At 75.0% G+C, this 183,265-nt stretch carries 170 protein-coding genes and 4 pseudogenes; 97 read left to right on the forward strand and 77 right to left on the reverse strand.

Annotation, left to right across the window (positions count from 1 at the left end):
• The first annotated feature begins 213 nt into the window (after nt 1–213).
• The gene (locus tag CLV92_RS13890; RefSeq protein WP_104433583.1) at nt 214–1,107 is read left to right on the forward strand and encodes a hypothetical protein; all 894 of its coding nucleotides are present in this window, start codon (nt 214–216) and stop codon (nt 1,105–1,107) included.
• Between the two features lie 212 nt (nt 1,108–1,319).
• Here CLV92_RS13890 and CLV92_RS13895 read toward each other — a convergent pair whose 3' ends face one another.
• The 4 genes and pseudogenes from CLV92_RS13895 to CLV92_RS13910 form a co-directional block, all read right to left on the reverse strand.
• On the reverse strand, nt 1,320–1,643 hold the full coding sequence (locus tag CLV92_RS13895; protein WP_146099542.1) for a hypothetical protein: 324 nt from the start codon (nt 1,641–1,643) through the stop codon (nt 1,320–1,322).
• A 333-nt stretch (nt 1,644–1,976) separates the two neighbouring features.
• A pseudogene (locus tag CLV92_RS13900) lies at nt 1,977–2,225 on the reverse strand (UTRA domain-containing protein); the annotation flags it as partial.
• Between the two features lie 55 nt (nt 2,226–2,280).
• Nucleotides 2,281–3,069 (reverse strand): hypothetical protein, encoded by a 789-nt coding sequence (locus CLV92_RS13905; protein ID WP_104433589.1) that lies wholly within the window; start codon nt 3,067–3,069, stop codon nt 2,281–2,283.
• 160 nt (nt 3,070–3,229) lie between these two features.
• Nucleotides 3,230–4,786 carry a class I SAM-dependent methyltransferase gene (locus CLV92_RS13910; protein WP_104433591.1) on the reverse strand — a complete coding sequence of 519 codons (1,557 nt, stop codon included), beginning with the start codon at nt 4,784–4,786 and terminating at the stop codon, nt 3,230–3,232.
• 150 nt (nt 4,787–4,936) lie between these two features.
• Here CLV92_RS13910 and CLV92_RS13915 point away from each other — a divergent pair, with 150 nt between their 5' ends.
• On the forward strand, nt 4,937–5,209 hold the full coding sequence (locus CLV92_RS13915; RefSeq protein WP_146099543.1) for a hypothetical protein: 273 nt from the start codon (nt 4,937–4,939) through the stop codon (nt 5,207–5,209).
• Between the two features lie 72 nt (nt 5,210–5,281).
• On the opposite strand, the gene CLV92_RS13920 is transcribed toward CLV92_RS13915, so the two are convergent.
• Nucleotides 5,282–7,819, reverse strand: coding sequence for a CBM96 family carbohydrate-binding protein (locus tag CLV92_RS13920; RefSeq protein WP_104433595.1), 2,538 nt, complete (start codon nt 7,817–7,819; stop codon nt 5,282–5,284).
• Nucleotides 7,820–8,100: 281 nt separating this feature from the next.
• Here CLV92_RS13920 and CLV92_RS13925 point away from each other — a divergent pair, with 281 nt between their 5' ends.
• Together CLV92_RS13925 and CLV92_RS13930 are read left to right on the forward strand one after the other, a co-directional pair.
• Nucleotides 8,101–8,757, forward strand: coding sequence for a YdcF family protein (locus CLV92_RS13925; protein WP_104433597.1), 657 nt, complete (start codon nt 8,101–8,103; stop codon nt 8,755–8,757).
• A 171-nt stretch (nt 8,758–8,928) separates the two neighbouring features.
• Nucleotides 8,929–9,459, forward strand: a complete 531-nt coding sequence (locus CLV92_RS13930) for a hypothetical protein (RefSeq protein ID WP_104433599.1) — start codon at nt 8,929–8,931, stop codon at nt 9,457–9,459.
• Between the two features lie 117 nt (nt 9,460–9,576).
• On the opposite strand, the gene CLV92_RS13935 is transcribed toward CLV92_RS13930, so the two are convergent.
• Both CLV92_RS13935 and CLV92_RS13940 read right to left on the reverse strand, forming a co-directional pair.
• Entirely contained in the window at nt 9,577–11,148 is a 1,572-nt protein-coding gene (locus CLV92_RS13935) for a molybdopterin-dependent oxidoreductase (RefSeq protein ID WP_104433851.1), read from the reverse strand.
• A 136-nt stretch (nt 11,149–11,284) separates the two neighbouring features.
• Nucleotides 11,285–11,989, reverse strand: coding sequence for a GAF and ANTAR domain-containing protein (locus CLV92_RS13940; RefSeq protein ID WP_104433601.1), 705 nt, complete (start codon nt 11,987–11,989; stop codon nt 11,285–11,287).
• 137 nt (nt 11,990–12,126) lie between these two features.
• Between CLV92_RS13940 and CLV92_RS13945 the strand changes: the two genes are divergently transcribed.
• Genes CLV92_RS13945 through CLV92_RS13955 form a run of 3 tightly spaced genes read left to right on the forward strand, consistent with a single transcriptional unit; the run spans nt 12,127 to nt 16,102 of the window.
• Complete coding sequence (locus tag CLV92_RS13945) at nt 12,127–12,756, forward strand: hypothetical protein (RefSeq protein WP_104433603.1); 630 nt, start codon at nt 12,127–12,129, stop codon at nt 12,754–12,756.
• Nucleotides 12,753–13,886, forward strand: a complete 1,134-nt coding sequence (locus tag CLV92_RS13950) for an AAA family ATPase (RefSeq protein WP_104433605.1) — start codon at nt 12,753–12,755, stop codon at nt 13,884–13,886. Before CLV92_RS13945 ends, CLV92_RS13950 begins: the two co-directional genes overlap by 4 nt.
• Nucleotides 13,883–16,102 carry a DUF2201 family putative metallopeptidase gene (locus CLV92_RS13955; protein ID WP_104433607.1) on the forward strand — a complete coding sequence of 740 codons (2,220 nt, stop codon included), beginning with the start codon at nt 13,883–13,885 and terminating at the stop codon, nt 16,100–16,102. Before CLV92_RS13950 ends, CLV92_RS13955 begins: the two co-directional genes overlap by 4 nt.
• Before the next feature lie 39 nt (nt 16,103–16,141).
• On the opposite strand, the gene CLV92_RS13960 is transcribed toward CLV92_RS13955, so the two are convergent.
• The gene (locus CLV92_RS13960; RefSeq protein ID WP_104433609.1) at nt 16,142–16,732 is read right to left on the reverse strand and encodes a hypothetical protein; all 591 of its coding nucleotides are present in this window, start codon (nt 16,730–16,732) and stop codon (nt 16,142–16,144) included.
• A gap of 189 nt (nt 16,733–16,921) precedes the next feature.
• Between CLV92_RS13960 and gdhA the strand changes: the two genes are divergently transcribed.
• The gene (gene gdhA, locus CLV92_RS13965) at nt 16,922–18,271 is read left to right on the forward strand and encodes an NADP-specific glutamate dehydrogenase (protein ID WP_104433611.1); all 1,350 of its coding nucleotides are present in this window, start codon (nt 16,922–16,924) and stop codon (nt 18,269–18,271) included.
• Nucleotides 18,272–18,433: 162 nt separating this feature from the next.
• Here the strand turns inward: gdhA and CLV92_RS13970 are convergent, their stop codons facing one another.
• Both CLV92_RS13970 and CLV92_RS13975 read right to left on the reverse strand, forming a co-directional pair.
• The gene (locus tag CLV92_RS13970) at nt 18,434–19,714 is read right to left on the reverse strand and encodes a PP2C family protein-serine/threonine phosphatase (RefSeq protein WP_104433613.1); all 1,281 of its coding nucleotides are present in this window, start codon (nt 19,712–19,714) and stop codon (nt 18,434–18,436) included.
• A 71-nt stretch (nt 19,715–19,785) separates the two neighbouring features.
• Nucleotides 19,786–21,684, reverse strand: a complete 1,899-nt coding sequence (locus tag CLV92_RS13975) for a putative bifunctional diguanylate cyclase/phosphodiesterase (RefSeq protein ID WP_146099544.1) — start codon at nt 21,682–21,684, stop codon at nt 19,786–19,788.
• A 296-nt stretch (nt 21,685–21,980) separates the two neighbouring features.
• On the opposite strand from CLV92_RS13975, the gene CLV92_RS13980 reads away from it, so the two are divergent.
• Entirely contained in the window at nt 21,981–25,319 is a 3,339-nt protein-coding gene (locus CLV92_RS13980) for a PAS domain S-box protein (protein ID WP_104433617.1), read from the forward strand.
• Nucleotides 25,320–25,440: 121 nt separating this feature from the next.
• On the opposite strand, the gene CLV92_RS13985 is transcribed toward CLV92_RS13980, so the two are convergent.
• Nucleotides 25,441–26,064: a LysE/ArgO family amino acid transporter gene (locus CLV92_RS13985; protein WP_104433619.1), complete on the reverse strand. Its 624-nt coding sequence runs from the start codon at nt 26,062–26,064 to the stop codon at nt 25,441–25,443.
• 71 nt (nt 26,065–26,135) lie between these two features.
• On the opposite strand from CLV92_RS13985, the gene CLV92_RS13990 reads away from it, so the two are divergent.
• Both CLV92_RS13990 and CLV92_RS13995 read left to right on the forward strand, forming a co-directional pair.
• Nucleotides 26,136–27,077, forward strand: coding sequence for a LysR family transcriptional regulator ArgP (locus CLV92_RS13990; RefSeq protein WP_104433852.1), 942 nt, complete (start codon nt 26,136–26,138; stop codon nt 27,075–27,077).
• A gap of 44 nt (nt 27,078–27,121) precedes the next feature.
• Complete coding sequence (locus CLV92_RS13995; RefSeq protein WP_146099545.1) at nt 27,122–28,558, forward strand: GGDEF domain-containing protein; 1,437 nt, start codon at nt 27,122–27,124, stop codon at nt 28,556–28,558.
• A 102-nt stretch (nt 28,559–28,660) separates the two neighbouring features.
• Here the strand turns inward: CLV92_RS13995 and treS are convergent, their stop codons facing one another.
• On the reverse strand, nt 28,661–30,943 hold the full coding sequence (treS, locus tag CLV92_RS14000) for a maltose alpha-D-glucosyltransferase (protein WP_104433623.1): 2,283 nt from the start codon (nt 30,941–30,943) through the stop codon (nt 28,661–28,663).
• Nucleotides 30,944–31,117: 174 nt separating this feature from the next.
• Between treS and CLV92_RS14005 the strand changes: the two genes are divergently transcribed.
• Together CLV92_RS14005 and CLV92_RS14010 are read left to right on the forward strand one after the other, a co-directional pair.
• Nucleotides 31,118–31,318 (forward strand): hypothetical protein, encoded by a 201-nt coding sequence (locus CLV92_RS14005; RefSeq protein WP_104433625.1) that lies wholly within the window; start codon nt 31,118–31,120, stop codon nt 31,316–31,318.
• Between the two features lie 121 nt (nt 31,319–31,439).
• On the forward strand, nt 31,440–32,051 hold the full coding sequence (locus CLV92_RS14010; RefSeq protein ID WP_104433627.1) for a hypothetical protein: 612 nt from the start codon (nt 31,440–31,442) through the stop codon (nt 32,049–32,051).
• Nucleotides 32,052–32,117: 66 nt separating this feature from the next.
• Here CLV92_RS14010 and CLV92_RS14015 read toward each other — a convergent pair whose 3' ends face one another.
• On the reverse strand, nt 32,118–33,260 hold the full coding sequence (locus CLV92_RS14015) for a GNAT family N-acetyltransferase (protein WP_104433629.1): 1,143 nt from the start codon (nt 33,258–33,260) through the stop codon (nt 32,118–32,120).
• Nucleotides 33,261–33,384: 124 nt separating this feature from the next.
• A complete protein-coding gene (locus CLV92_RS14020) occupies nt 33,385–35,754 on the reverse strand; it encodes a glycoside hydrolase family 9 protein (protein ID WP_104433631.1) in 2,370 nt (789 codons plus the stop codon).
• Nucleotides 35,755–35,939: 185 nt separating this feature from the next.
• On the opposite strand from CLV92_RS14020, the gene CLV92_RS14025 reads away from it, so the two are divergent.
• The 4 genes from CLV92_RS14025 to CLV92_RS14040 all read left to right on the forward strand — a co-directional run bounded on the left by CLV92_RS14025 (nt 35,940) and on the right by CLV92_RS14040 (nt 42,956).
• Nucleotides 35,940–37,598 (forward strand): diguanylate cyclase, encoded by a 1,659-nt coding sequence (locus tag CLV92_RS14025; RefSeq protein ID WP_158257247.1) that lies wholly within the window; start codon nt 35,940–35,942, stop codon nt 37,596–37,598.
• Between the two features lie 119 nt (nt 37,599–37,717).
• On the forward strand, nt 37,718–39,403 hold the full coding sequence (locus CLV92_RS14030) for a histidine kinase N-terminal 7TM domain-containing protein (protein ID WP_104433635.1): 1,686 nt from the start codon (nt 37,718–37,720) through the stop codon (nt 39,401–39,403).
• Between the two features lie 125 nt (nt 39,404–39,528).
• The gene (locus tag CLV92_RS14035; protein ID WP_158257248.1) at nt 39,529–41,190 is read left to right on the forward strand and encodes a histidine kinase N-terminal 7TM domain-containing diguanylate cyclase; all 1,662 of its coding nucleotides are present in this window, start codon (nt 39,529–39,531) and stop codon (nt 41,188–41,190) included.
• Between the two features lie 167 nt (nt 41,191–41,357).
• On the forward strand, nt 41,358–42,956 hold the full coding sequence (locus tag CLV92_RS14040) for a histidine kinase N-terminal 7TM domain-containing diguanylate cyclase (RefSeq protein ID WP_104433639.1): 1,599 nt from the start codon (nt 41,358–41,360) through the stop codon (nt 42,954–42,956).
• Between the two features lie 37 nt (nt 42,957–42,993).
• Here CLV92_RS14040 and CLV92_RS14045 read toward each other — a convergent pair whose 3' ends face one another.
• Together CLV92_RS14045 and CLV92_RS21495 are read right to left on the reverse strand one after the other, a co-directional pair.
• The gene (locus CLV92_RS14045) at nt 42,994–43,656 is read right to left on the reverse strand and encodes a response regulator (RefSeq protein WP_104433640.1); all 663 of its coding nucleotides are present in this window, start codon (nt 43,654–43,656) and stop codon (nt 42,994–42,996) included.
• Complete coding sequence (locus CLV92_RS21495; protein WP_158257249.1) at nt 43,653–44,870, reverse strand: sensor histidine kinase; 1,218 nt, start codon at nt 44,868–44,870, stop codon at nt 43,653–43,655. Before CLV92_RS21495 ends, CLV92_RS14045 begins: the two co-directional genes overlap by 4 nt.
• A 75-nt stretch (nt 44,871–44,945) precedes the next feature.
• On the opposite strand from CLV92_RS21495, the gene CLV92_RS21500 reads away from it, so the two are divergent.
• Nucleotides 44,946–45,752 (forward strand): sensor histidine kinase, encoded by an 807-nt coding sequence (locus CLV92_RS21500; RefSeq protein ID WP_158257250.1) that lies wholly within the window; start codon nt 44,946–44,948, stop codon nt 45,750–45,752.
• Nucleotides 45,753–45,776: 24 nt separating this feature from the next.
• Here CLV92_RS21500 and CLV92_RS14060 read toward each other — a convergent pair whose 3' ends face one another.
• From CLV92_RS14060 to CLV92_RS14110, 11 genes are all read right to left on the reverse strand, one after another.
• Entirely contained in the window at nt 45,777–48,299 is a 2,523-nt protein-coding gene (locus CLV92_RS14060; protein WP_158257251.1) for an ABC transporter permease, read from the reverse strand.
• An 8-nt stretch (nt 48,300–48,307) separates the two neighbouring features.
• On the reverse strand, nt 48,308–49,093 hold the full coding sequence (locus CLV92_RS14065; RefSeq protein ID WP_104433648.1) for an ABC transporter ATP-binding protein: 786 nt from the start codon (nt 49,091–49,093) through the stop codon (nt 48,308–48,310).
• Between the two features lie 180 nt (nt 49,094–49,273).
• Nucleotides 49,274–50,356: a zinc-dependent alcohol dehydrogenase gene (locus CLV92_RS14070; protein WP_104433853.1), complete on the reverse strand. Its 1,083-nt coding sequence runs from the start codon at nt 50,354–50,356 to the stop codon at nt 49,274–49,276.
• A gap of 253 nt (nt 50,357–50,609) precedes the next feature.
• Complete coding sequence (mnhG, locus tag CLV92_RS14075; RefSeq protein ID WP_104433650.1) at nt 50,610–50,987, reverse strand: monovalent cation/H(+) antiporter subunit G; 378 nt, start codon at nt 50,985–50,987, stop codon at nt 50,610–50,612.
• The gene (locus tag CLV92_RS14080) at nt 50,984–51,247 is read right to left on the reverse strand and encodes an MrpF/PhaF family protein (RefSeq protein ID WP_104433652.1); all 264 of its coding nucleotides are present in this window, start codon (nt 51,245–51,247) and stop codon (nt 50,984–50,986) included. The genes mnhG and CLV92_RS14080 overlap by 4 nt, the downstream gene beginning before the upstream one ends.
• On the reverse strand, nt 51,244–51,843 hold the full coding sequence (locus CLV92_RS14085; protein WP_104433654.1) for a Na+/H+ antiporter subunit E: 600 nt from the start codon (nt 51,841–51,843) through the stop codon (nt 51,244–51,246). Before CLV92_RS14085 ends, CLV92_RS14080 begins: the two co-directional genes overlap by 4 nt.
• A 13-nt stretch (nt 51,844–51,856) precedes the next feature.
• Nucleotides 51,857–53,419 carry a Na+/H+ antiporter subunit D gene (locus CLV92_RS14090; RefSeq protein ID WP_245886815.1) on the reverse strand — a complete coding sequence of 521 codons (1,563 nt, stop codon included), beginning with the start codon at nt 53,417–53,419 and terminating at the stop codon, nt 51,857–51,859.
• Nucleotides 53,416–53,841 (reverse strand): Na(+)/H(+) antiporter subunit C, encoded by a 426-nt coding sequence (locus CLV92_RS14095; RefSeq protein WP_211291129.1) that lies wholly within the window; start codon nt 53,839–53,841, stop codon nt 53,416–53,418. Before CLV92_RS14095 ends, CLV92_RS14090 begins: the two co-directional genes overlap by 4 nt.
• The gene (locus CLV92_RS14100) at nt 53,838–54,341 is read right to left on the reverse strand and encodes an MnhB domain-containing protein (protein ID WP_104433656.1); all 504 of its coding nucleotides are present in this window, start codon (nt 54,339–54,341) and stop codon (nt 53,838–53,840) included. Before CLV92_RS14100 ends, CLV92_RS14095 begins: the two co-directional genes overlap by 4 nt.
• A complete protein-coding gene (gene mbhE / locus CLV92_RS14105) occupies nt 54,338–56,734 on the reverse strand; it encodes a hydrogen gas-evolving membrane-bound hydrogenase subunit E (RefSeq protein ID WP_104433658.1) in 2,397 nt (798 codons plus the stop codon). The genes CLV92_RS14100 and mbhE overlap by 4 nt, the downstream gene beginning before the upstream one ends.
• A 136-nt stretch (nt 56,735–56,870) precedes the next feature.
• Nucleotides 56,871–58,046: an RtcB family protein gene (locus CLV92_RS14110; RefSeq protein ID WP_104433660.1), complete on the reverse strand. Its 1,176-nt coding sequence runs from the start codon at nt 58,044–58,046 to the stop codon at nt 56,871–56,873.
• A gap of 435 nt (nt 58,047–58,481) precedes the next feature.
• On the opposite strand from CLV92_RS14110, the gene CLV92_RS14115 reads away from it, so the two are divergent.
• A complete protein-coding gene (locus tag CLV92_RS14115; protein ID WP_104433662.1) occupies nt 58,482–59,843 on the forward strand; it encodes a bifunctional o-acetylhomoserine/o-acetylserine sulfhydrylase in 1,362 nt (453 codons plus the stop codon).
• Nucleotides 59,840–61,084 (forward strand): homoserine O-acetyltransferase MetX, encoded by a 1,245-nt coding sequence (gene metX, locus CLV92_RS14120; RefSeq protein ID WP_104433664.1) that lies wholly within the window; start codon nt 59,840–59,842, stop codon nt 61,082–61,084. Before CLV92_RS14115 ends, metX begins: the two co-directional genes overlap by 4 nt.
• A 101-nt stretch (nt 61,085–61,185) precedes the next feature.
• On the opposite strand, the gene CLV92_RS14125 is transcribed toward metX, so the two are convergent.
• On the reverse strand, nt 61,186–62,598 hold the full coding sequence (locus tag CLV92_RS14125; protein ID WP_104433666.1) for a cation:dicarboxylate symporter family transporter: 1,413 nt from the start codon (nt 62,596–62,598) through the stop codon (nt 61,186–61,188).
• An 80-nt stretch (nt 62,599–62,678) separates the two neighbouring features.
• Here CLV92_RS14125 and CLV92_RS14130 point away from each other — a divergent pair, with 80 nt between their 5' ends.
• From CLV92_RS14130 to CLV92_RS14140, 3 genes are read left to right on the forward strand one after another with little or no spacing between them, the layout of a single operon-like run.
• On the forward strand, nt 62,679–64,421 hold the full coding sequence (locus CLV92_RS14130; protein ID WP_211291130.1) for a sensor histidine kinase: 1,743 nt from the start codon (nt 62,679–62,681) through the stop codon (nt 64,419–64,421).
• The gene (locus tag CLV92_RS14135; protein ID WP_104433668.1) at nt 64,418–65,188 is read left to right on the forward strand and encodes a response regulator; all 771 of its coding nucleotides are present in this window, start codon (nt 64,418–64,420) and stop codon (nt 65,186–65,188) included. Before CLV92_RS14130 ends, CLV92_RS14135 begins: the two co-directional genes overlap by 4 nt.
• Nucleotides 65,189–65,223: 35 nt before the next feature.
• A complete protein-coding gene (locus tag CLV92_RS14140) occupies nt 65,224–66,096 on the forward strand; it encodes an SMP-30/gluconolactonase/LRE family protein (RefSeq protein ID WP_104433670.1) in 873 nt (290 codons plus the stop codon).
• A gap of 76 nt (nt 66,097–66,172) precedes the next feature.
• Here the strand turns inward: CLV92_RS14140 and CLV92_RS14145 are convergent, their stop codons facing one another.
• Both CLV92_RS14145 and CLV92_RS14150 read right to left on the reverse strand, forming a co-directional pair.
• Nucleotides 66,173–66,655: a MerR family transcriptional regulator gene (locus CLV92_RS14145; protein ID WP_245886816.1), complete on the reverse strand. Its 483-nt coding sequence runs from the start codon at nt 66,653–66,655 to the stop codon at nt 66,173–66,175.
• A 234-nt stretch (nt 66,656–66,889) separates the two neighbouring features.
• On the reverse strand, nt 66,890–67,378 hold the full coding sequence (locus CLV92_RS14150; RefSeq protein WP_104433671.1) for an inorganic diphosphatase: 489 nt from the start codon (nt 67,376–67,378) through the stop codon (nt 66,890–66,892).
• A gap of 187 nt (nt 67,379–67,565) precedes the next feature.
• Between CLV92_RS14150 and dacB the strand changes: the two genes are divergently transcribed.
• From dacB to CLV92_RS14200, 10 genes are all read left to right on the forward strand, one after another.
• The gene (gene dacB, locus CLV92_RS14155; protein WP_158257252.1) at nt 67,566–69,128 is read left to right on the forward strand and encodes a D-alanyl-D-alanine carboxypeptidase/D-alanyl-D-alanine endopeptidase; all 1,563 of its coding nucleotides are present in this window, start codon (nt 67,566–67,568) and stop codon (nt 69,126–69,128) included.
• 112 nt (nt 69,129–69,240) lie between these two features.
• Nucleotides 69,241–70,407 (forward strand): zinc-dependent metalloprotease, encoded by a 1,167-nt coding sequence (locus CLV92_RS14160; protein WP_104433675.1) that lies wholly within the window; start codon nt 69,241–69,243, stop codon nt 70,405–70,407.
• On the forward strand, nt 70,404–71,441 hold the full coding sequence (gene tilS, locus CLV92_RS14165; protein ID WP_104433677.1) for a tRNA lysidine(34) synthetase TilS: 1,038 nt from the start codon (nt 70,404–70,406) through the stop codon (nt 71,439–71,441). The genes CLV92_RS14160 and tilS overlap by 4 nt, the downstream gene beginning before the upstream one ends.
• Nucleotides 71,442–71,480: 39 nt before the next feature.
• The gene (gene hpt, locus CLV92_RS14170; RefSeq protein WP_104433679.1) at nt 71,481–72,032 is read left to right on the forward strand and encodes a hypoxanthine phosphoribosyltransferase; all 552 of its coding nucleotides are present in this window, start codon (nt 71,481–71,483) and stop codon (nt 72,030–72,032) included.
• Between the two features lie 156 nt (nt 72,033–72,188).
• Nucleotides 72,189–74,171, forward strand: coding sequence for an ATP-dependent zinc metalloprotease FtsH (gene ftsH, locus CLV92_RS14175; protein ID WP_104433681.1), 1,983 nt, complete (start codon nt 72,189–72,191; stop codon nt 74,169–74,171).
• A gap of 57 nt (nt 74,172–74,228) precedes the next feature.
• Nucleotides 74,229–74,849, forward strand: a complete 621-nt coding sequence (gene folE, locus CLV92_RS14180) for a GTP cyclohydrolase I FolE (RefSeq protein ID WP_104433683.1) — start codon at nt 74,229–74,231, stop codon at nt 74,847–74,849.
• Between the two features lies 1 nt (nt 74,850).
• Nucleotides 74,851–75,768 (forward strand): dihydropteroate synthase, encoded by a 918-nt coding sequence (gene folP, locus CLV92_RS14185; protein ID WP_211291131.1) that lies wholly within the window; start codon nt 74,851–74,853, stop codon nt 75,766–75,768.
• The gene (folB, locus tag CLV92_RS14190; protein ID WP_104433685.1) at nt 75,765–76,193 is read left to right on the forward strand and encodes a dihydroneopterin aldolase; all 429 of its coding nucleotides are present in this window, start codon (nt 75,765–75,767) and stop codon (nt 76,191–76,193) included. The genes folP and folB overlap by 4 nt, the downstream gene beginning before the upstream one ends.
• On the forward strand, nt 76,190–76,729 hold the full coding sequence (folK, locus tag CLV92_RS14195) for a 2-amino-4-hydroxy-6-hydroxymethyldihydropteridine diphosphokinase (RefSeq protein WP_104433687.1): 540 nt from the start codon (nt 76,190–76,192) through the stop codon (nt 76,727–76,729). Before folB ends, folK begins: the two co-directional genes overlap by 4 nt.
• Complete coding sequence (locus CLV92_RS14200) at nt 76,726–77,211, forward strand: DUF3180 domain-containing protein (protein WP_104433689.1); 486 nt, start codon at nt 76,726–76,728, stop codon at nt 77,209–77,211. The genes folK and CLV92_RS14200 overlap by 4 nt, the downstream gene beginning before the upstream one ends.
• A 174-nt stretch (nt 77,212–77,385) precedes the next feature.
• On the opposite strand, the gene CLV92_RS14205 is transcribed toward CLV92_RS14200, so the two are convergent.
• Nucleotides 77,386–78,582, reverse strand: a complete 1,197-nt coding sequence (locus CLV92_RS14205; protein ID WP_104433691.1) for an ABC transporter ATP-binding protein — start codon at nt 78,580–78,582, stop codon at nt 77,386–77,388.
• Between CLV92_RS14205 and CLV92_RS14210 the strand changes: the two genes are divergently transcribed.
• The 5 genes from CLV92_RS14210 to CLV92_RS14230 all read left to right on the forward strand — a co-directional run bounded on the left by CLV92_RS14210 (nt 78,556) and on the right by CLV92_RS14230 (nt 83,245).
• Nucleotides 78,556–79,299, forward strand: a complete 744-nt coding sequence (locus tag CLV92_RS14210) for an ABC transporter permease (RefSeq protein WP_211291132.1) — start codon at nt 78,556–78,558, stop codon at nt 79,297–79,299. The two genes, CLV92_RS14205 and CLV92_RS14210, sit on opposite strands and share 27 nt — an antisense overlap.
• Entirely contained in the window at nt 79,296–80,063 is a 768-nt protein-coding gene (locus CLV92_RS14215; protein WP_211291133.1) for an ABC transporter permease, read from the forward strand. Before CLV92_RS14210 ends, CLV92_RS14215 begins: the two co-directional genes overlap by 4 nt.
• A 91-nt stretch (nt 80,064–80,154) precedes the next feature.
• Complete coding sequence (locus CLV92_RS14220) at nt 80,155–81,111, forward strand: ABC transporter substrate-binding protein (RefSeq protein WP_104433693.1); 957 nt, start codon at nt 80,155–80,157, stop codon at nt 81,109–81,111.
• A 47-nt stretch (nt 81,112–81,158) separates the two neighbouring features.
• Nucleotides 81,159–81,662, forward strand: a complete 504-nt coding sequence (locus CLV92_RS14225; RefSeq protein WP_104433694.1) for a PH domain-containing protein — start codon at nt 81,159–81,161, stop codon at nt 81,660–81,662.
• Nucleotides 81,659–83,245, forward strand: coding sequence for a PH domain-containing protein (locus CLV92_RS14230; RefSeq protein ID WP_245886819.1), 1,587 nt, complete (start codon nt 81,659–81,661; stop codon nt 83,243–83,245). Before CLV92_RS14225 ends, CLV92_RS14230 begins: the two co-directional genes overlap by 4 nt.
• A 57-nt stretch (nt 83,246–83,302) precedes the next feature.
• Here CLV92_RS14230 and CLV92_RS14235 read toward each other — a convergent pair whose 3' ends face one another.
• From CLV92_RS14235 to CLV92_RS14245, 3 genes are all read right to left on the reverse strand, one after another.
• Complete coding sequence (locus tag CLV92_RS14235; RefSeq protein ID WP_104433696.1) at nt 83,303–83,482, reverse strand: hypothetical protein; 180 nt, start codon at nt 83,480–83,482, stop codon at nt 83,303–83,305.
• A gap of 190 nt (nt 83,483–83,672) precedes the next feature.
• Nucleotides 83,673–84,386 (reverse strand): methyltransferase domain-containing protein, encoded by a 714-nt coding sequence (locus CLV92_RS14240; RefSeq protein WP_158257253.1) that lies wholly within the window; start codon nt 84,384–84,386, stop codon nt 83,673–83,675.
• Nucleotides 84,387–84,476: 90 nt separating this feature from the next.
• A complete protein-coding gene (locus CLV92_RS14245; protein WP_158257254.1) occupies nt 84,477–85,049 on the reverse strand; it encodes a PilZ domain-containing protein in 573 nt (190 codons plus the stop codon).
• A 471-nt stretch (nt 85,050–85,520) separates the two neighbouring features.
• Between CLV92_RS14245 and rfbF the strand changes: the two genes are divergently transcribed.
• From rfbF to CLV92_RS14265, 4 genes are read left to right on the forward strand one after another with little or no spacing between them, the layout of a single operon-like run.
• Nucleotides 85,521–86,333, forward strand: a complete 813-nt coding sequence (gene rfbF / locus CLV92_RS14250; RefSeq protein WP_104433702.1) for a glucose-1-phosphate cytidylyltransferase — start codon at nt 85,521–85,523, stop codon at nt 86,331–86,333.
• A 26-nt stretch (nt 86,334–86,359) separates the two neighbouring features.
• Nucleotides 86,360–87,385 (forward strand): NAD-dependent epimerase/dehydratase family protein, encoded by a 1,026-nt coding sequence (locus CLV92_RS14255; RefSeq protein ID WP_104433704.1) that lies wholly within the window; start codon nt 86,360–86,362, stop codon nt 87,383–87,385.
• On the forward strand, nt 87,382–87,927 hold the full coding sequence (gene rfbC / locus CLV92_RS14260; protein ID WP_104433705.1) for a dTDP-4-dehydrorhamnose 3,5-epimerase: 546 nt from the start codon (nt 87,382–87,384) through the stop codon (nt 87,925–87,927). The genes CLV92_RS14255 and rfbC overlap by 4 nt, the downstream gene beginning before the upstream one ends.
• Nucleotides 87,924–89,213, forward strand: a complete 1,290-nt coding sequence (locus tag CLV92_RS14265) for an NAD(P)H-dependent oxidoreductase (RefSeq protein ID WP_104433707.1) — start codon at nt 87,924–87,926, stop codon at nt 89,211–89,213. The genes rfbC and CLV92_RS14265 overlap by 4 nt, the downstream gene beginning before the upstream one ends.
• A gap of 102 nt (nt 89,214–89,315) precedes the next feature.
• On the opposite strand, the gene CLV92_RS14270 is transcribed toward CLV92_RS14265, so the two are convergent.
• The 3 genes from CLV92_RS14270 to CLV92_RS14280 all read right to left on the reverse strand — a co-directional run bounded on the left by CLV92_RS14270 (nt 89,316) and on the right by CLV92_RS14280 (nt 92,689).
• Complete coding sequence (locus tag CLV92_RS14270; RefSeq protein ID WP_104433709.1) at nt 89,316–91,706, reverse strand: excinuclease ABC subunit UvrA; 2,391 nt, start codon at nt 91,704–91,706, stop codon at nt 89,316–89,318.
• A 117-nt stretch (nt 91,707–91,823) separates the two neighbouring features.
• Nucleotides 91,824–92,231 carry a VOC family protein gene (locus CLV92_RS14275; RefSeq protein WP_104433868.1) on the reverse strand — a complete coding sequence of 136 codons (408 nt, stop codon included), beginning with the start codon at nt 92,229–92,231 and terminating at the stop codon, nt 91,824–91,826.
• Between the two features lie 5 nt (nt 92,232–92,236).
• Nucleotides 92,237–92,689: a helix-turn-helix transcriptional regulator gene (locus CLV92_RS14280; protein WP_104433711.1), complete on the reverse strand. Its 453-nt coding sequence runs from the start codon at nt 92,687–92,689 to the stop codon at nt 92,237–92,239.
• A gap of 141 nt (nt 92,690–92,830) precedes the next feature.
• Between CLV92_RS14280 and CLV92_RS14285 the strand changes: the two genes are divergently transcribed.
• From CLV92_RS14285 to CLV92_RS14305, 6 genes are all read left to right on the forward strand, one after another.
• Entirely contained in the window at nt 92,831–93,790 is a 960-nt protein-coding gene (locus CLV92_RS14285; protein ID WP_104433713.1) for a Rossmann-like and DUF2520 domain-containing protein, read from the forward strand.
• The gene (gene panC, locus CLV92_RS14290; protein ID WP_104433715.1) at nt 93,787–94,638 is read left to right on the forward strand and encodes a pantoate--beta-alanine ligase; all 852 of its coding nucleotides are present in this window, start codon (nt 93,787–93,789) and stop codon (nt 94,636–94,638) included. The genes CLV92_RS14285 and panC overlap by 4 nt, the downstream gene beginning before the upstream one ends.
• A 237-nt stretch (nt 94,639–94,875) precedes the next feature.
• A complete protein-coding gene (lysS, locus tag CLV92_RS14295) occupies nt 94,876–96,375 on the forward strand; it encodes a lysine--tRNA ligase (protein ID WP_342762345.1) in 1,500 nt (499 codons plus the stop codon).
• 52 nt (nt 96,376–96,427) lie between these two features.
• Nucleotides 96,428–96,589, forward strand: a complete 162-nt coding sequence (locus CLV92_RS21785; protein ID WP_170112760.1) for a hypothetical protein — start codon at nt 96,428–96,430, stop codon at nt 96,587–96,589.
• 93 nt (nt 96,590–96,682) lie between these two features.
• Complete coding sequence (locus tag CLV92_RS14300; protein WP_104433719.1) at nt 96,683–97,039, forward strand: histone-like nucleoid-structuring protein Lsr2; 357 nt, start codon at nt 96,683–96,685, stop codon at nt 97,037–97,039.
• Nucleotides 97,040–97,117: 78 nt separating this feature from the next.
• A complete protein-coding gene (locus CLV92_RS14305) occupies nt 97,118–97,825 on the forward strand; it encodes a FadR/GntR family transcriptional regulator (RefSeq protein WP_104433721.1) in 708 nt (235 codons plus the stop codon).
• A gap of 67 nt (nt 97,826–97,892) precedes the next feature.
• Here the strand turns inward: CLV92_RS14305 and CLV92_RS14310 are convergent, their stop codons facing one another.
• Nucleotides 97,893–98,891, reverse strand: a complete 999-nt coding sequence (locus tag CLV92_RS14310) for an LGFP repeat-containing protein (protein ID WP_104433723.1) — start codon at nt 98,889–98,891, stop codon at nt 97,893–97,895.
• Nucleotides 98,892–99,218: 327 nt separating this feature from the next.
• Here CLV92_RS14310 and CLV92_RS14315 point away from each other — a divergent pair, with 327 nt between their 5' ends.
• A complete protein-coding gene (locus CLV92_RS14315; protein ID WP_104433725.1) occupies nt 99,219–100,214 on the forward strand; it encodes an ABC transporter ATP-binding protein in 996 nt (331 codons plus the stop codon).
• Complete coding sequence (locus CLV92_RS14320) at nt 100,211–101,062, forward strand: ABC transporter permease subunit (RefSeq protein ID WP_104433727.1); 852 nt, start codon at nt 100,211–100,213, stop codon at nt 101,060–101,062. Before CLV92_RS14315 ends, CLV92_RS14320 begins: the two co-directional genes overlap by 4 nt.
• A gap of 65 nt (nt 101,063–101,127) precedes the next feature.
• On the opposite strand, the gene CLV92_RS14325 is transcribed toward CLV92_RS14320, so the two are convergent.
• The 9 genes from CLV92_RS14325 to CLV92_RS14365 all read right to left on the reverse strand — a co-directional run bounded on the left by CLV92_RS14325 (nt 101,128) and on the right by CLV92_RS14365 (nt 110,774).
• Nucleotides 101,128–101,796, reverse strand: coding sequence for a LutC/YkgG family protein (locus CLV92_RS14325; RefSeq protein WP_104433728.1), 669 nt, complete (start codon nt 101,794–101,796; stop codon nt 101,128–101,130).
• Complete coding sequence (locus CLV92_RS14330) at nt 101,793–103,304, reverse strand: LutB/LldF family L-lactate oxidation iron-sulfur protein (RefSeq protein WP_104433730.1); 1,512 nt, start codon at nt 103,302–103,304, stop codon at nt 101,793–101,795. The genes CLV92_RS14325 and CLV92_RS14330 overlap by 4 nt, the downstream gene beginning before the upstream one ends.
• Nucleotides 103,301–104,077, reverse strand: a complete 777-nt coding sequence (locus CLV92_RS14335) for a (Fe-S)-binding protein (protein WP_104433732.1) — start codon at nt 104,075–104,077, stop codon at nt 103,301–103,303. The genes CLV92_RS14330 and CLV92_RS14335 overlap by 4 nt, the downstream gene beginning before the upstream one ends.
• Nucleotides 104,078–104,258: 181 nt before the next feature.
• Entirely contained in the window at nt 104,259–104,879 is a 621-nt protein-coding gene (locus tag CLV92_RS14340) for a hypothetical protein (RefSeq protein WP_104433734.1), read from the reverse strand.
• A 10-nt stretch (nt 104,880–104,889) separates the two neighbouring features.
• Nucleotides 104,890–105,807 (reverse strand): carbohydrate ABC transporter permease, encoded by a 918-nt coding sequence (locus tag CLV92_RS14345; RefSeq protein ID WP_211291134.1) that lies wholly within the window; start codon nt 105,805–105,807, stop codon nt 104,890–104,892.
• Complete coding sequence (locus CLV92_RS14350) at nt 105,804–106,757, reverse strand: carbohydrate ABC transporter permease (protein WP_104433736.1); 954 nt, start codon at nt 106,755–106,757, stop codon at nt 105,804–105,806. Before CLV92_RS14350 ends, CLV92_RS14345 begins: the two co-directional genes overlap by 4 nt.
• Nucleotides 106,754–108,046, reverse strand: coding sequence for an ABC transporter substrate-binding protein (locus tag CLV92_RS14355; RefSeq protein WP_104433738.1), 1,293 nt, complete (start codon nt 108,044–108,046; stop codon nt 106,754–106,756). The genes CLV92_RS14350 and CLV92_RS14355 overlap by 4 nt, the downstream gene beginning before the upstream one ends.
• A 215-nt stretch (nt 108,047–108,261) precedes the next feature.
• Complete coding sequence (locus CLV92_RS14360; protein ID WP_104433740.1) at nt 108,262–109,608, reverse strand: Gfo/Idh/MocA family oxidoreductase; 1,347 nt, start codon at nt 109,606–109,608, stop codon at nt 108,262–108,264.
• Nucleotides 109,609–109,745: 137 nt separating this feature from the next.
• Entirely contained in the window at nt 109,746–110,774 is a 1,029-nt protein-coding gene (locus CLV92_RS14365; protein ID WP_104433742.1) for a LacI family DNA-binding transcriptional regulator, read from the reverse strand.
• A 130-nt stretch (nt 110,775–110,904) separates the two neighbouring features.
• Here CLV92_RS14365 and CLV92_RS14370 point away from each other — a divergent pair.
• From CLV92_RS14370 to CLV92_RS14405, 8 genes and pseudogenes are all read left to right on the forward strand, one after another.
• Nucleotides 110,905–111,234 (forward strand): annotated as a pseudogene (locus CLV92_RS14370) (L-rhamnose mutarotase); the annotation flags it as partial.
• 80 nt (nt 111,235–111,314) lie between these two features.
• Nucleotides 111,315–112,490 (forward strand): L-rhamnose isomerase, encoded by a 1,176-nt coding sequence (gene rhaI / locus CLV92_RS14375; RefSeq protein WP_104433746.1) that lies wholly within the window; start codon nt 111,315–111,317, stop codon nt 112,488–112,490.
• A 60-nt stretch (nt 112,491–112,550) separates the two neighbouring features.
• Complete coding sequence (locus CLV92_RS14380; RefSeq protein ID WP_104433748.1) at nt 112,551–114,623, forward strand: bifunctional aldolase/short-chain dehydrogenase; 2,073 nt, start codon at nt 112,551–112,553, stop codon at nt 114,621–114,623.
• Between the two features lie 13 nt (nt 114,624–114,636).
• Nucleotides 114,637–116,115 carry a rhamnulokinase gene (locus CLV92_RS14385; RefSeq protein WP_104433750.1) on the forward strand — a complete coding sequence of 493 codons (1,479 nt, stop codon included), beginning with the start codon at nt 114,637–114,639 and terminating at the stop codon, nt 116,113–116,115.
• 136 nt (nt 116,116–116,251) lie between these two features.
• Nucleotides 116,252–117,088 (forward strand): tryptophan 2,3-dioxygenase, encoded by an 837-nt coding sequence (gene kynA / locus CLV92_RS14390; protein WP_104433872.1) that lies wholly within the window; start codon nt 116,252–116,254, stop codon nt 117,086–117,088.
• A gap of 276 nt (nt 117,089–117,364) precedes the next feature.
• Nucleotides 117,365–119,875 (forward strand): ATP-dependent Clp protease ATP-binding subunit, encoded by a 2,511-nt coding sequence (locus CLV92_RS14395; protein ID WP_104433874.1) that lies wholly within the window; start codon nt 117,365–117,367, stop codon nt 119,873–119,875.
• 288 nt (nt 119,876–120,163) lie between these two features.
• Nucleotides 120,164–120,829 (forward strand): amino-acid N-acetyltransferase, encoded by a 666-nt coding sequence (locus tag CLV92_RS14400; RefSeq protein ID WP_104433752.1) that lies wholly within the window; start codon nt 120,164–120,166, stop codon nt 120,827–120,829.
• Nucleotides 120,826–121,347 carry a gluconokinase gene (locus CLV92_RS14405; protein ID WP_245886821.1) on the forward strand — a complete coding sequence of 174 codons (522 nt, stop codon included), beginning with the start codon at nt 120,826–120,828 and terminating at the stop codon, nt 121,345–121,347. The genes CLV92_RS14400 and CLV92_RS14405 overlap by 4 nt, the downstream gene beginning before the upstream one ends.
• A gap of 45 nt (nt 121,348–121,392) precedes the next feature.
• On the opposite strand, the gene CLV92_RS14410 is transcribed toward CLV92_RS14405, so the two are convergent.
• A complete protein-coding gene (locus tag CLV92_RS14410; RefSeq protein WP_281256937.1) occupies nt 121,393–122,307 on the reverse strand; it encodes an HhH-GPD family protein in 915 nt (304 codons plus the stop codon).
• Nucleotides 122,308–122,403: 96 nt separating this feature from the next.
• Here CLV92_RS14410 and CLV92_RS14415 point away from each other — a divergent pair, with 96 nt between their 5' ends.
• Nucleotides 122,404–123,072 (forward strand): hypothetical protein, encoded by a 669-nt coding sequence (locus CLV92_RS14415; RefSeq protein WP_146099550.1) that lies wholly within the window; start codon nt 122,404–122,406, stop codon nt 123,070–123,072.
• A gap of 42 nt (nt 123,073–123,114) precedes the next feature.
• Here CLV92_RS14415 and disA read toward each other — a convergent pair whose 3' ends face one another.
• From disA to CLV92_RS14440, 5 genes are all read right to left on the reverse strand, one after another.
• Entirely contained in the window at nt 123,115–124,200 is a 1,086-nt protein-coding gene (gene disA, locus CLV92_RS14420) for a DNA integrity scanning diadenylate cyclase DisA (RefSeq protein WP_104433758.1), read from the reverse strand.
• A 104-nt stretch (nt 124,201–124,304) separates the two neighbouring features.
• Nucleotides 124,305–125,726, reverse strand: a complete 1,422-nt coding sequence (radA, locus tag CLV92_RS14425; RefSeq protein ID WP_104433760.1) for a DNA repair protein RadA — start codon at nt 125,724–125,726, stop codon at nt 124,305–124,307.
• Nucleotides 125,727–125,844: 118 nt separating this feature from the next.
• Nucleotides 125,845–126,288: a hypothetical protein gene (locus tag CLV92_RS14430; RefSeq protein ID WP_146099551.1), complete on the reverse strand. Its 444-nt coding sequence runs from the start codon at nt 126,286–126,288 to the stop codon at nt 125,845–125,847.
• An 87-nt stretch (nt 126,289–126,375) separates the two neighbouring features.
• Entirely contained in the window at nt 126,376–127,074 is a 699-nt protein-coding gene (locus CLV92_RS14435) for a class I SAM-dependent methyltransferase (RefSeq protein WP_245886822.1), read from the reverse strand.
• The gene (locus tag CLV92_RS14440; protein WP_104433880.1) at nt 127,071–127,871 is read right to left on the reverse strand and encodes a DUF3109 family protein; all 801 of its coding nucleotides are present in this window, start codon (nt 127,869–127,871) and stop codon (nt 127,071–127,073) included. Before CLV92_RS14440 ends, CLV92_RS14435 begins: the two co-directional genes overlap by 4 nt.
• A gap of 111 nt (nt 127,872–127,982) precedes the next feature.
• On the opposite strand from CLV92_RS14440, the gene CLV92_RS14445 reads away from it, so the two are divergent.
• The 4 genes from CLV92_RS14445 to CLV92_RS14460 all read left to right on the forward strand — a co-directional run bounded on the left by CLV92_RS14445 (nt 127,983) and on the right by CLV92_RS14460 (nt 132,093).
• A complete protein-coding gene (locus CLV92_RS14445) occupies nt 127,983–129,035 on the forward strand; it encodes a Ppx/GppA family phosphatase (RefSeq protein ID WP_104433882.1) in 1,053 nt (350 codons plus the stop codon).
• Nucleotides 129,032–129,874: a sugar phosphate isomerase/epimerase family protein gene (locus CLV92_RS14450; RefSeq protein ID WP_342762346.1), complete on the forward strand. Its 843-nt coding sequence runs from the start codon at nt 129,032–129,034 to the stop codon at nt 129,872–129,874. The genes CLV92_RS14445 and CLV92_RS14450 overlap by 4 nt, the downstream gene beginning before the upstream one ends.
• Nucleotides 129,875–129,911: 37 nt before the next feature.
• Nucleotides 129,912–130,742 (forward strand): pyrroline-5-carboxylate reductase, encoded by an 831-nt coding sequence (gene proC / locus CLV92_RS14455; protein ID WP_245886825.1) that lies wholly within the window; start codon nt 129,912–129,914, stop codon nt 130,740–130,742.
• Between the two features lie 235 nt (nt 130,743–130,977).
• Entirely contained in the window at nt 130,978–132,093 is a 1,116-nt protein-coding gene (locus CLV92_RS14460) for an acetoin utilization protein AcuC (protein ID WP_104433886.1), read from the forward strand.
• Between the two features lie 45 nt (nt 132,094–132,138).
• On the opposite strand, the gene CLV92_RS14465 is transcribed toward CLV92_RS14460, so the two are convergent.
• The 3 genes from CLV92_RS14465 to CLV92_RS14470 all read right to left on the reverse strand — a co-directional run bounded on the left by CLV92_RS14465 (nt 132,139) and on the right by CLV92_RS14470 (nt 133,439).
• Nucleotides 132,139–132,402, reverse strand: a complete 264-nt coding sequence (locus CLV92_RS14465) for a hypothetical protein (protein ID WP_146099552.1) — start codon at nt 132,400–132,402, stop codon at nt 132,139–132,141.
• A 265-nt stretch (nt 132,403–132,667) separates the two neighbouring features.
• A complete protein-coding gene (locus CLV92_RS21020; protein WP_146099553.1) occupies nt 132,668–132,856 on the reverse strand; it encodes a hypothetical protein in 189 nt (62 codons plus the stop codon).
• Between the two features lie 109 nt (nt 132,857–132,965).
• Entirely contained in the window at nt 132,966–133,439 is a 474-nt protein-coding gene (locus tag CLV92_RS14470; RefSeq protein WP_104433888.1) for a GNAT family N-acetyltransferase, read from the reverse strand.
• 239 nt (nt 133,440–133,678) lie between these two features.
• On the opposite strand from CLV92_RS14470, the gene CLV92_RS23075 reads away from it, so the two are divergent.
• Together CLV92_RS23075 and CLV92_RS14480 are read left to right on the forward strand one after the other, a co-directional pair.
• Nucleotides 133,679–133,879, forward strand: coding sequence for a helix-turn-helix domain-containing protein (locus CLV92_RS23075; protein WP_104433890.1), 201 nt, complete (start codon nt 133,679–133,681; stop codon nt 133,877–133,879).
• Between the two features lie 232 nt (nt 133,880–134,111).
• A complete protein-coding gene (locus CLV92_RS14480) occupies nt 134,112–134,210 on the forward strand; it encodes a 30S ribosomal protein bS22 (protein WP_012085056.1) in 99 nt (32 codons plus the stop codon).
• A 161-nt stretch (nt 134,211–134,371) separates the two neighbouring features.
• Here CLV92_RS14480 and CLV92_RS22470 read toward each other — a convergent pair.
• The 6 genes and pseudogenes from CLV92_RS22470 to CLV92_RS14510 form a co-directional block, all read right to left on the reverse strand.
• A pseudogene (locus CLV92_RS22470) lies at nt 134,372–135,130 on the reverse strand (PfkB family carbohydrate kinase); the annotation flags it as partial.
• A 9-nt stretch (nt 135,131–135,139) separates the two neighbouring features.
• Nucleotides 135,140–135,562 carry a ChaB family protein gene (locus tag CLV92_RS14490; RefSeq protein WP_104433768.1) on the reverse strand — a complete coding sequence of 141 codons (423 nt, stop codon included), beginning with the start codon at nt 135,560–135,562 and terminating at the stop codon, nt 135,140–135,142.
• A 50-nt stretch (nt 135,563–135,612) separates the two neighbouring features.
• Nucleotides 135,613–136,068: a hypothetical protein gene (locus CLV92_RS21990; RefSeq protein WP_211291137.1), complete on the reverse strand. Its 456-nt coding sequence runs from the start codon at nt 136,066–136,068 to the stop codon at nt 135,613–135,615.
• A gap of 38 nt (nt 136,069–136,106) precedes the next feature.
• The gene (locus CLV92_RS14500) at nt 136,107–137,906 is read right to left on the reverse strand and encodes a family 43 glycosylhydrolase (protein WP_104433770.1); all 1,800 of its coding nucleotides are present in this window, start codon (nt 137,904–137,906) and stop codon (nt 136,107–136,109) included.
• A 514-nt stretch (nt 137,907–138,420) separates the two neighbouring features.
• Complete coding sequence (locus CLV92_RS14505) at nt 138,421–138,843, reverse strand: Hsp20/alpha crystallin family protein (RefSeq protein WP_104433771.1); 423 nt, start codon at nt 138,841–138,843, stop codon at nt 138,421–138,423.
• A 148-nt stretch (nt 138,844–138,991) separates the two neighbouring features.
• A complete protein-coding gene (locus tag CLV92_RS14510) occupies nt 138,992–139,816 on the reverse strand; it encodes an HAD family hydrolase (protein WP_245886826.1) in 825 nt (274 codons plus the stop codon).
• Between the two features lie 68 nt (nt 139,817–139,884).
• On the opposite strand from CLV92_RS14510, the gene CLV92_RS14515 reads away from it, so the two are divergent.
• From CLV92_RS14515 to hemB, 6 genes are all read left to right on the forward strand, one after another.
• Nucleotides 139,885–140,199, forward strand: a complete 315-nt coding sequence (locus CLV92_RS14515; protein ID WP_104433775.1) for a glutaredoxin family protein — start codon at nt 139,885–139,887, stop codon at nt 140,197–140,199.
• 342 nt (nt 140,200–140,541) lie between these two features.
• Nucleotides 140,542–141,291: a redox-sensing transcriptional repressor Rex gene (locus tag CLV92_RS14520; RefSeq protein WP_104433892.1), complete on the forward strand. Its 750-nt coding sequence runs from the start codon at nt 140,542–140,544 to the stop codon at nt 141,289–141,291.
• Nucleotides 141,288–142,643, forward strand: a complete 1,356-nt coding sequence (locus CLV92_RS14525; RefSeq protein ID WP_104433777.1) for a glutamyl-tRNA reductase — start codon at nt 141,288–141,290, stop codon at nt 142,641–142,643. Before CLV92_RS14520 ends, CLV92_RS14525 begins: the two co-directional genes overlap by 4 nt.
• On the forward strand, nt 142,640–143,695 hold the full coding sequence (gene hemC, locus CLV92_RS14530; protein WP_104433779.1) for a hydroxymethylbilane synthase: 1,056 nt from the start codon (nt 142,640–142,642) through the stop codon (nt 143,693–143,695). Before CLV92_RS14525 ends, hemC begins: the two co-directional genes overlap by 4 nt.
• Nucleotides 143,696–143,931: 236 nt before the next feature.
• Complete coding sequence (locus CLV92_RS14535; RefSeq protein WP_342762347.1) at nt 143,932–145,512, forward strand: bifunctional uroporphyrinogen-III C-methyltransferase/uroporphyrinogen-III synthase; 1,581 nt, start codon at nt 143,932–143,934, stop codon at nt 145,510–145,512.
• Entirely contained in the window at nt 145,512–146,522 is a 1,011-nt protein-coding gene (gene hemB / locus CLV92_RS14540) for a porphobilinogen synthase (RefSeq protein WP_104433781.1), read from the forward strand. The genes CLV92_RS14535 and hemB overlap by 1 nt, the downstream gene beginning before the upstream one ends.
• A gap of 46 nt (nt 146,523–146,568) precedes the next feature.
• Here the strand turns inward: hemB and CLV92_RS14545 are convergent, their stop codons facing one another.
• Nucleotides 146,569–147,414: an RsiV family protein gene (locus CLV92_RS14545; RefSeq protein WP_146099554.1), complete on the reverse strand. Its 846-nt coding sequence runs from the start codon at nt 147,412–147,414 to the stop codon at nt 146,569–146,571.
• Between the two features lie 521 nt (nt 147,415–147,935).
• Here CLV92_RS14545 and CLV92_RS14555 point away from each other — a divergent pair.
• Both CLV92_RS14555 and CLV92_RS14560 read left to right on the forward strand, forming a co-directional pair.
• On the forward strand, nt 147,936–148,445 hold the full coding sequence (locus CLV92_RS14555; protein ID WP_146099555.1) for a hypothetical protein: 510 nt from the start codon (nt 147,936–147,938) through the stop codon (nt 148,443–148,445).
• Nucleotides 148,446–148,521: 76 nt separating this feature from the next.
• The gene (locus tag CLV92_RS14560) at nt 148,522–149,565 is read left to right on the forward strand and encodes a Gfo/Idh/MocA family protein (protein ID WP_211291139.1); all 1,044 of its coding nucleotides are present in this window, start codon (nt 148,522–148,524) and stop codon (nt 149,563–149,565) included.
• Here CLV92_RS14560 and CLV92_RS14565 read toward each other — a convergent pair.
• Complete coding sequence (locus CLV92_RS14565; protein ID WP_104433789.1) at nt 149,550–151,748, reverse strand: putative bifunctional diguanylate cyclase/phosphodiesterase; 2,199 nt, start codon at nt 151,746–151,748, stop codon at nt 149,550–149,552. The two genes, CLV92_RS14560 and CLV92_RS14565, sit on opposite strands and share 16 nt — an antisense overlap.
• Before the next feature lie 207 nt (nt 151,749–151,955).
• Here CLV92_RS14565 and CLV92_RS14570 point away from each other — a divergent pair, with 207 nt between their 5' ends.
• Together CLV92_RS14570 and CLV92_RS14575 are read left to right on the forward strand one after the other, a co-directional pair.
• Nucleotides 151,956–152,486 (forward strand): AAA family ATPase, encoded by a 531-nt coding sequence (locus tag CLV92_RS14570; RefSeq protein WP_104433791.1) that lies wholly within the window; start codon nt 151,956–151,958, stop codon nt 152,484–152,486.
• Nucleotides 152,487–152,529: 43 nt separating this feature from the next.
• Entirely contained in the window at nt 152,530–153,612 is a 1,083-nt protein-coding gene (locus CLV92_RS14575; RefSeq protein WP_104433793.1) for an ATP-binding protein, read from the forward strand.
• Nucleotides 153,613–153,619: 7 nt separating this feature from the next.
• Here CLV92_RS14575 and CLV92_RS14580 read toward each other — a convergent pair whose 3' ends face one another.
• On the reverse strand, nt 153,620–154,237 hold the full coding sequence (locus CLV92_RS14580; RefSeq protein ID WP_146099556.1) for a hypothetical protein: 618 nt from the start codon (nt 154,235–154,237) through the stop codon (nt 153,620–153,622).
• Nucleotides 154,238–154,464: 227 nt separating this feature from the next.
• On the opposite strand from CLV92_RS14580, the gene hemL reads away from it, so the two are divergent.
• From hemL to CLV92_RS14615, 7 genes are read left to right on the forward strand one after another with little or no spacing between them, the layout of a single operon-like run.
• Nucleotides 154,465–155,817, forward strand: a complete 1,353-nt coding sequence (gene hemL / locus CLV92_RS14585) for a glutamate-1-semialdehyde 2,1-aminomutase (protein WP_245886832.1) — start codon at nt 154,465–154,467, stop codon at nt 155,815–155,817.
• Nucleotides 155,814–156,476, forward strand: coding sequence for a histidine phosphatase family protein (locus tag CLV92_RS14590; protein WP_104433797.1), 663 nt, complete (start codon nt 155,814–155,816; stop codon nt 156,474–156,476). The genes hemL and CLV92_RS14590 overlap by 4 nt, the downstream gene beginning before the upstream one ends.
• Complete coding sequence (locus CLV92_RS14595; RefSeq protein ID WP_104433900.1) at nt 156,476–157,060, forward strand: TlpA family protein disulfide reductase; 585 nt, start codon at nt 156,476–156,478, stop codon at nt 157,058–157,060. The genes CLV92_RS14590 and CLV92_RS14595 overlap by 1 nt, the downstream gene beginning before the upstream one ends.
• Nucleotides 157,057–157,803 carry a cytochrome c biogenesis CcdA family protein gene (locus tag CLV92_RS14600; RefSeq protein ID WP_245886835.1) on the forward strand — a complete coding sequence of 249 codons (747 nt, stop codon included), beginning with the start codon at nt 157,057–157,059 and terminating at the stop codon, nt 157,801–157,803. Before CLV92_RS14595 ends, CLV92_RS14600 begins: the two co-directional genes overlap by 4 nt.
• Entirely contained in the window at nt 157,804–159,576 is a 1,773-nt protein-coding gene (gene resB, locus CLV92_RS14605) for a cytochrome c biogenesis protein ResB (RefSeq protein WP_104433799.1), read from the forward strand.
• Entirely contained in the window at nt 159,573–160,577 is a 1,005-nt protein-coding gene (gene ccsB, locus CLV92_RS14610) for a c-type cytochrome biogenesis protein CcsB (RefSeq protein ID WP_211291140.1), read from the forward strand. The genes resB and ccsB overlap by 4 nt, the downstream gene beginning before the upstream one ends.
• A gap of 3 nt (nt 160,578–160,580) precedes the next feature.
• Entirely contained in the window at nt 160,581–160,919 is a 339-nt protein-coding gene (locus CLV92_RS14615) for a DUF4229 domain-containing protein (RefSeq protein WP_104433801.1), read from the forward strand.
• A 46-nt stretch (nt 160,920–160,965) separates the two neighbouring features.
• On the opposite strand, the gene CLV92_RS14620 is transcribed toward CLV92_RS14615, so the two are convergent.
• A complete protein-coding gene (locus CLV92_RS14620; RefSeq protein ID WP_104433803.1) occupies nt 160,966–161,268 on the reverse strand; it encodes a hypothetical protein in 303 nt (100 codons plus the stop codon).
• A 221-nt stretch (nt 161,269–161,489) separates the two neighbouring features.
• Here CLV92_RS14620 and CLV92_RS14625 point away from each other — a divergent pair, with 221 nt between their 5' ends.
• Nucleotides 161,490–162,164, forward strand: coding sequence for a maleylpyruvate isomerase family mycothiol-dependent enzyme (locus tag CLV92_RS14625; RefSeq protein ID WP_104433805.1), 675 nt, complete (start codon nt 161,490–161,492; stop codon nt 162,162–162,164).
• Nucleotides 162,165–162,189: 25 nt separating this feature from the next.
• Here CLV92_RS14625 and CLV92_RS21505 read toward each other — a convergent pair whose 3' ends face one another.
• Nucleotides 162,190–162,384: a hypothetical protein gene (locus CLV92_RS21505; protein WP_158257255.1), complete on the reverse strand. Its 195-nt coding sequence runs from the start codon at nt 162,382–162,384 to the stop codon at nt 162,190–162,192.
• A 136-nt stretch (nt 162,385–162,520) separates the two neighbouring features.
• On the opposite strand from CLV92_RS21505, the gene CLV92_RS21510 reads away from it, so the two are divergent.
• The 5 genes from CLV92_RS21510 to CLV92_RS14650 all read left to right on the forward strand — a co-directional run bounded on the left by CLV92_RS21510 (nt 162,521) and on the right by CLV92_RS14650 (nt 165,490).
• Nucleotides 162,521–162,988, forward strand: a complete 468-nt coding sequence (locus CLV92_RS21510) for an STAS domain-containing protein (RefSeq protein WP_158257256.1) — start codon at nt 162,521–162,523, stop codon at nt 162,986–162,988.
• Nucleotides 162,989–163,051: 63 nt separating this feature from the next.
• Entirely contained in the window at nt 163,052–163,696 is a 645-nt protein-coding gene (locus CLV92_RS14635) for a hypothetical protein (protein ID WP_104433809.1), read from the forward strand.
• 23 nt (nt 163,697–163,719) lie between these two features.
• A complete protein-coding gene (locus tag CLV92_RS14640; RefSeq protein ID WP_104433811.1) occupies nt 163,720–164,379 on the forward strand; it encodes a haloacid dehalogenase-like hydrolase in 660 nt (219 codons plus the stop codon).
• A 167-nt stretch (nt 164,380–164,546) separates the two neighbouring features.
• On the forward strand, nt 164,547–164,855 hold the full coding sequence (locus CLV92_RS14645; protein ID WP_104433813.1) for a hypothetical protein: 309 nt from the start codon (nt 164,547–164,549) through the stop codon (nt 164,853–164,855).
• Nucleotides 164,856–164,941: 86 nt separating this feature from the next.
• Nucleotides 164,942–165,490: a pyridoxamine 5'-phosphate oxidase family protein gene (locus tag CLV92_RS14650; RefSeq protein ID WP_425433580.1), complete on the forward strand. Its 549-nt coding sequence runs from the start codon at nt 164,942–164,944 to the stop codon at nt 165,488–165,490.
• A gap of 29 nt (nt 165,491–165,519) precedes the next feature.
• Here the strand turns inward: CLV92_RS14650 and CLV92_RS14655 are convergent, their stop codons facing one another.
• Together CLV92_RS14655 and CLV92_RS14660 are read right to left on the reverse strand one after the other, a co-directional pair.
• Entirely contained in the window at nt 165,520–166,470 is a 951-nt protein-coding gene (locus CLV92_RS14655; RefSeq protein ID WP_104433815.1) for a 1,4-dihydroxy-2-naphthoate polyprenyltransferase, read from the reverse strand.
• Between the two features lie 96 nt (nt 166,471–166,566).
• Nucleotides 166,567–166,791: a hypothetical protein gene (locus CLV92_RS14660; protein WP_104433817.1), complete on the reverse strand. Its 225-nt coding sequence runs from the start codon at nt 166,789–166,791 to the stop codon at nt 166,567–166,569.
• 76 nt (nt 166,792–166,867) lie between these two features.
• Between CLV92_RS14660 and CLV92_RS14665 the strand changes: the two genes are divergently transcribed.
• Complete coding sequence (locus CLV92_RS14665; RefSeq protein WP_104433819.1) at nt 166,868–167,770, forward strand: LysR family transcriptional regulator; 903 nt, start codon at nt 166,868–166,870, stop codon at nt 167,768–167,770.
• Between the two features lie 189 nt (nt 167,771–167,959).
• Nucleotides 167,960–169,237, forward strand: coding sequence for a cation:proton antiporter (locus CLV92_RS14670; RefSeq protein WP_104433821.1), 1,278 nt, complete (start codon nt 167,960–167,962; stop codon nt 169,235–169,237).
• Nucleotides 169,238–169,259: 22 nt separating this feature from the next.
• Here CLV92_RS14670 and CLV92_RS14675 read toward each other — a convergent pair whose 3' ends face one another.
• Nucleotides 169,260–170,375 (reverse strand): FAD-dependent monooxygenase, encoded by a 1,116-nt coding sequence (locus CLV92_RS14675; protein ID WP_158257257.1) that lies wholly within the window; start codon nt 170,373–170,375, stop codon nt 169,260–169,262.
• A gap of 67 nt (nt 170,376–170,442) precedes the next feature.
• Here CLV92_RS14675 and CLV92_RS14680 point away from each other — a divergent pair, with 67 nt between their 5' ends.
• A complete protein-coding gene (locus tag CLV92_RS14680; RefSeq protein ID WP_104433825.1) occupies nt 170,443–171,099 on the forward strand; it encodes a TetR/AcrR family transcriptional regulator in 657 nt (218 codons plus the stop codon).
• On the opposite strand, the gene CLV92_RS14685 is transcribed toward CLV92_RS14680, so the two are convergent.
• Entirely contained in the window at nt 171,038–171,778 is a 741-nt protein-coding gene (locus CLV92_RS14685) for an AAA family ATPase (protein WP_104433827.1), read from the reverse strand. The genes CLV92_RS14680 and CLV92_RS14685 overlap by 62 nt on opposite strands.
• A 45-nt stretch (nt 171,779–171,823) precedes the next feature.
• Between CLV92_RS14685 and CLV92_RS22910 the strand changes: the two are divergent.
• Nucleotides 171,824–172,852: pseudogene (locus CLV92_RS22910) on the forward strand (DNA-3-methyladenine glycosylase family protein); the annotation flags it as partial.
• Between the two features lie 146 nt (nt 172,853–172,998).
• Nucleotides 172,999–176,223, forward strand: coding sequence for an EAL domain-containing protein (locus CLV92_RS14695; RefSeq protein ID WP_104433831.1), 3,225 nt, complete (start codon nt 172,999–173,001; stop codon nt 176,221–176,223).
• A gap of 9 nt (nt 176,224–176,232) precedes the next feature.
• Here CLV92_RS14695 and CLV92_RS14700 read toward each other — a convergent pair whose 3' ends face one another.
• The 3 genes from CLV92_RS14700 to CLV92_RS14710 form a co-directional block, all read right to left on the reverse strand.
• The gene (locus CLV92_RS14700) at nt 176,233–177,417 is read right to left on the reverse strand and encodes a heparan-alpha-glucosaminide N-acetyltransferase domain-containing protein (RefSeq protein WP_104433833.1); all 1,185 of its coding nucleotides are present in this window, start codon (nt 177,415–177,417) and stop codon (nt 176,233–176,235) included.
• A gap of 49 nt (nt 177,418–177,466) precedes the next feature.
• Entirely contained in the window at nt 177,467–177,802 is a 336-nt protein-coding gene (locus CLV92_RS14705; RefSeq protein ID WP_245886837.1) for a PLD nuclease N-terminal domain-containing protein, read from the reverse strand.
• Nucleotides 177,803–177,974: 172 nt separating this feature from the next.
• The gene (locus CLV92_RS14710) at nt 177,975–178,571 is read right to left on the reverse strand and encodes a GNAT family N-acetyltransferase (RefSeq protein ID WP_104433837.1); all 597 of its coding nucleotides are present in this window, start codon (nt 178,569–178,571) and stop codon (nt 177,975–177,977) included.
• 168 nt (nt 178,572–178,739) lie between these two features.
• On the opposite strand from CLV92_RS14710, the gene CLV92_RS21515 reads away from it, so the two are divergent.
• From CLV92_RS21515 to CLV92_RS14725, 3 genes are all read left to right on the forward strand, one after another.
• The gene (locus CLV92_RS21515) at nt 178,740–179,108 is read left to right on the forward strand and encodes a nuclear transport factor 2 family protein (RefSeq protein ID WP_158257258.1); all 369 of its coding nucleotides are present in this window, start codon (nt 178,740–178,742) and stop codon (nt 179,106–179,108) included.
• Between the two features lie 144 nt (nt 179,109–179,252).
• Complete coding sequence (locus CLV92_RS14720) at nt 179,253–179,693, forward strand: hypothetical protein (protein ID WP_104433839.1); 441 nt, start codon at nt 179,253–179,255, stop codon at nt 179,691–179,693.
• Nucleotides 179,694–179,932: 239 nt separating this feature from the next.
• Entirely contained in the window at nt 179,933–180,304 is a 372-nt protein-coding gene (locus CLV92_RS14725; RefSeq protein WP_146099557.1) for a hypothetical protein, read from the forward strand.
• Between the two features lie 88 nt (nt 180,305–180,392).
• On the opposite strand, the gene CLV92_RS14730 is transcribed toward CLV92_RS14725, so the two are convergent.
• Nucleotides 180,393–180,809, reverse strand: coding sequence for an Imm7 family immunity protein (locus CLV92_RS14730; RefSeq protein ID WP_158257259.1), 417 nt, complete (start codon nt 180,807–180,809; stop codon nt 180,393–180,395).
• A 381-nt stretch (nt 180,810–181,190) separates the two neighbouring features.
• Between CLV92_RS14730 and CLV92_RS21025 the strand changes: the two genes are divergently transcribed.
• Nucleotides 181,191–181,412, forward strand: a complete 222-nt coding sequence (locus CLV92_RS21025; protein ID WP_146099558.1) for a hypothetical protein — start codon at nt 181,191–181,193, stop codon at nt 181,410–181,412.
• A 160-nt stretch (nt 181,413–181,572) separates the two neighbouring features.
• Here the strand turns inward: CLV92_RS21025 and CLV92_RS14740 are convergent, their stop codons facing one another.
• On the reverse strand, nt 181,573–182,253 hold the full coding sequence (locus tag CLV92_RS14740; RefSeq protein ID WP_146099559.1) for a hypothetical protein: 681 nt from the start codon (nt 182,251–182,253) through the stop codon (nt 181,573–181,575).
• A 146-nt stretch (nt 182,254–182,399) separates the two neighbouring features.
• A complete protein-coding gene (locus CLV92_RS14745) occupies nt 182,400–182,840 on the reverse strand; it encodes a hypothetical protein (RefSeq protein WP_146099560.1) in 441 nt (146 codons plus the stop codon).
• Nucleotides 182,841–183,265: the final 425 nt, after the last annotated feature.

The raw sequence follows: 183,265 nt of genomic DNA on the forward strand, positions 1-183,265 counted from the left end.
GGCCGATTGACCCCTATCGAGTACGAGACCATCATGACCGCACCGGCCAATCAGGCCGCGTGACCTGATCTGACACCGGATCATGCAGCAGACCCGTGTCCCGATTCGCCGCTCGGGCATGGGGGAGACATCCTGCCTGATCACGAGACCCACCTCCTCAAGCGTGGGCAGCCACGCCTGGCCGAGGAGGCCCGAGCTGACGGGGTCGCTGCCGTGTTGGCGGAGCACTTCGCCGAGCCTGAGGCCGATGGGTCGGCTCTCGTACCAGCCTTCTGCGCTTTCAGTGCCTACTTCAGTCTCCACGACTACGAGCAGATCTTGGCCGTCCTCGCTGACATCGATCCTCGCCGGCTGCGGCAGACGGGGCGCTGGCTAGTCCGTCATAGCCCCGATCGCTGCTCGGTCAACGTGGGGCTTGGACTGCTGGCAGTGACGGCCCAACCGCGTGACATCCCGATGATCCAGACCATCGCTGTGCTGGAGTGCTTCGGCACTCTCGCGGCCGAGATCTTCGAGTACCGCTTCAGGGATGTGGACGCCCTCATTTGGCTGGGTGAGCATGTGGCCGTCTGGGGACGAGTCCACGCCGTGGAAGCGCTGTGCCGCATCGCACCCGAGGAGGCCCGCCCGTGGCTGCTGCGGCGATCTTGTGGGGGAGGTCTCGACACGTACTTCGCTGGCAAGGTTGCCGTCGCTGCGCGTCTCCATGAAGCGATGACCGATAGCGCCTTGGATGGTGAGCTGATTGATCACACCGGACAGCTCCTCGCCGTCATGACAAGGGCCGCGAACACAGGCCTGACGCTGAAGCACTACGAGCACGGGCAGACGGTCGTCCGAGCTCATGTCCGAGCGGCGACGCAGCGGCCGCCAGCAGCGAAGCGGCACCTACATGCGGCAATGATCGCCGAGTATCTCGGTGACGAGGATGCTTTGCGGAATACCTCCAGGGATGAGCGTTTGAGGCTCCGCGGCCAGTACATCGACTTACTGTCGCGGGAAGACTGGGTCGCACAAGCCCGTCAGGATCTAGCGGAGCGGCGATTCGAGATGTCTTGGACTGTCAAGAACCTGCTGCCGGGCCTGGGGCTGGCTGAGCTGTACTGAGACTTGATCGGCGGACGTCGCTCGTCGCGGCCTGGGCTTCAGCCGGTTCACAACCAGTCCGCGGACGTCCAGAAGGAGCAGTCGGCCAGCGGCAACTGTTGAAAAGCATCACCGCCGACCATGGCGCATCCGCACGGGCCAGCTGATCACCACGAGGGGTCTCGTAGGGCAGAGGTCGGTGACGGTCCCCGAGAGCCAGTGCCTTCGTCCTCTCAGTCGCCGTTGAACCACAAGCGCCGATGGGTCGTGCGATGGTCGCGAGACGGGATGACGAGGTCGGCCAGAGTGCTCAAGCGCTCCGCGGTACGGCGCAGGTCTTTATCCTCGACCTGCTGCATGAGCGCCTGGACCTCCTTGAGGAGCGCCCTGCACTGACGGGGGTTGAAGATCGTGTCGTCGTAGCGGTCGACGCCCGCCAGGAGTGGGAAGTCGGCGGGCGTCGCGGCCGCGACATCGACCAGCCTGCTGTACGGGTGTTCGCAGTCCTCCTCGACCAGCGTTCCTGAGTACTCCTGCACTCGTACGGTCAGCGCCACAGCGGCAGTCTCCCAGCCTCTCGGGTGGAGTGGTGCCCTGTGCCCCCGAGGTGCCCCCGGTGCCGCCGCGCCTGCCCCCGGCAGCCCCCATCAACCGACTGCCGGACAAGCACGGCGGCACCGCCTCGGCCACCCCTCCGCACCCTGGAACTGGCTCGTAATGCGTAGGTCCGGGGTTCGATTCCCCGAGGCGGCTCAGAGCAGCCCCGCAGGTCACAGACCTGCGGGGCTCTTTGCTGCCCGCGGTTGACGCTCTGCCTGCACCCCGGCTGCGGCGCGCCGGTGAGGGCGGCCGTTGCGGCGGCGTGTCGGGCTCAGCCCGCAGGGAGAGTGTCAGCGGGTTGCCGTTCTGGACGCGGGGAGCGTGTACGACAGCACGAAGGAGTCCGCTGCCATCACCGTGTGGCAGACCTCCACGAGCGTGCCGTCGATGCCGTAGGCGGTGCGGAGCAGGTGGAACACCGGCGCTCCGCAGGCGAGCGCCAGTATGCGGCTCTCCTCAGCGGTGGGCATCCGCTCCTCGACGTGGTCGAGCCGGTGGCCGAGTCCTTCCAAGCGGGCGTAGGTGCCACCAGAGTCCGGGGCAGTCCCTGATGCCTACGCCCGGGCACGTCACCAACATCCGTGCCCACCACACCTAAGGAAGGAGCTTGCTCGTCTCGCGGGCGGCCTTGCGGATCCCTGCTCTCTCGTCCAGCCAGCCGCCTGCGACGCCGACGACGGGGAGCTTGCCGATCGCGCGGGTGAGCAGGCCACCGCGGGGGCGTTCGTCGAGGAGGTTCTGCACCTCGAAGAACGCCCGGGCGAGCCGCCAGACGGTACGGGCTGCCCTCTTGGCGCCGCGCCCGAGCGTCGCGACGCGGCCGCTGTCGTCCTCCTCGCCCTCGCCCTCGCCCTCGCCCTCGCCCTCGCCCTCGCCCTCGGCGTCGAGGCGCTGCTCGCTCTCCTCCGGCGCGGGGATGGGCGGGTCGATGGAGCGCACGTCGCGGTCGAACAGGACCTTGGCCAGGAGCGGCACCCAGTCCGCAGGGTCGGTTCGGCCGTGTTCGCGGGCGGTCGCGCAGACCGCCAGTCCTGCCGCGGAGGCGCCCAGGGCGGCCTGCAGGGGCAGCCGGTCGGCCAGGGCCCCGGCGAAGCGGGGGGCGGCGGCGGCGAGCCCGGCGCTGATCCCGATCCGGGTCACCCACCAGTCCACGCGCTGGGAGACGGGGCGGCTGCGCCACGTCGGGGAAGCGGGCGTGACCTCACCGAGGGCGCGGTCGCGCAGGGCGTCGAAGGCGCGGGCGGGGAAGGAGGCGGTGGGTGGCGGGTCGTCGTCGAGACCCAGCCACCGCTGGGGGTCGGTGAGGATGTGGTCCACCATGCCGGCGTAGGCGCCCAGGACGCGCGCGATCTGCGCGTCGCTGACGGCGGGGGTCCTGCTCATGTCCGGGTCGCCTCCTGGGCTGACGCATCGCCTGACGTGGGTGCCCTCGATCGGGTGGGCAACCGCGACCGAATGACACCATCCGCTGCGGAGGCCGACCACTCAGCACGGTCATCAGAGCAGGTCACCGATGCCGCCGAGGCGGGGTAGGTCGAGCCCGCTACAGCGGTCGGCGCGCCACGAACGTGACGTGCGTGTCCGGCCACTCCACCCGCTCGCCGGTCGAGGCGTCGCGCAGCGCGGCACCGGCCGAGAGCCGGTTCTCGACGAGCCACTCGTTGCGCCACGCCCCGCTCGCGGGCTCGACGGAGAACCCGACGCCCTCGAGCAGCGCGACCCAGTCGGGCCACGTCATGTCGCAGAACCGCTCGTGGCACTCGGACAGCCAGCTGTCGACGTAGTCGCGGGTGTAGAGGAACTCCATCGCGGCCCGCAGGGTGAGTTCCGCGACGCCGTCCGCGACCCAGCGCACGTCGCACTCGCCGCCGGACAGGGCCGGGAAGTCCTGCGCGAACTGCACGAGGCGCTCGGCCGGCGACAGCGCGGCCACGTGCCCGGCGACGGCCTCCCCGGTCCAGCCGCTCAGGTTCACGGGGGCGACCCCCGCACCGGTGCCGTCGAGCACGAGGTGCACGAGCCGGTCCCCGCCGACCGGGCCCAGCACGTCCGAGCAGACCCACACGCCACCGGGCGCGGTGTGCTCGTGGATGCGCGTCGCGAGGAGTTCGAGGTCGCTGCGGCCCTCGCCGTAGCTGGCGATCTCGTGGGTCAGGGCGACGGTCAGCGTCGTGCTGACCGAGGCGACGGGGAAGACGGCGGAGCGCAGCAGGTTCCGCTGCGCGAAGAAGACGTTCGGGTTCGCGAACACGCCCTGCGCGCGTCGGTGCTCGGCCTCGGCGACGAGGTGGCGTGAGACGTCGACCCCGTAGAGGTCGGATTCGGCGAGGCGCGGGTCGCGGGCCGCGCGCTCCAGGAGCCCGCCCGCCGCGCAGCCGAGGTCCACGACGCGACCGGGCTCGACGAACGGGGCGACCTGCTCCCACTTGCGGTCCGAGGCGTCGTCGAACGCCGCGGTGTAGCTGCGGTAGTCGCGCGTCGTGGTGAGGTCGCCCTCGGTCGAGACCGTCGGGTCGGCGTGGATCAGTGCGATGTGCGCGTCGAGCCGGTACCGGTCGTAGAAGCGCACGACCTCGGGGTGGGCCAGGTCGCGCCAGCGCTCGTCGCCCGCGGCCAGCAGTTCGAGCACGTCCCACGGGCGGGCCGGGGCGTCCTCGGCCGCGTCCTCGACGGGGACGATGCGGAACCCCAGCTCGGCGTACATCGCGGCGACCTGCGGGGTGGAGCACGCGACGACCGTCTCGCGCGGGCTCGCGGTGACCCCGGTCGAGAGCTCGACGCTCGCGAGGACCGTGCGCGCGAAGCGCGGGCTCGGCGGGACGTCGGCCACGGGGGCGATGAGCGAGGGAAGGCCCTCGACGGCCGTGACGCGCTCGATCATCGCCTCGCGCCGGTGCGCCGGGATCGGGTTGCGCCGGGTGCCGCTGTGGGTGGCGGAGGTGACGGCCCAGACGACGTCCGCGTCGGGGGTGCACTCGACCCGCGCGCCCGACGAGTCCGCGAGCTCCCCGGCCAGCAGCGCACGCAGGTGCACCGTCTGGAAGCGCGTCACCAGGTGGTGCCGGCCGGGGAACAGGACGTGGCGGACGGGCGCGGGCATGGCGACCAGGATGCCAGTCCGCCACGCGGGACCCGGGGTTCGGCGGGACCGGTGGACGCCTCCGGTCGGAGGTGCGTCGATGCGGGGTCGGATCCGTGAGCGGGCCGGCGACCCGTCCCGGGGGTCGCGTCGAGGTGCCACGGTGGGGGGATGCGATCGTCGCCCTCCGCCGGGCCCGCCTGGTTCCGTCTCCTGCTGCGAGGGAGCCTCGGTGTGACGGTGCTCGGCTTCGTCGCCAGCGTGGTCATGTTCTTCCGGCCGTGGACGGAGTGCGCGGAGTACGAGGACGCTCCGCTGGGGGCCGGGTGCCCGGTCGAGGGTCCGGAGGTCTACCTCGTTCAGGGTGCCCTGCTGCTGTTCCTGCTGGGCGTCCTGGGCCTGCTCGCCTCAGTCGTGACCGCCGGCCGCGCTGCGAGGGGATGACGAGGACGAGGAGGCCGCCGCGGTCACCGGGTGACCGTGACGACCTCCTCGCCCTCCGCAGGGCCTGCCGCGTCAGTACGTCAGGACCAGGTGGGACCTGTTGCCCGTGGCTTCCTTGGAGGTGTAGTAGGCGCCGTCGGTGGAGGCGTCGGTGATGCGGAAGCTGTAGACGCCCTCAGCCGTGATGTGGCTGCTCAGGTCGATCTCCTGCCACTGCCCGGTCGTGACGGGCCCGAGTTCGGCCAGCTTCGTCGCGCCGGCGGCCGGTGCCGTCTGCCAGGTGACGGTCCGCTCGCTCCACAGTGTGTCCGCGACGGGGTGGACGTGACCGCCCTTGTCGGAGCCGTTGGCGACGTGCAGGCGCAGCTTCGCGCTCTTCACCGGCGCGCCACCGAGGCCGGTGACGTTGAACTTCACGAGTGCGTGCTTGAGCGGCTCGCCGTCGGTGCCGAACGTGGTCTGCGTCCCGTAGTTCGTCGCGGGCGCCCCGGACTCCACGGTGGCGTCGTCCGCGGGCAGCAGCGTCGTCGTCTGCGTCGGGGCCGGCTCGGTCGTGGTGGGGGTGGTGGTCTTGGGTTCGAGGGTGAGGACGAGTCGGGGCTTGCCGGTGGTGCTCTCGCGGCTGCCGTAGCCGGCGCCGTCGGTGGAGGAGGAGGCGGTGCGGAAGCTGTAGGTGCCGTCGCCGGTGATGGCGGAGGTGGCGTCGTGCTCGACCCAGGTGCCGGTGGTGACGGCGCCGAGCGTGGAGAGTGCGGTGGCGTCGGCGGCGGGGGCGGTGCTCCAGGTGACGGTGCGCTCGTCCCAGCCGGTGGCGGCGGTGCGGTGCAGCCTGCCGCCGCTGGTGGAGGGGTTGGTCACCTGCATCTGGATCCGGGCGCTGCGGACGGTGTAGCCCTCGGTTCCGGTCACGGAGAACTTCAGGAGTGCTTCCTCGACGGGGCTGGCGTCGACCTCGATGCTCGTGGTGGCGCCGTCGTTGGTGGTCGGCGTGGCCTGGCGCACCGTCGCATCCGCCACGGCGGTGAAGGTCTTCGTGGTGGGGGTGGTGGTCTTGGGTTCGAGGGTGAGGACGAGTCGGGGCTTGCCGGTGGTGCTCTCGCGGCTGCCGTAGCCGGCGCCGTCGGTGGAGGAGGAGGCGGTGCGGAAGCTGTAGGTGCCGTCGCCGGTGATGGCGGAGGTGGCGTCGTGCTCGACCCAGGTGCCGGTGGTGACGGCGCCGAGCGTGGAGAGTGCGGTGGCGTCGGCGGCGGGGGCGGTGCTCCAGGTGACGGTGCGCTCGTCCCAGCCGGTGGCGGCGGTGCGGTGCAGCCTGCCGCCGCTGGTGGAGGGGTTGGTCACCTGCATCTGGATCCGGGCGCTGCGGACGGTGTAGCCCTCGGTTCCGGTCACGGAGAACTTCAGGAGTGCTTCCTCGACGGGGCTGGCGTCGACCTCGATGCTCGTGGTGGCGCCGTCGTTGGTGGTCGGCGTGGCCTGGCGCACCGTCGCATCCGCCACGGCGGTGAAGGTCTTCGTCGTCGTGGTGGGGCTCTCCAGCACCGGCGGCAACGCCGGCGACGTCGCGGACCGGCCGATGGTGAAGCGGTCGGCGAAGGCCGTGGTGCCGGTGTTGACGAACGTGGACGTCAGCGCGTCGGCGGTGACCTCGATGCGGTTGTAGCCGTAGGTGGGGAGGTCGGCGTTGCCCTCCGTCACGGCGAAGTACCCGGCCTCGGTGTCGCTGGGGTTGACGGTGCGCGGGGGACGGCCGCCCAGCCCGCTGATGACGAGGACCGTGCCCTTGCCGGCCTCGTAGCCGCCCGCGTTCCCGCTGGCGGCGATGCAGGAGGAGTTGACGGTGTTGGTGGGGACCCTGGTGCAGCCGCTGCCGTGGGCGAGCTGGTGGGAGCGCTGGTAGTCGTGCTCGTGGCCCTGGAGCAGGAGGTCGACCTTCTTGCTCACGACGGTGTTGAAGAACGCCGAGCCGATCTGGTCGACCTTGCTCCCGGTGGTGATGTAGTTCATGTGGTTGGCCACGATGACCCACTTGATGCCTGCGGCGCGGGCCTGGTCGATGCTGTTGCTGAGCCACGTGTGCTCGGGGGAGCCGCTGGCGAACGTGTACTCCAGGCCGGGGGACATCACGATGAAGCGGGCCAGCGGCGCCGTCGCCGGGTGGTCGAAGTAGTAGTCGCGGCCGTGGGTGCTGCCGGGCATGACGGTGCTGCCCATCCGGTCCGGCAGGCAGGGCAGGTACTCGTCGAAGTTGTGGGTCTCGTGGTTGCCCTGGACCAGCGGGAAGCGGAACGTCTCACCGAACTGGTCGCCCGCCGGCTTGCCCGCACCGCGGTTGATGTTGTCCTTCACGAACGTGCACCAGGACGCGGGCGCGATCGTGTCGTAGCTGAGGTCGCCCAGGCTGAGGAAGAACGAGGGGTTCTCCGCGCCCACCCGCTGCATCAGCGTGGCCGCCGGGCTCGCCGAGCCGTGGTCGCCGGCCGTGGCGAACGTGAAGGAGCCGGTGGTGGAGGTCGAGGCCGAGGCGGCTCCGGAGCCCGCGAGCGTTCCCGCCACCATGAGGGCCGCGGCCGCGAGGCCGGCCCATCGGTTGCGCTGACGACCTGTGCCCATGGTGTCCTCCGTCTGCCCCGCGAGCGTTCCGTGAGCGCTCAGCCTTGTGACTCTGCGTAGCCAATCGGACACTTCTGGCCGAACCTTGAGGGGCTAACGCGCCACGATGTGGTGATCAAGCGCGCAGTGCGCCGGGGCGCCCGCTCACGTGCGGGCCGGGTGACGGCGAGCCTGCGCGCTGCGCGCGACACGCCCGCTGGTGGGCGGCTCGAAGCGGCGTGTCACGGCCGGGGTGCAGGGAGAGTGTCAGGCTGGGACCGCGCCGAGCCGGGGGAGCCGCCGTGACCGCCACCGCCCTGCCCGCAGGCATCCGGGCCGACGTCGAGACGCTGTGGGGCTACCACCAGCTGCACCACCCGCCCGCGACCACCGACGTCGGCATCGGCCTCGGCAGCCACGACCTCGGCGTGGCGACCTGCGCGGCCCAGCTCTACGCCGCCGGCCGCTTCCCGTTCGTCGTCTTCACCGGCGCCAACGCACCCACGACCATCGAGCGCTTCCCCCGCGGCGAGGCCGTGCACTACCGCGAGCACGCCCTGTCCCTCGGCGTTCCGGACGAGGCGATCGTCGTCGAGCCCCGCGCCCGCAACACCGGGGAGAACATCACCCTCGTGCGCGAGCTGCTGGCCGCCCGCGGCGTCGAGGTGGCGTCGGTGACGCTGATCTCCCGGCCCTACCAGCAGCGCCGCGCCCACGCCACGTGCCGCAAGCTCTGGCCTGAGATCGAGGTCTACTGCGCTTCCCTGCCCATGGCGCTGGACGACTACGTCGCCGGCATCGGCGACGCCGACCGGGTGGTGAACATGCTCGTCGGGGACACCCAGCGCATCGACGTGTACGCCGAGGAGGGCTTCGCCATCGCGCAGGAGGTTCCCGACGAGGTGCGCGCCGCGTACCGGCGCCTCGTCGACGCCGGCTACACCGCCCGGCTCGTCTGAGCGGTCCCGCGCCTCGGATCCGCGAACTCCGAGCCCGCCGCGGTTTCGGATGGCGGCGTGCCCCGGCGCATGGCACTTTGATCGTCATCACCCGTTGGACCCCAGCAGCGGCGCAGACGCCCTCCCGGCTCTCTGCGTCGCTTTTGCTGTGTCCACCACTGAAGGAGTTTCGTGAGCACTGCAGGCACCCCCGGCGTTTCGAGCTACAACGACACCGTCGGTGCGTTCCGTCCGCACGAGTCCCGCCGGGCACGGTCCACCGGTCTGGCGGTCGCTGCCGCCGGCATCCTGGTCTTCAACGTCGCACCCTTCCTGAACTGGGTGGACCCCAACAGCGAGGACAACCCCCGCACCGGTTACGAGAGCGACTCCCTCGTCCCGTTCATCGCCTACCTCGGCCTGGGGCTGCTGGTCGCCATGGCCTACGCCTTCAAGCGCGCCCGGCGCGGTCAGCACCGCGGCCTGACGCTGACCTCCATGGCGACCGGCATCGCAGCCACCCTGTGGTGCACCGCCTACGCCTTCAACCCCATGGGCGGCATGGAGCGCGGTGACGACGTCTCCGCGCAGTTCGGCATCTTCGTCGGCATCCTCGGTGCTGCGCTGTGGGCCATCGGCTCGGGCCTGCTCGCCAAGGAGATCGAGGGCGACGACGACGAGCGCACCGACGCGCACACCCGCGACGGCTCCCGCAACCGCTGACGCAGGGGCGACGCGCGCGGGCGGCGGCTCACCGGTCCTGGTGAGTCCGGCCGCGCATCGCACGACATGAGGGGAGCGGCGTCATGCCGCTCCCCTCATGTCATGTCGGGGGCCGCGTCACACGTCCCGGACCCGGGCCTGGACGGTGTGGTGACCGGAGGCCCCGTCCGGCGCCACGGGCGTGCGCTCGTCCGTCTGGACCTCCCCGCGGCCGTCGGTCGCCCGGGTCGAGATGACGTGCTCACCGGGGGTCGCGTCCCAGGGCAGGTACCACTGCCGCCAGCAGTCCACGTCGAGCGGTGCGGCGAGTTCGGCGGTCTGCCAGGGGCCGTCGTCCACCCGCACCTCCACGCGCTCGATGCCGCGGGTCGGCGCCCACGCCACCCCCGCGATGACGCCACGACCGGCGGGCACGGTGGTCCCCGGGCGGGGGACGTCGATGCGGGACTGCGTCTTGACGGGGCCCTCCTTGGCCCATCCCCGCGGGATCCAGTACCCCTCCACGTCGTCCCAGCGTGTGAGCTCGATCGCGGCGAGCCACTTGGTGGCGGAGACGTAGCCGTACAGGCCCGGTACCACCAGCCGCGCCGGGAAGCCGTGCTCCAGCGGCAGCGGTTCGCCGTTCATGCCCACCGCCACCATCGCCTCGCCCACGTCCAGGGCGGTGACCGTGGGGAACCCGGCGGTGAAACCGTCCACCGAGCGGCCGATGAGCTGGGTCGCTCCCTCCTGCACCCCGGCGCGCTCGAGGAGTTCGCGCAGCGGCACGCCCTGCCAGCGGGCGTTGCCGACGAGGTCACCGCCCACCTCGTTGGACACGCACGACAGCGTGACGTCCGCCTCGATGTGCGGGAGGTCCAGGAGTTCCCGGTAGGTCAGCGAGAACGGCCGGTCGACCATCCCGCGGACCTCCATGCTCCAGGTCTCGGGGTCGACGACGGGAACGCGCAGCGCGGTGTCGATGCGGAAGAACCGATCGTTGGGCACGAACAACGGGGTCAGGCCGGCGATCTCCAGGTCGGCCTCCGGGGGCACCGGGCCCGCGGGCCGGGCCGGGGCCGGCAACCGGACCGCCGCGCGCAGGCGCCCGAGCTGCTCGCGGCCCGCCAGCAGCCAGCCCCCCGCGCCGCCCAGGACGCCGAGCGCGGTGGCCGTGCCGGCGAACGCGACGAAGCGGCGCCGGTCCACCCCGGTGCCGTCCGCGGTGCGCGGCACCGCCATCCGGAGCAGCCGGTGCAGCACGGCGACGCCGACGAGCACCCCCAGGGCGCCGACGGCCACCGCGGGAAGGGCCGCCGTCCGCGGGTCCTGCAGCGCGGCGGCCACCCCGGCGGCGGCCACGGCCGCGAAGGCGGCGGCGGCGGGGACGAACCACCGGCGGGCCAGCACGCCGAGGGCGGCACCGAGGACGGCGCACACCAGGAGGATGCTGAGGACGAGGACGGGCTTGTCGGCGCGCCCCAGCAGCGCGATCGCGGCCCGCTCCAGCCATCCGGGCACGCTGTCGATGACGGCGTCACCCACGGCGAGCACCAGGGACGGCACCGGCCCGACGAGACCCGCGGCCAGTTCCACGGCGCCCAGGGCGGCGGCGACCGCCGCCACACCGGCGAGGGCGCCGCGCCGTGCCGTGCCGCGCTCCCGCTCGGAGCGGCCCTGGTCAGCGGGGGACGTCGAGGCGGCGGCCATGCCGCTCATGGTGCCCCCGGCCCGGCACCTCCACGCGCCCGCGACCGCCCGGGGCCGGAAATGACGCAAGAACGTCATGCGCGGTCGTGCGGCTGCGGCGCGAAGGGCGGCGCGACCCGCGGCGCCGCCCGGACCCTCAGGAGCCGGTCGGCTGGGCGACGCCGGCGACGATGCCGGCGGCGAGGTCGCGCAGCTTGACGTTCCGGTTCTGCGAGGCCCTGGTCAGGATCCGGAAGGCCGCCTGCGCGTCGCAGCGGTTCTGGGCCATGATCACGCCCATGGCCTGGTCGATGACCGCGCGGCTGTCCATCGCGGTCCGCATCTGCTCGGCGAGCTGGGCGGCGCCGGTGTAGGCGACGGCGTTGCCGACCGCGACCGCCAGGTGGGAGGCCAGCTCGTGCGCGACCGCGATGTCCTCGTCGGAGAAGGCCCCCGGCTTCCGGGAGTAGCAGTTCAGGGCGCCGACGATCTCGGTCTGCACCGGCAGGGGCACCGAGAGGGAGCTCCGGACGCCGTGGGCGGCGACGTGGGCGGTGTAGTCCGGCCAGCGGGTCTCCGAGCGCGTGTCCTCGATGAGCAGGACGGTGCCGGTGAGGCCGGCCTCGATGCAGGGGCCGTAGCCGTGCTCGTACTGCAGCTCGTCGGCGTCCAGGGCGAGCCTGCCGGTGTGGGCCGCCGTCCACGGCCTGCCGCTGCGCACCAGCGTGGTCGACACCTCGTCCGCCCCGTGCAGGCAGTCCCTGGCGATGACGACGAGCTGGTGCAGGACGTCCTCCAGCGACCCCTCGCCGAGCCGGACGCCCAGCAGGGCCGTCGTCGCCGACGGGGGGAGCTGAGGCATGCGACCGAGCCTAACGCCGGATCGGCGCCCCACCTCCGCCGCCGGGGCGGCGCCGTGCGCGCGGGCCTGCCTACGCTGGGCCGGTGCCCGCCCGACGCCGTCACCGACGCCCCCGCCCGGGGCCCGCGCCGGCGCGTGTGACCCTCGACGCCCTGGACCTCGTCGCGGACCCGCCGGCCCGTCCGCTGCCCCACGGCGGCGTCCCCGGTGCGGTGTGGAGCGCGTGGCGCGCCCGCCGCCCCGACGGGCCGCCTGCGCGGCCGCTGACCCTGACCCACAGCCGCCCGGCGTCCGCCCCCTCGCCATGGGCGGGGCAGCAGCCGCCGTTCGACTGGCCCGACGTCCTGGTGACGCTGCACCGCCACCTCCTGCTCCCGGACCTGCGGCACCGGGTGGAGGTCGCCGCGCTCGGCGCGACCGTCCGCCTGACCCGCCTCGACGGAGCCCCGCTGGCGCTGGCCGACCCGGCGGCCCGGTTGCGCGCGCACGGCGTGCTGAGCGGGCGCCGCGTCGACCTCGACCCCGGGGAGGTCCTGGCCTTCGCGCTGCTGCACGCGGAACTGCGCTCGTTCCTCGCCGCGCACCCCCCGGGCGGGGGCCTCGACCTGCGCCTGGTGCTCGCCGCGGCCGACGTCGGGCTGAGCGCGGCGGACGTCGAGGCGGCCCACGCGGCCGGGACGCTGACCCCCGACCGCATCGAGTTCCTCGCCGCCTTCCAGGGAGTGGACGGGCGGATGTTCGACGGATCCGGGAGAACCCCCGCATGAGCCAGCAGCACACGGACACCTGCGACGCGCTGGGCATCGCCCTGCTCGCCAACGTCCCCGTCGTCCTGTGGGGGCCGCCCGGGCAGGGCAAGTCGTCGGTCATCCGGGAACTGGCGGAGGGCATGGGCGCCCACCTGGAGACGGTCATCGCCTCGATCCGCGAGCCGAGCGACTTCGCGGGGCTGCCGATCGTCGACGCCGGCTCGGGAACGGCCGTCCTGGCGCCGCCGTCGTGGGCGGTGCGGCTGCGCGACGCGGTGGAGGAGGGGCGGGCGGGCATCCAGTTCTACGACGAGGTCTCGACCGCGCCCCCCGCGACGCAGGCCGCGCTGCTGCGCCCCATCCTCGAGGGCGTCGTCGGCGACCTGCGGCTGCCCCCGCAGGTCCGCACCGTCGCCGCGGCGAACCCGCCGGACGTCGCGGCCGACGGGTGGGACCTCGCCCCGCCGGTCGCCAACCGCTTCCTGCACCTGACGTGGACCCTGGACGCCGCGACCGTGCGCGAGGGGTTCACCGGCGGCTGGCCGGCCGTCACCGTGCCGCAGGCGGACGAGGCGGAGGTCGCGGCCCTGCTGGAGCAGGCGACGACGCTCGTCGGGGTGTTCCTCGGCTCGAAGCCCGAACTGGTCACGCGGATGCCGTCGTCCTCGGAGGAGGCCGGCCGCGCGTTCCCCACCCCGCGCTCGTGGGAGATGGCGGCACGGCTGTACGCCCACGCCCGTGCCGCGGGGATGAACAGCACGGTGGTCACCCTCCTCGTCGCGGGCACGGTGGGGGTCGCCGCGGCCGGGGCGTTCCTGGCCTACGTCCGCGAACTGGACCTGCCCGACCCCGAGGAACTGCTGCGCGACCCCGACTCCTACGTCGTGGACCCCCAGCGCACCGACAAGACGTACGCCGTGGCGGCCTCGGTGTGGGCCGCGACCGCCGCGGACAACACCGTCGAGCGGTGGCTGAACTGCGGCCGGGTGCTGGCCAGGATCGCCGACGCCCGCAGCGCGGACATCGCGTTCTCCTACGGCCGCAGGTGGGCGCAGGACCGCCCGGCGGGCGCGATGCCGACACCGCAGATCATCGCCTCCCTCGGCCCGATCCTGCAGGAACTCGGCCTGCTGACCCGCGACGCATGAACCGGCGGGAGCGGGGCGGGCAGCGCACCCCGGGCCGCGGGGGCGGCGCCGCGGCGGGGGAGTCGCTGGAGGAGCGGGCCGCCCTGCGCCTGGCCGCCGGTCGTGCCAGGGCCTGCGACCTGATGCCGTACCTCAGCGACGCGCTGTACGCCGTCAAGGCCGTTCCCACCACCGCGATCCCCACCGCCGGCATCGACCCGCGCTGGCGGATGCACTACAACCCCGAGTTCGTCCTCACCCTCGACGTGGCCGAGGTCGTCGGCGTCTGGCTGCACGAGGTCGGCCACCCCCTGCGGGGGCACCACGAGCGGTTCGAGGCCCTCGCCGAACCGCAGGAACGCCACCCGCTGTTCAACCAGGCCGGGGACTGCGCCATCAACGACGACCTGCGGGCGGCCGGGATCCGCCTGCCCGCCCTCAAGGCCTGGTACCCGGAACGGGTGCCCGGTGCCGGTCCTGGCATGACGGCGGAGCAGATCTACCGGCTCCTCGTCGCCGGCCCCGCGGGCCGTCGGCTGGCGGCCGCCTCGCCGTCCCTGCTGCTGCTCCCCGCCGCTCTGCGCCACGACCACGGGGTGCCGACCCGGGTCCTCGGGCACACCCGCGAGGCGTTCCTCACCGGGCTCGCCAGCGTCGTGCTCCGCGGCCCCGACGGCGCCGCCCGCACCGGCGAGGGCGGTTCGCCGGCAACCGGGCCGGTCACGGTCCACGACGAGCGCACCGTCTCCTTCGACCTGCGGGTGCGGCTGCCCGCGGGGGAGCACACCGTCGAGGTCACCTGCGGTGGCACCGGCGCGAGCGCCGTGCTGGAGGTCACGGCACCGACGATCGCCTTGCGCCCGGACCACCTGCCCCGCAGGCGCGGTGAGCGGGAGAAGGTGGTGGTCGCGGGCCGGGAGACGCGGTTCACCGCCGCGTCGGTCGTGGAGGTGCTCGACGCGGGCGGTGCCCCCGGCGCAGCGCCCGGCGTCGTGCCGGGCGTCGTGTCGAACGTCGCCCACGTCAGCGCCACCTACCTGACGTTCGACCTCGGCCCCGTCCCCGACGGCGCCTACCTCGTGCGCGTGGGCGACGGCGGCGAGGTCGTGCAGGCGGTGCTCCCCGTCGGCCTGCCGCACCTGGACCTCAGCCCCGGCCGGCTGCCCAGCGGCTACGCGGTACCGGCGCCGGTGGCGCTCGTCGGTGACGACGTGACCCTCGACGCGACGAGCACCGTGGACCTCCTCGACCCGGCGGCCGGAACCGCGCCGCTGGCCGGTGCGACGGGAAGGCCGACGGTGGCAGGCCCGGGCGTCCTGAACGTGGAACTGACCCGCAGCCTGCCCGACGGGCGCTACCTCGTCGTGGTCACCACGGCCGGTGAGCGAGCCGTCGCGACCCTCACCGTCGGCGCGGACCGTCCCGAGGGGACGGCGCCCCTGCCCGCGACCGCCGGCCACGACGACTGCGGTTCCGGTGCCGGCGGTCCGCGCCGCCCGTGGGAGGGAGACTCCGGCGGTCGCGACGCCGCCGGGAACGACGACGGCAGCGTGGACGCGGGACGCGCCGAACTGATCCGGCGGCAGACCGCGCAGAACGTCCTGGAGCACGCCCGCAGCCGGGGTTCCGTTCCCGCGGGTCTGCAGCGGTGGGCGGAGTCCACCCTCACGCCGGTCGTCGACTGGCGCCGGGAGCTGGCGAGCGTCACCCGGCGGGTCAGCGCCCACGTCGCCGGGATGCGCGACTACTCCTACGCCCGACCCTCCCGGCGCAGCTCCTCGACCCCGGGAGTGGTGCTGCCCGCGATGCGGCAGCCACGACCGCCCCGGGCCGCCGAGGTCGTCGACACCTCGGCCTCGGTCACCGACGAGATGCTCTCGCGGGTGCACGCGGAGACGGAGGCGATCATCCGCCGCTGCCACGGGGCCGGGGTGCAGGTCATCGCCTGCGACGCCGCCGCGGGGCGGGCGCGCCTCGTCCGGCGGATGCGGGACCTCACGATGGTCGGCGGTGGCGGCACCGACATGCGCGTCGGCATCGCCGCGGCCGCCGCGCTGCGCCCGAGGGTGGACCTCGTCATCGTCGCCACCGACGGCGACACCCCCTGGCCCGAGGACCCGCCCCCGGAGAACCCCGACGCCACGTACGTGGCGCTGCTGCTCGACGGCGACCGCGAGGGGGTGCCGCGCTGGATGCGCAGGATCGTCGTCGAGCGCGACGGCCCCGACGGTCGCTGAGGAGTTCCCCGGGCAGGCGGCGCGGTCCCGGGAGCCGCCTCAGGACCGGATGACCCCCTCGCGGGGATCCCACCGCCACTCCAGGTCGCCCAGTTGCGAGCGCGCGGCGCACAGCCCCTCGTGGCCGGCCTCCAGCGGGCACTCGACCCGGAAGCCGTCGACGCCCGCCTTCACGTCCCCCTCCAGCCACGCCTGCTGCGACCGCTGCGCCGCGGAGGAGTCCAGCAGGCCCTCCTGCACGCCGGGCGCCAGTCCGGCCCCGAAGGCGCGCAGCGTCCGCAGCGCCGCGACCACCTCCGCGACCGGCCCGCCGGGGACCTCCGCGACCCACCGGCTGGACCGGCAGGAGCGTCCCGAGGCAGCGGCGTCGAGCACCACCGGGTGCCCGTCGGGAGCGCGGTGCGTGGCCGTCACCGTGGTGCCGGCGGCCCAGCCGCCCCGGGCGGAGCGCACCAGCTCGTCGAAGGACGAGGCGACGTCCACGACCTGCCCGCGCTGCCGCTTGACGTAGTAGCGCGGGTAGCCCTCGAAGCCCTCGACCCCCGCCGTCGGGGGGTCGGGAGCACCCGCCGCCGCGAACCGGCGCTGGTGCCGCGTCCGCTGGTCCTGGACCGGGTCCCACCTCCGCACCCCCCGAGCATGGCACCCGGTCCCGGCCGCCGCCGCACGACCGGCGGGCGGCGCGGACCTGACCTACGCTGCGAAGGCGTGCCGCAGGCGTCACCGCGCCCGACGCGGGCCCTGCGCGCGTCCGGAGGAGGGCGCACGGTCATCGACGACCGACATGGCGCGCACCGTCACAGCACGAGGGAGCACGCCATGGCTCGCAGCGCCGCATCGATCGTCGAGGGCATCTACGAGGACGTCCTGCGGCGCAACCCCGCCGAGGAGGAGTTCCACCAGGCGGTCCGGGAGGTCCTGGATTCCCTGGCGCCGGTCCTGGAACGCCACCCCGAGTACGCCGAGCTGAAGACGATCGAGCGCATCTGCGAGCCGGAGCGGCAGATCATCTTCCGGGTGCCGTGGACCGACGACCACGGCGAGGTCCACATCAACCGCGGGTTCCGGGTGGAGTTCAACTCCGCCCTCGGCCCCTACAAGGGCGGGTTGCGGTTCCACCCCTCGGTCTACCTGGGCATCGTCAAGTTCCTCGGCTTCGAGCAGATCTTCAAGAACGCCTTGACCGGGCTGCCGATCGGCGGGGGCAAGGGCGGGGCCGACTTCGACCCGAAGGGCCGTTCCGACGCGGAGGTCATGCGGTTCTGCCAGTCGTTCATGACGGAGCTCTACCGGCACCTGGGGGAGCACACCGACGTGCCCGCCGGTGACATCGGTGTCGGGAGCCGCGAGATCGGCTACCTCTTCGGGCAGTACAAGCGCATCACGAACCGCTACGAGTCCGGCGTCCTCACCGGCAAGGGCCTCGGCTGGGGTGGCGCCCGGGTCCGCACGGAGGCCACCGGCTACGGCGCCGCCTTCTTCGCCTCGGAGATGCTCAGCGCCCGCGGAACCTCCCTGGAGGGTCGCACCGTGGTCGTGTCCGGTTCCGGCAACGTGGCGCTGTACGCCGTGGAGAAGGCGTCCCAGCTCGGCGCCCGCGTCATCGCCTGCTCCGACTCCGGTGGGTTCGTCGTCGACGAGGCGGGTCTCGACCTCGAGGTGCTCAAGCAGGTCAAGGAGGTGGAACGGGGACGGCTCAGCAGCTACGCCGAGCGGGTTCCCTCCGCCCGCCACAGCACCACCGGGTCCGTCTGGGAGGTCCCCTGCGAGGTGGCGATCCCCTCGGCGACCCAGAACGAACTCGACGGCGACGACGCCGCGCGCCTGGTGCGCAACGGCTGCATCGCCGTGTCCGAGGGAGCGAACATGCCCTGCACGCCGGAGGCGGTGGAGGTCTTCCGCGAGGCGGGTGCGGCCTTCGGTCCCGGCAAGGCGGCCAACGCAGGCGGAGTGGCCACGTCGGCTCTGGAGATGCAGCAGAACGCCTCGCGGGACAGCTGGACCTTCGAGCACACCGAGGCCCGGCTGCAGCAGATCATGCACGACATCCACGCCTGCTGCGCGCAGGCGGCCGAGGAGTACGGATCTCCCGGTGACCTCGTGCTCGGCGCCAACATCTCCGGCTTCACCAGGGTGGCCCACGCGATGCACGCCCACGGGATCATCTGATCGGTGACCGCGGCCGGCGAGCCCGGTCCCGATCGGCCCCGATCGCGCAGCCGACGTACGGCGGGAAGTGGCCGACGGCTCGTCGTGCACCCCCGTCGCGGGGCGCCGTTCCCGGTGCGCGTCGCCTTCTGAACGGGGTGGCCGACGCGCCACCGGGCCCGCTCAGCGCCGCGGCACGTCCTCGCCGTCGACGGGGGAGGGGGACAGGTCCTCCCCGGCGATGCCGCCCGTCCCCGTGGACAGGAGGGTGTGCTCGCCGCCCGTGCTCCACTCCGCGATCAGCAGGGTGGCGTCGTCCTGCAGGACCCCGCCCTGGTGGTCGAGGACGTCGTGGCTGATGCGGCGCAACGTCTCCGGGGTGGGCAGGCGGGCGGAGGCGGAGCGTTCCAGGTGCTCGACGAGGCGGTCGAGCCCGAAGAACTCCCCGTCGCGGCCCCGGGCCTCGGTGATGCCGTCGGTGTAGCAGACGATCCAGTCGCCCGGTTCGAGGGCCTCCTCGGCGACGGGGGCGTGCCCGTCGCCGAGGCCGAAGAGGATGCGCACGCCGCCGCTGAGTTCCTTCACGACCCTGCCCTCGCGCATGAGCAGCGGCGCGGGGTGGCCGGCGTTGAGGTAGCGCAACCGCCCCGTGGGCAGGTCTAGTTCTGCCAGGACGCCGGTGGCGAAGCGCTCGCCGTTGCTGTGCGCACCGACGTGCTCGTCCATGGCGGCGGCGCTGCCGGTGAGGTCGTGGCCCTGCCGGCGGCGGTTGCGGTAGGCGGACAGGGCCACCGCGGCGAGCACGGTGCCCCGCAGGTCGTGCCCGGTGGCGTCCAGCACGGCGAGGTGGGCGGTGTCGTCGACGACGCTGTAGTCGAAGGCGTCGGCCGCCACGTCGTAGCAGGGCTGCAGGAACCCGGAGAGCACCAGGCCGTCGCAGGCGAACGTCAGCGGCGGCAGCAGCTGCTGCAGCAGTTCCGAGGCCACCGTGCGCTCGCGGCGGCGCTTCAGCCGGTCCAGGGCGTCGCCGTAGGGGCGCTTGGCGGCGATCAGGTGCCCCGTCAGGTGGCCCAGCAGCCGGCACCGCTCGGCGTCGGTCGCGTCGTCGAGGTCGATGCCGCCGGGCGCGCTCACCTCGAGGACGCCGAGGCGGTCGGCGCCGTCCACCACGGGGATCCAGACCCCGCGCCCCTCGCCGGAGGCGGTCACGGGCTGCACCGTCCGGAAGCAGCGCCCCGCCAGGGTGGTGTCGACGGCCTGCGGCCGGCAGGGGTGCATCCCCATCGGCGGTGCCGGGACGAGCAGTCGCTGCTCGTAGTCGACGACGTGCAGGACCGCTGTCCACCCCAGCGTCCGCGCCGACTCCAGCACGACCTCGGGCAGCTGCCCCGGGGTGGCCAGGTGGACGCGGTCGAGGAACGTCCGCACCATCGCCAGCGTCAGCTCGTCGGCACCGGGCACCATGGGCCGACCGTAGCGGCGCGGGCTGCTCCGGCACCCGCGAACGGACCGGGGCGCCCACCGCCACGCGGCGCTCAGGAACCCGCGGGCGCCCCCACGGGCGTCGCCGAGGGCACCTGCTGCCGGCTGCGCAGCAGGTCGGTGATCGCGTCGGCCGGCTGCGGCCGCGCCCACAGGTAGCCCTGCGCCTGCGGGTACCCCAGCTCCACCAGGGCCCGCTGCTGCTCAGCGGTCTCCACGCCCTCGGCGAGCACCCGCACCCCGAGGGCAGCGCCCAGGTCGGCGACCGCGCGCAGGATCGGCGCGTCGGTCACGAACGACCTGTCCGCCTTGAGCTTGCCCACCTGGAAGCGGCGCAGCTGCGCGAGGGAGGAGTAGCCGCTGCCGAAGTCGTCCACCGCCAGCTCCACCCCCGCCTCGTGCAGGGCGCGCAGGTTGGCGCTGCTGACCTCGTTGGCCTCCAGCAGGACGCCCTCGGTGACCTCCAGGCAGAGGTGCTGCGGGCTGACGCGGGTCTGGGCCAGCAGGCGCTGCACCTCGGCGGCGAATCCGGGGCGCTGGAGCTGGACGGGGGAGACGTTGACCGCGACCTCGAAGGCCGGGTGCAGGCTCTGCCACCACGCGGTGTGCTCCAGGGCGGTGCGCAGCACCGTGCGCCCGAGGGTGTGGATGAGGTCGGAGTCCTCGGCGATGGCGATGAACTCCTCCGGCGGCACCGCCCCGTAGCGCTCGCAGTTCCAGCGGGCCAGGGCCTCCACCCCGAGGACGTGGCCGCTGGCGGGGTCCACGACGGGCTGGAACGCCACCGAGAGCGCCCCGGAGCCGCTCTCCACGTCGTGGCGGAGCTGGTTCTCCAGGTCGAGGTGGCGCTGGGCGTCGCGGCCCATGCTCTCGTCGAAGAGCTCCGTGTGCCCGCGCCCGCGCGCCTTCGCCTTGTACATCGCCGCGTCCGCCTCGCGCAGCACGGCGCCGAGGTCGCTGTCGCCGTCGCGGCCGCGGGCGAAGGCGATGCCCGTGCTGGCGGTCACGTGGACCTCCTGCGCCTCGTCGCCGGGCTCCGTCCCGCCGATGAGGAAGGGGGCGCGCAGGACCTCCCGCAGGTGGGTGGCGACGACGAGGGCGTCGCGCGGTTCGTGGACGTCCTGCACGATCACCGCGAACTCGTCGCCGCCGAGGCGGGCGAGGGTGTCGCTGGCGCGCATCGCTCCCCGCAGGCGCCGGGCGATGGCGACGAGCAGCTCGTCGCCGCAGCGGTGGCCGCGGCTGTCGTTGACGAGCTTGAAGCGGTCGACGTCGATGAGCAGCACGGCGACGTCGGTGCCGAAGCGGTGGGTGCGGGCGACGGCCGCGGCGAGGCGGTCGGCGTAGAGGGTGCGGTTGGGCAGCCCTGTCAGGGCGTCGTGCAGGGACTGCTCCTGCGCGCGGGCCTCGCTGGCCGCGAGCGCCCGGGACAGGTGGATCGTGGAGTACGCGGCCACCAGCACCGCGACCCCGAACATCACCGGCATCCACAGGGCGGGCAGGCCGGCGGTGCGGACCGGAAGGCCCATCAGCGCTCCGGCGCCGCCGAGCATCACCCCGAGCACGAGGAGCATCGGCCGCCGCGGCAGGGCGGCGCAGATGAAGGGCACCCGCAGCAGGCAGTGCGCGATGAGCGCCGCGTGCGCGAACGGCACCAGGGAGAACGCGAGCACGAGCTCGGCGATGTCGAGCAGCAGCAGGACCGGCAGGGTCCACCGGTGCCGGCGCCGCCCGCGCGTGGCCAGCAGCCAGGCGGCCGCGCCCGCCCGCCCGAGCAGGCCGACCGCGGCGACGGCGTGGAAGGCGGGCGGCGCGGGCGTCGCGAGCGACGTCAGGCCGAAGAGGACGGTCACCAGGAAGATGACCGCCAGGACCGAGTCGGGCACCGCCCGCACCCCTGCCCTGCTGAGGACCGCGGAGCTGGTGGGCTCCGGTCGGCGTGCTGCAGCCACGTCGTCCGCCTCCTGGTGGGGTCCGGCCGCTTCTGCGGAGAACCGGTGAGCCGTCGGTCGCCCGGCGGCCCTCCAGCATCACCTGATGACAGGCGGTTGTCACGCGATTGCACACAGTTAGTTGAGAGTTTGTCGGCCTCGCGTCCCCCTGGGACGGCGCACACCGGCCGACCGTCACGCCGCGTGTCGGCGCCGGTCAGGAACTGCTCCATCCGGGGGACTCAAGTTCTCGCGGCACCCGCCGATGGAGGAGGTGGTCGACCGACGACCGCACGTGAGCGGAACAGCAGGTGGGGATGAGCGCAGGAGCGGGCGAGGCAGGGCACGAGGAGGGGCGTCAGCCGGGGACGGACCGCGTCTCCGACCCCACCCGCCTGGCGGCGCTCGCGGCCACCGGCCTCGTCCCCCGCCCGCAGACCCCCGGCGCCCCGGGCGTCGGTCCGGGCTGGGCGCCCGCCCTCGACCGGCTCACCGGCCTCGCCTCCCGGCTGCTCGGCGCCCCGGTGACCCTGGTCTCCCTCGTCGACGCCGACCGGCAGTGCTTCGTCAGCGAGGTCGGACTCACCGGGTCCCTGGCCGAGGAGCGCGGCACGCCCCTGACGCACTCCTACTGCCGCCACGTCGTGGACACCGGTGAGACCCTCGTGGCGCCCGACGCGCGGGAGCACCCCCTGCTGCGGGGCAACCCCGCCATCGCCGACTACGACGCGATCGCCTACCTCGGCGTCCCCGTGCGCACCCCGGGCGGCCAGGTCCTCGGCTCGCTGTGCGCCCTCGACACCGAACCCCGGAACTGGACCGCCGCCGACGTCGCGCTGCTGGAGGACCTCGCCGCCGCCGCGTCCTCGGAGATCGCCGCCCGGCTGGCCGCACAGGAGGCCCTCGAAGCCGCCACCCGCACGCAGCGGATCCTCGAAACCACCCAGGACGCCTTCATCTCCCTCGACGGCGCGGGCCGGATCACCGGCTGGAACCGGGCTGCGGAAGCCCTGTTCGGCTGGAACGAGGTGGAGGCGCTGGGGCACGCCCTCGACGAGCTGATCATCCCCGCGCGCTTCGGAGCCTGCCACGCGCAGGGCCTCGCCCGGGCCGTGGCCGCGGGCGCCTCCGCGCTCTCCGGGCGGCTGCTCGAACTCAGCGCCGTGCACCGGGGCGGGCGGGAGTTCCCCGTCGAGCTGGCGATGACCGCCATGGAGGGGGCCGGTGGGCTCACCTTCCACGCCTTCCTCCGCGACATCAGCGCCCGCAAGCGCAGCCAGCAGCTCCGCGACGTCGAGCACGACGTCTCCCAGGTCCTGCTGTCCGCACGCTCCGTGCTCGAGGCCGCCGACGCCGTGGTCCGCTGCGTCGGCGAGGGCCTCGACTGGCACTACGTCGAGCACTGGCAGCTCGACCCTGCGCGCGGCCGCCTCGTCCGCCTCGCCGGCTGGTCCGGCGACCCCGCCGTCGCCGCCGGGATGGGTGCCGTCGCCGACTGCAGCCTCGACGAGGGCGTCCTCGGGAGCGTCCTCGCCGAGGGGGGAGCCCAGTGGGTCACCGAGCCCGGCGCGGTGGCCTGCCGGCGCTCCGCCCGCACCGAGGCCCTGGGCCTGCGCACCTGCGTGGCCATCCCCGTCCGCAACGGCGAGGACGTCGACGGCGTCCTGGTGCTCTTCGACCGCCGTCGCCACGCCGAGCGCGACACCGAGCTGCTGGCCTCGCTGGAGGCGCTCAGCGGCCACATCGGGCAGTTCGTGCACCGCCGCCGCGCCCAGGACCTGAACCGCGAGCTCGCGCGCACCCGGCGCGACTTCGACCGCGCCATCGCCAACGTCACCGACCACCTCTGGACCGTGCAGGTCCTGCCCGACGGCCGGCTGGAGCGCGTCTACTCCAGCCCCAGCGGGCGGCACGTCCACGGCGGGGAACTGCCCGCTGACGCCGACGTCCTCACCGCGCTGACGCGCAACCTGCACGAGGACGACACGGCCGCGTTCGCCGCCTTCCATCGCGCGGTGGCCGTGGAGGGGCGGCGTGCGGAGGTCGAGTGCCGGGTCCGCGGCGTGGACGGCCGCGTCCGCTGGATCTGGTTCCGCGCCGCACCCCGGCACGAGGGGGAGGAGCACTACGTCGACGGGGTCAGCACCGACATCACCGGGCGCCGGGAGGCGGAGCACGCCCTGCGGCAGCAGGCGGCGCTCCTGGAACTGGCACCCGCGGCGATCATCGTGCGCGACCTCGCCAGCCGGGCCACGTACTGGAACCGGGCGGCGCAGGAGATGTACGGCTGGGAGGCGTCCTCCGCGCTCGGCTGCGTCACACACCGGCTGCTGGACACGGTGTTCCCGGTCAGCCGGCGGGCCGTCGACGAGGCGCTGGAGGCCGCCGGGCGCTGGGAGGGAGAACTCGACCACCTGCGCGCGGACGGCACCCGCATCACCGTCCTCAGCCGCCAGGCGATCCAGCGCGGTCCGGACGGAGCCCCCGCGGCCATCCTGGAGTTCAACCTCGACGTCACCGACCGCAAGCGCACCGAGCAGGAGCTCGCCGACAACGAGCAGCGGCTGCGCACGCAGTTCTCCCTCGCGACCGTGGGCCAGGCGACGATGGGGCTCGACGGCGCGTTCGTGCAGCTCAACCCGGCCCTGGCCGCGATGCTCGGCTGCACCGTGGAGGACCTCCTGGGGCGCACGATGGACGAGGTGACCCACCCCGACGACCGGGCGGGCAACCGCCGCACGGCGGCACGGCTGTTCGCCGGTGACGAGGACTCCATCGAGCGCACGCAGCGCCTGCTGCACGCCGGCGGGCGCGCCGTGGACGCCACCATCGGGATGTCCCTCGTGCGCGACAGCGGAGGCCGTCCGCGCAGTTTCGTCGCCGTCGTCCAGGACGTCACCGCCCGCCTCGCCGCAGAACGCGAGCGCGACGCCGCCGCCGCGGAACTGGCGCAGCGCAACCGCGACCTGGAGTCCAGCAACACCCAGCTCGCCGCCGCCAACGTCCTCAAGCTCGACCTCATGGGAATGCTCTCCCACGAGATCGGCGGGCCGCTCACCACGATCTCCGGCTACGCGGAGATGCTCCTCGACGACCCCACCGCCCTCGACGAGGGCACCGGCGCGGGACTGCGCGCCATCCAGCGCGCGGCAGCGCGCGTCGCCGAGCTGCGCGAGGAGGTGCTCACCATGTGCACCCTGGACGCCGACCGCATGCACGCGAACCCCGAGCCCCTGCACGTGGCGCGAGCGCTCGCGGAGCTGCAGGCCGCACTGGAGACCGACGTTCCCGTCTCCTGCCCGGAGGGCCTGGAAGTGCTCGTGCACCCGGCCCACTTCCAGCAGGTCGTCACGAACTTCCTCTCCAACGCCGCCAAGTACGGTGGCGGGGCCATCGCCGTCACCGCCACCGTGCTCCCCGGCGAGCCGGGGCGGGCGCGCATCGAGGTCCACGACAACGGCCCCGGCGTCCCCGAGGAACTGCGGCCGCACCTGTTCGAGCGCTACACCCGGGCCAGCGCCACCCGCAGCGTGTCCGGCCACGGCCTCGGCCTCTACATCGTGAAGGGCCTCGCGGAGGCGAACGGCGGAACGGTGGACCACGCGCCGCGGATCCCCTCGGGCAGCACCTTCGCCGTCGAACTGCCGCTGGCCTGAGCGGAACCGGCCGGAGCGGGCCGAAGCGTGGGGGGCGTGGGTCGGGCGGGGACGTTCGGCCGCGACACGCCGGCGTGTCGCGTGCGGAACGTCCCCGCCCGAGTGGGGCCAGCTCGGGAGTTCAGGCGGGGGCCAGCACCAGCGACGCCGCCAGTCCCGTCATCACCACCGCGATGGAGCCGTCCAGGACCCGCCACGCCGACGGCCGCGCGAACACCGGCCGCAGCAGCCGCGCGCCGTAGCCGAGCGCGGAGAACCACACGACGCTGCCCACCGCCGCCCCCGCCGCGAACCACCACCGCTGCTCCCCGTGCGTCTGGGCGATCGAGCCGAGCAGGACGACGGTGTCGAGGTAGACGTGCGGGTTCAGCCACGTCAGCAGCAGGCAGGTGCCCACCGCGGAGGACAGCGGCACCCGCGCACCCGTGTCACCGGCGTCCAGCGCGGCCGGGCGCAGCGCGCGGCGGGCGGCCAGCACGGCGTACCAGACCAGGAACGCCGCGCCGCCGTAGCGGATGACCGGCAGCAGCCACGGGACCCGCTCCAGCACCGCCCCCGCACCGCCGACACCCGCGGCGATGAGGACCGCGTCGGAGACCGCGCACAGCGCCACCACCGCCGGCAGGTGCTCGCCGCGCAGGCCCTGGCGCAGCACGAAGGCGTTCTGCGCGCCGATCGCGACGATCAGGGACAGCCCGAGGCCGAGGCCGGAGAGGGTGGCGAGCAGCGCCGCGGAGAGGAGCACCCCTCGACGCTAGGCGCCGTCCCATCCTCACTCCAGCTCATGTTCCTTCCCGACCATTAGCGTTGCTGTTCGTGGACCTCGACCCCGGCCAGCTCCGCGCGCTCGACGTGGCGGTGTCCCAGGGCACCTTCGAAGCGGCGGCGCGGGCCCTGCACGTCACCCCCTCCGCCATCAGCCAGCGGATCCGCGCGCTCGAGATCGCCACCGGGCGCGTCCTGCTGGTCCGCACCAGGCCGGTGCAGGTCACCGACTCCGGCCGCGTCGTGCTGCGCCTCGCGCGGCAGGTGGCGCTGCTCGCGGCCGAGGCCGCCCGGGAGCTGGGCAGCGGACCCGGCGACGGCGAGGCCCCGCGGCAGCGGCCGTCCGTGCCGGTCGCCGTCAGCGCCGACTCCCTCGCCACCTGGATCCTGCCCGCCCTGGCGCCGCTCGCGGCGGACCTGGACCTGCACCTGCACCGGGAGGACCAGGACCGCACGACCGTGCTGCTGCGGGAGGGCTCGGTGATGGCCGCCGTCACCGCGGAGGCCGAGCCCGTCCCCGGCTGCCGCTCCGTGCGGCTGGGGGCCATGCGCTACCGGCCGATGGCGGCACCGGGGTTCGCGGCCCGCTGGTTCTCCGGCGGGGCGACGCCGCAGGCGCTGGCGGAGGCACCCGTCGTGGTCTTCGACCGCCACGACGACCTCCAGCACGGGTTCCTGCGCCGTCGCGCCGACCGCCCCTCCCCGGACGCGCCCGTGGAGCCGCCCGTGCACCTGGTGCCGTCCTCGGAGGGGTTCCTCACGGCGGTGCGCCTGGGCATGGGCTGGGGGATGCTGCCCGACCTGCAGAGCGCCCCGCACGAACGGGACGGCGAACTCGTCGACGTCGACCCGCGCGGCGGCGTGGACGTCGTCCTGCACTGGCAGCAGTGGAAGCTGCGCTCGCAGTCGCTGGACCGGGTGGCGGCGGCCGTGGGCGAGGCGGCCCGGCAGCGGCTGATCCAGTCCGGTGCCCGCGCTGCGCCGTCCGAGTGACCGGTGCTCAAGGTCGCCCGCGCGGACGCCGACGGAGGGACGTGGTGGACCGGTGGTGGGTGGCCTACGCGTCGGCGGCAGCCGTCGCGGCGCTCACCTACGCCCTCCTGCCGGCAGGTGCGGCCCGGGACGTGCTCTTCCTGTGCCTCGCCGCCCCCGTGGTCGCCGTGATCCTGGTGGGGGTGCGCCGCAACCGGCCGGTGCGGCCCGCGCCGTGGTACCTGATGGCGGCCGGGACGGTCCTGCTGGTCGCCGGTGACGCGATCTTCAGCTACCACGTGCGGGTCCTGGAGCAGGAGCCGTTCCCGTCGGCCGCGGACGTGGCGTACCTCGCCGCCTACCCCGTGCTGGCGGCGGCCTTCATGCTGCTCGTGCGGGGCCGGCAACCCGGACGCGACCGCGAGAGCCTCATCGACTCGAGCATCTTCACCATCAGCCTGGGCCTGCTCACCTGGGTGCTCGTGGTGCGCCCGACGGCCGCGGACTCGGAGCTGACGGCGCTGGAGCGCGGGGTCGCCCTCGCCTACCCGTTGATGGACGTCCTCCTCGTGGGCCTGCTCGTCCGGCTGCTCACCGGGCCCGGTGCCCGCACCGCCTCGTTCTGGATGCTCGCCGCCTCCGGCGCCCTGCTCCTCGCCGCCGACCTGGGCTTCCAGGTCTCGGAGCTGCACGGGGCCGAGGTGTTCCGCTGGACGGAGGTGCTCTTCGCCCTCTCCTACCTGGTGCTGGGGGCCGCCGCCCTCCACCCCTCCATGCGGCTGCTGTCCGAACCCGCGCCGGAGACGGCGGTCGTGTTCACCCGTCGCCGCCTGCTCGCGCTGACCGCGGCCAGCATGGTCGCCCCCGGCGTCCTCGGGGTGCAGCTCGCGCTCGGCGGAACCCTCGACGCGTGGGCGGTCGTCGTCAGCTCCGTGGCGCTCTTCGGCCTCGTCGTCCTGCGCATGAACGGTCTCCTCACCCGCGTCCAGGAGCAGGCCGGCGCGCTCGCCGCGATGGCCCGCACCGACGCGCTGACGGGCCTGCCGAACCGGCGCACCGCGGACGCGGAGCTGGAGCGCATGCGGGAGCGCGCGCAGGAGGAGGGCCGGCCGCTGGTGGTCGCGATGATCGACCTCGACCGGTTCAAGAGCTTCAACGACACCTTCGGGCACCAGGCCGGGGACAAGCTGCTCCGGGGGGCGGCCGCCGCGTGGAGGTCCGGCCTGAAGGGCAGCGGCATCGTGCTCTCCCGCTACGGCGGGGAGGAGTTCCAGGCCGTGGCGGTCGGGCGGACCCTCGGCGACGTCGAGCGGGCCCTGCAGGGCCTGCGCGGCACCACCCCGGCGGGGCAGACGTTCTCGGCGGGCGTCGCCGCCTGGGACGGCACCGAGAGCCTCGCCGCGCTCGTGCGCCGCGCGGACGTGGCCCTCTACGCCGCCAAGCGCGAGGGGCGGGACCGCGTCGTGGCCGCCGCGACCCCCAGGGTCCGGGTCGTGGCCTGACGTCCGTCGTGCCGCTGGAGTGCCGGCCGGGCACGACGGACGGCCGCGCCCGAGGGCCCGGCCGTCCGTGGTGCCTGCTGCAGCGTCGCCCGCCCGGGGCGCCTACTCGGAGATCGCGAGCTCGCGCACGTCCTCGGTGTCGTCGTCGGCGGCGGTGTCCTTCAGGATCAGGAAGAGCCCCGCGTACGGGCCCAGCCACACGCCGAAGCTCTGCAGGTCGTCCACCCAGCCGATCTCCGCGCCCGTGCTGGCGTCCACGACCGCCAGCCGCGGGGTGAACGCCTCCGAGTGCACGGTGCCCTCGATGGTCTCCCCGGTGAAGTTCAGCACCGTCACCTGGATCGGGGCGTCCTCGCGGCCGGCGTCGCCTTCGTCGAGGCGGTGCACCATCACGAGCATCCCCGGGTGCGCGACCGGGGGGACGTCGATCTGCGTGGCGCAGGCGATCCGGTGCTCCGTGCGGGTCTTGAGCACCGAGCGCAGGCCCGACGCGAAGGAGTTCTCCTGCTCCAGCTGCTTCGGCAGCGACCCGTACAGCACCCGCCCGCGCGGCATGCCCGACGCTGAGGCCGTCGCCTCCGGCGCGACGTCCATGAGGTCGTGCGCGCCGCGGTGGACCCAGCGGGTGTCGCCGCTCTCGATGAGGTCGCGCACCTGCTCCGCGGGGACGGGCAGCGCCCCCGCCAGGTCCCAGCCGGACAGGGCGAACACGCCGGGCTGCCAGGCGTTGAACATCGCCATCAGCAGGTGCGCCCGGCGGATGCCCTCGACGTGCTCCTCGCCGATCTCGTCCAGGGTCCGCAGCCCCTGGGTGGCGGCGATGACGGAGGCCGTGGTGCAGGCGATCCCGTTGGTGGTGAAGACCAGGTTGTAGTCGGCCGCCTCCCCGGTGAGGTGCTTGAGCAGGTCCGCGCGGATCGTCTCCGCCAGCGCGCCGCCCCGCACCTCCCGGCCGCGGAAGCGGAACGTGTCCTCGCTGTGCAGGGTCGCCCAGTGCACGAGCTCGTACGTCAGCTCGTCGTGGTTCTGCATCGCGTGCACCAGCGTCACCGGGTCCACGCCCGTCTCCCGCGACGTGCGCAGGGTCAGGCGGAGGAACTCCGTGTCGCCCGTGGCGAGGGCGTGGTGGTAGGCGGGGCGGTTCACGAAGTCGTAGGACAGGTCCGCACCCACCCGGCCGGTGTCGCGGATGTCCTCCATCGTCAGGTTCAGCTCCTGGAAGGTGAACCCGCCGACCTTGCGCACCATGCCGGCGATGACGTGGTTCGCCGCCTGCGACAGCGGGTGTCCCTCCGACCAGGCGGGCAGGCCCTCGGCGCTCTTCTCCACCCCGAGGAACCCGTTGGCGTCCAGCCGCAGCGCGTGCGTGCCCAGGTCGCCCAGGGAGTGCAGGGCGTCGCCGATCACCAGCCGCATCCCGGCGAACGTCGGGTCCAGCCAGTTGATGGAGGGCTGGCCCTGCTTGAAGTAGTGCAGGTACACCCAGCGGCGCACCTTCCCGTCGACACCCCGGACCGGGCCGGTGGCGCTCCAGTTCGTCTCCTTCACGCCGGGCGCGTAGAAGATGACGCGCTGCAGGGCGCCGATGATGTAGCCGTGCTCGGCCAGCTCGGCCTCGGTCGCGGCGTCGAGGTTGACCGCGTCACGGCCCGCCGGCACCTCGGGGAGCAGGTGCCAGTCCTCCTCCGGGATCTCCACCATGTGGTAGATGCCGGGGTAGTCCTCGTACGCCATCTCCGCGAGGCGGAAGTCCGCGCCCTTGCCGGTGTGGCCGGGGACGATGTCGTCGATGACGCTGCCGCCGTGGGCGTCGGCGACCTCGCACATCCGCCGGAACTCGTCCTCCGTGCCGAAGGCGGGGTCGATGTGCGTGCTGATGCGGTCGAAGTGCCCGTCGACGCTGGGCGTCTGCTCCCAGCCGGTGATGCCCCCGGCCAGCTTCACGGGGCCGGTGTGGATGGCGTCGATGCCGATGTTCTGGAACGCCTGCCACAGGTCCTCGTCCCCGATGGCCCCCAGGAAGGACTCACCGGGCCTCGTGATCAGCGAGATGGGGTAGGCGGTGAACCACACGGAGGCCGTGGACAGGGCGCGGCGGGCGTCGGGGCGGGCGTAGGGGTTGCGCCACATGCTCGCCTGCCCGGAGAGCTGCCGGCTGAGGACGTCGGCGTCGGCGAGCATCGACTGCCCCACCAGCCACTGCACGTAGGTGGGGTTGCCCCCGTCGGCGGTGCGCGGGTCCGTGGTCCGCCGGCCGCCGCCGCCCCTCAGCTGAGCGCGCGGGCGGAGACGCTGCGGGCGCCGCGGGTAGCGCGACTCGTCGTAGGTGATCTCCGGTGCGTCGTGCTCGACGACCTCGGTGCCGCCGTCGTCCTCGTTGCTCACAGGGGGATCCTCGCTGTTCCTCGCACGTCCACCCCCACTGGTCTAGCAGTGCGGGGGCCATCGGTCGCCTCGAAGTGGACCTCCGGACGGTATCGGGGAACCGGCCGGGCTGCCCCCGCGGCCCCTCGGGCGGCGGGTCTCGTGCGGGCCGTCCCGACGCGGGAGGATGCCGGCATGACCGGTGCGGGCGACGACCTCGGCGGTGACCCCGGGGGTGACCTCGGCGGTGACCTCGGGGGTGACCTCGGCGGTGAGTCCGTGTGCTGGCTGGAGCGCGTCTGCCCGGACTGCGGGCGCCTCCCCGACGAGCCGGACGGGGGAGCAGCCGGGGACCACGCCCCCGGCTGCAGCGCCCTGCGGAGCCGGGGCGGCTGAGGCGCTCCCGCCCCCGGGAGCGCCCCGCCGTCCCACCGCCCCCGCGGCGCGCATCGGCGCGGCGTCGCGGGGTAGTGCCCGGCAGGAGCGGCCGCCCGGCCGCGCACGGAGCGGAGGCGGCATGGGTTCGCAGTGGTGGGGCACGGACGGGGTCGGTTCGGACCGGCAGGCGCTCGCGCAGACGGTGCACGACCTCGGCTCGGCGCTGTGGTTCGGCGGCGCGGTGATGGGGATCGCGGGGGTGAACAAGTCCGGCGCAGACCTGTCCCAGGGCATCGACCGCATCAGGGTGGCGAGCTCGGCGTGGAGCCGGTTCGCGCCGGTGCAGTGGGCCGGGATCACGGCCGTCTTCGTCGCCGGGGCGAAGCTGACGGCGGGCAGCGCCGGTCGCTACGTCGTGCAGCAGGGCTATCCCAGCCTCGGCGCCGCGAAGGTGGCCGTCAGCGTCGCCGGCGCCGCCGCCACGGCCTTCGCCGCCTACAGCGGCATGAAGGTGGGGAGGGTCGCCGAGGAGCTGCACGCCCGCGGGCGGGACGTCGAGGTGAAGGACGCCTCGATCCCCACCGCCGGCACGCCCGCGGAGCTGGCCGTCTGGCAGCGGCGGCAACGCGCCTCGCAGTACCTCGTGCCCGTGTTCGCGGGCGCCAACATCGCCCTGAACTCCACGCTCGTGCAGTCCTACCGGGCGGGCACCACCGCCCGCGGCGCGCTGCGGCGGCTCCTGCCGGGCTGACGGCCCCGCGCCGTCGACGGATGCGGCACGACGAGGTCGCATCCGTCGACGAGCGGATCCCCGGGTTCACCCGCCGTCGAGCTCCTCCCGCAGCAGGTCGTAGCGGAGGAGGTCCTGCCGGCTGCCGTCGCGCAGGAGCTCCGCCTCGCGGTCCCGTCCCACCTCCCGCGCCCCGAGCCGCACCGCCACCGCCTGCGAGGCCGCGTTGCCCTCCGCCACCCGCACGAGGAGGCGGTGCAGGCCGAGACCCCCGGCCTCCCTGGAGGCCAGGGCGTGCCCCGCCGCCAGCCGCGCCGCGCGGGTCATCACCCCCCGTCCCCGCGCCGCCGGGTGGGTCCACCAGCCCAGCTCCGCGGCGCCCGCCCCGGCACCACGACCGGCGATCATCACGCTCACCGACGCCACGCAGCGGTCGTCCCCGTCCGCGACGCACCAGTAGACGCCCCCGCCCGCGGCGGCCTCCTCCTGCTGGAAGTCGAGGTACCACTCCGCGTGCGCCCGGGTGTACGGCGCCGGCAGGTGCGGCAGCCAGCGCCGGGTCCGGGGGTCGTCGCACGCCTCGACGACGCGCTCGGCGTCGTCCGCCCGCCACGGCCGCAGCCGCACGCCGTCCCCGTCGAGGACCGGCACGTCGAACCACGGCGAGGCCGGCTCCCTCGGGTCCTCCCGGCGCAGGGAGCCCACCCACGCGTCGTGCCGGCCGTCGCGCAGGACGCATCCGCCGCGCAGGACCCCCTCGACCCGGAAGCCGCAGGCCCACGCCACCCGGCGCGAGGCCCAGTTCCCCAGCCGGGCCCTCCAGTGGACCCCCTCCAGCCCGAGCTCGTCGAAGCCCCAGCCCAGCGCCGCCCGCACGGCTCGCACGGTCAGGCCCCGCCCGCGGAACCCGGCGCTGGTGGCGAACCCGAGCTCCGCCCATCCGCTGTCGTCGGGGCGCAGGTGCACCCGGCCCACGTAGCGGCCGTCGTGCTCCACCGCGAAGGACACCAGCGTGCCGTCGGCCCACCCCTGCTCCGCCCGGGCGAGGTGCTCCTCGGCCTCGGCCGCGCCGAAGGGGACGGCGACCCGGGTCCAGCGCTGCTCCTCCGGGTCCTGGCACTGCGCGACGAGCGCGTCCAGGTCCGCGGCGGTGTGCGGGCGCAGCAGCAGGTCCTGCCCGTCGGTGAGCCGGGGAGGCGCCGGGGCGCGGAGTGCGTGCGGACGTCCCATGGCGGTCGATCCTGGCGCACCGGCGAGCGGGCGGTCGAGGCGGTTTCCGCCGGGCCCTGCCGCACACGGACGCGGGCCCTGCTCCTCCGGGAAGGGGCAGGGCCCGCGGTGCGGGGAGAGCGGGTCAGTGCTTCCGGGCGGAACCCCTGTCGTCGCCGTTGTCCTGGTCGGCCAGGAACGAGGACACCCAGGACAGCGGGGCGTTCCAGTTGACCGTGATCTCGTTGGTCGACCAGGAGCCGATGTCGTCGATGAAGCAGAGCTGGGCCGCCGTCGCGCACTGCTCCTGCAGGTGCTTCAGGGCGATCGGGTCGCCGGTGGCCAGCGCGGTGGAGTTCGGCCCGCCGGAGACCGTGCCGGCCGGCGGGTTCGGCAGCGAGGGGTCGACCTGGTTCGCGTACATCCGGGAGTGCTGGTTGCGCACGTCCACGTCGCCGTAGCCGGTGATGTACGAGAGGTTCAGCGCGTTGCGGCCCAGGAGGTAGTCCATCGAGCGGACCACCGCGTCGCGGTAGCGCGTCTCACCGCTGAGGTCGAAGGCCGTCCCCAGCACCTGCATGTTGTTGAGGACCTGGGCGTTCGAGCCCCAGACGTAGTTCCCGTCCCCGGGGGCGTAGGCCTGCCCGAACGGCTGGGCGGCCTGGTCCGCGAGGTAGCGGTCGGCGGCTGCCAGCACCGACGCCCGCGCCCGGCGCAGCTCGGCGGTGTTGAGGCGGCTCGGGACGGTGGCGAGGTCCATCCGGGCCAGCGGCGCGACGTGGCCCCAGTCGAAGCCGCCCGGCCCGAACACGTCGGCGGTGTGCACGGGGGAGCGGAGGACGTCCTTGCGGAACTGCGGCTCACCGGTCGTCAGGTACAGCTCGACGGCGGCCCAGTAGAACTCGTCGGACACGTCGCGGTCGTTGTACGGGCCGCTGCCGGGGTTGGGGTCCAGGGCGCCGTCGGGAGCCGGGGCGTAGAGCGCGGGGTTGGCCTGCGCCGCGGCGTAGGCGGTGCGCGCCGCCGCCAGCAACCGCTGCGAGAACTCCTCGTCGTAGGGCGCGAACAGCCGGGCGCCCTGCGCGGCGGTCGCGGCGACGTTCAGGGTGGCGGCGGTGGAGGGCCGGTAGAGCACGCGCTCCTGCGGGTCGTCGGCCGGGGCGAGCGGCAGGCCCGTCCAGTCCACGTCGGCGACCTTGTGGAAGACCATGCCCTCCAGCGGCCGGCCCGGCTGGACCTGCATCTTCAGGAACCACTCCAGCTCCCAGCGCGCCTCGTCGAGCAGGTCGGGCACGCCGTTGCCGGCCTCGGGGATGCGCAGGGTGCCGTCACCCAGGGCGCCGCGGTCGGCGGTGGGGGCCGTGAGGCTGCGTTCGTACTCCTGCATCAGCTGCGCGACGGCGATGCCGCCGTTGACGACGTACTTGCCGTGGTCGCCGGCGTCGTACCAGCCGCCGGTGACGTCGCTGGTGTAGTCGCACGTCCAGGGCTCGTCACCCTGTCCGACCAGCAGCTCCTGCGAGTCGTCGTCGAGGCGCTGGCAGGGCACGGCGGTGTCGCCGGTGTTGGGCGCGACCCCGACGTGGCCGGCCTCGCGGCCGTAGCCGGGGACCAGGGCGTCGGAGATCGCGATGCCGCTGCGGTTGGTGTGGAAGAACGTCTTGGAGTCGTCGCGCAGGCGCTCGTAGGCGGCGGCGCCGATGTCGAACGGGTGGCTGGTCTCCCCGTCCGCGGTGAGCGTGAAGCCGGTGCCGGCGCTCCGGTGCCCGCCGAAGTCGATGGTGTGGACGTTGAGCGCCGCGGTGGGGTCGACGCCGCGCGGGGTGGTGGTGCCGGTGGCGACGACCCTTCCCGAGCCGTCCCGCAGCTGCCAGGGCAGCGCGGACGTGGAGTCGGTGACCAGCGTGGCGCCCTTGGGTCCCTGCGGGAGGTAGGTCTCCTGGTTGACGCGGACGCGCGGGCCGGTGTCCGGCTGGTACTGCGGCGCCTCGGCCCCGCCCTCGAGGACGACGTCGTCGACGCAGATCGTGTAGGCGACGGGGTTGGTGATGTCCTGCTGGATGGCGAGCTGGGCGGTCAGGGAGCGCGAGGCCGTGAAGAAGAACTCGTGCTCGCCGAAGGCCTCGGTGAACGTGGGCTTCTCCGCGGGCAGGAACTGCTCGTAGGAGCCGCCGTTCTCCTGGACCACGACGCGGACGGGGCCCTGGATCTGCGGGGTGCTGCGGGCGCGGAAGCTCAGCCGGTACTCCTCGCCGGCGACGAGGGGGACGTCCTGCTGGATCGCGGCGCTGTAGGGGCCGCTGCCCGCCGGCACGGTGTTGCAGCCCGCGCCGTCGAGGACGGAGGGGTTCGGGTAGATCGTCCATCCCGCGGTGCCATCGCTGAAGTCCCCGTTGGTGATCTGGTCCGCGGCGAGCGCCGGGGTGGGCGCGAGGACCAGGGCGGAGGGGACGAGCAGAGCGGTGGCCGCGGTGAGGGCGCCGGCGCGGCGCTTCCGGTGGTGGTTGAGCGGCACGTGGTTCCTCCTCGTTGAGAGCGCTCTCACGAGCGCTGGGAGGAAGCGTGCGTCGTCCGTGGCGGGATTGTCAATGTGAGCGTTCACCGATCGACGCCCGCCGGCACCCCTCCCGCTACAGGAGCGCGCCGCCGCGGCCGATGTCCTGTGAGGACCGCGAACCACCCAGGACGGAGGGACGACCCGTGTTCCTCTGGCAACCCTGGGCGCTGCTCCTCGCGGCCGCGTCCCTGGCCTCGCTCCTCGCCGCGCAGGCCACCTGGCGACGGCGCCACGAGACCTCCGCCGTGGCGGCGCTCTCGGTCGTGATGCTCGGCACCTGCCTGTGGTCCGGCGCCAAGGCCCTCGGCCTCAGCCTCGCCTCGATCGAGGCGCAGATCCTCATGGGCGTCGTCGCCTACCCCGGCATCTGCGCCGTCGTCCTCGGCTTCTTCTGCCTCGCCCGCGCCATGTGCGACCGGCGCTGGACCTGGCGGTGGAACCGCGACGGCCTCCTCGCCATCGCGTTCGTCGTCCTCTTCGCCCTCCTGGCGACGAACCGCTGGCACAACCTGGTCTCCAGCAACCGCCGCCTCGAGGGCGACCCGCCCAAGCTCCGGTACGACCCCGAGGTCCTCTTCTGGGTGCACACGCTCTACAGCTACGCGCTGCTGGCCTGCGCCCTCCTGCTCCTGCTGCGGGGCGCCCTGCGCGTCTCCCGCGCCCACCGCGCCCGCTTCGTCTGGCCCGTCATCGGCGGCCTGGTCCCCATCGCGGGAAACGTCCTGAACATCTTCGTCCTACCGGATCTGCCCGTGGACCCCGCACCCATCCTCTTCCTCATCACCGCCCTCATCTGCCTGTGGGCGCTGACCCGCTCCGTCACCCCCGACGTGCTGCCCATCGCGCTGCCGCAGGTCGTCGCCGCCATCGGCGACTGCGTGGCCGTCGTCGACCGGCGCGGGCGCATCCTCGAGGCCAACCCCGCCGCCGACGCCTTCCTCCGCCGCACGGCCCGGCGGCGCAGCGGGCCGCAGGCGGTCCCGGCGCGGCTGGAGGGCACCGTCCTGCAGGAGCTCACGGGGCCCCTCGGCTTCGAGTTCGACCCCTCCGCCCCGCAGGAGCGGACCCTCGACCTGCCCGACGACGGCGTCGTCCTCGACGTGCACACCTCCCCGCTGACGGACAACCGGGGCACCTGCATCGGCTGGGTCCTCGTCGCCCGCGACGTCACCGCCGCCCTGCGCCAGCAGCAGGAGGTGCTCGCCGCCAACGAGGCCCTGCGCGAGCAGCTCGACCTCGTGGAGCGGCTGCGCGCGGAGCTGGCCGAGCAGGCCGTCCGGGACCCCCTCACCGGCCTGTTCAACCGCCGCAAGCTCGTCGAGATGCTCCACCGCGAGGTGCCCGAGCGCCTCGCCGCGGGGGATCCGGTGAGCCTGCTGATGATGGACGTCGACAAGTTCAAGGGCGTCAACGACAACCACGGCCACGCCGTCGGCGACGCCGTCCTCATCGGGATGGGCCGCGCCCTGAGCGTCGGCATCTGCCCGCGCGAGCTGCTGGCCCGCTACGGCGGGGAGGAGTTCGTCATCGTCCTGCCCGGCGTCGGCGCCGCGGAGGCCAGGGAGCGGGCGGAGGAGTGGCGCGCGCGGTGCGCCCTCGTCGAGGTCGACGGCGCCGCCGGGACCAAGGTCTCCACCACCATGAGCATCGGCCTGGTGACCGCCACCGCGGGTTCGCCGGTGGAGGTCGAGCACCTCCTCGCCACCGCCGACGCCGCCCTCTACGAGGCCAAGGCGAGCGGCCGCGACCGCGTCGTCACCGGCCGCCTGCAGCCCGCCGCGGTGCAGCCGGCCGGGGCCTGACGACGCCTCCCCGGCGATCGCCCGACGGGGCGTCACGGACTACAGCACGGCCCCCCGCCCGTCGATGACCCAGCGAGGACCCCGCCCGGCGGGGCGCGACGGTGGGAAGGTGGTGCGCGATGCTGCAGTGGCAGCCGCTGGCCCTGCCCTTCGTCGCCGCCGCGATCGCCTCCCTCCTCGCCGCCCGCATGGTCTGGCGGCGCCGGCAGGAGACCCCGGCCATCGCGGCCCTCGTGGTGACCATGCTGGGCCTGGCGCAGTGGTCCGGCACGACCGCCATCGGGATGAGCGGCACGACCCTGCGGATGCAGGCGTTCTTCCTCGACGGGATCTACCCCGGCGTCTGCGCGGCGGTGGCCGGGATCTTCTGCCACGCCCAGGCCATGGCGGACCGCCGGTGGACGTGGAGCCCGCGCCGGTACTGGTGGCTGTTCGTCGAGCCCGTCTTCATCGTGGTCTCGGTCGCCACCAACCCCTGGCACCACCTGTTCCGCGACGGCTACCAGCTGGTCGGCGAGCCGGCGGGACTGCGCTCGATCCCCGGACCGCTGTTCTGGATCCACACCTACTACAGCTACGCCCTGCTGGGAGCCGCCGCGTTCCTGCTGCTGCGCGGGGCCTGGCGGGCATCCCCCGTGCACCGCCGCCGGTTCGTCTGGCCGGTCCTCGGCGGCCTCTTCCCCGCCGTCGGCAACGTCCTCAGCGTCTGGATCATGCCGCACGGGCGCAGCGTCGACCTGACGTCGATCTTCTTCCTCGCCACCGCAGGCGCCTTCTGGTGGGCGCTGCAGCGCTCCGCCCTCCCCGACGTGCTGCCCGTCGCCTTCGGCCACGTCGTGGAGACCATCGACGACGCCGTCCTCGTCGTGGACCGCCGCCACCGCATCGTCCAGCTCAACCCCGCCGCCGAGGCCCTCCTGCGCCGGGCCGTGCCCGACGCCCCGCGACAGCTCGTGGGGGAGGAGCTGCCCGAGCCGGTGGCGGAGCTGCGCCTGCCGCTGGACGAGGCCGGGCGCGGGCAGCGCGTGCTGCGGCTGGCCGCCGCGGAGGTCGACGTCGACGTGCGCACCGCCCCCCTCACCGACGCCCGGGGGATCTGCATCGGCTGGGTGCTCGTCGCCCGCGACGTCACCGAGTCGCTGCGGCTGCGCCGCGCGATGGAGCACCAGCAGGCGGAGCTGGAGCGGCAGCGGGCCGAGGCCGTCGCCGCGAACGGAGCGCTGCACCAGCAGCTGGAACTGGTGGAGCGGTTGCGTCGGGAGCTGGCCGAGCAGGCCACCCGCGACCCGCTGACCGGCCTGTTCAACCGCCGCAAGCTCGTCGACGTCCTCCAGCGCGAGGTGCCCGAGCGCCTCGCCGCGGGGGATCCGGTGAGCCTGCTGATGATGGACGTGGACCGGTTCAAGGGCGTCAACGACACCCACGGCCACGCCGTCGGCGACGCCGTGCTCATCCGGATGGCACAGGCCCTGTCGCCCGGCGTGCGCCCGCGCGAGCTGCTGGCCCGCTACGGCGGGGAGGAGTTCGTCATCGTTCTGCCCGGCGTCGGCGCCGCGGAGGCCAGGGAGCGGGCGGAGGAGTGGCGCGCACGCTGCGCCCTCGTCGAGGTCGACGGCGCCGCCGGGACCAAGGTCTCCACCACCATGAGCATCGGCCTGGTCACCGCCGACGGCGGCGCCGTGGTGCGCGTCGAGGAGCTGCTGGCCGCCGCCGACGCAGCCCTCTACGAGGCCAAGGCCGGCGGCCGCGACCGCGTCGTCACCGCCGGCCCCCGCTCCCGCGCGCAGCAGCCCGCCATCGCCTGAGGCGCACGGGCGCAACCCGTGTGACCCTGCTACAGGCCCGGGCCCCCGGTGCCGATGTGCCAGACGAGGTGGCCGGCGCGGCCACGACGCAACGCTGCCCCGGGCAGCGGGAAGGGAGGGGCGCGGTGCTCGTCTGGCAGCCCTGGGCGGTTCTGTTCCTCGCCTCGACCATCGGCTCACTGCTCGCCGCGCGCGTCATCTGGCGCCGCTGCGGCACCTCGCCCGCCGCCGTCGCCCTCGTCGTGCTCGTCCTGGGTGCCGCGATGTGGTCCGGGATGCGGGGCGTCGGGATGCTCTTCGGCAGCCTGGCGATCCAGTCCGTCTTCAGCGTCCTGATCTACCCCGGGGTCTGCGCCGTCGTCCTCGGCCTCTACTGCCACGCCCGGGCGCTCACCGACCGGCGCTGGACCTGGAACTGGCGCCGGCACTGGTGGCTGCTGATCGAGCCGGTCCTCTGCGTGGTCGTCGCGCTGACGAACTCCACCCACCAGCTCTTCCGCGTCGGCTACCGCCTCGAGGGCGACCCGCCGATCCTCGCCTCCGAGGGCGGGCCGCTCTTCCAGATCCACACCTACTACAGCTACGCGCTGCTGGGGGCGGCCTTCTTCGTCCTCCTGCGCGGGGCCTTCCGGGTCTCCGCCGCCCACCGCGTCCGGTTCGTGCTCCCCATCGTGGGCGGCCTGTTCCCCACCGTAGGCAACATCGTCAGCGTGATGATCATGCCGGAGCTGCCGGTCGACCTCACCTCCGTGCTCTTCCTCGCCACCGCCGCCATCTGCGCGTGGGCGATGTACAACTCCGCCCTGCCCGACGTGCTGCCCGTCGCGCTGAGCCAGGTCGTCGCCACCATCGGCGACGCCGTGCTCGTCGTCGACCGCAAGCAGCGCATCGTCGAGCTCAACCCCGCCGCCGACACCCTGCTGCGCTCCCTCGCCCCGCAGGCGCCCGCCAAGCTCGTCGGGACCTCCCTGCGCGACCTCGCCGACCCGATGGGGCCCAGCCCCCGCACCGCCGGCCCCGAGCAGCGGACCCTCGCCGTCGAGGAGCTCGACCTGCACCTCGACCTGCGCACCGCGCCGCTGACGGACTCCAAGGACGCCTGCATCGGCTGGGTGCTGGTCGCCCGCGACGTCACCGAGTCCCTGCGCCAGCGAGCGGAGCTGGAGCGCCAGCGCGCCGAGGCCGTCGCCGCCAGCGACGCCCTGCGCGAGCAGCTCGACCTCGTGGAGCGGCTGCGCCGGGAGCTGGCCGAGCAGGCCACCCGCGACCCGCTGACCGGGCTGTTCAACCGCCGGCGCATGGTGGAGTTCCTCTCCCGGGAGGTGCCCGACACCCTCGCCGCCGGCCGCCCCGTGAGCCTGCTCATGATGGACGTCGACAAGTTCAAGGGCGTCAACGACAACCACGGCCACGCCGTCGGCGACGCCATCCTCATCGGCATGGCGGCCGCGCTGTCCGAGGACCTGCGCGCCGGGGAGCTGCTGGCCCGCTTCGGCGGCGAGGAGTTCGTCCTCGTCATGCCGGGTGTCGGCCTGGAGGAGGCCCTCGCGCGCGCCGAGGTCTGGCGCGCCCGGTGCGCGCAGGTCGAGGTGGAGGGCGCCGGTGGGGCGACGGTGCGCACGACCATGAGCATGGGCGCCGCCGGGCTGCTGCCGGGCGCCCGGGTGCCCGACACCAACGGGCTGCTCGTCGCCGCCGACGGTGCGCTCTACGCCGCCAAGGCCGGTGGCCGCAACCGGGTGGTCTCCAGCGGTGTGCTCACCGAGCAGGTCGCCGCCGCGCACTGACGTCCTCGTCGTCCTCCCGCAGGGGCGGGACGGCGCACGCCCCGCCCCACTACCCTGCGCACGGCTGCACCCGCCGTGCGCGGGCCCCGGGCAGCTCCCACCTCAGGCGGCTCGCGCCTCGGGCGGCAGAAGACCGGGCAGCGCGGACGTGAGGGAGGTCGGAGCGGATGTTCCAGTGGCAACCGCTGGCCCTGCCCTTCGCCGCGGCCGCGATCGCCTCCCTGCTCGCCGCCCGGATCATGTGGCGGCGGCGGGAGGAGACCCCCGCCGTCGCGGCCCTGGTCGTGACCATGCTGGGCCTGGCGCAGTGGTCCGGCACGACCGCCATCGGGATGAGCGGCGCGACCCTGCGGATGCAGGTCCTCTTCCTCGACGCCATCTACCCCGGCGTCTGCGCGGCCGTCGCGGGGGTCTTCTGCCACGCGCTGGCCATGTCGGACCGCCGCTGGGCCTGGAGCTGGCGCCGGCACTGGTGGCTGCTCGTCGAGCCGGTGCTCATCGTCGTGGCGGTGGCCACCAACCCCTGGCACCGCCTGTTCCGCGACGGCCACCAGCTCGTCGGCGACCCGGCGGGACTGCGCTCGTTCCCCGGGCCGCTGTTCTGGGTGCACACCTACTACAGCTACGCCCTGCTGGCGGCTGCCGCGTTCCTGCTGCTGCGCGGGGCCTGGCGCACCTCCCGCGTCCACCGCCGCCGCTTCCTCTGGCCCGTCCTCGGCGGCCTGGCCCCCGCCGCGGGCAACGTCGTCAGCGTCTGGCTCCTCCCGCACGGTCGCAGCGCCGACCTGACGTCGATCTTCTTCCTGGCGACGGCCGGTGCCTGCTGGTGGGCGCTGCAGCGCTCCGCCCTGCCCGACGTGCTGCCCGTCGCCTTCGGCCACGTCGTGGAGACCATCGACGACGCCGTCCTCGTCGTGGACTGCCGCCACCGCATCGTCCAGCTCAACCCCGCCGCCGAGGCCCTCCTGCGCCGGGCCGTGCCCGGCGCCCCGCGACAACTGGTCGGGATGGAGCTGCCCGAGCCCGTCGCCGGGCTGCGCCTCGCCCTCGACGAGAGCGCCCGCGGCCAGTGCACGCTGCGGCTGGCCCAGGGCGGCCTCGCGGAGGGCACCGACGTCGACGTGCGCGCGACGCCGCTCACCGACGCCCGCGGCGCCTGCATCGGGTGGGTGCTCGTCGCCCGCGACGTCACCGAGTCGCTGCGCCTGCGGCGGGAACTGGCCGAGCAGGCCCTGCGCGACCCGCTGACGGGGTTGTTCAACCGCCGCCGGGTGGTCGAGGCGCTGGAGGAGGAGGTGCCCGCCGCCCTCGCCGCCGGCCGGCCGGTCAGCGTGCTGCTCGCCGACGTCGACCGGTTCAAGGCCGTCAACGACACCCACGGCCACGCCGTCGGCGACGCCCTGCTCGTCGCGATGGCCCGCGCCCTCACCGGCGGGGTGCACCCCGGGGACCTCCTGGCCCGCTTCGGCGGGGAGGAGTTCGTGGCCGTGCTGGTGGGCGTGGACCTGGGGGAGGCTCTGGAGCGGGCCGAGGACCTGCGCCGCCGCTGCGGCGCGGTCGAGGTGCCCGGCGCCGACGGCGCCCGCGTGCGGACGACCATCAGCGTCGGGGTCGCCGGCCTGCCCGGCGGGGCGTCGGTCGACGCCCCCTCCGACCGGCTCCTGTCCACCGCCGACGCCGCCCTCTACGCCGCCAAGGCCGGCGGCCGCGACCGCGTCATCACCCGCAGGGTCCGCTCCTACGTCGAGCTCCCCGCGCCCCGGTGAGCCCGGCGGGCGGTCCCGCGGGCGGCGCCGGCGTCCCTCAGCCGGGGCGGACGAGCCCCGTCTCGTAGGCCAGCACCACGGCCTGGACCCGGTCGCGCAGCCGCAGCTTCATCAGCACGTTGCTCACGTGGGTCTTCACCGTCGTCTCCCCGAGGACGAGGTGCTCGGCGATCTCGGCGTTGGACATCCCCCGCGCGACGAGCAGGAGCACCTGGCGCTCCCGCTCGGTCAGCGCGGCCAGCCGGTCCGCCGGGGGGACGGCCGAGGCCGACGGCAGGTGCTGGGCGAAGCGGTCGAGCAGGCGCCGGGTGACGGCCGGGGCCACGATCGCCTCCCCGCGGTGCACGACCCGCACGGCCGCGACGAGGTCGTCGGTGGGCACGTCCTTGAGCAGGAAGCCGGACGCCCCGGCGCGCAGCGCCTCCACCACGTACTCGTCGTGGTCGAACGTCGTGAGCACGAGCACGCGGGGGCCGTCCCCGCGCGCGGTCAGCCGCCGGGTGGCCTCGATGCCGTCCATGCGCGGCATGCGGATGTCCATGAGCACCACGTCCGGGCGCAGCGCCTCCACCTGGCTGAGCGCCACCGCGCCGTCGGCGGCCTCGCCCACGACCTCCAGGTCCGGCTCGGAACCCAGCACCATCGCGAAGCCCGTCCGCAGCAGCGGCTGGTCGTCGACGAGCAGCACCCTGATCGTCACCGCGGGCTCCCCGCCGGCGCCGAGGTGGGCAGCACGGCGCGCAGGAGGTAGCCGCCACCGCCGCGGGGCCCCGCCTCCACGCTCCCGCCGTAGGACGCGACCCGGTCCCGCAGCGCCAGCAGCCCCACCCCGGCCGCGGACGCCGTCCCCCACGCGGAGGCGCCGCGGCCGTCGTCGGCCACCTCCACCTCCAGCCGCCCGTCGCGCCCGTGCAGCAGGACCCGCACCCGCGCCGGCCCGGCGTGGCGCTCGGCGTTGGCCAGCGCCTCCTCGACCACCCGGTACGCGGCGAGATCCGCACCGGTGTCCAGGACCACGTCCTCCCCGTCGCGGGTGAGCTCCACGTCCAGGCCCCGGCCCCTGGCCGCCGCGACCAGGTCGGGCAGGTCCTCCAGACCGGGCTGGGGACGGCTGGGGGCCTCCTCCACGCCGAGCACCCCGAGGACGCGGCGCACCTCCTGCACGGCCGAGCGACCCAGCCGCTCGACCTCCACCAGCGCCCGCTCGGCGGCCTCGGGATCGCGCCCGAGGACGCGGCGCGCGGCGCTCGCCTGCACCGTCATCGCCATCACGCCGTGCCCGACGACGTCCTGCATCTCCCGCGCCACGGCGCTGCGGGCGTCGGCCAGCGCGGCGCGCGCCTGGGACTCCCGCGCCGCGAGGAGGGCCGCGTTGCGCTCCTCCAGCCCCCGCACGTACTGCGCGCGGCTGCGCGACCACGCCCCGGCGCCCCAGACGAGCGCGACGCCCAGCGCGTTGGCGAGGACGTCCGCGAGGCCGAAGCCGTAGGGGGCCGTCAGCAGCAGGACCGTGAGCGCCAGCGCGGTGAGCAGGGCGGTGGGGATGCTGGTGCGCCGGGAGGTGAGCGCGGCGACGGAGTACAGGCACAGCAGGGCGCCGAGGCCGCCGTTGACCTGGAGGTGGCCGAGGGCGGGGGCGGCCAGCGCCGCGGGCAGCGCCAGGGCCAGCGCCGCCACCGGAGCGCGGGAGCGCACGGCGACGGGAGCCGCGGACAGCACCGCCAGGGCGTAGGCGAGCGCGTCCGGCTCCCGCCCGCCGATGATGCTGGTCATCGCCCCGCTCATCAGGCCGCCGACGCCCACGGCCACCAGGACGACCGCCAGCGCGGCGTCCAGGGCCACGGGCGGCTGCAGCGCCCAGCGCCGCCAGCGGGCGTCGGCGTCCGCGCCGTGCGCGCCGGCTTCCTCGTCCACGTCGTCCACGGTAGGCGGCGAGGTGATCCGCCCGACTCCTCCTCCAGGAGGAACCCGCGCGGCTACGCTCGGACGGTGGCCGACCTGGGGATCGTCCCGGTCCAGCCGACGCTCGGTCCGGACGGCGACGCGCGCCCGGGCGAGGCCGTGCCCGTCACTGCGACCACCGCGGTGCCCGTCGCTGCGACCACCGTGCAGCGGGCCGCCGAGGCCGCGGCCACCGCCGAGCGCCGCCGCATCGCCCGCGAGCTGCACGACTCCGTCAGCCAGGCCCTCTTCGTCCTGCACCGCCGCGCGGAGGTCGTCGAGCGGGCCCTCGACGCCGGCGACGAGACGACGCTGCGGGCTGCCGCCGCCGGCCTGCGGGAGGTGTCGCAGCAGGCCATCGACGAGCTGCGCGCCGTGCTGGGGGACCTGCGCTCGGCCGAGGCGCCGGCCCAGGGCTTCGGGGCCGCCCTGAGCGCGCTGGCCCGCTGGGTGCGCGACACCCACGAGCTGCCGGTGCTGGTCGAGGTCGGCGCCGACGCCGACGCGGCCGTGGCGGGGCTCGGCCCCGAGGCCGCCCGGCACCTGCAGCGGCTCGTGGGGGAGGCCCTGCACAACACCGTCAAGCACGCCCGTGCCTCCGGGGTCCTGGTGCACGCCGCGGTCGAGCACGGCGGCCCCGGGCGCTGCCTGGTCGTGGGGGTCAGCGACGACGGCTGCGGGTTCCCGGAGCCCGCCCGGCCGGACCCGGCCGAGACCGCCGCCGGGCGGGGCCACGGGCAGCAGACGATGCGGGAGCGGGCCCGGCTGTGCGGGGGGCACCTCGCCGTGGACAGCGCAGCGGGGGAGGGGACCCGCGTCGTGGTGCGGATCCCCCTGCCTGGCGAGGGCCGCTGAGGGCCCCGGCTCACTGCACCCGGCTCACTGCGCCGTGGCGAGGGCGCGCAGCACCGGCATCCGGGAGGCCCGGTGCGCCGGCCACGCCGCCGCCAGCACGCCCACCAGCGCGGACACCGCGAGGAGGACCGCGAGCCTGCCGCCGGGCACGGCCAGCTCGTCGATGCCCTGCCCGTCCAGCACCGACACCAGGCCGACGCCGAACACCAGCCCCAGCCCGAGGCCGAGGACCGCGCCGAACAGGGCGATGAGGACCGCCTCCAGCCGGATCGTGCGGCGCAGCTGCCGCCGCGCCATGCCCACCGCCCGGAGCAGGCCGACCTCGCGGGTCCGCTCCAGCACCGACAGGGCGAGGGTGTTCACGATGCCGAGCACCGCGATCAGCACCGACAGGACGAGCATGGCGTTGATGATCATCAGGAGCTGCGCGACCTGGCCCTGCTGCTCCTGCACGAACTCGCCCATGTCCTTCACCGAGACGATCGGGTGGTCGGCCACCACGGCCTCGACGGCCTCCCGCACGGCCCCGGCGCCGGCGCCCTCGGCCAGCTGCACGAACACCCACCGGTCCAGCGGCTCCCCACCCAGCTCCCCGAGCGTCGCCAGCGGCAGCAGCGCCGGCCCCACCGACGGGGCGGTCTCGTAGATGCCGCGCAGCTCCAGCTCGCGCTGCTCGCCGTTGACCCCGCGCACGGCGACGGTCTCCCCGACCTCCCAGCCGCGGTCGCGGGCGAGGTCGGCGTCCACCAGGAGCTGGCCGTCGGCCGGCGCCCCGCCCTGCCCGGCGATGACGTCGAGGGCGAAGACGTCGTCGCCGGTCGTCTCGTCCACGCCGAACAGCATCGTCGGCTCGCCGTCGAGCTCGACGAACCCGAGGCGGGCGACCCCCACGGACGCCACCCCGTCCAGGCCGCGCACCTCCTCCGCGACCTGCGGGGAGAAGGGCTGGGTCACGGCGCTGGAGACGATGAAGTCGCTGCGCATCCGCTCCGCGACGGCCGAGCCGATGGAGGCGTTCGCGGACTGCCCGATGATGCTGAAGCCCGTCACGAGCGCCACCCCGACCATGAGCGCCGAGGCCGTGGCGGCGGTGCGGCGCGGGTTGCGCAGGGCGTTCTCCCGCGCCAGCCGCCCCGCCGGCCCCCAGATCCGGGGCAGGGCCGCGCCGGCGACCCGCAGGAACGGCCGGGCCAGCACCGGGCTCAGGGCGATCGCCGCGACCACCAGGGCGAGGGAGCCGAGCAGGACGAGCGTGGCGGGGGCGTCGTCCAGGGCGGTGCCGGCGACCAGCGCGGTCCCGCCGGCGACGCCCAGCACCGCACCTGCCCGCGTGCGTCGCCGCAGGGAGCCGTCGGGCATGGCGTGGTCGTCGCGCAGGGCCGCGACCGGTGGGACCTTCGCGGCGCGCCGGGCGGGCAGGTAGGCGGCGAGGACGGTGACGAGCACGCCCACCGCGTAGGCCGCGACGACCGTGCGCGGCGCCACCACGAGGGAGCCGTCCAGCGTCAGGCCGACCCGCCCGAACGCCCAGCGCAGTCCCGCCGCCACGGCCAGGCCCAGCAGCAGCCCCGCGGTCGAGCCGAGCACCGCCAGGACGAGCGCCTCGGCCAGGACGGACCCCGTCACCTGGCGCCGGCTCGCGCCCAGCGCACGCAGCAGCGCGAGCTCCCGCGTCCGCTGCGCGACGAGCATGGAGAAGGTGTTGAGGATGATGAAGCTGCCGACGAACAGCGCGATGCCGGCGAAGACGAGCAGGAACACGTCGATGAAGCCGAGCGACTCCGCGAGCTGCTCGGTCCGCTTCTCGCTGGCCTCCTCGCGGGTGGCCACCGCCAAGCCCTCGCCGAGCGCCGCGTCCACGCGCTCGGCGAGCTCCTCGCGCCCGACGCCGTCGGCGGCCTGCACGCTCACGCCGTGGAACGTCCCCGGCGCGGCCAGCAGCTCCTGGGCGGTGGCGGTGTCGAAGGCCACCAGCGAGGCCCCGGCGAGGCCGCCGCTCTCCCCGAAGCGCAGGGTGCCGACCACGGTGGCGCTCAGGCGCGGGCCGGGGGTGAGCAGCTCCACGGTGTCGCCGATGCCGTAGCCGGTCCGCTCGGCGGTCGCCTCGTCGAGGACGACCTCGTCGCGGGCGGCGGGGGCGCGCCCGGCGGTCAGCGTCATGCCCAGGCCCTCGGCGGGGTCCCAGCCGGTGCCGATGCCCGGGGCGCCGCCGGTGGCCACGACCTTGCCGTCGGGGCCGATGACGTAGACGCCCGGGGACTGCACGTACCCGGTGGCGGAGGCGACGCCGTCGACGGCGGCGATCTGCCCGGCGAGGGCGGCGTCCAGGGGCTGCGGCGGTGCGCCGCCGGGGGCGCCGGTGGGCTCGAAGGCCCGCTCGGCGCTGACGTCGACGTCGGCCGTGGTGCTCTCGAAGAGGGCGGTGAAGGTCCGCTCGAGCGTGTCGGTGAAGACGAGCGTGCCGGCCACGAACGCGACGCCGAGGACGACGGCGAGGCCGCTGAGGGCGAGGCGCACCTTGTGCGCGAGGAGGTTGCGCCAGACCACGCGCCGCATCACGCACCGCCGCGGGGGTCGAGGGCCTTCATCCGCTCCAGCACGCCGTCGGCGGAGGGGGCGGCGAGGGAGTCGACGACGCGGCCGTCGGCGAGGAAGAGCACCTCGTCGGCGTAGGAGGCGGCGACGGGGTCGTGGGTGACCATGACGACGGTCTGGCCCATCTCGCGCACCGAGCTGCGGAGGAAGCGCAGCACGTCCGCCCCGCTGCGGCTGTCCAGGTTGCCCGTCGGCTCGTCCGCGAAGACGATCTCCGGTCGCCCGGCGAGGGCGCGGGCGCAGGCGACGCGCTGCTGCTGCCCGCCGGACAGCTCCGACGGGCGGTGCGAGAGGCGGCCCTGGAGTCCGACGGCGTCGATCACGGTGTCGAGCCACTCCTGCTCCACCCGCCGGCCGGCGAGGTCGAGGGGGAGGGTGATGTTCTCCGCCGCGGTCAGGGTGGGGAGGAGGTTGAACGACTGGAACACGAAGCCGACGCTGTCGCGGCGCAGGGCGGTGAGGCGGGCGTCGCCGAGCCCGCTGAGCTCGACGTCACCGATCCAGGCCCGGCCGCTGGTCGCGGCGTCGAGCCCGGCCATGCAGTGCATCAGGGTGGACTTGCCGGAGCCCGACGGGCCCATGATCGCGGTGAACGCCCCCCGGGGGAACGCCACGTCGACCGCGTCGAGGGCCACGACCCGGGCCTCCCCGCGGCCGTAGACCTTGGTCAGCGACTCCGCGCGCGCCGCGACCGCGCTCGCCGTGCGCGCCGGGCCGGTGGTGCTCGTCTCCTGGACCGGGTTCACGGTCCGCCTCCTCCTGTCGGGGGCGGCACCGTTCGCCGCCGCTTCCGACGCTAGGGAGCCGGGTCAGGCCGCGGATCCTGCTGCGGAACCGCCCGTTCCCCTCCGCAGGGGGGAGGGACGCGAACGGCCTCCTCCCGAAGGAGGAGGCCGTTCGTCGGCGGGGTCGTCCCCGGACCGGGGTCAGGGGTGCAGCAGCACCTTCAGCGCCCCGGAGGAGCGGTCGCCCAGCAGGGCGAGGGCCTCCTCCGCCTGCTCGATGCCGAACTCGTGGGTGACGATGACCGAGGGGTCGAGGATGCCCTGCTTGAAGGCGCGGACTGCGTAGGCCCAGGCGCGGGTCGGGGCGCCGAAGACGGTGAGGACGTGCACCTGGCTGGTCACCAGCTCCAGCGAGGACAGGTCGTCGGCGTCCTCGCCGGGGATGCCGGTGAGCACGACGCGGGCGCCGGGGCGGCCCAGGCGGGTGGCCAGCCGTGCGACACCGGGCGCGCCCGCGGCCTCGATGACCGCGTCGAACGTGCCGAACAGCCCGTCCTCCTCGGCCGTGCCGGACACGCCGTAGTGGGCGGCGCCGCAGCGGCGGGCCAGCTCCTCGCGGGAGTCGTTGTGGTGCAGGACGGTGACCTCGGCCCCGGCGCCCTTGAGGAGCTGGGCGGCGAGCAGGCCGAGCGCGCCGGCGCCGATGACGGCGACCTTGCTGCCGACGGTGAGGTCGGCGAGGAGCACGGCCTCGGCGACGCAGGCGGCCGGCTCGATGCCCGCGGCGGCGCGCAGGTCGGCGTCGTCGGGGAGGACGTGCAGGAGGTTGGAGGGCAGGAGGAGGTAGTCGCTCCAGCCGCCGGGCAGCGTGAAGCCGGTCTCCTCGTAGTCGGTGGTGGAGCCGTCCACGTCGCCCTCGACCGAGGCGGGGTTGGCGCTCGAGGGCCGGATCCCCTCGCCGACGACGCGCTTGCCCACCAGCGCGGGGTCCACGCCCTCGCCCACGGCGGCCACCGTGCCGGACCACTCGTGCCCGGGTACGACCGGGTAGCGCACGAACTGCGCGGGCCGGGTGCCGGCGAGGACCTCGCGGTCGGAGCCGCAGATGCCGCACCAGGCGATGCGCACGAGCACCTCGCAGGGGCCCGGGGCGGGGACGTCCACCGGGACGACGCTCAGGGATCCCGGTTCGGTGACGAGCACTGCGCGGCCCGTGCGTGCGGCGGCTCTCGTGCCGTTCGCGGCCTCCGGCGTGCTCACGTGGGTGGCCTTTTCGGCGATCATGGACATCCCGGTTCCCCCTCCGGCACGGCGCCGTGCCTGCTCTCCTGCGCAGCTCATGGTGCTGGCTCGCACACTCTAGGGCCTTCTGTTAACGCTCACATCGACCTCTCCACTTTCGGTCCAACGGAGATTCGCGTCGTGAGCCGGCGACTCCGCTCCGACCCGTCGACCACGCAGCGTGACGCGCCGACTGCTTCGAGCGTCCGTCGAGGGCGTCCGCCCGACGCTGCACGGCGTGCCGCGGCGCGGACGCTCAGCCGCCCGCCGGGCCCCGGCCCCCGTCCACCGGCCCGTCCGCGGGGTCCCGCCCCGCGAGGTCGTCGCGCACGAGCAGGCTCAGGTCGGCGTCGCCGTTGCGGTAGGCGGCCCGGCCGATGGCGTGCGCCCCCACCGGCGAGGTGATCAGCTGGAAGACCGCCACCAGCAGGATCGTCGCGCTGAGCCCGGCGCTGCGCGTGTCCAGCGCGGCACCCGCCAGCACCAGCAGCAGGCCCAGCACCGCCGGCTTCGTCTGCGCGTGCATCCGCGTCAGCGCGTCGGGGAAGCGCAGCAGCCCGATGCCCGCCAGCAGCGTCAGGCCCACCCCGCTGAGCAGCAGGACGGCCGCGAGGACGTCGAGGACCGCGCTCACGGCTCCTCCCGCCGCTCCAGGAACCGGGCCGCCGTCACCGTGCCGGCGAACGCCAGCAGCGAGACCACCACGAGGATCCCGACGTAGCCCTCCTCGTCCGAGCGCGCCACCTGCACGGCGACCAGCCCCACCGCCACGAGCAGCAGGGTGTCCAGCGCGACCACCCGGTCGCTGGCCCTCGGCCCCTGCAGCAGCCGCACCGCCACCATCGCCCCCGCGAGGGCCAGCCCCGCCAGGCAGACGGCGTAGACGAAGATCATCCCCGGGCCTCCCGTTCCGCTCGCCCGGCCCCCGGCCGGCCGCCGGCCTGCGCCAGGTCGATCCGCAGCGCCCGCGCCCCGTGCTCCTCCAGCGAGCGCGCGTGGCGGACCACGTCCTCGGCCGCGCCGGACCGGTCCTCCAGGTGCAGGACGTGCACCCAGATCCTCGGGCCCGCCTCGTCCACCTCCAGCGTCAGCGTCCCCGGTGTCAGGGTGATCGAGTTCGACACCAGCGACAGCAGCGCCCGGTCCCGGCAGCGCAGCGGCACCTCCACGACCGCAGGGCGCAGCCGCGACACCGGCCACAGGACCTGCCGAGCCACCTCGGCGGTGGCCACCACGAGGTCGCGCACGAACCGCAGCGCGTACGTCAGGGTGGGCAGGGGCGCCGGCCACCGGAACGGCCCGTGCTCCACCGGCGGCGAGACGTGGAGGACGAACGCCCCCACCAGCAGCCCGCTCAGCACGTTCGCCCAGGACACGTCGCCCCACAGGGCCAGCCACACCACCAGCAGCCACGCCAGCCGCGGCAGGTTCCGCCGCCACGCGCCCGCCCGGCGCCCGGGTGCGGCCCCCGGCGCCTGCACCGCCGTCACCGCGGCACCGCCGTCATCCCAGCACCGCCTCCACGTAGGGACCCGCCGCCAGCAGGTCCGCCGCGGCCCGCAGGCACAGCGCGTACAGCGGACCGCCCAGCACCGGGATCGCCAGGCCCACCAGCACCACCGCCGCGGTCGCCGCCGTCATCGTCGCCGGGACCGTGCGCACGCCCACCTGCACGGCGTCCTCCGGGTCCTCGTCCGGCACGACGTCGGAGGGGGAGCCCCAGAACGCCGAGCCCCAGATCAGCGCCATCGAGTACAGCGTGAGCAGGCTCACCAGCACGGCCAGGCCCACGATCACCCACGAGCCCACCGCGCTGCCCGCCTGCAGCAGGGCCAGCTTCGCCAGGAACCCCGAGAACGGCGGGATGCCCGCCAGGGACAGCGCGGGCAGCGCGAACAGCACCCCCAGCAGCGCCGAGCGGTGGGTGAGGCCGCTGATGCGGTCCAGCCGGCTCGTGCCCGTGCGCCGCTCGATCAGCCCCTCCACGCAGAACAGCGTCGTCTGGATCACGATGTGGTGGACCATGTAGAGCACGGCCCCGGCCACGCCCGCCACGGTGAAGAAGGCCAGCCCCATCACGATGAAGCCGATGTGGCTGACGATCGTGAACGACAGCACGCGCTTGATCTCGTTCTGCGCGATGGCCCCGAGGATGCCGACGAGCAGCGTCGCGCCCGCCAGCACCAGCAGCACCGGCCCCGTCACCGCCGTGTCGTCCGGGAAGATCAGCGTCTGCGTGCGGATGATCGCGTAGACGCCGACCTTCGTCAGCAGGCCCGCGAAGACCGCCGTCACCGGCGCCGGCGCCACCGGGTAGGAGTCCGGCAGCCAGAAGTACAGCGGGAACAGCGCCGCCTTGATCCCGAAGACCACGATCAGCAGCAGCGCCAGCGACAGCCGCACCCCGCCCGGCACCTCCGCCAGCGCCCCCCGCAGGTCCGCCATGTTCACCGTGCCCGTGGCGGCGTAGACCAGCCCGATGACGGTCACGAACAGCACCGAGGCCAGCAGCGACACGACGATGTACGTCATCGCCGAGCGGACCGCCGACGGGCCCGCCTGCAGCGTGATGAGCACGTAGCTGGCGGTCAGCATCACCTCGAACGCCACGAACAGGTTGAACAGGTCGCCGGTGAGGAAGGAGAACGACACCCCCGAGGCCAGCACCAGGTACGCCGGGTGGAAGACCACCCGGACCCGGTCGCTGCGCTCGTCGGCGGCGTCCGCCACGCCCTGCCCGATCGCGTAGACCAGCACCACCATCAGGACGATCACCGAGACCAGCGTCAGCAGCGACGACAGCCGGTCGGCCACCAGCGAGATGCCGAACGGCGCGTCCCAGTTCCCCGCCTGCACGGCCAGCGGCCCGTCGGCGTCCGCCCGCAGCAGCAGCGCCGCCGCGTCCAGCGCCATCACCGGCAGCACCAGCAGCGGGATCGCGCGCTGGGTGCCCGCCCGGCGCAGCAGCAGCGCCAGCGCCGCCCCCAGCAGGGGCAGCAGCACGGGCAGGCCGACGAGGACCCCCGCGGGAACCGTCCGCGCCAGCCCCGTGAGCACGTCGGTCACGACGGACCCTCCTCGACGTGGTGCGCGATGCGCGAGTCCTCCGGGTCGTCCTGCACGACGTCGTCACGGGTGAGGGCGTAGCTGCGGTAGGCCACGGCCAGCAGCAGGGCGCTCACCGCGAAGGAGATGACGATCGCGGTCAGCGCCATCGCCTGCGGCAGCGGGTCGGCCATGCGCTCGGGGACGCTGCCGTCGTCGCCGATGAACGGGGCCGCCCCCGACAGCCCCCCCGCCACCAGCAGCAGCAGGTTCGCCGCGTGGGTGAGCAGCGCCAGCCCGATCAGCACCCGGGTCAGGGGCCGCTGCAGCAGCAGGTACGTCCCCGTCGCGAACAGCACGCCCACGACCAGCGCCAGCACCAGGCTGGAGCCGGTCGGCGCCAGCACCGTGCCCTCCGCCGCGGCCCGCGCGAGCGCGCTCACCGGTCCTCCTCCCCACCCGGGGCCAGCGAGGTGCCGGCCTGCTCCCCGAGCGTGGACAGCACCGCCAGCACCAGCCCCACCACCACCAGGTACACCCCGATGTCGAAGATCAGCACGGACGCGAGGGAGACTCCGCCCAGCACCGGCACGTGCGGGTGCGAGTAGCCGCTCTCCAGCACCTGCCCGCCCCCCAGCCACGGCGCCACGGCCGTCCCCGCCGCCAGCAGCAGGCCCACCCCCAGCACCACCCCCGGCCGCGGGGTCGCGCCCGCGGCCCGCCGCCCCGCCGAGGTGTCCCCTGCGAGGTAGGCCAGCACCAGCGCCGTGCCCGCCACCAGGCCCGCGATGAAGCCGCCACCGGGGGCGTTGTGCCCGCGGAAGAGGAAGAACAGCGAGGTCACCAGGACGGCGTGCAGGACGAGCCCGGTGCCGACCTCGAACAGCACGGACGGGCGGCGCGGGGACGGGGTGCCGGGGCGGGGACCGGCCGGTGTGCTCACGGCGCCCGCACCTCCGGCTCCTCGCGGCGCACCGCGTCGTGGGGGCCGTCCGCCCCCGGCCGGCCGCGGCGCAGCGTCAGCACCAGGCTCGACATGCCCAGGGCCGCGATGAGCACCACCGTGATCTCGCCGAGGGTGTCCAGGCCGCGGAAGTCCACCAGGATGACGTTGACCACGTTCAGCCCGCCGCCCTCCGGCTTGGAGCGGGCCACGAACTCCTCCGCCACGCTCGGCCTGACGCGCACGGACGTCGCCGCCAGCGTCAGCACCGTCATCCCCACACCCACCGTGACCGCGACCGCGGCGCGCCGCAGCCGCGAGCGCCGCGTCTGCACCGGGAAGCGGCGCGGCAGCAGGCGCAGCACCAGCAGGAAGATCACCACGGAGAGCGTCTCGACGAGGAACTGCGTCAGGGCCAGGTCCGGGGCGCCCTGCAGCACGTAGAGCGCCGCCACGCCGTAGCCGACGCCACCCAGCATGAGCACGGCCGCGAAGCGCGACGACGTGCGCGCCGCCGCCAGCGCCGCCAGCGCGATGACGACGCCCACCCCGATCTGCACCGGCCGGTCGACGATCACCCCCGGCGCCAGGTCCGCGCCGCGCAGGGCCAGGCCCCCCAGCGGCAGCAGCGTCGCGGACAGCGCGATGACGCCCAGGTAGCGCGGCAGCGAGCCGCTCTGGGTGCGGCCGGTGACCACGTCCGCGGCGGAGTCCAGCCCGTACACGGCCGCGTCGTAGGTGCGGTCGGCGTCCAGCGCCTGCGGCAGCACCCGTCCGACGGAGCGCTGCAGCAGCCCCCAGCGCCGCCGCGCGGCCACCAGGGCGACCCCCAGCGCCAGCGTCAGCACCGACAGCAGCAGCGCCGGCGTCACCCCGTGCCACAGCGCCAGGTGCACCGGCTCGCCCGCGCCCGGGTACGGCGCGGCCACGGCCGAGACCAGCGGGTCCAGCAGCGCGGGCAGCACCCCCAGCGCCACCGCGGCCGCCGCCAGCACCACCACGGGCGCGACCAGCCCGGCGCCGGGGGCGTGCACGTCCTGCGCCGCCACGGCGCGCTCCCCGGCCGGCACCGCGTCCAGGTCCTCCGCCCCCGACGGCTGCGGGCGGCCCGCGAAGGCCCCCCACAGGAACCGCCCCGCGTAGCCCAGGGTCAGGACGCTGCCCAGCACCAGCCCGGCCAGCGCCACCGTCGCGAAGGTGCCCTCGGCCTCGGCGAAGGCCGTGTAGACCTCCTCCTTCGCGATGAACCCCAGCAGCAGCGGCACGCCCCCCAGGGACAGCGCCGCCACGGTCGCCGCCACCGCCAGCACCGGCATCCGCCGCCCCAGCCCGTCCAGCAGCCGCAGGTCACGGGTGTGGGCGGCGTGGTCCACGGCGCCCACCGTCAGGAACAGCGCCGCCTTGGCGAAGCCGTGCGCCAGCAGCAGCAGCGCCGCCGCGACCGCCGACTCCGCCGAGCCCCACGCGGCCACCGCCGTCAGGAAGCCCAGCTGGCTCACCGTCGAGTACGCCATCAGGCTCTTCAGGTCGTGCTGGCGCAGGGACCGCCAGCCGCCCAGCAGCATCGTCGCGATCCCGACCGACACCAGCAGCGGGCGCCACCAGGACAGCTCGGCGAAGCCGGGCGCCAGCCGCGCCACGAGGTAGACGCCGGCCTTCACCATCGCCGCCGCGTGCAGGTAGGCGCTGACGGGCGTGGGGGCGGCCATCGCCGCGGGCAGCCACGGGTGGAACGGCACCTGCGCCGACTTCGTCAGCGCCCCGAGCAGCACCAGCAGCAGCGCGGCGGTCACCAGGGCGCCCGAGGGGGGCTCGGCCACGATCTCCGACAGGCGGGTGGTGCCGGCCTGCTGCGCCAGCACGATGAGGCCCAGCAGCATCGCCAGCCCGCCCAGGGTGGTGATGAGCAGCGCCTGCATCGCCGCGCGCCGGGCGGTGCGGTCCTCGTCCGACAGGCCCACGAGCAGGTACGACGTGATCGTCGTGGCCTCCCAGAAGACGTACAGGAGGATCACGTCGTCGGCGAGGACCAGGCCGACCATCGCTCCGGCGAAGGCGGTCAGGGTGGCGGCGAAGCGCACCAGGGGGCTGTCGCGGTCGGCGTAGGAGGCGCAGTAGAGGAAGATCAGGGTTCCGACGCCGCTGACCAGCACCAGCATCAGCAGCGACAGGGCGTCCAGGCGCAGCGCCACGGTGAGGTCGAGGCCGGGCACCCAGGGCACCTCGCGCCCCCAGGCCCGGCCGGCGAGCACGTCCGGCGCCGCCGCGAGCGCGAGGACGACCCCGGAGAGGGGGGCGAGCGCGGCCACGTAGAAGGCGCGGGGCCCGAGCCGGGGAGCCAGCAGCCCCGCGAGCACCGCCAACCCCGCGTGAGCGGCGAGGACTGCGAGCACCGACCCTCCTCCTCCTCGCCGCCGTGGAACCTCCCGTGACCCTAGGGGGCCGGGGGTGCCCGCGCACTCGCCCGCCCGCCCGGCCGTCCGCTCGGGCAGCTCTCGGCGGGCGCCCGCGAGCGGGGGCGCGGCCGCCTCAGTCGCCCTTGACGTTCACCACCTGCCGCAGCGTGTGCAGGACCTCGACGAGGTCGGCGGCGTCCGCCATCACCCGGTCGACGTCCTTGTAGGCCAGGGGGTGCTCGTCCAGGAAGGCGTCGGTGTCGCGGTACTCGATGCCCGCCATCGCCTCCCGCAGCTCCGCCACGCTGAACTGCTTGCGCGCCTTCGTCCGCGACAGCCTGCGCCCCGCCCCGTGCGGGGAGGAGTGCAGGGACAGCTCGTTGCCGAGGCCGCGGACCACGTAGCTCGCCGTCCCCATCGAGCCCGGGACCAGCCCCAGCCGGCCCGCGTCGGCCTGGATGGCGCCCTTGCGCGAGATCCACAGGTCCCGGCCGAAGTGCCGCTCCGGCTGGGAGAAGTTGTGGTGGCAGTTGATGCGCTCCTGCTCGACCACGTCGGCGCCCATGAACTCCGCCAGGCAGGCCACGACCCGGTCCATCATCTCCTCGCGGTTGAGCAGCGCGAAGTGCTGCGCCCACTGCAGGTCGCGCAGGTAGGCGTCGAACTCGGGCGTGCCCTCCTCGAGGTGGGCGAGGTCCATGTCCGGCAGCACGAGCCCGGTGCGCTCCGCCAGCCGGCGCGCCACCGCGATGTGCTGCTGGGCGAGCTTGTTGCCGATGCCGCGCGAGCCGGAGTGCAGGAACAGCCACACCGCGCCGGTCTCGTCGAGGGTCACCTCGATGAAGTGGTTGCCGGAGCCGAGCGAGCCGAGCTGCAGGTCCCAGTGGGCCAGGACGGCGCCGTAGTCGCGCCGGGCCATCGCCTGCAGCTCCTCGACGCGGGGCGCGGCGGACGGCAGCACCTTCCGGTTGCGGGCACCGGCGGACAGCGGCACCGCCCGCTCGATCGCCTCGCGCAGCGGCGACAGCCCGCGCTTGCGGGAGCCGCGGGCGCGCAGCTCGTCCTCCGAGAACTGGCTGCGGACCGCGATCATGCCGCAGCCGATGTCCACCCCCACCGCGGCGGGGATGATCGCGCGCTCGGTGGGGATGACGGAGCCCACGGTGGCGCCCTTGCCCAGGTGGGCGTCGGGCATCAGGGCCAGGTGCGGCTGCACGAAGGGCAGCTCGCTGGTGCGGCGGGCCTGCTCCAGGGTGTCGGGCTCGATGTCGGACGCCCAGTTGAGCAGCTTCGGGGTGATCTTCTCCATGGCTCTCCTCCCGCTCCCACCCTGCCCCGGACGGGCCGTGCGCCGCCCTCCGGGAGCGCCGCCACCCCTCTCTCCTCCCCGGAAAGGACCCTTTCCGGGGTCCTTTCGCCCTCTCCGGGCCCGGAAAGGGTCCTTTCCGGGGGAGGAGCCCCCGGGGGAGGAGCCCCCGGGGGAGGAGCCCCCGGGGGAGGAGACCCCGAGGGGAGGCGTCGGGGCGGCCAGGGTGCGGGCGGCGTCCCAGCAGGTGAGCGGAGTTGCTCCGCGGGCACCCCGTGGAGGACCATCGGCGACATGGCTCCCGGCGCGCTCCTCGACGAGTTCTGGCCGGGCCGCCGTCCTTACCTCTTCGACGGCTGGTGTCGCCAGGTCAGCTCCCGCCCCTGACCGGCACGACGCTGCCCCCGCGCAGCAGCCACCCGTCCCCGGAGGACCCCCGTGACCGACCCCACCCCTGCGCACGACCGCGCCCCCGAGCGTCCCCTGCGCTTCGAGACCCTGGCCGTGCACGCCGGGCAGGTGCCCGACGAGGCCACCAGCGCCCGCGCGCTGCCGATCTACCAGACCACCAGCTACACCTTCCGCGACTCCGACCACGCGGCCGCCCTCTTCGGCCTGGCCGAGACCGGCAACATCTACACGCGGATCATGAACCCGACGCAGGCGGTCGTCGAGGAGCGCATCGCGGCCCTCGAGGGCGGGATCGGGGCCCTGCTGGTCGCCAGCGGGCAGGCCGCCGAGACCCTCGCGATCCTCAACATCGCCGAGGCCGGCGACCACGTCGTGGCCAGCCCCCGCCTCTACGGCGGCACCTACAACCTGCTGCGGCACACGCTGCCCAAGTACGGGATCTCCGCGACGTTCGTGGACGACCCGGACGACCCCTCCTCCTGGGCGCGGGCCGTGCGGCCGGAGACGAAGCTCTTCTTCGCGGAGACGATCTCCAACCCCGCCGGTGACGTCCTCGACATCGAGGCCGTCGCAGGGGCCGCGCACGCCGCCGGGGTGCCGCTCGTGGTGGACAGCACCGTCGCCACCCCGTACCTCGTGCGGCCGCTGGAGTGGGGCGCCGACGTCGTCGTGCACTCGGCCACCAAGTACCTCGGCGGGCACGGCACCGCCGTCGCGGGCGTCATCGTCGACGGCGGCCGCTTCGACTGGGCCGCCCACGCCGGCCGCTTCCCCGGCCTGACCACCCCCGACCCGAGCTACCACGGCGTCGTCTACACCGATGCGCTCGGCCCGGCCGCCTACATCGCCAAGGCCCGCGTGCAGCTCCTGCGCGACCTCGGCCCCGCCGCCACCCCGTTCAACGCGTTCCTCATCGCCCAGGGCATCGAGACCCTCGCCCTGCGCATGGAGCGGCACGTCGCCAACGCCCAGCGCGTCGCGGAGTGGCTGCAGGCCCACGAGCAGGTCGAGTCCGTGCGCTACGCGGGGCTGCCCGGCTCGCCCTGGTACGAGCGGGGCCGCAAGTACGCGCCGAAGGGGACGGGTGCGGTGCTGGCGTTCGAGATCGCGGGGGGCCGCGAGGCGGGCCGCGCGTTCGTCGACGCCCTGACGCTGCACAGCCACGTCGCCAACATCGGCGACGTGCGCTCGCTGGTCATCCACCCCGCCTCGACGACGCACTCGCAGCTCGACGTGGAGGCGCAGCTCGCCAGCGGGGTGACGCCCGGCCTGGTGCGCCTGGCCGTGGGCATCGAGCACGTCGACGACATCCTCGCCGACCTCGAGACCGGCTTCGCCGCCGCGCGCAGCGTCGCCGGTTCCGGGGCTGCCGCGACGGCCTCGGCATGACGGCCGTGGCGCACCCCTCGCAGGCCACGGGCCCGCTGCCGCGTCCGGCGGTGCCCGACCAGAGCGCCCGGACGGCGCCCCTGCCGGCGGCCACGGGCGCCTGGCGGGAGGGCGACCCGGTGGCCGGGCGCCGCTTCGCCGACCTCGGCACCCTGCCCCTCCAGTTCGGCGGCGAGCTGCCCGGGGTGCGGCTGGCGTACGAGACGTGGGGGACGCTGGACGCCGACGGCGGCAACGCGGTCCTCGTCCTGCACGCCCTCACCGGTGACGCCCACGTCAGCGGCCCCGCCGGTCCCGGCCAGCCCACCCCGGGCTGGTGGGACGGCCTGGTGGGGCCGGGCCTGGCGCTGGACACCGACCGCTGGTTCGTCGTGGCGGCCAACGTCCTCGGCGGCTGCCAGGGCAGCACCGGCCCGGCCTCGATCCGCCCGGGCACTGACCGGCCGTGGGGTTCGGCGTTCCCGCGCGTGACGGTGGCCGACCAGGTCACGGCCGAGGCCCGGCTCGCCGACCACCTCGGCGTCGGGCGCTGGGCGACGGTGATCGGCGGCTCGATGGGCGGGATGCGCGCGCTGGAGTGGGCCGTCGGGCACCCCGACCGGGTGGGCGCGGCCCTCGTGCTGGCCACCAGCGCCGCCGCGACCGCCGACCAGATCGGCACGCAGTCGACGCAGATCGCGGTGGTGCGCGCCGACGCCGGCTGGCACGGCGGCGACTACCACGACCTGCCGCCGGGCTGCGGGCCGCACACGGGCCTCGGCCTGGCCCGCCGCATCGCGCAGCTGACGTACCGCACGGCGGAGGAGCTGCACCTGCGCTTCGGGCGCGACGCCCAGGAGGGCGAGGTCCCGGAGGTCGGGGGCCGCTACGCGGTGCAGTCCTACCTGGACCACCACGCCGACAAGCTGGTCCGCCGCTTCGACGCGGGCAGCTACGTCGCCCTCACCGACGCGATGAACACCTGGGACGTCGGCCGCGGCCGCGGCGGCACGGAGGCGGCCCTGCGCTCCTGCCGCACGCCGCTGGTGGTGGCCGGGGTGGACTCCGACCGCCTCTACCCGATCGCGGAGCAGCGGTTCATCGCCGAGGCGGCCGCCGGGACCGTCGGTGGCCTGCGCGTCATCCGCTCGCCGTTCGGCCACGACGGGTTCCTGCTGGAGGCGGACCAGCTCGTGCCGCTGGTGCTGGAGGCGCTGGAGCTGGGGGAGCGGGCCGGGCGCTCGCCGGCGGGCCGCGCCTGACCGGCAGTCGCACTGCAGACGAGGAGAGGGCGCCCCGCCACCGGCGGGGCGCCCTCTCCTCGTGGGCCCGGCTGCGCGCCGGGCCCTGTGCTGCGCGGGTGTCAGTGCTGCCGGGCGCGCGCCACGTCCTCCGGGGACGAGGCGGGCGAGGCGGAGGCCGCCGTCAGGTCGACGTTGTCGGGGCGCGGCGAGTGGTCGTGCGGGTCGCTGCTCATGCTCGACTCGTCGAAGGGCAGGTCCCCGTCCAGCACCCGGCGGGTGCGGTCCAGGTCCACCTGCTGGGTCCAGGCGCCGATCACGAGCGTGGCGACGGCGTTGCCGGAGAAGTTCGTCACCGCACGGGCCTCGGACATGAAGCGGTCGATGCCGACGATGAGCCCGACGCCCTCCAGCAGCTCGGGGCGGTGGGAGGACAGCCCGCCCGCCAGCGTCGCCAGGCCGGCGCCGGTGACGCCCGCGGCGCCCTTCGAGGCGATGATCATGAAGACGAGCAGCGAGACCTGCTCGCCGATCGAGAGCGGGTCGCCCAGGGCGTTGGCGATGAACAGCGACGCCATCGTGAGGTAGATGGCCGTGCCGTCGAGGTTGAACGAGTAGCCCGTGGGGACCACGATCCCGACGGTCGTGCGCTGCACGCCCGCGTGCTCCATCTTGGCGATGAGGCGGGGCAGGGCGGTCTCCGAGGAGGAGGTGCCCACGATGAGCAGGTACTCCCGGGCGAGGTAGCGGAACAGCTTGAAGATCGACATCCCGGTGCTCGCCTTCAGCAGGACCCCGAGGACGACCACGATGAAGAGGAAGCAGGTGGCGTAGAAGCCGCCCATCAGCCACGCCAGGCTCACGAGGGCGTCGACGCCGGTCTCCCCGACGACCGCGGCGATGGCACCGAAGGCCCCGATGGGAGCCACCCACATGATCATGGCGAGGATCTTGAAGATCACCCGCTGTGCCGCGGCGATGGCCTGCAGCGGCCCCTCGCCGCGCTCGCCGAGTGCCTGGATCGCGAAGCCGACCAGCAGGGCCACGAACAGCGCCTGCAGCACCTCGCCCTCCGTCAGGGCCGAGACGAGGGTGTCCGGGATGATCCCGAGGATGAACTCCGACGTCGACGCGGCCTCCCCGGCCCGCTCGGCGCCCTCCCCGCGGATCTCCTCGGTCAGCTGCAGCTGCGTGGTGGGCAGGACGTTGCCCACCACCAGGCCGATGACCAGCGCGAAGCCGGACATGACCATGAAGTACGCCAGGGCGATGCCGCCGACCCGGCCCACCTGGGCGGCCTTCCGCACGGAGCCGATGCCGAGCACGATCGTGCAGAAGATGATCGGCGCGATCATCATCTTGACCAGGGCCACGAAACCGGTGCCGAGCGGCTTCAGCTCGCGGGCGAACGCGGGGGCGAGCAGGCCGATGGCGATGCCGAGGGCCACCGCCACGAGGACGCTGATGTACAGGAAGTGGGTGCGGTCCTTCTTCGCCGGCGCGTTCGGGTCGGCGGGGCGAGCGGTAGCGCTCACTGTCTCCTCCTGCTGCGACGCCGGGCGCACTCCACTGTGCGTCCGGTCCTGCAGACCACTCTGAGGGAGAGGGTGTGACGGTGCCACGTTGTGCAACTTCCGGTCACGGGCGGGCACTGCCCGCGGCCTGGCGCGCGCGGCGCACCGCACCCGCCGCACCCCGGTCCCGGCGGCGCGGCATCGCCGGTGCGGTGCTGCGCGCCCAGCTCCTCGTGCTCGCCGTCCTCGTCCTCGGCGGCGGCGCGGGCGTCCTCTGGGAGGCACGGCAGGCGGAGGAGCGCGCCGCCGCCGCCCGCGCCTCCGGGGTCGCCGCCACCGTCGCGCTCGCCCCCGCCGTCACCGCGGCCCTGCCGCTGGAGGGCGCCCCGCCCGCGGCGCGCGCCGCCGTCCAGCCGTACGCGGAGGCCGTCCGCCGCGCCACCGGCACCGACTTCGTCGTCGTCATGGGCACCGACCGCACCCGCCTCAGCCACCCCGACCCCGCCCAGATCGGCCGCACCTTCCTCGGCACCACCGCCCCCGCCCTGCGCGGGGAGGCGTTCACGGAGACCTTCACCGGCACCCTCGGGCCGTCCGTGCGGGCGGTCGTCCCCGTGCGCGCCTCCACGGAGGCCGACGCACCCGTCGTCGGCATGGTCGCCGTGGGCGTCACCCGCGAGGCCATCAGCCGCTCGTTCGTGCGGCAGCTGCCCGCCCTCCTCGCAGCCCTCGCTCTCGCCCTGCTGCTCGCCGCCGCCGGCAGCGTCTCGATCAGCCGCTGGGTGCGGCGCAGCACCCACGGGATGGAACCGGCCGAGCTGACCCGCCTCTACGAGTACTCCGAGGCCGTGCTGCACGCCCTCGGCGAGGGCCTCCTCGTCGTGGACCGGCAGCAGCGGCTGCAGCTGGTCAACGACGAGGCCCGCCGCCTCCTCGCCCCGGCCCTCGACGACGCCGGGCCCGGCACGGCCGTCGAGGGCCTCCCGCTGCCGCCGGCGCTGCGCGCGCTGCTGCTCGAGGGGAGCGGGGCCAGCGACGAGGTGCTCCTCAGCGCCGACCGCGTCCTGCTCGTCGACCAGGCCCCTGCCGTGTGGGAGGGCCGGGTGCTGGGCAGCGTCACGACCCTGCGCGACCACACGCGGCTGCGGGAGCTGAGCCGCGACCTCGACGAGACCCGCGACCTCGCCGAGGCCCTGCGCTCCCAGGCGCACGAGTCCGCCAACCGCCTGCACACGGTCGTCGCGATGGTGGAGATGGGACGGACGGAGGACGCCGTGCGCTTCGCCACCGCCGAGCTGGACGTGGCCCAGAGCCTCACCGACCTCCTCGTCAGCGAGGTCGAGGAACCGGCCGTGGCGGCGCTGCTGCTGGGCAAGAGCGCCCAGGCCGCGGAGTGGGGGGTGGAGCTGCGGCTCGACCCGGCCACGTCGCTGACGACGGCTCCCGTGCCGGTCCGCGACCTCCTCACGGTGCTCGGCAACCTCGTCGACAACGCCGTGGAGGCCGCCCTCGCCGCCCCGGCACCCCGCTGGGTGCGGGTGCTGCTCGCCGTCGAGGGGCCCGAGTGCGTGGTCGAGGTCGCGGACTCCGGGTCGGGCATCGCCGCCGGCGACCTGGAGGAGGCGCTGCGGCGGGGCTGGTCCCGCAAGGCGCAGCGGCTGCGGCCGGACCCGGTGCACGGGCACGGGCTCGGGCTGGCGCTCGTGGGGCAGGTGGTGCGCCGCCACGGCGGGTCGGTGAGCGCCCTGCCCGCGGAGCCGGGCGCGGGCAGCCGCGTGCTGGTGCGCCTGCCCGTCGCCGGCCAGGGGGCCGATGAGGGGGCCGACCAGGTGGCGGGTCCGTGAGCGCGCGGCCGGGCGGGACGGAGCTGCGGGTGCTCGTCGTCGAGGACGAGCCGCTGGTGGCCGAGGCGCACCGCGCCTTCGTCGACCGGGTGGCCGGCTTCCGGGTGGTGGCGGTGGCGCACAGCGCCCGCGAGGCGCTGGCCGCCCTCGGGAGCACCGCGCCGGGCGCCCGGAGCCGCGAGGACGGCAGCGGGGGCGGCAGGGCAGGGGTCGACCTCGTGCTGCTCGACATGGGCCTGCCCGACGCCGACGGCCTGCAGGTCCTGCGCGCGGTCCGCTCCGCCGGGGTGCCCGTCGACGTCATCGCCGTCACCGCCGCCCGCGACCTGCCCGTCGTCCGCGCCGCCGTGTCCCTCGGGGTGGTGCAGTACCTGCTGAAGCCCTTCACGGCCGCCGCCCTGCGCGACAAGCTCCTCGCCTACGCCCGGTTCCGGGACCAGGTCGTCGGCCCGCCCGCCGCACCACCGGCCGTCCTCGACCAGGGCCGGATCGACGCCGCGCTGGCCCAGCTGCGGCCCCAGGCGCCGGAGCAGGCCGCCCGCGGCATCAGCGCCGGCACCCTGCAGCTCGTGGTGGCGGCCCTGCGCGAGGCGCAGGGCGGGGCCGGGCTGTCCGCCGCGGAGGTCGCCACCCGGACGGGGCTGTCCCGGGAGTCCGCCCGCCGCTACCTGGAGCACCTCGTCTCCACCGGGCAGGTGGGGAAGGTCCCCCGCTACGGCGGGCCGGGACGCCCCGAGACCGGCTACGTGCCGCGCACGCCGCTGTAGGCGCCTGCCCGGGGCCTGGCCCTAGGGTGTGCGACGTGTCGACGGCCTCGCAGCTCACGGACCCGGTCGCCTACCACGCGGAGGGGCCGTGCTGGTCCCCGCAGTGGGGAGGCCTGCGCTGGGTGGACATGCTCGCCGGGGACGTCCTCTCCCTCGGCGCCGACGGCAGCGTGTCCCGCGAGCACGTCGGCGACGTCGCGGCCGTCGTGCGGCCCCGCACCGGCGGTGGCGCGGTCATCGCCGTCGAGCGCGGCTTCGCGCTGCAGGAGCCCGACGGGAGCCTGCGCACGCTGCCCGAGCTGTGGGCGGCCGACGCGGGCCTGCGCATGAACGAGGGCGGCTGCGACCCCGACGGGCGCCTCTACGTCGGCTGCATGGCCTACGACCAGGCCGAGGAGCGCGGCGACGGGCGCGGCACGGTGTACCGGCTGGACCCCGACGGCACGGTCGGCGTCGCCTGGAGCGGCGTGACCATCTCCAACGGCCTCGGGTTCAGCCCCGACGGCTCCCGCGCGTACTACGTCGACACCCCCACCGGCCGCATCGACGTCCTCGACTACGACAGCGCCGCGGGGCTGACCGGCCGCCGCCCGTTCGCGCAGGTCAACGACGACGGCAGCAGCCACCCCGACGGCCTCGTCGTCGACTCCGAGGGCTACGTGTGGGTGGCGCTCTTCGGCGGGGGAGGGGTGCGGCGCTACGCACCCGACGGCACCCTCGACGGGGTGGTGGAGGTGCCCGGCGCCTCCCAGGTCACGGCGGTGACCTTCGGCGGGGAGGACCTGGACCAGCTCTTCATCACCACGTCGCGGGAGAACCTGCCCGACGACGCCGAGCCGGTGGCGGGCTCGCTGTTCACCTTCCGCCCCGGGGTGCGGGGCCTGCCGGTGCTGCCCTTCGCGGGCTGAGCGGGCGCCCGCCCGGACCGGGTGCGGCCCGAGGCGTCGGGCCCGGTCGGGGCCGGTCTCAGTCCGCGACCGGGCCTCAGTCCGCGACCGGGCCCTGGGCGGGCCGGGTGGGCAACGGCGGCCCGTCCACGGGGACGGACGCGGCCTCGTCGTCGGTCCCGGGGGCGCGCGCGGCCGTCTCCGTGCGCAGCCGCTGCGCGAACTCCTCGGCCATCATCAGCCGGCGGCGCAGCTCCTCGACCCGCTTGTCGGCGGCCTCCCGGAAGGCGGCCAGCCGCTCCAGGAGCTCCTCACGGGTGGCCCCCGCCTCGAGGCGGCCGTCGAGGGCGTCGAGGGTCGTGAGGAGCTCGCGCATCTCCTCCAGGGAGAAGCCCAGGGGCTTCATCCGCTTGATGACGAACAGGCGGTAGAGGTCCAGCTCCGTGTAGAGCCGGAACCCCCCCGGGGTGCGCGCCGAGGGGGTGACGAGACCCATCTCGTCGTAGTAGCGGATCGTGCGCAGGCTCAGCCCGAGCCGTTCCGCCACCTCGCCGATCTGCATGCGGTCCGGGACGTCCACGGCGGATCCCTCCGAGTCGGCCTGCGACACGGCTCCCAACGCGGTCTCCGACACGTCTCCCGCCCTCCCTCCAGCCCTCCAGGGGGCCACTGCAGTGGGGCCGCGGCCCCACCTGAGCGTAGTCGTCCGCGGACGACGGGTGGCGCTGTCGCGGCAGGCGCCACCCGCCCGGAGCCGCCGTCCCGGCACGGCTCGACGGCCCGGCCGCGCCGTTGACCGGCGCGGCCGGGACGGTCAGTGCCCCTGCTGCTTCAGCCGCTCCAGCGAGTTGCGGATCTCCGCCTCGGCGTCCTCGCGACCCACCCAGTGCGCGCCCTCGACGGACTTGCCGGGCTCCAAGTCCTTGTAGGTCTCGAAGAAGTGCTGGATCTCCAGCCGGTCGAAGTCGCTGACGTCGGTCAGGTCCTGGATCTTGAAGACGCGGGGGTCGCCCGCGGGCACGCAGAGGACCTTGTCGTCGCCGCCGGCCTCGTCGCGCATGTGGAACATGCCGATCGCGCGGCACTTGATCAGGCAGCCGGGGAAGGTGGGCTCCTCCAGGATGACCAGCGCGTCCAGGGGGTCGCCGTCCTCACCGAGGGTGTTCTCGATGAACCCGTAGTCGGCCGGGTAGCGCGTGGAGGTGAAGAGCATCCGGTCCAGGCGGATGCGCCCCGACTCGTGGTCCACCTCGTACTTGTTGCGCTGACCCTTGGGAATCTCGATGGTGACGTCGAACTCCATGGGCTTGGTCACGCTTGCTCCTCCTCGTCGACCCTGCTGGTCGCTCCGCCGTCCGGGGCGAGGGCCTCCTCGCTGGAGCGCTAGTGTCCCGCACGGGCGGAGCCTGTCCGAATCCGTGCCCTCCACGGCGCACGGCCCCCGCGGCGGGGGAGCGGCCCGCGCGGAGCGACGAGGGCGGGAGACGGCTGTGCCGGCGCACGGAGCACCCCCACCGGAGCAGCCCGCCGAGCCGCTGGCGCCCGAGGCCGCACCTCCCGCCGAGCCGCCCGCGTCGGAGGCCGAGCAGTCCGCGCCGGGGCCCACGGCGGAGGGGGCCCGCGTCCGCCGTCGCCGTCCCCTCGCCACCGCCCTCGGCGCCGCGGGCGGGGTGGTCCTCCTGCTCGCCGGCTACGCCGCCCTCGACGCCGCCGACGTCGCGCCCGGGCCCCTCACCCGCCGTTCCGCCCCCACCGCCGCCCCGCTGCCCACCGCCCCCGCCGCCGTGGTGCCGCCCACCGCGGCCCCGGCGGTGCTGCCCCCGCTGGAGGAGGACGCACCCGCGGCGTCGGAGGAGGGCCTCGCGGCCGTCCTGGGGCCCCTGCTCGCCGACCCGGCGCTCGGCCCGAGCGTGTCGGCCTCGGTGCTCGACGCCACGGACGGGCGCGCGCTGCTCGACGTGCAGGCCGCCGTGCCCCGCACCCCGGCCTCGACGGTGAAGGTCCTCACCGCGGCCGCCGCCCTGCGGGCCCTCGGCCCCGCCACGGTGCTGCGCACCCGCGTCGTCCAGGGCGCCGTGCCCGGCGAGGTCGTCCTCGTCGGCGGTGGCGACGTCCTGCTCGCCGCCGGCGCCGGCGACCCCGACCGGGTCCTGGGCCGCGCCGGGCTGGGGGACCTCGCCGCCGAGACCGCCGCGGCCCTGCGGGCCCAGGACCGGCCGGTGGTCTCCGTGCGCGTCGACGACACGGCGTTCCAGGGCCCGGGCCTCTCCGCCGGCTGGGCGCCCGGTGACGTCGGCAGCGGCTTCGTCGCACCCGTCTCCGCCCTCGCGGTGGACGCCGGCAGGCTGCGCCCGGCACCCGTCGCGCCGCGGCACCCGGACCCGGCGATGGCCGCGGCCGAGGCGTTCGCCGAGCGCCTGGCCGAGCACGGCGTCGAGGTCGCCGGCCCCGTGCTGCGCGCCCCCGCCCCCGCGGGCGCCGAGGAGCTCGCCGCCGTCTCCTCCGCACCGGTGGCCGAGCAGGTGGAGTGGATGCTCGCCACGAGCGACAACGTCTCCGCCGAGGCGCTGGGCCGCCTCATCGCCCGCGAGCGGGGCCTGCCGCCCACCTTCGACGGCGCCTCGGCGGCGGTGCGCGCGGAGGTCGCCGCCCTGGGGGTGCCGGTCGACGGCGTGCACCTCGTCGGCACGAGCGGACTGGGCCGCAGCAGCACGGTGCCCGCCCGCACGCTCACGGGCGTCCTCGCCGCGGCGGCCTCCGACGCCCACCCGGAGCTGCGGGCGACGCTCACCGGGCTGCCCGTGGCGCAGGCGACCGGCACCCTCGCGGAGCGCTTCGAGCAGCCCCCGGCCGCACCCGCGGCGGGTGTGGTGCGGGCGAAGACCGGCTCCCTCAACGGCGTCACCTCCCTGGCGGGGCTGCTGCGGACCACCGACGGGCAGCTGCTCGCCTTCGCCGTGATGGCGGACGCGGTGCCGTCCGGGGGGACGCTGGCCGCCCGGCGCGCCATGGACCGCATCGCGGCCGTCCTCGTGGAGTGCGGCTGCCGCTGAGCCGGATGCGCCGCGCGGTGCTCCCGGGACGGCAGCGGCGGAGGTGGCTCCTGGTGCACCGGTGGCGCCTGGTGCGGGCGCGGCCGCCCTGCGCGGCGCGTAGCGTGACGGCATGACAGCGGGCACGGACGGGCAGGACACCACCCACCCCGCGCACGGCGCAGCAGGGGCCGGCGCGGGCGCGACCACCGTGGCGGTGGGCTCCCTCGTCGACTTCGAGCTCGCCGCCCGCACGGCCGCCCGGCTGGTGCGCCCCGGCCCCGCCGTCAGCCGCGACGAGGCCGACGACGCCGTCGCCGCCCTGCGCGCCAGCGCCCTCGCCGCCGTCGGGCCCGTCGCGGAGGTCGCCCGCCTGCAGCGCGACCCGGACGTGGCGGAGGGCCCCGTCCTCGTCGTCGACCGGGCCTCCTGGGCCCGCGCCAACGTCGAGGGCTTCGAGGCCCTGCTCGGCCCCGTGCGGGTGCCGCTGCCCGAGCGGCGCGGCCCGCGTGCCGTGCCGCTGGACCGGGCCGCCGTCGCGGTGGGACGGCGCACCACCGGCGCGGAGCTGGGGGGCCTGCTCGCCGTCCTCGGCAGCCGCGTGCTCGGGCAGTTCGACGCGTTCTCCGGCGCGGACGAGGGCCGCCCCGGCCGCCTGCTGCTCGTGGCCCCCAACGTGCTGCAGGTGGAGCGGGAGCTCGACGTGCCGCCGGCCGACTTCCGGCTCTGGGTGTGCCTGCACGAGGAGACCCACCGCCTGCAGTTCGGGGCGAACCCGTGGCTGCGCGGCTGGGTGCTCGAGGAGGCCCGGAGCCTCGCCGCGGACCTCCTCGGCCAGCCCCGGGCCCTCGCCGAGCGCCTGCAGGACGTCGTCCGCCGGCTGCCCGAGCTGCTGCGCGGGGGCGACGACGGCCCCGGCACCGGGGTGCTGGACCTCGTGCAGTCGCCGAGCCAGCGCGAGCGGGTGCGCTCGATGGTGGCCGTGATGTCGCTGCTGGAGGGCCACGCCGACGTCGTGATGGACGACGTCGGCCCGCAGGTCGTGCCCTCCGTGGCCCGGATCCGCAAGCGCTTCACGCAGCGCCGCCGCGGGCGCGGCGGGCTCGACCAGGTGACCCGCCGGCTGCTGGGCCTGGACGCCAAGACGAGGCAGTACGCCGACGGCGCGCGCTTCGTGCGCGGGGTCGTGGCCGAGGTCGGCATGGAGGGGGTCAACGCGGTCTGGCAGGGGCCGCACACGCTGCCCACGCCCGCGGAGATCGCCGACCCGGCGGCCTGGGTGCGTCGCGTCCACGGATGAGCGGGCCCTCCCCGGCCACCGCCGCGGTGCGCCGCGCGGTCCGCGAGGACCTCGCCCTGCTGCGCCGCGAGTGCTCCGGACGGGTGGTCCTCGTGGCGTGCAGCGGGGGCGCCGACTCCCTCGCCCTGGCCGCCGGTGCCGCGTTCGCCGCGGCACGCTCCGGGTTCGCCACGGGCGCCGTCGTCGTGGACCACGGGCTGCAGCCGGGCTCGGCGGCGGTCGCCGAGGCCGCGGCCGGCCAGTGCCGGGGTCTCGGTCTGGAGCCCGTCGACGTGGTCGCGGTGGCGGTGGGCCGCGCCGGGGGCCCGGAGGCCGCGGCCCGCGACGCCCGCTACGCCGCCCTGGAGGCCGCAGCCGTCGCGCACGGGGCGGAGGCCGTCCTGCTCGCGCACACCCGCGACGACCAGGCGGAGAGCGTCCTGCTGGGGCTGGCGCGCGGGTCGGGGGCGCGCAGCCTCGCGGGGATGCCGGCGGTGCGCGGACGGTGGCGCCGTCCCCTGCTGGAGCTGCCCCGCTCGGTGGTGCGGGCCGCCTGCGCCGACGCGGGCCTGGTGCCGTGGGAGGACCCGGCCAACGCCGACGCCGCCCTGGCCCGCGCGCGGGTGCGCCACCGCGTCCTGCCGGTGCTGGAGGCCGAGCTCGGCCCGGGTGCCGCCGCCGCCCTGGCCCGCACCGCCCGCGCCCTGCGCGACGACGCCGACGCGCTGGACGCCCTGACCGACGCCCTCGCCGCCTCGGCCGTGCGCGTCGAACCCGCCGGCGGTGCCTCCGCCGCGGTGGCCGACCTGGCGGCGCAGCCGGCGGCGCTGCGGCGGCGGTTGCTGCGGCGGCTGGCGCTGGCGGCCGGTGCTCCCGCCGGGGCGCTGGCCGCGGTGCACGTCGACGCCGCCGACGCCCTGCTGCTGGACTGGCGCGGGCAGGGGCCGGTGGCGCTGCCGGGGGGTCTGGAGCTGCGGCGTTCGTGTGGCAGGCTGCGCGTGGAGCGCGGTGCCCGGCCCCGGGAACCGCTCCGAGCCAGGACGCCGGGGACCTGACGCGGGTCGCCGGGCAGCGAGCAGTCGAGGAGGCACGGGGTGGACGCCCAGGACGTCGGGACGGACCTCGAGAGGGTCCTGCTGACCAAGGAGCAGATCGCTGCCCGCGTGCAGGAGCTGGCGGCGGAGCTGGACCGCGACTACGCGGGCAAGGACGTGCTGCTGGTGGGCGTGCTGAAGGGCGCCGTCATGGTGATGGCGGACCTGTCCCGCGCCATGCGCATCCCCGTGGCGATGGACTGGATGGCGGTCAGCTCCTACGGCTCCGGCACCCGCTCCTCGGGGGTGGTCCGCATCCTCAAGGACCTCGACGCCGACATCTCCGGCCGCCACGTCCTCGTCGTGGAGGACATCATCGACTCGGGCCTGACCCTGTCGTGGCTGCTGGCCAACCTCAGCTCGCGCGAGCCCGCGTCGGTGCGGGTGTGCACGCTGCTGCGCAAGCCGGACGCCGCGAAGGTCCACGTGGACGTGGCGTACGTCGGCTTCGACATCCCCAACGAGTTCGTCGTGGGCTACGGCCTCGACTTCGCCGACCGCTACCGCAACCTGGACGCGGTGGGCACCCTCGCCCCGCACGTCTACAGCTGACCCCGTCCGCGGCCGGCGCCGCGGAACCGGCGGGCCACCGCCGTCGTTGCAGTCCCTGAGCGCCGGTCTCCGCGACAGCACCCGTGCCAGGTGCGCGGTGTACCGTCGTGCCAACTACGTGCTAGCAGGAGGGACGGGGGTCGCCCCCCTCGACTGATGTCCAATCTCAAGCGCCTCTTCCGCGGCCCCGCGATGTGGATCGTGCTCGCCGTGCTGCTGGTCATCGTGGCGATGTCCTTCATCGCGTCGAGCGGTACGGCCGAGGTGTCGACCACCAAGGCGATCCAGCTCATCGAGCAGGACAAGGTCAAGGAGGTCGTGCTCACCGACAACGAGCAGCGCATCGACCTGACCCTGAAGGACAACGTCCTCGAGCAGGGGGCGTCGAAGGTCCACTCCTACTACATCTTCCAGCGCGGTGGGGACATCCTCGAGGTCCTCGCCGACAACCCGCCGCCGGAGGGCGTGACCGACGAGGTGCCGCGCGCGGGCATCCTGCAGACGCTGCTGTTCTCGATCGCGCCGTTCATCATCCTGCTCCTCCTCTTCTGGTTCCTGATGGGCCAGATGCAGGGCGGCGGCAGCCGGGTCATGAACTTCGGCAAGTCCAAGGCGAAGATGGTCTCCAAGGACACCCCGAAGGTGACCTTCGCCGACGTCGCCGGCGCCGAGGAGGCCGTCGAGGAGCTCCACGAGATCAAGGAGTTCCTCTCCGAGCCGGCGAAGTTCCAGGCGGTCGGCGCGAAGATCCCCAAGGGCGTGCTGCTCTACGGCCCTCCCGGCACGGGCAAGACGCTGCTCGCCCGGGCCGTCGCCGGTGAGGCGGGGGTGCCGTTCTACTCGATCTCGGGCTCCGACTTCGTGGAGATGTTCGTCGGCGTCGGCGCCAGCCGCGTGCGCGACCTCTTCGAGCAGGCCAAGGCCAACGCCCCGGCCATCGTCTTCGTCGACGAGATCGACGCCGTCGGCCGCCACCGCGGCGCCGGCCTCGGCGGTGGGCACGACGAGCGCGAGCAGACCCTGAACCAGCTCCTCGTCGAGATGGACGGCTTCGACGTCAAGGCCAACGTCATCCTGATCGCGGCCACCAACCGCCCCGACATCCTCGACCCGGCCCTGCTGCGCCCGGGCCGCTTCGACCGCCAGATCGCCGTCGAGGCCCCCGACATGGACGGCCGCGAGAAGATCCTGCGCGTCCACTCCAAGGGCAAGCCGATGGCCCCGGACGTGGACCTGCGCGGGGTGGCCCGCCGCACCCCCGGCTTCACCGGTGCGGACCTGGCGAACGTCCTCAACGAGGCGGCCCTGCTGACGGCCCGCGCGAACGCCGCCGTCATCGACGACCGCGCCCTCGACGAGGCCATCGACCGCGTCATGGCCGGCCCGCAGAAGCGCACGCGGCGGATGAACGAGAAGGAACTGAAGGTCACCGCCTACCACGAGGGCGGCCACGCCCTGGTGGCCGCGGCGCTGCCGAACACCGACCCGGTCACCAAGGTCACGATCCTGCCGCGCGGGCGCGCCCTCGGGTACACGATGGTGCTGCCGCAGGAGGACAAGTACTCCACCAGCCGCAACGAGATCCTCGACCAGCTCGCCTACGCCCTCGGTGGCCGCGTCGCGGAGGAGCTCGTGTTCCACGACCCCACGACGGGGGCGTCGAACGACATCGAGAAGGCGACGACGCTCGCCCGCAAGATGGTCACCCAGTACGGGATGAGCGAGCGGATCGGCGCGATCAAGCTGGGCTCGGGGCAGGGCGAGGTGTTCCTCGGCCGGGACATGGGCCACGAGCGCGACTACTCCGAGGACCTCGCGGGCATCGTCGACGAGGAGGTCCGCCGTCTCATCGAGGCCGCCCACGACGAGGCGTGGGAGATCCTCGTGGAGCACCGGCAGGTCCTCGACGACCTCGTCCTGGCGCTGCTGGACCGGGAGACGCTCAACCGCGAGGAGCTGGCGGAGATCTTCGCCCCCGTGGTCAAGCGGCCCGCGCGCCCGGTGTGGCTGTCCAGCTCCCGCCGCGCCGTCTCCGAGATCCCGCCGGTGCTCGGCCCGCGGGAGCGCGGTTCCGCCAACGGCCACGCCAACGGGTTCCAGACGCCCGTCCACGGCTTCGGCCCGCACGAGCAGTCCTGACGCCCCGGCCCCACCGAGCGGGCCGCGGCACCCACCAGCGCAGCAGGAGCGACCACCATCGACAGCACGCCCACGAGCGGGGCCGGAGCGCCGGAGACCACCGGCGCCCGGCCCCGCTTCGACGTTCCCCGCGCCGAGGCCGCCGTGCGCGAGCTGCTCCTCGCCATCGGCGAGGACCCCGACCGCGAGGGCCTGCGCGACACCCCCCAGCGGGTGGCGCGCGCCTACCGCGAGATGTTCGCCGGCCTCTGGCAGGACCCGACAGACGTCCTCGTCACCGACTTCGGCCTCGAGCACGACGAGCTGGTCCTCGTCCGCGACATCGAGGTGCAGTCGATGTGCGAGCACCACCTGCTGCCCTTCCACGGCGTCGCCCACGTCGGCTACATCCCCGGTGAGCACGGCCGGGTGACGGGGCTGTCGAAGCTGGCCCGGCTGGTGGACCTCTACGCCCGCCGCCCCCAGCTGCAGGAGCAGCTCACCACCCAGGTCGCCGACGCCCTGATGAGCCGGCTGCACCCGCGCGGCGCCATCGTGGTCGTGGAGTGCGAGCACTTCTGCATGAGCTACCGCGGGGTCCGCAAGGACGGCGCCCGCACGGTCACCTCCGCGGTCCGCGGCGCGCTGCGCAACCCCGCCACGCGGGCGGAGGCCATGAGCCTCATCGTGGGGCGCTGACGTGGAGCCGGGCGGTCGCGGCCCGCGCGACGTCGCCGCGCTGCTGGCGCCGGGGCGGTGCCGGGTCGTGGGGGTCCTCAACGTCACCCCCGACTCCTTCTCCGACGGCGGCCGCTGGATGGCCGCGGACGCTGCTGTGGCCCACGCGCAGGCGATGGTCGCGGCGGGCGCGGACCTCGTCGACGTCGGCGGGGAGTCCACCCGCCCCGGGGCGCAGCGCGTGGGCGCCGACGAGGAGGCGCGCCGGGTGCTGCCGATCGTGGAGCGCCTCGCCGCGGCCGGGGTGGCGGTGAGCGTGGACACGATGCGGGCGGACGTCGCCCGCCGGGCCGTGCAGGCCGGTGCGGTGGTCGTCAACGACGTCAGCGGCGGCCTGGCCGACGAGGCGATGGCGGCGGCCGTGGCGGCGACGGGCGCGCTGTTCGTGGTGTCCCACTGGCGCGGCCACAGCGACGTCATGACCTCCCGCGCCACCTACACCGACGTGGTCGCCGATGTCGTCGCGGAGCTCGCCGCCGCCCGCGACCGCGCGGTGGCCGCGGGCGTTCCGGCGGAGCGGGTCGTGCTGGACCCCGGGCTGGGCTTCGCGAAGGTCGGCGAGCACGACTGGGCGCTGCTGCGCTCCCTGGACCGCCTGCGCGCCCTCGGGCACCCGCTGCTGGTGGGTGCCTCCCGCAAGCGGTTCCTCGGTGCCCTCCTCGCCGGTCCCGACGGCGCCGCGCCACCGGCGCCGGAGCGCGACGCCGCGACGGCCGCGGTGACGGCGCTGGCCGCGCACGCCGGGGCGTGGGGGGTGCGCGTGCACGACGTGGCCTCCTCCGCGGCGGCGGTGCGCGTGGCGGCGGCGTGGGCGGACCCGGCCGCCGAGCGACCCGGCCCACCGGTCGCCGCGGGCGAGCGGGCAGGATCGCGTCCATGAGCACCCTGGACGCCAGCCCGCCGGTGCTGGACCGCTCCGGCCGTCCCCTGGACCGCATCGTCGTGCGGGGTCTGGAGGCCGTCGGCCACCACGGCGTCTACGAGGAGGAGCGCCGCGACGGGCAGCTCTTCCGGGTCGACGTGGCCCTGCACCTGGACACCCGGGCCGCCGCCGCGGAGGACGACCTCGCCGCCACCGTCCACTACGGGGTGCTGTCGGAGCGGATCGTGGCCGTGCTGACGGGGGAGCCCGTGGACCTGCTGGAGACCCTCGCGGAGCGGATCGCCGCGCTGTGCCTGGCGGAGCCCCCCGTGCGGGCCGTCGACGTGGTGGTGCACAAGCCGCACGCGCCCATCCCCGTGGCCTTCGCCGACGTGGAGGTCGCGGTCCGCCGCACCCGCGGCGACGAGCGGGGCTGCGCGTGAGCGGCGACCCGCTGACGGCGGCACCGGCCGCCCCGGCAGCGGCGGTGCTGGCCCTGGGCACGAACCTCGGCGACCGGGGGGAGGCGCTGCGCTCCGCCGTCCGTGCGCTGCGGTCGGTGCCCGGGGTGCGGGTGCGGGCCGTCTCGCCGGTCGTGGAGACCGATCCCGTCGGTGGCCCCGAGCAGCCCGACTACCTCAACGCCGTCGTGCTCGTCGAGACGGACCTCGCCCCGCAGGGGCTGCTCGACGCCTGCCAGGACGTCGAGGCGCGGCACAGGCGGGACCGCTCGCCGGCGGCGGTGCGCTGGGGCGCGCGGACCCTGGACGTCGACGTCGTCGACTACGCGGGGCTCGTCGCCGCGTCGGAGCGCCTCGTCCTGCCGCATCCCCGCGCGCACACCCGGGCCTTCGTGCTGGCCCCCTGGCACGCCGTCGACCCCGCCGCGGTCCTGCCGGGGCCGGGCGGGGGGCGGGTCGCGGACCTGCTGGCCGCGGCGGGCGCGCAGGGCGTGCGTCCCGCGGAGGTGGCGCTGTGAGGCCGACGCAGTGGTCGCGGCTGGTGGCCGTCGCCGCGGTGGCGGGGGCCCTGACGTGGGCGGGCGTGCGGCTGTGGGCGGCCCGTGGCGCGCACGAGCCGCCGCTGCTGTGGACGACGGTGGCGGCGCTGGTGCTCATCGCGGTCGTCGTCGCGGGCGCGGGCTGGCCGGTGCGGCAGTGGCTGCGCGGGGACCGGCAGCGGCGCATCGACGCCCTGCGCGCGGCCCGCACGGCGGTGCTGGGCAAGGCGTCGGCGTACGCGGGGTCGCTGCTGCTGGGCTGGTTCGGCGGGCAGGCGGCGCACTACGCCGCGACGTTCGCGATCGACGCCCGCCGGGAGCGGATGTGGGTGGCGCTGGCCGCAGCCCTGGCGTCGCTGCTGATGGTGGTGGCGGGGCTGCTGGTGGAGCGCTGGTGCCGCGTGCCGCCGCGCCAGGACCGGGACACGGGCGGCGGAGCGGTGGCCGACGCGCTGGACTGACGCCCGGCCCCGCCCCGCCCCGCCCCGCTCCGCCCCGCCCTCCTCCGCCCCGCCCCGCCCGGAAAGGACCCTTTCCGGGGTCGTCCGGGGGTGCGCGAGCACGGAAAGGACCCTTTCCGGGGTTCAGGAGGGGTTCTTGAAGGGTCCAGGAGGGGCTCGGCCGGCGCCCCCGCCTCAGTCGTCGTCCTCCACGTGCCCGGGGGTGCCGCGGCGCAGCGCCGTGTGCACGACGTCGGGGGTGAGGATGCCGACGTAGCGGTCCCCGTCGAGCACCGGCAGCCACCGCTGGTCCTGGGCGAGCAGCATGGAGAACCCCGTCCGCAGGGTCTCGGTCTGCTGGATGGACGAGGCGAAGGGCCGCAGCCACTCGCCCACGGTGCCCTGCCGCGCCCCCACGCGCATCGCCTGCGTGACCGACCCGCGGCTGACCCAGCCGAGCGGGTGCACCTCGTCCGCGTCGAGGACCACGCCCCAGGAGCGGCCGTCGACCTCCAGCGCCGTGGCGGCGTAGCCGACGCCGTCGCCCTCGGCGAGGACGGTGGGCCGGTCCAGGTCGTCGGGCCGGATGGGGGTGACGGCCAGGCGCCGCAGGCCGCGGTCGGAGCCGATGAACCGGATGACGAACTCGTTGGCCGGGTCCGACAGCAGGGTCGAGGGGTCGGCGTACTGCTCCAGCACGCCGCCGGCGCTGAGCACGGCGACCCGGTCGGCCATCTTCACCGCCTCGTCGAGGTCGTGGGTGACGAACAGGACGGTCTTGCGCAGCTCCGACTGGATGCGCAGGAACTCGTTCTGCAGCCGCTCGCGCACCACCGGGTCGACGGCCCCGAACGGCTCGTCCATGAGCAGCACCGGGGGGTCCGCGGCGAGCGCCCGGGCGACGCCCACGCGCTGCTGCTGGCCGCCGGAGAGCTCGTGCGGGTAGCGGCTGCCGTACTCGCCGGGGGGCAGGCCGACGAGGTCGAGCAGCTCGTCGGCGCGCCGGCGCCACAGCCGTGACTCCCAGCCGAGGAGCTTGGGCACGGTGCCGACGTTGGTGCGCACGTCGAGGTGCGGCAGCAGGCCGCCCGCCTGGATGACGTAGCCGATGCCGCGGCGCAGCTGGACGGGGTCGGAGTGGGTGACGTCCGTCCCGTGCAGGAGGATCCGCCCGGAGCTGGGCTCGACGAGGCGGTTGACCATCCGCAGGATCGTGGACTTGCCGCAGCCGGAGGGGCCCACGAGCGCCACGAGCTCGCCGTTGCGGACGTCCATCGTCAGGTCCCCGACGGCCACGGTCCCGTCGGGGTACTGCTTGCGGACACCGTCGAGACGGATGGCGACGTCACCGGTAGCGTCGGCCGCGTGATCCTCGGTGGTCTCGGCGCTCATGTCCGAAGCCTGTCCGAGGGCTGCCTGAGCCGCAACGAGTGGATCTGCGGGGACTACCTGGACTCCCGCCGCGCGGAGCTGCTGGCCGCGACGTGGCAGCACGCCTGGATCACCGTGGTCAGCGTGGTCCTCGCGTCGGTGCTGGCGTTCCCGCTGGCGCTGCTGGTGCGGCGCCGGCCGGGGCCGAAGGGGCTGCTGCTGGCGTCGTCGACGGTGCTCTACTCCATCCCGTCGCTGGCGCTGATCCCCGTGATGGTGCCCTTCACGGGCCTGTCGCCGTGGACGGTGGTGCTGCCGCTGGCGCTGTACTCGCTGGCCGTGCTGCTGCGCAACACCCTCGCGGGGCTGGACGGGGTGCCGACGCCGGTGGTGGACGCCGCGCGGGGCATGGGGTACGCCCCGGCGCGGCTGCTGCTGACCGTGGAGCTGCCGCTGGCGCTGCCGGCGATCCTGGCGGGTCTGCGCATCGCCACCGTCTCGGCCGTGGCGATGACCACGATCGGCGGGCTGGTGGGCTTCGGCGGCCTGGGCACGCTGCTGCTGGACGGGCAGCGGAGGAACTTCCGGGCGCAGGTCCTGACCGCGACGGTGCTGGTGGTCGCGCTGGCGGTGGTGGTGGACCTGGTGCTGCTGGCGGTGCAGCGGGCGGCGGGGCGGCGGGGCGGGCGGCGTGCGGCCGGCGCGGAGCCGGTCCTGCAGGGGGGTGGGCCGGGGTGAGCGCCTCGCAGGGCTGGGTGGGGCTGGTCGGGGACTACCTGCTGGACCCGCGCAGCTGGACGGAGCCGGGCGGGCTGGGGGAGCGCCTCGTCGAGCACGTGTGGCTGAGCGGGCTGAGCGTGGCGCTCGCGGTGCTGCTGACGGTGCCGGTGGCGCTGCTGCTGGGCCACGCCGGGCGCGGCGGCGGGCTGGCGGTGGTGCTGGGCAACCTGGGGCGGGCGGTGCCGGTGCTGGCGCTGATCGCGCTGCTCTTCCTGCTGCCGGCGCCGCTGGGGCCGCGGGACGCCTCGGTGGTGGTGGCGCTGACGCTGTTCGCGGTGCCGCCGCTGCTGACGAACACCTACGTCGGGGTGCGGCAGGTGGACCGGGGCGTGGTGGAGGCGGCGCGGGGGATGGGCATGAGCGCCGCGCAGGTGCTGCTGCGGGTGGAGCTGCCGCTGGCGCTGCCGCTGGTGCTGACGGGGCTGCGGCTGGCGGCCCTGCAGACGGTGGCGACGGCCTCGGTGGCGGGGATGGTGGCCGGGCCGGGGCTGGGGCGGATCGTGACGGAGGGGTTCACGACGGACGCGCCGAGCCGCTACGTGGGTGCGGCGCTGGTGATCGCCGCACTGGCGCTGGCGGTGGAGGGGCTGCTGGTGCTGCTGCAGCGCGCCGCCGACCGGGTGGGCCGGGCGCGGCGCAGGGGGCCGGGTGGCGGCGCGGCGGACGACGGAGAGGACCTGCAGGACGCGGGTGTCGCCTCCCTGGGGTTCACTACGTCCTGACAGCAGCGCGAGCGGCCGGGGGTCGTCCCCGGTTCCCCCCTCGCCGGACACGCGTGGCCTGGCGGTCACGGGACACAGAAGGCGGTCTTCGATGCGACGTCGTGCACTCCTGGTCAGCGCCCTGGCGGGGTCCGCCGTGGTCCTGGCCTCCTGCTCCAGCCCCGCGGAGGTCTCGGGGAACCCGTCCGCCTCCTCTTCGCCGAGCGGGTCCGCCTCGGAGGCCGGCGAGCTCGTGGTGGGCGGCTCGACCGCCAGCGAGATGGCGATCATGCAGAACATCTACGCGGAGCTGCTGCGCGCGCAGGGCTACGAGGTGACGATCAAGCCGGCGGGGGAGCGGGCGGTCTACGCCAAGGCGCTGCAGTCGGGCGAGGTGGACGTCGTCCCCGAGTACGCCGCGTCGCTGGCGGAGTACCTCAACCGCACGCAGAACGGCGAGGACGCCGCCCCCGTCGCCACCTCCGACGCGGCGACCACGGTGGAGGCGCTGCGGCCGCTGGCGGAGGAGGCCGGGCTGGAGGTGCTGGAGCCCGCCGCGGCGCGCAACTCCAACGGCTTCTACGTCAGCGAGGAGTTCGCCCGGCAGAACTCGGTGAGCACGCTGAGCGAGCTGGCGGCGCTGGGGAAGCCGGTCGTCCTGGCCGCGGGCGACGACTGCGTGGAGAACACGTTCTGCCAGCCCGGCCTGGAGCAGACCTACGGGCTGCAGATCAGCGAGGTCACCGGCGACCCGTACGGCAGCGCGTCGGCGAAGCAGAAGGTCCTCGACGGCTCGGCGCAGCTCGGGCTGACCGGCACCACCGACGGGACGCTGGAGGCGCAGGGGCTGGTGCTGCTGGAGGACGACAAGGGCCTGCAGGCCGCCGACAACCTCGTCCCCGTGGTCAACGCCGAGGCGGCGGACCCGAGGATCGCCGAGGCGCTCGACGAGCTCGCCGAGACCCTCACCACCGAGGACCTGGCGCGGCTGAACGTCCAGGTCGACGGGGAGCGGAAGAAGCCGGCCGAGGTGGCGAAGGCCTACGTGGCGGAGAAGGGGCTGGTCTGACGGCCGGGCCCCGCCTGCGCGGCGGGGCCCTCTGGCACGCTGGGCGGGTGAGCTCACCGCAACCCGTGTCCGTCGAGCCGTTCGCGCCGCCGGGGGTGACCTGGAGCCGCCTCTCGCCCCGGCTGGTGACGGTCCGCCGCGCCATCTCCGGCGTCGTCACAGGGGTGCTGGCGGTCGGACTGCTCGTCGCAGGGGTGCTGGTCAGCCCGTGGTTCCACGCCGGGGCGGGGCTGGTGCTGCTGTCCGGGGCCTGGGAGTGGTGGCTCATCGGCCGGCAGGTGCCGGCGTGGGGCTACGCCGAGCGCGACGACGACCTGCTGGTGCTGCACGGCCTGCTGTTCCGGACGCTCGTCGTGGTCCCGTACGGGCGGATGCAGTACGTCGACGTGAAGGCGGGGCCCGTCGAGCGGCGCTTCGGGATCGCCACCCTGCAGCTGCACACGGCCTCGGCCTCCACCGACGCCGTCATCCCGGGCCTGCCGCCGGAGGAGGCCGCCCGCCTGCGCGACCGGCTGGCCGGCCGTGGCGAGGCGAGGCTGGCCGGGCTGTGAGCACCGAGCGACCGGGCACCGAGGGCCCTGCGGTGGAGGGTCCCGCAGCGGGGGAGCCCGCCGCCGAGCCGCCCGCCGCCGAGCCGGCGCTGGAGCGGGTGGACCCGGGCTCGGTCGATCCGGCGACGCGGCAGGTGCTGGCGGACCCCGGCTGGCAGCGCCTGCACCCCGTGACGCCGCTGCTGCGGGGCTGGAAGACCCTCGCGGTGATCTTCGCGGTGCTGGTCCACCAGAACTTCGAGCACCTGCTGGAGCCCGAGCGGCCGTCCTGGCAGCTGCTGGCGGCCGTGGGCGGGGGGATCGTCCTCCTGACCCTGCTGAGCGTCGTCTGGGGCGTGCTGGCCTGGCGGCGCACCCGCTACCGCATCGACGCCGAGGCCGTGCACATGGAGAGCGGTGTCCTCTTCCGGCAGCAGCGGCGGGCGCAGCTGGACCGGTTGCAGGCCGTCGACGTGGTCCGCCCCCTGCTGGGACGCCTCGCGGGCCTGGCGGAGCTGCGCCTGGAGGTCGCCGGCGGCGCGGGCGGCGGGGTGCGCCTGGCGTACCTGAAGGAGGAGGAGGCGCAGCGGGTGCGCAACGCCCTGCTCGCCGCCGCCGCGGGGGTCCGCTACGCGGAGGGCGAGGAGGCCCCGGAGGCGCCGGAGCGGCCCGTGGTGGAGGTTCCGGTGCAGCGCCTCCTCCTCTCGATGCTGTTCTCCGGGCTGACCGTGTGGGTGCTGGTGGCCGTGGCTGGGGCGGTGGCCGCCGTGTTCGCCGACGGCGGCGTGATCTCCCTGGCCGCGGCCGCGCCCCTGGTCCTGGGGGCGCTCGGTGCGGCCTGGCAGCGCTTCACCCACGGCTTCGGCTTCTCCGTGGCGGAGTCCCCGGACGGGCTGCGGGTGCGGCGCGGGCTGCTGGAGCTGCGCTCGCAGACGGTGCCGCCGGGCCGGGTCCAGGCGCTGCGGATCTCCCAGCCGCTGCTGTGGCGGCGCCCGGACTGGTGGCGGGTGCACGTCAACGTGGCCGGGTACGCCGTGGGCGTGGAGGCGCAGGGCGAGGAGCGGCTGGTGCTGCCGGTGGGTACGCGGGAGGAGCTGGCCCGCGTGCTGGCGGTGGTGCTGCCGGACCTGGGCACCGACGAGGCGCCGATCGACGTCGTCTCGGCCGGGCTGACGGGCCGCGACCGCGACGGCGGCTTCACCCCGGTGCCGCCCGCGGCGCGCTGGCTGGACCCGCTGGCGCGGCGCCGGCTGGGGTTCCGGGTGACGGAGCGCGCGTTCCTGTCCCGGGGCGGGGTGCTGCGCCGCTACCTGGACGTCGTCCCGCACGAGCGGACCCAGAGCCTGGCCCTGCAGCAGGGGCCGTGGCAGCGCCGCCTGGGCCTGGCCAGCGTGTCCTTGCACTCCACGCCCGGTCCGGTCGCCCCGCAGGTGCGCCACCTGGCGGCGGAGGTGGCGGCGGAGCTGCTGCAGGAGCAGTCGGTGCGGGCACGGACCGCGCGGGCGGCGGCGGGGCCGGAGCGGTGGATGGAGCGCGGCACGGTGCCGCCCGCGCGGGCCGCCGCGCCGGTGCCGGGGGAGCGGACCGCCGCGCCGGAGGCCTGAGGCGCCCCGCCCGGCCGGGCTCGCCCGCCGGGCGGGCCCGACCGCGGCGGGCCGGGATCAGCGCCGGGTGCCGGGCCCCGCGCCGCGCTGGTTCAGCTTGGTGGCCAGCTCCAGCATCCGGGCGCGGGTGCGGGGGTTGGCGGCGAGCTGCTGGGCCTTGCGGACGGCCTGGCCGGTGAGCCGGCGCCCCTGGGGCGTGGCCAGGAACTTCGAGATCTTCCCTGCGAGTCCGGGCATGGTGGTTCCTCCTCGTGGGGCCCGTGGTGCGGGGCCGTCGTCGCTTCCCGCGGTTCCGGAGCCCGGTCGCGGAGGGGCGGTGGCCCGTCCACCGGGCAACGGCTGCGGTGGTCAGCATGGTTCCCGACCCGGCGCGTGTCCGCGCGCCGACGGGCGTGCCGGTGGGCCGGGCGGGGCGGGTGGTGGGGCTTCAGGCCTTGCGCAGGACGACGGCCACGTCGGTGACGGTGAAGAGGAACCTGCCCGCGCGTGCGAGCTGGCGCAGCTCCTCCACCCAGCCGGCGGCGCGGGCGGAGAGGTCGCGGTCGTCGGAGACGGCGGCGAGCACGCCCGTGGCCACCTTCCACGCCACGGACCCGACGTCGAAGCGCCGGTGCGGGTCCGCCCAGGAGTGCACCGACTCCAGCGCGAGGCCGCTGACGTCGGCGTAGCGCAGCAGCTTGCGTCCCGCGAAGCCGTCGACGCTGGCGCCGGCGCTGGGGGCGTGCGCGACCCAGTGGTCGATGAGGGTGCGGGTGAGCTGGTCGTCGGTGCTGGAGAAGAGGGCGGTGTCCCAGTCGCTCTGCGCGAGGACGAAGCGCCCCCCGGGGCGCAGCAGCCGCTGGACGTCGTCGAGGTGGGCGGCGGGGTCGGCGAGGTGCTCGAGGGTGTTGAGGGAGATCGCCACGTCCAGGCCGGCCTCGGGCAGTGGCAGGGGGCGGTCGAGGTCCGCGATGTGGGCGCGGACGCGGGGGTCCAGCAGCAGGTCGTCGTCGAGGGTGGCGGCCACGTCGACGGCGTGCACGAGTGCCGCGTCCGTGGCGAGCAGGGCCCGCGTCAGGCGCCCCGGCCCGCAGCCGAGGTCCGCGACGACGGAGCGCGACGCCGGCTGGGCCAGTCTGGTCACGTTCTCGAAGCGTCCCACGCAGGCGAGCGTAGGCAAGGGACGGCGGCCGCGCCCGGGCGGCCCGCCGGGGCGGGGGAGGGCCGGGCGCGACCGGGTGGAGCGGGGTCCTCAGCCGCCGCGGCTCTTGCGGGCCAGCTCGGTGAGGACGGTGCGCTCGACGGCGGCGCTGTCGGCGGGATCCATGTCGACGAACTGCACGACGGTCTCGCCGGCGGACTCGTCGACGCGCAGGACCTCCCCGTGGGCGTGGACCTCCACGCCCTCGTCGAGCGTGAGGCTGACCTCGACCTTGTCGTGGGGGGCGGGCAGCTGGTCCCCGCTCTGGAGGCGGACGCCGGTGCGGGAGATGTCGACGGTGGTGGTGCCACCGTCGTAGCCGGCGCCGACGAGGTGCGCGGGGCGGCGGGTCTGGGCGCGGACGGCGCCGCGGCGGGCCTCGTTGGCCAGCAGGACGACGCCGGTCAGGGCGAGCTCGTCGTCGCGGTGCGCCTGGGCGACGGCCTGGAAGACGGCGAGGGAGCCGTCCTCCTCCATGCGGGCGCTGGCCCACACCCGCTGTCCGTCGAGGGCCTCGACGATCGCGGGGGGCATGCCCACCTGGCTGGTCACCACGAGTCCGGAGGCGCTGGAGGTCCAGGACCGGACGACGCCGACGTGCACGTCGGGGCTGCCCGTGGGCATGAGCGTGACCTCGGTCCCCGGGATCGGTCCTCCGGTGCTGAGCGGGTTGCCACCGCTCGCGTTCATGCGCCCTCCCCGTCGAGATGCTGGTCGCTGAGTAGTCACTCAATCACGGCACGTTACTACGGCGAGCCGTGATTGTCTCAGGAGTGACGCTGTGTGACGGTTGTTGCTCCGCTCGTGAAGGCAACTGGTGATCGGGGGCGGGGAGAGCCCCTGGCGTGGTGGGGGATTGACCCTGGAGGGTGATTGTCACTCGGAGTGATCAGTTGCCTGTAGTAGTCTCCCGTCGCCGGGCGTGTGCTCTCAGCGTGCGCTCTGCAGGGGTTCGGACAGCGGCCCTGACGCGGATTCGTGGGGGGTTGCGCGTCGCCAGCCGGGCCGTCCGCGCTGCACGGAACACCCCCGCTCTTCCATGCCCGGCCCGGGGGGCCGGCCAGGCCGGAACAGACCGAGTGAGGGAATCCAGGCATGACCGAAGCGACCAATCCGCGCGACATCCCCGTCGTCATCCTCTGCGGCGGCATGGGGACCCGCCTGCGCGAGGCCAGCGAGAAGCTGCCGAAGCCGCTGGTGGACATCGGTGGCCGCCCCATCCTGTGGCACATCATGAAGCTCTACAGCGCGCACGGCTTCCGCAAGTTCGTCCTGTGCCTCGGCTACAAGAGCGACATGATCAAGCGGTACTTCCTCGACTACCGCCTCAACGCCGGTGACTTCACGATTAACCTCTCCACCCATGAGGAGCCGGAGTTCCACTCTGCCGGCGTGCAGGAGGACTGGGAGATCACCTTCGTCGAGACGGGGCTCACCACCGCCACCGCCGCCCGCATCTTCCGCGTGGCGCAGCACCTCGACGCCGACAAGTTCTGCCTGACCTACGGCGACGGCATCGGCGACGTCGACATCGCCAAGACGCTGAAGGACCACGAGGCCGGCGGGCGCCTCGCCACCGTGACCGCCGTGCACCCCTCCAGCCGCTACGGCGAGATGCACGTCGAGGACGGGGCCGTCGTCGAGTTCAACGAGAAGCCGACGCTGGCCGACGGCTGGGTGAACGGCGGGTTCTTCGTCTTCCAGCGCGAGTTCGTCGACACGTACCTCGAGGACGACCCCGAGGTCATGCTCGAGTCGAAGCCGCTGCAGCGCGTCGCCCGCGACGGGCAGCTCACCCTCTCCGCCCACGAGGGCTACTGGCTCGGCATGGACACCTTCCGCGACTGGACCGAGCTGAACAAGCTCTGGGACTCCGGACAGGCCCCGTGGAAGATCTGGCAGGACTGACGGAGCGGGCTGAGGAGAGGGACACCATGAAGATCGTCGTCACCGGTACCGAGGGGTACCTGGGTTGCCTCCTGGCGCCCGAGCTGCTGCGCCGCGGGCACTCCGTGCTCGGCATCGACACCGGCTACTACAAGAACGGCTGGCTCTACAACGGCGTCGACGCCTCCGTCGAGACGCTCGCGAAGGACATCCGCCACATCGAGCCGCACGACCTGGCCGGCGCCGACGCCATCGTGCACATGGCCGAGCTGTCCAACGACCCGCTCGGCGAGCTCATCCCCGACGTCACCTACGTCGTCAACCACAAGGGCTCCGTGCGCCTGGCGGAGATGGCCAAGCGGGCGGGCGTGCAGCGCTTCGTCTACATGTCCTCCTGCAGCGTCTACGGCGTCGCGGAGGGCGTGGTCGACGAGGAGTCGCCCGTCAACCCGCAGACCGCCTACGCCGAGTGCAAGGCGATGGTCGAGCGCGACCTCGCCCCGCTGGCGGACGACGAGTTCTCCCCGACGTACCTGCGCAACGCCACCGCCTACGGCGCCTCCCCGCGCCAGCGCTTCGACATCGTGCTGAACAACCTCGCCGGCCTCGCCTACACCACCGGCAAGATCGCGATGACGAGCGACGGCACCCCGTGGCGCCCGCTGGTCCACGGCCTGGACATCGCCAAGGCCATCGTCAACGTGCTCGAGGCCCCCCGCGAGGCCGTGCACAACGAGAAGTTCAACGTCGGCGACTCCGCGCAGAACTACCGCGTCCGCGACATCGCGGAGGCCGTGCAGCGCGCGTTCCCCGGCTGCGAGCTGACCTTCGGCGCCAACGGCGGGGACAACCGCAGCTACAAGGTCAACTTCGACAAGATCCACTCGGCGCTGCCGGGCTTCTCCTGCGACTGGGACGCCGACAAGGGCGCTCAGCAGCTCGCGGAGGTCTTCCGGAAGATCGACCTCGACGAGGCCACCTTCACGGGCCGCGGCCACACCCGGCTGAAGCAGCTGGAGCACCTCATCCGCACCCAGCAGCTGGACGCGGACCTGTTCTGGAGGGGCGCGTGAAGATCAGCACCACGCACATCGAGGGCGTCGCGATCGTCGACCTCGAGGTCCGGGAGGACTCCCGCGGCGGCTTCGCCCGCACCTTCTGCCGCGAGGAGTTCGAGCAGGCAGGGCTGATCCCCGCCGTCGAGCAGTGCAACCTCTCGTTCAACCACAAGGCCGGCACGCTGCGGGGCATGCACTTCCAGGTCGACCCGGCCCCGGAGGCGAAGCTGGTCCGCTGCACCCGCGGCGCGATCCAGGACATCATCGTCGACATGCGGCCCGGGTCCCCGACCCGCCTGCAGCACGTCGCGGTGGAGCTGACGGCGGACAACCGCCGCGCGCTCTACGTCCCGCCGTACTTCGCGCACGGGTACCTCACCCTGACCGACGGCGCCGAGGTGGTCTACCAGGTCAGCCAGAGCTACACCCCCGGCACCGAGCGCGGCCTGCGCTACGACGACCCGGACCTCGCGCTGCCCTGGGCGGTCCCCGTCACCACCATCAGCGAGAAGGACGAGAGCTGGAAGCTCCTGTCCGAGGGAGCGGTCACCGAGTGATCATCGTCGACAGGGCGCTGCAGCAGCGCCAGGCCGAGGGCCGCCCGATCCGGGTGGCCCTCGTCGGGGCCGGCTTCATGGGGCGCGGCTTCGTCAACCAGGTCGTGAACTCCGTACCCGGCATGGAGCTCGTCGCCATCGCCAACCGCACGGTGTCCAAGGCCCGCGACGCCTACGAGCAGGCGGGCGTCACCGGGGTCGTGGAGGCCGACGACGCCGCCGCCGTCGACCGCGCCATCGCCGCCGGCCGGCCCGTCGTCAGCGGCAGCTACGAGGCCGTCGTCGACGCCGAGCAGATCGACGCGGTCGTCGAGGCCACCGGCAACACCGAGTACGGCGCGCACGTCGTCGTCCGGGCCATCGAGGCAGGCAAGCACATCGTCCTGCTCAACGCCGAGGTCGACGGCACCGCCGGCCTGGCCCTGCGCAAGCGCGCCGAGAAGGCCGGGGTCCTCTACACCGGCTGCGACGGCGACCAGCCGGGCGTGCAGATGAACCTCATCCGCTTCGTCCGCAGCATCGGCCTCACCCCGCTGGTCTCCGGCAACATCAAGGGCCTGCAGGACGAGTACCGCAACCCCACCACCCAGGAGGGGTTCGCGAAGCAGTGGGGCCAGGACCCCTACATGGTCACCAGCTTCGCCGACGGCACCAAGGTCTCCTTCGAGCAGGCGCTCGTCGCCAACGCCACCGGGATGACCGTGGAGAAGCGCGGCATGCGCGGCGCCGACCACCGCGGGCACGTCGACGAGCTGACGAAGCAGTTCGACGTGGAGGAGCTCAAGGCCCTCGGCGGCGTCGTGGACTACGTCGTCGGCGCCAAGCCCGGCCCCGGCGTCTACGTGCTCGGCACCCACGACGACCCGAAGCAGAAGCACTACCTCAACCTGTACAAGCTGGGCGAGGGACCGCTCTACAGCTTCTACACGCCGTACCACCTGTGCCACTTCGAGGTGCCCCTGACGGTGGCGCGCGCGGTCCTCTTCGGCGACCCCGCGATCCAGCCGTCGGACCGGGTCACGGTCGAGGTCGTCACCACCGCCAAGACCGACCTGAAGGCGGGCAAGGAGATCGACCGCCTCGGCGGCTACGACACCTTCGGGGTGGCCGAGCGCGCCGACGTGACCGCCGAGCAGCGGCTGCTGCCGATGGGCGTGGCCGAGGGCTGCGTCCTCAAGCGCGACGTGGCCAAGGACGAGGTCCTGACCTACGACGACGTGACCCTGCCCGAGGGGCGCCTCATCGACGCCCTGCGCGCGGAGCAGGCCGCCATCCTGGCGGGCTGAGCACCGCGCCACCCGGCTGAGGAGGCCGCCGACCCCACCGGGTCGGCGGCCTCCGCCGTTCCCGGTGGGGGCGAGGGGGCGTCACGCCCCGCGCGGTGCCGCTCAGGCGCCGACGTAGGCCGCGAGGTGCTCGCCGGTGAGGGTGGCGCGGCCGGCGACGAGGTCGGCGGGGGTGCCCTCGAAGACGACCCGGCCGCCGTCGTGGCCGGCGCCCGGGCCGAGGTCGACGATCCAGTCGGCGTGCGCCATGACCGCCTGGTGGTGCTCGACGACGATGACCGACTTGCCGGAGTCGACGAGACGGTCGAGCAGGGCGAGCAGGTTCTCCACGTCGGCGAGGTGCAGGCCGGTGGTCGGCTCGTCGAGGACGTAGACGCCGCCGTCGGCGCCCATGTGCGTGGCCAGCTTCAGCCGCTGCCGCTCACCCCCGGACAGCGTGGTGAGCGGCTGGCCGAGGCTGAGGTAGCCGAGCCCCACGTCGGCCAGGCGGGCCAGGACGGTGCGGGCGGCGGGGGTGCGGGCCTCACCGGCGCCGAAGAACTCGCCGGCCTCGGTGACGGACATGGCGAGCACCTCGCTGATGTTCCTGCCGCCGAGGCGGTGCTCCAGCACCGCCGCCTGGAACCGCCTGCCCTCGCACTCCTCGCAGGCGACGGCGACGCCGGCCATCATGCCGAGGTCGGTGTAGAGGACCCCGGCGCCGTTGCAGGTGGGGCAGGCGCCCTCGGAGTTGGCGCTGAACAGCGCTGGCTTGACGCCGTTGGCCTTCGCGAACGCCTTGCGGATCGGGTCGAGCAGCCCGGTGTAGGTCGCCGGGTTGCTCCGGCGCGAGCCGCGGATCGCGCCCTGGTCGACCGAGACGACGCCCGCGCCCGACGGGATCGACCCGTGGACCAGAGAGCTCTTGCCGGAGCCGGCGACCCCCGTGACGACGCAGAGCACCCCGAGCGGGATGTCGACGTCGACGTCGCGCAGGTTGTGCGCGTCGGCACCGCGGATCTCCAGCGCGCCGGTGGGCGTGCGCACCGACTCCTTCAGGCGGGCGCGGTCGTCGAGGTGGCGGCCGGTGAGGGTGCCGGCCGCCCGCAGCCCCGCCACGGTGCCCTCGAAGCAGACGGTGCCGCCCGCCGCGCCGGCGCCGGGGCCGAGGTCGACGACGTGGTCGGCGATCGCGATGGCCTCCGGCTTGTGCTCCACGACGAGCACCGTGTTTCCCTTGTCCCGCAGCCGCAGCAGCAGGGCGTTCATCCGCTGGATGTCGTGGGGGTGCAGGCCGGTGGTGGGCTCGTCGAAGACGTACGTGACGTCGGTGAGCGAGGAGCCGAGGTGGCGGATCATCTTGGTGCGCTGCGCCTCGCCGCCCGAGAGGGTGCCCGCCGGCCGGTCGAGGGAGAGGTAGCCCAGGCCGATCTCCGTGAACGAGTCGAGGAGGTGCTGCAACCCGGTCAGCAGCGGCGCCACCGACGGTTCCTCCAGCTCGCGCACCCAGTCGGCCAGGTCGCTGATCTGCATCGCGCTGACGTCGGCGATGCTCCTGCCCTCGATCTTCGACGAGCGGGCCAGCTCGCTGAGGCGGGTGCCGTCGCAGTCGGGGCACGTCGTGAACGTCACCGCGCGCTCCACGAAGGCGCGGACGTGGGGTTGCAGCGCGTCGACGTCCTTGGACAGGAACGACTTCTGGATCTTGGGGATCAGCCCCTCGTACGTCAGGTTGATCCCGTCGACCTTGATCTTGGTCGGTTCCCTGTGGAGCAGGTCGCGCAGCTCCCTCTTCGTGAAGTCCCGGATCGGCTTGTCCGGGTCGAAGAAGCCGCAGCCGCTGTAGATGCGGCCGTACCAGCCGTCGGCGCTGTAGCCGGGGATCGTGAACGGCCCCTCGTTGAGCGACTTGGTGTCGTCGTAGAGCGCGGACACGTCGATGTCGGTGACCCGGCCCATGCCCTCGCAGCGCGGGCACATGCCGCCGGTGATCTGGAAGTCGCGGCGCTCCTTCACGGTCTCCCCACCGCGCTCCAGCGTGACCGCGCCCGCCCCGCTGATGGAGGCGACGTTGAAGGAGAACGCCTGCGGGGAGCCGATGTGCGGATCCCCGAGCCGGCTGAACAGGATGCGCAGCATCGCGCTGGCGTCGGTGGCGGTGCCCACGGTGGAGCGGGGGTTGGCCCCCATCCGCTCCTGGTTCACGATGATCGCCGTGGTCAGCCCCTCGAGCAGGTCGACCTCGGGGCGCGCCAGCGTCGGCATGAACCCCTGCACGAACGCGCTGTAGGTCTCGTTGATCAGCCGCTGCGACTCCGCGGCGATGGTGCCGAACACCAGCGAGCTCTTCCCCGAGCCGGAGACGCCGGTGAACACCGTGAGCCGGCGCTTCGGGATCTCGATGCTGAGGTCGCGGAGGTTGTTCTCCCGCGCGCCGTGCACGCGGATCAGGTCGTGGCTGTCGGCGACGTGCCCGTCGGGCAGTCGCACGTCGGTCCTGGTTGCCGTGCTCATCGTCTCCCCCTCCGTGAGGCGGGGCCGCCTCCGCGGTCTCCGTCGTCGCCCGGCTCGATCCGGTCAGCGAACCAGCTCCCTGCGACACGGGGAACCCCCGCGGCGCAGCCGGCCGGGTCAGCGCAGCTCGTTGATGCGCAGCAGGTTCCCGGCGGGGTCGCGCACGGCGCAGTCGCGCACGCCGTAGGGCTGCTCGGCCGGTTCCTGCACGACCTCCGCGCCGGCGGCCTGGAGCCGGTCGAAGGCGCCGTCGAGGTCCTTCGCGGCCAGCGTGAGGGCGGCGTAGGTGCCCTTGGCCATCATCTCGGTGATGACCCGGCGCTCCTCGTCGGTGACCCCGGGGTCCGCGGCAGGCGGGTGCAGGACGATCGACGTGGGCTGCCCGACGGGGCCGACGGTGATCCAGCGCATCCCGTCGTACCCGACGTCGTTGCGGACCTCGAAGCCGAGGACGTCGCGGTAGAAGGCCAGCGAGGCCTCGGGGTCGTCGTGCGGGAGGAAGGCGTGGTGGATGGTGATGTCCATGCCGATCACGCTAGGTCGGGGCCGGACGCGCGCGCTTCTCGATTCCTGACCGGTCTGGTGACCTGCTTCGCCACGCACGCGGGCATCCCCGCCGTGGCGCGCCCGGCCTCGCGGCGGTAGGTGCTGGGGGGCACCCCGACCAGTTCCCGGAACCGGGTGCTGAACGTGCCCAGGGACGAGCAGCCCACCGCGAAGCAGACCTCGGTCACGCTGAGGTCGCCCCTGCGCAGCAGGGCCATCGCCCGCTCGATGCGCCGCGTCATGAGGTAGCCGTACGGCGACTCGCCGTAGGCCAGCCGGAACTGCCGGCTCAGGTGCCCGGCGGACATGTTCACGCCGCGGGCCAGCGCCTCGACGTCCAGCGGCTGGGCGTGGTCGCGGTCGATCCGGTCGCGGACGCGGCGCAGGAGCGCGAGGTCGCGCAGGTGCTGCTCCGCGGCGCCGGTCCGGCTGCTCACCCGGGCGATCGTGCCACGTCGTCCCCCGCCGCGGTGGGGTTCCGGACGCCCGGGTGCGGCCCGCCGAGCCGCACCTCCCGCGCCGGCGCGGGAGGTGGCCGGGCGCACCGGTGGCGGCGGGCGCGGCACTAGCCTGCGCCCGTGGCGACACCTCCTCCTGCCCGGGCCGGCCGGCTCGACGTCGCGGTCCTCGGCGCCGGACGGGTCGGGCCGGTCCTCGGCGCGGCCCTGCGCGGGGCCGGGCACCGCGTCGTCGGCGTCCACGCCCGCAGCGCCGCCGCGGCCGAGCGCGTCGCGGCCCTCCTGCCCGACGTCCCCCTGGTGACGGCGGAGCAGACCACCCGCGCCGACCTCGTGCTGCTCGCGGTGCCCGACGACGCCCTGGCCCGGGTGGTGGCCGACCTCGCGGCCGCCGGTGCCTGGCGGGCGGGGCAGCTGGTCGTGCACACCAGCGGCCGCGCCGGGACCTCCGTGCTCGCCCCGGCCGCGGCCGCCGGTGCCCTGCCGCTCGCGCTGCACCCGGCGATGACCTTCACCGGCACCAGCCTGGACCTGCCCCGGCTGGCCTCGGCGTGCTTCGCCGTCACCGCCCCGCCCGTCCTGCTGCCCGTCGCGCAGGCGCTCGTCCACGAGTGCGGGGCCACCCCCGTCGTGGTCGCGGAGGAGGAGCGCCCGCTCTACCACGCGGCGCTGGCCCACGGGGCGAACCACCTCGTCACCCTCGTCGCCCAGGCCGCGGAGGCGCTGCGACCGGCGCTGGCGGGAGCGGACGGGGAGGTGGACGGCGAGACCGTCGCCCGGGTGCTGCGCCCGCTGCTGCAGGCCGCCCTGGACAACGCCCTCGCCAGCGGGGACGCCGCCCTGACCGGCCCGGTGGCGCGCGGTGACGCCGGCACCGTCGCCGGGCACCTGGCGGTCCTGCGCGAGCGGGGCGGCACCGGCACGGCCGCCGTCTACGCGCAGGCGGCGGAGGCGGCCCTCGGGCGCGCGGCGGAGTCGGGCAGGCTGGCCCCCGCGGCCGCAGCGGCCGTCCGGGCCGCGCTGGGTGCGCGGCGGGAACTCGGGGCGCCGTCCGGCGCGGGGGAGAGGAGCAGCGGGTGAGCGACCTCGTCGTGGCGCGCACGCGGGCCGAGCTGGACGCGGCGCGGGCCGAGCTGGAGGGACCGGTCGCGGTCGTCATGACGATGGGGGCGCTGCACCGCGGGCACGCCAGCCTCGTGCGGGCGGCGCGCGAGCGCGCCCGCAGCGTGCTCGTGACCGTCTTCCTGAACCCGCTGCAGTTCGGGCGGGGCGAGGACCTCGCGCGCTACCCGCGCACCCTCGACGACGACCTGCGCCTGTGCCGGGAGGAGGGCGTGGACGCCGTCTTCGCACCGGGCCCCGACGTCGTCTACCCCGACGGCGAGCCGGGCATCCGGGTCTCCGCGGGGGACCTGGGTGCGGTCCTGGAGGGGGCGAGCCGGCCGGGGCACTTCGACGGGGTGCTCACCGTCGTGTGCAAGCTCCTGCAGCTCACCCGCGCCGACCAGGCCTACTTCGGGCAGAAGGACGCCCAGCAGCTGCTGCTGGTGCGCCGGATGGTCCGCGACCTCGACCTGCCCGTCGAGGTGGTCGCCGTGCCCACCGTCCGCGAGGCCGACGGGCTGGCCCTGTCCAGCCGCAACACCTACCTGACCCCGTTCGACCGGGAGGTCGCGCTCGCGCTCAGCAGGAGCCTGCGGGCCGGTGCGGAGGTGGCCGCCGAAGGTCCCAGCGCGGTGCGCCGCGCCGCCCGCGACGTGCTGCGGGCGGAACCGGGCGCCCGGGTGGACTACCTCGTGCTGGTGGACCCGGTGACCCTGGAGGACGTGCCGGAGCACCACCGGGGGGAGGCGCTGCTGGCGGTGGCGGCGAAGGTGGGCTCCACCCGGCTCATCGACAACGTGCCGCTCGTCATCGGCAGCGCCTGAGCCCCGGGCCGACCGCCCGCCTGCGGTCGGTGGGCTGACAGCCCGCCTGCGGGCAGCGGCCGCCGCGCCGCCCGGACGCCCGCCCCGCCCGGCGCGTCTCGTCCTGCCCGCAGGCCTGCTGTCACGCCGACCGCCCGCCGTCACGGGGCCCCGTCCGCACGCGGATAGCCTTGCCGGGTGAGCCAGGAGAACCGCGAGGAACCCACCGCCGCGCACGGGGCGGACGCCGACCAGCACCTGCCGGAGCAGGACGCCGGTGCGGACCTGCCCGAGCAGGTCAGGGTCCGGCGGGAGAAGCGCCAGCGGATGCTGGACGCCGGCGAGGAGCCCTACCCCGTCGCCGTGGGCCGCACCCACTCCCTGGCCGCGGTGCGCGAGCAGTACGACGGGCGGCTGCAGGCGGGGGAGGAGACCGACGACGTCGTCGGCGTCGCCGGGCGCGTCGTGTTCGCCCGCGGAACCGGCAAGCTGGCGTTCGCGACCCTGCAGGAGGGGGACGGCACCCGCCTGCAGGTGATGGTGTCGCTGGCCGGGGTGGGGGCCGAGGCGCTGGAGCGCTGGAAGTCGGACGCGGACCTCGGCGACATCGTCTTCGTCCGGGGCCGGGTGGTCTGCAGCAAGCGCGGCGAGCTGTCCGTGATGGCCGAGGAGTGGGCGATGGCGGCGAAGGCGCTGCGCCCGCTGCCGGTGCTGCACAAGGAGATGTCGGAGGAGACCCGCGTCCGCCAGCGGTACGTGGACCTCATCGTGCGCGAGGACGCCCGGCGCACGGTCCGGGCGCGCGCGGCGGTGGTGCGGTCCCTGCGGAACACGCTGGACGGGAGGGGCTTCCTCGAGGTCGAGACCCCGATGCTGCAGACGCAGCCGGGCGGGGCGGCGGCTCGCCCGTTCGTGACGCACTCCAACGCCTTCGACATCGACCTGTTCCTGCGGATCGCACCGGAGCTGTTCCTCAAGCGCTGCGTCGTGGGCGGTATCGAGCGGGTCTTCGAGATCAACCGCAACTTCCGCAACGAGGGCTCCGATTCCACGCACTCCCCGGAGTTCGCGATGCTGGAGGCGTACGAGGCCTACGGCGACTACGACAGCATCGGCACCCTGACCCGGGAACTCGTGCAGGAGGCCGCCCGCAGCGCGTTCGGTTCTGCCGTGGTGACCCTCGCCGACGGCTCGGAGTACGACCTCGGCGGGGAATGGGCGCAGATCTCGATGTATCCGTCGCTGTCGGAGTCGCTGGGGGAGGAGATCACCCCCGCGACCGACGTGGCGGACCTGCGGCGGATCGCCGCAGGTCTCGACATTTCCGTGGACGAGGCCCGGTGGGGTCACGGGAAGCTCGTCGAGGAACTGTGGGAGAACCGGGTGGCGCACACGCTGCACGCGCCGACCTTCGTGCGGGATTTCCCGGTGGAAACGTCGCCGCTGACCCGCGCGCACCGCAGCGTCGAAGGTGTCGTGGAGAAGTGGGACCTCTACGTCCGCGGTTTCGAGCTCGCCACCGGGTATTCCGAGCTGGTCGATCCCGTGGTGCAGCGCGAGCGCTTCGAGGCGCAGGCGCGGCTGGGCGCCCTCGGTGACGAGGAGGCCATGCGCGTCGACGAGGACTTCCTGCAGGCGCAGGAGTACGGAATGCCCCCCGCCGGTGGGATGGGCATGGGCATCGACCGGTTGCTGATGGCGCTGACCGGCCTCGGGATCCGGGAGACCATCCTGTTCCCGCTGGTGAAGCCGCGCTGACCGGGGCCGCGGGGCTTTCCGCGGCGGGCTGCGGCTGACGTACGCTGGGAGCGTGGACGTCGTTTCAGCCCTGCTGCCTCCCGTGGGGGTCCTGCTCCTCTTCATCGTGGTGATCCGCGCCTTCATCCAGGGGGATCGTCGTGAACGGGCGGCGCTGGCCCGGATGGAGAAAGAGCGACGCGATTCGCCTGATGAAGGCGACGCGCCTCGCTGAGACTTTTGACAATGCCGGCGGAAATCACCATCATTTGCGTCGACAGGTCTTTTCGCGGGTCTTGCGCCCGCTGGTGCGGAGATGGAGAGCCCGATGGCGCAGAAGGTTCAGGTCCTGCTCGTGGACGACATCGACGGCGGTGAGGCGGCGGAGACCGTCACCTTCTCCCTCGACGGCGTCACCTACGAGATCGACCTGTCCGAGGAGCACGCCAGCGCGCTGCGCGACGCCTTCGCGCCGTGGGTGGGGCACGCCCGCAGAGTGGGGGGGCGCGGCGGGGGCACCCGTCGCGCGGCCGCCCCGCCGAAGCAGCGCACCTCCTCGGGGGGCTCCGAGGGGCCCGACACCGGCGCCGTGCGGGCCTGGGCGCGGGAGAACGGCTACACCGTGAGCGACCGTGGCCGCATCTCCGCCGAGATCGTCAAGGCGTACCAGGACGCGCAGGGCTGAGCGCAGGCACCGCGGCGGCCGGTCCCCTCGGGGGCCGGCCGCCGCTGCACGTCCGGGGGCGCCGCGTAGGGTGAGGGCGTGCGGACCCACGAGGCGGTGCTGCGCCGCATCGAGGCGGACCTGGCCCGCGGGGAGTTGCGCATCGGTGGGCGACTGCCGCCGGAGCGGACGCTCGCCGAGCAGCTCGGGGTGAGCCGCGCGTCGGTGCGGGAGGCCATCCGCGTCCTGGAGGCGATGGGCGTCGTCCGCTCGTCCGTGGGTTCCGGCCCCGAGGCGGGCACCGTGGTGGTGGGCGACCCGGCGGCTCCGCTCTCGGCGGCCCTGCGCCTGCACCTGGGCACCCGCGCGCTGCCGATCCACGACCTCGTCGAGGCGCGGGTGCTGCTGGAGACCTGGGCCGTCGCGACGGCGGCGGAGGCCCCCGAGCGCGCCGCGGCGGACCTGGCGCGTGCCGAGGAGCTGCTGGTCGCCATGGACGACGAGGCACTCCCTCCGGAGCGCTTCCACTACCTCGACGCGGAGTTCCACGTCGCACTCGCCGCCGCAGCGGGCAACGTCCTCGTGACGGCCGTGATGGTCGCCCTGCGCGAGGCCGTGCACGGGTACGTGATGGCGGCGGTGCCCGCCCTGCCGGACTGGCCGGGAACGGCGCGGCGCCTGCGCGGTGAGCACCGGGAGCTCGTGCGGGCCGTGCGCGCCGGTGAGGCCGGCCCGGCCGCCTCGGCGGTGCGCGCCCACATCGAGGGCTTCACCGCCGAGGCCGGCCTGGTCGTCGTCCCCGGCTAGTGCTCCGCCGGGCCCGGCCGGGTGTGCTGGTGCTGTTCCGCTCCCCGGCGTGAGCGGGATCGGCGCCTCAGCCGCCGGTGACGATGTTCTCCACGTGGACACCGCGGGTGTCACGGCCCATGCCGAGGTAGAGCCACCCACCCTCCTCCGCGGGTGCGGTGACGGGGTGGGAGAGGCGGACGGTGCAGACCACGCCGATGGAGGTGGCGACCAGGGGCGCCGCCTCGCTCGGCTCCGCTGCGGCGCAGCCCTCGGCGGAGACGACGCCTGCGCGCATGCGGGAGAGGGTGGGGTCGAGCAGGATGCTGGCCGCCGCGCGGCCGGTGTGGGCGCGGACCAGGTCGGGGCGGCCGGCGACCCAGGCCCGGAGCGTGCAGTGGACGGCGTGCTCGGGGGTGGTGCCGACCGGGCGGGTGGTGCAGCCGGCGACGGCGGAGGGGGCGCTCACCACGGCGCCGGCGCGGGGGGTCCAGGTGATGTGACCGTGCTGGAAGTCGGAGCGCTTGCCGCCGGGGACGTCGTACTCGTCGCTGGTGGGGAAGCCCAGGGGGCCGGTCTCCCAGCCGCTCCTGCCCCACGCGTCGCGGATGGCGCCCTTGACCAGGTGGGCCCCGGTGGCGGGGGACCAGTGCAGGGAGCCGCCCTGGAAGGCGCTGTAGGCACCGCCGGAGCGCATGGTGGAGTACTCGATGCTGGTCGGGAAGCCGAGGGGGCCGTTCTCCCAGCCGAGCCGGCCCCAGTGCTCGCGGATCGCGCCGTGGACCTCCTGCGCGCCGGTGGCCGGCGACCAGTAGACGGAACCGCCCTCGAAGACGACGTAGGCGCCGCGGCCGTTCGGGGTGCGGATCTCACCGGTCAGCGGGCGGCCGAGGAAACCGTCCGCGCCGCCCAGCATCCGGTGGTGCTCACCGATCGCGCCCCCCACCCCGACGGTGGCGGACGGGGCGGGGACGGTGGGGGTGGCCGGCGTCGCAGCAACCGGGGCGGTGCCGGCGGAGGCGGCGGGGGTGGCGAGCAGGCCCAGGGCCGCGCAGAGCACGCCGAGGGCGAGGAGGGGACGACGCACGGGGATCTCCGATCCAGGTGAAGGGTCAAGGGGGCACCCTGAGCACACGCGGTAGGCCGTGTGGGGGAACCACCACGTGTAGGACGCGTTGCGGGCACGATCGGTTGGCGCGCGGACCCCACGGGTTCCGGAGACCTCGCGGCGGGGCACTACCGCACCCGGGACCGGCGGTCGCCGGCTTCGACACCGGGTCATCCTTCCGTCGTCAGCCCCGCACCGTCGGTCGCGGTGATCTCCGTCCTGCGGCGGCGGGCGAGGCACCCCTCGGCCGATGCCCGCCCCTGCCTCCTCCCGCGAAGCTCCTCGCAGTCGTCACGAGGAGGACACATGATCGAGGCAGTCGGCCTCCGCAAGGTGTACGGGAGGAAGGTCGCCGTCGACGACCTCTCCTTCACCGTGCGCCCGGGCATCGTCACCGGCTTCCTGGGCCCCAACGGCTCCGGCAAGTCCACCACCATGCGGATGATCCTCGGGCTGGACCGGCCGAGCGCCGGCCGCGTGCTCGTGGACGGCATCCCCTACGCCCAGCACCGCAACCCCCTGGGTGCGGTCGGCGCCCTGCTGGACGCCAAGGCCGTGCACACCGGCCGGTCCGCCTTCCGCCACCTCCAGGCCGTCGCCGCCACCGCCGGCATCCCCGCCTCCCGGGTCGGCGAGGTCATCGACATGGTGGGCCTGCGGGAGGTCGCCAGGAAGCGCGCCGGGGGTTTCTCCCTCGGCATGGGGCAGCGCCTGGGCATCGCCTCCGCGCTGCTGGCCGACCCCTCGACCGTCATGTTCGACGAGCCCGTCAACGGCCTCGACCCCGACGGCATCCTCTGGATCCGCAACCTGATGAAGCACCTGGCCTCCGAGGGCCGTGCGGTGTTCGTCAGCTCCCACCTCATGAGCGAGATGGCGCTGACCGCCGACCACCTCGTGGTCATCGGCCGTGGCCGCCTCATCGCCGACGAGCCGGTGCAGGCCTTCATCGACCGCACCCGCCCGCGCGGGGTGACCGTGCGCTCCCCGCAGGTGGAGCAGTTGCGGGAGCTCGTCTCCGCCGGGGGCGGGCGGATCGCGCCGGCCGCCGACGGGGCGTTCGACGTGCAGGGCCTCAGCCCTCAGCAGATCGGCGACGCGGCGGCGCGCGCGGGCGTGGCGCTGCACGAGCTGACGCCGCAGCGGGCGTCGCTGGAGGAGGCGTTCATGGAGCTGACCGCGGACTCGGTGGAGTACCAGGCGCACGGCGCGCCGGAGCCCGCAGCCTGGGCGCCGCCGGTGCAGAACTCCCCCCAGCAGGAGACGGCCCAGCAGAAGGTGGCCCAGGAGGTGGCCCGATGAGCACGACGACCCTGAGCAAGGCCGAGCGCCCGCAGTACCGCGCGCCGGAGCACCGCCTGACCTTCGCGGGTCAGCTGCGCTCGGAGTGGATCAAGTTCTGGAGCGTCCGCTCCATCGTCTGGACGATGGTCGCCTCCGCTGTCGTGACCGTCGGGCTCGGGGCGGCGTTCGCGGCGCTCACCGCGAGCTTCATGCCCAGCGGCGAGGCCTCGGAGGTCCGGGGCATGGAGGGCTTCGGCCTGACGGTCTCCATGGGCGGCGCGCAGTTCGCGACCCTCGTCATCGCGGCGGTCGGTGTGATCGTCATCGCCGGCGAGTACTCCACGGGCATGATCCGCACCTCGTTCACGGCGGCCCCGGGGCGCGTCTCCGTCCTCCTCGCCAAGGCCGTCGTCCTGGCCCTCGCCGTCACCCTGGTGCTCGGTGCGGCGGTCTTCGCGGCCTTCTTCCTCGGCCAGGCGCTGCTGTCCGCCACGGACCTCGACGACGGCATCGGGGACCCCGACGTCCTGCGGCTGCTCGTCGGCAACGTGGTCGTCCTCGTCGGCGTCGCCCTCGCCGGGCTGGGGCTCGGCGCCCTCATGCGCAACACGGCCGGGGCGATCTGCACGATGGTGGCGCTGCTGTTCGTGCTGCCGATCATCTTGATGCTGCCGATCCTGCCCGACTTCCCCGGCAAGGACGCGCTCACCGACTACAACTTCGCCAGCACGATGACGGCGCTGACCACGCCCGAGGCGATGGGACCGCAGGCCCTGTCGGTCACCACGAGCGCCGTCGCCTTCGCGGTGTGGGTGCTCGCCTTCCTCGCCGCCGGCGCCCTGGTGCTCAAGCGCCGCGACGTCTGAGGCGCCGCGCACGACGAGGGCCCGCTCCCCCGGGGGAGCGGGCCCTCGCCTGCGTCTCGGGCGGGTCAGCCCACGAGCACGACCGCCAGCGTGCGGGGGCCGTGCACGCCCTCCACGCGGTCCAGTTCGATGTCGCTCGTCGCGCTGGGGCCGCTGATCCACGTCAGCGGCCGGGTCCCGTCGAGCCGGGCGACGGCCTCGGGCACCGTCTGCACGACCTGGTCGGCGTGGACGAGGACGAGGTGGCGGTCCGGAACGAGGGAGATCATCCGCCGGCCCTGGTCACCGGAACCGTCGAGGACGACCGTCCCCGTCTCGGCGATGCCCACGGCGCATCCGGTGAGCACCGCGTCCACGGCGTCGACGTCCTCCGGCGTCAGGGAGCCGTCGTCGGTGGTGATGCGCACCTGCCCGCTGGAGAGCCACTCCACCCCGAAGTCGGGGGGCACCACGACGTGGGAGGCGCCCCACTGCGCGAGGACGTCGCTGACGGTCTCGGGGATCGCGTCGGGGTCGCAGCGCAGGACCGTGGCCTTGTAGTCCTCCACGCGCTCGACGAACAGCTCCAGGACCGCCTCGGAGCCGGGGGCGTGCTCGCCGGTGCTGCGGTACTCCCGGGGTGCCTGGCCCGGCTCGTGCCCCTTCGTGGCCTCCAGGGCGGCGCGGATCGTCGCCAGCACCTCGTCGCGGGCGGTGCTGCCCCCGCCGGCGTCCTGCGGGTCGGTGCTGCTCACGTGCGGTCCTCCTCCTCGTGGGTGCGTGCCCACCACTGCCGGAAGGTCTCCTTCGGCGGCGCCGGGGCGTCACGGCTGCGCATCCAGCCCGACAGGGGCGGGGGTGCGCTGGTGATGCGGCCATCCTTCCCGGCGAGGAGGCGACCCGCACCCAGAGCGCGCTCGGCGAGCCCGAAGCGCTTCTCGCCGCTCATCACCCACGAGGCGGCGGCCATCGCGGCGGCCTCCGCGCTGGGCGGGAGGTGCCGCTCGTGGCGGTCGGCGGCCTCGGTCTCCACGGCGCGCGCGCGCAGGTGGACGAGGAGCTGCGGGATGTCGATCTTGACGGGGCAGGCGTCGAAGCAGGCGCCGCAGAGGCTGGAGGCGTAGGGGAGCGAGGCGTTGGGGTCGGAGTGGTTGCCCATGCCGGTCAGCTGCGGGGTGAGCACGGCGCCGATGGGGCCGGGGTAGGTGGAGCCGTAGGCGTGCCCGCCGGCCCGCTCGTAGACGGGGCAGACGTTGAGGCAGGCGCTGCACCGGATGCAGTGCAGGGCGGCGCGGCCCACCTCGTCGGCCAGTGCGCGGGTGCGGCCGGCGTCGAGGAGGACGAGGTGGAACTCCTGCGGGCCGTCGCCGGGGGTGACGCCGGTCCACATGGAGGTGTACGGGTTCATCCGCTCACCGGTGGAGGAGCGCGGCAGGAGCTGCAGGAACACCTCGAGGTCCCGCCAGGTGGGCACGAGCTTCTCGATGCCCATGACGGTGATGAGGGTCTGCGGCAGCGTCAGGCACATGCGGCCGTTGCCCTCGGACTCCACGACGGTGAGGGCGCCCGTCTCGGCGACGCCGAAGTTGGCGCCGGAGACGGCGACGCGGGCGGAGAGGAACTTCGCCCGCAGGTGGGCGCGGGCCGCCATCGCCAGTTCCCGCGGGGAGTCGGTGATGCCGGGGTCGATGCCGGGCATGGTGCGGCGGAAGATCTCGCGGATCTCGGCGCGGTTGCGGTGGATGGCGGGGACGAGGATGTGGCTGGGGCGGTCGCCGCCGAGCTGGACGATGAGCTCGGCGAGGTCGGTCTCGACCGCCTCGATGCCCTCGGCCTCCAGGTGCTCGTTGAGGCCGATCTCCTGGGTGGCCATCGACTTCACCTTGACGACCTCGCGGCTGCCGGTGGCGCGCACGAGGTCGGTGACGATGCGGTTGGCCTCCGCGGCGTCTCGCGCCCAGTGGACGGTCCCACCGCGTGCGGTGACGTTCTCCTCCAGCTGCACCAGCAGTTCGGGCAGCCGCGCCATGACGTCCGCCTTGATGGCGCTGCCGGCGTCGCGCAGCTGCTCCCAGTCGGGCACCTCGTCGACGACGGCGGCGCGCTTGCCGCGGATGGTGCGGGTGGCGTGGCCGAGGTTGGCGCGCAGCTGGGTGTCGGCCAGGGCGGTGCGGGCGGCCTTGGGGAAGGTGGTGCTCCCGCGCAGGGGGCCGGCCTCCGGGGTCGCGCCCGCGCGGCGGGGGATTCCGAGGAACGTGCTCATCGGGCTGCGGCCTCCTCGGCCGGGGTGGCGCCGTCCTCGGTGGCGGCGAGGATCTCGGCGAGGTGGACGGTGCGGGTGCCGACCCGCATGCGGGAGAGGCCGCCGCCGATGTGCAGCAGGCAGGAGGAGTCGGAGGCGGCGCAGATCTCCGCGCCGGTGCGGGCGACGTTGCTGAGCTTGTCGGCCAGCATCGCGGTGGAGGTGTCGGCGTTCTTCAGGGCGAACGTGCCGCCGAAGCCGCAGCAGGACTCGGCCTCGGGGAGTTCCTCCAGGCGCAGGCCGCGGACGTTGCGCAGCAGTTCCAGGGGCTTGTCGCCGACCCGCAGCATCCGCAGGGAGTGGCAGGTGGGGTGGTAGGTGACCCGGTGCGGGAAGTAGGCGCCGACGTCGGTGACGCCGAGGACGTCGACGAGGAACTCGGACAGCTCGTAGGTGCGGGCGGCGACGGCCTCGGCGCGGCGGGCGAGGTCCTCGTCGCCGGCGCGGCGGGCGACCATGGCGTGCTGGTGGCGCACGGAGCCGACGCAGGAGCCGGAGGGGGCCACGACGGCGTCGGCGTCGGCCAGCGCCCGCTCGAACACCTCGACGTGGTGGCGCACGACCGGTGCGGCGTCCTTGAGGTAGCCGGTGTTGGTGTGCATCTGGCCGCAGCAGGTCTGGGCGGCGGGGAAGGTCACCTCGTGGCCGAGGCGCTCCAGCAGCGCGACGGTGGCCTTGGCGGGCCCGGGGGTGAGGGCGTCGGCGAGGCAGGTGACGAAGAGGGCGATGCGCATGGCGCTCCAGCGGCGGCGGTGGGCGGGAGGTGTGGTCTGACCACAGTATGCGCCGAGCGGCGCGGTGGTCGCCACCCCTTCCTCGCACCTGCCTCCCCGGCCACGGAAAGGACCCTTTCCGTGGCTGGAGGACTGCTCCGGACCACGGAGAGGGTCCTTTCCGGGAGAGAGGGGGCGGGGCTCAGGTCCGGGCGCGCGCCTCGACGGCGACGAGCCCCAGGACGACGATGCCCACCGCGGGCAGCCCGAGCGGCGGCAGCATCCACGCCATCAGCACGACGAAGCCGACGGCCAGCGCCGTCAGCAGCGAGCCGACCGGATCCGCCGCCGAGCGGTGGGCGGCGCGCGCCACGAGGAGGCGCCACGACGCTCCCGGCGCCCACGCCGCGGCGGCGCGCAGGGCGACCACGACCGCGGCGACGGCCAGGACGGCCATCACCCACCGCAGGACCCCGCCGCCGGGCAGCGCCGTCGTCGAGGCGAGCAGCGCGTTCGAGCCGAGCACCGCCAGCAGCAGCACGAGCGCTCCCGAGACGAGCCAGGACCCGCGCGTGGCGGCCACCGCGTCGCGGAGCATCAGGCGCGTGCCCGAGGCCTCGCCGGCGACGTGGTGGCGCAGGTGCCGGGTGCCCGCGGCGACGGCCGGCAGCGCCGTCACGAGCGGCAGCGCGAGCACCCCCACCACCACGCCGGTCAGCAGGCACTCCGCGAACAGCTCGAACCCGTTCTGCAACGAGGTGGGCTTCGAGGCGGCGCGGCGCGGTGCCGGTGCGGGGGAGGGGGTGCTCGACGGAGCGCTCATGGTCGGAGTCTCAGCCCTTCAGGCCCTGCGTGGCGACCCCGTCGACGAGGTAGCGCTGGAACAGGAAGAAGAAGAGCATGACCGGCACCAGGGCCAGCACCGACATGGCGATCATCGCGCCGTAGTCGGAGACGCTGGTCTGGTCCACGAAGAGGCGCAGCGCCAGCGGGAGCGGGTACTTCTCCGGGTCGTTGAGGTAGAGCAGCGGCCCGAGGAAGTCGTTCCAGCTCCAGATGAAGGCGAAGATCGACGTGGTGATGATCGCCGGCCGCATCAGGGGCAGCATGATGCTGATGAAGATGCGGACGTGGCCGCAGCCGTCGATGCGCGCCGCCTCGTCCAGCTCCCGCGGCAGGTTCCGCATGAACTGCACCATGAGGAAGATGAAGAACGCCTCGGCGGCGAGGAACTTGCCGATGAGCAGGGGCACGAACGTGTTGATCAGCCCGAGCTTGTTGAACACGATGTACTGCGGGATGATCAGCACGTGGAACGGCAGCAGGAGCGTTCCGATCATCAGCGCGAACCACAGCTTCCGGCCCGCGAACTCGATGCGGGCGAAGGCGTAGGCGGTCACCGCCGAGGACAGCACCGTCCCGATGACCGAGACGACCGCCAGGAACAGCGAGTTCCGCGCGAACGTCCACGCCGAGATGCCACCGATGCCGGCCAGTGCCGTGCGGTAGTTGTCCAGGCTCGCCTCGGTCGGCAGCAGGGACGGGTCGCCGATGATCTGGTTGGTCGGCTTCAGCGACGACATCACCATCCACAGCAGCGGGTAGAGCACCACCGCCAGGATGACGAGGGACAGGGCGTGCACCATCAGGGAGCGGGCGCGGGCGCCGTCCTGGCGACGAGGAGCCGGCGGGGTGGGGCGCCGCTGGTCCGTGAGGGGTGCGGCGGTCGCGGTCGAGGTCGCGGTGCTCACTTGGTCTCCCCGCTGTAGTGCACCCAGCCCTTGGAGGTGCGGAACATGACCCAGGTGATGAGGCCGATGACCACGGCCAGCACCCACGCCATCGCGGAGGCGTAGCCCATGCGGGCGTCACCGAAACCGCGGATGTACAGGTACAGCGTGTAGAAGAGGGTCGAGCCGGCCGGCCCGCCGGCGCCGCCGGAGATGATGAAGGCCGACGCGAAGACCTGGAAGGCGTTGATCGTCTCCAGCAGCAGGTTGAAGAAGATGACGGGGGAGAGCATCGGGACGGTGATGCTCCAGAAGCGCCGCAGCGCACCCGCCCCGTCCACCGACGCCGCCTCGTACAGCTCGCGCGGCACCTGCTTGAGGCCGGCCAGGAAGATGACCATCGGCGCCCCGAACTGCCAGGTCGCCAGCAGGATCATCATCGGCATGGTCTTGTCCGGGTCGCCGACCCAGCCGCCGGGCTGGAACCCCATCCCGGTCATCCCGAGGTCGACGATGCCGCCGTCGGAGAACAGCGCCTTCCAGACGATCGCGATGGAGACGCTCGCCCCGATGAGGGACGGGGCGTAGAACGCTGAGCGGTAGAACCCCTGCGCCTTCCGGCCGCTGTTGAGCAGCAGGGCCACGGCCAGCGCCGCGGCCAGCTTCACCGGGGTCCCCACGAGCACGTAGATCAGGGTGACCTTGACCGACTGGAGGTAGCGGCTGTCGTTGAAGAGCTTCTCGAAGTTCTCCAGGCCGATCCACTTCGGGTCCCTGAAGAGGTTGTAGTCGGTGAACGCGAGGTACAGCGACGCCAGCATCGGCCCGGCCGTCAGGAGGAGGAACCCGATCAGCCAGGGGGCCAGGAAGAAGTAGCCGGAGCGGGTCTCCGCCCGCCGCGCCCGTCGGTAGTCGACGGGCGCGGGGGCGGAGGCCTCAGCCCGGAGCGGCTGGGCCTGGAGGGTGCTCACTGCTCCAGGGCCGCTTCCGCCTCGGTGAACCACTCCTCGACGGCCTGGTCGACGCTCATGCGGCCGTAGTTGATCTCCTCGCTGAGGCGCAGGAGCTCCTTCTCGAGGGTGCCGAAGCCGGCGGGCAGCGGCGCGGGGCTCTCGTCGAGGTCCTCGGCGATGGCCTTCTCGTACTCCAGGACCTGCGCGTCCGGGCCCTCGGCCGCCACGGCGTCGCGCTGGGCCTTGGACGCGGGGACGCCGCGGGAGGTGCCGAAGATCTCGCCCACCTCGGGGTCGTTCGTCATGAAGTCGACGAACTCGGCCGCGGCCTCGGGGTGCTCCGTGTTGGCGCCGATCGCGTAGAGCATCGACGGCTTGACGAAGAGGCCCTTCTCGCCGTCCGTGGTGGGCGGGGCCAGCATCTCGATCTTGGCGGCGCCGGAGTCCTTCAGGTAGCCGGCGAGGAAGTTGTCCCAGCTCATCTCGGTGGCGGTGAGCTTGGCGCCCATCGCGCTCATGGGCGAGATCTGGGTGATGCGGTCGGCGGGCACGATCGCGCCGGACTGGCGGAGCTCGTCGGTGGACGCCAGCCACTCCTTGAGGTCGGACTTCTCGATGGCGAGCTTGCCGTCCTCGTCGAGGAGCTTCTTGCCCTCCTGGCGCAGCTTCATGTCGAACAGCCAGAGCACCCCGGTGTAGTCGCCGGCGCCCCAGACGTTGCCGCCGCCCTTGGCGCTGGCCTCCTTGATCCAGGCGTTGTACTCGTCCCAGGTCAGGCCCTCCTTCGGCGGCTCGACGCCGAGCTGGGTCACGAGGTCCGGGTTGTAGTACATCGCGAGGGCGTTGGTGCCGATCGGGACGCCGTAGGTGCCGCCGTCGATCTCCCCGGCGGGCAGCAGCGAGTCGTCGATGCCGCTGAGGTCCACGCCGTCCTCGACCTCCTTCAGGTCGAGCAGGGCGCCGCGGTCGGCGTACTGGCGCAGGTACGAGAAGTCGAACTGCATGACGTCGGGCAGGCCGCCGCCGGCGGCCTCGGTGGCCCGCTTCTGCCAGTAGCCCTCGTAGTCGGTGAAGTTCGGCTTGATCTTGATGTCGGGGTGTGCGGCCTCGAACTCGGCGATCGCCTTGGTCATGCGGTCGGCGCGGTCCTGGCTGCCCCACCACGTGTAGTTCAGGGTCACGGGGCCCGCTGCGGCCTTGTCCTCCCCACTGGCGTTGGCGGGGTCGTCGCCACCGCCGCACGCGGTGAGTCCGAACGAGACGGCGCAGAGAGCGGCGGCTGCGGCGAGGAGAGGTCGGTTCTTCATCGTCTGAGCTCCGTTGCTCGTAGGTGGCGACTCGTCCAGGTGCTGGCGAGTACTGGTGGCAAGCGCTTACCGGGACGGTAGGGCGGGCGGGGAAGCGGCGTCAAGCCCTCTCTGAAACGATATTTTCGACGTGTCGCGGTCGAGGGCCCGCGGGGGGTGTGATCGCGCCCCGTGCAGGGGTGACCACGGCCCCGGAGGGGGCCGGTGACGACGGCTCAGAGGGCGAGGACGTCGTCCACGCGGACCGGCAGCCCCGTCTCGAAGGAGCGGTTGGCCGCCAGCCCGGTCAGCAGCGAGCGGGCGCCGTCGAGGTGGGTCGAGGCCTGCCCCAGCGGATCCGGGCCCGCCGGAGCCCCGAAGATGCGGGCCAGCATCCGCTCGTCCCCGCCGCCGTGTGCGGCGCCGCCGGTGTCGGGCAGCTCGAGCACCTCGGGGCGCTCCCAGTGCCGCCGCAGCACCAGGCGGGCCCCGCTGCGCAGCCCCGGCGCGGCCGGCTCGTCCGCCCCGTGCAGCGCCTCGCCGACCACCGTGCCCGCCGAGGCCGGGTCCACGAACGGGTTCTCGACGACGTCGAGCTCCAGGCGCCCGGCGCTGCCGTTGAACGCGACGCGGTAGCCCTCCCAGGGGGAGTAGGCGGTGAGGTGGTAGCTCATGGCGGCCCCGCTGCGGTAGCGGACGGCCACGGTCATGTCGTCCTCGATGGTGACGCCCGGGGCGAAGACGTTGCGGTCGCGGTGGTAGCCGTCCTCGTGCTCCGCGTCGAGGAAGAGGGAGCGCAGGGCCGGGGAGTCGGCCAGCCGCAGTGCGAAGGGGTCGTCGGCGGCCTCGGGTGCGCCGTGGGCGCGTACGTAGTCCCGGGCCAGCCCCCGGCGCCGGCCGTTCTCGTCGCCGTAGAAGAACAGCCGCCCGAAGCCGAAGACCGTCTCGGGGGAGGAGCCGATCCACCAGTTCACGAGGTCGAAGTGGTGGGTCGCCTTGTGCACCATGAGGCCGCCGGAGGCGGCCTTGTCCCGGTGCCAGCGACGGAAGTAGTCGGCGCCGTGGCGGGTGTCGAGCAGCCACTCGAAGTGCACCGAGCCGACCTCGCCGACGGCGCCGGAGGCGATGACCTCGCGCACCTTCGCGTGGGTCGGGTTGTAGCGGTAGTTGAAGGTGACGGTGACCCTGCCGCCGGTCTCGGCCTGGGCGTCGAGGATGCGCCGGCAGCGCGCCGCGTCGACGGTCATGGGCTTCTCCGTCACGACGTCGCAGCCGGCGCGCAGGGCGGCGACCACGTACTCGTCGTGGGTGCTGTCGACGGTCGCGACGACGACCGCGTCGACGCGCTTCTGCGCGAGCATCGTGGCGAAGTCGGCGGCGGCGTAGGTGGGCACCGGGGCGTGGCCGTGCTGCTCGGTGAGCGCCCGGTTGTGGACGTCCATCCGGGTCCGGTTCACGTCGCACAGCGCCACGAGTTCGCAGCGGTCCGCGTGGGTCCGGGCGAGCGCACGGACGTACATCTGGGCACGGCTGCCGAGCCCCACGATCGCGTAGCGCGTGCGGGACGGGGGCGGGGTGGTCACGGCGGGGCTCCTCGGGACGGGGCGGAGGGGTCGTCGGCGCGCGCCACGGGCTCCGCGCGGCCGGGTGCTGGCGTCGCTGCCGCTGCGGGGTCGCTGCTGCGGCGCTGCTCCTGTGCTGCTGCTCCTGGGGGCTCGCCTCAGCGGCGCGGGCGGCGGTGCCGGCTGGAGAGGCGGACCACCAGGTCCGGCTGGAACACCACCTGCTGGTGCTCGTGGGCGGTGCTCGCCCCGGCCTCGGCCAGCAGCAGCTCCGCGGCGGTGCGGCCGAGCAGGTGGCGGGGCTGGCGGACGGAGGTCAGGGGCACGGCGGCGGCGGCCGCGAAGTCGATGTCGTCGTAGCCGACGAGGGCGAGGTCCTGCGGCACCCGCACCCCGCGCGCCGTCGCGTCCTGCAGGACGCCGAGGGCCACGAGGTCGTTGGCGCAGAACGCCGCGGTGGGCCGGCTCCGGGCGGGAAGCTGCGCGATGCGCGCGCCGGCGCGGCGGCCCTCCTCCACGGTGAGCCCCTCGGTCTCCAGCACGGTCAGGGCGGCGGCGTCCTCCTCCAGCTCCGCCACCGCCGCCCGGGCGCCCTCGAGGCGGTCGCGGACCTGCTGCAGGCGGTTGGGGCCGCCGATGAAGGCGATGCGGCGGTGGCCGGCGTCCAGCAGGTGGCGCACCGCGAGGCGGCCGCCGTGCACGTCGTCGACGGCGACCGAGCAGGTCTGCCTGCCCGGGTCCTGGCTGTCCACGAGCACGACCGGGCTGCGGTTGGTCAGCAGCTCGGTGAGGCGCTCGGGGGAGGAGTCCACGGGGGAGAGGAGGATGCCGGTGACGCGCTGCTCGCCCAGCACCTCCAGGTGGCGGCGCTCGCGCTCGACGTCCTCGTGGCTGCTGCACAGCAGCAGCACGAGCCCGGCGGCGTCGGCGGCCTCCTGCGCGCCGCGGGCGACGTCGGTGAAGAAGGGGTTGGCCACGTCGAGGACGACGGCCGCGAGGAAGCGGCTGCGGCCGGCGCGCAGCTGCCTCGCCGACTCGTTCCGCACGAAGCCGAGGTCGTCGATGGCCTGCTGGACCCGCTCGCGGTTGGCGGCGGAGACGGCGTGGGGGCGGTTCAGGACGTTGCTGACCGTCCCCACGGAGACGCCGGCTCGCGCAGCGACCTCCTTGATGCTCACGGCGGGCATCCGCTGATGCTAACGGTGCGCTGATCTCCTCGGGGTGCTTGACGGCCGCGCCGGGCCGCCGTACTTTGAGCAAGGCATGAAACGTTTCACAAAGGAGTGGCGCGATGCGGGGTCATCAGGGGGTGCCGCGATGAGCGGCAGCACGGCGCACCGGGTGGTGTTCACCCTCCAGGTGCGCCCGGATCGGCTGGCGGAGTACCGGGAACGGCACGCCGCCGTGTGGCCGGAGATGCTGCAGGCGCTGCACGACACCGGCTGGCGGGCCTACACCCTCCACCTGCGCGCGGACGGGCTGCTCGTCGGCGTCGTGGAGACCGACGACCTGGCCGCCGCCGTCGCCGCCATGGGGCGCACCGAGGTCAACGCCCGGTGGCAGGCGGAGATGGCGCCGTTCTTCACCGCGATCGACGGCGCCCCCGACGAGGCGATGCGTCCCCTCGACCTCGTCTTCGACCTCGACGCCCAGCTCGCCGCCGTGGGCGGCGGAGCCGCGGGGCACCCCACCGACCAGCTCTCCGACCAGCCCGCAGGAGCCCAGCCATGACCGACGCCGACCGCCGTCAGAACGCCCTGGAGGCACTGCGCTCCTTCGGGATCGAGCTGCCCTCGTGGGCGTTCGGCAACTCCGGCACCCGGTTCAAGGTGTTCGCCCAGCCCGGCGTCCCCCGCGACCCGTTCGAGAAGATCTCCGACGCCGCGCAGGTCCACCGCTACACCGGCGCAGCCCCCCGGGTCTCGCTGCACATCCCCTGGGACCTCGTCGACGACTTCGGCAAGCTCGCCGCGCACGCCGCCGACGAGGGCGTGCGCATCGGCGCCATCAACTCCAACGTCTTCCAGGACGACGACTACAAGCTCGGCTCGCTCACCCACGCCGACCCGAGGGTGCGGGCCAAGGCCGTCGCCCACCACCTGCAGTGCCTCGACGTGATGCGCGCCACCGGCTCCCAGGACCTGAAGATCTGGCTGCCCGACGGGCTGAACTACCCCGGCCAGGACGACATCCGCGGCCGGCAGGACCGCCTCGCCGAGTCCCTGCAGCAGATCTACGCGGCCCTCGACCCCGAGCACCGCATCATCCTCGAGTACAAGATCTTCGAGCCGCACTTCTACACGATGGACATCCCCGACTGGGGGACCTCGCTGCTGCACTGCCTGGCGCTGGGACCGCAGGCGATGGTGGTGCTCGACACCGGCCACCACGCCCCCAGCACGAACATCGAGTTCATCGTCGCCCAGCTCCTGCGCGTCGGCCGCCTCGGCGCGTTCGACTTCAACTCCCGCTTCTACGCCGACGACGACCTCATGGTCGGCAGCGCGGACCCGTTCCAGCTGTTCCGGATCATGTACGAGATCGTGCGGGCGGACGCCCTGCGCCCCGACTCCGGCGTGAACTTCATGCTCGACCAGTGCCACAACATCGAGGAGAAGATCCCCGCGCAGATCCGCTCCGTCACCAACGTGCAGGAGGCCACGGCCAAGGCGCTGCTGGTCGACCGCGACGCCCTGCACGAGGCGCAGCGCCGCGGGGACGTCCTCGGCGCCAACGCCGTCCTCATGGACGCCTACAACACCGACGTCCGGCCCCTGCTGGCCGAGCTGCGCGAGGGCCTCGGGCTGGCGCCCGACCCGCACGCCGCCTACGCCGCCTCCGGCTACGCCCGGCGCATCGCCACCGAGCGCCTGGGCGGCGCCCAGGCCGGCTGGGGCGCCTGAGCGCCCGCCCCCGTGACCACCGCAGCGCAGACCCGCCGACACCCGCACGAGGACGCCACCATGACGACGAACACCACCACCGCGCCGCAGGAGCTCATCGCCCGCAGCAACCGCCTGGGCGCCGACCCCCGCAACACCAACTACGCGGGGGGAAACACCTCCGCCAAGGGCAGCGACCGCGACCCCGTGACCGGCCAGGACGTCGAGCTGCTGTGGGTCAAGGGATCCGGCGGCGACCTCGGCACGCTGACCGGGTCCGGGCTCGCCGTCCTGCGGCTGGACCGGCTGAAGGCGCTCGTCGGCACCTACCCCGGTGTCGAGCGCGAGGACGAGATGGTCGCCGCCTTCGACTTCTGCCTGCACGGACGCGGTGGGGCCGCGCCGTCCATCGACACCGCGATGCACGGCCTCGTGGACGCCGCGCACGTCGACCACCTGCACCCCGACTCCGGCATCGCCCTGGCCACGGCCGCGGACGGCGAGGCGCTGACGAAGGAGTGCTTCGGCGAGCGCGTCGTGTGGGTGCCCTGGCGCCGCCCCGGTTTCCAGCTCGGCCTCGACATCGCCGCCGTGAAGCAGGCGAACCCGCAGGCGATCGGCTGCATCCTCGGCGGCCACGGCATCACCGCGTGGGGCGCCTCCAGCGAGGAGTGCGAGCGGAACTCCCTGGAGATCATCCGCAGCGCGGAGGAGTTCATCGCCGAGCGCACCGCGGCCCTCGCCGCGGCCGGGAGGCACCCCTTCGGCGAGGTCGTCGCCGGCCGGGAGGCCCTGCCGCGGGAGCGGCGCCGGGCGCGGGCGGCGGAGCTGTTCCCCTTCCTGCGCGGCCTCGCCAGCACCGACGCCCCCCAGGTCGGCCACTTCACCGACTCCGACGTGGTGCTCGACTTCCTGGCGCGCGGCGAGCTGGACCGCCTCGCCGAGCTGGGCACCTCCTGCCCCGACCACTTCCTGCGCACCAAGGTGAAGCCGCTCGTCCTCCACCTGCCCGCCGACGCCCCGCTGGCCGAGCTGGAGGAGGAGCTGCGGGAGCTGCACGCCGGCTACCGCGACGACTACGCCGCCTACTACGAGCGGCACGCGGCTCCCGACTCCCCGCCGATGCGCGGTGCCGACCCGGCGATCGTCCTCGTGCCGGGGGTGGGGATGTTCTCCTTCGGCAAGGACAAGCAGACCGCGCGCGTGGCGGGGGAGTTCTACGTCAACGCGATCAACGTCATGCGCGGCGCCGAGGCGATCTCCACCTACGCCCCCATCGAGGAGTCGGAGAAGTTCCGCATCGAGTACTGGGCGCTGGAGGAGGCCAAGCTCCAGCGGATGCCGAAGCCGAAGCCGCTGGCCACCCGGATCGCCCTCGTGACCGGCGCCGCCTCCGGCATCGGGAAGGCCACCGCGCAGCGCCTCGCCGCCGAGGGCGCCTGCGTCGTCATCGCCGACCTGGACCTGGAGAAGGCGCAGGCCGCGGCCGCCGACATCGCGGGGCCCCAGGGCACCGACGTGGCGGTCGGCGTCGCCGCCGACGTCAGCGACGAGGCGGCCGTGGCTGCCGCGCTCGCGGAGGCCGTCCTCGCCTTCGGCGGGGTGGACCTCGTCGTGAACAACGCCGGCCTGTCGATCTCCAAGCCCCTGCTGGAGACCACGGCGAAGGACTGGGACCTGCAGCACGACGTCATGGCGAAGGGCTCCTTCCTCGTCTCCCGCGAGGCGGCCCGCATCATGATCGCCCAGGGGCTGGGCGGCGACATCATCTACATCTCGTCCAAGAACAGCGTCTTCGCCGGGCCGAACAACATCGCCTACTCCGCAGTCAAGGCGGACCAGGCCCACCAGGTCCGCCTGCTGGCCGCCGAGCTGGGCGAGCATCAGATCCGCGTGAACGGCATCAACCCCGACGGCGTCGTGCGCGGCTCGGGCATCTTCGCCGGGGGCTGGGGCGCCAAGCGCGCGGCCGTCTACGGCGTGCCGGAGGAGGAGCTGGGCGCCTACTACGCCCAGCGCACCCTCCTCAAGCGTGAGGTGCTGCCGGAGTCCGTGGCCAACGCCGTCTTCGCCCTGACCGCCGGGGAGCTGGACCGGACCACGGGCCTGCACATCCCCGTCGACTCCGGCGTCGCCGCCGCCTTCCTGCGCTGAGCCGGAGGGCACCATGGCCACCCGCGAGCTGCTCGCCGCGGCCGTCGACCTCGGGGCCTCCTCCGGCCGCGTGGTCCTCGGCCGCGTCGGGCCGGACCGCCTCGACGCCGAGGTCGTCCACCGATTCGCCAACGACCCGTCGCGCCGCGACGGGCACCTGCGCTGGGACCTCGCCGCCCTGGAGGCGGGGATGCTCGACGGCCTCGCCGCCGCGGTCGCCCGCGGCCGCTCGGCCGGCGGCGTCACGAGCGCCGGCGTGGACACCTGGGCCGTGGACTACGGCCTCCTCGACCCGGGCGGCAGGCTGCTGGCCGACCCCGTGCACTACCGCGACGAGCGCACCGCCGGCCTGCGGGAGCGGCTGCGCCCGGTCATCGGCGACGAGGAGTGGTACGGCGTCACCGGGCTGCAGTTCCTGCCGTTCAACACCGCCTACCAGCTCGTGGCCGAGGAGCCGGAGCTGCTGGCGCGCGCCGAGCACCTGCTGATGGTGCCGGACCTGCTCGTGCAGCGGCTGACGGGCGCGGTCGCCGCCGAGCGCACCAACGCCTCCACCACCCAGCTCTACGACGTGCGGGCCGGGCGGTGGTCGGCGCAGCTCATCGACGCGCTCGGTCTGCCCCGCCGGCTCTTCCCGGAGGTCGTCGACCCCGGCAGCGCGGCGGGTGTCCTGCTGCCGGCGGTGCGCGAGCGCACCGGCGACGACGGCCGCCTCACGGTGCACCGGGTCGGCTCCCACGACACGGCCTCGGCTGTGCTGGCCGTGCCCGCCGAGGGGGAGCGCTTCGCCTACATCTCCTGCGGAACGTGGTCGCTGGTGGGCGTGGAGCTCGACGCCCCCGTCCTGACCGCCGACAGCCTCGCCGCCGACTTCACCAACGAGACCGGCGTCGACGGGACCGTGCGCTACCTGCGCAACGTCACGGGGATGTGGCTGCTGGAGGAGTCGCGCCGGCAGTGGCGGCGGGAGGGCGACGCGCCGGAGCTGGGCGAGCTGCTGGCCGCCGCGGCCGCCCAGCCGGCGCGGCGCTCGGTCATCGACGCCGACGACCCCTCCCTCGCCGCACCGGGCGACGTGCCCGGGCGCATCCGCGAGCTGTGCCGGCGCACCGGCCAGGAGGTGCCCGCCACGCCCGCGGCGGTGGTGCGCTGCATCGTGGACAGCCTGGCGCTGGCCCACGCCGAGACGCTGGCCGACGCGGTCCGCCTCTCCGGTCGGGAGGTGGACGTCGTGCACGTGGTCGGCGGCGGTGCCCTCAACGCGCTGCTGATGCAGGCGACCGCGGACGCCTGCGGCCTGCCGGTGCTGGCCGGGCCGGCGGAGGCCACCGCCCTGGGCAACCTGCTCGCCCAGGCGCGCGCGGCCGGCGTGGTCGGCGGCCGCGAGCACGCCCGCGAGCTGCTGCGGCGCACCCAGCGGCTGGTGCGCTACGAGCCGCGGGACACCGCCTCGTGGCGGCCGTTGACGGCGGGGGTGCCCGTCGCGGGGTGACGGGCACCCCCGCCGCGGGGCCGGGCGGGGCACCGCGAGCGGCCTGCGGGCGGGCCCGGGGGCTAGCCTCCCCTCCGAGCCCGCCCGCGGCGTTGCGGGCGGCGACGGAGCCGGGAGGTGCGCGGTGGGCGACGGGATGCGACCGCTGGAGCAGGAGCTCGTGCAGGACTTCCGCCGCAACCTCTCCTACGGGGAGTACCTGCACCTCGACGAGGTGCTGGGGGCGCAGCACCGGGTCAGCCGGCCCCCGCACCACGACGAGATGCTCTTCATCATCCAGCACCAGACCTCCGAGCTGTGGCTCAAGCTGGTGCTCCACGAGCTGCGCTCGGCGCAGGAGTGCCTGGCCGCGGACCGGATGCCGCCCGCGCTGAAGCGCCTCGCCCGCGTCAAGCACATCCAGCGGGTGCTGACGGAGCAGTGGTCCGTCCTGGCCACGCTGACGCCGAGCGAGTACTCCGAGTTCCGCGGCTGGCTGGGCACCTCCTCGGGCTTCCAGTCCTACCAGTACCGGGCCGTGGAGTTCGTCCTCGGCAACAAGGACGCGGCGATGCTGCGCTTCTTCGACCACGACCCGGCGGCGCGGGCCCTGCTCGAGGAGGTGCTGGCCGCCCCCAGCCTCTACGACGAGTTCCTGCGCCACCTGGCCCGCCACGGCCACGACGTCCCCGCCTCCGTGCTGGAGCGCGACGTCACGCGCGCCCACGTCTTCGACGAGGCCCTCCTGCCGGTGTTCCGGCGCATCTACGAAGCCCCGGGGGAGCACTGGGCGGCGTACGAGGCGTGCGAGGAGCTGGTGGACCTGGAGGACGACTTCCAGCTCTGGCGCTTCCGCCACCTCAAGACCGTCCAGCGCACCATCGGCGTCAAGCGGGGCACGGGCGGCTCCTCCGGGGCCGGGTTCCTGCGGGCGGCGCTGGACCAGACCTTCTTCCCGGAGCTCTACGCGGTGCGGACCGAGATCGGCTCCTGAGCCCGGCCCGCGGGGGCGGGGCCGCGCGCGGCCGGCGGGGGGTCCGCGCACGGCCCGGGAGGAGGCCTGGAGCCGGGCCGAGGGGTACGCCCACAGCGAACAGGGAGCCGGAACAGTGCTCGGACCGGCCCCGTTGACACGACAGGAGGGGTCGCGAGGCCTCGCTCCGGCTGCGCGATGGGGCGGTGCGGGGTGAAGCTGTCAGAGCCCAGGTCTAGCATCGGAGTGGTCCGCTGGGGAGTGCCCCTGGACCCGACCACCCGCGAGGAGCGCCGCATGTTCGAGAGGTTCACCGACCGCGCCCGACGGGTCGTCGTCCTGGCCCAAGAAGAAGCCAGGATGCTCAACCACAACTACATCGGGACCGAGCACATCCTGCTCGGGCTGATCCACGAGGGCGAGGGCGTCGCCGCGAAGGCGCTCGAGTCCCTGGGCATCTCGCTGGACGCCGTGCGCGAGCAGGTCCAGGAGATCATCGGCCAGGGTCAGCAGGCCCCGTCCGGGCACATCCCCTTCACGCCGCGGGCGAAGAAGGTGCTGGAGCTGTCGCTGCGCGAGGCGCTGCAGCTCGGCCACAACTACATCGGGACCGAGCACATCCTGCTCGGGCTCATCCGCGAGGGCGAGGGCGTCGCCGCCCAGGTCCTCGTCAAGCTCGGCGCGGACCTCAACCGCGTCCGCCAGCAGGTCATCCAGCTCCTGTCCGGCTACCAGGGCAAGGAGCCCGCGACCTCCGGCGGACCGCAGGAGGGCACCCCCTCGGGCTCGCTCGTCCTCGACCAGTTCGGCCGCAACCTGACGCAGGCCGCACGCGAGGGCAAGCTCGACCCGGTCATCGGCCGCGAGACGCAGATCGAGCGCGTCATGCAGGTGCTGTCCCGCCGCACGAAGAACAACCCGATCCTCATCGGGGAGCCCGGCGTCGGGAAGACCGCGGTCGTCGAGGGCCTCGCGCAGGGCATCGTGCGCGGGGAGGTCCCCGAGACCCTCAAGGACAAGCAGATCTACACCCTCGACCTCGGCGCGCTCGTCGCCGGCAGCCGCTACCGCGGTGACTTCGAGGAGCGGCTGAAGAAGGTCCTCAAGGAGATCCGCACCCGCGGCGACATCATCCTGTTCATCGACGAGATCCACACCCTCGTCGGTGCCGGGGCCGCCGAGGGCGCGATCGACGCGGCCAGCATCCTCAAGCCGATGCTGGCCCGCGGTGAACTGCAGACCATCGGGGCGACCACCCTCGACGAGTTCCGCAAGCACATCGAGAAGGACCCCGCGCTGGAGCGCCGCTTCCAGCCCATCCAGGTCCCCGAGCCGAGCCTCGCGCACGCCATCGAGATCCTGAAGGGTCTGCGCGACCGCTACGAGGCGCACCACCGCGTCTCCATCACGGACTCCGCCCTCGTCGCCGCCGCGACGCTGGCCGACCGCTACGTCAACGACCGGTACCTGCCGGACAAGGCGATCGACCTCATCGACGAGGCCGGCGCCCGGCTGCGCATCCGCCGCATGACCGCGCCGCCGGACCTGCGCGAGTTCGACGACCGCATCGCCGACGTGCGCCGCGAGAAGGAGTCCGCGATCGACGCGCAGGACTTCGAGAAGGCGGCCGCGCTGCGCGACACCGAGAAGAAGCTGCTGGTCCAGCGCAGCGAGCGCGAGAAGCAGTGGAAGTCCGGTGACATGGACGTCGTCGCCGAGGTGGACGAGGACCTGATCGCGGAGGTCCTGGCCACGGCCACGGGCATCCCGGTGTTCAAGCTGACCGAGGAGGAGTCCTCGCGCCTGCTGAACATGGAGGACGAGCTCCACCGTCGCATCGTCGGGCAGTCGGACGCGGTGAAGGCCCTCTCCCAGGCCATCCGCCGCACCCGCGCCGGGCTGAAGGACCCCAAGCGCCCCGGCGGCTCGTTCATCTTCGCCGGCCCCACCGGCGTCGGGAAGACCGAGCTGGCCAAGGCGCTGGCGGAGTTCCTCTTCGGCGAGGAGGACGCCCTCATCCAGCTCGACATGTCGGAGTTCTCGGAGAAGCACACCGTCTCGCGGCTGTTCGGCTCCCCGCCCGGCTACGTCGGCTACGAGGAGGGCGGCCAGCTCACCGAGAAGGTGCGACGCAAGCCGTTCTCCGTGGTCCTCTTCGACGAGGTGGAGAAGGCGCACCCGGACATCTTCAACTCGCTGCTGCAAATCCTCGAGGACGGCCGTCTCACGGACAGCCAGGGTCGATCGGTGGACTTCAAGAACACCGTGATCATCATGACGACCAACCTCGGCACGCGGGACATCTCCAAGGGCGTCTCGACGGGCTTCATGCCCACCGGGAACGCCCAACTGACGAACTACGACCGGATGAAGTCCAAGGTCAACGAAGAGCTCAAGCAGCACTTCCGGCCCGAGTTCCTCAACCGCGTCGACGACATCGTCGTGTTCCCGCAGCTGTCCCAGGACGAGATCATCCAGATCGTGGACCTCATGCTCGCCCGGCTGGACGACCGCCTGAAGGACAAGGACATGGGCATCGAGCTCACCAAGGCGGCCAAGGTCGAGCTGGCCACCAAGGGCTACGACCCGGTCATGGGTGCGCGCCCGCTGCGCCGGACCCTGCAGCGCGACGTCGAGGACGTCCTCTCGGAGAAGATCCTCTACGGCCACCTGCGCCCCGGTCAGATCGTCCTCGTGGACGTCAAGGAGGAGGACGGCCGCAAGACGTTCACCTTCGAGGGCGCCGAGAAGACCGACCTGCCGGTCACGGTGCCGCTGGACGCCGCAGGCGCCGGCGACGCCGAGTGACACGACCGCCCGGCGGCTGAGCCGCTGAGCGCGAGAGGGCCGGACCCCACCCGGGGTCCGGCCCTCTGCCACGTCCGGCCCCGCCCCTGGCCCCACCCAGCCCCGGCCCGCCCCCGGCCCCTTCGCCCGGCCCCGTCCCCGGAAAGGGTCCTTTCCGTGCTCGGGGAGGCGGGCTCGTCCCCGGAAAGGGTCCTTTCCGTGCTCGGGGAGGCGGGGGGCGACCCTGGAGGGGGTCCTCGCCGCAGGGGGAGGGGGTGCCGCCCGGGGCCGAGGTGGGACCATCGTGCGATGCCCGACGCCCGACCGGACCAGCACGCGCCCGACGCGGCCGCAGCGGGCGAGCACACGCCCGGCTCCGGCGCCGCGGCAGGTGACGTCGTCGTGCGGCGGGCCCGCACCCGCGACGTGCCCGCGATCCGGAGCCTCGTCGAGACCTACGCACACCAGCGCATCCTCCTCGCCAAGGAGGTGATCACCCTCTACGAGGCGGTGCAGGAGTTCGTGGTCGCCGAGATCGACGGCCGGGTCGTCGGCTGCGGCGCCCTGCACGTCCTCTGGGAGGACCTCGGCGAGGTGCGCACCCTCGCCGTCTCCCCCGACGTCCGCGGCAGGGGAGTCGGGCACGCCGTGCTGAACGCCCTGCTCGAACGCGCGGACGACCTCGGCCTCGACCGGCTGTTCTGCCTCACCTTCGAGACCGCCTTCTTCGCCGCCCACGGCTTCTCCGAGATCGAGGGCACGCCCGTCTCGCCCGACGTCTACGCCGAGATGCTGCGCTCCCACGACGAGGGCGTCGCGGAGTTCCTGGACCTGGCGCGCGTGAAGCCCAACACCCTCGGCAACACCAGGATGCTGCGGGTCCGGCCCGCGGCTGCGAGTGAGAGGACACCGTCATCAACAGCAGCGGCACCCCCGGCAGCCCCACCCCCGGCGACGGCCCCCCCGGCGAGGTGAGCACCGTCACCGTCGTCGTCATGGGCGTCTCCGGCTCCGGCAAGACGACCGTCGCACAGGGTCTGGCCCAGCACCTGGGCTGGGTCTACGCCGAGGGCGACGACTTCCACTCCGAGGCCAACGTGGCCAAGATGGCGTCCGGCCAGCCGCTCGACGACGACGACCGCCGGCCCTGGCTGCGCTCGATCGCGGAGTGGATCGCCCGCCAGGAGGAGGCCGGCGTCAACGCCGTGGTCACCTGCTCCGCCCTGCGGCGCGGCTACCGCGATCTCCTGCGTCAGGGCAACCCCTCGGTGCGCTTCTGCGAGCTGGAGGTGCCGGAGCAGGTGATCGCCGCCCGCCTTGCCCAGCGCACGGGCCACTACATGCCCGCGACGCTGCTGCGCAGCCAGCTCGACGCGCTGCAGCCGCTGCAGGAGGACGAGCCCGGCTTCACCGTGCCGGTGCAGGGCAGCCCGGACGAGGTGCTGCGCCACGTGATCGCCCACGTCGAGCGGACCGCGCCGCACGCCGGCTGACCCGTCCCCGGGGCGGGCGACGGCGGAGTGCCGCGGGGCGTCCGGTCAGGCGCCGGGGAGGGCGAAGCGGCCGTCGCCGAGCGGCTCGACGAGGCCGTCGGCCACCAGGCCGTCGAGGCACCGGGCGCGCTGCACCGGGTCCGCCGGCCACGCGGCCTCCAGTGCGGCGGCGGGCACCGGGCCGGGCGCCTCCCGCAGCACCGCCAGCAGGCGGCCGCGCACCTGCCGGTCGGTGCCGGCCCAGCGCTGCACCCGCTTCGCCGGGCCGTCGTGGGCGGGGCTGCCCGCCAGCCGCCAGGCGCACCGGCCCGCCAGGGGGCAGCGTTCGCAGCGCGGAGCCCGTGCGGTGCAGACCAGCGCGCCCAGCTCCATCACCGCCACCCCCCACGTGGCGGACTCCTCGGCGTCCGCCGGCAGCAGGTCCGCCGCCAGCCGCACCTCCGCCGCCGACAGCGACGGCGCGGGCTCGGCGGCGCCGGTGACCGCGCGGGCCAGCACCCGCCGCACGTTGGTGTCCACCACCGCGTGGCGCTGCCGGAAGGCGAACGCCGCCACCGCCGCCGCCGTGTAGGCGCCCACCCCGGGCAGGGCGAGCAGCTCCGCATGTTCCTCCGGCACCCGCCCGCCGTGCCGCTCCACGATCGCGACGGCGGCGGCGTGCAGGCGCAGCGCCCGCCGCGGGTAGCCCAGCGACTGCCAGTGCCGCACCGCCTCGCCCGGCGCGGCGGCCGCCAGGTCGGCGGGCCGCGGCCAGCGCTCCATCCACTCCCGCCAGCGCGGCAGGACCCGGCTCACCGGCGTCTGCTGCAGCATCACCTCGCTGACCAGCACCCCCCACGGGGAGCAGCCGGGTTCCCGCCAGGGCAGGTCACGGGCGTGGTGGGCGTACCAGTCCAGCAGGGTGGCGTGGAGGGTGGTGGCGTCCGCGGGAGGGGCTGCGGGCATCCGGGCGTCGTGCATCGGCACCATCGTCGCACCCGGCGGGCGCGGGGGCGCCGGGCCGACGCGCGCCCCGGATGCGGGGCGCCGCAGGGTCGGGCCGGTACGGTCCTCGGCGTGAGCAGCGTCTGGCATCCCGTGGGCCCGGAGGGGACGAGGACCTACTGGCGTCGCCGGGTCGTCCTCCTGGCGGTGCTGACCGCCATGATCATGGCCGTGGTCTGGTTGCTGACCCGGGGCGGGGACAGCCCCACGCCCGGGCCCAGCGCCTTCGACCCGGCGGTCACCGCCCCGGCACCCGCGCCGAGCGCTCCGTCCGCGGAGCCGGACACCGCCACGTCCGCCGCGGCGGTCAGCGCCGCCGCGACTCCGTCCACCCCCGCGGCCGACCCGGACCGGGAGTGCGCGGCCTCCGACCTCACGGTCGCCGTGAGCACCGACGCCGTCAGCTACGGCCCCGACGCCAAGCCGCGCTTCGCCCTGCGGGTGGAGAACGTCTCCGGCAGCCCGTGCACCGTCGTGGTGGGCTCCGAGGTCACCCACTTCGAGGTGCGCACCGCGGCGGGGGAGACCGTGTGGGACAGCCGGCACTGCGCCCGCAGCACGTCGTCCGATCGGAAGGTGCTGAAGCCCGGCACCGCCGCCCCCAGCTCCCTGACCTGGCACGGCGCCGGTTCCGCTCCCGAGTGCCCGAGCGGCCAGCCGCGCCCGGGGGCGGGGGAGTACACCGTCGTCGCCACCCTCGGGGACATCTCCAGCGCCCCCAAGACGTTCGCCATCCGCTGAGCCGGACCGGCCGCACCGCGCGGCCGGCGCCGGTCGGGCGGATCAGACGTAGCGCTCCAGGATGCTGGACTCCGCCAGCCGGGACAGGCCCTCCCGGACCGCGCGGGCGCGCTGCTCGCCGACGCCGTCGACGGTCATGAGGTCGTCGATGCTGGCCGCCAGCAGCTTCTGCAGGTCGCCGAACTGCTCGACGAGGCGCTCCACGATCGCCCCGGGCAGGCGCGGCACCCGGTGCAGCAACCGGTAGCCGCGGGGACTCACCGCCGCGTCGAGGGACTCCCCGCCGACGGAGAAGCCGAGGACCCGGGCCACCGACGTGAGGTCGACGAGTTCCGACGCGCCGAGCGCCGCGAGGTCCGCGAGGACGGCCTCCGCGGGGCCCTCGTGCTTCGAGGACTCCAGGTAGTCGCGCACCACCAGCTCCCGGTCGGGACCGACCCCGCCGATGAGCTCGTCGAGCTGCAGCGACAGCAGGCGCCCGTCCACACCGAGTTCCACGACGTAGCCGGAGATCTCGTCCGCGATGCGGCGCACCATCTCCATGCGCTGCACCACCGAGCAGACGTCGCGAACGGTCACGAGGTCCTCGATCTCCAGCGCGGAGAGCGTCCCCGTCACCTCGTCGAGGCGGGCGCGGTAGCGCTCCAGCGTCGCCAGCGCCTGGTTCGCGCGGCCCAGGATCGCGTCGGACCCCTCCAGGACGTAGCGGCGGTTCCCGACGTAGACGGCGACGATGCGCATCGACTGGCTCACCGAGATGACGGGGAAACCGGTCTGCTTCGCCACCCGCTCCGCCGTGCGGTGCCGGGTTCCGGACTCGCTCGTCTCGATGGAGGAGTCGGGGACGAGCTGGACGGCGGCGCGCAGCAGCTTCGTGACGTCGCGGTCGATGACGATCGCGCCGTCCATCTTCGCCAGCTCCCGCAGGCGGGTGGCGGAGAACTCCACGTCGAGGCTGAAACCACCGGTGCTCAAGGAGTCCACGACCCGGTCGAACCCCAGGACGATGAGGGCACCCGTGCGCCCGCGCAGGATGCGTTCGAGACCGTCGCGCAGTTCCGTGCCGGGCGCCACGGCGGCGAGGGTGGCGCGGAGGAGTTCCTCGGGGGATCGGTCGGTGCTGGGCACGGTCTCCTCCTCGCGGGCGAGGCCGCTCTCGACCGGCTGGTTGCCGGACTTTCCCCCCGGTGCTGTCCGCCGGACGGGTGCGACCGACGGCGGTTGGAGTGATCCTATCGTCCGCCCCGCGCGGAGGGGCGTTCCACGAGCCGCGCGTGCCGGACCGCGTCCGCCAGCGTGGCGACCTCGTGCACCACGAGCCCCGCCGGTGCCTTCCCCGCCCCGTCCTTGCCCGTACCCAGCGAACCCACCGGCACGATCGCCGTGGTGAACCCCAGCCGGGCCGCCTCCGAGAGACGGCGCGGCGCGCCCGTCACCGGCCGGACCTCGCCGGCCAGGCCGACCTCGCCGAAGGCCACCAGCCGCGACGGCAGCGGCTGGTCGGCGGCGGCGCTCGCCACGGCCAGCGCCGCCGCGAGGTCCACGGACGGTTCCGTCAGCTTCACCCCGCCCACCGTCGCGACGTAGGTGTCGCGGTCGGCCAGCGGCACCCCGAGGCGCCGCTGCAGGACGGCCAGCAGCATCGCCACCCGGCTGCCCTCCAGCCCGCTGGTCACCCGCCGCGGGCTGCCGCCGCCACCGCTGGCCGCGACGAGCGCCTGCAGTTCGGCCAGCAGGGGGCGCCGGCCCTCCAGCGTCACGGTGATGCAGGTGCCCGGCACCGCCTCGCTGCGCTGGGAGACGAACAGGCCGCTGGGGTCGGCCAGGCCCTCGATGCCGTCCTCGGTGAGGTCGAAGCAGCCCACCTCGTCGGTCGGGCCGTAGCGGTTCTTCACCGCCCGCAGCAGCCGCAGCCGGGAGTGCCGCTCACCCTCGAACTGGCACACGACGTCGACCAGGTGCTCCAGCACGCGCGGGCCGGCGATCGAGCCGTCCTTCGTGACGTGGCCCACGAGCAGCGTCGCCATGTGACGGCGCTTCGCGGCGCCGATGAGGGCCGCGGCGACCTCGCGGACCTGGGTCACCCCGCCCGCGGTGCCCTCCACCGAGCCCGAGGCCACCGTCTGCACCGAGTCCACGACGAGCAGGTCCGGCGAGCTGTGCTCGATGTGGCCGAGCACGGTCGCGAGGTCCGTCTCCGAGGTGAGCAGCAGCCGCGGGCGCAGGGCGCCGATGCGCTCGGCGCGCAGCCGGACCTGGGCCGCCGACTCCTCCGCGGTCACGTACAGGACGGTGCGACCGGTCGCCGCGGCCCGCGAGGCGGCGTCCAGCAGCAGCGTCGACTTGCCGACGCCCGGCTCACCGGCCAGCAGGACCACCGCGCCGGGGACGAGCCCGCCGCCCAGGACCCGGTCGAACTCGTCGACGCCGGTCGGCTGGGCGCGGGCGGCCTCGACGTCGACGTCGGCGATGGGGCGGGCGGGCTCCCGGACGGTGGCCGCCGCGGTGGTGCGCACCACCGCGGTGCCGACCTCCTCCACGGTGCCCCACGCCTGGCACTCCCCGCAGCGGCCGACCCACTTCGCGGTGACCCAGCCGCACTCGCCGCAGCGGTAGCCGGGGCGGGCGGAACGGGCGGTGGTCTTCGCGGGCACGGGAGGAACGGTAGGCGCCGCCACCGACACTCCCCGGCGCACCGGCCCGGACGCACCGCACCCCGCCTCCTGGCCGGAGCAGGGGCGGGGCGCGGCGGGGCGTGCGGTCAGGAGGGCGTCACTGCAGCAGGAGCATGGTGGCGATGATCGCCCCGCTGGCCACGACCACGAACGTGGGCACGAACGCGAGGATCGCGGCGCCGATGCTGCCGGTGCGCCGGTGCAGCGCGTAGGCGGAGACCAGCATGATCAGGGCGCCGAGGACCGTCGCGGCCATGGCGATGCCGATCTGCGCGGGGGTGAGGTCGGCGCCCTCCGGCGCGGGTTCCGCGGTCCCACCGGTGATCAGGGAGGTCTGCTCGAAGTCCGGCGGCGCGACGAGCGCGGGCACCAGGATCGCGATGACGAGACCGAGGGTGAACACCGCCAGGGAGGCGATGACGCCCTTGTCCGGCTTCGGCCAGCGGATCGGCGCCAGTGCCCGGTGCTCGTGGTGGGCGTCCCCACCGGACGTCGGGGGCGTGGCGGCGTGCGCGGAACCGGCGCGGGACTGCGAGCTCATGCCCGCCATCATCCCGCGTCGGGGTCCCCGCAGGCGAGCCGACCCCCCGGCGGGGCCGGTGGCCCGCACGGACGGGTCACGACGGCCTCAGCGCCGCCACCACCTCAGCACCACCGCCTGCTCCAGCCCGGTGCCGGTCCGCTCCGCCAGCAGGCCCTCGGCCACCTCCGGCGGGAACTCGATCCGCACCACCGCCTCGAAGTCGGAGCGGGTCGCGAACTCCCAGCGCACCGTCAGCCGCTCGGCGTGGAACCCGCGGCGCGCGAAGAAGCGGTCCACCGCCGCCTGGTCCCAGCGCGGCAGCGCCCGGCGGAACCAGCGGCCGAACTCCGAGCGGTCCGCGTCGGTGTCCACCACGAACGCCGTGCCGCCCGGTCGCAGCACCCGCGCCAGCTCCGCCAACCCCGGCTCGCAGCCGGGACCGAAGAAGTACGCCCAGCGCGCGTGGGCGACGTCCACGCCCGCACCCGGCAGCGGCAGCCGCTCGGCGCTGCCCGCGCGCACCGACACCGCAGGCAGGTCGCGCACCCGCTCGACGGCCAGCTCCACCAGCGGCGGGTGCGGCTCCACCCCGACCACGCTGCGCGCGTCCGCGGCGAAGCGGGGCAGGTGGAAGCCGGAACCGCAGCCCACGTCCAGCACGTCGGCCCCCGCCCAGTCGTGCACCGCGCGCATCGCCGCCTCGATCGCGCCGTCGGGGTCGACGCCGCGGTTCTGCACCTCGTACACGGCGGGGGAGTGCCAGATGTTCGGGCTGGGCACCACCCCGGGCAGGTCCGCGCTCACCGCCGCGCGCCCCGGCTGGCCGGGTGGACGGTCAGCGGCAGCATCCGCCGCCGCCCGGTCAGGGCCTCGCAGTGCCGGGCCAGCTCGGCGTAGGCCGGCGCACCGATCAGCTCGGTCAGCTCCGCCGCCATGCTCAGGAAGACCGGCACCGCGCCGACGTGGGCCTCCGGGTTGCCCGTGCAGTACCAGTCGAGGTCGTGACCGCCCTCGCCCCAGCCGCGGCGGTCGTACTCCGCGATCGTCACCTCCAGGTAGCTCGTCCCGTCGGGCCGCTCCACCGTCCGGTACGTGCGCCGCAGCGGGAGTTGCCAGCAGACGTCCGGCTTCAGCTCCAGCGGTTCCCGGCCCTCGGCGAGGGCGAGGGAGTGCAGGGCGCAGCCCGCGCCGGCGGGGAAGCCGGGGCGGTTGAGGAACACGCACGCGCCGTCCACGACGCGGGTCTTGCGCACAGGTCCGTCCGCGCCCTCCTCCACCTCCGTCCAGCCGCCGCGGCGGCCCTCCCGCGCGTGCTGCCAGGTGCCGGCGTCCAGGCGCCGCACGGCCGCGCGCACCCGGCGCTCGTCGGCGGCGTCGCTGAAGTGGGCGCCCAGCGTGCAGCAGCCGTCGTCGGGGCGCTCGGCGTAGATGCCCGCGCAGCCGCGGCCGAAGACGCACGTCCACGACGACGTCAGCCACGTCAGGTCGCAGCGGTAGACGAGCTCCGGCGGGGCGTCCGGGTCTGCGGGCGCCGGCTCCGGGAACTCCACCCACAGCCGCGCACCGTCGAGGGGCTGCTCGGGCGCTGGTGGCGAGGACACCGCAGCAGCGTAGGCACCCGCGCGGGCGGGAGAGGGGGGTCCCCGGCGGCGGTGGGGCCGGACGGGGCCGCGCGGGCTCACCACCGCCGCCGGACCGGTACGGTCGTGCCCATGCGGCTGGGCGTGCTCGACGTGGGCTCCAACACCGTCCACCTGCTGGTGGTGGACGCGCACCCCGGGGCGCGCCCCCTCCCGGCGTCCTCCTTCAAGGTGCCGCTGCGGCTCGCGGAGCACCTCGACGACGCCGGCGCCCTGCGCGAGGCGGGCGTCGAGGCGCTGGCCAGCACGGTCGCCAAGGCCGTCGACGTGGCGGAGGACCGCGGCTGCACCGAACTGCTGCCCTTCGCCACCTCGGCCGTGCGCGAGGCGGCCAACGGCGAGGAGGTCCTGCAGCGGGTCGAGGACGCCACCGGCGTGCGGCTGCGGGTCCTGCCCGGGCGCGCGGAGGCCGAGCTGACGTTCCTCGCGGTGCGGCGCTGGTACGGCTGGTCGCGCGGCTGCATCCTCGTCCTCGACATCGGCGGCGGGTCCCTGGAGCTGGCCGCGGGCATCGACGAGATCCCCGACGTGGCGGTCTCCCTGCCGCTGGGGGCGGGGCGCCTGACGCGCGACTGGCTGCGCCACGACCCGCCCAAGGCGGGGGAGGTCAAGGAGCTGCGCGGCTACGTCCGGCGCCAGGTGGCCTCCGTCGTGCGCGAGGTCGGCCGCATGGAGGCCCAGCACGTGGCGGTGACCAGCAAGACGTTCCGCAGCCTGGCGCGCATCGCGGGCGCGGCCCCGAGCGCCGACGGGCCCTTCGTGCGGCGCGTGCTGCGCCACTCCGACCTCGTGGAGTGGGTGCCGAAGCTCGCCGACATGAGCGCTGCGAAGCGCACCGAGCTGCCCGGCGTCTCCGTGGAGCGCGCGCCGCAGCTGCTGGCCGGTGCCCTGGTGGCCGAGGCGGCGCTGGACCTGCTGGACATCCGGGAGGTGGAGGTCTGCCCGTGGGCGCTGCGCGAGGGCGTCATCCTGCGCCGCCTGGACGCCATCGCCGCCGGGGCGGAGCGCGGCTCCCTCGAGGCGCGCGGCCCCGGTCAGGGGGACGGCTCCCGGGAGGTCGCCGGGGCGGGCACCCGATCTAGCCTGGTGTCGTGGATCCCGACCGGAACGACGGCGGCGCTGTGAGCGGAACGGACCCGGAGCGGCGGGACGGCCCCCCGGGGCGCGACCGCATCCCCGTGGGGCTGTCCTCCTCCTGCGCCTACCCCGAGGCGACGACGGCGGCCTTCGAGATGGCCGGCAGGCTCGGCTACGACGGCGTCGAGATCATGGTGTGGACGGACCCGGTCAGCCAGGACGTCCGCGCCCTGGAGCAGCTCTCCGGCCACTACGGCGTGCCGGTGCTGGCGATCCACGCGCCGACCCTGCTGCTGACGCAGCGCACGTGGGGCCGCGACCCCTGGGGCAAGGTGGAGCGCTCCTGCGAGATGGCGGCGCAGCTCGGGGCGGGCACCGTGGTGGTGCACCCGCCGTTCCGCTGGCAGCGGGAGTACGCGGCCTCGTTCGTGGCGGGGGTGCGGCGGGTGGAGGCGAGCACCGGCATCACCCTGGCCGTGGAGAACATGTTCCCCTGGCGCGCGCGGGGCCGGGAGGTCGTGGCCTACGCGCCCGGCTGGGACCCCACCCACCTCGACTACGACCACCTGACGCTGGACATCTCCCACGCGGCGACGTCCGGCCTGGACGCGCTGCGGCTGGCGCACGCGTTCGGCGACCGCCTGGCCCACCTGCACCTGTGCGACGGGTCGGGCTCGTTCAAGGACGAGCACCTCGTGCCGGGGCGGGGCGCCCAGCCGTGCGCGGAGGTCCTGCAGTGGCTGGCGGCGCGGGACTGGCAGGGGACGGTCGTGGTGGAGGTCAACACCCGCAAGGCGCGCAACCGCGCCGAACGGGAGCACGACCTGGCCGAGACGCTGGCGCACGCCCGGGAGCACCTGGCGCGGCCCGCTGCGGCCACCGGGTGAGCCCGGGATGAGCGCAGGGACGAGCGGGAGGACGGGCGTGGAGCAGGACGCAGCGGGGAAGCGGCCCGGGACCCTGGCGATCGTGGGGGCCGGGGTGATGGGCCAGACCCTCCTCGGGGGGCTGCTGCGCGCCGGCCGCGACCCAGGATCGGTCCTCGTGGTGGACCGGCGGATGGGGCGGGCGGAGGAGCTGCACGACCGCTTCGGCGTGCGGGTCGTCTCCGACCTCGCGGAGGTCGCCGCCGCGGGCACGGTCCTCCTCGTCGTCAAGCCGCAGGACATGGCCGACCTGCTGGCCGCCCTGCGCGAGCACCTGCACCCCCGTGCGCTGGTGGTCTCCCTCGCCGCCGGGACCACCACGGACTTCTGCGAGCGGCACCTGCCCCCGGGCACGGCCGTCGTGCGGGTCATGCCGAACACCCCCTCCCTCGTGGACGAGGGGATGGCCGGGCTGGCGGGGGGCCGGCACTGCGCCCCGGAGGACCTCTCGCAGGCGGAGGAGCTGCTGCGCTCCTGCGGGCGGACGGTCGTGCTCGCGGAGAAGCACCTCGACGCGGTCACCGCCCTGTCCGGCTCGGGCCCGGCGTACGTCTTCTACGTGGTGGAGGCGATGGTCGAGGCCGGTGTCGTGCTCGGGCTGCCCCGCGCCACCGCCACGGAACTCGTCGTGCAGACGGTGGTGGGGGCGGCGGCGATGCTGCGGGAGACCGGCCAGCACCCCACGGTGCTGCGCGAGCAGGTGACGTCCCCGGCGGGGACCACGGCTGCGGCGCTGCGCCAGCTCGACGAGCACAAGGTGCGGGCGGCGTTCGTCACGGCGGTCGAGGCGGCCTGTGCCCGCTCCAGGCAGCTCTCCGGCGGCGTCTGAGCCGCGCGGAGGGCCACCGGGGACCGCTCCGGCCGCCGCGGGGTCGCGACCGCGAAGGCCCCGGAGGCGGTGCCCGGCGTGCCCGTGCGGCCACAGCGGGTACCGTGCCCGCATGGGATCCGCCCCCACGGCCTCCGCGGGGCCTGCCGGCACCGCCTCCGCAGCCGCCGGGCAGGGCGTGCAGGTCGTCTGGGACCCGGTCTTCAACCGCTACGACTTCGGTCTCTGCCACCCGATGTCGCCGGTCCGCCTCGACCTGACCGCGCGCCTCTGCGTGAGCCTCGGGCTCTTCGACGACCCGCAGGTGTCGGTGGTGACGTCCCGCCCGGCCCCGGACGAGCTGCTGGAGACGGTCCACGAGGCGGAGTACATCGCGGCGGTGCGGCGAGCCTCGGAGGACCCGGTGTGCGCGGAGGAGCGCTACGGGCTGGGGACGGACGACGACCCGGCGTTCCGGGGGATGCACGAGGCCGGTGCCCGCATCGTCGGGGCCTCCACGGACCTGGCGCTGGCCGTCTGGCGCGGCCGGTGCCTGCACGGGGTGAACTTCTGCGGCGGCATGCACCACGCCATGCCGGGCTACGCCAGCGGCTTCTGCGTCTACAACGACGCGGCGGTGGCGATCAGGGCACTGCTGGACGAGGGCGCCCGGCGGGTGGCCTACGTCGACACCGACGTCCACCACGGCGACGGGCCGCAGGCGGTGTTCTGGGACGACCCGCGGGTGCTCACGGTGAGCGTCCACGAGTCGGGGCGGACGCTCTTCCCCGGCACCGGCTACCCCGACGAGGTCGGCGGGCGGGGCGCCGAGGGCACGGCCGTCAACGTGGCGCTGCCCGCGGGGGTGGCGGACGCGGGGTGGCTGCGGGCCGTGCACGCCGTCGTGCCGCCGCTGCTGCGCTCGTTCGAGCCGGACGTCCTCATCACCCAGCACGGCTGCGACACCCACTCCCTGGACCCGTTGGGGCACCTGGTGGTGTCGGTCGACGCGCAGCGGCAGGTGGCGCGGACGCTGCACGAGCTGGCCCACGAGGTGGCGGGGGGCCGCTGGGTCGCGCTGGGCGGGGGCGGCTACGCGATCGTGGACGTGGTGCCGCGGGCGTGGGCCCACCTGGTCGCCGAGGTCGCGCACCGGCCGCTGGAGCCGGCGACGCCGGTGCCCGCGGAGTGGCGCCGCCACGTGGAGACGCTGACCGGCCGGTCCGCACCCGCGCGGATGACCGACGGCGAGCCCGCGCACTGGGACGGCTGGGAGTCGGGGTTCGACCCCGCAGACGCGGTGGACCGGGCGATCCTGGCGACCCGCAACGCGGTCTTCCCCTTCCTCGGCCTCGACCCGCTCTTCGACTAGGGGCCGTCTCCTCGCGGCACCCGTGCCGGCCGGGCCGGGTGCTGGTCAGGTGGCGTCGGGACAGCCGCTGCCCAGGGCGGTGCCCCAGCCCCCGCCCCGCGGGGAGGAGGACAGCTCCTCGCCGTCGACCAGCAGTCGCGGCTCCGGTGCGTCCTCGGGGACGACCAGCACGACCTCCCCGGGCACCTCGACCCTGGCGGAGGCCAGGGTGGCGCCGGCGCTGACGATCTCCACCTGCGCCTGGTGACCGACGGGGTGCGCGGGGGTCTCTCCCACGCAGACCGTGACCTCGGTGTTCGCCGAGGTCACCTCCGGGGGTTCCTGCCCCCCGCATGCCGAGCAGGCGGCGGTCGCCACGAGGACCACCGCTGCCGCGGACAGCGCCGACGGCCACCCCCGAGGGCGTTTCCGGACCGGGGCCCCGCCACTGGTGCGCACCTGCGCATCCAAGCAGTCCCGTCGGGCTCACGGGCTCTTTCGCACGAGCGTGCTCGTCATGCCGGGGAGGCGGCGACGAAGGCTTCGACGGCGTCGAGGTCGCGCGGCTGCAGGCCGTGGCTGGGCCTGGGGCGGATCAGCAACGCGCGGCCGGTGCCCAGCGGATGCGGTACTCGAAGCCACCGGAGTAGGCGCTGCGGATGCGCGGGGGAGCGCTCCAGCCGGGACGGGAGGCGTTGAGCACCCCGTCGACGTCCAGCAGCCACACCGTCCGCGGCTCCACCGCCTGCTCCACCAGCACCTCCACCGCGCTTCGTCGCCCCACCGGCCATGGTCCCGGCAACCAGCCGCGCCGTCGCCTGCGACGTCATGACGCAGACGATGCGACCGGGGCCGACGTCCGGCGCCCGCCGTCCTCGTCGGGCGAGCCCTCCTCAGCCGTCCTCGTCGGATTCGGGGAGGCGGAGCTTGAAGCCGGTGTGCGAGGCGGTGAAGCCGAGGCGGCCGTAGAAGCGGTGCGCCGCTGTCCGGCTGGTGTCGCTGGTCAGCTGGACCAGTGCGCAGCCCCGCCGCCGTGCCTCCGCGATCGCCCAGCGCATCATCGCCGCGCCCAGACCGCGCCCGCGGTGGTCGTGGCGGACGCGCACGGCCTCCACCTGCGCCCGCAGCGCTCCTCGACGGGCCAGGCCCGGGATGAAGGTCAGCTGCATCGTGGCGACGATCTCGCCGTCGTGCTCGACGACCACCAGCAGTTGGGCGGGGTCGGTGTCGATGGCCTCGAACGCGGCCAGGTAGGGCGTGAGGTCGGCGTCGGCGTCGCTGTCGTCGAGGTGCCGCCCCGGCTGCTCGGCGGCGATCAGATCGACGACGGCCGCCACGTCCGCCCGCACCGCGCGGCGCAGGCTCATCCGCACACGCGCCACGTCCAGGGGCGTCGGTTCCGTGGTCACGACTCGCCGTCCTCCGATCCGCCGGACGCGCCCGGGGAGCGTCGTCCACCTGACGTGATATCACCCTGGGTGATCGATTGGTCGCTCAAACCTTCCTAATCCGTCCCACCTGCCCCTACAGTGGGCAGGGATCGCGCGGGATCGCAGCCCGGGACGGTGACCGGGTAGCTGGCGCGCGCCGAAGGAGCGCTGTGGGGATGCCAGAGGACCGCCCGCTGACCGACGTCCGGTTCCTGACCGTGGCGGAGGTCGCGTCGTTGATGCGCGTTTCGAAGATGACCGTGTACCGGCTGGTGCACCACGGGGAGCTACCCGCGGTCCGCGTCGGCCGGTCCTTCCGCGTCCCCGAGCACGCGGTCCACGAGTACCTCCGCCAGCCGTTCATCGACACCGCCTGACGGCTGCCGGCACTCCCGATCGAGCGGCGGGCCCGAGCGCCGACCCGGCCGTCCGACACCCCGTCGGGCGGCCTGCACCGGTGCGCCAGCAGCAGTGCCGGGTCGCCGGTACCCTGGACCCGGTACGCCGTGGCCACCTCCCCGCCGGGGACGACCCCCGGGTCGAGGGCTGCGGCCCTGCAGTGCACGACGTCCTGTGCACGTCCGACCCGTCGAAGTGAGCGAGGACCCCTTGGGCTCTGTCATCAAGAAGCGCCGCAAGCGCATGGCCAAGAAGAAGCACCGCAAGCTGCTGCGCCGCACGCGCCACCAGCGCCGCAACAAGAAGTGATCCGCCGCGCGGCGGGTGGGACTCCCACCCGCCGCGCGTCGCGTCCGGGGCCGGGCCCGTCGGTGACGCCGGCCGACCCCCGACCGGGTGCGGTCCCAGCCGCCACGGCGGCGCGCCACCAGCCCGTCGACGGCCCCGCTCGACAGCCCCGGCCGCCCGCCCCGCCGCGTCACCGTGCAGGCCGCCGCCGACGACGCCCAGCGCCCCGCCTCCCGGGGTGAGCGGCCCCGCAGCAGGGCCACGGCCAGCGCCGCGACGAAGCTGTCGCCGCCACCCGTCGGATCCGCCACCTCCACGTCCGCGAGGGGCACGAGCTCGCTGCGGACGTCCCCGTCCCGCCACGCCACGACGTCGCCGTCGGACCCCGCCCCCAGCGCCACGATGCGCGGCCCGGCGCCCACCAGCTCCTCGGCCGCGGCGGCCACGGCCTCCGGGCCGTCCAGCTCCCGTCCCAGCAGCAGCTCCGCCTCGTGGGCGTCGGCGCGCAGCACTGTCGCGCTGCGCAGCACCTCCGCCCGCACCTCCCGGTCCTCCGGGGCGCCGTCCGCGACGACCAGGCCCCCGCCCTCCGCGGCCAGGCGCAGGGCCGCCAGCACCGCCTCCGTCGGCTGCTGCAGCTGCACCAGCACGCAGCGCGCCCCGCGCAGCGCCCCCGCGGCGGCCTCCACGTCCGCGGCGGTGAGCAGCGCTGCAGCGGGCACGTCCTCCAGCAGGCGTCCCACCGGGCCGCCCTGTGCGGGGGAGGTCTCCACCACGTCCACGAGCAGGGTCGTCGCGCCCGGGCGGCGCACCACGGCGGAGACGTCGATCCCGTCCCGCCGGGCCTGCTCCAGCACGCTCGTCCCCGCGTCGTCGTCACCCACCACGCCGAGCAGGGCCACCGCGGCACCGAGCTGCGCCGCGGCCCGTGGGGGCGGCAACGGGAGCCGTCAGCCGTCCTCGCGGGCCCGGCGCGTCTCCCGGTCGTTCGCCCTGCGCAGCGCGTCGACCAGCTCGTCCTTCGTCATCGACGAGCGGCCGTGGACGTCGAGGCGGCGTGCGAGCTCCATCAGGTGCTCCTTGGAGGCGTTGGCGTCCACGCCGCCGGCGGTGGGCCGGTCGGTGTCGCGGCCGCCCTCGGCCTGCGGGTCGGAGGGGCCCTTCCCGTCCTTGGGCTCCCAGTGGTCGCCGACCTTCTCGTGGGTGTGCTTCAGCGCGGAGAACGCGGTGCGGTGGGCGCGCTCGCCGTCGCCGTACTGCTCCTCCGCGGAGGCCAGCGTCTTCTCGTACGTGCGCTGCGCCTTGGCGTCCGAGCGCGCGATCGTGCTCGGCAGGTCGTCGGGGTCCGGCTGCTCGCTCGTCTCCTCCACCATGGCGTGCAGCTACCCGGGGGCGGGACGGGGAAACCCCTGGACCCGTCCCGTCAGGGGCGCCGGCCCGTCACCACCAGCGACGTCGCGGTCAGGGCGGGGCGGGTCGAGCCGAGGAGCGCCACGACCTCCTCCCGGACCGCTGCGCGGGCCCCCGCGTCGAGGTCCCGCAGCTGCGCCTGCGCAGCCGTGCCGTCCACCAGCGCACCCGCGAGCCCGGCGTCGAGCGGGACGCGCAGGGGGTGCCGGGTGACCTGCACGTCCTCCGCGCCGGCGCGCGCCAGCGGCAGGGCCGAGGCGCCCGCCCCGGCGCACGCGTCGAGCACCCGCTCACCCGGGAGCGGCGCGGTGGGCTGCACCGCGACCGCCGACACCGGGGCCCACAGGGCCGCGGTGAGGGCGTCGAAGGCGGGGGCGTCGAAGGCGGGGGCGTCGAAGGCGGGGGCGTCGAAGGCGGGGGCGTCGAAGGCGGGGGCGTCGCCGAGCCAGCCGGCGATGTCGGCACTCACGGCGGACCTCCGGGGTGGGGGAGGGGACGCCGCAGACGCTAGCCGCCCGCGCCCCCGGTGAGGGTGGTGCTCGCCTGCCCGGTCGCCGCGTCCACCGTGATCGAGCCGCCCTCGAAGTCGCTGCGCCAACCGCCCGGCACGACCTGCTCGTCGCTGACCGGGAAGCCCAGCGGGCCCGCCTCCCAGCCGGAGTCGCCCCACGCCGTGCGGATCGCGCCCCGCACCCAGTGCGCGCCCGTCCGGGGGGAGGCGTAGACGGAACCGCCCTCGAAGTGGGCGAACGTGCCCCCGCCGCCGGGGGTGCGGGCCTCGTCCGTCGTCGGGAAGCCCAGCGGGCCCGACTCCGCCCCGGTGGCGAGCCACGCCTCGGCCACCGCACCGCGCACCGCGTGCGCGCCGGTGGCGGCGGCGGAGTAGACCCATCCGCGCTCGAACGCCTGGAACCAGCCGCGCCCGTCCGGGGTCGGCTGCACCGGCCCGAGGGGCCGGCCGAGGTCACCGCCCGTGCCGGCCAGCTGCTCCGCCGCGCGCGTCACCGCACCCGCCGGGTCGCGCTGCTGCCCCTGCACCGTCAGCCGCCCGTCGGGGGCCTGCTCCAGCGTCACGATGCCCATCCGGCGCGGGTGCGGGTGCGCCCCGCCGAGGTTCTCGCCGAGGCGGAACGCCGCGTAGGCCATCCGCAGCTCTCCCTCGGCGTCGACGAAGCCGGCGGAGCCGCCGGGTCCCTGCCGCTCGCCCTCGCTGCCCAGCAGCGGGACCTGCGGGTCGGGCCGGGTGCACGGGCCCAGGGGTCCCTGCGGGCAGATCGCGTAGCCGGAGGCGTAGTTGCTGCGCCCGTCGGCGTCCAGCACCCCGGAGTAGTTGGCGGAGTAGAACAGGTAGGTCGTGCCGCGGTGGGTCACCATCGACGGGTTCTCGATGGTGTCCCCCTCCCACGCCGCGTCGTGGTTGGTCTCCAGCAGCGTGGTCACGGGGGCCCCGGGCAGCGGCTTGCCGTCGGCGCCGAGCTCCACCGCCTGCAGCGACGACGGGCGGACGTCCGGCTTCCCGGACGCCTTCCAGAGCAGGAAGCTGCGCCCCGTCGCGGGGTCGGTGTACGGGCTGGGGTCGATGGAGCCGCCGGGGTCGCGCTCGACGGGCTGACACTGGATCGGCGCGTCCCCGCTCACGTCGCGGAACGGACCCAGCGGCGAGGGGGCCGAGGCCACCGTGAGGCAGAAGCGGTCCGGGCTGACCCGCACCGCGGAGTAGGCGTACCAGGCGTCGCCGAGGGGGAACGCGGACGACGCCCACAGGTCGCGGCTCAGCCAGGGACCCTGCTGGTGGTGCAGGCCCCACGAGGCGGGGCGGACGAGGGCGTCGTTGAGGTCGTAGGTCCCCCAGTCGTCCAGGCCGGCCTCGCGGATCTCCCGCGGGATCTCCTCGTCGGTGTGGGGGTCGTAGCCCGGGCGGCCGGGCGGCCCGTCGTCGCTCCAGCGCGGGTGCACCGTCCAGGTCTCCAGGTCGGTGCTCGTGAGCACGGGCAGGTAGCGCCCGCCCACGGGGGAGGCGTAGGCGTAGTACGTCCCCTCGTGCAGGACGACGTGCGGGTCGCCGAAGTCGCCCACCCACGCGGTGCCGGGCTCGAACCACGTCTGCTCGGAACTCGTGCGCCCGGAGGCCCCGGGATCCGTGCCCTCGGCGCCCGTGCGCTCGGAACCCGTGCGCTCGGAGTCGAGGCCGTCGGCCGACCGCCCCCCGTCGCCGGCCGATCCGGTGCAGGCGGTCAGCAGGGCGGTGGCCAGGGCGAGGGCGGCCGGTGCGCGCAGCCGGGGGCTCCCGTGCGGGGAACGGTGCATGGGAGTCCTCCAGGTCACCGGCGGCGACCCCCGGGTGCGGCGGTGCGGGGCGGTGCGTCGGTGCGGGGGTGCTCCCAGGTCAACGCCCGCCCGTCGCGTGCGATTCCGGCCCCCCACGCGCGGAGTCCCCGTTCCGTCGGCGGGTTCCGTCGACGGAACGGGGACTCCGAGGGGACGGGCCCCCTCCGATGCCGGAGGGGAGCGCTCCCGGGCCCAGCCGTCCTGCCCGGGGGCGCTGCGCCGAGCGCGACCGGCGCCGCACCGGGGCGGTTGGCGCCACCCGCGCGCGTCACCGCCGGGGCCGAGCGAGGCCGACGTCGGCGGACCGCCCCGGGGCCGGCGGGGGGCGGACCGCGCCGCGAGGACCTCGAACTCCACCTCGAGCAGGAGCAGTTCCACCTCGTGCTCCGGATCCAGGAGCCAGGGGTCCTCCGGCGCCGGGTCCCCGGTCCCCGGCGCTGCGGGGACCGCGCCGGGGACCGGGGGCAGGACCGTGCAGGCGCTCACGCCGGCCTCAGCGGGAGATCGCCAGCTGGTCGTCGTCCTGCGTCTGGATCTGGATGCGGCGCGGCTTCGCCTTCTCCGCGACGGGGATGTGCAGGCTCAGCACGCCGTTGCGGTAGCCGGCCTGGATGCGCTCGGTGTCGAGGTTGTCGCCCAGGATCAGCTGCCGGCTGAACACGCCGCGCGGGCGTTCGGCTGCGATCATCTCTGCGGTGCCCTCCTGGACGGGGCGCTGCGCCTTCACCGTGAGGACGTTGCGCTCCACGTCGAGTTCCACCGACTCGGGGTCCACGCCGGGCAGGTCGAACTCCACCACGAACTCGTCACCCGTCCGCCAGGCGTCCATCGGCATCACCGCCGGCCGGGCCGACGTGCCGAGGAACTGCTGCGTGAGGCGGTCCAGCTCACGGAACGGGTCGGTGCGCATCAACATCACCATCACCTCCGGGTACGACCACTGCGATGCGCGAGGGTTCAGTCGCCGGGGGGTACCACGCACCTCCCGGCGCACTTCCAGGATTAGCACTCCCGGGCGTCGAGTGCAAGAGGAGAACGGCTGCGCTGCAGTGCTTCCCGTCGCGTCAGCGGAAGCGGCGGAGCAGCAGCAGGGCCCCCGTCACCGCGGCTGCGCCCCCCGCCACCGCGGACGCGCGCGCGCCGATCCGCACGGCGCGGCGCGACATCCGGAACTCGTGCACCGGCCAGTCGTGGACCCTGGCGTGGGCCCGCAGCGTCCGGTCCGGGTTCACCACCACCGGGTACCCGACCAGCGACAGCAGCGGCAGGTCGTTGGCGGAGTCGCTGTAGGCCGCGCACCGGCTCAGGTCCAGGCCCTCGCGCTCCGCGAGCAGCCGCACCGCCGCCGCCTTCGCGGGCCCGTGCACCGTCTCGCCCACCAGTCGGCCCGTGTAGCGCCCGTCCACGCTCTCCGCGACCGTGCCGATCGCGCCCGTGAGGTCCAGGCGGCGCGCGATGACGTCGGCGACCTCGACCGGGGCGGCCGTCACCAGCCACACCGGCTCCTCCCGCTCGCGGTGCGCGCGCGCGAGCGCCTGGGTGCCCGGCCAGATCCGGGCCGCGACGTACTCGTCGTACAGCTCCTCGCCGATGGCCTGGATCTCGGCCACCTCGTGGCCCGCGACGAACGCCAGCCCGAGCTCCCGGACCTCCACGAGGTGGCGCAGGTTCTCCCCGTGCATCGCGAAGGACAGCGCCCGGCGGGCCCAGAACCGCAGGTCCCGCGCCGTGAAGAACTTCCGGGCGTGCAGGGAGCGGGCGAACAGGAACAGCGAGGCACCGCGGATCATCGTGTTGTCGAGGTCGAAGAACGCCGCCGAGCGCTCGGGGCCGCTGCTTCCCGTCGCCCGCGCCGCGGCGGGGGCGAGATCCCTCATCGGCCCCGGCATGGGCAGCATCCTAGGAGGGCCTCGGCGGCACCGCCCCGCCCGCCGGGTGGGGGCCTACCCTCGCTCGCGTGAGCGGTGCGGGGGTCGGCGGTGCGGCGGCGAGCGGTGCCGACGCGGGGGACGGGGCCCGGGTGGTCCTGGTGGGCAGGGCGGGGTGCCACCTGTGCGAGGACGCCCGGGAGGTGGTCGGCAGGGTCGCCGCCGAGCAGGGGGTGGCCTGGCGGGAGGTCGACGTGGACGCCGACCCGGAGCTGCACCGCCGCTACACCGACATGGTCCCCGTGGTGCTGGTGGACGGGCGCGAGCACGACTTCGGCCGGGTCGACCCCGGCCGGCTGCGGACGGCGCTGCAGGGGCGGCGGTGGTGGCGCCGCGGACGGTGAGCGACCCGGGGGAGCGGCCGGGGAAGGGGTGTGAGAGGTTCGTCACCACCTCGCGGCGCGCCGTCGCGCGACTTTGTGCGCGCGTTCACAAACGCTTAGGCTGACCGTGTCCGAACCGGCAGCTAGTGCCACCACCCCGCGACACGAGGACGCCACGATCCGGTGAACATCGACGACGCGACGGTCGGCCCGCTCGGCGGGCCGCGTCCCGCGCAGGCGGCCACGGGGACGAGGGACGGTGCGGCGCCCGGTGGTGAGGACGGCGGACCCGGCGACGCAGGACGCGACGACGGCGCACGGGACGACCCCGGGCGCGGGGTTCCGGAGGCCACCGTCGCGCGGCTGCCGCAGTACCTGCGCGCGCTGACCGCCCTGGCCGAGCGCGGCACCGAGACCGTCTCCTCCGAGGCGCTCGCCGCCGCGGTGGGCGTGGGCTCCGCGAAGCTGCGCAAGGACCTGTCCCACCTCGGCAGCTACGGCACCCGCGGCGTCGGCTACGAGGTCGGCCACCTGCTGCGCCAGATCTCCGCGCACCTGGGGCTCACCCAGCACTGGAACGTCGTCATCATCGGCATCGGCAACCTCGGCCGGTCCCTGGCCGGCTACGGCGGCTTCGCCTCCCGCGGCTTCGGCGTGGTCGGCCTCTACGACGACTCCCCCGCGGTGGTGGGGGAGTGCGTCAACGGCCACGTCGTGCGCCCCCTGTCGGAGTTCGAGGTCCCCTCCGCCGGCTGCGCCACCATCGCCGTCCTGGCCGTTCCGGCGGCCGTGGCGCAGCGCGTCTGCGACCTGCTGGTGAGCGCGGGCGTCACCAGCATCCTCAACTTCGCCCCCGTCGTCCTCCACGTTCCCGAGGGGGTGCACGTGCGCCGCGTCGACCTCGCCTCCGAGCTGCAGATCCTCGCCTTCCACGAGCAGCGCAAGGCGGCTCCCGGCCGGACCACGGCGCTCGTGGACGGCGCGACGCTCGTCGACGGCGGGCGGCTCGGCTCGCGCGCCCTCGCCGGGCAGGCGCTCGACGGGCAGGCCCTGGAGGCCGCACTGCAGCCGTCGGCCGTCGGCACCCTGCCTCGGGCGGGGGCCACCCGGTGAGCCTCCTCGTCGTGGGCCTGTCCCACCGCACCGCTTCCCTCGACGTGCTCGAGCGCGCCGCCTTCGACGCGGCCGGCGCGCGGACCCTCGTGGCCGAGCTGCTCGCCGGCTCCCACGTCGGCGAGGCCGTCGTCCTCTCCACCTGCAACCGCGTCGAGGTCCACTGCGACGTGACGCGTTTCCACGGCGGCGTGGCCGACGTCGGTGCGGCGCTGTGCCGGCGCATCGGCGCCCCGCTGGAGGAGCTCGGCGACCAGCTCTACGTCCACTACGAGGACGCGGCCGTGGAGCACCTGTTCTCCGTCGCCTGCGGCCTGGACTCGATGGCGGTGGGCGAGAGCCAGATCCTGGGGCAGCTGCGTGCGGCCCTGCGGCAGCTGCAGGCCGACGGCGGGGCCGGGGGTGCGCTCGACGCCCTCCTCCAGCAGGCACTGCGGGTGGGCAAGCGCGCGCACACCGAGACGGGACTGGACGCCGCGGGCGGATCGCTCGTGGAGGCGTCGCTCAGCCGCGCCCGCGACGTGCTCGGCGACCTCGGCACCGCGCGGGCCGTCGTGGTCGGGGCGGGGGCGATGAGCGCGCTCGTGGCCACCACCCTGCACCGCGCCGGGGTGGGCTCCGCCTCCGGCGGGCTGGTCGTGGCCAACCGCACCGCCGAGCGCGCCGAGCGCCTGGCCGCCGCGGTCGCGGGCCGGGCCGCCGACCTCGCCGACCTGACCGCCGAGGTGGCCGCCGCCGACCTGGTGGTCTCCTGCACCGGCGCGGTCGGGCACGTCCTCGACGCCGCGACGGTCTCCGCGGGCCTGCCCGGGCGCGACGGGCGCCCGCTGGTGCTCGTCGACCTGGCGCTGCCCCGCGACATCGACCCCGCCGTGGCCGAGCTGCCCGGGGTGCACCTGGTGGGCCTGGAGGCGCTGGGCGCCGACCTGGCCGGTGCCGGGATCGGCGCGGACCTGCGCTCGGTGCGCCAGATCGTCGCCGAGGAGGTCGCCGCCTACGCCGCCGCCCGCCGCGCCGCCGACGTGGCGCCGACCGTGGTGGCGCTGCGCGCGCAGGCCCGGCACGTGGCCGAGGTGGAGCTGCGGCGGCTGGAGCAGCGCACCCGCGGCCTCGACCCGGTGCTGCGGGCGGAGGTGGAGCGGACGGTGCACCGCATCGTGGACAAGCTGCTGCACACGCCGACGGTGCGGGTGAAGGAGCTGGCCGAGGAGCCGGACGGCGCCGGGTACGCCGCCGCCCTGCGGGCGCTGTTCGACCTCGACGTCACCGCGGTCGCGCGCGTGGGCGAGGCGCCGCTCAGCGGGACCGTCGCCGACGCCGTGGGCGGCCACGCCCTGGGCGGTGCGCTGTGAGCGGCTCGCCCGCCCCCGCCACGAGCGCCCCGCTGCGCCTGGGCACCCGCCGCAGCGCGCTGGCCACCACCCAGAGCCGGCACGTGGCGGACCTCGTCGCGGCCGGCGGCTCCGCCGTGGACCTGGTGCTCGTCACCACCCACGGGGACGTCTCGACGGCGCCGCTGGCCACCATCGGCGGGACCGGCGTGTTCGTCTCCGCGCTGCGGGACGCGCTGGTGGCCGGGACCGTCGAGCTGGCCGTGCACTCCCTCAAGGACCTGCCCACCGCACCGCCCGACGGGCTGGTCGTGGCCGCGGTGCCGCCGCGGGAGGACCCCCGCGACGTGCTCGTCGCCGCGGGCGGGCGCACCCTCGCGGAGCTGCCCGCGGGGGCGCGGGTCGGCACCGGTTCCCCCCGCCGGCGCGCGCTGCTGCTGGACGCCCGCCCGGACCTCGACGTCGTCGCCGTCCGCGGCAACGTCGACACCCGGCTGGCGATGGTCCACGACGGCGCGCTGGACGCGGTGGTGCTGGCCGCGGCGGGACTGCGCCGCCTGGACCGCCTCGGCGAGGCGAGCGAGCTGCTGGACCCCGCCACGTTCGTGCCGGCCCCGGGGCAGGGGGCCCTGGCGGTGGAGTGCCGGGCCGACGACGAGGCGGTGCTGGCCGTCCTGCGCGGCCTGGACGACCCGCGCACCCGGGTGGCGGTGACCGCCGAGCGGACGCTGCTGGCGGCGCTGGAGGCGGGATGCTCCGCGCCGGTGGGGGCGTTCGCGCGGGTGCTGGACGGCGAGCCGGCCCGCCTGGAGCTGCGCGCCGCGGTCGCGTCGCCCGACGGCACCCTGCTGCGGGAGACCGCCGTCGCGGACCTGCCCGCGGCGAGCGCCGAGGAGGCCGCCGCCGCCCTCGGGCGGGACCTCGCCGCCCGACTGCTGCCCCACCTGACGGGCCCGGCTGCGCCCTCCGCGCCCCGGCCCGCCGACGACCTCAGTTCCCAGGGCTCAGCGCCGGGTTCCCTCCCCGGCCCTGACCGCCCCCGTGCCCAGTCCGACAGGGAGAGTGGCTCGTGAGCCCGACCGTGAAGAGTCCGAACCCGCCGGCGAGCGCCGGCGAGGGTGTCGTCGTCGGCGAGGTGCAGCTCGTGCCGGCCCCCGCAGCGGTCGTCGGCGTCTCGCTGGGGACCGCCCCGGAGGTCTCCGCCCCGGAGATCCCCGCCCCGCAGGTCGGCGCCCCCGACGGGGGGACGGCGCCGGCTCCCCGCTCCGGTGAGCGGGCGGGGCGTGGCTCGGCCGCCGCGGCGCAGCCCGTGGGGCAGGTCTCCTTCGTCGGCGCGGGACCCGGTGACCCGGGCCTGCTCACGGTGCGCGCCACGGAGCTGCTCGCCGAGGCCGACGTCGTCGTGCTGGACGTGCACTCCTCCGCCGAGGTGGTGCGCCGCTACGCCCGCGAGGACGTGCAGCTCGTCGACGCCGGTCGCGGCGACGACGGCCAGCCGCTGGCCCGCGCCGCCAGGGCACGCCTCGTGGTGCGCGGCGCGAAGGGCGGCTGCCGCGTGGTGCGGCTCATGGACGGCGACCCCACGACGTTCACCGGCATCGCCGAGGAGCTCGCCGCCTGCCGCAAGGCCGGTGTGCCGTTCGACCTGGTGCCCGGCGTCTCGGCCGTCAGCGCCGTCCCCGCCTACGCGGGGGTGCCCCTGACCGCGAGCGGCACCACCAGCCTGCACGTCGTGGACGCCGGCGGCCGCTCGGTCGACTGGGCGGCGCACGCCGGCTCCGGCTCGACGGTCGTCCTCCTCGGCAGCCCCGAGGACCTCGCCGCCGCCGCGGCGGCGCTGGTGGCGGCGGGCCGCCCGGCGAGCACGCCGGCCGCCCTCACCACCCACGGCACGACAACCACGCAGGCGACCGTCGCCACGACGCTGGACGGCCTCGCGCAGGCCGCCCGCGACGCCGACGCCGCCGTGCCGGTGCTGGCGGTCGTGGGCGACGTGGTGGACCTGCGCGAGCAGGCCTCCTGGTACGAGACGAAGCCGCTGTTCGGCTGGCGGGTGCTGGTGCCGCGCACCAAGCAGCAGGCGGGCGGGGTCACCACGCGCCTGGCCGAGCACGGCGCCACCTCCGACGTCGTGCCCACCATCTCGGTGGAGCCGCCGCGCACCCCGCAGCAGATGGAGAAGGCCGTCAAGGGCCTGGTGACCGGCCGCTACGAGTGGATCGGCTTCACGAGCGTCAACGCCGTGCGGGCCGTGCGGGAGAAGTTCACCGAGTTCGGCCTCGACGCGCGCGCGTTCTCCGGCCTGAAGGTCGCCGCCGTGGGCGGGGTGACGGCCGCGGCCCTGCGCGAGTGGGGCATCGAGCCGGACCTGGTGCCCGAGGAGGAGCAGTCCGCGACGGGCCTGCTCAAGGCGTGGCCGCCCTACGACGAGGTGCTGGACCCGATCAACCGGGTGTTCCTGCCCCGGGCGGACATCGCCACCGACACCCTCGTGGCCGGGCTGCAGGAGGCCGGCTGGGAGGTGGACGACGTCACCGCCTACCGGACCGTGCGCGCCGCGCCGCCCGCGGCCCCCGTCCGCGACGCCATCAAGTCCGGTGCCTTCGACGCGGTGGTCTTCACCTCCTCCTCGACGGTGCGCAACCTCGTCGGCATCGCGGGCAAGCCCCACCCGTCGACGGTCGTGGCCTGCATCGGCCCGCAGACGGCGAAGACCGCGGAGGAGCACGGCCTGCGCGTCGACGTCCTCGCGCCCGAGCCGAACGCGGAGGCCCTCGTGGACGCGCTCGCCGCGTACGGGGCGGCCCTGCGGCAGAGCGCGCTGGACGCCGGCGAGGTGCCGCAGCGGCCCAGCCAGCGCCGCGGCGGTGCCCGGCGCCGGGCCCGCTGATGACGGCCCCCGGCTCGTCCCCGGCCGGGGGCGGGGCGCCGGTCGTGCGACCGCGCAGGCTGCGCTCGACGCCCGCGATGCGCCGGCTGGTCACGGACGTGCGGCTGCACCCGAACGACCTGGTGCTGCCCCTGTTCGTGAAGGAGGGCCTGCGGGAGCCGCAGCCCATCGCCTCGATGCCGGGGGTGGTGCAGCACAGCCGCTCGTCCCTGGTGGCGGTGGCCCGCGAGGCCGTGGCCGCGGGGGTGGGTGGGCTGATGCTGTTCGGGGTGCCGGAGCGGCGCGACGCGCTCGGATCCGGCGGCGACGACCCCGACGGCATCCTCAACGTGGCGCTGCGCGACGTGCGAGAGGCGGTCGGCGACGAGACCGTGCTCATGTCGGACCTGTGCCTGGACGAGTTCACCGACCACGGCCACTGCGGGGTGCTGGACGCGGCGGGGCGCGTGGACAACGACGCGACGCTGGAGCGCTACGCCTCGATGGCGCTGGCGCAGGCCGCGGCGGGCGCCCACCTGCTGGGGCCCAGCGGGATGATGGACGGGCAGGTCGGGCACCTGCGGGCGGTCCTGGACGCGGGCGGTCGCAGCGACGTGGGCCTGCTGGCCTACGCGGTGAAGTACGCCTCGGCCTTCTACGGGCCGTTCCGCGACGCGGTGGACTCCCAGCTGAGCGGCGACCGGCGCACCTACCAGCAGGACCCGGCGGCGAACGTCGCCGAGGCGCTGCGCGAGGTGCGCCTGGACCTGGCCGAGGGCGCGGACCTGGTCATGGTGAAGCCGGGCCTGCCGTACCTGGACGTGGTGCGGGCGGTCGCCGACGTCGCGGACGTGCCGGTGGCGGCGTACCAGGTGTCGGGGGAGTACGCGATGGTCGAGTTCGCGGCGGCCGCCGGTGCGGTGGACCGCGAGCGCGCCGCGATGGAGAGCATGCTGGCGCTGCGCCGGGCGGGCGCGCAGGTGGTTCTCACGTACTGGGCGCTGGAGGCCGCGCAGCACTGGCTGGGCTGAGCCGGTTGGCTGGGCTGAGCCGGCCGCTGCGGCCGGGCGGTGCTGCTCAGGCGCCGGTGAGCGGGCCGAGCAGGGCGTAGGACGACGGCGTCATGAGGGGTTCGAGCACGTCCCAGGCGATGGTGTAGTCGCGCAGGCCGTGGCCGCCGAGCTGGTAGTCCTGGAACGAGACGACCATGCCGTCCGGCGTCGTCTGCCAGCTCGCCCAGTTCTCCCGCACGGGCTCCAGGCCGGCGTCGTCGACCGGCTGGTCCCGGGCGGCGGCGAAGCGGCGGACCTCCTCGGCGAGGGTGCCGAGGGCGGCGCGCTCGTCGGCGAACACCTGGTCGAGCGTGATGGGGCTGCCGTCGCGGGCGTCGAGGGTGACGGTGCTCACCGAGCCGGTGGGGTGGGCGGTGCCCTCGGTGAAGTCGGTGAAGACGTAGTGCACCTGCACGGTGCGCCCGTCGTTGGTGGTCACCACCCCGTCGCCGTCGAGGACGCGGGGCGGGTCCCCTGCCCGGACGGTGCGGCGGGCGGCCTGGACGGCGTGCTCCGCCGAGGCCAGCACCCGGCGGTTGACCTCGGCCGCGACGGGGGAGCCGGTGAAGCGGGGGACCTGGACGTCGTAGGTGAGGGAGCCCTCGGTGCGGGTGAGACGCAGCGGGGTGTCCGCGACGAGCCGCTGGCGCACCGGGGTGGGCGCCTCGCCGGTGGGGCCGTCCTGCGGCGTGCCGCTGCTGGCAGGGCTCTCGGGGGCCGGGCTCTCGGGGGTCGGTGTCGCCGGCGTGGCGGGAGCAGTTCCGGGGGCCTGCCCGGCGGGTGCCTGCGGCGCGCTGCACCCGGTCAGCGCCGCACCCAGAGCGAGCGCGGCCGTCCAGCCCGCGCTCCTGGCACCCCGTCGTCGGTCCACGGGGGGCAGGCTAGCCACCTGCCGTGCGCCGCGAGGCCGTGCCGGGCGAGCCGGTGGTGGGCGCCGTCCGCGGGTGCGCGCGCATCACCCGTTCGGAGCAGTGCGGTGGCGTTCGGGTGGAAGGACGGGCGCGGACGGGGTGCGGGAGGGCGGCGGTGGCTCAGTGGGCTGGCGGGACCTGCCGATGGTGGTCGGTGGGGCCGCGACGCGCGGCTCCGCTGGCGGGTGCGTGGGGGAGGTGCCGGCTCGTGGGCGGTGTGGACGACGAGGGGTCGATCACGTCGAGCTTCGGATGGGCGACGGACGCGCCGGATCCGACGCCGGCGCCTGCGGCGACCCCGGCGGTGCTGCCGGTCGCGGCCTCGGCGTCGCCCGGTGCGTCGGCGTCGCCCGGTGCGTTCCCGTTGCGCGCCCCGGCGGGACGGGTACCTCGGCCGCGGGGCCGGCCGCCGGTCGTGCCCCCGGGCCGGGCCGGCGGGCCGGGTTCCGCGGTGCCGGTGCCGGTGCCGGTGCCTGCGGGCGTGCCGGTGCCGGTGCCTGCGGGCGTGCCGGTGGGGGAGCCGGTGGTGGTGGCGTTCGCGCCGGCGGCGGGGTGGCGGGCTGCCGGCGGCTGGCGACGGGTGCTGGCGCTGCTGGCCGCTCCGGTGCTGCTGGCGGGTGGCGCGGCCGCGACGCTCATCGGACGGGGGCGCCTCGACGCCGGGCTCCACGCCGACCTGGTGCACGCGGGGGCGTGGGTGTGGCTGGTGCTGATGACGCTCGGGTGCTGGTCCGTCGCGCGGATCGTTCGGCCCTGTGCGGGCACGAGCGGCGAGCGGCAGGTGCGGCACGGGCTGGCTGCGGTGACGACCGCGTCGTGCGCGCTGGCGGGACTGGCGGGGATCGCGGGGGGCGGCTCCTTCGACGGCGGGCCCGCGGCGACCGGCATCCTCGTGCTCCTCGTCGTGCTCTGCGGACCGGGTCTCACGGTGGTGTGGGGGGTGGCCGCTGCGGCGGTCCGGTGGCGGGGGGCGCGGCCACCGCGGGCGTGAGCGCTCCCGGCCGCCCGGCGCGACCTCCCGGTGGGGCGGGGAGCGCCGGGCGGCGGGGAGGCGGCAGGATGTCCCCGTGACCACTCCTGAGAGCGCTCCCACGGCTGCCGCCCCCTACGCGGGGCGCCGCCTGCGGTGGGGCATCGCCGCCACCGGCGGCATCGCGCGCAGCTTCGCCGCCGACCTGCCCCTGCTCGACGGCAGCGAACTCGTCGCGGTCGCCTCCCGCACCCCCGAGCGGGCCGCGGCCTTCGCCGCGCAGGTGCCGCGCCACCCCGGCTCGCCCGCACCGCGGGCCCACGGCAGCTACGCCGGGCTCTTCGCCGACGAGGACGTGGACGTCGTCTACGTCGCCACCCCCCACTCCGCCCACCACGAGGTCGCCCTCGCCGCGATCGCCGCCGGCAAGCACGTCCTCGTCGAGAAGGCGTTCACCCTCACCGGCGCCCAGGCCCGCGACGTCGTCGCCGCCGCACGCGCGGCCGGGGTCTTCGCCTGCGAGGCGATGTGGGCGCGCTGGCAGCCCGGCGTCGTGCGGCTGCGCGAGCTCGTCGAGAGCGGCGCGGTCGGCTCCGTCCACCACGTGACCTCCTCGTTCGGCTTCCCGCTGCCCTTCGACCCGGCCCACCGCCTCTACGACCCGCTGCTCGGCGGGGGAGCGCTGCTGGACCTCGGCATCTACCCGCTGTCCTTCGCGTCGATGGTGCTGGGGGTGCCGGAGGAGGTCCGCGCCCTCGCCGCGGTCGGCGGCAGCGGCGTCGACGAGGCCGTCGGCTTCACCTGCCGCCACCCCGGCGGCGGGCTGTCCACCGGGCTGTCCACCCTGCGCGCCTCCGTGCCCGCCGCGGCCGTCGTCGCGGGCAGCTCCGGGCGCATCGTGGTGGAGGCGCCGTTCTTCCACCCCTCGGTGCTGCGCCTGGAGCGCGACGGGCACGAGCCCGAGGTGCTGGAGCTGGCCTGGGAGGGCGGCGGCTACCAGTTCGAGGCGGCCGAGGTGGAGCGCTGCCTGCGCGCGGGACTGCGCGAGAGCCCCGCGATGCCGCTGGCGGAGACCGTCGCCCTGATGGACCTCATGGACGAGGTGCGCCGGCAGGTGGGTGTCCGCTACGCCGGGGAGTGAGCCGGGGGGCTGTCGCCCCAGGGGGAGGGGCCACGTACGATCCGCCCGGTCGCCAGCAGCGGCGCCAGCTCCTCGGCCGGCGCCGGGCGGCACAGCAGGAAGCCCTGCGCATGGGCGCAGCCGAGGTCGCTGACGGCCGCGAGCTGCTCCGGGGTCTCCACCCCCTCGGCGATGCTGGTGATGTCCAGGCGCTCCGACAGCTGCGCCAGCGCGTGCACCACCGCGCTGGAGCCCGCCGCCGGCAGGCCCTTCACGAGGGAGCGGTCCAGCTTCAGCGTGTCGAACGGCAGCTGCTGCAGCCAGGCGATGGCCGTCTGCCCCGCGCCGAAGTCGTCGAGGCCCACGTGCAGGCCCTGCTCCCGCAGCCGGTGCAGGGTGCTCACCAGCCGGGGCTGGTCGGAGGCGAGCAGCCGCTCGGAGATCTCCAGCTCGAGGCCCTCCGGGGCGGGCCGGTGGCGGGAGATCATCTCCTCCACGGTGGCGGCGAAGGCCGGGTCGTGCAGCTGCCGGCCCGCCACGTTGAGGCTCACCCGCGGTGCGTCGGGCAGCTCCCGCTGCCAGCGCGCGGCCTGGGCGATGCCCGCCTCCAGCACCCACGTGCCGAGGTCCACGATCAGCCCGGTCTCCTCCGCCACGGGCAGGAAGTCCCCGGGCGCGATCATCTGCCGGCCGGGGGGCTGCCAGCGCAGCAGCGCCTCGACGTGGCTGATCCGGCCGTCGCGCAGGTCGATGATGGGCTGCCAGTGCAGCTGCAGCTCCTCCTCCGCCAGCGCCCGGCGCAGTCCGGCCTCCGTGTCGAGGCGGTGCCGCCAGTGCGCGCGCATGGAGGGGGTGAAGGCCTCCACCCGGGCCCGCCCGGCGCGCTTGGCCTCGAAGAGCGCCGCATCCGCCTCGGAGAGGGCGTCCTGGCCGGTGCTGTCCGGGCGCAGCACCGTCACCCCCATCGAGGTGGTGACGGTGGCGGCCTGCCCGGCCAGGCGGTAGTCGCCGTGCAGCGCGGACTGGATGCGCTCGGCGACGGTGAGGGCGTCGGTGTCGGAGTCGAGGTCCTCGCAGAGGACGACGAACTCGTCCCCGCTGAAGCGGGCGACGACGTCGCTGGGCCGCAGCGCGGAGCGCAGCCGCTTGGCGACGTCCACCAGCAGGGCGTCGCCGGCGTCGTGGCCGAGGCTGTCGTTGACCATCTTGAAGTGGTCCACGTCGCAGAACAGCAGGGCGGTGCGGTGCTCCGCCCGGCTGGCGCGGGCGATGCAGTGGGCGAGCAGCTCGTCCAGGAAGCGGCGGTTGGGCAGGCCGGTGAGCGTGTCGTGCATGGCCTCGTGGGCGAGGCGGTGCTCCAGCGCCCGCGTCTGCGTGACGTCGCGCCAGTTCGCCAGGACGCCGCCGATGGCGGGGTCGGCCGCGCGGTTGGTGACCCTGGCCTCGATCCAGCGCCGGGAGCCGTCGGCGGCGCGGACCTGCAGGGTGACGGTGGCGGTCTCCTCGGGGCTGGCGGCCAGGACGGCGGCGAAGGTCTCCTCGGCGAGGGCGTGGTGCTCGGGGACGATGAACTCGCGGTAGTGCATGTGCGCGGCCCGCTCGGGCGCGTAGCCCATGAGCCGCGCGAAGTTGGGGCTGACGTAGCGGGTCTCGCCCTGGGGGCCGATGACGTGCACGACGTCGCTGGCCTGCTCCACCAGGGCCCGGTAGCGGCGCTCGCTCCACGCGAGGTCCCGCACGGCGCGCTCGGTCTCGGTGACGTCGCGGAAGCCGACGACGAGCAGGCCGTCCACGCCGTGGGCCTCGACCTCGAAGTGCCGCTCCGTCAGGTGCGGGTGCTGCGGGGACGTGAAGACGGTGTCGACCGTGCGGGTGCCGCCGTCGGCGACGACCTCCCGGTAGACCTGGTGCAGGTCGCCCCTCGCCGCGGGGAAGATCTCGTGCAGGCGGCGGCCGGTGAGGGGGCCGACGCCCAGCTCCTCGCGGCAGCGCTCGTTGTCGTGGAGGACCTCGAAGTCGGTGCCGGGGTCGCCGGGGTCCACGGGCCGGCAGATCGCCAGCCCGGTGGTGGTGCTGGCGGTGGCGGCGGAGAGCAGCGCCGCCGCGAACGCGGCGAAGCCGGTGGGGCCGGAGCCGGGCAGGCCGGGAGCGGGGTCGTCGGGGGCTGCCCCGTCGTCCCCGGGCCGCGACCGTCCGCCGTCCACCCCTGTCCCCGCCGTTCTGCGCGCCGTGGTTCCCCGGTCACGGTAGGGCAGAAACCGCGACCGTGTGTCATGGAACCGTCACGATCCGCTCCGGCCGCTCCGCTAGCTCCCGGGGCGCCGATGCGCGAGGCTCGGGACATGACGAGGCCGCGGTCGTGGACGAGGTGCGCCCGATGACGGGGTGCCCGCGATGAGGGGACGGCGCCGATGACCGGCACGGTCCTGCTGCTCGCCGGGCCCGCGGGGGCGGGGAAGTCCACCCTCGCCCGGCGCTGGTGCGCCACCCGCCGGCTCGCCGCCCACGTCGAGGTCGACGCCGTCTGGGAGATGGTGCGGCAGGGCCGGGTCGACCCCCGCGACGCCCACCACCCCGACCAGTCCAGGCAGTGGCTCGCCGCCGTGCGCGCCACCTGCGCGCTCGCCCGCTCCTACGCCGACTCCGGCCTCGACGTCGTCGTCGACGACGTGCTGCGGCCCAGCGACGCCCGGGGCGTGTGGGAGCCCGAGCTGCACGGGCTGCCGCTGCGGCTGGTAGCGGTGCTGCCCTCCCTGCGCGCCTGCCTGGAGCGCGGCGCGCAGCGCGGCAAGGAGGTGCCGGAGGCCCTCGTGCGGCTGCAGTACGAGGCGTCGCGGCGCTGGGAGAGCGAGCGGCAGCTCGACACCACGGGGCAGGACGTCGAGGAGAGCGCGGCGGCGCTCGTGCGCCTGGCGGAGGACCCCGCCGCGGTCTGGCCCTGACGCCGGGGGTGGCCCCCGGGCTGCGACGTGCCAGGATCGGCCGGTGAGCGAGGACGTCCCGCTGGTCCAGGTGCACCTGCTCGGGCTGCCGCTGCAGTCGCGGGCGCTGTTCGTGCAGCACCTGGAGGGGCTCGTGCGGGAGCTGGCCCTGGTCCAGATCGGGGAGCAGGCCCACCACAACACCGCCCTGCCGCCGCGGCTCCTGGAGGTCGCGGGGGAGCTGCGCGGTGCCTACGCCCCCTTCCAGGCGGGCCCGGCGGCGGTCATGGAGGCGGCGCTGGCCAGGGGAGCGGACTTCTGCGACGTCACCTACACCGTGCCGGCGCGGGTCGGCGCCTTCGCGCGGCGCCTGGCGCAGGTGCTGGACGAGGCCGACGACTTCTGCCGCAGCGAGCAGCACCTGCTCACCCTGCCCGCCTCGCAGGAGGTGGTGGCCTACCGCGGCTGGCTGCTGGGGGAGTTCCAGCGGCAGGCGGCCGGGCAGCCGCCGCGCCCCTGGCGGCGGGCGTCCTCGCACCGGGTGCCGGCGCAGGTCCCCGCGAGCGCCGCCGCCCCGGCCCCGGCGCTCGTTCCCGGGCCGGCCCCGGAGCGGGACGGTGCGCGGGCCGCGGCCAGCACGGCCGCTCCGGGTGAGCGCCCGGGTGAGCGCCCGGGTGAGCGCCCGGGTGAGGTGGTGGGGCAGCCGCTGGTGATGGAGTCGGTGGCCAGCAGCGTCGCCGCCGCCCGCCGCTACGTCCGCCACGTCCTGGGCCGGCTGGACGCCGGGGCCCTGGAGGAGTCCGCGGAGCTGGGCGTCTCCGAGCTGGTGACCAACGCGATGCTGCACGCCCGCACCCGCTTCACCGTGGCCGTGCGCGTCATGCCCTCCGGGCGGGTGCGGATCGAGGTCACCGACTCCTCCGCCGTCCCCCTCCAGCAGCGCCGGTTCGCGGGGCTGGCGACCACGGGACGCGGCCTGCGGCTGGTGGCCTCGCTGTCCTTCGACTGGGGCATCGAGGAGCTGCCCGGCGAGGGCCCCGCAGGGCCCGCCCGCGGCAAGACGGTGTGGTTCGAGCCGCAGGAGACGGGTGGCCCGGACCCCCTCGCCGAGCAGGACTGGGCCCTGGAGCTGGAGGGGCTGCTGTAGGCGCGGCTCAGGTGAGCTCCGGCAGGAGCACATGGACGACGAGCCCCGCGGCCGCCGCCGTCAGTGCCACCGCGACCGGCAGGTGCCGCACCGGCGCCGGTCCCGTCGGCTCCGGCGCCGCGGTGGCCACCCCGCGCCGGCGCGGCCACGTCCAGCCCAGCACCCCGAGGGACAGCACCGCCGCAGCGCAGGCCGCGACGGCCGCCACCTGCGCGTGCGTCCCTCCCCCCGCGGGGACCCACCGCGGGAGCAGCGCCAGCTCGACCAGCGCACCCACCGGGACGACCGCACCGGCGAGGAGGCCCAGGAGGGTGGGGCTGCGGGTCAGGGCCCCGACGAGCCCGAGACCGGGGCCCGTCACGGCGATCGCGACGAGCCAGTGCTCGACCTCCCCGGCGGAGCTCGTGAACGGCCGGTCCAGGAGGACCGCCTCCGCTGCGTAGAAGGCCAGCACCGCGGCCACGGCCGAGAGGATCGCGGCGGCCACCGCAGGCAGGTGCGCCCGCGCGATCCAGCCTGCGAGCACCATCAGGCCGGCCCAGGCCCAGCCGGCGTTCAGGACGTGGGTGAGCGGCGTCTCCACCCGCTCCGCAGCCGACGCCGCCACCCTCGTCCACGAGCCCATGCCCGGACCGTAGGGCGGGTCGCAGGCCCGGCACCGGCGCCTTCACGGGCCTCGCGTGCACACGGCCCCGTACCTGCACGGGGACGTCACGCAGCGGCACGGGTGCGGCCACTCCGGGTGCCGACGGTGGTCCGGCCGCCCTCGCAGGCCCGGACGCGGGTGGGCGTGAGGCGGCTCACCCGCCCCGGCGGACGCCCCGGTCGCTCCGGCTTGCGACACTGGAGGGCGTGACCGCCACGCCGAACGCCGCAGCGACCCTGCCCGGGCCCGCGCCCGCCTCCGAGGCCCTGTTCGAGCGCGCCAGCCGCGTCATCCCCGGCGGCGTCAACTCGCCCGTGCGGGCCTTCCGCGCCGTGGGGGGCACCCCCCGGTTCATGGCGAGCGCCGCCGGCCCCTACCTGCGCGACGCCGACGGGCGGGAGTACGTCGACCTCGTCTGCTCCTGGGGGCCGATGATCCTGGGCCACGCCCACCCGGACGTCCTGGCGGCCGTGACCGCCGCGGCCGCCGACGGCTTCTCCTTCGGCACTCCCACCGAGCGGGAGGTGGTGCTGGCGGAGGAGATCACCGCCCGGGTCGAGCCCGTGCAGCAGGTCCGCCTCGTCAGCTCCGGCACCGAGGCCACCATGAGCGCCATCCGCCTCGCGCGCGGCTTCACCGGCAGGCCCGCGGTGGTGAAGTTCGCCGGGCACTACCACGGCCACGTCGACGCGCTGCTGGCCTCCGCCGGCTCCGGCCTGGCCACCTTCGCCCTCCCGGACACCCCCGGCGTCCCGCCCGCCGTGGCCGCCGACACGATCGTGCTGCCCTACAACGACGTCGAGGCGCTGGAGGCGGCGTTCGCGGCCCACGGCGAGCGCATCGCCTGCGTCATCACCGAGGCCGCCGCCGGGAACATGGGCGTCGTCGCCCCGCGGCCCGGCTTCACCGCAGCCCTGCGCCGGACCACCCGCGAGCACGGCGCCCTGCTGGTCTCCGACGAGGTCATGACGGGCTTCCGGGTGTCGGCGGCCGGCTGGTACGGCCACGAGGGCCTCGGGGCGGAGCACGCCCCGGACCTGATGACGTTCGGCAAGGTCATGGGCGGCGGCTTCCCCGCGGCGGCGTTCGGCGGGCGCGCGGACGTCATGGCGCACCTGGCCCCGGCCGGGCCGGTCTACCAGGCGGGGACGCTGTCGGGGAACCCGGTGGCCACGGCCGCGGGGCTGGCGACGCTGCGGGCCTGCACGCCGCAGGTGTACGCGGCGGTGGAGCGGGCCGCGGGCGTCGTCTCCCGCGCTGCGAGCGGGGCGCTGGCCGCCGAGGGCGTGCCGCACCTGGTGAACTCCGCGGGCAGCATGTTCAGCGTCTTCTTCACCGCCCTGGACGAGGTCCACGACTACGACGCGGCCAAGCAGCAGGACCTGTCCGCCTTCCGGGCCTTCTTCCACGCCATGCTGGAGCGCGGCGTGCACCTGCCGCCGAGCGCCTTCGAGGCGTGGTTCCTCTCCGCCGCCCACGACGACGCGGCGCTGGACCGGGTGCTGGACGCCCTGCCGCACGCCGCTCGCGCCGCCGCGGCTGCCGGGGGTGCCGCGTGAGCGCGCAGTCCCGCACGGAGCAGCCCAGGACCACCGTCCACCTCGTCCGCCACGGCGAGGTGCACAACCCCGAGGGCGTCCTCTACGGCCGCCTCCCCGGCTTCCACCTCTCCGACCGCGGCCGGAAGATGGCCGAGCGGCTCGGGGAGCACTTCGCCGACGCCGACCTCGCCTCCGTGACCGCCTCCCCGCTGGAGCGGGCGCAGGAGACCGCCACCCCCATCGCCCGCGCCCACGGCCTCCGGCTGGGCACCGACGAGCGGGTGCTGGAGGCCGGCAACAGCTTCCAGGGCAAGGTCATCGGCCAGGGGCGCGGCCTGCTGCGCAACCCCCGGGCGTGGCTGCTGCTGTGGAACCCGGTGCGCCCCTCGTGGGGCGAGCCGTACACGGCGCAGGTGCGGCGGATGACCGCGGCGGTGCGCGACGCCCGCGACGCCGCGCCCGGCCGGGAGGCCGTGATCGTCAGCCACCAGCTGCCGATCTGGGCCACCCGCTGCACCGCGGAGGACCGCAGGCTCTGGCACGACCCCCGCAAGCGCGAGTGCGCCCTGGCGTCGGTGACGTCCCTGCACTTCGAGGGGCAGCGGCTGCTGGCGGTCTCCTACGCGGAGCCGTGCGCGGACCTGCTGCCCTCCGTCCCGCAGGTTCCGGGGGCGTGATGCCCGGACCCCGCCGGTCCGCCGTCGCCCTCGCGGCGGCCCTCACCGTGCTCGCCGCCGGCTGCGGCGGAGACGACGGCCTGCCCGACGACCTCGGCTACGAGCCCGCCGAGAGGGCCGTGGTGCGCATCGCCGAGTCCGAGCGCGGGGAGCCGCTGCAGCTGTCGGGCACGAGCGCCGAGGGCGAGGAGGTCGACCTGGCGCAGCTGCGCGGCTCCGTGGTCGTCCTCAACGTCTGGTACGCCACCTGCCCGCCGTGCCGCCGCGAGGCGCCCGTCCTCGCGAAGCTGTCGCAGGAGTACGCCGACGAGGGCGTGCGCTTCGTCGGCGTCAACGTCCGCAACGACAGCACCGAGGCCGTCCACGCCTTCCAGGACCAGTACGACATCGCCTACCCGAGCATCCGCGACACCGACGGCCGGGCGCAGCTCGCCCTGCGCGGCATCGTGCCGACCGCGCCGCCGAACACGCTCGTCCTCGACGCGGAGGGCCGCGTCGCCGCCAAGGCGGCCGGGGAGGTCTCCGAGGAGACCCTCACGGCCCTGGTCGACGAGGTGCTCGCCGGTGGGGGAGCGGCGGGGTGATCGGCGACCTGCAGGCCACCGTGGCCTCCGGCTCGCTGGCCCTGGCCGTGCCGGTCGCGCTGCTGGCGGGGCTGGTCTCGTTCCTCTCCCCGTGCGTGCTGCCGCTCGTGCCCGGCTTCCTCGGCTACGTCACCGGCATGTCCGGCTCCACCCTGGAGCAGCAGCGCCGCTCGCGGCTGGTGGCGGGCGCGGCGCTGTTCGTGGCGGGGTTCACCGCGGTGTACCTCGTCCTCGGCTACAGCTTCGGGGCGGTGGGCAACGCCCTGGCCGAGCACCAGTGGGCGCTGCGGCGGGTGCTGGGTGCGCTCGTGATCGGCATGGGGCTGCTGTTCCTGCTGGAGCCGTCGTGGGCGCAGCGGGAGGCGCGGCTGCGCTGGCGGCCGAGGGCCGGCCTGGCGGGCGCGCCGGTGCTGGGCGCGGTGTTCGGCTTCGGGTGGGTCCCGTGCTCGGGGCCGGTGCTGGCGACGATCGGGCTGCTGTCGGTGGACAGCGGCACCTCCGGCCGGGGGGCGGCCCTGGCGGTCGCCTACTCCCTGGGGCTGGGGGTGCCGTTCCTGCTGGTGGCGCTCGCCTTCGGCCGCAGCATGCGCGCCCTCGACGTGCTGCGCAGGCACCGGGTGGCGATCAACCGCTTCGGCGGGGTGCTGCTGCTGGTGGTGGGCACCCTCCTCGTGACCGACACGTTCGACGTCGTCACCAACGCCCTGCGCGAGCCGTTCGGCTCGTTCGAGACGGTGATCTGAGTGGGCACTCCTCCCCGCACCGACGAGACGCACCTGGACCGGCTGCGCGAGGACGCCGAGCCCGCCCGCGCCGGTGCCGACACCGCCGTCCCGCCCGCCCTGGGGCCGGGGGAGCTGCTGCGCTACGCGTGGCGGCAGCTCACGAGCATGCGCACCGCCCTGTTCCTGCTGATGCTGCTGGCGGTGGCGGCGGTGCCGGGCTCGGTGTTCCCGCAGCGCGACATCGACCCCGTCGCGGTGCGCCGCTACCTCGTGGAGCACGAGACCGCCGGGCCGTGGCTGGACCGGCTGCAGGTGTTCGACGTCTACTCCTCGGTCTGGTTCTCGGCGATCTACCTGCTGCTGTTCGTGTCCCTGGTCGGCTGCGTCCTGCCGCGCGCGCTGGTGCACGCCCGCGCCGTGCGGGCCCGCCCGCCCAGGACCCCGGCGCGGCTGGCGAGGCTGCCCGAGCACCGGCAGGTCGCCGTGGCGGCCGCGCCGGCGGACACCGCGCGGGCGGCGGAGGAGGTGCTGCGCTCGGCGCGCTTCCGGGTGGACGTGCGCGAGGAGCCCGGCGGCTCCAGCGCGGCCGCCGAGCGGGGCCACCACCGCGAGACCGGCAACCTGGTCTTCCACCTGTCCCTCGTGGGCCTGCTGGTGTCGGTGGCGTCGGGGTCGCTGCTGGGCTACGAGGGGCAGCGCCTCGTCGTGGAGGGGGAGACGTTCGTCGGTGTGAGAGGCGACTGGGATTCCTTCGCCGCCGGCCCGTGGGCGGGTGAGGAGGACGTGCCGCCCTTCGCGCTGCGGCTGGACCGGATGGACGTGGAGTTCGAGGAGGACCAGGCCAGCGCGCTGGGCCAGCCCCGCCTCTTCGCCGCCGACGTGACGTACACGCCCCGCCCCGGGGCGGAGCCCCGCACCCAGACGGTGGAGGTCAACACCCCCGTCGAGGACGACGGGGTGCAGATCAACCTCTCCGGCAACGGCTACGCGCCGGTCCTGCGCTTCACCGACGGGCAGGGCCGGGTCGTGCACACGGGGGCGGTGCCGTTCCTGCCGCAGAACGCCAACTACGACTCCCGCGGCGTGCTGAAGGTCCCCGACGCCACCGACGCGTCGGGGGAGCAGGTGCAGCTCGGCTTCCAGGGCGTCTTCCTGCCGACCGTGACGCGCGGGGAGGACGGCACCCCCCGCTCGATCTTCCCCGGCGACGCGAACCCGATGCTGGCCCTCGTCGCCTACACCGGTGACCTCGGCCTGGACGACGGGACCCCGCAGTCGGAGTACGTGCTGGACCTCGCGGGGCTGCACGCCGTGCGCGGGGCGGACGGCCGCCCGATCGGCTACCAGCTCACGCCGGGGCAGTCGGTGACGCTGCCGGACGGGCTGGGCACGCTGACCTTCGAGGGCGTCACCCGCTTCGCCTCCTTCGACGTGCGCCACACCCCGGGGCAGAGCGCTGCGCTGCTGTTCTCGCTGCTGGCCACGGCCGGGCTGAGCGCGTCGCTGTTCATCCCGCGCCGCCGCGTCTGGGTGCGGGTGCGCCCCGCCGCGGGCGGCTCCGGCGGCGCCGCCGGGGGCAGCCCCGGAGGCAGCACGGTGGAGGTGGGCGGGCTGTCCCGCGGCAGCGACGCCGGCCTGGCCGCGGAGGTCGACGTCGTCGTGCAGCGCCTCGCCGAGCGGCTGGGGGAACCGCCGGGTGCGCGGGCGGACGGGGCAGCCCCCGGCGTGGGGGACGATGGGACCGGCAACGACCAGGCGCGGACCGCAGCAGCCAGCAGGGAGAGCACGTGAGCGTCGACGAGAACCTCGCAGGGATCAGCAACGTCCTGCTCTACGGGGCCATGACCGCCTACGTGGTCGCGATGATCGCCTTCGCGCTGGACCTCGCCGACGGCCAGCGCACCGCCAAGGGCGAGGCGGCCCGCCGCGCCCGCCTGGAGCGGGAGGCCGCCAAGGCCGGCGGTGCCGTCGCCACGCTGCCCCCGCCCGCAGCGCTCGCCCGGGGCCGGCGCCGCGCCGCCGCCGTGGCGACCTCCGTGCTGGGCGTCGCGTTCCTGCTGCACCTGGGATCCGTCGTCACCCGCGGCTTCTCGGTGGACCGGGTGCCGTGGGGCAACATGTTCGAGTTCGCCGTGACGGGCTGCCTCGTCGTGACCGGCGTGTTCCTCGCGGCGCTCGTGCACGCCCGGCGCAACGGCTTCGCCGGGGGGCGCGACCTGCGCTACCTCGGCACGTTCGTCGTGGGGCCCGTGCTGCTGACGCTGGGTCTCGCGCTGCGCGCCTGGTACGTCGAGGCGGCCGAGCTGGTGCCGGCCCTGGACAGCTACTGGCTGATCATCCACGTGGCGGTGGCGTTCCTGGCCTCCGCGCTGTTCACGATCGGCTTCTCCACCACCGTGCTCCAGCTCGTGCAGGACTCCCGCGAGACCCGGCAGCGGGAGGGCCGCCGGACCGGGGTGTCCTTCATGGCCGCGCTGCCCAGCGCGCAGGAGCTGGAGCGGACCTCCGCCCGCCTGCACGCCGTCGCGTTCGTCCTGTGGACCTTCACGATCATCGCGGGGGCCATCTGGGCGCAGAAGGCGTGGAGCCGCTACTGGGGCTGGGACGCGAAGGAGGTGTGGTCCTTCGTCATCTGGGTGGCCTACGCCGCCTACCTGCACGCCCGCGCCACCCGCGGCTGGGACGGGCGGCGCGCCGCCTACCTGTCGATGGTGGGCTTCACCTGCCTCGTCGCGAACTTCACGATCGTGAACATCTACTTCGTCGGCCTGCACTCCTACGCGGGGGTGTGAGCGATGGCGTCTCCGCAGAAGCCCCCGCACGGCGTCCCGGCCGGCGGTGTGAGCCCGTACCTGAAGTACACCGTCCTGCGCCTGGGCGTCTTCGTCCTCGCCCTCGTGGTGCTCACGTGGGCGGGTGCCCGCGGCTGGCTGGCGCTGGGGCTGGCGGCCGTGGTGTCGGTCCTGCTGTCACTGGTGCTGCTGCGCCGGCAGCGGGAGGAGATGGCGCTCGCCCTGCAGCGGCGCATCGACGCGCGCACCGCCGCCGGGCCCAAGCCGACGAGCTTCGGCCGGGCGGCGGACGCGGACGCCGACGCCGAGGACGCCGAGGCCGGGGGCGACGCCCAGCGCTGACGGGCGCTGCGCGGGGCCGCGCCACCCGCGGAACTGCGCTGCCGGGCTACAGGGCGGTGCGCAGGGTCAGGTTGCGCAGCAGGTCGGGGTCCTCGGCGTGCAGCCGGGCCAGGTCGATCACGGGCGGCAGCGCGGTCCCCGGCTCACCGCCGCGGGGCTGGGTGCTGCGCACGAGCTGCTCAAGGGCGCGGCGGACGAGGAGGGGCTCCTCCACCGGGCCGAGGCCCAGGTCGGCCAGGAGGTCGGGGTCGCTGAGCACCGTGTGCTCGACGCTGCCCGTCCCGTCGGGGGAGGTGGTCGTGGCGGCGTAGCGGTGCGTGCCGTCGGCTCGCACGTCGAGGTGGCTCATGAGCGGGATCGTAGGTGCGGACCCCGCTACCGGCAGCCCCGCAGCGCCGGGTGTCGGCCTCGGCGTGACAGCCGGCCTGCGGGCAGCTCGGGGCGCGCCGTCCCGGGCCAGGCGACACGCCGGTGTGGCGGCCCGGACCGCAGGCCGGCTGTCAGCATGTCGGAGGTCACCTTCGGCCAGTGCAGAGCCCGAGCAGCAGCGCGCGTCCTGGAGGACTTCCCGTGGTCACTGCCACCGCTTCCCGCAACGAGCTCTGGGCCGCCGCCCACGCCGAGCGGGCCGCCCTCGCCGAGGACCTGGCGGACCTCGACGACGCCCAGTGGGCGCAGCGGTCGCTGTGCGGGCGCTGGAGCGTCGAGGAGGTCGTGGCCCACCTCACCGCGGCAGCCAGCACCGGCCGGCTGCGGTGGGTCGCCAGCATCCTCGGAGCGCGGTTCGACGCCGACCTGCACAACGAGCGGCGCCTGGCCGAGCACCGCGGCGCCACCCCGGCGGAGACGCTGGAGCGGTTCCGCCGCGTCCTCACCAGCAGCACCGGCCCGACCGGGCACACGGCGGCCTGGCTGGGGGAGGTCGTCGTGCACGCCCAGGACGTCCGCCGCCCCCTCGGCATCTCCCGCACCCCCGCGGTCGAGACCGTCACCGAGGTCGCCCGCTTCTACGCCCGGCAGAACTTCACGGTCAACAGCCGCTCCGCCGTCGAGGACCTGCGTCTGGAGGCCACCGACGGCCCGTTCACCACCGGCGCCGGCCCGCTCCTCAGCGGGACGACGCTGGCGCTGACGATGGCGATGGCCGGTCGTGCCGCCTACTGCGGCGACCTGACCGGCCCGGGCCTGCCCACCCTGCGCGCACGCTGCTCGCCCCCGGCCTCCACGGCGGCGGAACCCTCCTGACGCCCGTCGGCGGCGCGCCGTCGGCTCAGCGGTCCTCCCCCTGCCGGGACGGGCCGTAGGACTCCAGGAACATGTCCAGGGAGCGGGCGAGTTTCGCGGGGACGTACGGACGGTGGGACTCCTCCATGCCCGCCAGCAGTTCCTGCAGTTCCCGGTGGAGGCTCTCCAGGTCCCGCCGCGCGGCCAGCGACACCATCTCGTCGAACACCGGGCGCGTCATGCCGCGATCCTCCCGCGCCACGGGCGAACCCACCAGGGGTTCGCCGGTGGCGACCCGTCTCGTCCGGCGATCTCCGCGCACCGGTGGAACACTGCAGGCAGGTCCGGCCCACCGGCTGGACCGGAAGGGGAATGCCATGGGGATGACCATCAAGCGCAAGCGAATCCAGGACCACCGCGTCCTCGTCGTCAGCGGCGAGGTCGGGGCCGACGACGTCATCGACCTGCGCGAGGGCCTCGAGCAGGCGGCGGAGGAGGGCGGCGACGTGCTGCTCGACGCGCACGGCGTGACGCGCTTCGACGACGCGGCCCGTGCGGCGCTCGTGTCCGGCCGCTCCCGGGCCAAGTTCCACGGGAACCGGCTCATGGTGCTCGACAGCCCCGACGGCCGGGTGCGGGCCAGCCTGCTGAGCTGGGGGCTCCAGACCCGGATCCCCACCTACGACGACGCCGAGCACGCGGTCTCCGACGGGGCCGCGCGCGCCGAGGGCAGGCGCGGTGACGGGAGCGCGAGCGGTGGGCAGCAGCAGAAGCAGGGCCCGGTGCAGGCGGTGACCTCCACGCTGCGCAAGCTGGCGGACCGCCTGATCCCCGACTCGCACTAGGGAACACCCGCGGCCGGGCGGTGGACCGCCGGCCGCGCCCAGGGCCTGTCCTAGGGTGCCGGGGTGCTCGTGCTGGAACTGCCGCGCGCCCTGCTCGACTCCGCAGCGCCGGCCGTCGAGCGCCAGCTGGCCCGACGCCCGGACGGCTGGAGCGGGCTCGCCGCCCGCGGCAGGCTCCGCCGCTTCCGCGGGGACGCCGACGGTCTGGCCGACCTGGACGCCGCGGCGGGGGAGTACCTGCGGGTGTCAGCAGGGCGCAACCCGGACCTGCTGATCCCCGTCAACCTGCACCGCCTCGCCGGCAGCGGCCGGGGGGCGCCGCTCCTGGACCGGTTGCACGCGGAACTGCTGGCCGTGGCCGAGCGCCACGGCCACTGCGCCGCGCGGACCGGCGTCCTCGTCGACGTCTGCTTCCTCCGGGGGGACGACGCCGGGGCCGAGGCGGCGCTCCGGGCGCTGCTGGCGGCGGACCCGTGGGGAGTGCAGGGCACCCGCCACCCGTGGGTGGCCCGCCTCGCCCGGGCGATGGCCACCGGGGACGTGGCCGCGTGCGGTGAGGCGGTGGCGTGGTTCGACGCCCTCGTGGCGCGCGAGCCGGGGAGTTTCGCGGACGCTGCGGGTCCCAACGCCTACGACTGGCTCGAACTGGCGCTCGTCGCGCACGCCGAACTCACCGGCGAGGCGTCCCCACGCCTGTTCGAGCTGTGAGTCCGAGGTCCGGCGGTGCCGGGGTGGCCGAACGGCAGTGCGTCGTCTTCGACCTGGACGGCACCCTGGTGGCCTCCGACTCCTTCGGCCGTCTCGTCGCCCGGGTGCTGCGCCGATCTCCTGCACGCCTGTGCCTGGCCGCCGTGACCGCCCCGGTGTGGTTGCTGCTCGGGGCGCGCGCGGCGACGCGGCTGCAGGCGGAGCGCATCGTCGTCTGGACCGCCACCGTCGGTCTCGACCGGGCCCGCTTCGAGGCCCTGCTGCACGACTTCGCCGCCGAGCACGCCGGGGAACCGGGCGGCCGGCGCATTCCCCTCGCGCTGCAGCGGCTCAGGCAGCACGTCGAGGCCGGCGACCGCGTCGTGGTCGCCACCGCCTGCGCGGAGCCCCTGGCCCGCGAGGTGTGCCACGTCCTGGGTCTGCGCGGGGTCGAGGTGGTCGCCGGCTCCTTCACCCCGCACCGGTGGAGGCTGCCCGGTGCGGTGCCGACGCGCGGCGAGGGGAAGCTGCGCGCGCTGCGGGCCGCCGGGGTGGAACTGCCGGTGGACCACGCCTACTCCGACAGCGTCGCCGACCTGCCCCTGCTGCTCGCGGCGCGCACCGCCCACCTGGTGCGGCCCTCGCCACGGCACCTGCCGCTCCTGCTGCGCGCGCTGGGCCCGGAGGTCGAGGTCCTCCGCTGAGCAGGGCCCGGCCGTCGGCGCCGGACCCCGGCAGCCGCAACGCCCGTTGCAGATCACCCGATCGCCACCTCCGGTGAGGGGTGACCCCTGTCGACACCACTGGGGCACGACCGCCGTGCGCGCTTCAGCCGGCGGCCCGACGGGGCCGCGGAAGGGCAGGTCGCCCCATGACCATCCTCAGCGGAGCCGGCGGGGACGTCGACGCCGTCGCGGCGCACCCCGAGCGGTGCGCGGCGGCGGGCCCGGGGCACCCCACCGCGTGCAGCGGGGCGGGCGACGAGGTGCGCGTGCGCGCGAGGGGCGGCGCGGTGACCAGCGGCTGCGCCCTGCACGCGGCGGCCCTCCTGCGGTCCTTGCCGCACGCCCACGTCGAGCCCGGCAGCGGCTCCGGGGCGGTGTTGCGGACCTACCGGCTCGCGCAGTCCTTCCACTGCCCCCGCTCGTTCGAGTTCCTGCGCACTGCCCCCTGGCGCTGAGCCCGCGCCGCGTCCCCGGGGTCCGAGTCCCCGGGGGACTCCGCCGAGGTGCGACAGCCGGTACCTGCGAGGCTGTGCCCGTGGTGGTGACGAACCCGTGGCTGGCCGGCCCCAGCCCGACGAAGCGGCTGGAGCGTGAGCGGCTGGAGGAGCGCATCCTCAACCTGCTCTCCTCGCAGAACATGTGCGTCCTGGCCACCGCCGGTCCCGACGGGCCCCTGGCGACCCCGGTGCGCTACTTCCACCTCGACTTCACCGTGGTGTTCACCGCCGTGGGCACCTCCCCGAAGATGCGCAACATCCGCGCCGACCCTCGCGTCTCCGTCGGCGTCTTCGCGCCCCTGGTCGGGCAGGCCAGCAGCAGGGGAGCGCAGCTCTTCGGCACCGCGCGCATCGTGGAGCCGGGCGAGGCGGAGTTCGAGCGCCTGTGGCCGGTGGTGCGCTGGCAGTCCGACCACGTCGAGCGCTCCCGGTCCCTCGACGAGCCGCCCCTGGGTCCCCTCGGGGTCGTCGCCGCCGACCGGATCGTCTACACCGAGCACTGGCTGCGCAGGGAGGGCTGTGCGCCCCGGCAGTTCTGGCGCAGGGCGACGCCCGGGGCCGGGGACGACCCCCGGGAGGACCCGCCCGCCTGACGCGTCCTCCCGGGGGCGGGCTGCTCCTCCTACAGCGCCAGGCCCAGTCCCACGAGCACGCCCACCGCGAGCTCCAGCAGTCCGGCGTCCTTGAGGACCGGCACGAGGTCGCGGCCTCCCGCGCCGGAGAGCACCGTCCGCAGCGGCCGCACGGCCAGGGGCGCGGCCGCCAGCACGAGCAGCACGCCGGGGTGCGCGGCCACCGGAGCCAGCGCAGCGGCGAAGCCCACCGCGACCAGGCCCGCGAACAGCAACCGGGTGCGGGGCGCGCCGAGGCGCACCGCCAGGGTCCGCTTGCCGGCGGTGGCGTCGGTGGGCACGTCGCGCAGGTTGTTGGCGACGAGGATCGAGCAGGCCAGCGCCCCGACCGCCACCGCCGCCGCGAGCGCGGACCAGCTCACGGCGCCGGAACCCTCCCCGGAGGGGATCGCGGTGTAGGCGGTCTGGACGTAGGTGGTGCCGAGGACGGCGACGAGACCGAAGAAGACGAAGACGAACACCTCGCCGAGCCCGGCGTAGCCGTAGGGGCGGCGTCCGCCGGTGTAGTACCAGGCGGCTGCGATGGACACCGCGCCGACGGCGAGCATCCACCAGGCGCCGGCGAGGGCGACCAGGGCGAGACCGGCGACGCCCGCGACGGCGAAGCTCGCGAAGGCCGCGGCGCGCACGGAGCGGGGCTCGGCCGCGCCGGAGCCCACGAGCCGGAACGGGCCGACGCGGTCCGCGTCGGTGCCCCGGACGCCGTCGGAGTAGTCGTTGGCGTAGTTCACGCCCACCTGCAGCGCGAGGGAGACTCCGAGCGCGAGCAGGGCGGGCAGCGGGTGCGCTCCGCCCAGGGCCGCGGCCGCTCCGGTGCCGGCGGCCACGGGCGCCACGGCGGCGGGCAGGGTGCGGGGGCGGGCGCCGGAGATCCACTGCGCCGCGGTGGGACGCCGGCGGGGTGCGGGGGCGGGGCGCTGCTGCGCGTCGGGTGCGGCCACGATCGTCCATCGTCGCAGGAGGCGCCCGCGCGGGACGTCGCGGGACGGGGTCGAGGTGGTGCGCGACCCCCGGCGCGGCCGGGAGGTCAGCGGCCCTCAGGCCGCGATGCCCATCCGGTGCAGCACGGCGCGGATCTCGGCGGCGTCCTCGGGGGTGGAGCGGTCGAGGACAGCGGCCAGCTCGGACTGGCCGGCGTAGCTGGCGTAGACGGCCAGGGAGCGCTGCAGCTCGCGGTGCGCGGCGCGGCGGGCGATGTGCCCGCGCAGGCTGCCCAGGACGGGGACGGAACGGGCGGTGCGGGTCGCGGTGGTCACGGACATACCAACAGTGTCGGCGGTTCGGGGCCATGTCTCCAATGAAAGTTCCTGCTGATCCCCATGCGCTAGCGTAATAATTGTGGAGACTGCAGTGTTGCGGTGGTTCCAGCAGGTCGCCGACGGGATGACGGTCACCGAGGTCGCCGACCTCGACATGGTGAGCCAGCCCGGGGTCTCCCGGGCGCTCGCCCGCCTCGAGAAGGAGGTTGGCGCGCCGCTGCTGCACCGCTCCGGGCGCACCCTGCGGATGACCCGCGCCGGTGCGGCGTTCAAGCGCCACGTCGACGCCCTCCTCCACGAGCTCGACGACGGCCTGGCCGCTGTCGACCAGCTCGTCGACCCCTCCACCGGGACGGTCGCCCTCGCCTTCCAGCCCTCCTTCGGCAGCCTGCTCGTGCCCGACCTCGTCCGCAGCTTCCACGACGTCCGCCCCGGCGTCGGCTTCGAGCTCGCGCAGGTCCGCTCCGAGGGCGTCGTCGCGGTCCTGGAGTCGGGCGCGGCGGACCTCGCGCTCGCCGGGCGGCTCACCGACGCGGCCGTGACGTGGCGGCGGCTGCTGACGGAGCCGCTGCGCCTCGCCGTGCACGAGGGCCACCCGCTGGCCGGGCGCGCCGGGGTGGCGCTGGCGGAGGCGGCGAGCGAGCCGTTCGCGGCCCTGCGCCCCGCGTCGCTGCTGCGCCGGCAGAGCGAGGAGCTGTGCCAGCGGGCCGGCTTCCGCCCCCGGGTGGTGCTGGAGGCCGACGAGCTGCCCACCGTCCACGGCCTCGTGGCCGCCGGGCTGGCGGTGGCGGTGCTGCCGGCCGGCCTCGCCGCGGGCCCCGGCCCGTCCTCGGTCCGGCTGCTCCCGCTGGAGGACCCCGGCGCCACCCGCGAGGTCGGGCTGGCATGGTCGGCCGAGCGCCGCCTGCTGCCCTCCGCGCAGGCGTTCGCCGACCACGTCCTGCACCGCGCGGCCGCGGGGGAGCTGCCCGTGCTGCGGTGACCCGCGCGGGTGATCCGCGCGGCGTCGACGGATGCGACGGTCCGGTGTCGCATCCGTCGACGCCGGGCGGATCACGGCCGGCTCGACCACCGCCGGCTCCTCGCCGTGCGATCGAGGTCGCCGCCTCGGAGACTGGTCCGGGCGCTGGACTCGCACGCCCGTCCACCCCTGACCAGGAGCCCGCGCCCCGTGAGCCTCGCCCCCGTCCTGTTCGCCGTCGCCGGGGGCAGCGCGCTGCTCGCCGCCGTGCTGCCCCGCCTCCTGCACGACAAGCCGTTCAGCCTGCCGATGACCTTCCTCGGCGTCGGCGTGCTGCTGGGTGCCGTGCCCGGCCTGCCCGACGTGCAGCCCCTGGCGCACTCGACGATCACCAAGCACGTCACCGAGATCGTCGTGATCATCGCCCTGATGGGTGCGGGACTCGCCCTGGACCGTCCCGTCGGCTGGCGCCGGTGGGCGACGACGTGGCGGCTGATCCTCATCGTGATGCCCGTCTGCATCGCCCTCACCGCGCTCGCGGGCGTCCTCATCGGCGGCCTGCCCCTGGCGGCGGCGATCCTGCTGGGAGCCGTGCTGGCGCCCACCGACCCCGTCCTCGCCGGCGACGTGCAGGTGGGGGAGCCCGCGGGGGACGAGGAGGCCGAGGACGAGGTGCGCTTCGCCCTCACCAGCGAGGCCGGGCTCAACGACGGCGCCGCCTTCCCCGCGGTGCACCTGGCCGTGGCGCTGGCCACCGGCGCCGGGCTCAGCCTCGCCACGCTGGGCTCCTGGGCGCTGGAGGACGTCCTCTGGCGCGGCGGGGTGGGCCTGCTCGTCGGCCTCGCCGTGGGCAAGGGGCTCGGCCGGTTGTTCTTCCGCGCCCGGCTGCGGGTGCTGCGCCTCGCCGACGACGTGGAGGGGTTCACGGCGCTGGCGGTGACGTTCCTCGCCTACGGGGTGGCGGAGCTGCTGCACGGCTACGGGTTCGTCGCGGTGTTCGTCGCGGCCGTCGCGATCAAGTCCCACGAGCGCTCCCACGACGCCCACGTCGTCGCCCACGGGTTCGTCGAGCAGGTCGAGCGGATGCTCACGGCCTGGCTGCTGCTGCTCCTCGGTGCGGCCATGGCCGACGGGCTGCTCAAGCCCCTGACCTGGGAGCTGGTGGGGGTGGCGGTCCTGCTGGTCGTCGTCATCCGGCCCGTGGTGGGGGTGCTGAGCCTCGCCGGGACGTCGGCCGGGCGCTGGGAGCGCCGCGTCATCGGCATCTACGGCGTGCGGGGCATCGGCTCGCTGTACTACCTCGCGTTCGCGCTGGACCACGGTCCCTTCCCCGGCCGCGAGCTGTGGGCGGTGGTGGGCTTCACGGTCGCGCTCTCGGTCGTCCTGCACGGGATCACCGCGACGCCCGTGGTGGCGAGGTTGGACGCCGCCCGGCGGCGCAAGATGGCCACCACCGACCACGACGACCTCGGCCGCGTCAACATCTGAGCCGCCGCCGGGGGGTGGGGCCTCAGGCGGGCAGCCGCCACGCCCAGATCCGCTCCACCTGGCGCAGCGCGAGCGCGTCCGGGACGGCCGCCATCGCCCGGTCGCGCACGGCGACGGCGGTGCGGCCGCGGAGCAGGCTGGCCCGGCCCAGCCGGCGGGAGAGGGCCAGCAGCGCGCCGGTGCGCGGCCGGCGCGCCCGCTCGTAGGCCGCCAGGGCATCGGCCACCGCGGGCAGGCGGGTGCAGCGGGCGAGCACCCCCGCGTCCTCGACGGCGAGGCAGGCGCCCTGCCCGAGGTTGGGTTCCATGGCGTGCGCGGCGTCGCCGAGGAGGACGAGGCGGCCGGTGTGCAGCCGGGGCGGCAGCCGGTGCAGGGCCGCGACGGGGGCGTGGTGGACGGGAACGCCGGCGAGCCGCGCCAGCAGGTCCGGCACGGGGGCGTGCCAGGAGGCGAACCGGGCGGCGAGGTCCGTCGCGGGGGAGTGGGCGGGGTCGGTGGGTGCGGTGGCGTAGACGTAGGCGGAGCGGTGGCCCAGCGGCACGACGCCGACGCGGTCCCCCGCGCCCCACGTCTCGCTCGCAGCTGCCACGGGCTCCGGCAGGTCGGTCACGACGGCGCGCCAGGCGCTGTAGCCGGCCGGGCGCGGGTCGCAGCCCGGTGCGACGAGGCCGCGCGCGGGGGAGGAGATCCCGTCCGCGCCGACGACGAGGTCGGCCTCCACGGTGGTGGTGGCGGTGCTGACGCGGGCGCGGCACCCGGCGGTGCCGGGATCGATGCCGGTGACGGCCGCCGCGGTCTGCAGGGTGCCGGGCCGCAGCGCGCCGGCGAGGAGGGTCGCGAGGTCGTCGCGGCGCAGGCAGCGCAGGCCGGTGGTCCCCCGGGGGCGGGTCAGCCACCGGCCGTCGGCCCGGCGCAGGCCGAAGGGGCCGGTCTCCGCACCGAGCCGGCGCGCCCGCGCTCCGACGCCCAGGGCGTCGAGGACGGAGAGGGCGTTCTCGGAGACGGTCAGGGCGGTGCCCCCGGTGAGCGGCTCCTCGCGCCGCTCCAGCACCCGGACGTCCCAGCCCTCCCGCTGCAGTGCGAGCGCGGCGGTCAGCCCGCCGATGCCCGCGCCGCAGACCACCGCCGTGCGTGCCACGCTCCACCTCCGCTCATCCTCTACAGGCGTAGAGGATGAGCGGACTCTACATCCGTAGGGTGGTGGTGTGGAGAGGGACACCCGCGCCGACCGCATCGCCGACGCCGCCATCGCGCTGCTCGCCCGGGGCGGCGCCCGGGCGCTCACCCACCGCGCCGTCGACGCCGAGGCGGGCCTGCCCCCCGGCTCCACCTCCTACTACGCCCGCAGCCGGGCCGCCCTCGTCGCCGCCACCGTCGACCGTCTGGTCCGCCTCGACCTCGCCGAGGCCCCTCCGCCCGCGGTCGACGGGTCCGCCGAACCGTCCCCGGGAGACCTCACGGCCCAGCTCGCGGGCCTCCTCGCGCACTGGACCGGCCCCGGCCGCGACCGCCACCTCGCCCGCTACGCCCTCTCCCTGGAAGCGCGCCGGGACCCCGGGGTCCGCCGCTGCCTCGACGCCGGCGGCGGCCGGCTGCGCACCCACCTCGCCGGACTCCTCGAACGGCTCGGCGCCGACGATCCCGAGCGTCGCGCCCGGTGGCTCGCCGCCGCCGTCGACGGCGTCCTCTTCGACGAGCTCTGCGGCTGGGGCAGCTCCCGCCCGCTGGACGCCGACGGGCTGCACGCGGCCGCGGCCGACCTCGTGGCCGCCGTGCTCGGCACGACCGCCCCCGAGCCGCTCAGTCCAGGACGTGCCGCAGGAAGCGCTCCGGGGCGTCGAGGAACAACCGCCAGTTCGTGACGACGCCGAGGTCCTCCCACGCGACCGGGGCGATGCCGTCCTCGTCGACCTGCAGGATCGTCGCCCCCGGCAGCGCCGTCAGCAGCGGCGAGTGCGTGGCGCACAGCACCTGCTTGCCGTCCCGGGCCATCGCCGCGAGGGAGCCCAGGAGCAGCAGGCAGTTCGCGAAGGACAGCGCGGACTCCGGCTCGTCCAGCAGCACCACCCCCGCGCTGCGCACCCACCGGCTCTGCAGCACCTCCACGAACGACTCACCGTGGCTGACCGTGTGCAGGCGGTGCGGGATGCCGAGGCCGGAGGCGTCCTCCAGGTAGCTGTAGAAGCGGTGCATCGTCTCCGCGCGCAGGAAGAACGCCGAGCGCCCGGCGCCCGGCTCCCGCACCACCTGCAGCCGCGACCCCAGGCCGGACAGGTCCGTCCCGCGGCTGCGCTGCCCGCCGGCGAGGTGGTCGGTGGAGCCGCCCTCGCCGTCCACGCCCAGCGCCTGCGCGACCGCCTCCACGATCGTGGACTTGCCCGCGCCGTTCTCCCCGACCAGGAACGTGACACCGGCCGGCAGGTCCAGCCCGCGCTCCAGCAGCTGCGCGACGGCCGGGACGGAGTCCGGCCACGCCCCGGGGTCGAGCGGGGCGTCGGGGTGGCGCTGGATCCGCCGCACGGTGCGGGGGGAGCGAGGCATGCGGCGCAGTCTGCTGGGCGGCGGTGACACGCGCGGCCCCACGCGACCTTCCGCGCCACGCACGGCCGCGTCCGGTCCCTGCCGGTCCCCGGACCCGTGCGGGGGCACACTGCCCCCGTGCCCGCACCCGCGCGCCCCGGCGGCCCCGTCGCCGTGGCCCTCGACCTGCCGTTCCGCCCCCCGCTGAGCCCGGACGGCCTCTTCGGCCACCTCGCGGCGACCGCCGTGCCGGGCGTGGAGGAGTGGCGGGACGGGGCCTACCGCCGCACCCTGCGGTTGCCGCACGGGACGGGCACGGCGACGCTGCGGCCGCCCGCCGCGGGCGCGTCGACGCTGTCCTGCCGCCTCGTCCTCGCCGACGCCCGCGACGAGGGGGCGGCCGTGGCCCGCTGCCGCTTCCTGCTCGACCTGGACGCCGACCCGGTCGCCGTCGACGGGGCGCTGCGCGCCGACGAGGTGCTGCGCCCCCTCGTCGACGCCGTCCCGGGCCGGCGGGTGCCGCGCACCGTCGACCCCGCCGAGCTGCTGCTGCGGGCCGTGCTCGGCCAGCAGGTCTCCACCGCCGCCGCCCGCACCCACGCCGCCCGCCTGGTCCGCGCCCACGGCGAGGAGGTCGTGGACGACGAGGGCGGTCTGACCCACCTCTTCCCGGCTCCGGAGGCGCTGCGCGCGCTGGACCCGGCGGCCCTGGCCCTGCCCGCGGCGCGGCGGGCCACCGTCCTCGCCGTCGTGGCCGCCCTCTGCGCAGACGGACCGTCCGCCGGCGCGCTGGGCCTCGGCGACGCCACGGCCGGCGGTGCCGGCGAGCCGGCGGCGGTGCGGGCCCGGCTGGAGGCCCTGCCTGGGGTGGGCCCGTGGACGGCGGGGGTGGTGGCCATGCGCGCCCTCGGCGACCCCGACGCGTTCCTGCCGGGTGATCTCGGTGTGCGCCAGGCCGCCCGCCGCCTGGGCCTGCCGGAGGCCCCCGGGGCGCTGACCCGGCGCGCGCAGGGGTGGCGGCCCTGGCGCGCCTACGCGGTGCAGCACCTCTGGGCGACCGGGGACCACCCCGTGAACCGACTTCCCGGTGCGTAGCGTCCAGGTCCCGTCACGCACCGTCGGAAACGTCCCCCACACAGGTGTCTTCCAGCGACCCGTTCTCAGGAAGGAGGCGGGAGCTCGCCCCCGGGCGCCCTACGCTGACCCCTGTGGGGGCACCTGGAGGGGACGGTAGCGGCAGCATGCCCGCGCGTCCCCGCATCGCCTGCCTCATCAGCAGGCTCGAGAGCTGCCACCAGGAGCACTGGCTCGGTGCCGTCGAGGAGGCCGAGCGCCTCGGCCTCGACCTCGTCACCGTGGTGGGTCGCGAACTCGCCGGCGGTCCCGGCGCCCCGGCGAACCCGGCGTACGACCTGCTCGACCCGGCCGCCTTCGACGGCTTCCTGGTCTGGACGACGAAGCTGGCCCTCGACGGGGGGCGCGCGCCGGTGGAGGCCCTCGCCCGGCGCCTCACCCACCGGCCCACCGTCAGCATCGAGTCCCCCCTCGACGGCGCGGCGACCGTCACCGTCGACGAGGAGCAGGGCACCTACGAGGTCGTCCGGCACCTCATCGACGTCCACGGTGCACGGCGCATCGCCTTCGTCCGCGGCCTCTCCACCCACTCCGGGGGCGAGCTGCGCCACCGCGGCTACCTGCGCGCGCTGCGCTCCGCGGGCCTCGAGCCGGACCCGGCGCTCATCACGCGGCTGCTGACCGCGTCCTCCCCGATGGACGTCGAGGGGATCCGGGACGTCCGGCGGATGCTGGAGGAGCAGCCGGTGCCCGACGCCGTCGTCGCCGCCAGCGACAGCCTCGCCGTGGGCGCCGCCTCCGCCTGCCTGGACGCGGGCCTGCGCGTGCCGGAGGACGTCGCCGTCGTGGGCTTCGACGACTTCAGCAACCTCGACCACTTCGACCTGGACCACTTCGACGGCGGTCACCTCGACGGCGGCCGCTTCGAGTGCGGCCGCGCCGAGTCCGGCGTGCACCCGCCCGTCGGGGGGAACCCCCGCACCGTGCGGGTCAAGGCCGCCGGCCTGCCGCTGACCACCGTGCGCTCGCCCTTCCGCGCCGTGGGTGCCGAGGCGGTCCGGGTGCTGGCCGGGCTGCTCGCCGGGGACCCCGTGCCCCCGGAGCGCACGCTGGACTGCGAGCTGGTCGTGCGCCGCTCCTGCGGCTGCGTCCCCGCCGTGCCGCACCTGCCCGACGACACCGCCGTCGCGGCCGCCCTGCGCAGCACCACCGGGCGCAAGCCGGTCTGCCCCCGCAACCCCCGCTGGGCCGAGGACCTCGTCGCCGCCCTGCGCGCAGCCCGCGACGACGGGGGGAGGGGCCTGACGGCGGTGGCGGAGGAGCTGTTCCGCCACAGCATCCACCTCGGCGAGGCCTCCGACCCCTGGGGCGAGGTGCTGGCGGTGCTGCGCGCCGCCGCCGGGGACGACGCGGCCGCGGTGCGGGCGGTGCTGGACGTCGAGCAGTCCTGGCGGCACCTGCGGCGGCTGGTGGAACGGCAGGCCACCGTGGTGCGCGACGTCGGGCAGGAGATCGTCTCCGCCAGCCCCTGGCAGCGCTGCGCCGAGGTGCTCGCCGAGCAGCTCCCGCGCCTGGGCGTGGACACCTGCTACGTCGCCCTCTACGACGACCCGCAGGACGGCCCGCACGACGGCACGGGTCCCGGCGGCGGGACGGCCCCGTCCCAGGCGCGGGCCTCCCTCGCGCTGGCCTACGAGCGGGGCCGGGTCGCGCAGCCCACCCCGGACGACGCCTCCTTCCCCGCCTCGGACCTGCTCCCGGCGTCGCGGTGGGCCGGGCTGGCCGGGCGCAGCGTGGTGCTGCTGCCCCTGGACGCCACGACCACGCACCTCGGCTACGTGCTGTTCGCGCTCGGCCCCCACTCCGGTGCCGTGTACGAGTCGCTGGCCCACCACCTCGCCACCGGACTGCACACCAGCCTCCTGCTGCAGGAGCAGGGCCGGGCGCGCGGGGAGCTGGAGGGCCGGGTGCGGGAGCGCACCGCGGAGCTGGCCCGCGCCAACGCCGAGCTGCGGGAGCAGGTGGCGGAGCGGCTGCGCGCGGAGGAGGCCCTGGCCCACCAGGCCCTCCACGACAGCCTCACCGACCTGCCCAACCGCCGGCTGCTGAACGACCGGCTGGAGGTGGCCGCGGAGCGCGTCGCCACCGGCGGTGCCGCCGTCGCGGTGCTCTTCTGCGACCTCGACAACTTCAAGTGGATCAACGACCACCTCGGGCACGCCGCCGGCGACGACCTGCTGCGCATGTTCGCGCAGCGGCTGCGGCGGGCGACGGGGTCGCGGCACCTGCTCGCCCGCTTCGGCGGCGACGAGTTCGTGGTCGTCGCCACGGGCCCCTCCACCGCCCGCGACGTCGTCCGCCTCGGCGAGCAGGTCCTCGCCTCGTGCGCCGGCGCCTACCCGCTGCAGGGCCGCGACGTCTTCGTCAACGTCTCCGTGGGCGCCACCTACGCCGTGAGCGGTCGGCCCACCGCCGAACAGCTCCTCAGCGAGGCGGACTCCGCCCTCTACCTCGCCAAGCGCCGCGGGCGGGGCGTCGTCGCCCTCTACGACGCCAGCCTGCAGACGGAGATCGGGCGTCGCGTGGCCGTGGAGACCGGACTGCACGCCGCCCTGCGCCACGACGCCCTGGAGCTGCTCTACCAGCCCAAGATCGACCTGGCGACGGGCCGGATGCGCGCTGTGGAGGCGCTGCTGCGCTGGCGCCACCCCCAGCAGGGGCTGCTGCCGCCGCGGGCGTTCCTGGACATCGCCGAGGAGTCCGGCCTCGTCGTGGACATCGGCACGTGGGTGCTGCGCCGGGCGTGCCGGGACGCGCAGCGCTGGCAGCGGATGTCGGTGGACGCCCCGACCGTGCACGTCAACCTCGCCGCGCGCCAGCTGTCCGACCCGCGCCTGCTCGACGTGGTGGACGCGGCGCTGGAGGACAGCGGCCTCGACCCCCGCCTGCTCGGGGTCGAGGTCACGGAGAGCAGGCTGCTCGCGGACATGGCCGGCACGGGCGCGGTGCTGGCGCAGCTGGCCGAGCGCGGCATCTCCGTGTCGCTGGACGACTTCGGCACGGGCTACTCGTCGCTGAGCTGGCTGCAGCAGCTGCCGGTGCACGAGGTGAAGCTGGACCGCAGCTTCATCTGCGACATCGTGGAGAACTCCCACGACCAGCGGATCGTGCGCTCCGTGATCGACCTGGCGCACGTGCTGGACCTGGTCGTCGTGGGCGAGGGCATCGAGACCCCCGCGCAGCGGCAGCTGCTCGCCTCGGCGGGCTGCGACTTCGGGCAGGGCTACCACCTCGGGCGGCCGATGCGGCCGGAGGCGCTGGTGCAGCGGCTCGGACTGCCCCGCACGGGCCGCGTCGGCGCGGGCCTGCGCCTCGACGGGCTGGCGGGGTAGGGCGGGACGTCAGGGCCGCAGGTAGAGGCGGCGGGAGTGCAGCAGGCACGCCAGCGCCGTCCACGCCAGCACGGCCAGCACCGTCCACGTCGCTTGCGGGTGCCCCGCCACGGCCACGGCGTTCGCGGCGCGCTCGGCGGTGCTGGGCCCGTCGGGCGCCCCCTCGGGCCGCTCGAGCAGCAGCGCCATCACGACGTGGGAGCCGAAGTAGACGAGCAGGCTGTTGCGGCCCAGCGCCACCAGCGGCCAGGCGGAGGCGCGCAGCGCGGCGCCGGTGCGGGCGCGGTCCAGCAGCAGGTGCCCGGCGAGCAGCGCGAGCGCCACGCCCGCACCCACGCCCAGCGCGAAGGGCGCGGTCCACAGCCGCTTCATCGCCGGGACCTCCGCCGCACCCAGCCAGGCCGGGGCCTGGGAGGTGAGCACCGCCGCCGCCAGCAGCGCCGCGGCCAGACCGAGCACCGGCAGCACCGCCGTCCCCGGCCCGCGCCCGGGCGGGCGGGCCGCCCGCCGCGCCAGCAGCAGGTGCCCGGTCGTGGCGCCGGCCGCGGCGGAGACCAGCGCCCCGCCGATGGCGACGAGGCCCTCGGGGTCGTGCCCGGCCTGCCCCGCGGCGTAGACGTGCGCGGCCCCGAAGACGGCGGTGTCGACGCCGCCGGAGGGGTTGCACTCCCGGGTCAGCTCACCCCCGGGGCAGCCGGCGGCCCACCCCGCGAGCAGGGCGGTGTGGGCGGTGGCCGCGGCGGCGGTGAGCAGCGCCCAGCCGCGCCAGGTCCGGGTCAGCAGGTGCCCCAGCGCGACCAGGGTGACGAGCACCGCGTAGAGCTGCAGCACGCCGGGCAGGCGCCAGGTGGCCGGGTCCCAGGAGCGGGTGTCGAGGCCGTGGGTGGTGACGGCGTTGTAGAGCAGCCCGACCGCGAGCAGCACCAGCACCCGCCGCAGCATCGGCCGCACCTGCACCCGGCGGTGCATCGCCAGAGCCAGGCCGCAGCCGGAGAGCGCGACGAAGACGGGGAAGACGAGGTCCACGGGGTGCACCCCGGCCCAGTGGGCGTGCTCGAACCACTCCGGCGCCCACCACAGGCTGTTGACGGCGACGCTGGCCACGAGCATCCAGCCACGCACCCAGTCCAGGCTGGTGATCCGGGCCGGGCCGGTGGTGGTCGTGCCGCCGCTCGCGGCGCCCTGCGGCTTCACGGCTGGGAGTGTTCCAGCATCCGCGGCGCGCACCCGGCGCACCCGCTGCTCAGGCGGGGGGCTTGCCGCCCTCGGCGCCGGGGGCGGTGTCGTCCCCGGCCTGCTTGCGCCGCTGCTGCTCCAGGTTGCGCAGGAAGTCGGGGTCGTCGTCGGGGCCGCGCGGGGCGCGCTTGAGACCGCCGCGGCCAGGGCCCGCGCCGCGCTGCGGCAGGGGGCGGCCGGCGATCAGGTACGCCAGCGGGCCGACGATGTAGGCGAAGATGATCAGCAGGATCCACGCCCACTTCGGCAGGTGGCGCACCCGGTCGTCGGGCGCCTGGATGCAGTGCACCAGGCAGTAGACGACGAGGACGAACGGGGCGATCACGATGAGTGCGCGGAGCACGGAAACCTCCTCGGGCAGTGCCCCAGCATCTCAGGAGCACAGGCGGTGCGCCGGGACAACGAGCGGAGAGGCCCTCCAGTGCCCGGCGGCGGTGCCCGGAACGGCCTAGTGCCCGTCCTGCGGATCCCGGCGAAGGCTGGATGATCTTCGGCTCATGGCGGATCGAGGACGTTCATCCAGCGCTGCGGGTGAGGCGGTGCTGGAGGTGAGTGCGCACCGTCGGCCACTCCGCGGCGATGATCGAGAAGACGACGGTGTCCCGCAGGGTGCCGTCCGGCATGATCTTGTGGCTGCGCAGGATCCCGTCCTGCTTGGCCCCCAGGCGGGCGATGGCCGCACGGGACTGCTGGTTCATCCAGTGCGTGCGGAACTCCACCGCGATGCAGCCCCAGGCCTCGAAGGCGTGAGCGAGCATCAACAGCTTCGCCTCGGTGTTCACCGCCGACCCCTGCGCGGAGCGGGCCAGCCAGGTCGCGCCGATCTCCACCCGCGGGCTGGCCGCGTCGGCGTCGCAGAAGGTGGTCATGCCCAGCACCTCGCCGGTCGAGGCACGACGGGTGACGAAGGGCAGCATCGTGCCCGCCCGCTGCTCTCCCAGGCGGCGCTCGATCTCGGCCCGCATGCCCTCCGGGGTGGGGATGACGGTGTACCAGAGCTTCCACAGCTCCCCGTCACGCACAGCCTCGACCAGGCCGTCGTGGTGCTCGTGGCCGAGCGGCTCCAGCACAACGTGATCACCCTTGAGGATCGTGGGGTCGAGGAAGCTCATGGCCGCACCCTAGAAGCCGCCCCGACACCGGCTGCACGGTGCTGCGACCCGATCGCCGGAGAACGCACTCCCGTGCCGCACCGGGGGCGCGACCATGGGCGGTGCCGGCCGTCCCTGCATGTCGGGGGACGGAGGACCCGCTCACGTGCGGCGGCCTACTGTCACGACGTGGACATCGCTGAGCTGGAGCGGGCACGACTCCGCGCGGTCGTGGAGGCCGACTGCGACGTCCTGGACGACGTGCTCCACGTCGACTTCGTGCTGTGCACCCCCAGCGGTGACGTCTGGGATCGGCGCACCTACCTCGACGGGCTGCGTGACGGGAGCATCGACTACTCCCGCTTCGAGCCGCAGTCCGACATCGAGGTCCAGACCTCGGGCTCCCTCGCTGTCGTGCGGTACCTGTCCGTGATCGACGTCGTGACCCCAGCCGGTGGTGGCCACCTCGAGTGCTGGCACCTCGACGTCTACGTACGAGGTGACGACAGCGGCTGGCGTTGCAAGTGGTCGCAGGCCACCGACACGATCCACGACTAGCTCCTCACGGCCAGGCCGGTCCTCCACATGCCCTGCGGCTCTGACCTGAACGGCCGTTCGACGCCCTCACGCTCACGTAGTCGCCGTGAGGGCGCGGTCGGGCAGCATCGTGCGGTGGGGTCTCTGCGCCGTGTCCGTGCTCGCGTGCTGCTCGGTGAGCTGGACGTGGAGGTCATGCCCGCCTGGGCGGTGCAAGCCCTGCAGGCCGGGTCGGACTCCCCGGCGCTGCTGGAGCTGGCGGGCATGGGCCCCGGTGAGCTGACCTGCGTGCCTGCGGTGGTCGCCACGGCGCTGCAGGAGCTGGGGGCACCGGACCTGACGGAGCAGCAAGCGCGCTGGGAGCTGGCCTACGCCTGGGCCGAGGCCATGTTCACCGGTGAACTGGCGCCGTACGAGGCGGCACGCCGCATCTGGCAGGACGCCTGGGACCCGTTCGGGCGCCCGGAGCAGCTGAGCGGCTTCGCCTACGAGGCCAGCGAGTGGGAGGACGACCCCGAGCACCGCAGCGCGTACGAGCACCGGATGCTCCACGACGCACGCGACCTCCTCCGCCAGCCCATGCCCGGACACCAGGATGGGCAATAGCTCCCGCCGTGAACGCACTCATTTGCCGCGCTGAGGGCGCGATCATGGTGACCGCTAGACGTCCTCAGGTGCCGGCTTGCGGATGGTGCAGGGTGGAGCCGAAGAGCGGGCCGGACCGTCGGAGGTGGATGTCGATGCGCTCGTCTTCACGGTCCGCGCCGCCCCTCATGGCGGTCGTTGCCTTGGTGCTGGGCGCCTGCTCCCCGCACCCTCACGACACGGACGACTTCCGGTGGACGGTGAACGGTCCTCTGGTCATCTCCCACGGTGAGAGCGCCACCGCCGCAGATGCCAAGGTCGACGGCGTGGTGGGCTATGACGGCCGTTGCGTGACCGTGGCTGACCGGCCCGTGGTGTGGCCTGAGGGCACGACCTGGGATGAGAAAGACCAGGCCGTGGTCTTGCCTGATGGCACCCATGCCCCTGTCGGGTCTTTTGTCGAGGGCGGCGGTGGCTATCGGCAGCCTGACCCCGCACCTCAAGGCAGCGACGAGGGCGTCGTGCCGATGCTGGAAGCGTGCGCCGGCCCCACCGGCGAGGTGGCGGTCCTCAACCTCGCCAGCAGCCCCACAGTGGCGTCTGAACCACCAGGTGATCTACCGCTCATGTAGCCGCGCCGAGTGCGCGATCATGAACGAACGGCGCCGCCCACTTGTGCCGATGTGCGAACGTCTGCACCCAAGCCATCCATGCGTGTCCTCAGGAGCTCAGGTAGTCCTCGAGGCGGGGGCTGATAGGCGAGAGGAGCGGGTCGTCGACGGCCTCGATCTGGCCCCGGACCATCCGGTGGACGTAGTACCTGTTGCTGTCCTCGAACTCATCAGCCCACTCGTACAGCAGGCCGAAGGACCCCGGCAGCGTCTCCCCGACGTGGCGCAACAGGGCGAAGAGCTCCTCACGTTCGGCGCGGACGCGCTGGATGAGGCCGGTCACCGTCAAGAAGTGCCCACCGTTGAAGTGGTCCAGGCGTGCCCGGCCGCTCGACCAGTCCACCTGCGCGACCCTGCCGGCGAGCAGGCGCAGGTTCCGCGCCTCGCGCGCGTCGTCCGCCGCTTCCGTCACGGGGTCGCAGGTGGCGTAGCCCCTGAGGTCGAACCACCCGTGGAACCCGTGCACGCCCGTGCCCTCCCTCGATCCCTTCGCCCCACGCGGGCGCACCCACTCCAGTTTCCATCGCTTACTGCCGGCACCGCCGAGCCACGCACTGAAGTGACCGCTCTGCGCACGGTCCCCACCGACCCAACGCGCGCCTATGCCGCGCTCAGTGCGCGATCATGCAGGCCTGCCGAACGCACGCGGGACTGTCCGATCAGCGCGCATCGTCGCGGTCTTTCGTCGAACGTTGCGCCGTTGGGGTCCTGCCGCTCTGTGGTGGGACGGACAGCGACTTGGGCATGTCACGCTGATTGCCGCAGCTCGCGAGAGGAGGTCGGGATCACGTCCTTCCGACGTTGGACCCTGGCCATCCTGATCGCGATCTTCAGTGGCGTCGCCTCGATGTGGTTCTTCCTCAATGCGGTGTTCGCCAACTTCGGCGCATCGCGATCGGCGCTGTCGCAGACGACCTGGTACGCAGCTATCCCCGTGACGTTCCTGGCCGCATGCCTGCTGTGGGCCTACCTGATCCCCCGCAGGCGGTGGTGGTCGATACCGGTGACGCTCCTCTCACATGGCGTTGCCTTCTGCCTCCTCGGCGGTCTCAGCATGTTCATCCACTGATCGCTGCCCATGCAGCTCGGGCGGTGCGCCTCGAGGTGCCTTCAGCAAGCCCTCACCAGCTGCGCCCGGTCGATGGCGGCGAAGGCCCACCGTCTGATTGAACGCACGCCTTTGACGCCGTGCGGGCGCGACGGGCGACGTCCAGCGCGTGACTAGTTGCTCAGAGCACGCCGGGAGTCTCAAGCAGGGCCTTGACCGCTGCGGCGGGTGAGAGGCGAGTCTCGACCTCGACATCGTGCTCGATGCCGCGGCGGGTGCGGCGGTGGCGCGTCGCGGTGCCGTTGTGGAGGTGGACCACCTGCACCAGGGTGCCGCGCAGGTCGATGTAGGTGCCGTCACCGAAGTTCTCATCGCGCCAGGTCTCGATCGTGTCCTCCACCGCGGCGTGCCCGAAGGAGACCCTGAGGTGCGCGAGGCGGCATCGCGACGCCTCCCGGAAGGTGATGGCCTCCACGTCCACCCCGGCTGGCAGGTGCCATTCGTGCACGCTCAGCCGCTCGCCGGGGGCCACGCGCCACTCCTCCCAGCCACGGGGGGACACCGGCTCGATCGAGAACGGGTAGGGCACCACGGCGCACACCCGCTGAGCGTCGAGTGGGACGCTCACCGGCAGGGGCGGGTAGTCGAAGGGCAGCAAGGCGTCGTGGATCTGCGGTCGCGGCATGACCTGCATGACGTCCCACAGCGGCCTTTCGGCCAGACCGGACGGTCTGGCCGAAAGGCCGGCGCGCAGCCCGTCGAGCACCCGCTGCACCTGCACCGGAGGCGGCCACGTCTCCACCACGCCGTAGTCGGCGGCAGCCCGCTCCACCACGGCCTCCCCCACCAGGCCGTCATCCATCACCTCAGCCTGCCCCAGGCGCACCCACACGTCACGATCACGACCGCTCACGCCGCCCTCAGTGCGCGATCATGACCGCCTCAGCCCGCACCGATGTGAGTGCGTTGCACCGTTGACCCGCAGCTGCTGCAACGTGGGAGCTGGGCTCAGGCTTCGACCTGGATGTCGATCTTGGATCCGCCGGCGCGCAGGACGGCTCGGCCGGGCATGACCTCATCGGGAAGGCGGACACGCCACCCGATGGCGTAGTCCTCGGCATGACCGGCAGCGTCCGCGACTCCCAACGTCCAGGAGGAGGCGCCCTGCTCCAGCACCAGGTCCACGTCCTCCATCGGGGTCTGTGTGGTCGTCAGCGGCCCGGCGCATCCTGCACCCGCAGTGCTGCTGTCGTCGCACCCCTCGTGGAACCACTGCCCCGACACCTGGACCTGCCCCGCCCTCGGCACCGGCACTGGTGGCGGCGGGTCCTCACCAGAGGGTGTCGCCACAGTGGGATCGGAGCCGATCACCAGTTGCGGGCCTATGCAGCTGGCTGACGCCAAGGGCACCGGCAGCATCCCCATCGAGGCGCAGAAGAAGACCAGCACGCCGGCGACTGGCAGGAGCTGACGAGACCGCATGTTCCTCCGACGTCAGAAGCACCAGAACCGATCCGGACATCAAAGCCGACAACCATGATCGTCCCGGTCGAACGTCCGACTTGACGCTGGTCAGGCGCGATCGTCGTGAGCGATGGTGAGTCACTGAGGCGTTGTCAGTAGCGGTCGACCCTTACTGACAACGCCTCACTGGCTGAGCCTTTGGCCTACTTTCCATCCGCTGCTGGAAGGCCGCTGGCGCGCAGGTCAGCGACGGCGGCAGTCAGTACGGCAGGGACCACGGTGGTTCCGTCCTCAGAGAACAGAACGGAAACACCCTGAACCGCCCCGGCGAGTCCGGAGACTTCCTACTCTGAGGCTCCGACCGGTGTCGGGGTCTGGTGGTGAGCGTAGTGAGCCTGCTCGGCCTCGAC

This window comes from Kineococcus xinjiangensis (genome assembly GCF_002934625.1).
Taxonomy (GTDB): domain Bacteria; phylum Actinomycetota; class Actinomycetes; order Actinomycetales; family Kineococcaceae; genus Kineococcus_A; species Kineococcus_A xinjiangensis.

Bases quoted from the DNA above. Each gene is read 5' to 3' on its own strand.
- CLV92_RS13905 (WP_104433589.1), bottom strand. From the start codon at position 3,069: ATGAGCAGGACCCCCGCCGTCAGCGACGCGCAGATCGCGCGCGTCCTG.
- CLV92_RS13910 (WP_104433591.1), bottom strand. From the start codon at position 4,786: ATGCCCGCGCCCGTCCGCCACGTCCTGTTCCCCGGCCGGCACCACCTG.
- CLV92_RS13915 (WP_146099543.1), top strand. From the start codon at position 4,937: ATGCGATCGTCGCCCTCCGCCGGGCCCGCCTGGTTCCGTCTCCTGCTG.
- CLV92_RS13920 (WP_104433595.1), bottom strand. From the start codon at position 7,819: ATGGGCACAGGTCGTCAGCGCAACCGATGGGCCGGCCTCGCGGCCGCG.
- CLV92_RS13935 (WP_104433851.1), bottom strand. From the start codon at position 11,148: ATGGCCGCCGCCTCGACGTCCCCCGCTGACCAGGGCCGCTCCGAGCGG.
- CLV92_RS13940 (WP_104433601.1), bottom strand. From the start codon at position 11,989: ATGCCTCAGCTCCCCCCGTCGGCGACGACGGCCCTGCTGGGCGTCCGG.
- CLV92_RS13950 (WP_104433605.1), top strand. From the start codon at position 12,753: ATGAGCCAGCAGCACACGGACACCTGCGACGCGCTGGGCATCGCCCTG.
- CLV92_RS13955 (WP_104433607.1), top strand. From the start codon at position 13,883: ATGAACCGGCGGGAGCGGGGCGGGCAGCGCACCCCGGGCCGCGGGGGC.
- gdhA (WP_104433611.1), top strand. From the start codon at position 16,922: ATGGCTCGCAGCGCCGCATCGATCGTCGAGGGCATCTACGAGGACGTC.
- CLV92_RS13970 (WP_104433613.1), bottom strand. From the start codon at position 19,714: ATGGTGCCCGGTGCCGACGAGCTGACGCTGGCGATGGTGCGGACGTTC.
- CLV92_RS13980 (WP_104433617.1), top strand. From the start codon at position 21,981: ATGAGCGCAGGAGCGGGCGAGGCAGGGCACGAGGAGGGGCGTCAGCCG.
- CLV92_RS14005 (WP_104433625.1), top strand. From the start codon at position 31,118: ATGACCGGTGCGGGCGACGACCTCGGCGGTGACCCCGGGGGTGACCTC.
- CLV92_RS14010 (WP_104433627.1), top strand. From the start codon at position 31,440: ATGGGTTCGCAGTGGTGGGGCACGGACGGGGTCGGTTCGGACCGGCAG.
- CLV92_RS14015 (WP_104433629.1), bottom strand. From the start codon at position 33,260: ATGGGACGTCCGCACGCACTCCGCGCCCCGGCGCCTCCCCGGCTCACC.
- CLV92_RS14030 (WP_104433635.1), top strand. From the start codon at position 37,718: ATGCTGCAGTGGCAGCCGCTGGCCCTGCCCTTCGTCGCCGCCGCGATC.
- CLV92_RS14040 (WP_104433639.1), top strand. From the start codon at position 41,358: ATGTTCCAGTGGCAACCGCTGGCCCTGCCCTTCGCCGCGGCCGCGATC.
- CLV92_RS14070 (WP_104433853.1), bottom strand. From the start codon at position 50,356: ATGATCGCCGAAAAGGCCACCCACGTGAGCACGCCGGAGGCCGCGAAC.
- CLV92_RS14080 (WP_104433652.1), bottom strand. From the start codon at position 51,247: ATGATCTTCGTCTACGCCGTCTGCCTGGCGGGGCTGGCCCTCGCGGGG.
- CLV92_RS14110 (WP_104433660.1), bottom strand. From the start codon at position 58,046: ATGGAGAAGATCACCCCGAAGCTGCTCAACTGGGCGTCCGACATCGAG.
- metX (WP_104433664.1), top strand. From the start codon at position 59,840: ATGACGGCCGTGGCGCACCCCTCGCAGGCCACGGGCCCGCTGCCGCGT.
- CLV92_RS14150 (WP_104433671.1), bottom strand. From the start codon at position 67,378: ATGGAGTTCGACGTCACCATCGAGATTCCCAAGGGTCAGCGCAACAAG.
- CLV92_RS14160 (WP_104433675.1), top strand. From the start codon at position 69,241: ATGACAGCGGGCACGGACGGGCAGGACACCACCCACCCCGCGCACGGC.
- tilS (WP_104433677.1), top strand. From the start codon at position 70,404: ATGAGCGGGCCCTCCCCGGCCACCGCCGCGGTGCGCCGCGCGGTCCGC.
- ftsH (WP_104433681.1), top strand. From the start codon at position 72,189: ATGTCCAATCTCAAGCGCCTCTTCCGCGGCCCCGCGATGTGGATCGTG.
- folB (WP_104433685.1), top strand. From the start codon at position 75,765: ATGAGCACCCTGGACGCCAGCCCGCCGGTGCTGGACCGCTCCGGCCGT.
- CLV92_RS14205 (WP_104433691.1), bottom strand. From the start codon at position 78,582: ATGAGCGCCGAGACCACCGAGGATCACGCGGCCGACGCTACCGGTGAC.
- CLV92_RS14220 (WP_104433693.1), top strand. From the start codon at position 80,155: ATGCGACGTCGTGCACTCCTGGTCAGCGCCCTGGCGGGGTCCGCCGTG.
- CLV92_RS14235 (WP_104433696.1), bottom strand. From the start codon at position 83,482: ATGCCCGGACTCGCAGGGAAGATCTCGAAGTTCCTGGCCACGCCCCAG.
- CLV92_RS14245 (WP_158257254.1), bottom strand. From the start codon at position 85,049: ATGCCCACGGGCAGCCCCGACGTGCACGTCGGCGTCGTCCGGTCCTGG.
- rfbF (WP_104433702.1), top strand. From the start codon at position 85,521: ATGACCGAAGCGACCAATCCGCGCGACATCCCCGTCGTCATCCTCTGC.
- CLV92_RS14255 (WP_104433704.1), top strand. From the start codon at position 86,360: ATGAAGATCGTCGTCACCGGTACCGAGGGGTACCTGGGTTGCCTCCTG.
- CLV92_RS14270 (WP_104433709.1), bottom strand. From the start codon at position 91,706: ATGAGCACGGCAACCAGGACCGACGTGCGACTGCCCGACGGGCACGTC.
- CLV92_RS14275 (WP_104433868.1), bottom strand. From the start codon at position 92,231: ATGGACATCACCATCCACCACGCCTTCCTCCCGCACGACGACCCCGAG.
- CLV92_RS14300 (WP_104433719.1), top strand. From the start codon at position 96,683: ATGGCGCAGAAGGTTCAGGTCCTGCTCGTGGACGACATCGACGGCGGT.
- CLV92_RS14315 (WP_104433725.1), top strand. From the start codon at position 99,219: ATGATCGAGGCAGTCGGCCTCCGCAAGGTGTACGGGAGGAAGGTCGCC.
- CLV92_RS14320 (WP_104433727.1), top strand. From the start codon at position 100,211: ATGAGCACGACGACCCTGAGCAAGGCCGAGCGCCCGCAGTACCGCGCG.
- CLV92_RS14330 (WP_104433730.1), bottom strand. From the start codon at position 103,304: ATGAGCACGTTCCTCGGAATCCCCCGCCGCGCGGGCGCGACCCCGGAG.
- CLV92_RS14335 (WP_104433732.1), bottom strand. From the start codon at position 104,077: ATGCGCATCGCCCTCTTCGTCACCTGCCTCGCCGACGCCCTCACCCCC.
- CLV92_RS14340 (WP_104433734.1), bottom strand. From the start codon at position 104,879: ATGAGCGCTCCGTCGAGCACCCCCTCCCCCGCACCGGCACCGCGCCGC.
- CLV92_RS14355 (WP_104433738.1), bottom strand. From the start codon at position 108,046: ATGAAGAACCGACCTCTCCTCGCCGCAGCCGCCGCTCTCTGCGCCGTC.
- CLV92_RS14365 (WP_104433742.1), bottom strand. From the start codon at position 110,774: ATGCCCGCCGTGAGCATCAAGGAGGTCGCTGCGCGAGCCGGCGTCTCC.
- rhaI (WP_104433746.1), top strand. From the start codon at position 111,315: ATGACCGACGCCGACCGCCGTCAGAACGCCCTGGAGGCACTGCGCTCC.
- CLV92_RS14380 (WP_104433748.1), top strand. From the start codon at position 112,551: ATGACGACGAACACCACCACCGCGCCGCAGGAGCTCATCGCCCGCAGC.
- CLV92_RS14385 (WP_104433750.1), top strand. From the start codon at position 114,637: ATGGCCACCCGCGAGCTGCTCGCCGCGGCCGTCGACCTCGGGGCCTCC.
- kynA (WP_104433872.1), top strand. From the start codon at position 116,252: ATGCGACCGCTGGAGCAGGAGCTCGTGCAGGACTTCCGCCGCAACCTC.
- CLV92_RS14395 (WP_104433874.1), top strand. From the start codon at position 117,365: ATGTTCGAGAGGTTCACCGACCGCGCCCGACGGGTCGTCGTCCTGGCC.
- CLV92_RS14400 (WP_104433752.1), top strand. From the start codon at position 120,164: ATGCCCGACGCCCGACCGGACCAGCACGCGCCCGACGCGGCCGCAGCG.
- CLV92_RS14410 (WP_281256937.1), bottom strand. From the start codon at position 122,307: ATGCACGACGCCCGGATGCCCGCAGCCCCTCCCGCGGACGCCACCACC.
- CLV92_RS14430 (WP_146099551.1), bottom strand. From the start codon at position 126,288: ATGAGCTCGCAGTCCCGCGCCGGTTCCGCGCACGCCGCCACGCCCCCG.
- CLV92_RS14445 (WP_104433882.1), top strand. From the start codon at position 127,983: ATGCGGCTGGGCGTGCTCGACGTGGGCTCCAACACCGTCCACCTGCTG.
- CLV92_RS14460 (WP_104433886.1), top strand. From the start codon at position 130,978: ATGTCGCCGGTCCGCCTCGACCTGACCGCGCGCCTCTGCGTGAGCCTC.
- CLV92_RS14470 (WP_104433888.1), bottom strand. From the start codon at position 133,439: ATGAGCCTGCGCCGCGCGGTGCGGGCGGACGTGGCGGCCGTCGTCGAT.
- CLV92_RS23075 (WP_104433890.1), top strand. From the start codon at position 133,679: ATGCCAGAGGACCGCCCGCTGACCGACGTCCGGTTCCTGACCGTGGCG.
- CLV92_RS14490 (WP_104433768.1), bottom strand. From the start codon at position 135,562: ATGGTGGAGGAGACGAGCGAGCAGCCGGACCCCGACGACCTGCCGAGC.
- CLV92_RS14500 (WP_104433770.1), bottom strand. From the start codon at position 137,906: ATGCACCGTTCCCCGCACGGGAGCCCCCGGCTGCGCGCACCGGCCGCC.
- CLV92_RS14505 (WP_104433771.1), bottom strand. From the start codon at position 138,843: ATGTTGATGCGCACCGACCCGTTCCGTGAGCTGGACCGCCTCACGCAG.
- CLV92_RS14510 (WP_245886826.1), bottom strand. From the start codon at position 139,816: ATGCCGGGGCCGATGAGGGATCTCGCCCCCGCCGCGGCGCGGGCGACG.
- hemB (WP_104433781.1), top strand. From the start codon at position 145,512: ATGACGGCCCCCGGCTCGTCCCCGGCCGGGGGCGGGGCGCCGGTCGTG.
- CLV92_RS14570 (WP_104433791.1), top strand. From the start codon at position 151,956: ATGACCGGCACGGTCCTGCTGCTCGCCGGGCCCGCGGGGGCGGGGAAG.
- CLV92_RS14580 (WP_146099556.1), bottom strand. From the start codon at position 154,237: ATGGGCTCGTGGACGAGGGTGGCGGCGTCGGCTGCGGAGCGGGTGGAG.
- CLV92_RS14595 (WP_104433900.1), top strand. From the start codon at position 156,476: ATGCCCGGACCCCGCCGGTCCGCCGTCGCCCTCGCGGCGGCCCTCACC.
- CLV92_RS14615 (WP_104433801.1), top strand. From the start codon at position 160,581: ATGGCGTCTCCGCAGAAGCCCCCGCACGGCGTCCCGGCCGGCGGTGTG.
- CLV92_RS14620 (WP_104433803.1), bottom strand. From the start codon at position 161,268: ATGAGCCACCTCGACGTGCGAGCCGACGGCACGCACCGCTACGCCGCC.
- CLV92_RS21505 (WP_158257255.1), bottom strand. From the start codon at position 162,384: ATGACGCGCCCGGTGTTCGACGAGATGGTGTCGCTGGCCGCGCGGCGG.
- CLV92_RS21510 (WP_158257256.1), top strand. From the start codon at position 162,521: ATGGGGATGACCATCAAGCGCAAGCGAATCCAGGACCACCGCGTCCTC.
- CLV92_RS14645 (WP_104433813.1), top strand. From the start codon at position 164,547: ATGACCATCCTCAGCGGAGCCGGCGGGGACGTCGACGCCGTCGCGGCG.
- CLV92_RS14660 (WP_104433817.1), bottom strand. From the start codon at position 166,791: ATGTCCGTGACCACCGCGACCCGCACCGCCCGTTCCGTCCCCGTCCTG.
- CLV92_RS14685 (WP_104433827.1), bottom strand. From the start codon at position 171,778: ATGCCTCGCTCCCCCCGCACCGTGCGGCGGATCCAGCGCCACCCCGAC.
- CLV92_RS14695 (WP_104433831.1), top strand. From the start codon at position 172,999: ATGCCCGCGCGTCCCCGCATCGCCTGCCTCATCAGCAGGCTCGAGAGC.
- CLV92_RS14710 (WP_104433837.1), bottom strand. From the start codon at position 178,571: ATGAGCTTCCTCGACCCCACGATCCTCAAGGGTGATCACGTTGTGCTG.
- CLV92_RS21025 (WP_146099558.1), top strand. From the start codon at position 181,191: ATGTGGTTCTTCCTCAATGCGGTGTTCGCCAACTTCGGCGCATCGCGA.
- CLV92_RS14740 (WP_146099559.1), bottom strand. From the start codon at position 182,253: ATGGATGACGGCCTGGTGGGGGAGGCCGTGGTGGAGCGGGCTGCCGCC.